208 protein-coding genes, 1 tRNA gene, 2 pseudogenes and 1 riboswitch (2 of these 212 only partly in view) are annotated in these 230,686 nt (G+C 53.8%); of the genes and pseudogenes, 143 read left to right on the forward strand and 68 right to left on the reverse strand.

Features of this window, described 5'->3' with window-relative positions:
* The 8 genes from AC07P6_RS08960 to purF form a co-directional block, all read left to right on the forward strand.
* Positions 1 to 189: the end of an aspartate-semialdehyde dehydrogenase gene (locus tag AC07P6_RS08960; protein ID WP_478316060.1), read on the forward strand. The gene continues 825 nt to the left of window position 1, outside the view; only the last 189 of its 1,014 coding nucleotides appear in the window; its start codon lies off the left edge, out of view; it ends in the stop codon at positions 187 to 189.
* Entirely contained in the window at positions 189 to 1,001 is an 813-nt protein-coding gene (gene truA / locus AC07P6_RS08965) for a tRNA pseudouridine(38-40) synthase TruA (protein ID WP_478316061.1), read from the forward strand. The genes AC07P6_RS08960 and truA overlap by 1 nt, the downstream gene beginning before the upstream one ends.
* Positions 1,002 to 1,028: 27 nt before the next feature.
* Positions 1,029 to 1,688, forward strand: a complete 660-nt coding sequence (locus tag AC07P6_RS08970) for a DedA family protein (protein WP_110272246.1) — start codon at positions 1,029 to 1,031, stop codon at positions 1,686 to 1,688.
* Positions 1,689 to 1,882: 194 nt separating this feature from the next.
* A complete protein-coding gene (accD, locus tag AC07P6_RS08975; RefSeq protein ID WP_110272247.1) occupies positions 1,883 to 2,797 on the forward strand; it encodes an acetyl-CoA carboxylase, carboxyltransferase subunit beta in 915 nt (304 codons plus the stop codon).
* A gap of 72 nt (positions 2,798 to 2,869) precedes the next feature.
* Positions 2,870 to 4,138 (forward strand): bifunctional tetrahydrofolate synthase/dihydrofolate synthase, encoded by a 1,269-nt coding sequence (gene folC / locus AC07P6_RS08980; protein ID WP_478316062.1) that lies wholly within the window; start codon positions 2,870 to 2,872, stop codon positions 4,136 to 4,138.
* Positions 4,128 to 4,820 carry a cell division protein DedD gene (dedD, locus tag AC07P6_RS08985; RefSeq protein WP_110272249.1) on the forward strand — a complete coding sequence of 231 codons (693 nt, stop codon included), beginning with the start codon at positions 4,128 to 4,130 and terminating at the stop codon, positions 4,818 to 4,820. The genes folC and dedD overlap by 11 nt, the downstream gene beginning before the upstream one ends.
* Positions 4,821 to 5,030: 210 nt before the next feature.
* A complete protein-coding gene (cvpA, locus tag AC07P6_RS08990; RefSeq protein ID WP_110272250.1) occupies positions 5,031 to 5,519 on the forward strand; it encodes a colicin V production protein in 489 nt (162 codons plus the stop codon).
* A gap of 33 nt (positions 5,520 to 5,552) precedes the next feature.
* On the forward strand, positions 5,553 to 7,070 hold the full coding sequence (gene purF / locus AC07P6_RS08995) for an amidophosphoribosyltransferase (protein WP_110272251.1): 1,518 nt from the start codon (positions 5,553 to 5,555) through the stop codon (positions 7,068 to 7,070).
* Between the two features lie 50 nt (positions 7,071 to 7,120).
* Here the strand turns inward: purF and AC07P6_RS09000 are convergent, their stop codons facing one another.
* A complete protein-coding gene (locus AC07P6_RS09000) occupies positions 7,121 to 9,088 on the reverse strand; it encodes a glycoside hydrolase family 127 protein (RefSeq protein WP_478316063.1) in 1,968 nt (655 codons plus the stop codon).
* A 119-nt stretch (positions 9,089 to 9,207) separates the two neighbouring features.
* Here AC07P6_RS09000 and AC07P6_RS09005 point away from each other — a divergent pair, with 119 nt between their 5' ends.
* Positions 9,208 to 10,338 (forward strand): RNA-guided endonuclease InsQ/TnpB family protein, encoded by a 1,131-nt coding sequence (locus tag AC07P6_RS09005; RefSeq protein ID WP_434662222.1) that lies wholly within the window; start codon positions 9,208 to 9,210, stop codon positions 10,336 to 10,338.
* A gap of 59 nt (positions 10,339 to 10,397) precedes the next feature.
* On the opposite strand, the gene AC07P6_RS09010 is transcribed toward AC07P6_RS09005, so the two are convergent.
* The gene (locus AC07P6_RS09010; protein WP_478316064.1) at positions 10,398 to 11,801 is read right to left on the reverse strand and encodes an MFS transporter; all 1,404 of its coding nucleotides are present in this window, start codon (positions 11,799 to 11,801) and stop codon (positions 10,398 to 10,400) included.
* Positions 11,802 to 12,487: 686 nt separating this feature from the next.
* Between AC07P6_RS09010 and AC07P6_RS09015 the strand changes: the two genes are divergently transcribed.
* The 7 genes from AC07P6_RS09015 to hisP all read left to right on the forward strand — a co-directional run bounded on the left by AC07P6_RS09015 (position 12,488) and on the right by hisP (position 18,469).
* Positions 12,488 to 13,483 (forward strand): LacI family DNA-binding transcriptional regulator, encoded by a 996-nt coding sequence (locus AC07P6_RS09015; protein WP_478316065.1) that lies wholly within the window; start codon positions 12,488 to 12,490, stop codon positions 13,481 to 13,483.
* 41 nt (positions 13,484 to 13,524) lie between these two features.
* Complete coding sequence (locus AC07P6_RS09020; RefSeq protein WP_182240135.1) at positions 13,525 to 14,094, forward strand: UbiX family flavin prenyltransferase; 570 nt, start codon at positions 13,525 to 13,527, stop codon at positions 14,092 to 14,094.
* Between the two features lie 304 nt (positions 14,095 to 14,398).
* Positions 14,399 to 15,181: a lysine/arginine/ornithine ABC transporter substrate-binding protein ArgT gene (gene argT, locus AC07P6_RS09025; protein WP_110272253.1), complete on the forward strand. Its 783-nt coding sequence runs from the start codon at positions 14,399 to 14,401 to the stop codon at positions 15,179 to 15,181.
* 258 nt (positions 15,182 to 15,439) lie between these two features.
* On the forward strand, positions 15,440 to 16,222 hold the full coding sequence (gene hisJ, locus AC07P6_RS09030; RefSeq protein ID WP_110272254.1) for a histidine ABC transporter substrate-binding protein HisJ: 783 nt from the start codon (positions 15,440 to 15,442) through the stop codon (positions 16,220 to 16,222).
* A 66-nt stretch (positions 16,223 to 16,288) separates the two neighbouring features.
* A complete protein-coding gene (locus AC07P6_RS09035; protein ID WP_112212966.1) occupies positions 16,289 to 16,975 on the forward strand; it encodes a histidine ABC transporter permease HisQ in 687 nt (228 codons plus the stop codon).
* Entirely contained in the window at positions 16,972 to 17,688 is a 717-nt protein-coding gene (hisM, locus tag AC07P6_RS09040; protein WP_112212967.1) for a histidine ABC transporter permease HisM, read from the forward strand. The genes AC07P6_RS09035 and hisM overlap by 4 nt, the downstream gene beginning before the upstream one ends.
* Before the next feature lie 7 nt (positions 17,689 to 17,695).
* Positions 17,696 to 18,469, forward strand: coding sequence for a histidine ABC transporter ATP-binding protein HisP (gene hisP / locus AC07P6_RS09045; protein WP_004852881.1), 774 nt, complete (start codon positions 17,696 to 17,698; stop codon positions 18,467 to 18,469).
* Between the two features lie 41 nt (positions 18,470 to 18,510).
* Here hisP and AC07P6_RS09050 read toward each other — a convergent pair whose 3' ends face one another.
* From AC07P6_RS09050 to yfcG, 6 genes are all read right to left on the reverse strand, one after another.
* On the reverse strand, positions 18,511 to 19,008 hold the full coding sequence (locus AC07P6_RS09050; RefSeq protein ID WP_478316968.1) for a GNAT family N-acetyltransferase: 498 nt from the start codon (positions 19,006 to 19,008) through the stop codon (positions 18,511 to 18,513).
* Positions 19,009 to 19,076: 68 nt separating this feature from the next.
* On the reverse strand, positions 19,077 to 19,643 hold the full coding sequence (locus AC07P6_RS09055) for a DNA-binding protein (protein WP_434662224.1): 567 nt from the start codon (positions 19,641 to 19,643) through the stop codon (positions 19,077 to 19,079).
* A gap of 3 nt (positions 19,644 to 19,646) precedes the next feature.
* Positions 19,647 to 19,901: a hypothetical protein gene (locus AC07P6_RS09060; RefSeq protein ID WP_304252485.1), complete on the reverse strand. Its 255-nt coding sequence runs from the start codon at positions 19,899 to 19,901 to the stop codon at positions 19,647 to 19,649.
* Positions 19,902 to 20,138: 237 nt separating this feature from the next.
* Positions 20,139 to 21,032, reverse strand: a complete 894-nt coding sequence (locus AC07P6_RS09065; protein WP_478316066.1) for a TIGR01777 family oxidoreductase — start codon at positions 21,030 to 21,032, stop codon at positions 20,139 to 20,141.
* 19 nt (positions 21,033 to 21,051) lie between these two features.
* Positions 21,052 to 21,414 (reverse strand): dihydroneopterin triphosphate 2'-epimerase, encoded by a 363-nt coding sequence (folX, locus tag AC07P6_RS09070; RefSeq protein ID WP_181485463.1) that lies wholly within the window; start codon positions 21,412 to 21,414, stop codon positions 21,052 to 21,054.
* Between the two features lie 65 nt (positions 21,415 to 21,479).
* On the reverse strand, positions 21,480 to 22,109 hold the full coding sequence (gene yfcG, locus AC07P6_RS09075) for a GSH-dependent disulfide bond oxidoreductase (protein ID WP_182240129.1): 630 nt from the start codon (positions 22,107 to 22,109) through the stop codon (positions 21,480 to 21,482).
* Positions 22,110 to 22,293: 184 nt separating this feature from the next.
* Between yfcG and AC07P6_RS09080 the strand changes: the two genes are divergently transcribed.
* From AC07P6_RS09080 to yfcD, 4 genes are all read left to right on the forward strand, one after another.
* Positions 22,294 to 23,522, forward strand: a protein-coding gene (locus AC07P6_RS09080) for an IS3 family transposase (RefSeq protein ID WP_110277582.1) whose coding sequence is annotated in 2 segments (ribosomal slippage) — positions 22,294 to 22,609 and positions 22,609 to 23,522 — 1,230 coding nt in all. Because the reading frame shifts where the segments join, the coding sequence is not laid out codon by codon here.
* An 84-nt stretch (positions 23,523 to 23,606) separates the two neighbouring features.
* Positions 23,607 to 24,251, forward strand: a complete 645-nt coding sequence (yfcF, locus tag AC07P6_RS09085) for a glutathione transferase (protein ID WP_304252479.1) — start codon at positions 23,607 to 23,609, stop codon at positions 24,249 to 24,251.
* A 57-nt stretch (positions 24,252 to 24,308) separates the two neighbouring features.
* Positions 24,309 to 24,860: a phosphodiesterase gene (yfcE, locus tag AC07P6_RS09090; protein ID WP_478316067.1), complete on the forward strand. Its 552-nt coding sequence runs from the start codon at positions 24,309 to 24,311 to the stop codon at positions 24,858 to 24,860.
* Between the two features lie 58 nt (positions 24,861 to 24,918).
* The gene (gene yfcD / locus AC07P6_RS09095) at positions 24,919 to 25,473 is read left to right on the forward strand and encodes an NUDIX hydrolase YfcD (protein ID WP_110272263.1); all 555 of its coding nucleotides are present in this window, start codon (positions 24,919 to 24,921) and stop codon (positions 25,471 to 25,473) included.
* A 4-nt stretch (positions 25,474 to 25,477) separates the two neighbouring features.
* On the opposite strand, the gene AC07P6_RS09100 is transcribed toward yfcD, so the two are convergent.
* On the reverse strand, positions 25,478 to 26,497 hold the full coding sequence (locus AC07P6_RS09100; RefSeq protein WP_112212975.1) for a LacI family DNA-binding transcriptional regulator: 1,020 nt from the start codon (positions 26,495 to 26,497) through the stop codon (positions 25,478 to 25,480).
* A 235-nt stretch (positions 26,498 to 26,732) separates the two neighbouring features.
* Between AC07P6_RS09100 and AC07P6_RS09105 the strand changes: the two genes are divergently transcribed.
* From AC07P6_RS09105 to AC07P6_RS09125, 5 genes are all read left to right on the forward strand, one after another.
* Positions 26,733 to 27,176: a PTS sugar transporter subunit IIA gene (locus AC07P6_RS09105; protein WP_478316068.1), complete on the forward strand. Its 444-nt coding sequence runs from the start codon at positions 26,733 to 26,735 to the stop codon at positions 27,174 to 27,176.
* A gap of 79 nt (positions 27,177 to 27,255) precedes the next feature.
* On the forward strand, positions 27,256 to 27,528 hold the full coding sequence (locus AC07P6_RS09110; RefSeq protein WP_041146575.1) for a PTS sugar transporter subunit IIB: 273 nt from the start codon (positions 27,256 to 27,258) through the stop codon (positions 27,526 to 27,528).
* 20 nt (positions 27,529 to 27,548) lie between these two features.
* On the forward strand, positions 27,549 to 28,940 hold the full coding sequence (locus AC07P6_RS09115) for a PTS ascorbate transporter subunit IIC (RefSeq protein WP_478316069.1): 1,392 nt from the start codon (positions 27,549 to 27,551) through the stop codon (positions 28,938 to 28,940).
* Entirely contained in the window at positions 28,937 to 29,767 is an 831-nt protein-coding gene (locus AC07P6_RS09120; protein ID WP_478316070.1) for a transketolase, read from the forward strand. The genes AC07P6_RS09115 and AC07P6_RS09120 overlap by 4 nt, the downstream gene beginning before the upstream one ends.
* Entirely contained in the window at positions 29,760 to 30,713 is a 954-nt protein-coding gene (locus tag AC07P6_RS09125; protein ID WP_478316071.1) for a transketolase family protein, read from the forward strand. The genes AC07P6_RS09120 and AC07P6_RS09125 overlap by 8 nt, the downstream gene beginning before the upstream one ends.
* A gap of 46 nt (positions 30,714 to 30,759) precedes the next feature.
* Here the strand turns inward: AC07P6_RS09125 and pta are convergent, their stop codons facing one another.
* Both pta and ackA read right to left on the reverse strand, forming a co-directional pair.
* The gene (pta, locus tag AC07P6_RS09130) at positions 30,760 to 32,904 is read right to left on the reverse strand and encodes a phosphate acetyltransferase (RefSeq protein ID WP_182240119.1); all 2,145 of its coding nucleotides are present in this window, start codon (positions 32,902 to 32,904) and stop codon (positions 30,760 to 30,762) included.
* A gap of 200 nt (positions 32,905 to 33,104) precedes the next feature.
* Positions 33,105 to 34,307, reverse strand: coding sequence for an acetate kinase (ackA, locus tag AC07P6_RS09135; RefSeq protein WP_110272271.1), 1,203 nt, complete (start codon positions 34,305 to 34,307; stop codon positions 33,105 to 33,107).
* Positions 34,308 to 34,642: 335 nt separating this feature from the next.
* Between ackA and yfbV the strand changes: the two genes are divergently transcribed.
* From yfbV to AC07P6_RS09155, 4 genes are all read left to right on the forward strand, one after another.
* Positions 34,643 to 35,098 (forward strand): terminus macrodomain insulation protein YfbV, encoded by a 456-nt coding sequence (gene yfbV / locus AC07P6_RS09140; RefSeq protein WP_110272272.1) that lies wholly within the window; start codon positions 34,643 to 34,645, stop codon positions 35,096 to 35,098.
* 86 nt (positions 35,099 to 35,184) lie between these two features.
* On the forward strand, positions 35,185 to 35,679 hold the full coding sequence (locus AC07P6_RS09145; RefSeq protein WP_112212982.1) for a YfbU family protein: 495 nt from the start codon (positions 35,185 to 35,187) through the stop codon (positions 35,677 to 35,679).
* An 11-nt stretch (positions 35,680 to 35,690) separates the two neighbouring features.
* Positions 35,691 to 36,350 (forward strand): sugar phosphatase, encoded by a 660-nt coding sequence (locus AC07P6_RS09150; protein ID WP_434662237.1) that lies wholly within the window; start codon positions 35,691 to 35,693, stop codon positions 36,348 to 36,350.
* A 76-nt stretch (positions 36,351 to 36,426) separates the two neighbouring features.
* On the forward strand, positions 36,427 to 38,259 hold the full coding sequence (locus AC07P6_RS09155) for an SLC13 family permease (RefSeq protein ID WP_304252460.1): 1,833 nt from the start codon (positions 36,427 to 36,429) through the stop codon (positions 38,257 to 38,259).
* Positions 38,260 to 38,312: 53 nt separating this feature from the next.
* On the opposite strand, the gene yfbR is transcribed toward AC07P6_RS09155, so the two are convergent.
* Entirely contained in the window at positions 38,313 to 38,912 is a 600-nt protein-coding gene (yfbR, locus tag AC07P6_RS09160) for a 5'-deoxynucleotidase (RefSeq protein ID WP_181485477.1), read from the reverse strand.
* A gap of 87 nt (positions 38,913 to 38,999) precedes the next feature.
* Positions 39,000 to 40,217, reverse strand: a complete 1,218-nt coding sequence (gene alaA / locus AC07P6_RS09165; RefSeq protein ID WP_110272277.1) for an alanine transaminase AlaA — start codon at positions 40,215 to 40,217, stop codon at positions 39,000 to 39,002.
* An 883-nt stretch (positions 40,218 to 41,100) separates the two neighbouring features.
* On the opposite strand from alaA, the gene AC07P6_RS09170 reads away from it, so the two are divergent.
* The 21 genes from AC07P6_RS09170 (at position 41,101) to AC07P6_RS09270 (ending at position 65,014) form a co-directional block, all read left to right on the forward strand.
* Positions 41,101 to 42,027: a LysR substrate-binding domain-containing protein gene (locus AC07P6_RS09170; RefSeq protein ID WP_478316072.1), complete on the forward strand. Its 927-nt coding sequence runs from the start codon at positions 41,101 to 41,103 to the stop codon at positions 42,025 to 42,027.
* Between the two features lie 653 nt (positions 42,028 to 42,680).
* On the forward strand, positions 42,681 to 43,127 hold the full coding sequence (gene nuoA / locus AC07P6_RS09175; RefSeq protein WP_004123140.1) for an NADH-quinone oxidoreductase subunit NuoA: 447 nt from the start codon (positions 42,681 to 42,683) through the stop codon (positions 43,125 to 43,127).
* A 15-nt stretch (positions 43,128 to 43,142) separates the two neighbouring features.
* Positions 43,143 to 43,817 carry an NADH-quinone oxidoreductase subunit NuoB gene (gene nuoB, locus AC07P6_RS09180; RefSeq protein ID WP_002913178.1) on the forward strand — a complete coding sequence of 225 codons (675 nt, stop codon included), beginning with the start codon at positions 43,143 to 43,145 and terminating at the stop codon, positions 43,815 to 43,817.
* Positions 43,818 to 43,905: 88 nt separating this feature from the next.
* Positions 43,906 to 45,714: an NADH-quinone oxidoreductase subunit C/D gene (gene nuoC / locus AC07P6_RS09185; protein ID WP_182240107.1), complete on the forward strand. Its 1,809-nt coding sequence runs from the start codon at positions 43,906 to 43,908 to the stop codon at positions 45,712 to 45,714.
* 2 nt (positions 45,715 to 45,716) lie between these two features.
* Complete coding sequence (nuoE, locus tag AC07P6_RS09190) at positions 45,717 to 46,217, forward strand: NADH-quinone oxidoreductase subunit NuoE (protein ID WP_004104075.1); 501 nt, start codon at positions 45,717 to 45,719, stop codon at positions 46,215 to 46,217.
* Positions 46,214 to 47,551 carry an NADH-quinone oxidoreductase subunit NuoF gene (gene nuoF / locus AC07P6_RS09195; protein ID WP_478316073.1) on the forward strand — a complete coding sequence of 446 codons (1,338 nt, stop codon included), beginning with the start codon at positions 46,214 to 46,216 and terminating at the stop codon, positions 47,549 to 47,551. The genes nuoE and nuoF overlap by 4 nt, the downstream gene beginning before the upstream one ends.
* Before the next feature lie 183 nt (positions 47,552 to 47,734).
* Positions 47,735 to 50,461: an NADH-quinone oxidoreductase subunit NuoG gene (nuoG, locus tag AC07P6_RS09200; protein ID WP_478316074.1), complete on the forward strand. Its 2,727-nt coding sequence runs from the start codon at positions 47,735 to 47,737 to the stop codon at positions 50,459 to 50,461.
* Positions 50,458 to 51,435, forward strand: a complete 978-nt coding sequence (gene nuoH, locus AC07P6_RS09205; RefSeq protein WP_110272281.1) for an NADH-quinone oxidoreductase subunit NuoH — start codon at positions 50,458 to 50,460, stop codon at positions 51,433 to 51,435. Before nuoG ends, nuoH begins: the two co-directional genes overlap by 4 nt.
* Before the next feature lie 13 nt (positions 51,436 to 51,448).
* Positions 51,449 to 51,991: an NADH-quinone oxidoreductase subunit NuoI gene (gene nuoI, locus AC07P6_RS09210; RefSeq protein WP_015365590.1), complete on the forward strand. Its 543-nt coding sequence runs from the start codon at positions 51,449 to 51,451 to the stop codon at positions 51,989 to 51,991.
* A gap of 10 nt (positions 51,992 to 52,001) precedes the next feature.
* Positions 52,002 to 52,556 (forward strand): NADH-quinone oxidoreductase subunit J, encoded by a 555-nt coding sequence (gene nuoJ, locus AC07P6_RS09215; RefSeq protein WP_110272283.1) that lies wholly within the window; start codon positions 52,002 to 52,004, stop codon positions 52,554 to 52,556.
* The gene (nuoK, locus tag AC07P6_RS09220) at positions 52,553 to 52,855 is read left to right on the forward strand and encodes an NADH-quinone oxidoreductase subunit NuoK (RefSeq protein WP_110272284.1); all 303 of its coding nucleotides are present in this window, start codon (positions 52,553 to 52,555) and stop codon (positions 52,853 to 52,855) included. The genes nuoJ and nuoK overlap by 4 nt, the downstream gene beginning before the upstream one ends.
* Positions 52,852 to 54,693, forward strand: a complete 1,842-nt coding sequence (gene nuoL / locus AC07P6_RS09225) for an NADH-quinone oxidoreductase subunit L (protein WP_434662243.1) — start codon at positions 52,852 to 52,854, stop codon at positions 54,691 to 54,693. The genes nuoK and nuoL overlap by 4 nt, the downstream gene beginning before the upstream one ends.
* 169 nt (positions 54,694 to 54,862) lie before the next feature.
* On the forward strand, positions 54,863 to 56,392 hold the full coding sequence (gene nuoM / locus AC07P6_RS09230) for an NADH-quinone oxidoreductase subunit M (RefSeq protein WP_182240096.1): 1,530 nt from the start codon (positions 54,863 to 54,865) through the stop codon (positions 56,390 to 56,392).
* Positions 56,393 to 56,398: 6 nt separating this feature from the next.
* A complete protein-coding gene (nuoN, locus tag AC07P6_RS09235) occupies positions 56,399 to 57,856 on the forward strand; it encodes an NADH-quinone oxidoreductase subunit NuoN (protein ID WP_112212994.1) in 1,458 nt (485 codons plus the stop codon).
* A gap of 198 nt (positions 57,857 to 58,054) precedes the next feature.
* Complete coding sequence (locus tag AC07P6_RS09240) at positions 58,055 to 58,606, forward strand: tyrosine-type DNA invertase (protein WP_478316075.1); 552 nt, start codon at positions 58,055 to 58,057, stop codon at positions 58,604 to 58,606.
* Positions 58,607 to 59,041: 435 nt separating this feature from the next.
* Positions 59,042 to 59,569 (forward strand): fimbrial protein, encoded by a 528-nt coding sequence (locus AC07P6_RS09245; RefSeq protein WP_478316076.1) that lies wholly within the window; start codon positions 59,042 to 59,044, stop codon positions 59,567 to 59,569.
* Positions 59,570 to 59,631: 62 nt separating this feature from the next.
* Positions 59,632 to 60,294: a fimbrial biogenesis chaperone gene (locus AC07P6_RS09250; protein WP_434662250.1), complete on the forward strand. Its 663-nt coding sequence runs from the start codon at positions 59,632 to 59,634 to the stop codon at positions 60,292 to 60,294.
* Positions 60,295 to 60,324: 30 nt separating this feature from the next.
* Positions 60,325 to 62,874, forward strand: coding sequence for a fimbria/pilus outer membrane usher protein (locus AC07P6_RS09255; RefSeq protein ID WP_478316077.1), 2,550 nt, complete (start codon positions 60,325 to 60,327; stop codon positions 62,872 to 62,874).
* Positions 62,875 to 62,893: 19 nt separating this feature from the next.
* On the forward strand, positions 62,894 to 63,928 hold the full coding sequence (locus AC07P6_RS09260) for a fimbrial protein (RefSeq protein ID WP_478316078.1): 1,035 nt from the start codon (positions 62,894 to 62,896) through the stop codon (positions 63,926 to 63,928).
* A 12-nt stretch (positions 63,929 to 63,940) separates the two neighbouring features.
* Entirely contained in the window at positions 63,941 to 64,450 is a 510-nt protein-coding gene (locus AC07P6_RS09265; protein WP_478316079.1) for a fimbrial protein, read from the forward strand.
* A gap of 33 nt (positions 64,451 to 64,483) precedes the next feature.
* On the forward strand, positions 64,484 to 65,014 hold the full coding sequence (locus tag AC07P6_RS09270; protein ID WP_478316080.1) for a tyrosine-type recombinase/integrase: 531 nt from the start codon (positions 64,484 to 64,486) through the stop codon (positions 65,012 to 65,014).
* Positions 65,015 to 65,063: 49 nt separating this feature from the next.
* On the opposite strand, the gene rnz is transcribed toward AC07P6_RS09270, so the two are convergent.
* Complete coding sequence (gene rnz, locus AC07P6_RS09275; RefSeq protein ID WP_478316081.1) at positions 65,064 to 65,984, reverse strand: ribonuclease Z; 921 nt, start codon at positions 65,982 to 65,984, stop codon at positions 65,064 to 65,066.
* Positions 65,985 to 66,043: 59 nt separating this feature from the next.
* Here rnz and AC07P6_RS09280 point away from each other — a divergent pair, with 59 nt between their 5' ends.
* The 7 genes from AC07P6_RS09280 to menE all read left to right on the forward strand — a co-directional run bounded on the left by AC07P6_RS09280 (position 66,044) and on the right by menE (position 73,604).
* Positions 66,044 to 66,505: a GNAT family N-acetyltransferase gene (locus AC07P6_RS09280; RefSeq protein WP_478316082.1), complete on the forward strand. Its 462-nt coding sequence runs from the start codon at positions 66,044 to 66,046 to the stop codon at positions 66,503 to 66,505.
* A gap of 100 nt (positions 66,506 to 66,605) precedes the next feature.
* Positions 66,606 to 67,904, forward strand: a complete 1,299-nt coding sequence (gene menF / locus AC07P6_RS09285) for an isochorismate synthase MenF (protein ID WP_478316083.1) — start codon at positions 66,606 to 66,608, stop codon at positions 67,902 to 67,904.
* A 73-nt stretch (positions 67,905 to 67,977) separates the two neighbouring features.
* Positions 67,978 to 69,648 carry a 2-succinyl-5-enolpyruvyl-6-hydroxy-3-cyclohexene-1-carboxylic-acid synthase gene (gene menD, locus AC07P6_RS09290; protein ID WP_478316084.1) on the forward strand — a complete coding sequence of 557 codons (1,671 nt, stop codon included), beginning with the start codon at positions 67,978 to 67,980 and terminating at the stop codon, positions 69,646 to 69,648.
* The gene (menH, locus tag AC07P6_RS09295) at positions 69,645 to 70,403 is read left to right on the forward strand and encodes a 2-succinyl-6-hydroxy-2,4-cyclohexadiene-1-carboxylate synthase (RefSeq protein WP_478316085.1); all 759 of its coding nucleotides are present in this window, start codon (positions 69,645 to 69,647) and stop codon (positions 70,401 to 70,403) included. Before menD ends, menH begins: the two co-directional genes overlap by 4 nt.
* Positions 70,404 to 70,417: 14 nt before the next feature.
* The gene (gene menB, locus AC07P6_RS09300) at positions 70,418 to 71,275 is read left to right on the forward strand and encodes a 1,4-dihydroxy-2-naphthoyl-CoA synthase (RefSeq protein ID WP_181485494.1); all 858 of its coding nucleotides are present in this window, start codon (positions 70,418 to 70,420) and stop codon (positions 71,273 to 71,275) included.
* On the forward strand, positions 71,275 to 72,240 hold the full coding sequence (gene menC / locus AC07P6_RS09305; RefSeq protein WP_478316086.1) for an o-succinylbenzoate synthase: 966 nt from the start codon (positions 71,275 to 71,277) through the stop codon (positions 72,238 to 72,240). The genes menB and menC overlap by 1 nt, the downstream gene beginning before the upstream one ends.
* On the forward strand, positions 72,237 to 73,604 hold the full coding sequence (gene menE / locus AC07P6_RS09310) for an o-succinylbenzoate--CoA ligase (protein WP_478316087.1): 1,368 nt from the start codon (positions 72,237 to 72,239) through the stop codon (positions 73,602 to 73,604). Before menC ends, menE begins: the two co-directional genes overlap by 4 nt.
* A gap of 1 nt (position 73,605) precedes the next feature.
* On the opposite strand, the gene AC07P6_RS09315 is transcribed toward menE, so the two are convergent.
* Entirely contained in the window at positions 73,606 to 74,229 is a 624-nt protein-coding gene (locus AC07P6_RS09315; protein WP_478316088.1) for a DUF2238 domain-containing protein, read from the reverse strand.
* 195 nt (positions 74,230 to 74,424) lie between these two features.
* Here AC07P6_RS09315 and AC07P6_RS09320 point away from each other — a divergent pair, with 195 nt between their 5' ends.
* Positions 74,425 to 75,219, forward strand: a complete 795-nt coding sequence (locus AC07P6_RS09320; protein WP_478316089.1) for a T6SS immunity protein Tli3 family protein — start codon at positions 74,425 to 74,427, stop codon at positions 75,217 to 75,219.
* Between the two features lie 172 nt (positions 75,220 to 75,391).
* Here AC07P6_RS09320 and AC07P6_RS09325 read toward each other — a convergent pair whose 3' ends face one another.
* From AC07P6_RS09325 to AC07P6_RS09335, 3 genes are read right to left on the reverse strand one after another with little or no spacing between them, the layout of a single operon-like run.
* Positions 75,392 to 76,912: a tripartite tricarboxylate transporter permease gene (locus tag AC07P6_RS09325; RefSeq protein ID WP_182207432.1), complete on the reverse strand. Its 1,521-nt coding sequence runs from the start codon at positions 76,910 to 76,912 to the stop codon at positions 75,392 to 75,394.
* 11 nt (positions 76,913 to 76,923) lie between these two features.
* Positions 76,924 to 77,355 carry a tripartite tricarboxylate transporter TctB family protein gene (locus tag AC07P6_RS09330; RefSeq protein ID WP_478316090.1) on the reverse strand — a complete coding sequence of 144 codons (432 nt, stop codon included), beginning with the start codon at positions 77,353 to 77,355 and terminating at the stop codon, positions 76,924 to 76,926.
* 15 nt (positions 77,356 to 77,370) lie between these two features.
* Positions 77,371 to 78,351, reverse strand: coding sequence for a Bug family tripartite tricarboxylate transporter substrate binding protein (locus tag AC07P6_RS09335; RefSeq protein ID WP_478316091.1), 981 nt, complete (start codon positions 78,349 to 78,351; stop codon positions 77,371 to 77,373).
* Positions 78,352 to 78,486: 135 nt separating this feature from the next.
* Here AC07P6_RS09335 and tctD point away from each other — a divergent pair, with 135 nt between their 5' ends.
* Together tctD and AC07P6_RS09345 are read left to right on the forward strand one after the other, a co-directional pair.
* Positions 78,487 to 79,161: a transcriptional regulator TctD gene (gene tctD, locus AC07P6_RS09340; RefSeq protein ID WP_181485502.1), complete on the forward strand. Its 675-nt coding sequence runs from the start codon at positions 78,487 to 78,489 to the stop codon at positions 79,159 to 79,161.
* Positions 79,148 to 80,563, forward strand: a complete 1,416-nt coding sequence (locus tag AC07P6_RS09345) for a sensor histidine kinase (RefSeq protein ID WP_434662279.1) — start codon at positions 79,148 to 79,150, stop codon at positions 80,561 to 80,563. The genes tctD and AC07P6_RS09345 overlap by 14 nt, the downstream gene beginning before the upstream one ends.
* On the opposite strand, the gene nudI is transcribed toward AC07P6_RS09345, so the two are convergent.
* Positions 80,555 to 80,980 (reverse strand): nucleoside triphosphatase NudI, encoded by a 426-nt coding sequence (nudI, locus tag AC07P6_RS09350; RefSeq protein ID WP_182240063.1) that lies wholly within the window; start codon positions 80,978 to 80,980, stop codon positions 80,555 to 80,557. The genes AC07P6_RS09345 and nudI overlap by 9 nt on opposite strands.
* Before the next feature lie 137 nt (positions 80,981 to 81,117).
* Here nudI and AC07P6_RS09355 point away from each other — a divergent pair, with 137 nt between their 5' ends.
* Positions 81,118 to 82,098 (forward strand): Rpn family recombination-promoting nuclease/putative transposase, encoded by a 981-nt coding sequence (locus tag AC07P6_RS09355; protein ID WP_478316092.1) that lies wholly within the window; start codon positions 81,118 to 81,120, stop codon positions 82,096 to 82,098.
* Positions 82,099 to 82,146: 48 nt separating this feature from the next.
* On the opposite strand, the gene AC07P6_RS09360 is transcribed toward AC07P6_RS09355, so the two are convergent.
* A complete protein-coding gene (locus AC07P6_RS09360; RefSeq protein ID WP_478316093.1) occupies positions 82,147 to 83,595 on the reverse strand; it encodes a catalase in 1,449 nt (482 codons plus the stop codon).
* A gap of 271 nt (positions 83,596 to 83,866) precedes the next feature.
* Between AC07P6_RS09360 and AC07P6_RS09365 the strand changes: the two genes are divergently transcribed.
* The 6 genes from AC07P6_RS09365 to yfaU all read left to right on the forward strand — a co-directional run bounded on the left by AC07P6_RS09365 (position 83,867) and on the right by yfaU (position 90,068).
* Positions 83,867 to 84,409, forward strand: coding sequence for a YfaZ family outer membrane protein (locus AC07P6_RS09365; RefSeq protein WP_181485507.1), 543 nt, complete (start codon positions 83,867 to 83,869; stop codon positions 84,407 to 84,409).
* 96 nt (positions 84,410 to 84,505) lie between these two features.
* Positions 84,506 to 85,702 carry a nicotinamide mononucleotide deamidase-related protein YfaY gene (locus tag AC07P6_RS09370; RefSeq protein ID WP_182240057.1) on the forward strand — a complete coding sequence of 399 codons (1,197 nt, stop codon included), beginning with the start codon at positions 84,506 to 84,508 and terminating at the stop codon, positions 85,700 to 85,702.
* Between the two features lie 204 nt (positions 85,703 to 85,906).
* Entirely contained in the window at positions 85,907 to 86,689 is a 783-nt protein-coding gene (locus AC07P6_RS09375) for an IclR family transcriptional regulator (RefSeq protein WP_110272313.1), read from the forward strand.
* 13 nt (positions 86,690 to 86,702) lie between these two features.
* Positions 86,703 to 87,908 carry an L-rhamnonate dehydratase gene (gene rhmD, locus AC07P6_RS09380; protein ID WP_434662285.1) on the forward strand — a complete coding sequence of 402 codons (1,206 nt, stop codon included), beginning with the start codon at positions 86,703 to 86,705 and terminating at the stop codon, positions 87,906 to 87,908.
* A 52-nt stretch (positions 87,909 to 87,960) separates the two neighbouring features.
* Positions 87,961 to 89,250: an MFS transporter gene (locus AC07P6_RS09385; protein ID WP_112213022.1), complete on the forward strand. Its 1,290-nt coding sequence runs from the start codon at positions 87,961 to 87,963 to the stop codon at positions 89,248 to 89,250.
* Positions 89,251 to 89,264: 14 nt separating this feature from the next.
* A complete protein-coding gene (gene yfaU / locus AC07P6_RS09390; protein ID WP_304260716.1) occupies positions 89,265 to 90,068 on the forward strand; it encodes a 2-keto-3-deoxy-L-rhamnonate aldolase in 804 nt (267 codons plus the stop codon).
* A 23-nt stretch (positions 90,069 to 90,091) separates the two neighbouring features.
* Here yfaU and glpC read toward each other — a convergent pair whose 3' ends face one another.
* The 4 genes from glpC to AC07P6_RS09410 all read right to left on the reverse strand — a co-directional run bounded on the left by glpC (position 90,092) and on the right by AC07P6_RS09410 (position 95,138).
* Positions 90,092 to 91,270 (reverse strand): anaerobic glycerol-3-phosphate dehydrogenase subunit GlpC, encoded by a 1,179-nt coding sequence (gene glpC / locus AC07P6_RS09395; RefSeq protein WP_434662288.1) that lies wholly within the window; start codon positions 91,268 to 91,270, stop codon positions 90,092 to 90,094.
* Positions 91,267 to 92,526 carry a glycerol-3-phosphate dehydrogenase subunit GlpB gene (gene glpB / locus AC07P6_RS09400; protein WP_434662289.1) on the reverse strand — a complete coding sequence of 420 codons (1,260 nt, stop codon included), beginning with the start codon at positions 92,524 to 92,526 and terminating at the stop codon, positions 91,267 to 91,269. Before glpB ends, glpC begins: the two co-directional genes overlap by 4 nt.
* Entirely contained in the window at positions 92,516 to 94,141 is a 1,626-nt protein-coding gene (gene glpA / locus AC07P6_RS09405; protein ID WP_478316094.1) for an anaerobic glycerol-3-phosphate dehydrogenase subunit A, read from the reverse strand. Before glpA ends, glpB begins: the two co-directional genes overlap by 11 nt.
* Before the next feature lie 118 nt (positions 94,142 to 94,259).
* Complete coding sequence (locus AC07P6_RS09410) at positions 94,260 to 95,138, reverse strand: LysR family transcriptional regulator (protein WP_478316095.1); 879 nt, start codon at positions 95,136 to 95,138, stop codon at positions 94,260 to 94,262.
* Between the two features lie 184 nt (positions 95,139 to 95,322).
* Between AC07P6_RS09410 and AC07P6_RS09415 the strand changes: the two genes are divergently transcribed.
* Positions 95,323 to 96,513, forward strand: coding sequence for an MFS transporter (locus AC07P6_RS09415; RefSeq protein WP_478316096.1), 1,191 nt, complete (start codon positions 95,323 to 95,325; stop codon positions 96,511 to 96,513).
* 3 nt (positions 96,514 to 96,516) lie between these two features.
* Here the strand turns inward: AC07P6_RS09415 and yfaE are convergent, their stop codons facing one another.
* From yfaE to ubiG, 4 genes are all read right to left on the reverse strand, one after another.
* Entirely contained in the window at positions 96,517 to 96,771 is a 255-nt protein-coding gene (gene yfaE, locus AC07P6_RS09420) for a class I ribonucleotide reductase maintenance protein YfaE (protein WP_002913017.1), read from the reverse strand.
* Positions 96,771 to 97,901 carry a class Ia ribonucleoside-diphosphate reductase subunit beta gene (gene nrdB / locus AC07P6_RS09425; RefSeq protein ID WP_110272321.1) on the reverse strand — a complete coding sequence of 377 codons (1,131 nt, stop codon included), beginning with the start codon at positions 97,899 to 97,901 and terminating at the stop codon, positions 96,771 to 96,773. The genes yfaE and nrdB overlap by 1 nt, the downstream gene beginning before the upstream one ends.
* A gap of 101 nt (positions 97,902 to 98,002) precedes the next feature.
* On the reverse strand, positions 98,003 to 100,288 hold the full coding sequence (nrdA, locus tag AC07P6_RS09430) for a class 1a ribonucleoside-diphosphate reductase subunit alpha (protein WP_181485520.1): 2,286 nt from the start codon (positions 100,286 to 100,288) through the stop codon (positions 98,003 to 98,005).
* A 344-nt stretch (positions 100,289 to 100,632) separates the two neighbouring features.
* Positions 100,633 to 101,361: a bifunctional 2-polyprenyl-6-hydroxyphenol methylase/3-demethylubiquinol 3-O-methyltransferase UbiG gene (gene ubiG / locus AC07P6_RS09435; RefSeq protein WP_434662298.1), complete on the reverse strand. Its 729-nt coding sequence runs from the start codon at positions 101,359 to 101,361 to the stop codon at positions 100,633 to 100,635.
* 271 nt (positions 101,362 to 101,632) lie between these two features.
* Here ubiG and gyrA point away from each other — a divergent pair, with 271 nt between their 5' ends.
* On the forward strand, positions 101,633 to 104,266 hold the full coding sequence (gyrA, locus tag AC07P6_RS09440) for a DNA topoisomerase (ATP-hydrolyzing) subunit A (protein ID WP_304260695.1): 2,634 nt from the start codon (positions 101,633 to 101,635) through the stop codon (positions 104,264 to 104,266).
* A 130-nt stretch (positions 104,267 to 104,396) separates the two neighbouring features.
* Entirely contained in the window at positions 104,397 to 107,243 is a 2,847-nt protein-coding gene (gene rcsC / locus AC07P6_RS09445; RefSeq protein ID WP_478316097.1) for a two-component system sensor histidine kinase RcsC, read from the forward strand.
* Between the two features lie 43 nt (positions 107,244 to 107,286).
* Here rcsC and rcsB read toward each other — a convergent pair whose 3' ends face one another.
* Together rcsB and rcsD are read right to left on the reverse strand one after the other, a co-directional pair.
* A complete protein-coding gene (gene rcsB / locus AC07P6_RS09450) occupies positions 107,287 to 107,937 on the reverse strand; it encodes a response regulator transcription factor RcsB (RefSeq protein WP_110272326.1) in 651 nt (216 codons plus the stop codon).
* 16 nt (positions 107,938 to 107,953) lie between these two features.
* The gene (rcsD, locus tag AC07P6_RS09455) at positions 107,954 to 110,614 is read right to left on the reverse strand and encodes a phosphotransferase RcsD (protein ID WP_182207420.1); all 2,661 of its coding nucleotides are present in this window, start codon (positions 110,612 to 110,614) and stop codon (positions 107,954 to 107,956) included.
* A gap of 773 nt (positions 110,615 to 111,387) precedes the next feature.
* On the opposite strand from rcsD, the gene AC07P6_RS09460 reads away from it, so the two are divergent.
* From AC07P6_RS09460 to mgtE, 6 genes are all read left to right on the forward strand, one after another.
* Positions 111,388 to 112,509 carry a porin OmpC gene (locus AC07P6_RS09460; RefSeq protein WP_181485525.1) on the forward strand — a complete coding sequence of 374 codons (1,122 nt, stop codon included), beginning with the start codon at positions 111,388 to 111,390 and terminating at the stop codon, positions 112,507 to 112,509.
* Between the two features lie 103 nt (positions 112,510 to 112,612).
* On the forward strand, positions 112,613 to 113,665 hold the full coding sequence (gene apbE, locus AC07P6_RS09465) for an FAD:protein FMN transferase ApbE (protein WP_182207418.1): 1,053 nt from the start codon (positions 112,613 to 112,615) through the stop codon (positions 113,663 to 113,665).
* A gap of 72 nt (positions 113,666 to 113,737) precedes the next feature.
* On the forward strand, positions 113,738 to 114,802 hold the full coding sequence (gene ada, locus AC07P6_RS09470; protein WP_182207417.1) for a bifunctional DNA-binding transcriptional regulator/O6-methylguanine-DNA methyltransferase Ada: 1,065 nt from the start codon (positions 113,738 to 113,740) through the stop codon (positions 114,800 to 114,802).
* A complete protein-coding gene (gene alkB, locus AC07P6_RS09475) occupies positions 114,802 to 115,452 on the forward strand; it encodes a DNA oxidative demethylase AlkB (protein ID WP_182207415.1) in 651 nt (216 codons plus the stop codon). Before ada ends, alkB begins: the two co-directional genes overlap by 1 nt.
* A gap of 74 nt (positions 115,453 to 115,526) precedes the next feature.
* A complete protein-coding gene (locus tag AC07P6_RS09480) occupies positions 115,527 to 117,170 on the forward strand; it encodes a multidrug ABC transporter permease/ATP-binding protein (RefSeq protein WP_182207414.1) in 1,644 nt (547 codons plus the stop codon).
* Positions 117,171 to 117,335: 165 nt separating this feature from the next.
* Positions 117,336 to 118,772, forward strand: a complete 1,437-nt coding sequence (mgtE, locus tag AC07P6_RS09485; RefSeq protein ID WP_110272333.1) for a magnesium transporter — start codon at positions 117,336 to 117,338, stop codon at positions 118,770 to 118,772.
* Here the strand turns inward: mgtE and AC07P6_RS09490 are convergent.
* Positions 118,735 to 119,982, reverse strand: a complete 1,248-nt coding sequence (locus tag AC07P6_RS09490; protein WP_478316098.1) for a SulP family inorganic anion transporter — start codon at positions 119,980 to 119,982, stop codon at positions 118,735 to 118,737. The two genes, mgtE and AC07P6_RS09490, sit on opposite strands and share 38 nt — an antisense overlap.
* A gap of 282 nt (positions 119,983 to 120,264) precedes the next feature.
* Here AC07P6_RS09490 and mqo point away from each other — a divergent pair, with 282 nt between their 5' ends.
* Entirely contained in the window at positions 120,265 to 121,899 is a 1,635-nt protein-coding gene (gene mqo, locus AC07P6_RS09495) for a malate dehydrogenase (quinone) (protein ID WP_478316099.1), read from the forward strand.
* Between the two features lie 44 nt (positions 121,900 to 121,943).
* On the opposite strand, the gene eco is transcribed toward mqo, so the two are convergent.
* Positions 121,944 to 122,435 carry a serine protease inhibitor ecotin gene (gene eco, locus AC07P6_RS09500; RefSeq protein WP_110272336.1) on the reverse strand — a complete coding sequence of 164 codons (492 nt, stop codon included), beginning with the start codon at positions 122,433 to 122,435 and terminating at the stop codon, positions 121,944 to 121,946.
* Between the two features lie 341 nt (positions 122,436 to 122,776).
* Between eco and AC07P6_RS09505 the strand changes: the two genes are divergently transcribed.
* Positions 122,777 to 123,199: a hypothetical protein gene (locus tag AC07P6_RS09505; RefSeq protein WP_478316100.1), complete on the forward strand. Its 423-nt coding sequence runs from the start codon at positions 122,777 to 122,779 to the stop codon at positions 123,197 to 123,199.
* Between the two features lie 59 nt (positions 123,200 to 123,258).
* Here the strand turns inward: AC07P6_RS09505 and AC07P6_RS09510 are convergent, their stop codons facing one another.
* From AC07P6_RS09510 to AC07P6_RS09525, 4 genes are all read right to left on the reverse strand, one after another.
* On the reverse strand, positions 123,259 to 124,365 hold the full coding sequence (locus tag AC07P6_RS09510) for an AI-2E family transporter (protein ID WP_478316101.1): 1,107 nt from the start codon (positions 124,363 to 124,365) through the stop codon (positions 123,259 to 123,261).
* Positions 124,366 to 124,554: 189 nt separating this feature from the next.
* Positions 124,555 to 124,631, reverse strand: a tRNA-Pro gene (locus AC07P6_RS09515).
* A gap of 77 nt (positions 124,632 to 124,708) precedes the next feature.
* Positions 124,709 to 126,469, reverse strand: a complete 1,761-nt coding sequence (gene yejM / locus AC07P6_RS09520; protein ID WP_434662320.1) for an LPS biosynthesis-modulating metalloenzyme YejM — start codon at positions 126,467 to 126,469, stop codon at positions 124,709 to 124,711.
* A 19-nt stretch (positions 126,470 to 126,488) separates the two neighbouring features.
* Positions 126,489 to 126,716 (reverse strand): YejL family protein, encoded by a 228-nt coding sequence (locus AC07P6_RS09525; protein WP_112213214.1) that lies wholly within the window; start codon positions 126,714 to 126,716, stop codon positions 126,489 to 126,491.
* Positions 126,717 to 126,894: 178 nt separating this feature from the next.
* Here AC07P6_RS09525 and yejK point away from each other — a divergent pair, with 178 nt between their 5' ends.
* On the forward strand, positions 126,895 to 127,902 hold the full coding sequence (gene yejK, locus AC07P6_RS09530) for a nucleoid-associated protein YejK (RefSeq protein ID WP_112213043.1): 1,008 nt from the start codon (positions 126,895 to 126,897) through the stop codon (positions 127,900 to 127,902).
* Positions 127,903 to 127,966: 64 nt separating this feature from the next.
* Here the strand turns inward: yejK and AC07P6_RS09535 are convergent, their stop codons facing one another.
* Positions 127,967 to 128,725, reverse strand: a complete 759-nt coding sequence (locus AC07P6_RS09535; RefSeq protein ID WP_304261066.1) for a DeoR/GlpR family DNA-binding transcription regulator — start codon at positions 128,723 to 128,725, stop codon at positions 127,967 to 127,969.
* Between the two features lie 81 nt (positions 128,726 to 128,806).
* On the opposite strand from AC07P6_RS09535, the gene AC07P6_RS09540 reads away from it, so the two are divergent.
* On the forward strand, positions 128,807 to 129,403 hold the full coding sequence (locus AC07P6_RS09540) for an NUDIX domain-containing protein (protein WP_478316102.1): 597 nt from the start codon (positions 128,807 to 128,809) through the stop codon (positions 129,401 to 129,403).
* A gap of 58 nt (positions 129,404 to 129,461) precedes the next feature.
* On the opposite strand, the gene rplY is transcribed toward AC07P6_RS09540, so the two are convergent.
* Both rplY and radD read right to left on the reverse strand, forming a co-directional pair.
* Positions 129,462 to 129,746: a 50S ribosomal protein L25 gene (rplY, locus tag AC07P6_RS09545; protein WP_434662324.1), complete on the reverse strand. Its 285-nt coding sequence runs from the start codon at positions 129,744 to 129,746 to the stop codon at positions 129,462 to 129,464.
* Between the two features lie 138 nt (positions 129,747 to 129,884).
* Positions 129,885 to 131,642, reverse strand: coding sequence for a DNA repair helicase RadD (radD, locus tag AC07P6_RS09550; RefSeq protein WP_110272343.1), 1,758 nt, complete (start codon positions 131,640 to 131,642; stop codon positions 129,885 to 129,887).
* A 149-nt stretch (positions 131,643 to 131,791) separates the two neighbouring features.
* Here radD and rsuA point away from each other — a divergent pair, with 149 nt between their 5' ends.
* The 3 genes from rsuA (at position 131,792) to AC07P6_RS09565 (ending at position 134,378) form a co-directional block, all read left to right on the forward strand.
* A complete protein-coding gene (rsuA, locus tag AC07P6_RS09555; RefSeq protein WP_110272344.1) occupies positions 131,792 to 132,511 on the forward strand; it encodes a 16S rRNA pseudouridine(516) synthase RsuA in 720 nt (239 codons plus the stop codon).
* A complete protein-coding gene (locus tag AC07P6_RS09560) occupies positions 132,508 to 133,704 on the forward strand; it encodes a Bcr/CflA family multidrug efflux MFS transporter (protein WP_304260662.1) in 1,197 nt (398 codons plus the stop codon). Before rsuA ends, AC07P6_RS09560 begins: the two co-directional genes overlap by 4 nt.
* A gap of 329 nt (positions 133,705 to 134,033) precedes the next feature.
* Positions 134,034 to 134,378, forward strand: a complete 345-nt coding sequence (locus tag AC07P6_RS09565; protein WP_182240018.1) for a YejG family protein — start codon at positions 134,034 to 134,036, stop codon at positions 134,376 to 134,378.
* Positions 134,379 to 134,381: 3 nt separating this feature from the next.
* On the opposite strand, the gene yejF is transcribed toward AC07P6_RS09565, so the two are convergent.
* The 10 genes from yejF to yeiP all read right to left on the reverse strand — a co-directional run bounded on the left by yejF (position 134,382) and on the right by yeiP (position 146,936).
* A complete protein-coding gene (gene yejF, locus AC07P6_RS09570; RefSeq protein ID WP_478316103.1) occupies positions 134,382 to 135,971 on the reverse strand; it encodes a microcin C ABC transporter ATP-binding protein YejF in 1,590 nt (529 codons plus the stop codon).
* A gap of 1 nt (position 135,972) precedes the next feature.
* Positions 135,973 to 136,998, reverse strand: a complete 1,026-nt coding sequence (locus tag AC07P6_RS09575) for a microcin C ABC transporter permease (RefSeq protein ID WP_478316104.1) — start codon at positions 136,996 to 136,998, stop codon at positions 135,973 to 135,975.
* Positions 136,998 to 138,092 (reverse strand): microcin C ABC transporter permease YejB, encoded by a 1,095-nt coding sequence (locus AC07P6_RS09580; RefSeq protein ID WP_112213053.1) that lies wholly within the window; start codon positions 138,090 to 138,092, stop codon positions 136,998 to 137,000. The genes AC07P6_RS09575 and AC07P6_RS09580 overlap by 1 nt, the downstream gene beginning before the upstream one ends.
* Before the next feature lie 9 nt (positions 138,093 to 138,101).
* The gene (locus tag AC07P6_RS09585; RefSeq protein WP_434662334.1) at positions 138,102 to 139,907 is read right to left on the reverse strand and encodes an extracellular solute-binding protein; all 1,806 of its coding nucleotides are present in this window, start codon (positions 139,905 to 139,907) and stop codon (positions 138,102 to 138,104) included.
* A gap of 70 nt (positions 139,908 to 139,977) precedes the next feature.
* Complete coding sequence (locus tag AC07P6_RS09590) at positions 139,978 to 141,540, reverse strand: cyclic di-GMP phosphodiesterase (RefSeq protein WP_434662336.1); 1,563 nt, start codon at positions 141,538 to 141,540, stop codon at positions 139,978 to 139,980.
* Positions 141,541 to 141,723: 183 nt separating this feature from the next.
* Positions 141,724 to 142,293: a bifunctional murein DD-endopeptidase/murein LD-carboxypeptidase gene (gene mepS / locus AC07P6_RS09595; RefSeq protein WP_110272352.1), complete on the reverse strand. Its 570-nt coding sequence runs from the start codon at positions 142,291 to 142,293 to the stop codon at positions 141,724 to 141,726.
* Between the two features lie 426 nt (positions 142,294 to 142,719).
* Positions 142,720 to 143,433, reverse strand: coding sequence for a phosphatase PAP2 family protein (locus tag AC07P6_RS09600; RefSeq protein WP_478316970.1), 714 nt, complete (start codon positions 143,431 to 143,433; stop codon positions 142,720 to 142,722).
* A 36-nt stretch (positions 143,434 to 143,469) separates the two neighbouring features.
* Positions 143,470 to 144,447 carry a CobW family GTP-binding protein gene (locus AC07P6_RS09605; RefSeq protein ID WP_304260656.1) on the reverse strand — a complete coding sequence of 326 codons (978 nt, stop codon included), beginning with the start codon at positions 144,445 to 144,447 and terminating at the stop codon, positions 143,470 to 143,472.
* Between the two features lie 120 nt (positions 144,448 to 144,567).
* Positions 144,568 to 146,034 (reverse strand): mannitol dehydrogenase family protein, encoded by a 1,467-nt coding sequence (locus AC07P6_RS09610; RefSeq protein ID WP_478316105.1) that lies wholly within the window; start codon positions 146,032 to 146,034, stop codon positions 144,568 to 144,570.
* 329 nt (positions 146,035 to 146,363) lie between these two features.
* Positions 146,364 to 146,936 carry an elongation factor P-like protein YeiP gene (gene yeiP, locus AC07P6_RS09615; RefSeq protein WP_112213059.1) on the reverse strand — a complete coding sequence of 191 codons (573 nt, stop codon included), beginning with the start codon at positions 146,934 to 146,936 and terminating at the stop codon, positions 146,364 to 146,366.
* 148 nt (positions 146,937 to 147,084) lie between these two features.
* Between yeiP and AC07P6_RS09620 the strand changes: the two genes are divergently transcribed.
* A complete protein-coding gene (locus AC07P6_RS09620; RefSeq protein ID WP_304260653.1) occupies positions 147,085 to 147,336 on the forward strand; it encodes a YkgJ family cysteine cluster protein in 252 nt (83 codons plus the stop codon).
* A 24-nt stretch (positions 147,337 to 147,360) separates the two neighbouring features.
* Here the strand turns inward: AC07P6_RS09620 and AC07P6_RS09625 are convergent, their stop codons facing one another.
* Positions 147,361 to 148,059, reverse strand: coding sequence for a transcriptional regulator YeiL (locus tag AC07P6_RS09625; protein WP_304260652.1), 699 nt, complete (start codon positions 148,057 to 148,059; stop codon positions 147,361 to 147,363).
* Positions 148,060 to 148,194: 135 nt separating this feature from the next.
* On the opposite strand from AC07P6_RS09625, the gene rihB reads away from it, so the two are divergent.
* Positions 148,195 to 149,127, forward strand: a complete 933-nt coding sequence (gene rihB, locus AC07P6_RS09630; protein ID WP_478316106.1) for a ribosylpyrimidine nucleosidase — start codon at positions 148,195 to 148,197, stop codon at positions 149,125 to 149,127.
* A gap of 263 nt (positions 149,128 to 149,390) precedes the next feature.
* On the forward strand, positions 149,391 to 150,641 hold the full coding sequence (locus tag AC07P6_RS09635) for a NupC/NupG family nucleoside CNT transporter (protein ID WP_478316107.1): 1,251 nt from the start codon (positions 149,391 to 149,393) through the stop codon (positions 150,639 to 150,641).
* 36 nt (positions 150,642 to 150,677) lie between these two features.
* On the opposite strand, the gene setB is transcribed toward AC07P6_RS09635, so the two are convergent.
* The gene (gene setB / locus AC07P6_RS09640) at positions 150,678 to 151,859 is read right to left on the reverse strand and encodes a sugar efflux transporter SetB (protein WP_182239995.1); all 1,182 of its coding nucleotides are present in this window, start codon (positions 151,857 to 151,859) and stop codon (positions 150,678 to 150,680) included.
* 331 nt (positions 151,860 to 152,190) lie between these two features.
* Here setB and fruB point away from each other — a divergent pair, with 331 nt between their 5' ends.
* The 22 genes and pseudogenes from fruB (at position 152,191) to AC07P6_RS09750 (ending at position 172,927) form a co-directional block, all read left to right on the forward strand.
* Positions 152,191 to 153,321, forward strand: coding sequence for a fused PTS fructose transporter subunit IIA/HPr protein (fruB, locus tag AC07P6_RS09645; RefSeq protein ID WP_142512989.1), 1,131 nt, complete (start codon positions 152,191 to 152,193; stop codon positions 153,319 to 153,321).
* Positions 153,322 to 154,260: a 1-phosphofructokinase gene (gene fruK, locus AC07P6_RS09650; protein ID WP_110272362.1), complete on the forward strand. Its 939-nt coding sequence runs from the start codon at positions 153,322 to 153,324 to the stop codon at positions 154,258 to 154,260.
* A 16-nt stretch (positions 154,261 to 154,276) separates the two neighbouring features.
* A complete protein-coding gene (fruA, locus tag AC07P6_RS09655; RefSeq protein ID WP_304260641.1) occupies positions 154,277 to 155,965 on the forward strand; it encodes a PTS fructose transporter subunit IIBC in 1,689 nt (562 codons plus the stop codon).
* A 153-nt stretch (positions 155,966 to 156,118) separates the two neighbouring features.
* Positions 156,119 to 156,601, forward strand: a complete 483-nt coding sequence (locus tag AC07P6_RS09660) for a GNAT family N-acetyltransferase (RefSeq protein ID WP_110272438.1) — start codon at positions 156,119 to 156,121, stop codon at positions 156,599 to 156,601.
* 245 nt (positions 156,602 to 156,846) lie between these two features.
* A riboswitch (cobalamin riboswitch) is annotated at positions 156,847 to 157,070 on the forward strand.
* A gap of 223 nt (positions 157,071 to 157,293) precedes the next feature.
* The gene (locus AC07P6_RS09665) at positions 157,294 to 158,346 is read left to right on the forward strand and encodes an ABC transporter substrate-binding protein (RefSeq protein ID WP_110272439.1); all 1,053 of its coding nucleotides are present in this window, start codon (positions 157,294 to 157,296) and stop codon (positions 158,344 to 158,346) included.
* Positions 158,347 to 158,414: 68 nt separating this feature from the next.
* Positions 158,415 to 159,482 (forward strand): FecCD family ABC transporter permease, encoded by a 1,068-nt coding sequence (locus tag AC07P6_RS09670; protein ID WP_110272364.1) that lies wholly within the window; start codon positions 158,415 to 158,417, stop codon positions 159,480 to 159,482.
* Positions 159,479 to 160,294, forward strand: coding sequence for an ABC transporter ATP-binding protein (locus AC07P6_RS09675; protein ID WP_478316108.1), 816 nt, complete (start codon positions 159,479 to 159,481; stop codon positions 160,292 to 160,294). Before AC07P6_RS09670 ends, AC07P6_RS09675 begins: the two co-directional genes overlap by 4 nt.
* Before the next feature lie 10 nt (positions 160,295 to 160,304).
* Entirely contained in the window at positions 160,305 to 160,745 is a 441-nt protein-coding gene (locus AC07P6_RS09680) for a pseudoazurin (protein WP_110272366.1), read from the forward strand.
* A 27-nt stretch (positions 160,746 to 160,772) separates the two neighbouring features.
* Positions 160,773 to 161,324, forward strand: coding sequence for a ubiquinol-cytochrome c reductase iron-sulfur subunit (petA, locus tag AC07P6_RS09685; RefSeq protein ID WP_110272367.1), 552 nt, complete (start codon positions 160,773 to 160,775; stop codon positions 161,322 to 161,324).
* Between the two features lies 1 nt (position 161,325).
* Positions 161,326 to 162,486 (forward strand): cytochrome b, encoded by a 1,161-nt coding sequence (locus tag AC07P6_RS09690; protein WP_478316109.1) that lies wholly within the window; start codon positions 161,326 to 161,328, stop codon positions 162,484 to 162,486.
* A 2-nt stretch (positions 162,487 to 162,488) separates the two neighbouring features.
* Positions 162,489 to 163,310, forward strand: coding sequence for a cytochrome c1 (locus AC07P6_RS09695; RefSeq protein WP_478316110.1), 822 nt, complete (start codon positions 162,489 to 162,491; stop codon positions 163,308 to 163,310).
* Position 163,311: 1 nt separating this feature from the next.
* Positions 163,312 to 163,929, forward strand: a complete 618-nt coding sequence (gene ccmA / locus AC07P6_RS09700) for a cytochrome c biogenesis heme-transporting ATPase CcmA (RefSeq protein WP_478316111.1) — start codon at positions 163,312 to 163,314, stop codon at positions 163,927 to 163,929.
* On the forward strand, positions 163,926 to 164,594 hold the full coding sequence (gene ccmB / locus AC07P6_RS09705) for a heme exporter protein CcmB (RefSeq protein ID WP_478316112.1): 669 nt from the start codon (positions 163,926 to 163,928) through the stop codon (positions 164,592 to 164,594). Before ccmA ends, ccmB begins: the two co-directional genes overlap by 4 nt.
* 70 nt (positions 164,595 to 164,664) lie before the next feature.
* Positions 164,665 to 165,402 carry a heme ABC transporter permease gene (locus tag AC07P6_RS09710; protein WP_478316113.1) on the forward strand — a complete coding sequence of 246 codons (738 nt, stop codon included), beginning with the start codon at positions 164,665 to 164,667 and terminating at the stop codon, positions 165,400 to 165,402.
* The gene (gene ccmD, locus AC07P6_RS09715; protein ID WP_434662358.1) at positions 165,399 to 165,602 is read left to right on the forward strand and encodes a heme exporter protein CcmD; all 204 of its coding nucleotides are present in this window, start codon (positions 165,399 to 165,401) and stop codon (positions 165,600 to 165,602) included. The genes AC07P6_RS09710 and ccmD overlap by 4 nt, the downstream gene beginning before the upstream one ends.
* Complete coding sequence (ccmE, locus tag AC07P6_RS09720) at positions 165,599 to 166,066, forward strand: cytochrome c maturation protein CcmE (protein ID WP_478316114.1); 468 nt, start codon at positions 165,599 to 165,601, stop codon at positions 166,064 to 166,066. The genes ccmD and ccmE overlap by 4 nt, the downstream gene beginning before the upstream one ends.
* Positions 166,063 to 167,988 (forward strand): heme lyase CcmF/NrfE family subunit, encoded by a 1,926-nt coding sequence (locus tag AC07P6_RS09725; RefSeq protein ID WP_478316115.1) that lies wholly within the window; start codon positions 166,063 to 166,065, stop codon positions 167,986 to 167,988. The genes ccmE and AC07P6_RS09725 overlap by 4 nt, the downstream gene beginning before the upstream one ends.
* A complete protein-coding gene (locus AC07P6_RS09730) occupies positions 167,985 to 168,542 on the forward strand; it encodes a DsbE family thiol:disulfide interchange protein (protein WP_142981968.1) in 558 nt (185 codons plus the stop codon). The genes AC07P6_RS09725 and AC07P6_RS09730 overlap by 4 nt, the downstream gene beginning before the upstream one ends.
* A pseudogene (locus AC07P6_RS09735) lies at positions 168,539 to 169,378 on the forward strand (cytochrome c-type biogenesis protein CcmH); the annotation flags it as partial. The gene AC07P6_RS09730 and the pseudogene AC07P6_RS09735, both read left to right, overlap by 4 nt.
* A 338-nt stretch (positions 169,379 to 169,716) precedes the next feature.
* The gene (locus AC07P6_RS09740; RefSeq protein WP_182239977.1) at positions 169,717 to 170,652 is read left to right on the forward strand and encodes a pseudouridine kinase; all 936 of its coding nucleotides are present in this window, start codon (positions 169,717 to 169,719) and stop codon (positions 170,650 to 170,652) included.
* Complete coding sequence (locus AC07P6_RS09745; protein WP_182239976.1) at positions 170,645 to 171,580, forward strand: pseudouridine-5'-phosphate glycosidase; 936 nt, start codon at positions 170,645 to 170,647, stop codon at positions 171,578 to 171,580. Before AC07P6_RS09740 ends, AC07P6_RS09745 begins: the two co-directional genes overlap by 8 nt.
* Positions 171,581 to 171,676: 96 nt before the next feature.
* A complete protein-coding gene (locus AC07P6_RS09750; protein ID WP_182207393.1) occupies positions 171,677 to 172,927 on the forward strand; it encodes a NupC/NupG family nucleoside CNT transporter in 1,251 nt (416 codons plus the stop codon).
* 34 nt (positions 172,928 to 172,961) lie between these two features.
* Here the strand turns inward: AC07P6_RS09750 and AC07P6_RS09755 are convergent, their stop codons facing one another.
* From AC07P6_RS09755 to AC07P6_RS09765, 3 genes are all read right to left on the reverse strand, one after another.
* The gene (locus AC07P6_RS09755; protein ID WP_181485569.1) at positions 172,962 to 174,050 is read right to left on the reverse strand and encodes a sugar kinase; all 1,089 of its coding nucleotides are present in this window, start codon (positions 174,048 to 174,050) and stop codon (positions 172,962 to 172,964) included.
* A gap of 1 nt (position 174,051) precedes the next feature.
* On the reverse strand, positions 174,052 to 174,909 hold the full coding sequence (gene nfo / locus AC07P6_RS09760; protein WP_182239972.1) for a deoxyribonuclease IV: 858 nt from the start codon (positions 174,907 to 174,909) through the stop codon (positions 174,052 to 174,054).
* Positions 174,910 to 175,006: 97 nt separating this feature from the next.
* Complete coding sequence (locus AC07P6_RS09765) at positions 175,007 to 176,056, reverse strand: YeiH family protein (RefSeq protein WP_478316116.1); 1,050 nt, start codon at positions 176,054 to 176,056, stop codon at positions 175,007 to 175,009.
* Between the two features lie 293 nt (positions 176,057 to 176,349).
* On the opposite strand from AC07P6_RS09765, the gene yieE reads away from it, so the two are divergent.
* From yieE to cirA, 3 genes are all read left to right on the forward strand, one after another.
* Positions 176,350 to 177,216 carry a DNA-binding transcriptional regulator YeiE gene (gene yieE, locus AC07P6_RS09770; RefSeq protein ID WP_181485571.1) on the forward strand — a complete coding sequence of 289 codons (867 nt, stop codon included), beginning with the start codon at positions 176,350 to 176,352 and terminating at the stop codon, positions 177,214 to 177,216.
* A 149-nt stretch (positions 177,217 to 177,365) separates the two neighbouring features.
* Positions 177,366 to 178,835, forward strand: coding sequence for an amino acid permease (locus AC07P6_RS09775; protein ID WP_304260602.1), 1,470 nt, complete (start codon positions 177,366 to 177,368; stop codon positions 178,833 to 178,835).
* 302 nt (positions 178,836 to 179,137) lie between these two features.
* Entirely contained in the window at positions 179,138 to 181,111 is a 1,974-nt protein-coding gene (gene cirA / locus AC07P6_RS09780) for a catecholate siderophore receptor CirA (protein WP_182239965.1), read from the forward strand.
* 118 nt (positions 181,112 to 181,229) lie between these two features.
* Here cirA and AC07P6_RS09785 read toward each other — a convergent pair whose 3' ends face one another.
* Together AC07P6_RS09785 and fghA are read right to left on the reverse strand one after the other, a co-directional pair.
* Positions 181,230 to 181,346: a Hok/Gef family protein gene (locus tag AC07P6_RS09785; RefSeq protein WP_434663993.1), complete on the reverse strand. Its 117-nt coding sequence runs from the start codon at positions 181,344 to 181,346 to the stop codon at positions 181,230 to 181,232.
* 336 nt (positions 181,347 to 181,682) lie between these two features.
* Complete coding sequence (gene fghA / locus AC07P6_RS09790; RefSeq protein ID WP_478316117.1) at positions 181,683 to 182,519, reverse strand: S-formylglutathione hydrolase; 837 nt, start codon at positions 182,517 to 182,519, stop codon at positions 181,683 to 181,685.
* Positions 182,520 to 182,887: 368 nt separating this feature from the next.
* Between fghA and folE the strand changes: the two genes are divergently transcribed.
* The 9 genes from folE (at position 182,888) to AC07P6_RS09835 (ending at position 191,834) form a co-directional block, all read left to right on the forward strand.
* Entirely contained in the window at positions 182,888 to 183,556 is a 669-nt protein-coding gene (folE, locus tag AC07P6_RS09795; RefSeq protein ID WP_110272395.1) for a GTP cyclohydrolase I FolE, read from the forward strand.
* Between the two features lie 14 nt (positions 183,557 to 183,570).
* The gene (yeiB, locus tag AC07P6_RS09800; RefSeq protein WP_478316118.1) at positions 183,571 to 184,728 is read left to right on the forward strand and encodes a DUF418 domain-containing protein YeiB; all 1,158 of its coding nucleotides are present in this window, start codon (positions 183,571 to 183,573) and stop codon (positions 184,726 to 184,728) included.
* A gap of 155 nt (positions 184,729 to 184,883) precedes the next feature.
* Positions 184,884 to 185,906 (forward strand): HTH-type transcriptional regulator GalS, encoded by a 1,023-nt coding sequence (gene galS / locus AC07P6_RS09805; protein WP_112213092.1) that lies wholly within the window; start codon positions 184,884 to 184,886, stop codon positions 185,904 to 185,906.
* A gap of 291 nt (positions 185,907 to 186,197) precedes the next feature.
* Positions 186,198 to 187,196, forward strand: coding sequence for a galactose/glucose ABC transporter substrate-binding protein MglB (gene mglB / locus AC07P6_RS09810; protein ID WP_110272398.1), 999 nt, complete (start codon positions 186,198 to 186,200; stop codon positions 187,194 to 187,196).
* A 118-nt stretch (positions 187,197 to 187,314) separates the two neighbouring features.
* Complete coding sequence (mglA, locus tag AC07P6_RS09815) at positions 187,315 to 188,835, forward strand: galactose/methyl galactoside ABC transporter ATP-binding protein MglA (protein ID WP_110272399.1); 1,521 nt, start codon at positions 187,315 to 187,317, stop codon at positions 188,833 to 188,835.
* Between the two features lie 15 nt (positions 188,836 to 188,850).
* A complete protein-coding gene (gene mglC, locus AC07P6_RS09820) occupies positions 188,851 to 189,861 on the forward strand; it encodes a galactose/methyl galactoside ABC transporter permease MglC (protein WP_434662381.1) in 1,011 nt (336 codons plus the stop codon).
* A gap of 216 nt (positions 189,862 to 190,077) precedes the next feature.
* Complete coding sequence (locus tag AC07P6_RS09825) at positions 190,078 to 190,749, forward strand: CsgG/HfaB family protein (protein WP_182207384.1); 672 nt, start codon at positions 190,078 to 190,080, stop codon at positions 190,747 to 190,749.
* 72 nt (positions 190,750 to 190,821) lie between these two features.
* Positions 190,822 to 191,178: a DUF4810 domain-containing protein gene (locus tag AC07P6_RS09830; RefSeq protein ID WP_182207383.1), complete on the forward strand. Its 357-nt coding sequence runs from the start codon at positions 190,822 to 190,824 to the stop codon at positions 191,176 to 191,178.
* Positions 191,175 to 191,834 (forward strand): DUF799 domain-containing protein, encoded by a 660-nt coding sequence (locus tag AC07P6_RS09835; RefSeq protein WP_478316119.1) that lies wholly within the window; start codon positions 191,175 to 191,177, stop codon positions 191,832 to 191,834. The genes AC07P6_RS09830 and AC07P6_RS09835 overlap by 4 nt, the downstream gene beginning before the upstream one ends.
* Positions 191,835 to 191,920: 86 nt before the next feature.
* Here AC07P6_RS09835 and sanA read toward each other — a convergent pair whose 3' ends face one another.
* From sanA to AC07P6_RS09860, 5 genes are all read right to left on the reverse strand, one after another.
* On the reverse strand, positions 191,921 to 192,637 hold the full coding sequence (gene sanA / locus AC07P6_RS09840; protein WP_182239957.1) for an outer membrane permeability protein SanA: 717 nt from the start codon (positions 192,635 to 192,637) through the stop codon (positions 191,921 to 191,923).
* A 124-nt stretch (positions 192,638 to 192,761) separates the two neighbouring features.
* Positions 192,762 to 193,646: a cytidine deaminase gene (gene cdd, locus AC07P6_RS09845; RefSeq protein WP_478316120.1), complete on the reverse strand. Its 885-nt coding sequence runs from the start codon at positions 193,644 to 193,646 to the stop codon at positions 192,762 to 192,764.
* A 127-nt stretch (positions 193,647 to 193,773) separates the two neighbouring features.
* Complete coding sequence (locus tag AC07P6_RS09850; protein WP_110272403.1) at positions 193,774 to 194,469, reverse strand: CidB/LrgB family autolysis modulator; 696 nt, start codon at positions 194,467 to 194,469, stop codon at positions 193,774 to 193,776.
* On the reverse strand, positions 194,466 to 194,864 hold the full coding sequence (locus AC07P6_RS09855) for a CidA/LrgA family protein (RefSeq protein ID WP_112213099.1): 399 nt from the start codon (positions 194,862 to 194,864) through the stop codon (positions 194,466 to 194,468). Before AC07P6_RS09855 ends, AC07P6_RS09850 begins: the two co-directional genes overlap by 4 nt.
* A gap of 121 nt (positions 194,865 to 194,985) precedes the next feature.
* Positions 194,986 to 195,903, reverse strand: coding sequence for a LysR substrate-binding domain-containing protein (locus tag AC07P6_RS09860; protein ID WP_434662386.1), 918 nt, complete (start codon positions 195,901 to 195,903; stop codon positions 194,986 to 194,988).
* A gap of 126 nt (positions 195,904 to 196,029) precedes the next feature.
* Between AC07P6_RS09860 and mhbT the strand changes: the two genes are divergently transcribed.
* The 9 genes and pseudogenes from mhbT (at position 196,030) to AC07P6_RS09905 (ending at position 206,631) form a co-directional block, all read left to right on the forward strand.
* On the forward strand, positions 196,030 to 197,388 hold the full coding sequence (mhbT, locus tag AC07P6_RS09865; protein ID WP_478316121.1) for a 3-hydroxybenzoate transporter MhbT: 1,359 nt from the start codon (positions 196,030 to 196,032) through the stop codon (positions 197,386 to 197,388).
* A gap of 11 nt (positions 197,389 to 197,399) precedes the next feature.
* The gene (gene gtdA, locus AC07P6_RS09870) at positions 197,400 to 198,437 is read left to right on the forward strand and encodes a gentisate 1,2-dioxygenase (RefSeq protein WP_478316122.1); all 1,038 of its coding nucleotides are present in this window, start codon (positions 197,400 to 197,402) and stop codon (positions 198,435 to 198,437) included.
* Between the two features lie 24 nt (positions 198,438 to 198,461).
* Entirely contained in the window at positions 198,462 to 199,160 is a 699-nt protein-coding gene (locus AC07P6_RS09875; RefSeq protein ID WP_434662394.1) for a fumarylacetoacetate hydrolase family protein, read from the forward strand.
* 8 nt (positions 199,161 to 199,168) lie between these two features.
* A complete protein-coding gene (maiA, locus tag AC07P6_RS09880) occupies positions 199,169 to 199,813 on the forward strand; it encodes a maleylacetoacetate isomerase (protein WP_182207654.1) in 645 nt (214 codons plus the stop codon).
* A gap of 8 nt (positions 199,814 to 199,821) precedes the next feature.
* On the forward strand, positions 199,822 to 201,015 hold the full coding sequence (locus AC07P6_RS09885) for a 3-hydroxybenzoate 6-monooxygenase (RefSeq protein ID WP_478316123.1): 1,194 nt from the start codon (positions 199,822 to 199,824) through the stop codon (positions 201,013 to 201,015).
* A gap of 250 nt (positions 201,016 to 201,265) precedes the next feature.
* Entirely contained in the window at positions 201,266 to 202,204 is a 939-nt protein-coding gene (gene dusC, locus AC07P6_RS09890) for a tRNA dihydrouridine(16) synthase DusC (protein WP_434662398.1), read from the forward strand.
* A 152-nt stretch (positions 202,205 to 202,356) separates the two neighbouring features.
* Positions 202,357 to 203,190, forward strand: a complete 834-nt coding sequence (bglG, locus tag AC07P6_RS09895) for a transcriptional antiterminator BglG (RefSeq protein ID WP_110272412.1) — start codon at positions 202,357 to 202,359, stop codon at positions 203,188 to 203,190.
* A 53-nt stretch (positions 203,191 to 203,243) separates the two neighbouring features.
* Positions 203,244 to 205,216: pseudogene (bglF, locus tag AC07P6_RS09900) on the forward strand (PTS beta-glucoside transporter subunit IIABC).
* Between the two features lie 17 nt (positions 205,217 to 205,233).
* Positions 205,234 to 206,631: a glycoside hydrolase family 1 protein gene (locus AC07P6_RS09905; RefSeq protein ID WP_478316124.1), complete on the forward strand. Its 1,398-nt coding sequence runs from the start codon at positions 205,234 to 205,236 to the stop codon at positions 206,629 to 206,631.
* A gap of 114 nt (positions 206,632 to 206,745) precedes the next feature.
* On the opposite strand, the gene AC07P6_RS09910 is transcribed toward AC07P6_RS09905, so the two are convergent.
* The gene (locus tag AC07P6_RS09910) at positions 206,746 to 207,480 is read right to left on the reverse strand and encodes a class I SAM-dependent methyltransferase (protein ID WP_478316125.1); all 735 of its coding nucleotides are present in this window, start codon (positions 207,478 to 207,480) and stop codon (positions 206,746 to 206,748) included.
* Between the two features lie 153 nt (positions 207,481 to 207,633).
* On the opposite strand from AC07P6_RS09910, the gene mdtQ reads away from it, so the two are divergent.
* Positions 207,634 to 209,073 carry a multidrug resistance outer membrane protein MdtQ gene (mdtQ, locus tag AC07P6_RS09915; protein ID WP_182239939.1) on the forward strand — a complete coding sequence of 480 codons (1,440 nt, stop codon included), beginning with the start codon at positions 207,634 to 207,636 and terminating at the stop codon, positions 209,071 to 209,073.
* A 159-nt stretch (positions 209,074 to 209,232) separates the two neighbouring features.
* Here mdtQ and AC07P6_RS09920 read toward each other — a convergent pair whose 3' ends face one another.
* Complete coding sequence (locus AC07P6_RS09920) at positions 209,233 to 209,787, reverse strand: helix-turn-helix domain-containing protein (protein ID WP_182239937.1); 555 nt, start codon at positions 209,785 to 209,787, stop codon at positions 209,233 to 209,235.
* 544 nt (positions 209,788 to 210,331) lie between these two features.
* On the opposite strand from AC07P6_RS09920, the gene AC07P6_RS09925 reads away from it, so the two are divergent.
* Both AC07P6_RS09925 and AC07P6_RS09930 read left to right on the forward strand, forming a co-directional pair.
* A complete protein-coding gene (locus tag AC07P6_RS09925; RefSeq protein WP_478316126.1) occupies positions 210,332 to 211,342 on the forward strand; it encodes a hypothetical protein in 1,011 nt (336 codons plus the stop codon).
* A complete protein-coding gene (locus tag AC07P6_RS09930; protein WP_478316127.1) occupies positions 211,339 to 212,889 on the forward strand; it encodes an L-serine ammonia-lyase, iron-sulfur-dependent, subunit alpha in 1,551 nt (516 codons plus the stop codon). The genes AC07P6_RS09925 and AC07P6_RS09930 overlap by 4 nt, the downstream gene beginning before the upstream one ends.
* Before the next feature lie 105 nt (positions 212,890 to 212,994).
* Here the strand turns inward: AC07P6_RS09930 and AC07P6_RS09935 are convergent, their stop codons facing one another.
* The gene (locus AC07P6_RS09935) at positions 212,995 to 213,564 is read right to left on the reverse strand and encodes a DedA family protein (protein WP_182239933.1); all 570 of its coding nucleotides are present in this window, start codon (positions 213,562 to 213,564) and stop codon (positions 212,995 to 212,997) included.
* Positions 213,565 to 213,718: 154 nt separating this feature from the next.
* On the opposite strand from AC07P6_RS09935, the gene AC07P6_RS09940 reads away from it, so the two are divergent.
* From AC07P6_RS09940 to AC07P6_RS09955, 4 genes are all read left to right on the forward strand, one after another.
* Positions 213,719 to 214,306: a Yip1 family protein gene (locus AC07P6_RS09940; RefSeq protein WP_110272418.1), complete on the forward strand. Its 588-nt coding sequence runs from the start codon at positions 213,719 to 213,721 to the stop codon at positions 214,304 to 214,306.
* A 175-nt stretch (positions 214,307 to 214,481) separates the two neighbouring features.
* Positions 214,482 to 215,429 (forward strand): D-alanyl-D-alanine endopeptidase, encoded by a 948-nt coding sequence (gene pbpG / locus AC07P6_RS09945; RefSeq protein ID WP_478316128.1) that lies wholly within the window; start codon positions 214,482 to 214,484, stop codon positions 215,427 to 215,429.
* 196 nt (positions 215,430 to 215,625) lie between these two features.
* Positions 215,626 to 216,990: an IS4 family transposase gene (locus tag AC07P6_RS09950; protein WP_478314718.1), complete on the forward strand. Its 1,365-nt coding sequence runs from the start codon at positions 215,626 to 215,628 to the stop codon at positions 216,988 to 216,990.
* A gap of 291 nt (positions 216,991 to 217,281) precedes the next feature.
* Positions 217,282 to 218,244 carry an IS110 family RNA-guided transposase gene (locus AC07P6_RS09955; RefSeq protein ID WP_478314716.1) on the forward strand — a complete coding sequence of 321 codons (963 nt, stop codon included), beginning with the start codon at positions 217,282 to 217,284 and terminating at the stop codon, positions 218,242 to 218,244.
* A 75-nt stretch (positions 218,245 to 218,319) separates the two neighbouring features.
* On the opposite strand, the gene AC07P6_RS09960 is transcribed toward AC07P6_RS09955, so the two are convergent.
* A complete protein-coding gene (locus AC07P6_RS09960; RefSeq protein ID WP_182207367.1) occupies positions 218,320 to 218,874 on the reverse strand; it encodes a GNAT family N-acetyltransferase in 555 nt (184 codons plus the stop codon).
* A gap of 93 nt (positions 218,875 to 218,967) precedes the next feature.
* A complete protein-coding gene (gene dld / locus AC07P6_RS09965) occupies positions 218,968 to 220,710 on the reverse strand; it encodes a D-lactate dehydrogenase (protein WP_478316129.1) in 1,743 nt (580 codons plus the stop codon).
* A gap of 194 nt (positions 220,711 to 220,904) precedes the next feature.
* Here dld and bglX point away from each other — a divergent pair, with 194 nt between their 5' ends.
* The 5 genes from bglX (at position 220,905) to AC07P6_RS09990 (ending at position 227,148) form a co-directional block, all read left to right on the forward strand.
* Positions 220,905 to 223,202: a beta-glucosidase BglX gene (gene bglX, locus AC07P6_RS09970; protein WP_478316130.1), complete on the forward strand. Its 2,298-nt coding sequence runs from the start codon at positions 220,905 to 220,907 to the stop codon at positions 223,200 to 223,202.
* A gap of 202 nt (positions 223,203 to 223,404) precedes the next feature.
* Positions 223,405 to 224,322: a glycine betaine ABC transporter substrate-binding protein OsmF gene (osmF, locus tag AC07P6_RS09975; RefSeq protein WP_478316131.1), complete on the forward strand. Its 918-nt coding sequence runs from the start codon at positions 223,405 to 223,407 to the stop codon at positions 224,320 to 224,322.
* Between the two features lie 7 nt (positions 224,323 to 224,329).
* Entirely contained in the window at positions 224,330 to 225,487 is a 1,158-nt protein-coding gene (locus AC07P6_RS09980; protein ID WP_478316132.1) for an ABC transporter permease, read from the forward strand.
* A complete protein-coding gene (locus AC07P6_RS09985) occupies positions 225,480 to 226,427 on the forward strand; it encodes an ABC transporter ATP-binding protein (protein WP_182207362.1) in 948 nt (315 codons plus the stop codon). Before AC07P6_RS09980 ends, AC07P6_RS09985 begins: the two co-directional genes overlap by 8 nt.
* On the forward strand, positions 226,411 to 227,148 hold the full coding sequence (locus AC07P6_RS09990) for an ABC transporter permease (RefSeq protein ID WP_182239920.1): 738 nt from the start codon (positions 226,411 to 226,413) through the stop codon (positions 227,146 to 227,148). The genes AC07P6_RS09985 and AC07P6_RS09990 overlap by 17 nt, the downstream gene beginning before the upstream one ends.
* Here the strand turns inward: AC07P6_RS09990 and AC07P6_RS09995 are convergent.
* Positions 227,123 to 227,236 carry a protein YohO gene (locus tag AC07P6_RS09995; protein ID WP_004103838.1) on the reverse strand — a complete coding sequence of 38 codons (114 nt, stop codon included), beginning with the start codon at positions 227,234 to 227,236 and terminating at the stop codon, positions 227,123 to 227,125. The two genes, AC07P6_RS09990 and AC07P6_RS09995, sit on opposite strands and share 26 nt — an antisense overlap.
* 334 nt (positions 227,237 to 227,570) lie before the next feature.
* Positions 227,571 to 228,311: a MerR family transcriptional regulator gene (locus tag AC07P6_RS10000; RefSeq protein ID WP_434662425.1), complete on the reverse strand. Its 741-nt coding sequence runs from the start codon at positions 228,309 to 228,311 to the stop codon at positions 227,571 to 227,573.
* 210 nt (positions 228,312 to 228,521) lie between these two features.
* Between AC07P6_RS10000 and AC07P6_RS10005 the strand changes: the two genes are divergently transcribed.
* Both AC07P6_RS10005 and btsR read left to right on the forward strand, forming a co-directional pair.
* Positions 228,522 to 230,210 carry a sensor histidine kinase gene (locus AC07P6_RS10005; protein ID WP_182239918.1) on the forward strand — a complete coding sequence of 563 codons (1,689 nt, stop codon included), beginning with the start codon at positions 228,522 to 228,524 and terminating at the stop codon, positions 230,208 to 230,210.
* Positions 230,204 to 230,686: the 5' portion of a two-component system response regulator BtsR gene (gene btsR, locus AC07P6_RS10010; RefSeq protein WP_182207358.1), read on the forward strand. Its footprint extends 237 nt past the window's final position; 483 of the gene's 720 nt are visible here — the first part of the coding sequence; the start codon lies at positions 230,204 to 230,206; the stop codon falls past the right edge of the window. The genes AC07P6_RS10005 and btsR overlap by 7 nt, the downstream gene beginning before the upstream one ends.

Below are 230,686 nucleotides of genomic sequence, written 5' to 3' on the forward strand. Positions count from 1 at the left end.
GAGGGTGAGTTCCCAACTCAGGTCGGCGACGCTTCCGGCACCGCGCGCCTTTCCATCGGCTGCGTGCATAATGATTATGGTATGCCGGAGCAGGTGCAGTTCTGGTCAGTGGCCGATAACGTCCGTTTTGGCGGCGCGCTGATGGCGGTGAAAATCGCTGAGAAACTGGTCCAGGAGTATTTGTACTAATGTCTGAGATGGAGCAGCCGCCGGTCTATAGAATTGCGCTGGGCATTGAGTATGACGGTAGCAAATACTACGGTTGGCAGCGGCAGAATGAAGTTCGCAGCGTGCAGGAAAAACTGGAAAAGGCGCTTTCGCAGGTTGCTAATGAACCGGTGAGCGTCTTATGCGCCGGTCGTACCGATGCCGGAGTTCATGGTACCGGTCAGGTGGTGCATTTTGAAACACGTGCGTTGCGTAAAGACGTGGCATGGACGCTGGGCGTTAATGCGAATTTACCTGGCGATATCGCAGTACGCTGGGTGAAGCAAGTTCCACCGGACTTTCATGCCCGGTTCAGCGCCACGGCGCGCCGCTATCGCTACGTCATCTATAATCATCGCCTGCGACCGGCGGTATTAGGTCGCGGTGTGACTCACTATTACTATCCCCTGGATGCTGAGCGGATGCAGCGCGCGGCCCAGTGTCTGCTGGGGGAAAATGATTTCACCTCGTTTCGTGCGGTACAGTGCCAGTCGCGCACCCCGTGGCGTAACGTGATGCATATTAACGTCACCCGTTATGGTGCATATGTGGTGGTGGATATCAAAGCGAATGCCTTTGTACATCATATGGTAAGGAATATTGTAGGCAGTCTGATGGAAGTAGGTGCCGGTAACCAGCCAGAGAGCTGGATTGCAGAACTTCTGGCGGCAAAAGACAGGACTCTGGCCGCCGCAACGGCAAAAGCGGAAGGATTGTATCTGGTGTCGGTGGATTATCCGGCCCATTACGACCTGCCGGTAATGCCGATGGGCCCGCTGTTTCTGGCGGACTAACCTGGTTATTAAGGGCTAACGCAAATTATGGATCTGATTCGTTTTTTAATTGATTTTATTTTACACATTGATGTGCACCTGGCTGAGCTGGTCGCGCAATACGGCATCTGGGTATACGCGATTCTGTTTTTGATTCTGTTCTGTGAAACCGGCCTGGTGGTCACGCCGTTCCTGCCAGGTGACTCTCTGCTGTTTGTCGCGGGTGCATTGTCGGCGCTGCCGACTAACGATCTCAATGTGCACTTGATGGTGGCGCTGATGGTGGTTGCCGCGATTATCGGCGATGCGCTGAACTACACCATCGGGCGGCTGTTTGGTGAAAAGTTATTCAGTAATCCCAATTCAAAAATTTTCCGCCGCAGCTACCTGGATAAAACCCATGGCTTCTACGCTCGCCACGGCGGCAAGACCATAATCCTTGCGCGTTTTGTCCCGATCGTCAGAACCTTTGCGCCGTTTGTGGCGGGAATGGGACATATGTCCTATCGTCATTTTGCGATGTATAACGTGGTTGGCGCGCTGCTGTGGGTACTGCTGTTCACCTACGCGGGTTATCTGTTTGGCGATTTGCCGATTGTGCAGGAAAATCTTAAGCTGCTGATCGTGGCGATTATCGTGCTTTCCGTGCTGCCTGGGGTAATTGAAATCATTCGCCACAAGCGTGCTGCGGCGAAACAGGCGAAATAACGTTGCGGTTATCTTCGGGCGGTATGCCGCCGTCCGAAGAGTGAAGTGTGAGCGGTTCGACCACTTTTTTATCCCATGTTACGGGATGTTATGATTTAATGTGCAACATTCATGGTCTGTAAGGGGCAAAAATGGCATTATGCGCCCCTTGCGACAAAACTGGCATCGACCAGGTTCAGGTAGAAAGGTTATCAATGAGCTGGATTGAACGAATTAAAAGCAATATAACCCCCACCCGTAAGGCGAGTATTCCTGAAGGTGTATGGACCAAGTGCGACAGCTGCGGGCAGGTACTGTACCGCGCAGAGCTGGAGCGCAACCTGGAGGTTTGCCCTAAGTGCGATCACCACATGCGTATGTCGGCGCGTAACCGCCTGCATAGCCTGCTGGACGAAGGTTCCCTCGTGGAGCTGGGAAGCGAGCTCGAGCCAAAAGATGTGCTGAAGTTCCGCGATTCGAAAAAGTATAAAGACCGTCTGGCATCAGCCCAGAAAGAGACTGGCGAAAAAGACGCGCTGGTGGTCATGAAAGGCACCCTGCATGAAATGCCGGTTGTTGCCGCCGCTTTCGAATTCTCCTTTATGGGCGGTTCGATGGGCTCTGTCGTCGGCGCGCGCTTTGTCCGTGCGGTTGAACAGGCACTGGAAGATAACTGCCCGCTGATTTGTTTCTCCGCATCCGGCGGCGCGCGTATGCAAGAAGCGCTGATGTCGCTGATGCAGATGGCGAAAACTTCCGCTGCGCTGGCGAAAATGCAGGAGCGCGGCTTGCCGTATATCTCCGTGCTGACCGACCCAACCATGGGCGGCGTCTCGGCGAGCTTTGCTATGTTGGGCGATTTAAACATCGCTGAGCCAAAAGCGTTGATCGGTTTTGCCGGTCCCCGCGTTATTGAACAGACCGTTCGTGAGAAGCTGCCGCCGGGATTCCAGCGCAGTGAGTTCCTGATTGAAAAAGGGGCGATCGATATGATCGTACGTCGCCCGGAAATGCGTCTGAAACTGGCCAGTATTCTGGCGAAGCTGATGAACCTTCCGGCGCCAAATCCGGAACCCGTTCACGAAGGCGAGGTGGTGCCACCGGAACCGGATCAGGAACCAGAGGCCTGATAATACAGAGGGCAGGCCTGACGGCGCTGCCCTTTTTTATACGCGTAGTTATCTTAACTCTTGCCGGACATCATGGAAAAACAACCTATTCCTCAGGCCGCGTCGCCCCTGGCTACGTGGCTTTCTTATCTGGAACATCTGCACAGCAAAACAATCGACCTGGGGCTGGCGCGCGTCAGCGAGGTGGCTGCGCGGATGGCGGTATTAAAACCTGCGCCGTTTGTGTTCACGGTGGCGGGAACCAACGGCAAAGGAACGACCTGCCGTACCCTGGAATCGGTACTGATGGCGGCGGGCTTCAAAGTGGGTGTTTATAGTTCGCCGCATCTGGTGCGCTATACCGAGCGGGTGCGCGTGCAGGGCGAAGAGCTGTCGGAACTTGCGCATACCACTTCCTTTGCTGAAATCGAAGCGGCGCGCGGCGAGATTTCTCTGAGCTATTTTGAATTCGGTACGCTGTCCGCGCTGTGGCTATTTCAGCAGGCGCAACTGGATGTCGTTATCCTTGAAGTGGGGCTCGGCGGTCGCCTGGATGCGACTAATATTGTTGATGCCGACGTGGCGGTAGTCACCAGTATTGCGCTTGACCATACGGACTGGCTGGGATCGGATCGCGAAAGCATTGGCCGCGAGAAGGCCGGTATTTTTCGCGGTGGTAAACCGGCTATCGTCGGTGAACCCGATATGCCACAGACTATCGCCGAGGTTGCGAGCGAAAAGGGCGCACAACTCCTGCGCCGCGACGTTGACTGGGGCTATGAGGCCGGTGAGCAGAGCTGGTCTTTCAGTGATAAAAACGGCGCACTCACCGACCTGCCGCTGCCACAGGTACCCATGCCGAATGCCGCAACTGCGCTCGCTGCCCTGCGTGCCAGCAAGCTCAAGGTTGACGAGCAGGCGATTCGCGACGGTATTCAAAAGGCGATGCTGCCGGGGCGTTTTCAGATAATTAGCGACACCCCGCGAGTCATCCTTGATGTTGCTCATAATCCGCATGCGGCGGCGTATCTCGCCGGGCGTCTCAAAACCTTACCGAAAACGGGGCGCGTGCTGGCGGTTATTGGTATGCTGCATGATAAGGACATCGCCGGTACGCTGGAAAACCTGAAGGTGGAAGTTGACGATTGGTACTGTGCGCCGCTGGAAGGGCCGCGCGGCGCGACGGCAGAGCAACTGCTGGAACATTTACGCGCAGGCAAAGTCTATACCAGCGTTGCGCAGGCCTGGTACGCTGCGATGGCAGATGCCAGACCACAGGATACGGTGCTGGTGTGTGGTTCATTCCACACGGTGGCGCATGTAATGGAAGAGATAGACGCGGGGAGAATCGGTGGCGAGTAAGTTTCAGAACCGTTTAGTCGGGACGATCGTACTGGTGGCACTGGGGGTTATTATCCTGCCAGGGCTGCTTGATGGTCAGAAAAAACATTATCAGGATGAGTTTGCCGCAATCCCACTGGTACCAAAACCAGGCGATCGCGATGAGCCAGATATGCTACCAGCAGCGACTCAGACGCTGCCTTCGCAGCCTCCGGAAGGGGCCGCCGAAGAGGTGAGAGCTGGGGATGCCGCGGCACCGTCGCTCGATCCTTCGCGGATCCCGGTGAACAATAACAGTTTTGATGTGGTGCAGGAGCCGGTTGTCGCGCCAAAACCACAGCCGCAGCCTAAACCTCAACCGAAGCCGGTAGAGAAGCCGCAACCTCAGCCACCGCAGCAGGTCGCGGTGCAGACACCTGCGCCTAAACCGCAACAGCAGGCTGAAATTCCGGCCCCGACCGGGAAAGCCTATGTTGTGCAGTTAGGCGCGCTGAAGAACGCCGATAAGGTCAACGAGATCGTCGGTAAGCTGCGCGCCGCTGGCTTCAAAGTTTATACGTCGCCTTCGACGCCGGTGCAGGGTAAAATCACCCGTATTCTGGTCGGCCCGGATGCTTCGAAAGATAAGCTGAAGGGGCAACTTGGCGAGCTGAACAAGCTGTCCGGACTTAGCGGTGTAGTCATGGGCTTTAGCCCGAACTAACCTTCTCTTTTTTAATAAAGAAAGGTAGGGCCAGAGCACGGAAACCCCTGTCGGACGCGCCCTGAAGAGGCGAAAGGCAGTATGGCGTTGAATGTTTTTTCAGCGCCATTTTTATTTCTGTAGGGCACGGAAATCCCTACGCAAACGTTTTCTTTTTCTGTTAGAATGCGCCCCGAACCGGACGACAGGGCGTAAAATCGTGGGACGTATATGGTCTGGATTGATTACGCCATAATTGCGGTGATTGGTTTTTCCTCTTTGGTCAGCCTGATCCGCGGCTTTGTTCGTGAAGCTTTATCGCTGGTAACCTGGGGATGCGCTTTCTTTGTTGCCAGTCATTACTACACTTACCTGGCTGTCTGGTTCACGGGCTTTGAAGACGAACTGGTCCGAAATGGGATTGCTATCGCGATACTGTTTATCGCGACGCTTATCGTCGGCGCTATCGTTAACTTTGTGATAGGTCAGCTGGTGGAGAAAACCGGCCTGTCGGGTACCGACAGGGTGTTGGGGATCTGTTTTGGCGCCCTGCGCGGTGTGCTAATCGTCTCTGCGATTCTGTTTTTTCTCGATAGTTTTACCAGTATGGCGAAAAGCGATGACTGGCAAAAGTCTGAGCTTATCCCACAGTTCAGTTTCGTTATCAGATGGTTCTTTGACTATCTGCAGAGCTCGTCAAGTTTCTTGCCCAAAGCATAAGCGTTGGGATGTAGCTTAACGAGGAAAAGACGTATGTGCGGTATTGTCGGTATCGCCGGTGTTATGCCGGTAAACCAGTCGATTTATGACGCGTTAACGGTGCTTCAGCATCGTGGCCAGGATGCCGCAGGCATCATCACCATCGATGCGAACAACTGTTTCCGTTTGCGTAAAGCGAACGGGCTGGTGAGCGATGTGTTTGAAGCTCGCCATATGCAGCGTATGCAAGGCAATATGGGGATCGGTCACGTTCGTTACCCGACGGCTGGCAGCTCCAGCGCCTCCGAGGCTCAGCCTTTCTACGTCAACTCTCCATATGGCATTACGTTGGCGCACAATGGCAATCTGACTAATGCTCACGAGCTGCGTCAAAAGCTGTTTGAAGAAAAACGCCGCCACATCAACACCACCTCCGACTCCGAAATCCTGCTCAACATTTTTGCCAGCGAGCTGGATAATTTCCGCCATTATCCGCTGGAAGCAGATAACGTTTTTGCGGCGATTGCTGCCACTAACCGCCAGATTCGCGGGGCTTATGCCTGCGTGGCGATGATTATCGGCCACGGTATGGTCGCCTTCCGCGACCCGAACGGCATCCGTCCGCTGGTGCTGGGCAAGCGTGATATTGGCGATGGCCGCACTGAGTATATGGTGGCCTCGGAAAGCGTTGCTCTGGATACCCTGGGCTTTGAGTTCTTACGTGACGTTGCACCTGGCGAAGCGGTGTATATCACCGAAAAAGGCCAGCTGTTCACTCGCCAGTGCGCCGAGAACCCGGTCAGCAATCCGTGCCTGTTCGAATACGTTTACTTCGCGCGTCCGGATTCATTCATCGACAAAATTTCCGTCTACAGCGCCCGTGTGAATATGGGGACTAAGCTGGGGGCGAAAATTGCCCGCGAGTGGGAAGATCTTGATATTGACGTAGTGATTCCGATTCCGGAAACCTCCTGCGATATCGCGCTGGAAATTGCCCGTATCCTCGACAAGCCGTATCGCCAGGGCTTCGTGAAAAACCGCTATGTTGGTCGCACCTTTATCATGCCGGGCCAGCAGCTGCGTCGTAAGTCCGTGCGTCGTAAACTCAACGCCAACCGCGCCGAGTTCCGCGATAAGAACGTGCTACTGGTCGACGACTCCATCGTTCGTGGCACTACTTCGGAACAGATTATCGAGATGGCGCGCGAAGCTGGGGCGAAGAAAGTGTATCTGGCGTCAGCAGCGCCGGAAATTCGCTTCCCGAACGTGTATGGCATTGATATGCCAACCGCGACTGAGCTGATTGCTCACGGGCGTGAAGTTGACGAGATTCGTCAGATCATCGGTGCAGACGGTTTGATTTTCCAGGATCTGGACGATCTGATTGACGCAGTCCGTGCGGAGAACCCGGATATTCAGCAGTTCGAATGCTCGGTTTTCAACGGTATCTACGTTACCAAAGACGTCGATCAGCAGTATCTGGATTATCTCGATTCCCTGCGTAACGACGATGCGAAAGCGGTTCAGCTGCAAAACGAAGTGGAAAATTTAGAGATGCATAACGAAGGGTAATCTCTTCGCCTGGAAAAGCCCGCGATCGTGAGATCGCGGGCTTTTTGCTTTTAAGCCTCGTCGACCCAAATCCGCATTTCGCCTTCGCCGCGGTTGGCCCAGCTAAACCACGGAATAAACGTCAAAGTTTGCTTTTCAACGTTCGCCTGTGGGCTGTCGAAGCTGTACAGCGGAGTGTCCTCTGGCGCTGTCTGCATGCGCAAACCCTCCGCCGTAATCAAGACTTTTCCTTTCAAAACGCCAGTTCCTGCCATCTCATGAAACTGACTATCGCGCGGGAGCGAGAGATTATGCAGCTCTGTGCCGTTATCCGCCTCTTCCAGACAATACACGAGCGGCCCGCGCTGAATCGCCATTTTGCCCGCATTATGGCGCACCAGCGGATTTGCATAGACGCGACGGATAGTCATCGGCAGATGCAGGGTAATGACGTCGCCCTGTTGCCACTGGCGAGTGATATGCAGATAGCCTTTGAGTCGTTCTCCTTGCGCGGTTTCGCCATTAACCAGTACCTGCGGAGCTTCGCACCATTCCGGCAAGCGCAGCGCCAGAGTGTGGGCGACGGGCTGTGAATGGGTGAAGGTGATGTTGACCTCTTCATCCCACGGATAGTTACCGCTGATTTTTAGCGCCAGTGGCCGACCGTTAATGGTGAACTGTGCTTCGTTTCCGGCATAGAAATTGATAAACAGCGCATCCTGGCGCGGCGTGAAAAGGTAGTGACCAATAGCCACCAGCGTGCGCGCGATGTTCGGCGGGCAGCAGGCGCAACCGAACCAGCGCTGGCGAACCGGCTTAATATGGTCGTAAATATGGTTATGCGGGATGCTCTTCGGATGCGTTTCCAGCGGGTTAACGTAAAAGAAGTGCTTACCGTCCAGCGCCATTCCGCCGAGCACCGTGTTGTAGAACGCACGCTCCATGACATCGGCGTAATGCGCGTCGCCTTCCATTTCCAGCATTCGACGGGCGAACATCATCAGGCCGATAGAGGCGCAGCTTTCGCCGTAAGCGGTATCGTTAGGCAGATCGTAGTCACTGGTAAAGGCTTCGCCGATCCCCTGCGAGCCAATGCCGCCGGTAATATACATCCGTCGCTGGACCGTATTGTTCCAGATTCGCAGGCAGGTCTGGCGTTTCTCTTCGTCATGAGTCATGCGGGCGATATGCGCCAGGCCGGTCATCAGGTAGACGGAACGAACGGCGTGGCCGACCGCTTCGCTCTGTTCGGAGAGTGGTTTGTGCGCATGAGTGTAAGTTTTGTCTTTTATCATTCCCGGCCAGGCGTCGCCCCAGCCGATCCAGTGCCGGGTGCCGCCGCGTTTTTCGAACTCAATGTCGTAATAGTAAGGCTGCTTACCGCGTTCTTCGACAAAGAAACAGGCCAACGCCTGATAGCGGGGTTCCCGGGTGACTTCGTAAAGGCGCATCAGCGCCAGCTCAATTTCAGGATGCCCCGGATAGCCGCGAAGCTGGCCGGGTTTTGGGCCGAAAACGGTATCAATGTAATCGGCAAATCTGCAGGAGATTTCCAACAGGCGGCGCTTCCCCGTAGCATTGTAAAAAGCGACAGCCGCTTCAAACAGGTGTCCCGCACAGTAAAGTTCGTGGCATTCCGCGAGGTTCGTCCAGCGCTGCCCCGGTTCTTTAACGGTGTACCAGGTATTCAGATAGCCGTCTGCACACTGGGCTTTCGCCAGAAGCTCGATCACTTCATCAGCGGTTTGTTCAAGGGTTGCGTCAGGCTTCTGGCTCAATGACCAGGCGACAGCTTCCAGCCATTTGGTGACATCGCTATCCTGAAAAACCATACCGTAAAACTGACCATCCTCTAATCCTGCGGCGATGCGGTAGTTAGCCAACGCGTGGCTTGGTTCCGCATCGGGAATGTTGTCATTGAGCGCTTCCCACTGATAAGGAATGACGACATCGCGAATCAGACGCTGGTACTCCCCCAGGAAAGGGTCGGTAACGGTAATTCGGTTCAGGTCGGCTTCAATTACATCGGACTGCTTCATCAAATAGCCCTCTGGAGACCTTGCCCAATTCGGGCGGGGAGGACAGAGGAAACTAACCACATTTTGGGTTTACCTGTATACATTTACAGCCTCACTAATTTATGTATATGATGTGAAATATGAAACGCGCCTACAAATACAGATTCTATCCAACAGCCGAACAGGCTGAGCTTCTGGCCCGGACGTTCGGTTGTGTGCGTTTCGTCTACAATTCAATCCTTCGCTGGCGCACTGATGCGTATTACGAACGCCAGGAGAAAATTGGCTACGTTCAGGCCAGTACCCAATTAACGGCCCTGAAAAAAGAGCCTGAATTTGCCTGGCTCAATGACGTTTCCTGTGTGCCGCTCCAGCAGTCGCTGCGCCACCAACAGGCCGCCTTTGCGAACTTCTTCGCCGGGCGTGCTGCATACCCGGTATTTAAAAGTAAGCGCCATAAACAAGCCGCGGAATTAACCGCCAGCGCATTCAAATACCGCGACGGCAAGCTGTATATGGCAAAGAGTAAAGCGCCGTTAGATGTACGCTGGAACCGCCCGTTGCCGTCGACTCCGTCTACCGTCACCCTTTCCAGAGACGCAGCCGGACGATACTTCGTCTCCTGTCTCTGCGAGTTTGAACCTGTATCACTGCCGGTCACCGCAAAAATGGTCGGCATTGATGTGGGTTTAAAAGATTTGTTCGTCACCGATACCGGATTTAAATCCGGCAATCCCCGCCATACCGCCAAATACGCGTCCCGCCTGGCGTTGCTCCAGCGTCGTTTAAGCAAAAAGGCTAAAGGCTCAAAGAACCGCGCCAAAGCCCGCTTAAAGGTGGCCCGACTCCACGCGAAAATAGCTGATTGCCGTCTGGATGCCCTGCACAAGGCATCCCGCAAACTGATAAACGAGAACCAGGTTGTTTGCGTCGAATCCCTCAAAGTGAAGAACATGCTCCGTAACCCGTCTCTGTCCAGAGCGATAGCAGACGCAGGCTGGGGTGAATTTACGCGCCAGCTCCGGTACAAAGGCGAATGGGCCGGGCGTTCGGTGGTCGCAATCGACCCGTTTTTCCCGTCTTCAAAACGCTGTAGCTGTTGCGGTTTCACCATGAAAAAGATGCCTCTGGATGTTCGTAAATGGTCCTGCCTGGAATGCGGCGCGGACCATGATCGCGACATTAACGCGGCGCGTAATATCAAAGCTGCCGGGCTGGCAGTGTTAGCCTATGGAGAGCGGGTAAATCCTGAATCGTGTCACGCGGCTTAGGTTCGGCTCTGTGAAGTGGGAATTCTCGCTGTTCACGGTGGGGAGCAGTCAAGTTTACCTCAGGAAATTTGGGAATGTCTTTGGTGAAGATCGGTGGAAATACGGTTCATCATTGGGCCGTTCAGACGACACTTAAGCAGGCATAAGGCCAGCACCAGATGGAAGATTGCTGGTACAACGCTTTGCAGCAGGGTGATGCCCTGAATAGAAGCGGCGGTCTGGTTTTCCAGCCCCGGCTGGTAGGCCACCATAATCAGCAGAATGCTGATTATTCCGCCGGATGAGGCCCATGAGAGTTTGATAAAAAAGAGGTTGAAGGCGAAGTTCATCCCGGAAGAGCGCACGCCGTTTTTCCATTCGCCGTAATCATCAGCAAACGCCATGATCGAGAAGTGCAACGGTAGGGTGAAGCCGAGCACGATGTTGTTAATCAGGATACAGACCAGCCATAGCGTCTGGTGCTGCGGTCCGGTCGGCAGGAACCACATCGCCAGGCCGAAAATAACCAGCACCAGGTTGGTATAGAAGTACAGCTTGACCATATCGACACGGCGGGAAAGCGGATTGACGATCACTGCACCGATAATCGCGGCCAGAGTGACGATGGCAAAAAACAGCGACATAAAGCCAGTGCTGCCCTGTAGCGCATAGGAGATGAAGTACATGTAGCCGCCGCCGCGAATACACAGAATATTCACCAACAAGAAAGACATCACCAGCATCATGAGTAATTGGTCGTTCTTGCGCAGCCCTTGCAGATGCTGGCGCAAAGTGAATTTCCCGGCCAGCGATAGAGGAACTCGCTCTTTGACCCAGAAAAAGCACAGTAAAAACATGACTGCACCAATCCCACACAGCACGGTCACGCCATACTGGTAGCCTTTAGCCAGATTGCCCTGACCAAAGAATTCGACCATCCACGGTAGTCCGACAGAGACCAGGAAGCCGGCGATACCACTTAAGACAAAGCGCCATGACTGGCAGGACATCACCTGATCGTGACGGTTGGTCATGGCGTTAATCAGCGCGCAGTAGGGGACGTTGTTGGCGGTATAGCCCACTGAGAGCAGGAAGTAGGTACCGAAGGCCCAGGCGACTTTCATGTTCGGGCTCATGTCCGGCACGGTGAATGTCAGGATCCCGATAACCGCAAGCGGAACGGCAGTCCATAGCTGCCACGGACGAAAACGACCCCAGCGGCTGCGGGTTCTGTCGGCGATAACGCCCATAACCGGGTCGGATACCGCATCGACAATTCTCAAGGTAAAAAACATCGCGCCGACGATGGCCGGGCTCAGGCCAAACACGTCGGTGTAGAAAAAAAGCAGGAAGCCGCTGATCAAATCCGAGATGCAGTGTCCACCGGCATCTCCCAGTCCATAGCCTATTTTTTCGCGGGTTGAGAGCGTTTCTCCCGCATCAACTATCTGCACATCGGTATCCAGATTATCGGCAGTAGCCATAACCAATCCTTATTTGCCTTAGCAATGGTGATGATTCAACAAGTCATTACGACGTATCTCTGGTTATTTTTAGTAAATTTAAAACGATGGAGAGCATAGATCTGATCATGGTTATGCGTACATTCTTGACGTTTCATCCTGTGATTATGATCTTTATTTTTACTAGAAATAAATTTTTAATGTAGATCTTTATCACGTTTTAAAGAGTACAAAGTATGTGGTTTGTCTGTGAAACATCTTGAAAGGATGCCGCCCGGTAAGAAGCTCCAACCTTATTTGTAGTACTGTGATACGCATAAGCAGGCAGAGCGATGTCCGCCTGATGACTTGTGCGGTGGGATGACAAACCTGAATTTTTGTTTAGTAAAAAATAAAAACATTCAGGTTGTTAATCGTCATCCGCTGCGTGATATCCTTAGTGACTGCTTCATACATTCGCCCGACGAGATACAAGGGCGTTGATGGAGATGGCAAAGTACGTACACGACGAGGCTGAGCTGGAGAGCAGGCGCTATACCCGTCATACTTCAAGTTGCATGTGCGTTGGCTTTCCTCGCTCACCCCAGTCACTTACTTCAGTAAGTTCCCGGGGATTCACTGCGTCGCCGCCTTCCTGCAACTCGAATTATTTAGGGTATAAAAGGACAATCAGCATAAATCCCGCATGACAGGTGAAAACGAACGGAATGGCAAAAAAAACCAGAATTAAAGATATTGCGACCGCCTGCGGTGTGTCTATTGCCGCGGTCTCCAGGGCGTTGAAAGGGCAGCCGGGGCTAAGTGAAGATACACGCCAGCGGATTTTGTCGATAGCGGAAGCAGAAGGCTATGATTTTAGCCGCTTGCGCAGCGGGCGTATCAAGCGCCTGCTTTTTCTGCTGCACCGGGAACACAATATCGCCAGCGCGCTGCCGTTCTATTCGACCGTGATGCTCGGCGTCGCTGATGCCTGTCGAGAAAATGAAATTGCCATGAGTTTCCAGCCCATTGGCCCCGGAGACTCGGTAAGCGAGCTGATTAATCTGCACCAGCCTGATGCACTGATTTGTGCGGGTTATCTGGAAGCTGAGGTGTTAGCTGAACTGCGTAAAACCGCGTTACCCGTTGCCCTTGTCGATCTGTGGGCGGCAGATTTTCCTTGTGTGAATCCGGATAACTATCATGGTGGTTTTGTCGCCACCCGCCACCTGCTTGAGCAGGGAAGAAAACGTATTGCTTTTCTCGGTCATTCGCAGCGCCATTACAGTATTCGCCAGCGTGTTGAAGGCTATCAGCAAGCGCTGTTTGACGCCGGAATTTCACTGCCTGCTGATTATAAGGTCGAGGTACCGCCAGTTAAGGAGATTGAGCAGGCGTTGGTGGAGGGGATGGAGAGCCTGCTGGCGTTGCCGCAGCCGCCGGATGCTATCTTTGCTTATAACGATATGGCGGCGCTGGTGGCCATGCGGGTCTGCGCGCGCAAAGGCATCAACGTACCGCAAGAGGTGGCGATTGTCGGTTTTGATGATATCGACGCCGCGGCCTGGGCATATCCGCCATTAACCACGGTAGCCATTGATAAGCGCGAGCTTGGCCGCGATGCGTTCCGTCTTTTGCTGAGCGATGAAGGTGAGAGAAACCTGTTGTTACCGGTGCGGCTGGTGGTTCGCGAAAGTTCGTTGCGGTTGCGTCCGGAGCTATAATCCGGCAAAGTCTGCGCCATTGAGCGGAAGGGGCAAATATCGTGAAGCGACTGATTATTGGTATTTCTGGCGCCAGCGGCGCAATTTACGGCGTGCGGCTGCTCCAGATTTTACGTGATGTTCCAGATGTAGAAACGCACCTGATTTTGAGTCAGGCCGCGCGCCAGACGCTGGCGCTGGAGACGGACTTCTCTTTGCGCGAGGTGCAGGCGCTAGCTGACGTGGTTCACGATGCCCGTGATATCGCCGCCAGCATCTCTTCCGGCTCTTTTAAAACCGCCGGGATGGTGATTCTGCCGTGCTCAATGAAAACCCTTTCCGGCATTGTTCATAGCTATACCGATGGTCTGTTGACCAGAGCCGCGGACGTGGTGCTTAAAGAACGGCGCCCGCTGGTGCTGTGCGTGCGGGAAACGCCATTCCATCTGGGCCATTTGCGTTTACTGGTTCAGGCGGCGGAAATGGGCGCGGTGATTATGCCGCCGGTGCCGGCGTTCTATCATCGTCCGCAAACCCTCGATGATGTGATTAACCAAACGGTCAATCGCGTTATTGATCAGTTCGATATTACCCTTCCTGAAGACCTCTTTACCCGCTGGCAGGGCGCATAGCTCGCACTAACATAGTGCGCTTTATTCACAATTGCGCTCCTGCAGTGCAATTTTGTCGCCTCGATCAAATCCTCAACATTTAATTTGTTTTTTTGCGCTCCGGCACTGCGGTTTATCCGTTATTGCTGGTATCTTCGCTTTTAAGACAAACTTGCAACGTTTATTTAACAAATTTAACGCCATTTCCAGCACGCACTGAGAAAATGGCATAAAACGTGCACTATAAAACGTGCAAGAGCTGTTGGCAGTATTCATAACAAGATAACGCATCGCATAACAACATCACGACACTTAAGGGTAACCTATGAAGAAGACGGTCCTGGCTCTCTCTTTAATGATGGGAATTTGCAGCGCTTCCAGCGCATTCGCCGCGCTGCCGCAAAGTATTCGTATTGGCACCGATGCCACCTACGCGCCTTTCTCATCGAAGGATGCGAAAGGGGATTTCGTCGGCTTTGACATCGATTTGGGCAATGAGCTTTGTTCACGTATCAACGTGAAATGTACCTGGGTAGGCAGCGATTTCGACGCTCTGATCCCTTCGCTGAAGGCGAAGAAGATCGACGCCATTATCTCTTCTTTGTCGATTACCGAAAAACGTCAGCAGGAGATAGCCTTCTCTGACAAGCTCTACGCGGCGGATTCCCGTTTGATCGCCGCTAAGGGTTCACCGATTCAACCAACGCTGGAATCTCTCAAAGGCAAGCATGTCGGCGTATTACAGGGCTCCACTCAGGAAGGCTATGGTAATGAGCGCTGGCGCAGCCATGGCGTAGATGTTGTTGCTTATCAGAACCAGGATTTGATTTACTCCGACCTTGCAGCAGGCCGTCTGGACGCCGCATTACAGGATGAAGTGGCCGCCAGCGAAGGCTTCCTCAAACAACCTGCCGGTAAAGATTTTGCTTTTGCTGGCCCTTCCGTTAAAGACAAAAAATTCTTTGGTGATGGTACCGGTATCGGCCTGCGTAAGGACGATAGCGAGCTGAAAGCCGCGTTTGATAAAGCGCTGGCTGAAGTTCGTAAAGATGGTACCTACGATAAGATGGCGAAAAAATACTTCGACTTTAACGTATACGGCGACTAAGACCACTGTTGGCCCGGGGCTCCGGGCCATGCACATCTATTGCTGCCCCTTATTGGTGCAATCACACTTTTGGTGGATCAATCTGGTGCAGTAAAGCGCCCGCATTGCGATAGGAAGTGCATAGTTAAGCGTTTCTGATGCGAAAAAATTTGCTTTCCGGCGCAGAATGTTTTGCCTTACCGGGGCGAATAATGGCACGATAACTGCCGTAAGTATTTCTAATAAACCCGTTAGAATGACAGTCTGTTGAGGATAGTTATGAAAAAACTGGCGTTGTCTCTTTCTTTAGCGCTGGCCCTTTCCAGCGTTTCCACGGTATTCGCAGCAATTCCGCAAAAAGTCCGTATCGGTACCGACCCTACTTATGCCCCGTTCGAATCGAAGAATGCACAGGGTGAATTGATTGGTTTTGACATTGATCTGGCAAAAGAGCTGTGTAAGCGCATCAATACGCAATGTACCTTCATTGAGAACCCGCTGGACGCGCTGATCCCATCTTTAAAAGCGAAGAAGATTGATGCCATTATGTCCTCGCTTTCGATCACCGAAAAACGTCAGCAGGAAATCGCTTTCACCGACAAACTTTATGCCGCCGATTCTCGCCTGGTGGTGAAAAAAGGCAGCGATGTTACGCCTGACCTCGCGAAGCTGAAAGGCAAACGCGTCGGTGTTCTGCAAGGAACTACGCAAGAAACCTACGGTAATGAACACTGGGCGCCGAAAGGAATTGAAATTGTCTCCTATCAGGGCCAGGACAATATCTATTCTGACCTGACTGCTGGACGTATTGATGCCGCGTTCCAGGATGAAGTTGCCGCTAGCGAAGGTTTCCTCAAACAGCCTATTGGCAAAGATTATCAGTTTGGCGGTCCGTCGATTAAAGACGAGAAGCTGTTTGGCGTCGGCACCGGCATGGGGCTGCGTAAAGATGATAACGAACTGCGTGAAGCGCTGAATAAAGCCTTTGCCGAGATGCGCAAAGACGGCACCTACGACAAGCTGGCGAAGAAATATTTTGATTTTAACGTGTACGGCGATTAACCATTTCGCGTACTCCATCGCGCGTAATTTGGCGCGAGATGGTTGATGACAGACAGGGCAGACAGCATGCTGTACGGGTTTTCACAGGTTATTTTTCAGGGCGCGCTGGTCACCCTCGAGCTGGCATTAAGCTCCGTTGTTCTGGCGGTGCTTATCGGTCTGGCCGGAGCCGGAGCCAAGCTTTCCAGCAATCGTCCGCTGGCGCTGATTTTTGAAGGCTATACCACTTTAATCCGCGGTGTGCCCGATCTGGTGCTTATGCTGCTGATTTTCTATGGATTGCAGATAGCGCTCAATAGCGTGACTGATGCACTTGGTCTGGCGCAGTTTGATATCGACCCAATGGTGGCGGGGATTATCACGCTGGGATTTATCTATGGTGCCTATTTCACCGAAACCTTTCGCGGCGCTTTTCTGGCCGTACCGAAAGGGCATATCGAAGCGGCCACCGCTTTCGGATTCAGCAGCGGGCAGACTTTTCGCCGGATCCTGTTCCCGGCGATGATGCGCTATGCGCTGCCTGGAATAGGCAACAACTGGCAGGTTATCCTCAAAGCGACCGCGCTGGTCTCGCTACTGGGACTGGAAGATGTGGTCAAGGCAACCCAGTTGGCAGGCAAAAGCACCTGGGAACCCTTTTACTTTGCCATCGTCTGCGGCCTGATTTATCTCGTATTTACAACGGTTTCCAATGGTGTACTGCTGATGCTTGAACGCCGTTATTCTGTAGGCGTGAAGAGGGCTGACCTGTGATTGAAATTATTCAGGAGTACTGGAAATCCCTGCTGTGGACTGACGGCTACCGCTTTACCGGGGTAGCGATTACGCTCTGGCTGCTGATCTCGTCAGTGGTGATGGGGGGCATTCTGGCGGTTTTTCTCGCCATTGGTCGTGTCTCAAGCAATAAATATATCCAGTTCCCCATCTGGCTGTTTACCTACATTTTTCGCGGTACGCCGCTGTACGTCCAACTGCTGGTGTTCTATTCCGGGATGTATACGCTGGAAGTTGTCAAAGGTACCGAGTTGCTAAATGCTTTCTTCCGTAGCGGCCTGAACTGTACGGTGCTGGCGCTGACGCTAAATACCTGTGCCTATACCACGGAGATTTTCGCTGGCGCGATTCGTTCGGTTCCTGCCGGGGAGATTGAAGCGGCGCGAGCGTACGGTTTTTCATCGGTCAAAATGTATCGCTGCATTATTTTGCCTTCCGCGCTGCGTATTGCTCTGCCTGCTTACAGCAACGAAGTGATTTTGATGTTGCACTCCACCGCGCTGGCTTTTACCGCGACGGTGCCGGACCTGCTGAAAATCGCCCGTGATATTAACTCGGCGACCTACCAGCCGTTTACTGCTTTTGGCATTGCCGCAGTACTGTATCTCATTATCTCGTATGTGCTGATTAGCTTGTTCCGCAGGGCGGAAAAGCGCTGGCTGCAGCATATCAAACCTTCTTCAACGCACTGAGAGCGCCATGTCCGACAATAAATTAAACGTTATCGATCTCCATAAACGTTACGGCGAACACGAGGTGCTGAAAGGCGTCTCGCTGCGGGCGAAAGCCGGGGACGTTATCAGCATCATCGGTTCATCAGGTTCCGGCAAAAGTACCTTTTTGCGCTGCATTAACTTCCTTGAAAAGCCCAGTGAAGGCACGATTGTTGTTAACGGGCAGAATATTGGCCTGGTTCGTGATAAAGACGGCCAGCTCAAGGTCTCTGATAAAAATCAACTCCGCCTGCTGCGCACTCGCCTGACCATGGTGTTTCAGCACTTCAACCTGTGGAGTCATATGACGGTACTGGAAAACGTCATGGAAGCGCCGATTCAGGTTCTGGGGCTGAGCAAACAGGAAGCGCGCGATCGGGCAGTGAAATACCTGGCGAAAGTGGGTATTGATGAGCGCCAGCAGATTAAATACCCGGTCCACCTATCCGGTGGTCAGCAGCAGCGTGTATCCATCGCCCGCGCGCTGGCAATGGAGCCTGATGTGTTGCTGTTTGATGAACCAACGTCGGCGCTTGACCCGGAGCTGGTGGGCGAAGTGCTGCGTATCATGCAGCAACTGGCGGAAGAGGGGAAAACCATGGTTGTGGTGACGCATGAGATGGGCTTTGCCCGCCATGTTTCCTCGCACGTGATCTTCCTCCATCAGGGTAAAATTGAAGAAGAAGGGCACCCTGACGAAGTCTTTGGTAATCCGAAAAGCCAGCGCCTGCAGCAGTTCCTGAAAGGTTCCTTGAAGTAGTTTTTCGTTTTGTTCCGGCGGAATATTTTCCGCCGGGATGACTAACGCTCCAGCCGATATATCCAGTCATCGTAATCCACTCCGTTCAGGTGGTAGACTTTTTCGAGAACCTGAATGCGGATAAATCCCTGCTTTTCCAGCAGGCGGGAAGATCCCGCGTTAGTGCCCAACACCCACGCATTAATCGCCTGAACGCCGAGTTGGTTAAATCCGTAATCGCAAATTGCTTGTAGCGCTTCGCGGGCGTATCCCTGTCCCTGTGCTTCGGGGAGGAGGGCATAACCCACGTCTGCTTCGTGCGGATTTTTACTGCTGATACGCAGGCCGATATCACCCATCGCCGTGCCGCTGGCATCGCGCAGCACGAAGACGCCAGCATCTGCGCAGCGAGCCTCAAACAGCGTACGTAGCGCCGGTTCTTCAAGGATCTCACCCATAAAACGCATTACTTCCGGGTCTTGCCGCAGACGCAGGAAAAAGGGCCAGTCGGATGAGTTAAATGGAGAAAGAAGTAAGCGCGGAGTGGTTAGCGTTATCATAAAACAGGCCATAGCGGTGGAGAGTCTATTCACCTTAACACCACAACGTACTGAATTATATGGCGGTGTTATCCGATGCTTAACGAATCAACCCGGTGTTTTTCAAGCCCTCGAAGGTAGTGAAGGACGGTTTCGCTCTCCCGCGTAGCTCGCAATTGCAGCGCCAGATTCAGGTTATCCAGAACCTCGGCGTGGGCAACCAGCGGAGAGTCTTCGGGGATTCTGTTTTCCGTTACCAGCCAACCAACAATGGTTTTCCAGCGCCACAAAGGGGAATTGCCCTTAACGCGCTGCACCGGTCCAGGAAACTGACCTGAACCTCTCGCGCCATCTTTCAGCAGGGCGATGGCCTGCCGCGTCAGGCCGGTGAGTTCGGCAATATCGCTTAAACCTACCAGGGCGGAATCAACAGATTCAACCCGGGCGTTAAGGGAGGGCGCGGATTCGATATCTGCAATGGCTGACAGGATAGCCTGTTCAAGAGAGTCGCTTTCGCGATCGAAATCCAGATAGACTGCGGTACCGTAAAAGCAGACCAGGGCATCAGCGCAGCCCGCCGCATGCAGCGCATCTTCCAGACCCACGGTATGCGCGGTAACGCCGGAAAGCGTGAGGGTGAAATTATACAGCGCCATAATTTAGTCCTTCTTGTAGTTAATCTGAGCTGATAAAGGCACCTGACAGCGGTCGACCATTCTAATAATCTGCCGGGCGTGGTTAATGGGGACTGCCGGCGTTGACCAGATACTCATCATATGTTCCCGATGCCGGGCCGTCCCGCACATTAGCCGTCCAAAACAGTGGGCACTTTTACCGCCAGCGATAAAAATCCAACCCCTTGTGAGCGCATAGTCGATGGCTGCTCTGATATGTTTATCTGGATGTTCCTTCATCACTATGTCCTGGTTATTTTGAATACGATGTTGACGGATGTCAACGTGTAATGATGCAAAATTGCACCCCAGGGGGTTATGACAGAGTGGAAAGATAATCACTGGAAGCAGATTCACAATTAAGCGGGTATTGAGCGAGCGGGTTTTGATTGTTGCGAGGAGGGTTCCATGGCGCGCTGGGGATTTATTTAAGTCAGGGAGACCGGCAAGGTCTCCCGGCGGCATAATAGCCCTGAGCTATCCCAGTACATCCTCCAGGGCTTCTTCCAGGTTATACCAACGAAAACCAAATCCGGCGGCTTCCAGGCGCTTCGGCAGCGCGCGCTGGCCGCCGAGTACCAGCACCGATGATTCGCCCATCAGCAGGCGAATAGCCGCCGCCGGAACGCGGAAAATCGCCGGGCGGTTCAGGGCGTGACCCAGCGCGTGGGCAAACTGTTCGTTACGCACCGGGTAAGGGGAAACCATATTAAACGGGCCGCGGAGGTCGTTATCCAGTAGCCACAGAATACCGTTGACCATATCGTCGATATGAATCCACGCCAGGTACTGTCTACCGCTGCCAATAGGGCCGCCGAGGCCGAGCTTAAATGCGGGGGTCATTTTGGCCAGAATACCGCCTCGTGGTGCCAGCACCACGCCGGTGCGCAGCAGGCAGACGCGGGTATGTTCGCTTTGCGCCTCGCAAGCGATCTGCTCCCAGCGGGCGCAAAGTTTGTGGGTGAATTCGTTATGCGGCGGCTCTTCTTCGGTGACGACGACTTCGCCAAGGTCACCGTAGTAACCGGCTGCGGAACCGCTAATCAGCGCTGACGGTGGAGCGTCGCTGGCGTTGATCAGCGTGACCAGCTTTTGGGTGATATCCCAGCGGCTGTGGCAGAGGCGCTGTTTCTGCTCTGCCGTCCAGCGTTTATCGGCGATGGGTTCGCCCGCCAGATTAATCACAGCATCAAAGCCGTTAAGGTTTGTCTGACCCTCGAAATCGCGCCACAGGGTGACGCGAGAATCGAGTCGGGATTTGGCCTTTTCCGGGCTGCGTGTTGAAACCGTTACGCTATGCCCAAGCTCCAGCAGCCGGGGTATCAGATGTCGGCCAATCAGACCGGTGCCACCAGTAAGCAGAATCTTCATACAGCCCCCTTATCTGCGTTTACCGCCGCCAGCTCATAGTCATGGATACCGAATCGGCGTAGCGCAGCGCATGCAGTTTATCGATCTCTACTTCAGCATATGTGACCCAGTGATGTTCGCGTGCGATGTCGAGCACATCCTGAGTTAATTTTTCCAGCAGAGAGAAACGGTTATTCTCGATATGGCTAATGATGCGCTTGGTGATAGTGCGGTAGTTCAGCGCATCGTTAATATCTTCACTGTTACGTGATTGATCCGCCGGGTAGTGGATAGCGACGTTAACCACCACATCCTGGCGGTTGGCGATCTCTTCCTCTTTGATACCAATAAAAGTACGCAGGCGCAGGTTCTTAATTCGAATAATGGCGTCTGGTTGAGACATTGCAGGTTTCCTCCGTATAGTAATTTCCGCAATCATACATCAAAGCATCCCGGGCGAGCAGGGGGTTAATTCGCTTGTATTTTTCGTAATGCCTCAACGGTGGCAGGGCGCTGATGAATACGCTCAAACCAGTTACATACCGCGGGGAAATTGGCAAGATCCACGCGCTGACGCTGATGGGCATTAACCCATGGCCAGCAGGCGATGTCGGCGATGCTGTAGTGGTTTCCACCCAGCCAGGGACTCTGCTCAAGACGTCGGTTCAATACGCCATACAAACGTTGCGTTTCTACCTGATAGCGCTCAATAGCGTAGGGAACAGCCTGTGGGGCGAAATGGTTAAAATGATGATTTTGCCCGAGCATCGGGCCTAAACCGCCGACCTGCCAGAACAGCCACTGTAGCGTAACGTGGCGTTCGCGCAGTTCCCCACTAAGCAATTTGCCTGTTTTTTCCGCCAGATAAAGCAGGATCTCGCCGGATTCAAACAGGCTCAACGGCGAGCCGCCGTCTACGGGATTGTGGTCGACGATCGCCGGGATCTTGTTATTCGGGGAGATGGCGAGAAATTGTGGATGAAACTGTTCACCTTTGCCAATATCGACCCGCATCATGCGCCAGGCCAGCCCTGCTTCTTCGAGGAAGATCGTAATTTTGTGGCCATTGGGGGTGGGTGCATAGTAAAGATCGATCATGAAGTCTCCCGCCGTCACAGGTCGCGCACTTTTTTCGAGTATAGGTGAACTGACGCGATTCGGTATAAGTATGCAAAATCCTCATGGCGGCGCTTAGACTGGCCCCTTGAATCTCCAGACACATCGTGTCACTTATTAAGAGATAGTCTTAATACTGGTTTTCAGACTGGTTGTTGGAGTTCGGATGATCGATGTTTTAGGGCCTGAGCGCCGCAGAAGACGTACACCACAAGAAAAAATCGCCATTGTTCAGCAAAGCTTTGAACCCGGAATGAGTGTATCAATGGTTGCCCGCCAGCATGGTGTTGCGGCAAGCCAGTTGTTCCTCTGGCGCAAGCAGTATCAGGAAGGCAGCCTGACCGCCGTTGCCTCTGGCGAACAGGTTGTTCCGGCCTCTGAACTTGCTGCCGCCATGAAGCAGATTAAAGAACTCCAGCGCCTGCTCGGCAAGAAAACGATGGAGAACGAACTCCTTAAAGAAGCCGTCGAATATGGACGTGCAAAAAAGTGGATAGCGCACGCGCCCTTATTGCCCGGGGATGGGGAGTAAGCTTCGTCAGCCGTTGCCTCCGGGTGTCGCGTGCGCAGTTGCACGTCATTCTCAGACGAACCGATGACTGGAAGGATGGGCGCCGCAGCCGTGGCACTGATGATACGGATGCGCTTGCCCGTATACACCATGTTATCGGAGAGCTGCCCACGTATGGTTATCGCCGGGTGTGGGCTCTGCTCCGCAGACAGACCGAACTTGATGGTGCGGCAGTGATCAACGCCAAACGTGTTTACCGGATCATGCGCCAGAATGCACTGCTGCTTGAGCGTAAACCCGCCGTACCCCCATCGAAACGGGCACATACCGGCAGAGTGGCCGTGAAGGAAAGCAACCAGCGGTGGTGCTCTGACGGGTTCGAGTTCCGCTGTGATAACGGTGAAAAACTGCGTGTCACGTTCGCGCTGGACTGCTGCGATCGTGAAGCACTGCACTGGGCGGCCAGCACGGGCGGCTTCGACAGTGAAACTGTACAGGACGTCATGCTGGGAGCGGTGGAGCGTCGCTTCGGCAGCGGCCTTCCGGCGTCGCCGGTGGAGTGGCTGACGGATAACGGTTCGTGCTACCGGGCGTATGAAACACGGCAGTTCGCCCGGGTCGTGGGTCTTGTACCGAAAAACACGGCTGTGCGGAGCCCGGAGAGTAACGGAATAGCAGAGAGCTTCGTCAAAACGATGAAGCGTGACTACATCAGTATCATGCCCAAACCAGACGGGTTAACGGCAGTAAAGAACCTTGCGGAAGCGTTCGAGCATTATAACGAATGGCATCCGCATAGTGCGCTGGGTTATCGCTCGCCACGGGAATATCTGCGGCGGCGTACCAGTAATGGGTTAAGTGATAACAGGTGTCTGGAAATATAGGGTCAAATACAGCGCTCAGTGACATCCCTTGAAAGACAAGATATGTTGGCTTATCTCCCCATTACATTAGCCATTGAGGATGCCATGAGCCAGCCTGCTATTACCCTGTGGTCCGATTCTGATTTTTTCTCGCCGTATGTGATGTCCGTGTATGTTGCTCTGCAGGAAAAGAGCCTGCCTTTTACCCTTAAAACCGTCAATCTCGACAGCGGCGAGCATCTGCAAAGCAGCTGGAAAGGCTATTCTGCTACCCGCCGCGTGCCGCTTCTGGAGGTCGATGATTTCTCCCTGAGCGAATCATCGGCGATTACCGAATATCTGGACGAACGCTTTGCGCCGCCGGAGTGGGAGCGTCTCTATCCCCATGATCTGCAAAAGCGCGCGCGGGCGCGTCAGGTGCAGGCCTGGCTGCGCAGCGATTTGATGCCGATTCGCGAAGAGCGTTCGACGATCGTAGTGTTTGCCGGAGCAAAGAAACCGCCGCTCAGCGAAGCCGGGCAGCAAAGCGCCGCGAAACTGTTTGAAACCGCCGGGGCGCTACTGGCGCAGGGCGGCCAGAATCTGTTTGGTGAGTGGTCTATTGCCGATACCGATCTCGCGTTGATGCTCAATCGACTGGTACTCAATGGCGATGAGGTACCAGCGGCGCTGGTGGAGTACGCCACCTTCCAGTGGCAGCGGGCGTCGGTTCAGCGCTACGTCGCACTGTCGGCTAAACGCGCGGGCTGATAAGCCTCAGCGGTTCCGTTATCATAGGCGCATCGTAATGCGTGGAGATGGAATAGTATGAAGCTGATGTTTGCATCGGATATCCACGGCTCTCTGCCCGCAACTGATCGCGTACTTGAACTGTTCGCGCAAAGTGGGGCACAGTGGCTGGTGATCCTTGGTGATGTGCTCAATCACGGGCCGCGTAACGCGCTACCCGAAGGTTATGCCCCTGCTCAGGTTGCGGATAAGCTGAATAGCGTGGCGGAGCGGGTGATTGCCGTGCGCGGCAATTGCGACAGCGAAGTCGACCAGATGCTGCTTCATTTCCCCATTACCGCTCCCTGGCAGCAGGTTTTAAGCGCTCGCTTGCGCCTGTTTCTGACCCACGGACATCTGTATAGTCCCGATAATTTACCTCCGCTCGCCGCTGGCGATGTGCTGGCTTATGGTCATACTCATATTCCGGTTGCTGAGAAACGCGGTGAGATTTTTCTCTTCAACCCCGGCTCGGTCAGCATTCCCAAAGGGGGATTTTCCCCCAGCTACGGCCTTCTGGATGAGGGGCGATTGCAGGTTTTAGCACTCGATGATCATCAGGTTATTGCAGAGGTCGCAATTTACCCGTAATTTACCCCACAACCGTATAGACGCGCCGCGAGAGCGCTTTAAAAAGTAAGGTTTCCTGATGGCGGAACAGAACGATTTGGCAAGCACAGAATGGGTCGATATTGTTAATGAAAACAATGAGGTGATAGCACAATCCAGCCGCGAACAAATGCGTGCGGAGTGTCTGCGTCATCGGGCGACCTACATTGTTGTTCACGATGGGATGGGCAAAATCCTCGTGCAGCGCCGTACCGAAACTAAGGATTTCCATCCGGGAATGCTGGATGCCACCGCGGGTGGCGTGGTGCAGGCGGATGAGCAAATGTTGGAGTCCGCGCGCCGCGAAGCGGAAGAAGAGCTCGGCATCGCCGGTGTTCCCTTTGCCGACCACGGACAGTTCTACTACGAAGATAAACACTGCCGCGTCTGGGGTGGCCTGTTTAGCTGCGTATCGCACGGACCTTTCGCCCTGCAAGAAGAGGAAGTGAGTGAAGTGTGCTGGCTGACGCCGGTGGAGATCACCGCACGCTGCGACGAGTTCACGCCGGATTCATTGAAAGCGCTGGCTCTATGGATGACCCGTAATGCTAATAATGAGTCATCGAAAGCTGAAAAACAGGAAGAGGCGGAGTAGCCGCCTAACAGCTATCCCGCAGGCATAAGCTGGAGGTGATGGGTTTTCTGTCGCTCCAGCTCCCCTCATTCAGGCGCTCCAGTAGCGCACGCCCGGCCTCAATGCCAATCTTGTGGTGCGGCACCGCCATCGTGGTTAACGGCGGTTGGCAAACCCGACTGACATCGCTATCTCCAAAGCCAACGACGGCTAAATCGTCAGGAACTTTAATACGCCGACGCTGGCATTCATACAGTGCGCCACATGCCAGTTCATCGGAAACGCAAACCAGCGCATCCAGCTCCGGCCAGGCCAGTAAAAACTCAGGCAGTTGTGAAGCGCCGGTGGAAAAATTGGGTGGCAGGGCGGCGTTAATCACCCGATTGGGCGACATATGGTGGCGCAGCATCGCTTTATACCAGCCTTGCAAATGCTGCTGAAAAATCCACTGCTCCTGATTGGCACACAGTAGACCAATATTCTGGTAGCCGCGGTGGATGAGCATCTCCGTGAGTTCGAACATCGCTGCGACGTTATCAATACCGATATTCATGTCGAGGGGGTCGGCGCGCATCGCACCCATTTCCATCACCGGAATTGAGGCGTTCTTCAGCCAATGGCGTACAGTATCGCTATGCTCAACGCTAAGCAGGATGGCGGCGGCGATATTGGAGGCCAACAGGGTTTCAAGCAGTTTCTCTTCCTGCTCCAACCGGTGCTGTGACTCCGCCAGCATGATTTGATAGCCCGCAGGCTGTAAGACTTGCTGAAGTCCGGCAAACATTGCTGAACATCCCGACTCAGCAAGATTTGGCACCACCATCGCTATTGTTCTTGAAGAGGCTGAAGCCAGCGCGCTGGCGGCAAGGTTGGGCATATATCCCAGTTCCTGCACTGCCGCTTCAATTTTTTCACGCAGTTTATCGGAAACCTGCTCCGGCGTGCGCAGAGCACGGGAAACGGTCATCGTGCCCACACCAGCAAGCTGAGCAACATCGGCGATCGTCACTTTGCCGGTACTACGCCGTTTTCGGGTTAGAGACATACACATTCCTGTTGAACAGACGCTTTTTATCATCATCCATCACTTCACGTGTTTGGCAGTATACGCCTTAAATGCCTACTTTTTTTGCGTTTTCACATGATGATGATGAATTGATAGCGCTATCACAAATCTGAATGTTATCTGTTGGTAGCGCTATCTTTGTGATCGTTCTCGCAGTTAACTGTTGGTAGCTTGAATAAAGTTTGCTCATCTTTTGCTGATAACGAGGGACAAGATGCTTAAAACATGGATCTCTGATGCAACCATTACGCTCCAGCAGGAAGTAGAAACCTGGCCGCAGGCGCTGGATATCTGCGCCAGGCCGTTGCTTGAATCCGGCGTCATCGCGCCTGAGTATGTGACGGCGATCGTTGAGCAACACCATAAACTGGGGCCGTATTATGTGCTGGCTCCGGGGTTGGCAATGCCGCATGCGCGGCCGGAAGAGGGGGCGAAAGGCTTAGGTTTATCGCTACTGAAGCTGGAACAGGGCGTGTCATTTGGTTCTGAAGAGTTCGACCCGGTTGATATAATTATTATGCTTGCGGCACCGGATAAGCACAGCCACATCGAAACGATCTCCGCGCTAGCGGAATTATTTTCCAGTGATGAAGATATGGAAAAATTACATCAGGCGAAAACCCTGGAGGAGATAAAAACAATAATTGCACGATTCTGAGTTAATTCGATAATCCGATTTATAACCCATTACGCGCTAGCGTGATGCGGACGAACTCTACCCAAAAAAGGTGATAATAATGAAAATCATGGCAATTTGTGGTTCAGGCCTGGGCAGTAGTTTTATGGTTGAGATGAATATTAAAAAAGTGCTTAAAAAACTTGAAATAGAAGCTGAAGTGGAGCACTCCGATCTCTCATCGGCAACGCCGGGCGCGGCAGATTTATTTGTGATGGCAAAAGATATTGCCGCCAGCGCCAGCGTGCCGGAAAGCCAGCTGGTGGTGATCACCAACATCATCGACATTAATGAACTCGAAGCGCAGCTGCGCGCGTGGTTCGCCAAACAATAACTCTTTATAGCGAGGCGGATATGTTTATCCTTGAAACGCTGAATTTTGTTGTTGATATTCTCAAGGTACCCTCCGTTCTGGTCGGGTTAATTGCGCTAATTGGTCTGGTTGCGCAAAAAAAATCTTTTTCCGATGTCGTGAAAGGAACGATAAAAACTATTCTGGGTTTTATCGTTCTGGGTGGTGGCGCGACGGTATTAGTCGGCTCTCTTAATCCGTTAGGGGGAATGTTTGAGCATGCCTTTAATATTCAGGGGATTATTCCTAATAACGAGGCGATTGTTTCTATTGCTCTGGAAAAATATGGTGCTTCAACCGCGCTGATTATGGCATTTGGGATGGTGGCAAATATTCTGGTCGCGCGCTTTACGCGTCTGAAATACATCTTCCTGACCGGGCATCACACCTTCTATATGGCCTGTATGATCGGCGTGATCCTCACCGTGGCGGGCTTCGAAGGCGTCGGACTCGTGTTTACCGGCTCGCTGATTCTCGGACTGGTGATGGCGTTCTTCCCGGCGCTGGCGCAGCGCTATATGAAGCGGATTACCGGTACCGATGATATCGCTTTCGGCCATTTCGGTACGCTGGGCTATGTGCTCTCAGGCTGGATTGGCAGCGTCTGCGGCAAAGGCTCTCGCTCGACCGAAGAGATGAATCTGCCGAAGAACCTGAGCTTCCTGCGCGACAGCTCCATCTCCATTTCGCTGACCATGATGATTATCTATTTGATTATGGCGGTGAGTGCGGGGCGTGAGTATGTTGAAAGCACCTACAGCGGCGGCCAGAACTATCTGGTGTACGCCATCATTATGGCGATTACCTTCGCCGCCGGGGTGTTCATCATCCTGCAAGGGGTTCGTCTGATTCTGGCGGAAATTGTACCGGCTTTTACCGGCTTCTCGGAAAAGCTGGTGCCAAATGCGCGCCCTGCGCTGGACTGTCCTGTTGTTTACCCCTACGCGCCCAATGCCGTGCTGATTGGTTTCCTGTTTAGCTTCCTCGGTGGTCTGGTCGGGTTATTCCTCTGCGGGCAGTTTAAGTGGGTACTGATTTTGCCGGGCGTGGTGCCGCACTTCTTTACCGGTGCGACTGCCGGGGTGTTCGGCAATGCTACCGGTGGCCGTCGTGGAGCAATGATCGGTGCTTTTGCCAACGGTCTGCTGATCACCTTCCTGCCAGTGCTGCTGCTTCCGGTGCTGGGGGCGATTGGTTTTGCCAACACCACCTTCTCTGATGCGGACTTCGGCGCGGTAGGGATTGTGCTCGGTAACCTGGCGCGCTACCTGTCACCGATGGTGATTACGGGTCTTGTCGTGGCGTTGTTCGCACTGCTGGTGGCCTACAACATTTTTGCGAAAAAGAAATCTGCGGGCGGTAGCGCGCAGGAGAACAGCGGAGCCAAATCATGAATGTGAAAGAAGTGACCCAACTGGCGCGTGACATTCGCGTCGCCACCTTAAAATCGCTGACGAATCTGGGTTTTGGTCACTATGGCGGCAGTATGTCGGTGGTGGAAACGCTGGCGGTGTTATATGGCGCGGTAATGAAAATCGACCCCGCCGATCCGGACTGGTCGGAGCGCGATTACTTTGTACTGTCGAAAGGTCATGCGGGCCCGGCGTTATACAGCACGTTAGCCATCAAGGGCTATTTCCCATTGGAAGAGCTAAGCACGCTCAACCATAACGGTACGCGCCTGCCCAGCCATCCGGACAGGCTGAAAACGCGCGGCGTCGATGCCACAACCGGATCGCTGGGGCAGGGGATTTCTATCGCTGGCGGTATGGCGTTGTCGCATAAGCTGGCGGGGCGCGCGAATCGCGTATTCTGCATCGTCGGCGACGGCGAGCTGAATGAAGGCCAGTGCTGGGAAGCGTTCCAGTTTATCGCCCACCATCGGCTGAACAACCTGACGGTGTTTGTTGACTGGAATAAGCTCCAGCTTGACGGCTCGCTGGATGACATTATTTGCGCTTTCAATCTGGAAGATAAATTCCGCGCCTTTGGTTTTGATGTTGTCACGGTGAAAGGTGATGACATTTCCGGACTGCTGGCGGCGGTTCAGCCGATACCGTCTACAGATGCACGTCCGAGCGTGGTGATCCTTGATAGCATTAAAGGGCAGGGCGTGCCGTATCTTGAGCAGCTCAGTAATAACCATCACCTGCGTCTGACGGATGAGATGAAAGAGGCGCTGAACGAGACGATTCGCCAACTGGAGGCCGCACATGATTAAGGTTGCACCCGCAGGACAAAAAGATAGCGTAGAGATGCGCAAGGTGTACGCCAGATTCATCACGCAAGAGATTGAAGCGGGCGGCCCGATTATTGCCCTGGAAGCGGACTTGATGAGCTCAATGGCGATGGATGGCGTGGCGCGGGAGTATCCGCAGCATGTGATCAACTGCGGCATTATGGAAGCCAACGTGATTGGCACTGCCGCCGGGCTGGCGTTGACCGGACGCAAGCCATTTGTTCATACCTTTACCGCCTTCGCCAGCCGTCGCTGCTTTGACCAGATATTTATGTCGCTGGATTATCAGCGTAATAACGTCAAAGTGATCGCCTCGGATGCGGGTATTACCGCCTGCCATAATGGCGGAACCCATATGTCGTTTGAGGATATGGGCATTGTGCGCGGCCTGGCGCACTCGGTGGTGCTGGAAGTGACTGATGCGGTGATGTTCGACGATATTCTGCGCCAGCTTATCAATCTTGACGGTTTCTACTGGGTGCGCACGATCCGTAAACAGGCGCCGAGCGTGTATGCGGCGGGCTCAACGTTTACCATCGGCAAGGGTAACGTGCTGCGCGAAGGTGAAGATATCACACTGATCGCCAACGGCATTATGGTGGTAGAAGCGCTGGAAGCGGCGCGTCAGCTCGAACAGGAAGGGGTCAGCGCGGCAGTGATTGATATGTTTACCTTGAAGCCTATCGATCGCATGCTGGTGAAAAACTATGCTGAAAAAACCGGGCGTATCGTCACCTGTGAAAACCATAGTATTCATAATGGCCTGGGATCGGCGGTGGCGGAAGTGTTGGTGGAAACCTGTCCGGTACCGATGCGTCGCGTGGGAGTGAAAGAACGCTATGGTCAGGTGGGAACGCAGGACTTTTTGCAGAAGGAGTATGGCCTGACGGCGCATGATATTGTCTCGGCGGCGCGCGAGCTGCTGTAAATAAAAAGGCGACCAAACGGTCGCCTTTTTTCATGCCGGGGGCAGATTATGCTTGCTGCTGAGACGACTGAATCGCGGTCAGAGCGATGGTGTAGACGATATCGTCTACCAGCGCGCCACGGGACAGGTCGTTCACCGGCTTACGCATACCTTGCAGCATTGGCCCGATGGAGATCAGGTCGGCAGAACGCTGTACGGCTTTATAAGTGGTGTTACCGGTGTTCAGGTCCGGGAAGATGAACACGGTAGCGCGACCGGCAACCGGAGAATTCGGCGCTTTGGATTTCGCAACGTCAGCCATTACCGCGGCGTCGTACTGCAGCGGGCCGTCGATCATCAGGTCAGGACGTTTTTCCTGCGCCAGACGAGTCGCTTCGCGTACTTTCTCTACATCGCTGCCTGCGCCAGAGGTGCCGGTGGAGTAGGAGAGCATCGCAACGCGCGGTTCGATACCGAAAGCAGTTGCAGAGTCTGCAGACTGAATGGCGATTTCAGCCAGCTGTTCTGCCGTTGGGTCCGGGTTAATCGCGCAGTCGCCGTAAACGTAAACCTGTTCCGGCAGCAGCATGAAGAACACGGAAGAAACCAGCGAGCTGCCCGGTGCAGTTTTGATCAACTGCAGCGGCGGACGGATGGTGTTCGCAGTGGTATGAACCGCACCGGAAACCAGACCGTCAACATCGTCTTGTTCCAGCATCAGGGTACCGAGAACCACGTTATCTTCCAGCTGTTCGCGGGCGACGGTTTCGGTCATACCTTTGTTTTTACGCAGTTCGACCAGACGAGCAACGTAGCTTTCGCGAACCACTTCTGGATCAACGATTTCAACACCTGCGCCCAGCTCAACGCCCTGCGATGCCGCAACGCGGATGATCTCATCCGGGTTACCCAGCAGCACGCAGGTGGCGATACCGCGTTCAGCACAGATCGCGGCAGCTTTAACGGTACGCGGTTCGTCACCTTCCGGCAGAACAACGCGTTTGCCGGCTTTACGCGCCAGCTCGGTGAGCTGATAGCGGAAGGCTGGCGGAGAGAGGCGACGGCTGCGCTCGGAAGTTGCGGTCAGGGATTCAATCCAGTCAGCGTTGATGTAGTTAGCAACGTATTCCTGAACTTTCTCGATGCGCGCGTGATCGTCAGCCGGGACTTCGAGGTTAAAGCTCTGCAGGCTGAGAGAGGTCTGCCAGGTGTTGGTGTTAACCATGAATACCGGCAGGCCGGTCGCAAATGCACGTTCGCACAGCTTGCTTACACGAGGGTCCATTTCATAGGCCCCGGTCAGCAGGATAGCGCCGATTTCTACGCCGTTCATCGCTGCCAGACAGGCTGCAACCAGCACGTCAGGACGGTCTGCAGAGGTCACCAGCAGAGAACCGGCACGGAAGTGTTCCAACATATGCGGGATGCTACGTGCACAGAAGGTTACAGACTTCACGCGGCGAGTATTGATGTCGCCTTCGTTAATGATGGTGGCGTTCAGGTGATGCGCCATATCAATCGCACGAGTGGCAATCAGATCGAAGCTCCATGGCACTGCGCCAAGAACCGGTAGCGGGCTACCGTTTTGCAGCAGAGCCGGGTCAATTTTCACGACTTTCGCTTTGGAAGAGTCATCGAAAATTTCGGACAGGTCCGGGCGGGTGCGACCCTGCTCATCAACCGGAGCGTTCAGCTTGTTGACGATAACGCCGGTAATGCTGGTGTTTTTCGCGCCGCCGAAGCTGCTGCGAGTCAGTTCCATGCGTTCTTTCAGCTGTTCCGGAGTATCGGTGCCCTGAGACATCACGAAGACGATTTCCGCGTTCAGCGTTTTAGCAATTTCGTAGTTCAGCGACTGGGCAAACTGATGCTTGCGGGTCGGCACCAGGCCTTCAACCAGCACGACTTCAGCATCCTGAGCATTAGCATGGTAGTTGGCGATGATCTCTTCCATCAGCACGTCTTTCTGGTTGCTGGAAAGCAGCGACTCAACGTGGCTCATTTTTAACGGTTCTGCGGCCGGAAGGTCGGAGTTCGCGCGAATGATGGTAGTGGTCTGGTCTGGTGCATCGCCACCAGCACGCGGCTGGGCGATAGGTTTAAAGACGCTCAGACGAACGCCTTTACGTTCCATAGCACGGATAACGCCGAGGCTGACGCTGGTCAGGCCTACGCTGGTTCCGGTAGGGATCAACATGATTGTACGGGACACGATATATCCTCTTTCGTTACCGCCAGTATCGGGCGGGATACAAAACTGCACCACCAGCTTCCCGTCATACTTCAAGTTGCATGTGCGTTGGCTTTCCTCGCTCACCCCAGTTACGTACTACTCGTACGCTCCTGGGGATTCGCTGCGTCGCCGCCTTCCTGTAACTCGAATTATTTAGGGTTATCGCTGGCGGTGTGGAATCAAGCGGTCAGACGGTTGGCGTCTTGCGCGATGACCAGCTCTTCGTTGGTCGGAATGACGACAGCCGGGCGGGTGCCTTCTTTGTTGATGAAGCCAGACTTGCCGAAGCGGGCAGCCAGGTTGCGTTCGTGATCAACTTCGAAGCCCAGAACGCCCAGTTTGCCCAGGGATAGTTCGCGAACCATAGCCGCGTTCTCACCGATACCACCGGTAAACACAACTGCGTCCAGACGACCGTCCATCAGCGCGGTATAGGAACCGATGTATTTTGCTAGGCGATGGCAGTAAACGTCCATTGCACGTTTAGCATCTGCTTTTTCTTTGTAGTTGTCTTCAACATAGCGGCAGTCGCTGGTCACTTCGGTCAGACCGAGCAGACCGGACTCTTTGGTCAGCATTTTGTTGATAGCGTCTACGCTCATGCCAAGGGCATCGTGCAGATGGAAAATGATTGCTGGATCGATGTCACCAGAACGGGTGCCCATGACCAGACCTTCCAGTGGGGTCAGACCCATAGAAGTATCAACGCATTTACCGTTGCGGATAGCAGAAACGGAACCACCATTGCCCAGGTGGCAGGTGATGATGTTCAGTTCTTCAACCGGTTTGTTCAAAACCTTAGCGGCTTCCTGAGTCACATAGAAGTGGCTGGTGCCGTGCGCGCCGTAGCGACGTACGCCGTGCTCTTTGTACAGGCTGTACGGCAGGGCATAAAGGTAAGACTCTTCCGGCATGGTCTGATGGAACGCGGTGTCAAACACGGCAACGTTCTTGTCTTTCAGATGCGGGAAGGATTTCAGTGCTTCTGCGATACCGATCAGGTGCGCTGGGTTGTGCAGTGGAGCGAAAGATGCGGAATCTTTGATACCCTGGATGACGGAGTCATCAATCACTACGGAGCTGGTGTATTTCTCGCCGCCGTGAACGATACGATGGCCAATAGAGGTTATCTGAGCGGACAGTTCTGGTTTTTGTGCCAGAATAGTGTTAACGATAAAGTTAAGTGCTTCACTGTGAGCAGCGCCCGCGCCTAATTCGGCTTCTTGCTTGCTGCCGTCCATTTTCCATTTGATACGGGCTTCCGGAAGATGGAAACATTCAGCTAAACCGGACAGGTATTCGTCACCGTTTAGGGCATCAAGGATAGCGAATTTCAGAGAGGAGCTACCGCAGTTCAGAACCAGTACTAACTTACTCGACATGGAAGTACCTTTTATGATACGTGGCTAAAAAAACGTCAGTGTGTCACAAAGCGTAGCGCAGGATGACATCGACATTTATGATTAACATCATGCCTTGAACGTTTTTGGGCATGATGGGAGAAGTACATTTGATTTTATGCCATTTTGCCTAATTTTCAGCTAATGGCAGAATATGCGATAATTTGACTAATCTGGTAAAAGGGTCTAACTGCCCTTCAGGTCGGCACAGAATACCTGATTGCGTAACCATTGCCAAAATCTTTTGAACGTTGTCATGCACAGTTGGTGTTTTGCACGAATTTTTTAAGTTTTATATGTAAAGTTGAGGTAAAGCCATGTCCAGTCCCGAGAATCGCCCCGTTAGCTTTTTTGGCTTGTTTCGCCATGGGCAGCACTACGCAAAGACCTGGCCTCTGGATAAACGTCTCGCTCCGGTATTTATCGAAAACCGCATTATTCGCGCCACCCGCTATGCGATTCGCATTATGCCGCCAGTCGCTATCTTCACACTGTGCTGGCAAATCGCCCTTGGCGGGCAATTAGGTCCAGCTGTCGCCACGGCGCTGTTTGCGCTAAGCCTGCCGATGCAAGGTTTATGGTGGCTGGGGAAACGTTCAGTCACGCCGCTGCCGCCATCGGTGCTGAATTGGTTTTATGAAGTTCGCGGTAAACTGCAGGAGGCGGGGCAGGCGCTGGCGCCGGTTGACGGCAAGCCCGATTACCAGGCTTTAGCTGACACGCTTAAGCGCGCCTTCAAACAACTGGATAAAACTTTCCTGGATGATTTGTAATTGCATCAGGAAAACGCATATAAAAGAAGGCGCATGATTCATGCGCCTTCTTTTTTCACGCCAAAAAGTGCTACAGGAGTCAAAAAATGGAAATGACCAATGCGCAGCGTCTGATTTTATCTAATCAGTACAAGATGATGACGATGCTCGACCCGGACAACGCTGAACGTTACCGTCGTCTACAGACCATCATTGAGCGTGGATATGGGTTGCAGATGCGCGAGCTGGACCGCGAATTTGGCCAGCTGACAGAGGAAACCTGCCGTACCGTCATTGATATCATGGAGATGTATCACGCATTGCATGTCTCCTGGACTAACCTGAAGGATTCCAGCGGAATCGACGAGCGTCGGGTAACTTTCCTAGGCTTTGACGTGGCGACCGAAGCCCGCTACCTCGGATATGTTCGCTTTATCGTTAACATTGAAGGGCGTTACAGCCATTTCGACGCCGGGACTCACGGCTTCAATTCGCAAACCCCGATGTGGGAAAAATACCAGCGTATGCTTAACGCCTGGCACTCTTGCCCGCGTCAGTATCATTTAAGCAGCAACGAAATTAATCAAATTATCAATGCCTGATGGAGGTTCCCGTGCAGTGTAAAGGTTTCCTGTTTGATCTTGACGGGACATTGGTCGATTCGTTACCGGTAGTGGAACGTTCGTGGTGCAAATGGGCGGATCGGTTCGGTATCCCGCACGATGAAGTATTGAACTTCATTCATGGCAAACAGGCGATAACCTCGTTGCGTCATTTTCTACCCGGCCGCAGCGAAGAAGAGATTCAGGCCGAGTTCACCCGGCTGGAAACGGTAGAGGCGACGGATACGGATGGCATAACGGCGCTGCCTGGGGCGATTGCGTTACTTAATACTCTCGACCAGGCCGGTATTCCCTGGGCGATCGTAACGTCGGGTTCGATACCTGTCGCCCATGCACGTCACCGTGCGGCGGGGTTGCCTGACACCAATGTTTTCGTCACCGCCGAGCGCGTGAAACACGGAAAGCCCGCTCCGGACGCTTATCTGCTGGGGGCTGAACTGTTGGGTCTGGAGCCGAAAGATTGCGCTGTCGTGGAGGATGCCCCTGCCGGGCTGCTCTCCGGACTGACTGCTGGCTGCCGGACTATCGCAGTAAATGTGCCTGCGGATGCGCCGCGGCTTGATGAAGCAGATTTTGTGTTAACGACGCTTGAAAACCTGAAGGTTGAGCGTCTGGCCGACGGCAATGTGAATGTTAGCCTTAAAGACTAATCTCATGATTTAGCCCCGCACTGGCGGGGCTTTTTTATGCCAAACTTCCAACTCCATCTTCTGACAAGGATAAGTTGTGAACGGTGAATTGATTTGGGTGTTATCTCTTCTTGCCGTAGCCGTAGTGCTCTTTGCCACCGGAAAAGTGCGCATGGACGCTATCGCACTGTTAGTCATTGTTGCTTTTGTCCTTAGCGATACGCTGACCCTCAGCGAAGCTTTCTCAGGTTTTAGCGATCCCAACGTCATTCTTATCGCCGCGCTATTTATTATTGGCGATGGTCTGGTGCGTACCGGGGTCGCTACCAAAATGGGGTCGTGGCTGGTGAAGGTTGCCGGTAACAGCGAAACCAAAATGCTGGTGTTTCTCATGCTTACCGTTGCCGGACTGGGCGCTTTTATGAGCTCAACGGGCGTGGTGGCTATTTTTATTCCAGTGGTGCTTAGCGTCTCAATGCGCATGAATACGTCGCCCTCGCGCCTGATGATGCCGCTCAGTTTCGCCGGACTGATCAGTGGGATGATGACCCTGGTCGCCACGCCTCCCAACCTGGTGGTCAACAGCGAGCTTTTACGTGAAGGGTTACAGGGATTTAGCTTTTTTAGCGTCACGCCAATAGGCCTGGTGGTACTGGTACTGGGTGTTTTCTATATGCTGGTGATGCGCTTCATGCTCAGAGGGGAAGAGAGCGAGCAAGCGCGTGATGGCCGTAAAAGAAGTACTTTCCGCGATTTAATCAAAGATTACCATCTGACGGGGAGAGCTCGCCGTCTGGCAATTCGTCCCGGATCGCCAATGATTGGCCAGCGTCTGGATGATCTGAAACTGCGCGAACGCTACGGTGCGAACGTTATCGGGGTTGAGCGCTGGAGACGTTTTCGGCGAGTTATCGTTAACGTAAATGGAGTATCGGAATTTCGCGCTCGCGATGTATTGCTGATCGATATGTCCGCCTCGGATGTGGATTTACGCCAGTTCTGCGGCGAGCAAATGCTCGAACCTATGATCCTGCGCGGTGAGTATTTTTCCGACCAGGCTCTGGACGTAGGCATGGCGGAGGTCTCGCTGATCCCCGATTCCGAGCTGATAGGCAAAACGGTGCGCGAAATCGCTTTCCGTACTCGTTTCGATCTAAACATCGTGGGGCTAAAGCGTGATGGTAAAGCCCTTGATGGCGCGGTGACCGATGAGTCTTTGCAGCTTGGCGATATCATGCTGGTGGTCGGTAACTGGCGGCAAATTGCCCTGTTGGCTAAGCGGGGCCGCGACTTTGTGGTGCTGAATATGCCAATTGAAGTCAACGATGCCTCACCTGCGCACAGTCAGGCACCGCACGCCATTTTCTGCCTGGTGCTGATGGTGGCGCTGATGCTGACTGACGAAATTCCCAACCCGATAGCGGCGATTATCGCCTGTTTGCTGATGGGCAAATTCCGTTGTATTAACGCCGAGAGCGCATACAAAGCGATTCACTGGCCGAGTATTATTTTGATTGTCGGGATGATGCCTTTTGCCTTGGCGCTGCAGAAAACCGGCGGTGTGGATCTGGTGGTTAAAGGGTTAATGGACGTGGCGGGAAGCAGAGGACCCTATCTGATGTTGGGTTGTTTGTTTGTGATGTGCGCGACAATCGGGCTGTTTATTTCAAATACCGCCACTGCGGTGTTGATGGCGCCCATTGCGCTGGCGGCGGCGAAGTCGATGGGGGTGTCGCCTTATCCCTTCGCGATGGTGGTGGCAATGGCGGCTTCAGCGGCGTTTATGACGCCTGTATCGTCGCCGGTGAATACGCTGGTGCTTGGGCCGGGTAAGTATTCATTCAGCGATTTCGTAAAGATTGGCGTACCGTTTACCGTGATGGTCATGGTGGTGTGCGTACTGCTGATCCCGGTGCTGTTTCCGTTCTGATTTCGCAGAGAAATCGCCCCGGTCATGCATCTGCTGACCGGGGATAAGCCTGTTTATAAAGGTGAGTCCTGGCTAATTTCATCCAGTGAAAGATGGAAGCTCGGCACAAATACCTGCATAAAATAGTCCATCTCCTCGCTGCGGCGTGATTCCAGCGTTTTCTCAAGACGACCTTTGGCCAGCAGAAACTCATTGTTGCCTGCCGACAGTTCTTCCAGGCACTTAAGATAGGCGCATAGCGCATCAGCCTGTTTAACGAGGGATTTCTCCTCATCGCTATAGTGATGCTCGTCAATCAGCGGCTCAAAAATATCGCGTAATTCATCAGGAACCATCTCGATCAGCTTCTGCTGAGCGATTTTCTCGATGGCTTTGTATTCTTGCGCAATCTGCGAGTTGAAATACTTCACTGGAGTGGGAAGATCGCCGGTCAGGACTTCCGAAGCATCGTGGTACATCGCTAACAATGCAATCCGTTCGGCATTAACCTGGCCGCCAAATTTACGATTTTTAATGGCTGCCAGCGCATGGGCAACCATCGCCACCTGCAAACTGTGTTCGGAGACGTTTTCGGTGCGCACATTGCGCATCAGCGGCCAGCGGCCGATCAGTTTCAGGCGGGAGAGGTGGGCAAAGAAATGACTCTGACTCATAGGAACCCTTAATCAGTAACAACGTCGGGGGTCATTGTGCGCAGGGATTGCCGCCGGATGCAAATTCCGGCGGCGGGCCTGACAAAATCAGAGCTGATGGTAACCGGAAAGGAAACGACCGAAGCGGGTGATTGCCAGTTCCAGATCGTCTTCACGTGGGAGGGTGACAATACGCACGTGATCCGGCCACGGCCAGTTGAATGCCGTGCCCTGAACCAATAGCACTTTTTCCTGTAGCAGGAAATCCAGCACCATCTTCTGGTCATCGTGGATATTAAAGCGTTTGGCGTCGATTTTCGGGAACATATACAGCGCGCCTTTCGGCTTGGTGCAGGATACGCCAGGAATTTCGTTAATGAGCTCCCACGCGCGATTACGCTGTTCGTATAAACGCCCACCGGGAACGATAAATTCGCTGATGCTCTGATATCCGCCAAGCGCCGTTTGAATCGCGTGCTGAGCAGGGACGTTGGCGCACAGGCGCATAGAGGCCAGCATCTCCAGGCCTTCAATATAGCCCTTCGCGTGCTTCTTCGGCCCGTTAAGCACCATCCAGCCCTGACGGAAGCCTGCAACGCGGTATGTTTTTGACAGGCCGTTAAAGGTGATGGTGAGCAGGTCCGGCGCCAGCGGCGCGATAGAGTGGTGCTGTGCGTGATCGTAGAGGATCTTGTCGTAGATCTCATCGGCGAAAATAATCAGATTATGCTGACGGGCGATCTCAACGATCTCCATCAGCAGCTCTTTTGAATACACTGCACCCGTTGGGTTATTCGGGTTGATAATCACAATGCCGCGAGTACGTGGAGTGATTTTAGCGCGGATATCATCGAGGTCCGGGAACCAGTCGGAAGACTCATCACAAAGGTAGTGCACCGCTTTTCCGCTGGAAAGAGACACTGCGGCGGTCCATAAAGGATAATCGGGCGCGGGTACCAGCATCTCATCGCCGCTATTAAGCAGCGCCTGCATGGCCTGCACGATAAGCTCAGAAACCCCGTTACCGATATAGATATCTTCGACCGTGACATCGCGCATGCCGCGGGCCTGGTAGTGCTGCATAATGGCTTTGCGGGCGGAATAGAGGCCCTTAGAGTCGCAGTAGCCCTGAGCTGTCGGGAGATTGCGGATGACGTCGACGAGAATTTCATCAGGTGCGTCAAAGCCAAACGGCGCCGGGTTGCCGATGTTCAGCTTCAGGACTTTATTGCCTTCTTCTTCAAGGCGTTTAGCCTCTTTCAGAACCGGGCCTCGGATATCGTAACAGACGTTATCTAACTTGCTGGATTTTTCGATGGGGGACATGAACCTTTGACCTTTTAGCTGTTATCGCCACTCCCTGCCGTGGAAGTCAGCACGGAATAATGTACTCCGCATCCCCGCTGTTTTGAAGGGTTAACAGGAGAAGATTTTGCCATAAATGTTTTTTTAGTGTAATCAATTTGTCTGTGAAATGGTCAGTCAGTATATACAATATACCTAATATGCTTAATGTTGTGGTTTTATGTTGTGCATGCATGATTTTTTATGAAGCTTTATCTGGTTTGTACTTAAGGAGGGCGACGGTTGATGGTTTTTTGCGCATAAAACACGTTATCCATTTTTGATAAACTTGAACTCACAATACGCTGAAATTTGTAACAAACGTGGCAGTCATTTTTTAATGGAAAACATTTAATAAATTAATGAATCTTATTTTTTGAAAGGAATATTCTTAGATTTGTGAATTTAATTAAAGTGCTGAAAAATGTTTAAAATTATCTGAGATAATACTGAATAACACTTATAAATATTGCGGTTTTCGGTTAGAATATCGCCGTTAATAGTGATATGCCGCTATGTCAGGCAGCGTTTTTTATTAATACATTGTTATTGCAGGTTTTTTTGTTTGTCTTCCCGATTGCTGCAACAAACTTTACTTGCTTGTGGAGCGCGGTTAATGGTCGTTGATAGCTATTTTTTTGCGTTACATCACATAAAGCGGGAATGTCCTAATTAAAAGCGGTTAGGCCTACGAACAAAATATTACTCAAAAATTTCGCACATTTGCTGCGGACGAGTGCTTTCAAATGCAATAACGTTCTTCCAGTTGTTCATCCATTGCGGATAACACGAGGCTTAAGGAATAGCCGGAAGCTGGACACAGCATCAACAAGGCAAGAATCAGTCGCCTGTAAGTGAAGCAACTATGATAAATGAAAATCGCCCGATACTAAATTTAGACCTCGATTTACTGAGAACCTTTGTTGCCGTCGCCGATCTCAATACGTTTGCCGCTGCCGCCGTGGCGGTGTGTCGCACACAGTCGGCGGTAAGCCAGCAGATGCAACGACTGGAGCAGCTGGTTGGAAAAGAACTCTTTGCTCGCCACGGGCGCAATAAATTACTCACGGAACAGGGTATTCAACTACTGGGGTATGCGCGGAAAATTCTGCGCTTCAATGACGAAGCCTGCATGTCGTTAATGTTCGGCAGCCTACAGGGAACGCTAACCATCGGTGCATCCGATGAGACGGCAGATACAATTTTACCGTTTTTATTGAATCGAATCGGAAGCTTTTATCCTAAATTGACGCTGGAAATCAAAGTTCTCAGCCATGTTGATGTAGTAGAGATGCTAAAGAATGGGGTGATTGATCTCGCGCTGACAACCCGTCAAACGGACAACTTCGAGACGTTGACGTTACGTCGCTCGCCGACGCTGTGGTACTGCGCAGCAGATTATGACCTTCCACAAGGCGAATCTATACCGCTTATCTTACTGGATGCACCGGGTCCGTTCCGGGAGGATATCATTTCGGTACTCAATACGGCCCAGTTACCCTGGCATCTGGCCCATGCGGCATCCTCACTGGCGGGCGTTAAGGCTGCGGTGAAGGCTGGTCTTGGCGTGACCGCACAACCCGTTGAAATGATGAACCCAGCGCTCCGGGTGCCAGGCAAGAGCGATGGCTTACCTGTTTTGCCGGATACACACTATGTGTTGCTCTGCGATCCACAGAAGGCCAATGAGTTAGCTCGCACCATTTTCCAGTCTTTAAGTGCGGATCGCGAACTGTTGTCGACAGAGCATGTTTATACCCCTGAAGGGGGAGATAATTCCCTGGTTTCCTGAAGGGCAAAAAGCTAACAAACGTCACAAAAACTAGTAACAAAATGTAAGTGTAAAAAAGAACCACAGAAAGCTGAAATGGGCACTGTGGTTCTTTTTTTTCAAATTTTATTGAAGAATTGAATATATTATTGATTTGTTTTTATTAAAATCAGTGAGTTAGTTTTGCGCTTCATCCCACTTCTGTACTTTTCTCAGCACTTTCAATACTTCCTGCTAATGTTAAAAAACCGGATGGTTTGTTGCTGTTTTTGGGGTTCAATTAACAAAAGCGTGTCACAGATCAAGAAAATACCCCTCCTTAGGGGGAGGAATCGTGGCTAAATCCTGTCAAAATAGCCGGGTAATTTTGATTTACGATGGAAACGGACACGATTCAACAGCATTAAATCCGAATGGTATGCAAGGTTATTCCGCATCAAAGGGCATTTAATGTTAATGAAAAAAATCCAATGTAAATTAATGTTGTTAAAACTTTTGTTGAAGTTGACAAAAGGTTAATGAAAGGAGTAAAAAGCCACCGCAACTGGCCTTCCGCATCAACCAGGGACGCTTTTTTGCACGGCTATTTTTTTTATTCCTCCCCGTGAAACGCTGTGGCGTTCATCTGCCAGTAAGAGCAGAGGGTTTTAGCGCTACACTTTTTTGGTTAAGCAATGCGTATGTCAACATCCACTGAAGTCATCGCTCATCATTGGGCATTCGCTATATTTCTCATCATCGCTATCGGTCTGTGCTGCCTGATGCTTGTCGGCGGCTGGTACCTCGGCGGACGCGCACGCGCGCGTAGCAAGAACACGCCATTTGAATCCGGGATCGACTCCGTTGGTTCAGCTCGCTTACGCCTTTCTGCGAAGTTTTATCTGGTTGCCATGTTCTTCGTTATCTTCGACGTGGAAGCCCTGTATCTCTACGCATGGTCGACTTCTATCCGCGAAAGCGGCTGGGTCGGCTTTGTGGAAGCCGCAATTTTCATTTTAGTGTTACTGGCTGGTCTGGTTTACCTCGTTCGTATCGGCGCACTGGACTGGACGCCTGCGCGCTCCCGTCGCACGCTGGTTAACCCGGAAACAGACAGTCCCACTAACCGTCATACGCAGTAAAAGCGAGGCAATAAGATGGATTATACGCTCACCCGCATCGATCCTAACGGTGAGAACGACCGTTACCCCCTGCAAAAACAGGAGATCGTAACTGACCCCCTTGAGCAAGAAGTCAACAAAAGCGTGTATATGGGGAAGCTCGAACACGCGTTGCATGACATGGTGAACTGGGGCCGTAAGAACTCAATCTGGCCTTATAACTTTGGCCTTTCTTGCTGCTATGTGGAAATGGTGACGTCCTTTACCGCAGTGCACGATGTTGCGCGTTTTGGAGCCGAAGTGCTGCGTGCTTCCCCGCGTCAGGCGGACCTGATGGTAGTGGCGGGCACCTGCTTCACCAAAATGGCCCCGGTTATTCAGCGTCTTTATGACCAGATGCTGGAGCCAAAGTGGGTTATCTCCATGGGCGCATGCGCTAACTCCGGCGGTATGTACGATATTTACTCTGTCGTACAGGGTGTGGATAAGTTCATTCCGGTTGATGTTTACATCCCGGGCTGCCCGCCGCGTCCGGAAGCTTATATGCAGGCGCTGATGCTGCTGCAGGAATCCATTGGTAAAGAGCGCCGTCCTCTCTCGTGGGTGGTTGGCGATCAGGGCGTGTATCGCGCCAACATGCAGTCGGAACGCGAGCGTAAACGCGGCGAACGTATTGCAGTGACCAATCTGCGGACTCCGGACGAGATTTAACTTGCGCCTGCGGGCGGGAAAAAGACTTCGCAAATCAATCTACTAAAGCAGCGAAGCCTCGCCCGGCAGTCACCACGGACCTTTTGCAATGGTGAACAATATGACCGATTTAACTGCGCATGATGCCGCACCAGCCTGGCAAACCCGCGATCACCTTGATGACCCGGTGATCGGCGAACTGCGCAACCGTTTTGGGCCGGATGCCTTTACCGTTCAGCCAACCCGCACCGGCGTTCCGGTGGTTTGGGTGAAGCGCGAACAGCTGCTTGAGGTGGGTGATTTCCTGAAGAGATTACCAAAGCCTTACGTAATGCTGTTTGACCTGCACGGCATGGACGAACGTCTGCGCACGCACCGCGACGGTTTACCCGCAGCGGATTTTTCCGTTTTCTATCACCTGATTTCAGTCGATCGCAATCGCGACATCATGCTCAAGGTTGCGCTCTCGGAAAACGATCTGCACCTGCCGACCTTTACCAAACTGTACCCCAATGCCAACTGGTATGAGCGTGAAACCTGGGAGATGTTTGGCGTCACCTTCGATGGTCACCCGAATCTGCGTCGCATCATGATGCCGCCGACCTGGGAAGGTCACCCGCTGCGTAAAGACTATCCGGCCCGCGCCACCGAATTCGATCCGTTTGAGCTGACCAAAGCTAAGCAGGATCTGGAAATGGAAGCGTTGACCTTCAAACCGGAAGAGTGGGGCATGAAGCGCGGCACCGAAAACGAGGACTTCATGTTCCTCAACCTCGGCCCGAACCACCCGTCTGCCCACGGTGCATTCCGTATTATTCTGCAGTTGGATGGCGAAGAGATTGTCGACTGCGTGCCGGATATCGGTTACCACCATCGTGGTGCCGAGAAAATGGGCGAACGCCAGTCCTGGCACAGCTACATCCCGTACACCGACCGTATCGAATACCTCGGCGGCTGCGTTAACGAGATGCCGTACGTGCTGGCAGTAGAGAAACTGGCGGGGATAACCGTGCCGGATCGCGTCAACGTGATTCGCGTGATGCTCTCCGAGCTGTTCCGCATTAACAGCCACCTGCTCTATATCTCAACCTTTATCCAGGACGTCGGTGCGATGACGCCGGTGTTCTTCGCCTTTACCGACCGTCAGAAAATCTACGATCTGGTGGAAGCGATTACCGGCTTCCGTATGCACCCGGCCTGGTTCCGCATCGGCGGCGTCGCCCACGACCTGCCGCGCGGTTGGGATCGTCTGCTGCGTGAATTCCTTGAGTGGATGCCAAAGCGTCTGGACTCCTACGAGAAAGCCGCGCTGCGTAACACCATCCTGATTGGCCGTTCAAAAGGGGTGGCTGCTTATGGCGCGAAAGAGGCGCTGGAGTGGGGTACCACCGGGGCTGGCCTGCGTGCCACCGGTATTGGTTTCGACGTTCGTAAATGGCGTCCCTATTCTGGTTATGAAAACTTCGACTTTGAAATCCCGACCGGCGGCGGTGTTTCCGACTGCTACACCCGCGTGATGCTAAAAGTGGAAGAGCTGCGCCAGAGCCTGCGCATTCTTCAGCAGTGCCTCGATAACATGCCGGAAGGCCCGTTCAAAGCGGATCACCCGCTGACCACGCCGCCGCCGAAAGAGCGCACGCTGCAGCATATCGAAACCCTGATTACGCACTTCCTGCAGGTTTCCTGGGGCCCGGTCATGCCGGCCAATGAATCCTTCCAGATGGTTGAAGCGACGAAGGGTATTAACAGTTACTACCTGACCAGCGACGGCAGCACCATGAGCTACCGCACCCGTATCCGTACGCCGAGCTATGCGCACCTGCAGCAGATTCCGGCGGCGATTCGCGGCAGCCTGGTATCAGACCTGATCGTCTATCTGGGTAGTATCGATTTTGTTATGTCAGACGTGGACCGCTAATTATGCACGAGAATCAACAACCACAAACCGAGGCTTTTGAGCTGAGTGCGGCAGAGCGTGAGGCGATTGAGCACGAAAAGCACCACTACGAAGACCCGCGTGCGGCGTCCATTGAAGCGCTGAAGATCGTTCAGAAGCAGCGCGGCTGGGTGCCGGACGGCGCAATCTACGCTATCGCCGATGTGCTGGGGATCCCGGCCAGCGACGTAGAAGGCGTGGCAACGTTCTACAGTCAGATTTTCCGCCAGCCAGTAGGCCGTCACGTGATTCGCTACTGCGACAGCGTGGTGTGCCATATCACTGGTTTCCAGGGCATTCAGTCGGCTATCGAGAAGAAGCTGGACATCAAACCGGGTCAAACCACTTTTGATGGTCGTTTCACTCTGCTGCCGACCTGTTGCCTGGGCAACTGCGACAAGGGGCCGACGATGATGATTGATGAGGACACTCACAGTTATCTGACGCCGGAAGCGATTCCTGACCTCCTGGAGCGGTATAAATGAAAACCATTATTCGTACTGCCGAAACCCATCCGTTAACCTGGCGTCTGCGTGACGACAAACAGCCGGTCTGGTTGGATGAATACCAGAGTAAAAACGGTTATGCCGGGGCGCGTAAAGCGCTCTGTGGGATGGCTCCGGACGAAATCGTTAATCAGGTAAAAGACGCTGGCCTGAAAGGGCGCGGCGGTGCAGGCTTTTCCACGGGTCTGAAGTGGAGTCTGATGCCGAAAGACGAATCCATGAACATCCGTTACCTGCTGTGTAATGCCGATGAAATGGAGCCGGGCACCTATAAAGACCGCTTGTTGATGGAACAGCTGCCGCACCTGTTGGTGGAAGGCATGCTGATCTCCGCGTTTGCGCTGAAAGCGTATCGCGGCTACATCTTCCTGCGTGGCGAATATATTGAAGCGGCTCAGCATCTGCGCCGGGCGATTGCCGAAGCGAACGAAACGGGTCTGCTGGGAAAAAACATTCTTGGTAGCGGTTTTGACTTCGAACTGATTGTTCACACCGGGGCAGGGCGCTACATCTGCGGCGAAGAAACCGCGTTGATTAACTCTCTCGAAGGCCGCCGCGCGAATCCGCGCTCCAAGCCGCCGTTCCCGGCGAGCTCCGGCGTGTGGGGTAAACCGACCTGCGTTAACAACGTCGAAACCCTGTGCAACGTCCCGGCGATTCTGGCCAACGGCGTCGAGTGGTATCAGAACATCTCCACCAGTAAAGATGCGGGAACCAAACTGATGGGCTTCTCCGGTCGGGTGAAAAATCCGGGCGTCTGGGAGCTGCCGTTCGGCACCACTGCGCGCGAGATCCTTGAGGATTACGCGGGCGGTATGCGCGATGGCCTGAAGTTCAAAGCCTGGCAGCCGGGCGGCGCGGGAACTGATTTCCTGACAGAAGCGCATCTTGACCTGCCGATGGAGTTCGAAAGCATTGGTAAAGCGGGGAGTCGTCTCGGCACTTCGCTGGCGATGGCCGTTGACCACGAAATCAACATGGTATCGCTGGTGCGCAACCTGGAAGAGTTTTTCGCCCGTGAGTCTTGCGGCTGGTGTACACCTTGCCGCGACGGCCTGCCGTGGAGTGTGAAAATTCTGCGCGCCCTTGAGCGCGGTGAAGGCCAGCCGGGGGATATCGAGACACTTGAGCAACTGTGTCGATTCCTCGGGCCGGGTAAAACCTTCTGCGCCCACGCGCCAGGTGCGGTTGAACCGCTGCAGAGCGCGATTAAATATTTCCGCGAAGAATTCGAAGCTGGCATTAAGCAGCAGTTCAGCAATACCCATGCAATCAATGGGATTCAGCCGAACTTGCTAAAAGCGCGCTGGTAAACGTTTTACGCTAAAGCATTCAAGATGCGTCAAGGCGGCAACCGAGAGAACCCCTGAGCTTACTAAAGTAAGTGACTGGGGTGAACGAGGGAAGCCAACGCCGAGGCAGCTTGAAGGATAAAGCGGAAAAGAAATTCGATTAACGCTTGGTCACTGACTGAGCCAACTGGAAGCATGCTGACTATGGCTACGATTCATGTAGACGGCAAAGAATACGAGGTCGATGGAGCGGACAACCTGCTAGAGGCTTGTCTCTCTCTGGGTCTTGATATTCCCTATTTTTGCTGGCATCCGGCGCTGGGAAGCGTTGGTGCTTGCCGCCAGTGTGCGGTGAAGCAATATCAAAACGCGGAAGACACGCGTGGCCGCCTGGTGATGTCCTGTATGACACCGGCATCCGACGGCACTTTTATTTCTATCGACGACGCAGAAGCGAAGCAGTTCCGCGAGAGCGTAGTTGAGTGGCTGATGACCAACCACCCGCACGACTGTCCGGTCTGCGAAGAGGGGGGTAACTGTCACTTACAGGATATGACCGTAATGACCGGTCATAGCTTCCGTCGCTATCGTTTCACCAAGCGTACCCACCGTAATCAGGATCTGGGGCCGTTCATCTCGCATGAAATGAACCGCTGCATCGCCTGCTACCGCTGCGTTCGCTACTACAAAGATTATGCAGACGGCACCGATCTGGGCGTTTATGGCGCTCACGACAACGTCTACTTCGGTCGTCCGGAAGATGGCGTGCTCGAGAGTGAATTCTCCGGCAACCTGGTGGAAGTCTGCCCGACCGGCGTGTTTACCGATAAAACGCATTCCGAGCGCTATAACCGTAAATGGGACATGCAGTTTGCGCCAAGCATCTGCCAGCAGTGTTCCATTGGCTGCAATATCAGCCCCGGTGAGCGCTACGGTGAACTGCGCCGTATCGAAAACCGTTACAACGGTACCGTTAACCGTTACTTCCTCTGCGACCGCGGTCGTTTCGGCTATGGCTATGTGAACCTGAAAGACCGTCCGCGTCAGCCGGTTCAGCGCCGTGGCGACGACTTCATCACCCTCAACGCCGAACAGGCGATGCAGGGCGCGGCGGATATTCTGCGCCAGTCGAAGAAAGTCATTGGTATCGGCTCCCCGCGCGCCAGCATCGAAAGCAACTTCGCGCTGCGCGATCTGGTCGGCGCCAATAACTTCTATACCGGCATTGCTAAAGGTGAACAAGAACGCCTGCAGATGATGCTGAAAGTGCTGCGCGATGGTGGTATTCATACCCCGGCGCTGCGCGAAATCGAATCCTACGATGCGGTGCTGATCCTCGGTGAGGACATCACCCAGACCGGCGCGCGTATTGCGCTGGCTGTGCGTCAGGCGGTGAAAGGCAAAGCACGTGAAATGGCGGCGGCGCAGAAAGTCGCCGACTGGCAGATCGCCGCGATCCTTAACATTGGCCAGCGCGCGAAGCATCCGCTGTTCGTCACTAATATTGATGACACTCGTCTTGATGATATCGCCGCCTGGACCTACCGCGCACCGGTAGAAGATCAGGCGCGCCTCGGCTTTGCTATTGCCCATGCGCTGGATGACAGCGCCCCGGCGGTGGAAGGGCTGAGCAGCGATCTGAAAGGTAAAGTCGATGTGATCGTTCAGGCATTGGCCGGAGCGAAAAAACCATTGATTGTCTCCGGAACCAACGCCGGGAGCATTGAGGTTATTCAGGCGGCGGCAAACGTCGCGAAAGCCTTGAAAGGACGCGGTGCTGATGTCGGCGTGACCATGGTTGCGCGTGCGGTGAACAGTGTTGGCCTCGGGATGATCGGCGGCGGCTCGCTTGAAGAAGCGCTGAGCGAACTGGAAACCGGTGCTGCCGACGCGGTTATTGTGCTGGAAAACGACCTGCACCGTCATGCTTCTGCCGCCCGCGTTGATGCAGCGCTGGCTAAAGCGCCGCTGGTGATGGTGGTTGACCATCAGCGTACGGCGATTATGGATAAAGCGCATCTGGTGCTCTCTGCGGCAAGCTTTGCGGAAAGCGATGGCACGGTGGTGAATAACGAAGGTCGCGCCCAGCGCTTCTTCCAGGTTTACGATCCGGTCTACTACGATGCGAAAACCGTGATGCTGGAAAGCTGGCGTTGGCTGCACTCGTTGCACAGCACCGTCAACAACCGTCAGGTCGACTGGACGCAGCTGGATCACGTTATTGACGCTGCGATTGCCGCACTGCCGCAGCTGGCCGGTATCAAAGACGCCGCGCCGGATGCGACCTTCCGCATTCGCGGCCAGAAACTGGCCCGTGAACCGCATCGCTACAGCGGCCGTACGGCGATGCGCGCTAACATTAGCGTGCATGAACCGCGTCAGCCGCAGGATAAAGACACCATGTTCGCCTTCTCCATGGAAGGGAACAACCAGCCGTCCGCGCCGCGTTCGCAGATTCCGTTCGCCTGGGCGCCGGGCTGGAACTCCCCGCAGGCGTGGAACAAGTTCCAGGATGAAGTGGGCGGGAAACTGCGCCATGGCGATCCGGGCGTGCGTCTGATTGAAGCCTCCGCCAGCGGTCTGGAGTACTTTACCGTGGTACCGGCAAGCTTCGAAGCTGAAGAAGGGAAATGGCGTATCGCGCCTTACTACCATCTGTTCGGCAGCGACGAAATGTCTCAGCGTTCTCCTGTGTTCCAAAGCCGTATGCCGCAGCCGTACATCAAGCTTAACCCGGCAGATGCCGCGAAGCTGGGCGTAAATAACGGCGCGATGGTCTCCTTCAGCGTTGAAGGTCAGACCCTTAGTCTGCCGCTGGTGATTTCGGCGGGGCTGACGGCAGGGCAGGTTGGCTTACCGATGGGCATGCCGGGCATCGCACCGGTACTGACCGGCGCGCGTATTGATACTTTGCAGGAGGCGAAAGCATGAGTTGGTTAACTCCCGATCTCATCGACATTCTGTTAGGCATCCTCAAGGCGGTGGTGATTCTGCTGGTGGTGGTGACCTGCGGTGCGTTCATGAGCTTTGGCGAACGCCGTCTGCTCGGCTTGTTCCAGAACCGCTATGGACCTAACCGTGTGGGCTGGGGCGGCTCGCTACAGCTCGTTGCCGACATGATCAAAATGTTCTTTAAAGAGGACTGGGTACCGAAATTCTCGGACCGCATGATCTTTACCCTGGCACCAGTTATCGCCTTCACCTCGCTGCTGCTGGCCTTCGCCATTGTGCCGGTCAGCCCAAGCTGGGTGGTTGCCGATCTTAATATCGGGATCCTGTTCTTCCTGATGATGGCAGGCCTCGCGGTGTACGCGGTGCTGTTCGCCGGTTGGTCGAGCAACAACAAATACTCGCTGCTGGGTGCGATGCGTGCTTCTGCGCAAACCCTGAGCTACGAAGTGTTCCTCGGGCTTTCCCTGATGGGCGTGGTGGCGCAGGCCGGTTCATTCAATATGACCGACATCGTCAATAACCAGGAACATTTGTGGAACGTTATTCCGCAGTTTTTTGGCTTCGTGACCTTTGCGATTGCGGGCGTGGCGGTGTGTCACCGTCACCCGTTTGACCAACCGGAAGCGGAACAGGAACTGGCAGATGGTTACCACATTGAATATTCCGGCATGAAGTTCGGTCTGTTCTTCGTCGGCGAATATATCGGGATTGTTACCGTATCAGCGCTGATCGTGACGCTGTTTTTCGGTGGCTGGCAAGGTCCGTTCTTACCACCATTCATCTGGTTTGCGCTGAAAACCGCGTTCTTCATGATGATGTTCATTTTGATTCGTGCGTCCTTACCGCGTCCGCGTTATGACCAGGTAATGTCCTTCGGCTGGAAAGTGTGCCTGCCGCTGACGCTCGTCAACTTGTTGGTAACGGCGGCTGTCATTCTCTGGCAGCAGCCATAAGGGGCTTTAGACCATGACCTTAAAAGAATTATTGGTAGGGTTTGGCACCCAGGTCCGCAGTATCTGCATGATCGGGATGCACGCCTTTGCCAAACGTGAAACTCAGATGTACCCGGAAGAGCCGGTATATCTGCCGCCGCGCTACCGTGGGCGTATCGTGCTGACCCGCGATCCGGACGGTGAGGAGCGCTGCGTTGCCTGTAACCTGTGTGCGGTAGCGTGTCCGGTGGGCTGTATCTCTCTGCAAAAAGCGGAGACCAAAGACGGTCGCTGGTACCCAGAGTTTTTCCGCATCAACTTCTCACGTTGCATTTTCTGCGGCCTGTGCGAAGAAGCGTGCCCGACCACGGCGATTCAGTTGACCCCGGACTTTGAACTGGGCGAATACAAACGTCAGGATCTGGTGTACGAAAAAGAGGATCTGCTGATTTCCGGTCCGGGCAAATACCCGGAATATAACTTCTACCGGATGGCGGGTATGGCAATCGACGGCAAAGATAAGGGCGAAGCAGAGAACGAAGCCAAGCCTATCGACGTCAAGAGCCTGTTACCGTAAGGAGAGGGCAATGGAATTCGCTTTTTATATCTGTGGCCTGATAGCCATCCTCGCCACCCTGCGGGTGATCACCCACACCAATCCGGTGCATGCGCTGCTGTACCTGATTATTTCGCTGTTGGCGATTGCCGGGGTGTTCTTCTCGCTGGGCGCTTACTTCGCCGGTGCGCTGGAAATTATCGTTTACGCCGGGGCCATTATGGTGCTGTTCGTCTTCGTGGTGATGATGCTCAACCTGGGCGGCAGCGAAATCGAGCAGGAACGTCAATGGCTGAAGCCGGGGATCTGGATTGGCCCGGCCATCCTTTCCGCGGTGCTGCTGGTGGTTATCGTCTACGCCATGCTCGGTCTTAACGACCAGGGGATCGACGGTACGGCGATTAACGCCAAAGAAGTGGGTATTGCGCTGTTTGGTCCGTACGTACTGGCGGTGGAACTGGCTTCCATGCTGCTGCTGGCGGGCCTGGTTGTTGCCTTCCATATCGGTCGCGAAGAGCGTGCCGGTGAAGTGCTGAGCAACCGTCAGAACGACAGCGACAAAAGAAAAACGGAGGAACACGCATGATCCCCTTAACACATGGACTGATCCTCGCCGCCGTCCTGTTTGTCCTTGGCCTGACGGGGCTGATTATCCGTCGTAATCTGCTGTTTATGCTGATTAGCCTGGAGATCATGATCAACGCCTCCGCGCTGGCTTTCGTGGTTGCCGGGAGCTATTGGGGCCAGGCTGATGGCCAGATAATGTATATCCTCGCCATTACCCTCGCCGCCGCAGAAGCGAGTATCGGCCTGGCGCTGCTGCTGCAGCTCCATCGTCGTCGCCAGAACCTGAACATCGATTCAGTAAGTGAGTTGCGCGGATGAACATGCTTGCCTTAACCATTCTTTTGCCATTGATTGGCTTTGTTCTGCTGGCCTTCTCTCGTGGTCGCTGGTCTGAGAATCTGTCCGCCACCATCGGGATGGGCTCGGTTGGCCTGGCAGCGCTGGTGACGGCGTTTGTTGGCGTCGACTTCTTTGCTAATGGCAAACAGGCGGTCAGCGTTCCGCTGTGGACCTGGATGTCGGTGGGCGACTTCAATATCGGTTTCAACCTGGTACTGGACGGCCTGTCGCTGACCATGCTTTCGGTGGTCACCGGCGTTGGCTTCCTGATCCACATGTTCGCCTCCTGGTATATGCGCGGTGAAGAGGGCTACTCCCGTTTCTTCGCCTATACCAACCTGTTTATCGCCAGCATGGTGGTTCTGGTTCTTGCTGATAACCTGCTGCTGATGTACCTCGGCTGGGAAGGCGTGGGCCTGTGCTCCTATCTGCTGATCGGTTTCTACTATACCGATCCGAAGAACGGCGCGGCGGCAATGAAAGCGTTTGTGGTGACCCGCGTCGGCGATGTGTTCCTCGCGTTTGCGCTGTTCATTCTCTACAACGAACTGGGCACCCTGAACTTCCGCGAAATGGTTGAACTGGCGCCTGCGCATTTTGAAGCCGGCAACAATATGCTGACGTGGGCAACCCTGATGCTGCTGGGCGGCGCGGTAGGTAAATCCGCGCAGCTGCCGTTGCAGACCTGGCTTGCCGACGCGATGGCGGGCCCGACGCCTGTCTCCGCGCTGATCCACGCCGCGACCATGGTGACTGCAGGTGTCTACCTGATTGCCCGCACGCATGGCCTGTTCCTGATGACCCCGGAAGTGCTGCATCTGGTGGGGATCGTTGGTGCGGTGACGCTGGTGCTGGCGGGTTTCGCCGCGCTGGTGCAGACCGACATCAAACGCGTACTCGCTTATTCCACCATGAGCCAGATTGGCTACATGTTCCTCGCGCTCGGCGTGCAGGCGTGGGATGCGGCGATTTTCCACCTGATGACGCATGCCTTCTTTAAAGCGCTGCTGTTCCTGTCGTCCGGCTCGGTGATTCTGGCCTGCCATCACGAACAGAACATCTTCAAGATGGGCGGCCTGCGTAAGTCTATTCCGCTGGTGTATGTCTGCTTCCTGGTGGGGGGCGCGGCGCTGTCCGCACTGCCGCTGATTACCGCAGGCTTCTTCAGTAAGGATGAGATTCTGGCTGGCGCGATGGCTAACGGTCATCTCAATCTGATGGTTGCCGGTCTGGTCGGGGCGTTTATGACCTCCCTGTATACCTTCCGTATGATTTTCATCGTGTTCCACGGCAAAGAGCAAATTCACGCGCACGCAGGGAAGGGGATTACCCATCATCTGCCGCTGATTGTGCTGATGGTGCTGTCCACCTTCGTTGGCGCGCTGATTGTGCCACCGCTGCATGGTGTACTGCCGTCAACCACTGAGCTTGAGCATGGTCGCGTCATGACCCTGGAGATTACCTCTGGCGTTGTGGCGATAGCCGGCATTCTGATTGCTGCATGGCTGTGGCTGGGTAAACGCACGCTTGTGACCTCGATTGCCAACAGCGCGCCGGGCCGTCTGCTCGGTACCTGGTGGTATAACGCCTGGGGCTTTGACTGGCTGTACGACAAAGTGTTCGTGAAGCCGTTCCTCGGCGTGGCGTGGCTGCTGAAAAGCGATCCGCTGAATGCGCTGATGAACATCCCGGCGATCCTTTCCCGCTTCGCAGGCAAAGGCCTGGTGGTGAGCGAGAACGGGTATCTGCGCTGGTATGTGGCTTCGATGGGCATTGGTGCGGTGGTGGTGCTGGCGCTGCTGATGGTGTTGCGTTGATTTGAGCGCGCGGTTTTGCCCGGTGGCGCTTCGCTTACCGGGCCTACGAGACCGTAGGTCGGGTAAGCGAAGCGCCACCCGACACAACAAACCGCACTCAAACGTGAATGTAGTCGAATTCGTTGAAAATCGGTCCTGAACGGGACTTTAACAAGGAATAAAAATCGCCATGTTATTACCCTGGCTAATATTAATTCCCTTCATCGGCGGCTTCCTGTGCTGGCAGACTGAACGCTTTGGCGTGAAGGTGCCGCGCTGGATCGCGCTGATCACCATGGGATTGACGTTTCTGCTTGGCCTGCAGTTGTGGATGCAGGGCGGCTATTCTCTCACGCAATCTACCGGTATTCCGCAGTGGCAGTCAGAATTCGTGATGCCGTGGATCCCGCGCTTCGGCATTAGCATTCATCTGGCGATCGACGGTTTGTCGTTGCTGATGGTGGTGCTGACCGGGCTGCTCGGGGTGCTGGCGGTGCTCTGTTCATGGCGCGAAATCGAGAAGTATCAGGGCTTTTTCCATCTTAACCTGATGTGGATCCTGGGCGGCGTTATCGGCGTGTTCCTCGCCATCGACCTGTTCCTGTTCTTCTTCTTCTGGGAAATGATGCTGGTGCCGATGTATTTCCTGATAGCACTCTGGGGCCATAAGGCTTCCGACGGGAAAACGCGTATCACGGCGGCAACCAAGTTCTTCATTTATACCCAGGCGAGCGGTCTGGTGATGCTGATTGCCATTCTGGCGCTGGCGTTTGTTCACTTCAACGCCACCGGCGTATGGACCTTCAATTACGAAGAGCTGCTGAAGACACCGATGTCGCACGGTGTGGAATACATGCTGATGCTGGGCTTCTTTATCGCTTTTGCGGTGAAAATGCCGGTGGTTCCGCTGCACGGTTGGTTACCGGACGCGCACTCTCAGGCACCGACCGCGGGTTCCGTTGACCTCGCCGGGATCTTGTTGAAAACCGCGGCCTACGGTCTGCTGCGTTTTGCGCTGCCGCTGTTCCCGAACGCTTCTGCTGAATTTGCACCTATTGCCATGTGGCTGGGCGTTATCGGCATTTTCTACGGCGCGTGGATGGCTTTCAGCCAGTACGATATCAAACGCCTGATTGCTTACACTTCTGTTTCCCATATGGGCTTTGTGCTGATTGCTATCTACACCGGCAGCCAGCTGGCTTATCAGGGCGCAGTGATTCAGATGATTGCGCACGGTCTGTCCGCAGCCGGTCTGTTTATCCTTTGCGGTCAGCTGTACGAGCGTCTGCATACCCGTGATATGCGCCAGATGGGCGGTCTGTGGAGCAAAATTAAGTGGCTGCCGGCGCTGTCGATGTTCTTTGCCGTAGCAACGCTCGGTATGCCGGGCACCGGTAACTTTGTCGGTGAATTTATGATTCTGTTCGGCAGCTATAAAACCGTGCCGATAATTACCGTTATCTCCACCTTTGGTTTGGTGTTCGCTTCCGTTTATTCGCTGTCGATGCTGCATCGTGCGTACTTTGGTAAAGCAAAGAGCGAAATTGCCGCAAAAGAATTGCCGGGAATGTCCCTGCGTGAATTGTCTATCGTTCTGCTGTTGGTTGTTCTGCTGGTGCTGCTGGGCTTCTTCCCGCAGCCGATTCTGGACACCTCGCACTCTGCGATGAGTAATATTCAGCAGTGGTTTGTTAATTCTGTTTCTACTACAAGGCCGTAATTCGCCATGACAATAACTCCACAACAACTGATCGCACTGCTACCGCTGCTGATCGTCGGCTTGACGGTGGTGGTTGTGATGCTCTCCATTGCGTGGCGACGCAATCATTTCCTCAATGCCACGCTATCGGTTCTCGGCCTCAACGTCGCGCTAGTCTCACTTTGGTTCGTGGGGCAGAACGGGGCGATGGACGTGACGCCGCTGATTCGCGTTGACGGCTATTCCATGCTCTATACCGGGCTGGTGCTGCTGGCGAGTCTGGCGACCTGTACCTTTGCTTATCCGTGGCTTGAGGGTTACAAGGACAATAAAGAAGAGTTCTACCTGCTGGTGCTGATCGCCGCGTTGGGTGGTATTCTGTTGGCGGGCGCTAACCATCTGGCGGCGTTGTTCCTCGGTATTGAGCTTATCTCTCTGCCGCTGTTCGGTCTGGTTGGCTACGCCTTCCGTCAGAAACGCTCGCTGGAAGCCAGTATCAAATACACCATTCTGTCTGCCGTCGCCTCTTCTTTCCTGCTGTTCGGTATCGCGCTGGTGTATGCGAACTCCGGTAACCTGTCCTTCCTTGCCCTTGGTAAGAACCTGGCTGACAGCACGCTGCATGAACCGTTGCTGCTGGCGGGTGTGGGCTTGATGATTGTGGGTCTGGGCTTCAAGCTGTCGCTGGTGCCGTTTCACCTGTGGACGCCGGACGTCTACCAGGGCGCGCCTGCGCCGGTATCAACCTTCCTGGCGACCGCCAGCAAGATTGCTATCTTTGGCGTGGTAATGCGTCTGTTCCTGTATGTGCCAGTCGGCAACAGCGAGGCGGTACGCGTGGTGTTGGGCCTTATCGCCTTCGCGTCGATTATCTTCGGTAACCTGATGGCGCTGAGCCAGACCAATATCAAACGTCTGCTCGGCTACTCTTCTATCTCCCATCTTGGCTATCTGCTGGTGGCGCTGATTGCCCTGCAGAGCGGCGAGATGTCGATGGAAGCGGTAGGCGTCTATCTGGCCGGTTATCTCTTCAGCAGCCTCGGCGCGTTTGGCGTGGTGAGCCTGATGTCCAGCCCGTATCGTGGGCCGGATGCGGATTCGCTCTATTCATATCGCGGCCTGTTCTGGCATCGCCCGATTCTGTCGGCGGTGATGACGGTGATGATGCTGTCTCTCGCCGGTATTCCGATGACGCTGGGCTTTATCGGTAAGTTCTACGTGCTGGCGGTCGGTGTACATGCGCACCTGTGGTGGCTGGTAGGGGCGGTGGTTGTCGGTTCGGCAATCGGTCTCTACTACTACCTGCGCGTTGCGGTAAGCCTGTATTTAAGCGCGCCGGAGAAACTCAATCGCGATGCGCCGTCTAACTGGCAGTACAGCGCCGGGGGCATCGTAGTGCTGATCTCCGCGCTGCTGGTGCTGGTGCTTGGCGTATGGCCGCAGCCGCTGATTAGCATCGTGCAGCTGGCAATGCCGTTGATGTAATCTGGCCGTTATCTGAGAAAAAGGATCGCTTCGGCGGTCCTTTTTTTATCGGTGAAAAATGTATGGGTATTTTCTTTAATATTCGTATTTGTCATGCGGTTTGTCATATTAACCTCATTTTACGTTTCCCCTCATCCTCTTATTTTCCGTACTATTATTACTACGCACACTACTGTGTTTTATTGATGGAGAAAGTGAATGAAAACAAGGCGTAAGCATTTAACCATTGGGGAAGTCGAGCGTCTGGTTGATGCGGCAAGGCGAGGGGCAAACCCGCAGCGCGATGTCTGTTTATTGTGGATGTGTTTTAATCATGGGTGCCGGGTGAGTGAAATTCGTCACTGGAAGCTATCTGATATCGATATTCAAAGTGGGGTTATTTATATTCGGCGGCTGAAGAATGGTTTTTCAACAACCCATCCTATTTATAAACGAGAGGAGAAGATTCTCAATGAATGGTTAAATGTACGCAAGGATTATCCGGGAAATAACTCCGGTTGGCTTTTCTTATCACGTAATGGTCAGCCTTTATCGCGACAAAGAATATATCAGATGATGAAGAACCTCAGCCTGGATGCGCAGCTGGAAATCAACGCCCATCCGCATATGCTGCGCCATGCATGCGGCTTTGCGCTGGCGAATAACGGTGTGGATACGCGATTAATCCAGGATTTTCTCGGGCATCGGAATATTCAGCATACGGTTATTTATACGGCAAGTAATGATGCGAGGTTTCGGGAGGTTTGGTAAATGAAATAGTCATTTTGTATCAAACTGACTCCTATGCTATCCATGGGTGATAACAATGTCAATTTTCAATTAACATTTTTTTTCCTTATGTTTTTCATGTGCTTATATTAAGTATAGCTAAATTATATTTTTATATTTTTTTAATTAGTTTTGTGTATGTATTTTTTGAAAGAACTCAGCTTGCGATTTTTTAGTTTTTTATCGTGTTTATTAGGGTTTCCCCTGGCAAATATAGATTTAAAAATGCCTTCCTTGGCAATTTCTCTTTCTGTTAATTGAAGTGGTCAAATTGATACAAAATGACCACTTCAAAATATTATATCCATTTCACGGGTCAATGGTTTGTGGCGTTATTAATATCAAGCGTAAATAAAAGGATGCGCACGGTATTGCGCTTTTAAGTTAATGCATTGACTGCATTGAAAAGGATTAATCATGAAAAAAACATTACTTGTTGCTGTTGTTGCTGCTTGCGCGACGTTCTCTGGTGCTGCGCTGGCAGATGACGGTCAGGTGAAGTTTCTTGGCAGCATCATTGACGCTGGCTGCGACGTGGTCAACGACCTGTCTAACCCACTGGAAGTCCAGATGGGACAGATCGCTAAAACGGCGTTTACCGGTACTGGTTCTACTGCGGCTGAGCAAGGTTTCGATATTAAACTGGAAAACTGCCCGACTACTGTTACCAAAGCATCAGTACTGTTCTCCGGTACTAACGTTAACGGTGACAATGAAAAGCTGAAGTTGACCACCGAGACTGATGTCGCTACAGGCGTAGCTCTGCAGCTGGTTGATGGTAGCACTAACAGTACTCTGCCGCTGTTCACCCGTTCTACCAGCCTGACCATTCCGACTAGCGGCAATATCGATCTGCCGTTCCGCGTGCGCTATATCCAGACCGACGCGACTGTTGTTGCTGGTAAAGCTAACGGTAGCGCCAACTTCACTATCAGCTACAACTGATTCTCCGTCTATTAGACCGTGCTAGCGAGCCGAAATCGGCTCGCTTTTCCAGGGAGCTGGAGATGAAACGATACCTGAAAGTGCTGATGGCTGGATGGCTGTTGGTGGGCGCTGCGGCACATGCGGGCGTCGTCACCGGCGGTACTCGCCTGATTTATCCCGGCGGCAAAAAAGAGGCCTCGCTGAGCGTAACCAATAATGATGCTACGCCCTATCTTATCCAAAGCTGGGTGGAGACCGATAAAGGGGCCGCCCCCTTTCTGTTAACGCCGCCTTTATTTCGCCTGGATGGTGAACAGCAAACCCGACTGCGGGTGATTTATAGCGGTGGATTGCCAGAAAACAAAGAAAGTATGTTCTGGATGAATATCAAAGCGATTCCATCCTCACAGGCTAAAGCTGGCACCAACACATTACAGATCGCCATTAAAACCCGTATCAAATTAATTTACCGGCCGAAATCCGTTGCGGGAACGCCGGAAACAGTGACGGAGCAGCTTCGCTGGACGCGCAGCGGCAATACGCTACAGGTCACTAATCCCACCGCGTTTTATATGAATTTCGCCGAGGTGAAAATCGGTGGCGCAGAAGTCAAAGAAGCCAACTGGGTAGCGCCTGGCGCGACGGCGCGTTTTGATCTGCCGCGCGGCAGCACAGGCTCTTTGCAGTGGAAACTGATTAATGATTACGGCGGTATTGGCGCGCAGCACAGCGCTAATTTGTAAAGGCTATCAGGCCAGGGAGTTCCAGAGAGAATGAAAAATAATCATAACAAATGGCGGCTTAACCGGATAGCCGGAGCTCTGGCCGTTGCCTTGATACCGTGGTGTGATGATGCGCTGGCGCGGGATGTGTTTAACCCGGCATTATTGGAAATGGATGGCCCACAGACGGGCGTCAGGGATTTATCGGCTTACGAACACGCTGGAGGGCAGCAGCCGGGAACCTATCGGGTCGATATTTACCTCAACAATATCTTTATGGAGACCCGGGATGTCACTTTTCAACAAAGCCGGGTCCCGGGGGAAACTTCACTGCAGCCCTGCCTGAAAGTTGAAGAGCTTGCCGAATGGGGCGTGCGCGTTAAGCAATTCCCTGAATTAGGCCGTAAATCGGCGGACTGCGCGGATCTGGAAGTTATACCCCAGGCAAAGGCAGACTTTCGCTTTAGTCAGCAGCGTTTGTTATTAAGTTTTCCTCAGGCGGCGGTTTCCAGCGCGGCGCGGGGCTGGGTTGACCCGAAGCAGTGGGATGACGGTATTAGCGCACTTCTGCTGAACTACTCATTCAGCGGGGCAAACAACTGGTCGCGTAAGAACGACATGCCGGACAGCGATAATCAATACGTTAACCTGCGTCCCGGTATCAACATCGGACCGTGGCGTTTGCGCAACTACACGACCTGGAACCGCAACAGCAGCGGAGGGGAATCCAATAACAGCTGGGATACGGTTTATACCTATGCGCAGCGCAATATCAATGCCCTGCAAGGGGTGATGACGCTGGGTGATAGCAGCACCGACGCCGACGTTTTTGAAGGCATTCCCTTCCGCGGGGCGATGCTGGCTTCTGATGACGATATGCTGCCGGAAAGCCTGCGCGGCTATGCGCCGGTAGTGCGCGGGATTGCGCGTACCAATGCTCAGGTCATTATTCGTCAGAACGGCTATGAGATTTACCAGACCTACGTCTCCCCCGGCGCGTTCGAAATCACCGATATGTATCCGACCGGCGGCTCGGGCGATTTATCGGTCACCATTAAAGAATCCGATGGCAGCGAGCAAAATCTGATTGTTCCTTATGCTTCACTGCCTGTCCTGCAGCGCGAAGGCCGCCTCAAATATAGTGTGACTTCCGGCGTATACCGGGCCTACGACAATAGTATTGATGAAACGCCGCTCACTCAGGCGACGGCTATTTACGGCCTGCCGTCGGGGGTAACCCTTTACGGCGGCGGCCAATTTAGCAGCAAATATCAGTCGCTGGCGCTGGGGGTGGGGAAAAACCTCGGCGAGCTTGGCGCCGTATCGACCGACGTCACCCAGGCCTGGTCGAACCGCCAGGATCAAGACAAAGAGAGCGGTCAGTCGGTACGTATCCGTTACAGCAAAGATCTCCCGGGCTTAGGCACCAACGTCTCCCTGGCAGGATATCGCTATGCGACCAGCGGTTACTGGGATATGCAGGAGGTGCTGGATACCTATCGGGACGATAATTATACTCCTTCAATCGAACGGCGGCGGAACCGGGGAGAAGTGACGCTCAGCCAGAGCCTTGGCGACGAAATGGGCTCGATGTCGCTAAGCTATATCCGCGAAGATTACTGGAATACCGGGCGTACCATGGAGTCGGTGGGCGTGGGATACAACAATAGCTGGTACGGTGTCAGCTATAGCATTAACTACAGTTACAACCGTAATACCACCGATCAGGATACCGGAAAACGCAACGATGAAGACCACCTGTTCGCGCTGAGCATCAGCGTGCCTCTGGGGGAATGGCTACCGAAACCGGTTTATGCCAACTACTCCCTGAACAGCAGCAAAAATGGTTCAACCAGCAATAATCTGGGCCTTTCCGGTACTCTTCTGGAGCGAAATAACCTGAGCTGGAGCGTACAGGAAGGATACACCAGCCAGGGAAGAGGAGAAAGCGGCAGCGTTAATGCGGACTGGCGCGCGACCTATGGTGAGCTTACCGGCGGCTACAGCCATGATAAATACAGCCATCGTCTGAACTACGCCCTGCGTGGCGGAGTCCTGGCGCATGAAAATGGCCTGACGCTGGGGCAGCCTTTTGGTGAAACCCTCGCTTTAGTTAAAGCGCCGGGCGCCTCGGGTGTTGGCGTGAATAACCAGACCGGCGTCAGGACCGACTGGCGGGGCTATGCCGTGGTGCCTTATACCTCGCCGTATCGTAAGAATATATTGACCCTTGATACCAGCACCATGCCGGACAATGTCGATCTTGAGCTAACCACTCAGACGGTGGTGCCAACCCGTGGGGCGGTGGTTCGCGCAAGTTATGACACCAGCGTCGGTAGCCGGGTGCTGATGACGGTGCGGCGGGCTAATGGTCAGCCGGTACCTTTCGGCGCCATGGTCAGCGTACCCGGAGCCGCGGTGTCAGAGCAGGCATTTATCGTTGGCGAAGGCGGACAGGTCTACCTGACCGGGCTGGAGTCTAACGGGGCACTTAATGTGAAATGGGGAGCGGGTGCACAAGAACGCTGCCGGATTCAGTATGCGCTGCCGTCAGGTAAAACCCTCACCGGCATTATTGTAGCCCAGGGGCTATGCCGTTAATCGAAAGGATGCAGAGACAATGAAACGATTTTCATGGGGTATATTAGCGGGCCTGATGGCGCTGGCGATATCACCGCAGGCGATGGCGGCAACCGGGTGGTGCCAGAATAATAGCGGCGCTCCTTTTCAGGACAGCTTTTCATTTATTGAAACCTTTACTAACCCATCGCAAAACCAGGCCGGGATGGAGTTCAACCGCCTTTATAATTGGAGTACCGGAGGAACCTACCAGGCAAAATGTGATTGTGATAGTACTAGCGGGGCTACGCTTTACAAAGCGACAATTCCGGGATTGGTCGCGACGCAAACCCGCAGTGGATTAAATTTTTACAGTCTGAATAAATACCTGGAAATTGCCAGTGAGTTATATATTGCGGGCTTTCTGAATCAGTATGTTCCGACTCCCCTTCAGGACAAAAGTAACCTGTATAATACAGCAGCACCTTGCAATTCAGGTGGGGCTGCTTTTGATACTGGTTCGAAAGGATATATTTCACTCTACTTTACCCGGCCATTTGTCGGTCAGGTGACCATTCCGCCAACGATAATTCTCAGTGTCTACGGAACGAGAAAAGCGGGTAGCTACAGTTCTATCCCGATGACGCAGATCTCAATGAGCGGCTCGGTCACGGTACCGCAATCTTGCGAAATAAATACCGGCCAGCCGATTAATATTGACTTTGGTGATATTGCTGCTAACAATTTTAAAACAGCAAGCCAGATGCCAACCGGATTTACGCCGCATATAGTGAATATGACGGTGGCCTGTACCAATATTTCTGCTGGGGTAAAAATTGCTCTCTCATTTCAGGGGACAAAAGATACTAATGATGGAACGGCGTTGGCGACCACCAACAGCGACATTGCTGTACGGATCGAGAATATTACCGGAACCAAAATTCCGGTGATTTCAGGACTGCTGCCGGTCAATCTGAATTACTCAACCCAGACCGGGGATACCACTATGAAAATCTATCCAATTAATACCACCGGTAATTTACCCGAGGGTGGTGGGTTTACGGCTACGGCCACCATTCAGGCAGAAATTGAATAGCAGGAGTAAATAATGAAAAAAGCGCTATGGTTGGTATTTTTGCTGCCTGTTTTTTCATCTTATGGTGGAACACCTTTAAATGTTAAAGGCAATATTTACTATCTGCCCTGCGATCTCACGACGGATACTCAATATCAGGAGGTGAATTTTGGTACCCTTTCGAGAATTGACTTTCAATCGGCCGGAGACACTTCGGAATGGAAGACTTTTAACTTAAACATAGAAAATTGCCCGGCAGGGACCACTAAAGCAACGGTAAAATTCGATGGTGTGGTGGATGGTGATGATGCCACGCATTTTGCCAATATGGCGGCCAGCAATGCGTCGCAGAATATTGCGTTGCAAATAACCAATGACAGTCACACTACGACCTACAAGAATCAAGACAAGATGACTATTACAATTAATAGTAGTACCGGGAAAGGCGAGTTTCCCTTAGCTGCCCGGTTATATTCAACCCTGGGGGGAGCAACTATTGGTCAATTTGAATCGGTGGTGCAACTGACATTTACCTACCAATAACTTTATTCGTTAAATGGAAGAAAGGAATGAAGTATGCAAGAAGATATGGAATATCTGAGCGTAAAAAATGTTGAGCGTCTGGTTCTTGCCGCACAATATTGCGCTCATCCGGAAAGAAATAGCTGCATGATTCAAATGTGTTTTTTGCATGGTTTTAGAATTAATGAAATTACAGCATTAACATTGAGTGATGTCGACTTGCCCGGGAAGCGAATCTATATTCACCGGGCTCGTCACGGTGTTTCAGGTTATCACCCTTTGCAGCCGAAAGAGGTTATTTCTTTGCAGCGTTGGTTGCTCGCTCGGGAATGTTATCCGGCCCATAGCGATCTTCTTTTTCTCTCCTCAAGGGGAAATAAGATGACGCGCCAGCGTTTCTATCAAATTATTCGTGAATGCTGTGAACTGGCGAAGCTAAAACAGAATGTTCACCCACGGATGCTGCGTCATGCCTGTGGCTATGAACTGGGTAAGAAAGGCATTGATGACGATTCTATTCAGGATTACCTTGGCTATCGGAATTTAAAATCTATCCTGCGTTATAACGGTTATGTTGAAGAGTAATTTACGGGCGTAAACGCGGCGGCCGTTATTCACCGCGCTACGCCCGCTTTTAGTTCACGGTATAGGCCAGAAAATCTTCCGCTAACACCGTTGACGGAAAAACCTCCTGACATTCCGCAAGAAGGCGCTGACAGCCCTCAATGTCATAGCGTGAGCTAAAATGAGTGGCGATAAGCGTACCGACGCCCGCATCGCGCGCCAGCGCGGCCGTCTGTTGACTGACTGAATGCCCGCGGCTGTTGGCTTTTTCCGCCATTGCCTGCTCCAGAGTGACCTCATGGACCATGACATCCACGCCGCGTGCCAGTTCCAGCGCCTCCGGGCAGGGGGCGGTATCGCCGAAAATCGCCAGCTTTTTCCCCGGTGTTGATGGGCCAAGATACCTGCTACCGTCAATTATCCGCCCATCTTCCAGCTCAACCGTTAATCCTTGTTTTAAACGGTGGAACAACGGGCCGGAGGGAACGCCATCAGCGATAAGCCGGGCGGCATCAAGAGCACCTGGTTTATCATGCTGCTCGATTCGATAGCCATAACACTCGACCGGATGATTTAACGGATATGCACTAACCCGATAGCCCTGTTCATCAAACACCAAACCAGGCCCGACCTCGACGATGGTTAGCGGATAATCGGTCCAGGAACCGCTAAGGCGCAGCGCGGTTTCGACGAACTCCTTAAGCCCTTTTGGCCCATACAGCGTCAGCGGCAGCGAATTGCCCTGCATCGAACGGCTGCACAGCAGACCGGGAAGGCCGAACAGATGGTCGCCATGGAGATGAGTGATGAAAATTTTATTCAGTTTGCCAGGATGATAAGGGGTATGTAGAAACTGATGCTGTGTTCCCTCCCCGCAGTCGAACAGCCACATCTCAGCCATTGTTGGCTGTTGCAAATTCAGCACTATCGACGTCATATTACGCGTACGGGTGGGCACGCCAGCGGATGTCCCCAAAAAGAGTAATTCCATCGTCCTGTGTCCTTAGGGCGTGAGTCAAAAAACAGAGTATACCAATTAAGGAACCGTAGATGATGACATGGCAGGATCTTCACCACGCCGAACTGACCGTCCCACAGCTTTATACCCTGCTGAAATTACGCTGTGCGGTGTTCGTTGTCGAACAAACCTGCGCCTATCTGGACGTCGATGGCGACGACCTGGTCGGAGAGAATCGCCATATTCTAGGCTGGCGCGGTGAGGAGCTGGTGGCCTACGCGCGCATCCTTAAGAGTGAAGATGAGTTTGAGCCGGTAGTGATTGGTCGGGTGATTGTCAGCCCGACGGTGCGTGGCGAAAAGCTAGGCTATCAGCTGATGGAGCAGGCGCTGGCCAGCTGTCGCCAGAACTGGCCGCAAAAGGCCATTTATCTCGGGGCCCAGGCGCACCTGCAAAAATTCTACGAGAGCTTCGGTTTTGTGCCGGTTACCGAGGTTTACGATGAGGACGGTATCGACCACATCGGCATGGCGCGCGAAATTGCCACCCACTAACGTCGGACATGCGGACTAAAAGCCGCTCCCTCATCGGGGGTACTGCTATTTCAGCGTGGTACCCCGTATAATATGGGGTTTTTACTCCGTGGAGGTTTGCGTGCTGTCTGTTTCCACCGCGCTGGAAAGCCTGTTCGGCTGCCTGGCTGACGATTTCCCGCCATCGCCCGGCACGCGAATTTTCGATATCCCCTTTGCGCTGAATGACGCTTTTGACCCATTATTGTGGTGCAGTCATCAGCCGGTGTGGCCGCAATTCTACTGGCAGCAGCGTAACGGTGATGAAGAACTCGCCGCGCTGGGAGCGGTAAAAACCTTTCCTTCTTTAGTTCAGGCGAATGCTTTTTTACAGCAACAGGGGCGCGACGATCTGCGGATTTGCGGCCTTAACGCGTTTGACCCGCAGCGGGGAATGTTGATACTGCCGAGGCTGGAGTGGCGTCGCCTGGGCGGTAAAGCCACCCTGCGGCTGACGCTGTGCAGCGACACTTCGCTTAATGACGATGCCCATGCGGCGCGTGAATTCCTCCATTTTTTAATAGCAGAGCAATCGCTACACGCGGCGATGCCCTCCCTGTTAAGTGAACAGCACTTTCCAGCCTGGCCGCAGTGGCGGGCGCTGGTTGAACAAGCAACACAGACGATAGCTGGCGGGCAAATGGACAAAGTGGTCCTGGCTCGCGCCACCGATTTACATTTTTCTGCCCCGTTAAATGCGGGCGCGATCGTCGCCGCCAGCCGCCGTATTAACCTCAACTGCTTCCATTTCCTGATGGCTTTTAGTTCGCAGCAGGCCTTCTTCGGCGCAACCCCGGAGCGGCTGTGGCGTCGGCGCGGCGCGTTGTTGCGGACCGAGGCGCTGGCGGGGACCGCTGCCGGCCATGATGACGATCGTCAGGCACAGAAGCTGGCAGAGTGGCTGATGAACGATGATAAAAACCAGCGCGAAAATATGCTGGTGGTGGAAGATATCTGCCAGCGTATGCAGGGGGAGACTCGCGTGCTGGACGTGCTGCCGCCGCAGGTCGTGCGTCTGCGTAAAGTGCAGCATTTGCGGCGCTGTATTTGGGCCGAGCTGGATAAACCTGATGACGCCCGCTGCCTGCACCGGCTCCAGCCCACGGCGGCGGTTGCCGGTTTACCACGACAGACGGCGCTGGATTTTATCACCCGCCACGAACCTTTTGCCCGCGACTGGTATGCCGGTTCCGCTGGCTATCTGTCGCTGGCGCAAAGTGAATTCTGCGTCTCTCTGCGTTCGGCAAAAGTAGAACACGATACGCTTAGATTGTACGCCGGGGCAGGAATCGTCAGCGGTTCAGACCCCGAACAAGAGTGGCTGGAAATTGAAAATAAAGCCGCAGGATTGCGTTCGTTACTGCTGACAAAACCTGGATAAAACGATGCATATCAAAGCTCGATCACTTTGTATTATCTATACTTAGCCTCAATATTTGATACCGGACAAATTCATGTCAGTAAGCGCATTTAACCGACGCTGGGCGGCGGTGATCCTTGAAGCTTTAACACGCCACGGCGTGCAGCATATCTGCATTGCGCCCGGCTCGCGCTCAACGCCCTTAACCCTGGCGGCGGCGGACAACCGCGCTTTTATCCATCACACCCATTTTGACGAACGCGGCCTCGGCCATCTGGCATTGGGCCTGGCGAAAGCCAGCGGCCAGCCGGTGGCGGTAATTGTTACGTCCGGTACCGCCACGGCTAACCTCTATCCAGCGCTGATAGAGGCCGGATTGACCGGCGAGAAACTCATCATGCTTACCGCTGACCGGCCGCCGGAGCTGATCGACTGCGGTGCCAATCAGGCCATTCGCCAGCCGGGTATGTTTGCCTCGCATCCATCGCAGACGATATCGCTGCCGCGACCGTCGCAGGATATTCCTGCTCGCTGGCTGGTCTCGACCCTTGATCAGGCGCTTGGCGCGCTGCATTCCGGCGGCGTGCATATCAACTGCCCGTTTGCCGAACCGCTGTACGGCGATATGGACGATACCGGCATCCAGTGGCAGCAGCAGCTAGGTGACTGGTGGCAGAGCGACAAACCGTGGCTGCGCCAGTCCCTGCATCTTTCAAGTGATAAGCAGCGCGACTGGTTTTTCTGGCGACAAAAACGCGGCGTGATCGTTGCCGGGCGCATGAGCGCCGAAGAAGGCAAGAAAGTGGCCGAATGGGCGAAAATGCTCGGCTGGCCGCTGATTGGCGACGTGCTCTCGCAAACCGGACAGCCGCTACCGTGCGCTGACCTGTGGCTCGGAAACGCAAAGGCGGTCAGCGAACTGGCGCAGGCGCAAATCATTGTCCAGTTGGGCAGCAGCCTGACCGGCAAACGCGTTTTGCAGTGGCAGGCGACCTGTGAGCCAGAAGAGTACTGGCTGGTGGATAACCTGCCGGGGCGGCTTGACCCGGCGCAGCATCGCGGTCGTCGTCTCGTCTGTTCCATCGATCGTTGGCTGGACCTACACCCGGCGGAAAAACGCCAGCCGTGGGCCAGCGCCATCCCTGAACTGGCACGCCAGGCATGGCAGGCGGCGGTCGACAACAGCGAGTCCTTCGGCGAGGCCCAACTGGCGCAAAGAATCCGTCGCTATCTGCCGGATCAGGGCCAGCTGTTTGTCGGCAACAGCCTGGTAGTACGCTTAATTGATGCGCTATCGCAGCTCCCGGCGGGCTACCCGGTTTATAGCAATCGTGGGGCCAGCGGAATTGATGGCCTGCTGGCGACGGCGGCTGGCGTGCAGCGTGCCAGCGCGCGTCCAACGCTAGTTATCGTCGGTGACCTGTCGGCGCTCTACGATCTTAACTCGCTGGCGCTGCTGCGTCAGGCATCTGCGCCGCTGGTGCTGATTGTCGTCAACAACAACGGTGGGCAAATTTTTTCTCTGCTGCCAACGCCGCAGGACCAGCGAAGCCAGTTCTATCTGATGCCGCAAAACGTCAATTTTGACCATGCGGCGGCGATGTTCAACTTACCTTATCATCGCCCCACGGGGTGGAGTGAACTCGAAAGTGCGCTGGATGGCGCCTGGTGTACTCCCGGCGCCACTCTGATTGAACTGGTGGTGAATGAAACCGACGGTGCGCAAACCTTACAACATCTGCTGGCGCAGGTGAGCCAGCTATGACGCTGCACGCGGTGGCTGAACAGGGCCTGCCGGGATATCCGTGGCTGGTTTTTTTGCACGGATTTTCCGGCGATAGCCACGAGTGGCGTACCGTGGGCCAGGCGTTTAGCGCGTATCCGCGTTTGTATCTTGACCTTCCGGGCCACGGAGGTTCGGCGAATATGGAAGTGAGCGACTTTGCCGATGTCTGCCAGCGTCTTAAGAATACGCTGAATAGTTACAACATACTAAAGTACTGGCTGGTGGGTTACTCCCTTGGCGGACGGGTGGCGATGGCCTATGCCAGCCAGCCGCGTAAAGGTCTCTGCGGGCTGGTCGTCGAAGGCGGACATCCGGGTTTACAGGATGACAACCAGCGTCTGCTGCGCCTACGTAGCGATGCAGCATGGGCTGAACGCTTTCGCTGTGAGCCATTGGCGCAGGTTTTCGCCGACTGGTATCAGCAGCCGGTCTTTGCCTCCCTTGATGAGCCCCAGCGTTCGGCGCTGGTTGCGCTGCGCAGTCGTAACAACGGTTCGACTTTAGCGGCGATGCTGCTGGCGACCTCACTGGGTCAACAGCCCGATCTCCGTGGGGCATTACGCACTCGTGATTTCCCATTTCATTACCTTTGCGGCGAACGCGATGACAAGTTTCGCGCCATCGCGGATGAGCTATCCGCAACCACACACGTAATTAATCATGCCGGACACAACGCGCATTGGGAAAACCCTGCCGCGGTAGTTGCTTGTCTGGCGCAGTTTTTAGCGAGTTAACTGAAGGACACTCTATGATCTCTCTTGATGAAGCAATGCTTTACGCCCCGGTTGAATGGCAGGACTGTTCCGAAGGCTACACCGACATTCGTTATCAAAAGTCGGCGGATGGGATTGCTAAAATCACCATTAACCGCCCGCAGGTCCGCAACGCCTTTCGCCCGCTGACCGTCAAAGAGATGATTCAGGCGCTGGCGGATGCCCGCTATGACGACAATATCGGCGTTATCGTCCTGACCGGCGAAGGCGACAAGGCGTTCTGTGCCGGTGGCGATCAGAAAGTTCGCGGCGACTACGGCGGATACCAGGATGACTCCGGCGTTCACCACCTCAACGTGCTCGATTTCCAGCGTCAAATTCGCACCTGCCCGAAACCCGTTGTGGCAATGGTTGCGGGCTACTCCATCGGCGGCGGTCACGTGCTGCATATGATGTGCGATCTGACCATCGCTGCGGAAAACGCCATCTTCGGCCAGACCGGCCCGAAAGTCGGTTCCTTCGACGGCGGCTGGGGCGCGGCCTATATGGCACGCATCGTTGGGCAGAAAAAAGCCCGCGAAATCTGGTTCCTGTGCCGCCAATACGACGCGAAAGCCGCGCTGGATATGGGCCTGGTCAACACCGTGGTTCCGCTGGCGGACCTGGAAAAAGAGACCGTGCGCTGGTGTCGTGAAATGCTGCAAAACAGCCCGATGGCGCTGCGCTGCCTGAAGGCGGCGCTGAACGCTGACTGCGACGGTCAGGCGGGGCTGCAGGAGCTGGCGGGCAATGCCACTATGCTGTTCTATATGACCGAAGAGGGTCAGGAAGGGCGCAACGCGTTCAACCAGAAGCGCCAGCCGGACTTCAGCAAATTTAAACGGAATCCATAATGCGACAGGCGCAGGTTTACCGCTGGCAGCTACCGATGGACGCGGGGGTGGTGCTGCGTGAACGGCGGTTAAAAACCCGCGATGGCTTGCTTCTGCGCTTGCGTGACGGCGAGCGCGAAGGCTGGGGGGAGATTTCTCCCCTGCCGGGATTCAGCCTTGAAACGCTGGACGAAGCGCAGGCGGCGCTGCTTACCTGGGCGCAAGCCTGGCGTGATGGCGAAGACGCTGCGCAGCCAGTGCCGCCTTCAGCGGCTTTCGGCGTGAGCTGCGCGCTGGCGGAACTGTGCGGTGAGTTGCCGCAGGCGGCGGATTATCGCGCCGCGCCGCTGTGTTCCGGCGACCCGGACGAGCTGTTTGCGAAGCTTTCGCTGATGCCTGGCGAGAAGGTGGCGAAGGTCAAAGTTGGCCTGTATGAGGCGGTGCGCGACGGCATGGTAGTGAACCTGCTGCTGGAAGCGATCCCTGATTTGACGTTGCGTCTTGACGCCAACCGTGCCTGGACGCCGCTGAAAGCCCAGCAGTTCGCCAAATACGTTAATCCGCAATATCGTGAGCGTATCGCCTTCCTTGAAGAACCCTGCAAAACTCGCGACGACTCGCGTGCTTTTGCCCAGGAAACGGGGATCGCAATTGCCTGGGATGAGAGCCTGCGCGAGGCGGATTTTGAGTTTGCCGCCGAGCCGGGTTTGCGGGCCGTGGTGATTAAACCGACCTTGACCGGCAGCCTGCAAAAAGTGCAGCAGCAGGTGGCAGCCGCGCATGCTCTGGGGCTGACGGCGGTTATCAGCTCATCCATTGAGTCGAGCCTGGGCCTGACGCAGTTGGCGCGAATTGCCGCCTGGCTGACGCCGCACACTATTCCCGGTCTGGATACGCTGAGCCTGATGCGCGGCCAACTGGTTCGTCGCTGGCCGGAAAGCGACCTGCCGTGCCTAACCGTTGATGAGCTGGAGCCGTTGCTGTGACATTTAGCGACTGGCCCTGGCGTCACTGGCGTCAGCTGCGGGGAGGGGCGCAGGCGCTGCGTCTGAACGAGCAGCGCCTGAGTTGGCGAGAGCTGTGCGCGCAAATTGATGCGCTGGCGGCGGGATTTCACGCCCAGGGCATCAGCGAAGGCGATGGCGTGCTGCTTCGTGCTTACAATCAGCCGGAGGCCTTACTGGCGTGGCTGGCACTATTGCAGTGCGGCGCGCGCGTCCTGCCGCTGAACCCGCAATTGCCATCCGCTTTGTTAGCGGAACTGCTACCGTCGCTAAGCCTGCGTCATGCGCTGGTGCTAAACGGCGACGCTCTTGCGCTGATGTACAACCCACTGTCCCTGCAATTTGCGTCAGGCGAGCACGCGGTTATCTGGCGTGAAGATCGCCTGGCCTCAATGACGCTGACTTCGGGGTCGACGGGGTTACCGAAAGCGGCGGTACATACTTTTCGCGCCCACCTCGCCAGCGCCGAAGGCGTGCTGGCGATGATCCCGCTTGCGCCAGAAGATGACTGGCTGCTGTCGCTGCCGCTGTTTCACGTTTCCGGCCAGGGCATTCTCTGGCGCTGGCTGCATGCGGGCGCTGTCCTGACGGTGCGTGACAAACAGCCGCTGGAGCAGGCATTGCAGGGCTGTACTCATGCCTCGCTGGTGCCGACTCAGCTCTGGCGTCTGCTCAACGGCGATACTGACGTAGCGTTAAAAGCGGTGTTGCTGGGCGGCGCGGCGATCCCGGTGGCGCTGACCGAGCAGGCGAAAGCGCGCGGTATCCGCTGCTGGTGTGGCTACGGACTGACCGAGTTTGCTTCCACAGTGTGCGCCAAAGAGGCCGATGGCCTGGCGGACGTCGGGCAGCCGCTGCCGGGACGCGAACTGTGGATTGTCGACGGTGAAGTCTGGCTGCGGGCCGACAGCATGGCTGAAGGCTACTGGCGCGATAAGCAAATAGTTCCACTGGTTAATGAACATGGCTGGTTTGCTACCCGTGATCGCGGCAGGCTTGATAACGGCAATCTGACCATTCTCGGAAGAATGGATAATCTCTTTTTCAGCGGCGGAGAGGGCATTCAGCCGGAAGAGGTGGAGCGGGTCATTGGCGCTCATCCGCAGATTCAGCAGGTCTTTATTGTACCGCTGGATGATGCCGAATTTGGCCAGCGGCCGGTGGCGGTGGTGGAGTGCAGCGAACATTGCGACCCGGCAACCTTAGCAAGCTGGTGCGCCGATAAGCTGGCGCGTTTCCAGCAGCCGGTACGCTGGTTGCCACTGCCCGAAACGCTAAAAACCGGCGGCATTAAAATTTCCCGCCGGGCGCTACGTGAGTGGGTTAACCAGCAGGTAATGCCGTAGTTCAGGACTGCTGGATGCTCAGTAGCTGCTTCGTGTGCCAGCGGCCCAGAACGAAAACGGTGGTCAGCGCGCCGAGCAGGGCGCAGAACATATCCGACTGGGTATCCCAGGGATCGCCCTGAGTGCCAAGAAACTCATCCGCGCCTTGTCCCAGACCCAGCGCAGCCCACCATTCAATCAGCTCATAGACGGCGCTGATCGCCAGCGCAATACAGCAAACTACGAACGCGAGCATTTTCCGTCCGTGAACGTAGCCGCCGCGCAGCAAAATTTCCCTCGCCGCCAGCGCCGGGACCAGTCCCTGGAAAAAGTGTCCCAGCTTGTCGTAGGGATTGCGGCTCAAATCAAGCCAGGCCTGAACATCAAAGCCGATAGGCACTTTGGCGTAGGTGTACATTCCGCCAACCATTAAAATAATGGCATGGAAGAAGATCAGTATGTAGAGCAGCGGCGTTAGCGGATAGCGTGAGTGCGTCGCCAGCAGCAAAGGAACGAGGATGATGACTGGCGTAACTTCCATCAGCCAGGTGAGCTTATCTCCCGCGCTGATGCCGGTATAAACAAGGATAAGTAGAAGCGCCAGGGCCGCAAATTTGATTAACGAGCCGGAAATCGTGGTGGTCATAATATATCGCCAGAAGTTTAAAGACGTTACTATCAGATGGATACCGGGAAAATACAATATTGAACGTTAGCGGCACGGTTCTCCTGAGTTGTCTTCCGGGAAGGGACGCAGCTTTTAGCCCTGAACAAGGAGCATGGTTATAGCCAGAACCGGCGCTGCATACAGAGAGTGACTAACCGACAGGGATGCACGGTAATGAAAAACAGGTTCCGTATTCTCGCCTTTTTCTGCTTTTTGTTGGCGCAGCCTTTCAACGTCTGGAGCGTTGACGACCCTTTTTCCAGCCATATTCGCGAGGACGATCGTCACTGGCGCGGGCAGAAAATTTGGCCGCAGGTGATTTACCGTTTTGACGCCTGGCGTTATATCGTGCTCGACAGAGGTAAGCTGGGACGACACGGGCGGGCACCGCGCTATTGTTCGGGGGTGATGTGGTATCTGGATACGCAACGGGATATTGTCTCGCGGATTGGCGATCTAAAGCTAAATGAATGGACGACCCCAGAGACGGAGCGTTCAGGCAGCGTGCCTTACGGGCAGGTCGCACCGGCATCGTTTCGCTATGTCCACGCGGCGCAGCAGTATGTCGTGGTGCCCAGAACCGGCTTGCCGCAAAAAATGGCCGACGGGCAGTTCCATTTTCGCCTGTATGGTTTCAACGTTTCAGCCGACCACGGTAAAACCTGGATGTTTACCCCTATTCGCCTGCCGCGATTAGCGGATGAACGTCCGCAGGAGGAGATGGCGATGACGGTGATCAATAACCAGATCTATCTGCAGTTAAAAGAGGGATATCTTGTCAGTTCAGACCTGTCTTGCGGCAGCCACTGGTCTTTTTACGATAATCAGCGCCAGAATAACCCGCCGCAGATCGATGAGTATCCCGGATGGGATGCGATGCGCTGTAGCGCGACCGCCCTGCTCAGCGAGCAGGAACGGCGCGAGTGGGACGATGCGCGCGCCAGAGTGCTGAGCGCGGTGAACCCGTAGCCCCGGCCAGTAGCGCGGTCGGGGGGAACAACGGAAGCCGCGATACACGCTGTTTCCCGGAGGCGATGCTGCGCATCTGTCCGGGCTACCAGACCGGACCCGTAGCCCGGTCAGCGCAGCGCCACCGGGAAGAGAGTGGATGCTGCAATGGCGTACCTGGAGGCGCATTCTGTCAGCTTCCCGGGAGATCTCCTTTCGTCATCAACTGGCGCTTGCGCCAGTACTTCACCAGCGGCGGAACCACGATGACCAGTACCGCCAGCAGCAGGAGCGTTTTAGTCACCCCGCTTTGCCACAGAATCGCCATGTTGCCGTTGCTAATCGACAACGCGCGGCGCAGATTCTGCTCCAGCATCTCGCCCAGCACGAAGCCTAAGATCAGCGGCGACATCGGGAAGTGCATTTTGCGCAAGATGTAGCCGAGTACGCCCAGCCCAACCATCAACAGCAGGTCGAAAGTGGTGCTGTGTACTGCGTAAACGCCAACCGCAGATACGGCGGCGATCGCCGGAACCAGAAACCACAGTGGAATGGTGAGCATGCGGGTAAAGAGGCCGATTAGCGGAATGTTCATGATCAGCAGCATCACGTTAGCGATCAACAGCGCGGCGATCAGCCCCCAAACAATGTCCGGTTGCTCGGTAAACATCGCCGGTCCTGGGGTGATGTTGTATAAGGTCAGCGCGCCCATCATCACCGCCGTGGTCCCGGAACCAGGAACGCCGAGCGTGAGCATCGGAATAAACGACCCGCAGGCGGAGGCATTATTTGCCGCTTCCGGCGCCGCCACTCCGCGGATATCGCCTTTACCAAAGGAGTCGCTGTTACCACTGAGCTTTTTCTCAGTCATATAGGTGATGGCGCTGGCAATGGTCGCTCCCGCGCCCGGCAGGATACCAACAAAGAAACCGACCACCGATGAGCGCAGCGTCGCGCCCACGCACTGGCCCGCTTCTTTGGCGTTAAACAGCATGCGCCCGGTTTTCCGTACCAGTTTCTGCCCGCCGCTGGTGCTTTCCAGCATCAGCAAAATTTCTGAGACCGAAAAGAGACCAATCACTACCACGATAAACTGCACGCCATCGGAAAGATGAACGCTGTCGAAGGTGAAGCGATAGACGCCAGTGTTGGCATCAACGCCCACCGTCGCCAACCCCAAACCGATTAACGCGGCGAGGAACGACTTCAGCGGATTCTGCGCCATCATGCTGCCGAGGCAGGCGATGGCGAAAATCATCAGCGCGAAATACTCCGCCGGGCCGAACGCCAGCGACCACTGGGCCAGCAGCGGGGCAAATAAAATCATCCCGATAATCGCGATAAGTGAACCGACAAACGAGCTCACCGCCGAGATGGACAACGCCACGCCGCCGCGCCCCTGCTGCGCCATAGGGTAGCCGTCGATGGCGGTCATAATGGCGGCGGCATCGCCGGGAACATTGAGCAGAATCGACGAAATGCGCCCGCCATATTCACAACCAATATAGACCGTCGCCAGCAGGATCAACGCTGACTCCGCAGGCAGGTGCAGGGCAAAAGCCAGCGGCAGTAAAATCGCCACGCCGTTAATTGGCCCCAGGCCCGGCAGCAGGCCGACGATAGTGCCAACGAAGCAGCCGATCAGCGCAATCATCAGGTTCCCCGGCGTCATGGCGACGGCGAAGCCTTGCGACAGATAAATCCAGATATCCATAAACTCCTCCGTTAAATTAGCCAGATGCCGAGCGGCAGGGTGACATCAAGCAGGGCGTCAAAGATGTACCACAGCGCGATGCCCATGATGATGCCAGCAACGCCAGCCGCGGGTAAGGTCGCGCCAAACAGCAGGCCGAAAACGGCGGTCAGCAGCGCGGTTGACAAGGGAAAACCCAGCCACTCAAAGCCCCACGCATAGACCACCAGTGCCACCACCATCGTCAGTAAACGTTGTAAAACCAGACACCCCGGCCATGTGATGACATCGGGCCGACGCAGGAGCAGCAGCACAGAGCACAGCAGCATCAGGCCGATAATACCCACCGGAAAAGGGCGGGGGCCGACGGGTTCATAGGCGTACTCGCTGTGGATTTGCCAGGCGATAAACATTCCACCCACGCAGAGCAGCAGCCATACTCCGGCAAAAATACGATCGCTCATCACAACCTCCATTGATTATTTGGCCAGGCCAAAGGCTTTTGCCTGTTGGCGATAATCTTCCAACTGTTTTTTGACGTACGCGTCGAGCTCCTTGCCATTCACGTTGAACTCAAACAGGCCCCGGAGTTCGCGCTGCTTTTTAAACGCATCGGTCTGCTGCAATTTACTGAACTCGTCCACCCACCACTGATAGTCAGCATCGCTGACTTTCGGGCCAACGAAGAAGCCGCGAATAATCGGCCAGACCAGATCGTAACCTTGCTCTTTGGCGGTGGGTACGTTGGCGAGAGCGCCTGGCAATCTTTCGTTGGAGAAGACCGCCAGCACGCGAATTTTATTGCCCTGGAGATAAGGCACCATTTCGCTCAGATCGCCGGAGACTGCCTGCACATGATTGCCGAGCAGCGCGGTGACCGGCTCGCCGCCGCCTTCAAACGCCACGTAGCGCATGTTGTGCGGGTCGACGTTGGCTTTTTGCGCCAGCAGCGCCGCTTTCATCCAGTCCTGGCTGCCGATGGACGCGCCAGCACCGATGACAATGCTGGCGGGATTTTTTTCCATCGCCGCCATAAACGATGCCAGGTCTTTCCACGGGGAGTCAGTGCGCACGGCGATCATGCCGTAATCAGTGCCGACGCTGGCCAGCCAGCGGACATCATCGACGCCATAGCGGCCAAACTTTCCCTGCGACAGGTTGAGCAGCGAGCCGCCGGAGAAGGCGACTACGGTGCCGGGTTCACCGGGGCGCTGGGCAACAATGGCGTTATAGGCCACCGCGCCTACGCCACCGGGCATGTAGGTGACGCGCATCGGTTTTTTGATAGCGCCGGTCTCCATCAGGCTGACCTGAAGCAGCTTGCAGGTCAGATCGAAGCCGCCGCCGGGTTTGGCGGGCGCGATACATTCGGTGCGGGATGGGGCCTCGGTGGCGTAAGCCGAGGCGGTACACAGGCAGAAAGTGATGGCACTAAGATGGCGAAGGAGTGAGATGTTCATAGGCTTCCTCGGTAGGGTACAGGGAACGTTTTTTCTGATTATGTGAACCGACATGTAGTAGTTCAGTTGCGTGATTGTTAAAACAGTTACCTTTCATTTCCCTTTCAATGCAGCAGCAACTTTACAGGATGTGATATGCGTCTCTTATTGGCTGAAGATAACCGTGAGCTGGCTCACTGGCTGGAGAAAGCGCTGGTGCAGAGCGGGTTTGCCGTAGACTGCGTACTTGACGGACGGGCGGCTGACCATCTGCTGCAAAGCGAAAAATATGCGCTGGCAGTGTTGGATATCGGTATGCCGGGGTTCGATGGGCTGGAAGTGGTGCAGCGTCTGCGAAAACGTGGACAGACGCTTCCCGTGTTGCTGCTGACCGCCCGCAGTGCGGTGGCGGATCGGGTGAAAGGACTGAACGTGGGGGCCGATGACTATTTGCCAAAACCTTTTGAGCTTGAAGAACTGGATGCCAGGCTGCGGGCGCTGCTGCGGCGTAGCGAAGGTCAAGTGCACGAGATCCAGCAGATCGGCGAACTGGAATATCGTGATGAAGGCTATTTTTTGCTGCGTGGGCAGATGCTGTCGTTAACTCCACGCGAGCAGGCGCTGCTGACGGTGTTGATGTTTCGCCGCACGCGCCCGGTGTCTCGTCAGCAGCTTTTCGAGCAGGTTTTCAGCCTGAGCGACGACGTTAGCCCGGAAAGTATCGAGTTGTATATTCATCGTTTACGGAAAAAGCTTCAGGAGAGCAACGTGCGGATCGTTACCTTGCGCGGATTGGGCTACGTGCTGGAATTGGCCCATGAGGTGGGCTAAACCGCAGTCGCTCTTTGCACAACTGCTGTTGTTTCTCGGCCTGCCGCTGGTTTTACTGTGGGGGCTGTCGGCCTTCAATAGCTACGTCAGTGCGCTACAGGCGGCGACGCAGGCGTACGATCGTACGCTGCTCTCGTCCGCCCGAACCGTAGCCGAACGCCTGGTGGTGCGCCATGGTAAGCTTGAGGTGAATGTGCCGTGGGTGGTGCTGGATAGCTTTGAACTGAATATGAACGATCGCCTGTACTATAAAGTTCTCGACCCCGAGGGGCAGGTGATTTCCGGTTATGACGACCTTCCGGCGATGCCGCCATCGACTTCTCGTACTCAACTCTATCCGGCGCTGGCGTGGTTCTATCATACCGAATATCGTGGTCAGGCCATCCGCGTGGCGCGCCTGCTGCAGCCAGTGAATGAAGGTGGTATTGCCGGAATGGCGGAAATCTACATCGCCGAAACGCTGGAGTCGCGGCGCTGGTTGGCTGGACAGTTGCTGTTCTCGTCGTGGATATCGCAAGGGCTGTTGGTGTTGTTAACCCTGGTGTTCACCGGCTGGCTGCTGCGCCGCGTGCTGCGACCGATGCGCCAGCTTTCGGCGCTGATGGTGCGCCGCGAACCCGGTCTGCTGACGCCGCTACCGGAGCTGCTGCCGTGGTCGGAAACCCGTCTGTTAATCGTTGCTTTTAACCGCTATATCGATCGGTTGCGGGTGATGATTTCACGCCAGGAACGTTTTAGCGCCGACGCTTCTCATCAACTTAAAACCCCGCTGGCGGTGTTGAAAACTCAGGCCTCGGTGGCGCTGGCCAGTGATGATCCTAAACTTTGGCGAGAGAGCCTGGCGGCGATGAGCAGCACCCTGGATGGCACGATTCTATTAACTGAGCGCCTGCTGCAACTGGCGACTATCAAACGTAAAGAGCAGGGGGAGCATGCCTTTTCACCGGTTGATCTCCATGAGATTGTTCAGAACAGCTGTTTTTCCCGGCTTGTGCAGGCGCGGAGCAAAGCTATCGATCTTGGTTATGAGGGCGAGCCATCGGCGGTGATGATAGCCGGAGATTGCGTGCTGTTGAGCGAGCTGTGTGCGAATCTGCTGGATAACGCAATTCGCTATACGCCCCAGGGCGGGATCGTGACGTTAAGCCTGCATCGAGAGGGGAACGCTGTGCTGCTGGACGTCGAGGATAGCGGCCCGGGGATCGATGATACGCAGATTCTGCTGGCGTTAATGCCGTTTCATCGCCTGGAAAACGTTGGTGATAATCCCGGAGCCGGGCTCGGGCTGGCGCTGGTTAGCGATATTGCACGCCTGCACCGCAGCCATCCGCAACTGCTGCGCAGCGAAACGTTGGGCGGGCTGAAGGTCAGGCTGCGCTTTTTGATCGCTCGTTCAGAGTAAGCCTTTCAGACTCAGCGTCTTACGGGTCGCTACATTCAGATCATAATGGGCAAGATCTTCCGGTTTCACCCACGCGTAATCCTGAAACTCTTCGTTGATCGTCACTTCGCGATTGGCGCTAACGCAATCGAAAATCAGGTAGATCATATAAATTTCTTCCTGGCGGCCATCAGCATAGGTTTTAACCCGGATATCGTCGCTAAAGGTCCATGGTGTAATCTGGGTTAGCTGTAGTTTTTCGCCCAGCTCTTCGCGAACCTCTCGTCGCAGAGCCTCTTCGATACGTTCGCCAGGCTCCACGCCGCCGCCGGAGAGCGCCCACTGGCCGGGAAACACGCCGCGATCGTCGGCCATTTTGCACAGCAGGTAGTGGCCTTCATGTTGAATGAGCGGGCAAACGATAGTCCTTTGACGCATGGTTTTTCCTTAATGATGACGTGGGTAAACATTGAGATAGCCCAGTTTGCGAGTCGACTCGGCAAACAGCAAGCGAAAACGCGCGGCGGAAGCGAGAGGTGATAGGGTGGCCGCAAGTTTATTGATCAGAGGCCATCATGGAACCGATAGGAAGCCACTCACCGCATGATGCGGTTTTTAAACATATTTTGTCCCATCGGGCAACGGCGCGCGATTTTTTACTTATTCATTTGCCGGAGCATCTGCGGATGCTATGCGATCTGCGAACGCTTCAGCTGGAATCCGGTAGCTTTATCGAAGAAGATCTGCGTGCCAGCCATTCGGATATCCTCTATTCGCTCAAAACACAGACCGGCGAAGGATATATTTATGTGCTGATTGAGCATCAAAGCTCACCCGACCGGCATATGGCGTTTCGCCTGATGCGCTATGCCATTGCCGCGATGCAGCGTCATCTGGATAAAGGGTATCACCAGTTACCATTGGTCATTCCCCTGCTTTTTTATCACGGCAAGACCAGCCCCTGTCCGCACTCAATGCGTTGGCTGGACGGTTTTTCGCAGCCAGAGGTGGCTGAGAGGCTATATAGCCAGAATTTTCAACTGGTGGATATTACGACGATCCCGGATGAGCAGCTCATACAGCACCGACGAGTCGCCATGCTGGAGCTGCTACAAAAACATATCCGGCAGCGGGATATGATGGAAATTTCAGAGCAACTGGTCAGCATATTGTCGTTGGGATACAATAACCGTCGGCAGTTTAAAACGTTGCTGAATTATATGATTCAGGCGGGTAACGCCGCCGATCCCGTGGCCTTTTTACGCAAATTAGCGCAAAAGGTACCGCTTAAGCAGCATAAGGAGACGCTAATGAATATTGCTCAGTTTCTGGAAGAGCGTGGCCGCAAACAGGGAGTCCTTCAGGGAATGAAGGCGGGAATAGAAAAAGGTCGTCGTAAGGGCTGGCAGGAAGGTCGGCAAGAAGGCCGGGGTGAAGGGCAGCAGGAGGCGGCTGAACGCATTGCCCGGGCGATGCTGGAAGATGGGCAGGAGCCGTCTCAGGTCGCAAAGCTGACCGGTTTGTCACTGCGCCAGCTTGATAAACTCCAGCACTAAATTCTTCTTTGCAGCGAAAACGGCAGCTATATTGGCTGCCGTAAGCGTTTATTTGGCGTGTTGCAAAGCTTTCAATGCCGCCGCTACGCCCGCGCCGTAGTCGGGATGGACTTCGCTGAATAGTCCAATCTGCCGTTGCTGAATAAATTCGGGGATATCTCGCATATCACCGGCTATCCGCTGAAACATACGCTGATGCTCATCTTCGCTTAATAGCTCAAACAGCTTTCGCAGCTGGCTAAAATAGTCGCCATCTTCCCGATGATCCCAGTGAGCGGCCGCGCCTTCAAGGTTTAACGGCGGCTCGCTAAAGTCCGGTTGCTCCTGAAAGACGCCAAAGCTGTTGGGCTCGTAGGTCGCACCGTTGCCGCTGTTGCCATCTACGCGCATCGCGCCGTCGCGGTGATAGTTATGGAACGGACAGCGCGGAGCGTTTACCGGGATCTGATGATGATTAACCCCTAAACGATAACGCTGAGTGTCGCCATAGGAGAACAGTCGTCCTTGCAGCATACGGTCCGGAGAGAAACTTACCCCGGGCACCACGTTTGCCGGGTTCATGGCTACCTGCTCAACTTCCGCGAAGTAGTTGTCCGGGTTGCGGTTTAGCTCCAGCACCCCAACTTCAATTAACGGATAATCGCTATGCGGCCAGATTTTGGTCAGGTCAAATGGGTTATAAGGGACCTGGCTGGCCTCCGCTTCCGGCATTATCTGCACGTAGAAGGTCCAGCGCGGAAAATCGCCTTTTTCAATTGACTCATAGAGATCGCGCTGCGAGCTTTCGCGGTCTTCTGCCACCAGGCGTTTGGCCTCATCATCCATCAGGTTGGCGATCCCCTGCTGGGATTTGAAGTGGAACTTCACCCAAAAGCGCTCATTTTCGGCATTGATAAAGCTGAACGCGTGGCTGCCAAAACCGTGCATATGACGATAAGAACGCGGGATGCCGCGGTCGCTGAAATCAATCGTTAACTGATGCAGCGTTTCCGGTAGCAGGGAGAAAAAATCCCATTTCCATGTTGGGTTACGCAGGTTAGTACGCGGATCGCGCTTTACGACGTGATTGAGGTCCGGGAATTTTAGCGGGTCGCGAAGGTAGAAAATCGGCGTGTTGTTGCCCACCAGATCCCAGTTACCCTCTTCGGTATAGAACTTGATGGAAAAGCCGCGAATATCACGCTCGGCGTCAGCGGCGCCACGCTCTCCGGCAACGGTCGAGAAGCGCAGAAACAAGTCGGTGGTTTTGCCGATTCCAGAGAAGAGTTTTGCGCGCGTATAGCGGGTGATATCGTGGGTGACGGTCAGTTTGCCGTAGGCGCCGGAACCTTTTGCGTGCATACGGCGTTCCGGGATAACTTCCCGGTCAAAGTGGGCTAGTTTTTCAAGAAACCAGACATCCTGCAGCAGCATGGGGCCGCGTGGGCCTGCGGTGGCGACATTATTGTTATCGACAACCGGCGCGCCGGATCCGGTCGTTAATCCTTTCTTGCTCATCTTTATCTCCTGACAAAGTTTTATGTAACTTATTCATTTCCCTGAAGGGACGAAATAAGCTGAGCGCTATTTGTAGAATAAATAGTCAGTGCGGGCAATCTGGCTCTGGCTATCGATTTGATATCCGCGACCGTTGGCAAATATTCGGTAGCAACTGGTTACAATCACAATGGTAAAGGTCGCTTTAGCGCATTGATTCCTTAGCATTCAGCAGTACAATTTCGCGGTTTTTCGGGACTTTTAAATTCTTGTTTTCTGGATAGAGTAAAAAATGAAAAAAAGTATATTTTTGGCCCTCGCTGGCATGATGTTCGTCTCGACGGCGGCAAATGCGATCAGCGTCAGCGGGCAGGCCGGTGAGCACTACACCAACCTTGGGGTTGGTTTTGGTACCGAATCCACCGGGCTGGCGATATCCGGTAACTGGCTGCACAACGATGATGATGGTGATGCGGCGGGCTTAGGCCTGGGTCTGAACCTTCCTTTAGGTCCGTTCCTGGCGACCGTTGGCGGTAAAGGCGTTTACACCAATCCAAAAGCCGGTGATGAAGGTTATGCGGCGGCGGTAGGCGGCGGCCTGCAGTGGAAAATCGGCGACCGTTTCCGCCTGTTCGGCGAATATTATTACTCCCCGGATTCGCTCTCCAGCGGTATCGACAGCTATCAGGAAGCCAATGCCGGCGCACGCTTTACCATTATGCGTCCTCTGAGCATTGAAGCCGGTTATCGCTACCTCAACCTGGCAGGTAAAGAAGGCAACCGCGATAATACCGTTGCGGACGGCCCGTACGTCGGCGTCAACGCCAGCTTCTGATTCTCCCTGGCGTGGTATTCTGCCGCGCCTGATTTTCAGTCATTCTCCCAGCCGCTTTGCGCTATAGTATTCCGACTTATCAGGCTGGAGTTCACAATGCTAAACGTGGAAATGCTGTCCACCGGCGACGAAGTGCTGCATGGGCAAATCGTCGATACTAATGCCGCGTGGCTGGCGGATTTCTTTTTTAATCAAGGATTACCCTTAAAGCGTCGCAATACCGTGGGCGACGATCTTGACGCTCTGGTGGCGATTTTACGCGAACGTAGCGAGCACGCCGACGTGCTGATCGTTAACGGCGGCCTGGGGCCAACCAGCGACGATCTCAGCGCGCTGGCTGCGGCAACGGCCAAAGGCGAAGGGTTGATTTTGCACGAAGAGTGGCTGGATGTGATGACGCGCTTTTTTGCCGAGCGCGGAAGGCCAATGGCCGCCAGCAACCGTAAACAGGCGGAAATTCCGCAAAGCGCCGAGATGATCAACAACCCGGTCGGGACCGCTTGCGGTTTCGCCGTGCAGCTCAATCGCTGCCTGATGTTTTTCACCCCCGGCGTGCCTTCGGAATTCAAAGTGATGGTTGAGCAGGAAATCTTACCGCGCTTGCGCGAACGTTTCCCGCTGCCGGCTCCGCCGCTGTGTCTGCGTTTGACCACCTTTGGTCGCTCGGAGAGCGAGTTGGCGCAGAGCCTTGACCATCTTCAGCTGCCACCGGGCGTGGTGATGGGCTATCGCTCCTCAATGCCGATTATTGAACTCAAGCTGACCGGGCCTTCTGAGCAGCGCGAAGCGATGCTGGCGCTGTGGCCGGAAGTGCAGAAAGTGGCCGGTGAAAGCGTGATCTTCGAAGGCACTGAAGGTCTACCGGCGCAGATTGCCCGACGCCTGCAAGAGCGCCAGCTGAGCTTGACGCTAAGCGAGCAGTTTACCGGCGGCCTGCTGGCGCTACAGCTTTCACGCGTTAACGCGCCGCTGTTGGCGAGCGAAGTGATTCCGGCACAGGAAGAGACGTTAGCGCAGGCGGCGCGCTGGGCGGCGGAGCGGCGGGTGAAACACTTTGCCGGTCTGGCTCTGGCGGTCAGCGGTCAGGAGAGCGATCACCTGAACTTTGCGCTCTCAACGCCGGAAGGCACTCACGCGCTGCGAGTGAAATTTAGTACCAATCGTCACAGCGTGCAGGTGCGTCAGGAAGTCTGCGCGATGATGGCCCTGAATATGCTGCGTCGTTGGCTGAACGGTGAGCCGATAGCCGGTGAACATGGCTGGATTAACGTCGTCGAATCTCTCACGGTTTAATAAGGTCACCGCGTCGGGATCCCTTCCCGGCGTGGTATTCGTCCAGCCTGCTGTACTTCGTTTTAAATATTCTGTGCGTCATCTCCCATTTTGATACCTCTGAATGTCCACCCTTCTGGAATCGCCCCGTCATTTGAAGTTGCTCACAATTTACTTCCCCGACAACCGTAACACTGATTCCAGTATTCAGGATTGGAGTCCAGTATGTTGGAATCAAGCAAAGTCCCGGCGCTGACCCGCGCCATTGATATTCTCAATTTGATCGCCCGTATCGGCCCCTGTAGCGCAGCGACCATTATTGATGAACTGGGTATTCCGAAAAGCACTGCCTATCTGCTGTTAGGTGAACTGAGAAAACAGCGCTTTCTTAGCATGGATAATCAGGACAATTACTGCCTGTGGACCAAGCTGGTTGAGCTGGCCGGACATGCGCTGAGCAAAATGGACCTGCGCGAACTGGCGCGTTCGCGCCTGACGCAGCTGATGGATCAGTGCGGTCTGCTCTGTCACCTGGGCATCATCGATAACGGTAACGCCTACTACATTCTGAAGGTCGAATCCCCGGCCACCATTAGCGTACGTTCGCACGAAGGTAAGAGCCTATCGCTTTATCGTTCCGGTATTGGTAAATGCCTGCTGGCCTGGCAGCCGGAACGAGTTCAGGAGTCAATTATCAGCGAACTGCGCTGGGAACGAGCCACGCCAACCACTATCACTGATGCTCAGCAGCTTCGCGATGAACTGGGGCGTATTCGCGCTCGGGGCTGGAGCTTTGATAACGGCGAAGACTATCCCGACGTGCGCTGCGTGGCCGCGCCGGTGTTTAACGCCAATAACGAACTGACCGCCGCTATCTCGGTGGTCGGCACGCGCCTGCAAATCAATGAAGACAATCGTGATTACCTCGCCGGTAAGGCGATTGCCTGCGCCAAAGATATTTCCCGTCTGTTGGGGTGGAAGAGCCCCTTCGAACAACAAGCTTCATAACAAGGAGAACATCATGACCTTACCGAAAATTAAACACGTCCGCGCTTGGTTCATCGGCGGTGCTACCGCAGAGAAAGGCGCTGGCGGCGGCGATTATCACGATCAGGGAGCGAACCACTGGATTGATGACCACATCGCGACCCCGATGAGCAAATACAAACAGTATGAGCAGTCCCGCCAGTCTTTTGGCATCAACGTGTTGGGTACGCTGATTGTCGAGGTCGAAGCGGAGAATGGGCAGACCGGGTTTGCGGTGTCAACGGCGGGTGAAATGGGCTGCTTTATCGTTGAAAAGCACCTGAACCGCTTTATCGAAGGCAAATGCGTCAGCGATATCAAACTGATCCACGATCAGATGCTCAACGCGACCATGTACTACTCCGGCTCCGGCGGCCTGGTGATGAACACTATCTCCTGTATCGATCTGGCGCTGTGGGATCTGTTCGGCAAAGTGGTTGGCCTGCCGGTGTATAAACTGCTGGGTGGCGCGGTGCGCGATGAAATTCAGTTCTATGCGACCGGCGCGCGTCCGGACCTGGCGAAAGAGATGGGCTTTATCGGCGGCAAAATGCCGACTCACTGGGGGCCGCACGATGGCGATGCGGGGATCCGCAAAGATGCCGCGATGGTCGCTGGCATGCGCGAAAAATGCGGTCCGGATTTCTGGCTGATGCTGGATTGCTGGATGAGCCAGGACGTTAACTACGCCACTAAGCTGGCTCACGCCTGCGCGCCTCATAACCTTAAGTGGATTGAAGAGTGTCTGCCGCCGCAGCAGTACGAAGGCTATCGTGAACTCAAACGCAATGCGCCAGCCGGGATGATGGTCACCAGCGGCGAGCACCACGGCACGCTGCAATCATTCCGCACGCTGTCGGAAACCGGCATCGATATTATGCAGCCTGATGTGGGCTGGTGCGGCGGCCTGACTACGCTGGTGGAGATTGCCGCAATCGCCAAAGCGCGCGGTCAACTGGTGGTCCCACACGGGTCATCGGTCTATTCGCACCACGCGGTCATCACCTTTACCAACACGCCGTTCAGCGAATTCCTGATGACCAGCCCGGATTGCTCAACGATGCGCCCGCAGTTTGACCCGATTCTGCTGGGTGAACCAGTACCGGAAAATGGACGCATTCATAAATCTGTGCTGGATAAACCGGGTTTTGGCGTTGAGCTGAACCGCGACTGCAATCTGCAACGTCCTTATAGCCACTGATCCCGCCGTGCCGCACAGCGCTGATGTGCGGCCCATTTTTGAGGATATTACGATGAGCAACACCTTGCTTGAGAGCGTGGTGAAGAAAAGCCGCGCCCGTTTGATTCCCTTTATGCTGGCGCTTTACGTGCTCGCATTTCTTGACCGTTCGAATATTGGCTTTGCCAAAGAGACCTACCAGTTGGATACCGGGCTAAGCAACGAAGCCTATGCGCTGGGAGCGGGGATTTTCTTTGTGGTGTACGCCTTTTTGGGGGTACCCGCTAACCTGTTGATGCGTAAATTCGGCGCGAAAAAGTGGATCGGCTGCACCACGCTGCTGTGGGGCGTTCTGTCTGCGGCGATGGCCTGGGCGGATACGGAAACGAAATTTCTGCTGGTGCGCACTTTACTCGGTGCCGCCGAGGCGGGCTTCTTCCCTGGCATGATCTATCTGACTTCGCAATGGTTCCCTCAGCAAAACCGCGCCAGCATTATGGGGCTGTTTTATATGGGCGCACCGTTGGCGTTAACGCTGGGCTCACCGCTCTCCGGCGCGCTGCTGGAAATGCACGGTTTTATGGGGCACCCCGGCTGGTTCTGGATGTTTGTTATCGAAGGGCTGCTGGCGGTTGGCGCCGGGTTCTTTACCTTCTTTTGGCTTGATGATACGCCGCAAAGCGCACGTTTTCTGACTGCCGCTGAAAAGCAGGCGTTGATTAGCCAGCTTGCCAGCGAAGAGGAGAAAAAGGTCACGTCGCGGCTGTCCGATGCGCTGCGCAATGGACGCGTCTGGCAGCTCGCCATTATCTACCTGACGATTCAGGTGGCGGTGTATGGTCTGATTTTCTTTCTGCCGACTCAGGTTGCCGCTCTGCTGGGCACCAAAGTGGGATTCTTTGCCTCGGTGGTGACGGCGATTCCGTGGGTTGCGGCATTGTTTGGCACCTGGTTTATCCCGCGTTACTCCGACCGCACCGGAGAGCGCCGTAACATCGCGGCATTCACCCTGTTGGCGGCGGCGATCGGTATTGCGGTCTCCGGGCTGGTGTCACCGGTACTGGCGATTATCGCGCTGTGCGTGGCGGCGGTCGGCGTGATTGCCGTGCAGCCGGTTTTCTGGACCATGCCGACGCAATTGTTGTCCGGCACCGCGTTGGCCGCAGGCATCGGCTTCGTGAACCTGTTCGGTGCGATTGGTGGTTTCCTGGCGCCGATTATTCGCGTCCAGGCCGAAACGATTTTTGCCAGCAATTCTGCCGGATTATTGACGCTCGCCTGCGTGGCGATTGTTGGGGTTGTTATTATCTTTTCACTGCGCGTTAATCGCACGGTGCCGCAGGCTGGCAGCGTACAGCATTAATTTAAGGGAGAACTATGAACGCAATTTTATCGAACCCATTTAAAGCGGGATTATTGAAGGGAGAAACGCAAATTGGCCTGTGGCTGAGCTCGACCTCTTCCTATATGGCAGAGATCGCCGCCACCTCGGGTTACGACTGGCTGCTGATTGATGGTGAACATGCGCCAAATACCATTCAGGATCTCTACCACCAGCTACAGGCGGTCGCCCCCTACGCCAGCCAGCCGGTGATTCGCCCGGTAGAGGGCAATCGTAGCCTGATTAAACAGGTACTGGATATTGGTGCCAGAACGCTATTGATCCCGATGGTCGATACCGCCGAACAGGCGCGAGATATTGTTTCGGCAACTCGCTATCCGCCGGTGGGTACGCGCGGAGTAGGGGCCGGGGTCGCTCGTGCAGCGCGCTGGGGGCGAGTGGAAAACTATATGGCGCAGGCTAACGATGAGCTGTGTTTGCTGATTCAGGTGGAGAGCAAAACGGCGCTCGATAATCTGGATGCGATCCTCGAAGTGGAAGGCATTGACGGCGTGTTTATCGGCCCGGCGGATTTATCGGCCTCGCTGGGGTATCCGGATAACGCCGGTCACCCGGAGGTGCAGCGGATCATTGAGCAGAGCATCCGGCGTATTCGCGAGGCCGGAAAAGCAGCCGGATTCCTGGCCGTCGACCCGGAGATGGCGCACAAAGCGCTGGCCTGGGGGGCAAATTTTGTTGCCGTGGGCGTCGATACCAACCTCTATACCAGCGCACTGGATAAGCGCCTGGCGATGTTCAAACCGGTATCTGAACAGGCGGAGGGAAAGGGGAGCTACTAGTCTCCCCACCGCAGGCGCTGACCTCAGGCCAGCGCCTGCGCCAGTAGGGTGATGGGATGTTCGCAGCGTTTGCTGGTGGACATCTCAATTTGCCACTTGCAGGTTTCGCAATCGGTTACCACCAGGTCAGCGCCGCTCTCTTCAATTTGCCGAAACAACGGTGCGCCAATCGCCTGCGATGAGTCGTAGTTCTCCGACTTAAACCCGTAGGTTCCGGCGATCCCACAGCACTGGGAGTCGAGCACTTCAAGCTGCAATCCGGGGATTAGCCGCAGCAGCTCAAGGGTATACAGCGACCAGCCCATTTTCTCCATATGACAAGGCGTGTGGTAAACCACCTTCAGCGGCAGCGGTTTTAACTTCAGAGGCCGACCCGCATCCAGTTGACGCCAGATCCAGCGGGTTGCCAGCTCGACTCGATCGCGAATGTCGTGGTTGTCGATATCAAGCACGTGCGGATATTCATCGCGCAGGGTAAAGGTGCAGGTTGATGACGTGGCGACAATCGGCAGGCTATTTTCCCGCATCGCGGTGACGTTGCTCAGCGCCTGTTTACGCGCTTTAGCAAAAAAACCGTTGGCAATCAGCGGCACGCCGCAGCACTTCTCTTTGCTGAGCAGTTGAACGCCGATGCCCATCGCATTCAGTACATGAACCAGATCTTTGCCGAGCTGAGGATAGTTGTAGTTCACATAGCAGCCGTGAAAGAACGCCACCTGCTCGCTGTACTGCGCCTGTTGGGCGGCCAGTTGACGAAAGGCGTGGCGGAAGGTGCCAAAGCCATATTTGGGCAGCGTGCGGCGATGGTCAATTTTGAGCGCCGCATCCAGAATCCGGCGTACCGGCATCAGCCCGGTGGCGGCGTTGACCAGTGGAGCAAACGGCGTGGAGAGTGTCCCCATTAGATCGGTATGACTGAGGATCGCATCGCGTAATGTCGGCTTTTGCTGGCTGTATTGGATGCGTGCCCGCTGGATAATATCGCCGATTTTGACATCTGAAGGGCAGGCCACCTCGCAGCGTTTGCAGTTGATGCAATATTTTAACGCTTCGTCGTAAAGCGCCCCGTCTTTCAGTCGCAGGCGTTCGCCGTCCGGGCCGGCCTGTTTTGGCCCCGGATAGCGCGGATTGACCCGACTGACCGGACAGGTCGTGGTGCAAACGGTGCATTTAATACAGTGTTCGAATCGGGTGTCGTTCATGATTCACCTCCGGCAAGCTCGCTGATTAGCTTCGCGGCGTGTAGCGCCGTCACCGCACAGACGCCGCCGCCGCATCCCAGCTCGATAGCATCAAAACCACCGAGCACAGAGCCAATGGCGAACAGGTTTTTCAGCGGCTCACCCTGAAGCTGCGGGCGCAGGGTGGCATCCGTTTTCAGGCCGAAGCGCTGCCACGGTTGCGAGGCAAAAAAGTCCCGTTGATACCAGCTTTCGCGCGGCAGCGTCTGCTGAAGGTCGAGGCCAAGAATCGGCTCCCGCACGCCGTTTCGTTCGGCGACCAGCCCATTGCTAAAAAAGCTGCCGCTGGCCAGCACCGTGAAGCGCGGGCGCAGTGGGATATCGCCGTGGTTGCGCGTCCAGACTGCGTTAACAAGGCCGTCCTGGTGGCTGATATTGACCGCTTCGTCGCCGGTAAGCCAGATGCCGCCGCTACGGATAAAATGACGCTGGAGCTGAGCGTGCAGACGCATGCCTGGCACCGACGGCGGCAGAGTGGGCAGCAGGCGAAGCGGGCAGGGCAGACGCTGTTGGAGCCAGCGATACAAGCGGTCGTCGGCGAGGCCGAAGCAGGCGGGCATGATTAGCAGGTCGTGTTGTTGCGCCAGCGGACGAAGCGCCGTCAGCAGCGCGGGCCAGTGGGTTTCATCATCCAGCAGGCGGGCAATATTGGCGGCGCGAAATTCGGACGGGTTATCGCGCAGGACGTCGAGCAGCGGTAAATCAATCTCTTGCGCAGTGGCGCTGATGCCGTTCTGATTCAGGGAGGCGGCGGCCAGATGCGGTTGAAAATCGGCAAAACCGCTGATGCCGACCAGGCCAACCTGACGGGCTGGCAGCGGCGCGGTGGCGATCTCCTGCGGTGAAAGCCAGGCCGCGCGTAGCGTGCCTAACGGTGTGACCCGCAGATGCGGCTGGCTGGCATCTCCCTGCATAGCGATATTGCAAGAAGCGAGCAGACTCTGGGTTTGCGCGGCGTACGCCATGACCTGTTCAACGCCAAGTCTGGCATAAGGGTGTTCGGGAAGCTGATTTGTTAACTGGCCGATACCGTGAGCGACATCGGTGACGGTTTCGCCGTTCGGCAGCGCGGAGAGTAAATCCAACGAGGCGGAAGAGAAGTGCAGTGCACTCTGACCACGGCTGATAATCACGCTGCGCAGGCCTCGTTGGTTTAGCGCCAGTCCGCACAGGAGTCCGGCGAGTCCGCCGCCGATAATCGCGCAATCAAACTTCATCCTGATGCTCCTTTTCTAGCCCGCACAGGCCGAGATAGACCCAGCGGGTGAATTCGCTTTCGCGTAGCGCATCGCCCCAGGCCACGGGCTGCACGCCTTTCCAGCGTTCGTTGAGAAATTCGGACAGCTGCGTTAGCGAGCGGGCGGAGGTGGTGACGTTGAAACGCTGGAGCAGTCCGGCGGCGCGGCAGGCGCAAAGCTCGCCCTGGCAGGTTCCCATGCCAATCCGGGTACGGCGGCGTAAATCGAGCAGGTTATTTACCGCCAGATTTTCTACCGCGTACTGAACTTCTCCGGCGGTGACCGCCTCGCATTCGCAGATCAGGCTGCGGTGCTGACGGCTATCGCCAAGCCATGCCGGGGTGCGGTCGCCGTGGCGGTAAATAGCCGACCCGCGTAGCGGCGCGGGTAAAGAGATAATTTTGCGCAGGGTGGTTTCCGTCGGTTCTTGCGAGCCCGGCAGCGGCGTGTCGGCGGTGGTGCAGGCGACGGCGTTACCGAGCTTGCGGCATACGGCATCGGTGGCCCATTCCGCCATCAGGCGATAGGTCATCAGCTTGCCGCCGGTAATGGTAATAAAGCTTTTCAGACCGTCGCGCTCGGCGTGGTCGAGCAGAACGATGCCGCGGCTGACGCTACGTCCGCTCGGGTCGTCATCGCTGGCGACCAGCGGGCGCACGCCGGAGTAGGCGCGCAGTACCCGAGTGCGGCCCAGTACCGGGGCCAGCTTTTCGCCTTCGCGCAGTAGAATATCAACTTCGGCGGCGGTGACCCGATTGTCATCAATCTCATCGTAAGCGATGTGCGTTGAGGTGGTACCAATCAGCGAGATGGTATCGCCGGGGACCAGGATATCGGCATCGGCAGGTTTACGGCAGCGGTTGATAACCTGCTGGTTAATGCGATGGTCGAGGATGAGCAGCGAGCCCTTAGCCGGGAACATGGCGACGCGCAGGTCGGCATATTCGGCGATGCGCTGCCCCCAGATCCCGGCAGCGTTAACCACCACGCTGGCGCGTAGAGTCTGCGTCTGACGCTGTGAGTGGTTGTAGAGCTGTACGCCACTGACGGTATCGCCATTGCGCAGCAGACTTGTCACTTCGCAGCCGGTATAAATCAAGGCGCCATGCTCGCGAGCATCCAGCATATTGGCGGCAGTGAGGCGGAACGGGTCGACGGTGCCGTCAGGAACCTGCACCGCGCCGAGCAGCGTTGGGTTGACCGCAGGCTCAATGCGCAGCGCCTCGGAAGGCGTCAGAGGATTGGCATCGATACCCGCTTGTTGACAGGCGGTAATAAAGGTTTGCTGGTAGGCCCGGTCGTCCTCGGGGAGGGTGATAAACAATCCGCTGGTCGGTTCAATACAGTGGCGGGCGATGCGGCGTAAAATGCGGTTTTCGCTGATGCACTCCCGCGCAGATTCGCTATCGGTGACCGCATAGCGCGCGCCGCTGTGCAGCAATCCATGGTTGCGGCCGGTTGCGCCGGTGGCGATATCATAACGCTCAACCAGCGCCACCTTCAGTCCGCGCAGCGCGCAGTCGCGCGCAATTCCGGCACCCGTTGCGCCGCCGCCAATGATAATGACCTCGAAGTCTGAGTTGGCAGAATTCATTCTGTGCCCCCGATGTTCGTTTTACATCATTAAGGCACGTATTTATTTATTTTTGTTTGATATCGAGCATATTCGAACTCAAAACGAAAATCTTTTGCCGTTTTGTGCAGCGGATCGTTTAAATTTTACCTTCTGTGACCAGTTGATGGAGGCACTCATTGAGTATCTGCAAGGGGCTGCCCGTTACTGGAGGGTGGTTGGCAATAAGAGAAATATGTCGATAAAAGGCTGGCTCCAGGGCCACGGAACGCAGCGGATGCTCCAGCGCTTTGAGCGTCAGTTCGGGGAGCAGCGCGATGCCCAGTCCCTGGCGGATAAAACTGATGGCCGTTGCCGGGTGGTTGAATTCATATTTAATCTCGGGCGTAATATTGTGCTCTTTAAATAACGCCATAATACTTAGCTCATAGCGGCCTGTACTGGTAATTAACGGCTCGCTGAAGAGATCTTCAAGCTTTACGGAGTCGCGCTGTGCAAACGGGTGGTTTTCCGGAACCACGACGGTGAATTTATCTTTGTAGACCGGGAGGGAATACATATTGGGCACCGGAGAGTGAACAAAACCAATATCAATTTTATCCTGACGTAGGGATTCAATAATTTCCGTACTGTTGGCTTCGTGGGGAATAATTTTAATCTGCGGGTAGTATGTTTCAAAATAGCGCACCACCTGCGGTAAAATACAGGCACAAATACTGGGGAAGCAGCCAATACGCAGTAATCGTAACGGCGACTGTTTTTCCTGCTCGGCGATTTCTTTCACCGCGTTGACCTCATGCGCCAGTCGTCGCAGATGGGAGACGATCCGTTCACCGACTGCCGTTAGCGTGATGGCCTTTCGCCGCTCGCGTACCATAATTACGACTCCCAGCTCCTCTTCTAGCGCATTAATCGCCTGACTGACGGCTGATTGGGTCATGTACAGGCGTTTTCCCGCCTCGGTAAACCCGCCGCATTCAAGCACCATGAGTAGAGCGTTTATCTGTGTTAGCGTCATTAGTGATTTCTAATCAAAGTCATTAATAGGATTAATTTTACTAATGTAGTGTATTTTCATATAATTTTTCAACAGGCTTAATCACAAAATCACGTACGCAATCATCTGTGTCGATAGTCTACTTATCCGTTAGATATCGATGATGAATGTGATGCTACGCGCCGTATAAACAGGGTGCTTATCGATGAAAGAGAAATTATGGACGAAAGATTTTTGGGCAATAACTATTATTAGTTTTATTATCTTCTTTGTTTTCTATGTACAGCTAACGCTGCTTCCTATTTATATTGCCGACAATTTGCATGCCACCGCCGACAAAGCCGGACTGCTGGTAACTTGTTTTCTGATCGCGGCGATTATTATTCGCCCGTTTGCCGGGCAGTGGGTAGGGAAATATTCGAATAAAACGGTTCTGATGCTTTCTTCTCTGGCTTTTTTGGTAGTGACTGCGTTATATCCGCTTTGCCATTCTATCGAAACATTGCTATTTATTCGCGTGCTTCATGGGATCACTTTTGGGGTGATAACAACGGTGAAGGGGACGATTTCTGCGCGGTTAATACCGGCCTCCCGACGTGGAGAGGGCATCAGTTTTTTCTCATTAGCGATGGGTCTGGCGATGGTGGTGGGACCGTGGATCGGTCTGAATATGGCGCGGCATAGCGCGTATATTGAAGCGTTCTGGTTGTGCACCGGCGTCTCGATTGTCAGCATCGTGCTGGCGCTGATTGTGGCCGTGCCGCCGGTGATTCGCCATGCTGACGGTTCAAAACCGAAGCTGGGTTTTGCTGCTATGTTCGATCGCGCAGCCATGCCGTTTGCCCTGGTCACCTTCTTTATGACCTTTGCCTACGCTGGCGTTTCTGCTTTCCTTGCCCTGTATGCCCGCGAATTAGATCTGATGGCCGCCGCGAGTAATTTTCTGCTGTGCTATGCCATATTTCTAATGATCTGCCGTGCCTTCACCGGTAACGTCTGTGATAAAAAGGGGCCGAAGTATGTGGTTTATCCCTGCCTGTTCGCATTCACTGTAGGCCTGGTGGTACTGGGCTATACCCACGGCAGCATCACCATGGTTTTATCTGGAGCGCTGATTGGCATTGGCTACGGTTCCGTTACGCCAATATTCCAGACGCAGATCATCAGTTCGGTAGAGCCGCATAAAATCGGCGTGGCGAACTCACTGTTTTTTAATGCAATGGATGCGGGACTGGCGTTGGGCGCTTTCGTTATGGGCTTGATGGTGGAGGGCGTGGGCTATCGTTCAATTTATCTGATGGGGGCGGTACTGGTGGTGCTTGCCGGCGCGCTGTATATCCTGCAGATGAAAAAACGCGGCGACGTTAAGCTGGTCTCCGCGCACGAAGTACATTAAATATTACATCTCAATTTCAATGTCCCCTTTTGCCCGGCAGCAGCAGGGCAAAATCTCTCCCGGCTGGATAAACGCCAGCGGCTCGGTTAGCCAGTCAACCTGACCGGAAACCAGCCGCGTGCGGCAGGAACCGCAGTAACCTTCGCGGCACTGATACTCCACGTCGATATTATGTGATTCCAGGGCTGCGAGCAGCGAAGGGTGCTCATCCTGACACTCAAGGCGAGTGTCAGAAATCTTCAAAAAAATGCGTTTCATCAGAGCTGGAAGTTACTCAGATCGTCAGCATCGACTTCTGCGTCAATTTGTCCGACCAGATAAGAACTGACTTCTACTTCCTGCGGGGCAACCTGTACGTTATCGGACACCAGCCAGGTGTTGATCCACGGGATCGGGTTGGAGCGGGTCTGGAACGGCAGATCGAGACCCACCGCCTGCATGCGAATGTTGGTGATGTATTCGACGTACTGACACAGAATATCTTTATTCAGGCCGATCATCGAACCGTCGCGGAACAGATAATCTGCCCACTCTTTCTCCTGCTGGGCCGCCAGGACAAACAGGTCATAGCACTCCTGCTTGCACTCTTCGGCGATTTCCGCCATTTCCGGGTCATCGACGCCAGAACGCAGCAGGTTGAGCATATGCTGGGTGCCGGTCAGGTGCAGCGCTTCGTCACGGGCAATCAGGCGGATAATCTTGGCATTCCCTTCCATCAGCTTGCGCTCGGCGAAGGCGAAGGAGCAGGCGAAGCTGACGTAGAAGCGGATGGCTTCCAGCGCGTTAACGCTCATCAGGCAGATATAGAGTTTCTTTTTCAGCTCGCGCAGGTTAACGGTGATGGTTTTACCATTAACGCTGTGCGTACCTTCACCCAGCAGATGCCAGTAGCTGGTTAGCTCGATCAATTCATCGTAGTAGCTGGAGATCCCTTCCGCGCGTTTCTGAATCTGCTCGTTGGTGACGATATCGTCAAACACCACCGCCGGATCGTTGACGATATTACGGATGATGTGGGTGTAGGAGCGCGAGTGGATCGTTTCCGAAAACGCCCAGGTTTCAACCCAGGTTTCCAGTTCCGGAATTGAAATCAGCGGCAGCAGAGCGACGTTCGGGCTGCGGCCCTGGATGGAGTCGAGCAGCGTCTGATACTTCAGGTTGCTGATGAAGATATGTTTTTCATGCTCCGGCAGCGCCTGGTAGTCGATACGGTCGCGGGAAACGTCAACTTCTTCCGGACGCCAGAAGAAGGAGAGCTGCTTTTCAATCAGCTTTTCGAAGATGTCATATTTTTGCTGATCGTAGCGGGCGACGTTCACCGGTTGACCAAAAAACATCGGCTCAAGCAACTGATCGTTTTTAGTCTGTGAGAAAGTGGTATATGCCATTGAAGTGAGTCCTGTTGAGATTGTATCACCCGGCGGCACTTCGTTTGCCGGGCCTACAAAACCGTATGCCGGGTAAGCGTAACGCCACCCGGCAAAATAACTTAGATCTTACATGCGCCGCTTTCGCAGCCATCGTCCTGAATGGACGGCGCCAGGTCATCCTGGGCATCTTCCGCGCCATCACGGGTGTTGTGATAGTACAGAGTTTTCACGCCGAATTTATAGGCATTGAGCAAGTCTTTCAGCAACTGCTGCATCGGCACTTTCCCGGATGGGAAACGCGTCGGATCGTAGTTGGTGTTGGCAGAAATCGACTGGTCGATAAACTTCTGCATGATACCCACCAGCTGTAAATAACCATCGTTGCCCGGCATTTCCCACAGCAGCTCGTAGCCGTTCTGTAGTTTTTCGTAGTCCGGCACCACCTGACGCAGGATACCGTCTTTCGACGCTTTGATGCTGACGTGGCCGCGCGGCGGTTCAATGCCGTTAGTGGCGTTGGAGATCTGCGAAGAGGTCTCGGACGGCATCAGCGCGGAGAGCGTGGAGTTACGCAGGCCGTGCGTTTTGATCGATTCGCGCAGGGCTTCCCAGTCGTAGTGCAGGGATTCGCTGACGATAGCATCGAGATCTTTTTTATAGGTATCGATCGGCAGAATGCCTTTCGCATAGGTGGTTTCGTTAAACCACGGACATGCGCCTTGCTCGATAGCCAGCTCGTTAGAAGCTTTCAGCAGGTAATACTGAATGGCTTCGAACGTTTTGTGCGTCAGGTTGTTGGCGCTGCCGTCGGAATAGCGTTTGCCGTGCTTCGCCAGATAGTAGGCGAAGTTAATCACGCCAATGCCCAGCGTACGACGACCCATGGCGCCGCGTTTGGCTGCCGGGATCGGGTAGTCCTGATAATCAAGCAGGGCATCCAGGGCGCGAACCGCCAGCACCGCCAGATCTTCCAGCTCATCGAGGCTATCAATTACGCCAAGGTTGAAAGCGGACAGGGTGCACAGCGCGATTTCGCCATTTTCGTCGTTAACGTCTTCCAGCGGCTTGGTCGGCAGAGCGATTTCCAGGCACAGGTTGGATTGACGCACCGGCGCGACAGTCGGGTCAAACGGGCTATGGGTGTTGCAGTGATCAACGTTCTGAATATAGATACGGCCAGTAGAAGCTCGTTCCTGCATCATCAGTGAGAACAGTTCAACGGCTTTGATCCGCTGTTTGCGGATGCTGGTGTCCTGCTCATATTGGGTGTACAGGCGCTCGAACTCGTCCTGATCGGCGAAGAACGCGTCGTACAGACCCGGAACGTCGGATGGGCTGAACAGGGTGATATCTCCGCCTTTCAGCAAGCGGGTGTACATCAGCTTGTTGATCTGCACGCCGTAGTCCATGTGACGAACGCGGTTAGCGTCGGTACCACGGTTATTTTTCAGTACCAGCAGGCTTTCGACTTCCAGATGCCACATCGGGTAGAAGAGGGTTGCCGCACCGCCGCGCACGCCGCCCTGAGAGCAGGATTTCACTGCCGTCTGGAAGTGTTTATAGAATGGGATACAGCCGGTGTGGAACGCTTCGCCGCCGCGGATCGGGCTGCCCAGCGCACGAATGCGGCCAGCGTTAATACCGATACCCGCACGCTGAGAAACGTATTTCACAATCGCGCTGGAGGTGGCATTGATGGAATCCAGGCTGTCACCGCACTCGATCAGAACGCAGGAGCTGAACTGGCGAGTTGGGGTGCGCACGCCGGACATAATCGGCGTGGGCAGCGAGATTTTAAAGGTCGACACCGCATCATAGAAACGCTTCACGTAGTCCAGACGGGTTGCGCGCGGATAGTTAGAGAACAGGCACGCGGCGACCAAAATGTACAGGAACTGCGCGCTTTCGTAGATCTCGCCGGTGACGCGGTTCTGCACCAGGTATTTCCCTTCCAGTTGCTTAACTGCAGCATAGGAGAAGGTCATATCACGATCGTGCTCGATGAACGAATCCATCTGCTTGAACTCTTCTTCCGTGTAGTCTTCCAGCAGATGAGTATCGTATTTGCCGTTTTTCACCATCTTTGACACGTGATCGAACAGCGCTGGCGGCTCAAACTGGCCGTAGGCTTTTTTACGCAGATGGAAAATCGCCAGACGTGCGGCGAGATACTGGTAATCCGGTGCCTCGCGGGAGATAAGGTCCGCAGCGGCTTTAATAATAGTTTCGTGAATATCGGCGGTTTTGATGCCGTCATAGAACTGAATGTGTGAACGCAGTTCTACCTGAGAAATCGAAACGTTATTCAGTCCTTCTGCCGCCCAATCCAGCACGCGGTGGATTTTGTCGAGATTGATGCGCTCGGTGCTACCGTCACGCTTTGTCACCAGCAGACTCTGATTCATGTGGATTATACCTGTCCGTGAAAGAAAATATCCCCCACTTATCCACAGATAGCCGTTGTGACTAACTCTGTGGATAAATACTATATGTAGGGGGTGGTCGATAAAAGAAACGCTATATGGTGAGTATTCTAGTAAGGATTCTTTTGAGTACAAGAGTTGATTTTGAGGTTAAATTGAGGTTGCGGAAGCGTAATGATCGCTAAGTCCACGCCACATAAGGCCTGGAAGAGATGTCAATAAATCAGAAAAAAAAATGAAAATTTGATCGAGTGCTGATTTCTTCATCGCAAGAAAAAATCACGCGGCTTGATGCCGCGCAATCATCATAAGAAAAGCTGCTGACGTTATGCGCTTTTGGCTGTTGTATGCAACATATAGTTAACATCAACGCCGGGTGCCAGCTTGAAGGTGTTGGTCAGTGGATTGTAATGCAGGCCGGTAATATGCTGCTCTTTCAGAATAGTCTGATCAATCCAACCAATTAGCTCCGCAGGTTTAATGAATTTCTTCACGTCATGGGTCCCTTTTGGCACCATCTTCATAACGTACTCAGCACCTACCACCGCCATTAGCCAAGCTTTACCGTTACGGTTAATCGTGGAGAAGAAGACCTGGCCGCCTGGTTTTACTAATCGCGCGCAGGCGTGAACTACGGATTGCGGATCAGGGACATGCTCCAGCATCTCCATACAGGTGACGACGTCATACTGCTGAGCGTGCTTCGCCGCGTGCTCTTCAACCGTTTCCTGGACATAGGTGACCTGAATTCCGCTCTCCAGCGCATGCAGTTTGGCGACCTGTAGCGGTTCAAAACCCATATCCAGGCCGGTCACCGTTGCGCCTTCGCGCGCCATGCTCTCTGCAAGGATGCCGCCACCGCAGCCGACATCGAGCACTTTTTTGCCGAACAGGCCGCCGGAACGCTCTGCTATATAGCCAAGACGCAGGGGGTTGATGCGATGTAATGGCTTGAACTCGCCCTCTAAATCCCACCAGCGCGATGCGACAGCTTCAAATTTGGCGATTTCATTATGATCAACGTTGGGGGCCACCGACGGTTTTTCGGCATTCATGGGCGCTTTTACTCCTTTTCAGTTCAGACCCGCGAGTATATCAGCAGACCGCTATGAATAAACCGTATATACCCGTCGCCTTTCGTACTACCTCTTCGTTGGCTTCACGCACTCACCCGAATCACTTACTGCAGTAAGCTCATCGGGACTCCTACGTTTGCCGCCTTGATGCAGCACGAAATTCATTGGGTATAGGTTTACCCGTATCACCGCGGCTGTGTTATAATTTGCGACCTTTGAATCCGGGATACAGTAGAGGGATAGCGGTTAGATGAGCGACCTTGCGAGAGAAATTACACCGGTCAACATTGAGGAAGAGCTGAAGAGCTCGTATCTGGATTATGCGATGTCGGTCATTGTTGGCCGCGCGCTTCCGGACGTCCGAGATGGCCTTAAGCCGGTACACCGTCGCGTACTATACGCCATGAACGTATTGGGCAATGACTGGAACAAAGCCTATAAAAAATCTGCCCGTGTCGTGGGTGACGTCATCGGTAAATACCACCCGCATGGTGATACCGCCGTTTATGACACCATTGTTCGTATGGCGCAGCCATTCTCCTTGCGTTACATGCTGGTAGATGGCCAGGGTAACTTTGGTTCTGTCGATGGGGACTCCGCCGCAGCGATGCGTTATACGGAAATCCGTATGTCGAAGATCGCCCACGAGCTGATGGCCGACCTGGAAAAAGAGACGGTAGATTTCGTCGATAACTACGACGGCACCGAAAGAATTCCAGATGTTATGCCGACTAAGATCCCGAACCTGTTAGTTAACGGTTCGTCCGGCATCGCGGTGGGTATGGCGACTAACATTCCGCCGCACAACCTGACCGAAGTGATCAACGGTTGCCTGGCCTACGTTGACAACGAAGACATCAGCATTGAAGGGCTGATGGAACACATTCCTGGTCCGGACTTCCCGACCGCTGCGATCATCAACGGTCGTCGTGGCATTGAAGAAGCCTACCGCACCGGTCGCGGCAAAGTATACATTCGCGCCCGCGCGGAAGTGGAAGCTGACGCGAAAACCGGTCGTGAAACTATTATCGTCCACGAAATTCCGTATCAGGTGAACAAAGCGCGCCTGATTGAGAAAATCGCCGAGCTGGTAAAAGACAAACGCGTTGAAGGCATTAGCGCGCTGCGTGACGAGTCTGATAAAGACGGTATGCGCATCGTGATTGAAGTGAAACGCGACGCGGTGGGTGAAGTGGTTCTCAACAACCTCTACTCCCAGACCCAGTTGCAGGTCTCCTTCGGTATCAACATGGTTGCATTGCACCATGGTCAGCCGAAGATCATGAACCTGAAAGAAATTATTGCTGCGTTTGTGCGCCACCGTCGTGAAGTGGTGACGCGTCGTACTATTTTCGAACTGCGTAAAGCGCGTGACCGCGCACATATCCTCGAAGCGCTGGCGATTGCTCTGGCCAACATCGACCCGATTATCGAGCTGATCCGCCGTGCGCCGACCCCGGCTGAAGCAAAAGCTGGCTTAATCGCGCGTTCATGGGATCTGGGCAACGTTTCCGCGATGCTGGAACGTGCCGGTGATGACGCCGCGCGTCCGGAATGGCTGGAACCAGAATTTGGCGTGCGTGATGGTCAGTATTATCTGACCGAACAGCAGGCCCAGGCGATTCTGGATCTGCGTTTGCAGAAACTGACCGGTCTTGAGCACGAAAAACTGCTCGACGAGTACAAAGAGCTGCTGGAACAGATCGCTGAACTGCTGCACATTCTGGGCAGCGCCGATCGCCTGATGGAAGTCATCCGCGAAGAGCTGGAGCTGGTTCGTGAACAGTTTGGCGATGCGCGCCGTACTGAAATTACTGCCAACAGCGCCGATATCAACATCGAAGACCTGATCAACCAGGAAGATGTTGTGGTGACTCTGTCCCATCAGGGCTACGTGAAGTATCAGCCGTTAACCGATTACGAAGCTCAGCGTCGTGGTGGTAAAGGTAAATCTGCGGCACGTATTAAAGAAGAAGACTTTATCGATCGTCTGCTGGTGGCCAACACCCATGACACGATCCTGTGCTTCTCCAGCCGTGGTCGTCTGTACTGGATGAAGGTTTATCAGCTGCCGGAAGCGAGCCGTGGCGCGCGTGGACGTCCGATCGTCAACCTGCTGCCGCTGGAAGCCAACGAACGTATCACCGCTATTCTGCCGGTGCGCGAGTACGAAGAGGGCGTGAACGTCTTTATGGCCACCGCCAGCGGTACCGTGAAGAAAACGGCGCTGACCGAGTTCAGCCGTCCGCGTTCAGCCGGTATTATTGCGGTTAACCTCAACGAAGGCGATGAGCTGATTGGCGTCGATCTGACCTCGGGTCAGGATGAAGTCATGCTGTTCTCTGCTGCCGGTAAAGTTGTGCGCTTTAAAGAAGATGCTGTTCGTGCGATGGGTCGTACCGCGACCGGCGTGCGCGGTATCAAGCTCGCAGGCGAGGATAAAGTCGTTTCGCTGATTATTCCGCGTGGCGAAGGGGCTATCCTGACCGTGACGCAGAATGGCTACGGCAAACGTACTGCGGCTGAAGAGTATCCGACCAAATCTCGTGCGACGCAGGGCGTTATCTCGATCAAAGTGACCGAGCGTAACGGTTCCGTGGTGGGAGCGGTGCAGGTAACTGATACCGACCAGATCATGATGATCACCGATGCGGGCACGCTGGTGCGCACCCGCGTATCGGAAGTCAGCGTGGTAGGGCGTAACACCCAGGGCGTTATCCTCATCCGCACCGCGGAAGATGAAAACGTGGTGGGCCTGCAGCGTGTTGCTGAGCCGGTTGATGATGAAGAACTGGATGCCATCGACGGCAGCGTAGCGGAAGGCGATGAGGATATCGCGCCGGAAGCGGACACTGACGATGATATCGCCGAAGATGAAGAGTAATTCTCTGCGGTAATTGTTCTGAAAGGGTCGGGGTTATCCCCGGCCCTTTTTGTTTCCCCGTTGCGGGACTGTTATTTTATCGTTACCTTAACCCATTCTGTTGAGTCCCTGACGGCCGAGCATCGCCACATTGAAATATCTAGCTTCTTTCCATACGACGTTAAAGGTTTCACGCTACCTGTTCAGAGCGCTGGCGGTACTGCTGTGGATGCTGATCGCTTTTGTCTCGGTGTTTTACATCGTTAATGCCCTGCATGATCGGGAATCGGAAATTCGTCAGGAATTTAATCTGAATGCCGATCAGGCGCAGCGTTATATTCAGCGTACGGCAGACGTTATCAAAGAGCTGAAATACGTCGCGGGTAATCGGCCAATGAACGGCAGTGAAGGCGGTGATGCGCCAGTACAGAGTGGCGATATTGCGATCCCTAATTTTGAACCGCTATACCCTGATTCCGACTGCGCGCTAATGAGCACTACCTGGCGTAACTCTCTGCAGTCGCTGGCGTGGTTCATGCGCTATTGGCGCGACAACTTCTCTACGGCGTATGATCTCAACCGTATCTTTTTGATTGGCAGTGATAATCTCTGTATGGCTAACTTCGGCCTGCGGGATGTACCGCTGGAGCGAGATCAGGCGCTTAAAGTTTTACATCAACGTATCGAGCAATATCATAATGCTCCACAAAACGAACGTGGCAACAACCTGTTCTGGATAAGCCAGGGCGTGCGTCCAGGCGTTGGGTATTTTTACGCGCTGACGCCGATATATATGGCTAACCGGCTGCAGGCGATGCTTGGCGTGGAACAAACTATCCGCATGGAAAGTTTCTTTACTCCGGGTAGTTTGCCGATGAACGTCACTATTCTTGACGATAACGGTCAGTCACTCATTTCGCTCGCCGGGTCAGACAGCAATATTAAACCTGACGCGGAGTGGATGCAGGAACGGTTATGGTTTGGCTATACCTCGGGCTTTCGCGAACTGGCGATGAAAAAAAGCCTGCCACCGTCATCTTTGAGCATCGTCTATTCAGTGTCGGTGGAACAGGTGTTAGAACGCATCCGGATGCTGATCCTTAACGCCATTGTGCTCAATATCCTGACCGGAGTTATCCTCTTTGCGCTGGCCCGGATGTATGAGCGGCGGATTTTTATTCCGGCGGAAAATGACGCCCAACGTCTGGAAGAGCATGAGCAGTTCAACCGAAAAATTGTGGCTTCCGCGCCGGTAGGGATCTGTATTTTACGTACGCTCGACGGCACTAATATCTTGAGTAACGAGCTGGCGCATAACTATCTCAATATGTTGACGCATGAGGACCGGCAGCGGTTAACGCAGATCATCTGCGGTCAGCAGGTGAACTTTGTTGACGTGCTGACCAGTAATAATACCAATCTGCAAATCAGCTTCGTTCACTCGCGCTATCGTAACGAAAACGTGGCGATTTGCGTGCTGGTGGATGTCTCGGCGCGCGTCAAAATGGAGGAGTCGCTGCAGGAGATGGCCCAGGCCGCAGAACAGGCCAGCCAGTCGAAATCGATGTTCCTTGCCACCGTCAGTCACGAACTGCGTACGCCGTTGTACGGGATTATCGGCAATCTCGATTTGCTGCAGACGAAAGAGCTGCCGAAGGGCGTTGATCGCCTGGTGACGGCGATGAATAACTCCTCCAGCCTGCTGCTGAAAATTATCAGCGATATCCTTGATTTCTCGAAAATTGAGTCCGAGCAGCTCAAAATTGAACCACGGGAGTTTTCGCCCCGTGAAGTGATGAACCACATTTCCGCTAACTACCTGCCGTTGGTGGTGCGTAAACAGCTTGGGCTGTACTGCTTTATTGAACCCGACGTGCCGCAGCTGATGTCCGGCGATCCGATGCGCTTGCAGCAGGTTATTTCAAACCTGCTGAGTAACGCGATTAAGTTTACTGATACCGGCTGCATTATTCTGCATGTAGAACGGGCGGGCGACTATCTACAAATTAGCGTGCGCGACACCGGAGAAGGGATCCCGGCAAAAGAAGTCGTGCGTCTGTTCGATCCGTTCTTCCAGGTCGGTACTGGCGTGCAGCGTAACTTCCAGGGAACCGGTCTCGGTCTGGCGATTTGTGAAAAGCTTATCAGCATGATGGATGGCGATATCGCCGTCGAAACGGAACCGGGCATGGGTAGCCGGTTCACTATTCGAATTCCACTGTATGGCGTACAAAATACGCCGCCGCTGATTGTTGATAGCCTGTCTGACAAATGCTGTTGGCTGGCGATTGATAACACCTCTTTGGCGCTGTTTGTCGAGTCGTTGCTGAAATACCGCGGTATTCCGGTCCGTCGTTTTGAAGGGCAAGCGCCGGGAGCGGATGATATTTTGCTGACCGATAGCGAGACCAATGCGGCGTGGCCAGGAAGCGCCGTGATTATCTTCTGCCGTCGGCATATCGGTATTCCGCTGGAGCGAGCGCCGGGTGAGTGGTTGCATAGCGTCACGACGCCGCATGAACTGCTGCCGCTGCTCGGTCGCATCTTCCATATCGCCGTCGATAGCGCGGAAAACGGCCCCGTGCTATCCGCGCCAGAAACGCAAACTGCCGACAATGATGACATGATGATTCTGGTGGTGGATGATCATCCAATCAACCGGCGTCTTTTGGCCGATCAGCTGGGATCTCTGGGCTATCAGTGCGTCACCGCAAACGATGGGGTCGATGCGCTTAATGTACTGAGTAAACAGCATATTGATATTGTGCTCAGTGACGTCAACATGCCGAATATGGATGGTTATCGACTGACTCAGCGCATTCGTCAACTGGGATTGACGTTGCCGGTAATTGGCGTGACCGCTAATGCGCTGGCCGAAGAGAAGCAGCGCTGTCTGGAGTCCGGTATGGATAGCTGTTTATCCAAGCCGGTAACCCTCGATATTATCAAACAAACATTGACGGTCTATGCCACACGGGTGCGCAAGGGAAGGGCGTAAGGGATTTTCCCGGATAGCGCGGCGCTATCCGGGAAGAGAGAGGTTAGTCTTTGTCCGTAGAACTCAGAGAAACGGAAGAGAGGTAGTTCAGCAGGGCGATATCGTTTTCCACGCCGAGTTTCATCATCGCCGATTTTTTCTGGCTACTGATGGTTTTGATACTGCGGTTCAGCTTTTTGGCGATCTCGGTAACCAGGAAGCCTTCGGCGAACAGGCGCAATACTTCACTCTCTTTTGGCGACAGGCGTTTGTCACCGTAACCACCGGCGCTGATTTTTTCCAGCAGACGCGAAACGCTTTCCGGGGTGAATTTCTTGCCTTTCTGCAGTGCGGCCAGCGCTTTCGGCAGATCGGTCGGTGCGCCCTGTTTCAGTACGATCCCTTCGATATCCAGGTCCAGTACCGCGCTCAGGATCGCCGGGTTGTTATTCATCGTGAGAACAATGATCGACAGATCCGGGAAATGACGCTTGATGTATTTGATAAGCGTAATCCCATCACCGTACTTGTCGCCGGGCATGGATAGGTCGCTAATCAGGACGTGAGCGTCCAGCTTAGGAAGATTGTTGATTAATGCCGTGGAGTCTTCAAACTCGCCAACAACGTTCACCCACTCGATTTGCTCAAGCGACTTACGAATACCGAACAGTACGATCGGATGGTCATCGGCAATAATTACGTTCATATTGTTCATGTATTAGGCTACCTTGCTACAGCAAGCTCTTGACGTAGACGTCAATGTCGCTGATATATTTTTCTATGCCTTGAGTATCTTTTTCACGAATCAGATGCTCAAGCGTTTCACATAATTGCTTGCCGGGTACCAGATTAAGCATAGCAAACGCCCCTTTGAGGCGGTGAGCGGTTTGCGCCAGCGCGGCTAAATCGCTCGTTGCCAGTTCATTATACAGCCTCTTAACATCATCTGGTACCGTGTCGGCAAACAGCGCGTAATAGCCGCTGGCATGCAGTTCGGCGTTACTCACGCTTTCAGGGGGAGAGGGCTGCCCCTCTTCATCAGCCAGTTGCTGCTCTATCAGCTGAAGAATAGCTTCCTGCATCGCGGTGCTGATATTAAAATTGACGCGGAGCTGACCTGGACTAATCTTATGAATCCCGACTTCATCATCGCTTAAAAGCAAGCCTGAAGCAGTAAGATTAGACGGATTATCCGTTAAAAAGAGATCATATTGTTGACTTGTTATTCTATCATCCGGCGAGATGCAGGTCGCGCCCCAGCTTTCGAGCTGACGCGTAACGATACGGCGCACCTCATTAGAGGTAACATCAAGCAATACCACAACATCATCCAGTAGATGTTCCCCTGAATCACTCTCTTCTTCACTGGCCGCCATTTTAAGATGCAGGGAATAGCGGGTACCCAGAGACTCGCGGGCTTTGATATTCAACTGTCCACCGAGCTTGCGGGTTAGGCGATCGCAGAGCCAGAAGGTAAGGGCGTTAGCTTTACCATAGAGGTCTGACTGCGTCTCGTTGAGGAACGGGAAGTGCATATTATCGATTTCGTCACTGGAAACTCCATTACCGGTATCAAGAATACGGAAGGTCAGGCGATCGTCTGCCGACTCATCTTTACTCACTTCCAGAGTGATTTTGCCAATCTGAGTCGTGGTGACCGAGTACTGAATTAACAGTAAAAGCGTGCGGCGCAACGCATCGCGATCGCCGTAACGTTGCTCATTTGCCGGTAGTGCATTGTTAATCAGTAGCTGCAACCCTTTGCGTTTGATGATCGGTAAGACTTCAGGTACCACTTCATCTATGAGTTCCTGAATGGAGAACAGGCCCTGGGCGCTTTTCCAGCTGTCGCTCTCAAGGAGGTTTGCCAGTTGAATCTCATCCACCAGCTGTACCAGTTCATCTGCATGCTGGGCCAGCTTATGGCTTTCAGCAATACCGAGCGCCGCCGCTTCTTCTGCCAGCGTTTGCGCAGGTTGTTTTAGCGCAGCGCCGATATGCTGCATAAAGGCAGCGCGGCCTTGCTGGTTTTTCTCGTACAGACGTTGAGCCTGTTTGAGTTTCCTGGCGACCAGAACTTCACGATCCTGATCGCGAATGATGAAGATTTGCGTACGCGGTGAGACCTGGCTGCGGAACTGGCGGATTTCATACAATTCATTATTCACCGTGGCCTGAATGACGCCCTGGTGCTGATCGGCCATATTGATAATATTCTGCAGGTTCAAATGCGGCAGCAGATGATCGGCGATAGGATTGCTGATTATCGTACGATTAGCCTCCTGGTCATGAACCAACAGCCCCAATGGCAGTAGCGAGACTATCTCTTCATGGATTGCGCGTTGGGCGCGTAATTCGCTATTGGCAGCCGAAGATATCGCTGTGCTGACCACGTTTTTACGGCCGCTGTAGTGGCGAAAGGTCGTGAAACCGAACAGCGTCAGCGCCAGCAGGCCGATATTCAACAGCAGCGGCAGCAAAATATTCTGTAAGGACTCCAGGATCAGCTCGCTGAAGGGCACCATCCAAACCAGCCGCATACCGGTGGTATTAATGGTGGTGGTAATTTCAATCCGCGGGCCATTAAAGTTGATGCTGACGATATCGGTGGCTTCTTTGTCCGGATTGTTGCTGATGCTTTGCGACGGATCGGGTTCAAGACGGAAGCTCTCCAGCGACATACTGGGAGGAATGAGATCGTTAATGGGGAGATCGAAAGCCACAACGGTCGCCAGGTGACCCGGCTGGTTAAAAGTGGTGCGTAAAGTAAAGTAGTAACCGTTCTGCCATGCGAGATGACGCAGTGACGAAAATGTCTCACGTTCATCTAATGTATTTGCCTGGAGCAACATTTCGGCCCGTCGGGACTCCACGACGCTGCTGATGGTTGACTCTTTAAAGCTGGAGGAGAGATCTTTTAACGGCAGCGTTGAAACTAAAATAAGGCTGTTATCGAGTCCGTTAAGGTAATACATCGACCAGGGAATGGTCTCCGCGCCCCATAAGATGTCGAGATAGTTGGTGATTTTTTGCGTCATTTCCAGCGTTGAGCTGTCATGAGAGCCAAAAATCAGCGCTTCTGTTTTGCGCCTGGGTTTCTCCAGGTAGTAAACATCCTGTTTCAAACGCGTTTCTTGTAAACCGCTCTCTCCGGTTGCGCCGGGAGAGGTTGCCGCGATGTTGTCATATATTTGCCAGGTGGCGTAGCGCCAGGTATCAATACGCTTATGCAAGTCATAGCTGACATCGACAACCTGATAACTTTTGTCTTTCAGCCATGCGTTGACGGCGCTTTGAATCATGACCCCCATCGTCGCCAGCAGGACGATGACCATTAAAATGAAGAAACGGGTAATGTTGCCGGGGATCAGGGAAAATTTTTTCGGGGTCATCGTGTGAGAGTATGACTCATCAGTGTTTGTAAACGGAATGTTGCGCCCGGGTAACTGGGAGCAGGACGGATGCTATAGCCAGTATAAAGGCTAATGCCGTAAATCCATACAACTGAATATCATACATTGTTTTATTTGCCTTGAGATTCATCTTAGATCCGCGGCGGCAGACAAACATGAACAGTGCGATTGTTTTTGTACAATTACTTACTGATTTTTCAAATTAAATAGCACTAATTAACAAGAAATTGTGCGAATAACCTTAGTTCTGCGCGTAAGTTGTTTGATTAATAACCGTTATTTTTTGTTGTGCCAGGATGGGAATAATTAAAGATGTGTAAAGAAGGGTAAAAAAAACCGGATGCGAGGCATCCGGTAGAAATAGGGGTAAACAGACATTCAGAACTGAATGACGGTAATAAATAAAGTTAATGATGATAGCGGGATTAATTTTAGTCTCAGTTGAGATTTTTGTTTTACCATTCAGTGCTATAGGACTGTTAATGTGTAACGCACTGATATTGATTGGTAATTTTAATTTTTTGATTATTAGTGCTTATTTAAATGGTCTGTATGGAGATAAAAAAAGTTCCCTCCAATTTACAAATTGAAACATCTTGTGCGCATTTGGAAACATTTTAGAAGTTTTAGTATCATATTCTTGTTGGATTATTCTGTATTTTGCAGCACAATGAAATAGCCGACTGATTAGAAGGGTAATCAGTAAGCAGTGGCAATAATAAAAGGCATATAACAAACAGAGGGTTAATAACATGAAAGTTAAAGTACTGTCCCTCCTGGTACCAGCTCTGCTGGTAGCGGGCGCAGCAAATGCGGCTGAAGTCTATAACAAAGATGGCAACAAATTAGACCTGTACGGTAAAATCGACGGTCTGCACTATTTCTCTGACGACAAATCTTCCGATGGCGACCAGACCTACATGCGTCTGGGCATCAAAGGCGAAACTCAGATCAACGACCAGCTGACCGGTTACGGCCAGTGGGAATACAACGTTCAGGCGAACAACACTGAAAGCTCCAGCGATCAGGCATGGACTCGTCTGGCATTTGCAGGTCTGAAATTCGGCGACGCGGGTTCTTTCGACTATGGTCGTAACTACGGCGTTGTCTACGACGTGACTTCCTGGACTGACGTTCTGCCGGAATTCGGCGGCGACACCTACGGTTCTGACAACTTCCTGCAGTCTCGTGCTAACGGCGTTGCAACCTACCGTAACTCTGACTTCTTCGGTCTGGTTGACGGCCTGAACTTTGCTCTGCAGTACCAGGGTAAAAACGGCAGCGTAAGTGGTGAAGGTACTTCTCCGACCAACAACGGCCGTGGTGCTCTGAAACAGAACGGCGACGGTTACGGTGCTTCTGTAACTTATGATATCTGGGAAGGTATCAGCGCAGGTTTCGCGTACTCCAACTCCAAACGTAACGGCGATCAGAACAGCCAGTTGGCTAAAGGTCGTGGCGATAATGCTGAAACCTATACCGGTGGCCTGAAATATGACGCCAACAACATCTACCTGGCGACTCAGTATACCCAGACTTACAATGCCACCCGTTTCAGCGGTAGCGGTGCATCTGATTCCATCAGTGGTTTTGCTAACAAAGCGCAGAACTTTGAAGTGGTTGCACAGTACCAGTTCGACTTCGGTCTGCGTCCGTCCGTGGCTTACCTGCAGTCTAAAGGTAAGGACATCGAAGGTTTCGGCGATCAGGATCTGCTGAAATATGTTGATGTAGGCGCAACCTACTACTTCAACAAAAACATGTCCACCTACGTTGATTACAAAATCAACCTGCTGGATGACAACGAATTCACCCGTCGTGCCGGTGTTTCTACCGACGACATCGTTGCTCTGGGCCTGGTTTACCAGTTCTAAGCACGCTGAAGTTTCGAAAAAGGCGCCGATGGCGCCTTTTTTTATGCCCCGTTTACTCTTGCTGGTGTACTCTTTGGGCCTTAGCAAGAGGAAGCCAATTTTTATGGATATCACTTTTTTCCGCACCGCCCTGTTCGGGATTTGCGTACTACTCTCGGGCTGTGACTCAGCCACCACTCCAGAGTCACCAAAATCTGCTGCGACCGTGCTGGATGGTAAAACCATGGGCACGTTCTGGCGAGTCAGCGTGATCAATGTTGATGAAGCAAAGGCCCAGGAGCTGCGCCAGAAGGTGCAGGCTCAGCTGGATGCCGACGATCGTCTGCTCTCAACATGGAAAAACGATTCGGCGCTGATGCGTTTCAACCATTCACCGAGCAGCACCCCCTGGCCGGTCAGCGAGGCGATGGCGGATATCGTCACCCTATCGCTGCGCATTGGAGCTAAAACCCATGGTGCGATGGATATTACCGTCGGACCATTGGTCAATTTATGGGGTTTTGGCCCGGATAAACAGCCGGTAAAAACGCCGGATGCGCAGCAAATTGCCGCCGCAAAAGCGCGCAGTGGGCTACAGCACCTGACGGTCACTAACCAGGCTGACAAGCAGTTTTTGCAAAAAGATATTCCGGATCTGTTCGTCGATCTTTCCACCGTAGGTGAAGGATACGCAGCCGATCACTTAGCGCGCCTGATGGAACAAGAAGGGATCTCGCGTTACCTGGTTTCCGTAGGTGGCGCGCTGGTGAGTCGCGGAATGAATGCCGAAGGGCAGCCGTGGCGGGTGGCGATCCAGAAGCCGACCGACCGCGAAAACGCCGTTCAGGCGATCGTTGATATTAACGGCCACGGTATCAGCACCTCCGGCAGCTATCGCAACTACTATGAGCTGGACGGTAAGCGCATCTCGCACGTTATCGATCCGCAAACCGGGCGACCGATCGATCATAAGCTGGTTTCGGTGACGGTTATCGCCCCAACGGCGCTGGAAGCCGACGGCTGGGATACCGGACTGATGGTGTTAGGGCCGAAGAGGGCGCAGGACGTGGTGCGTGAACAGGGACTGGCAGTGTATATGATTATCAAAGAAGGTGAAGGGTTTAAAACCTGGATGTCGCCGCAGTTCCGCGCGTTCCTCGTCGGCGAGAAAAATTAAACCGCAAGATTTCGGGTTTTTGCTAACGGACTTCGGCCCAGACTGAAGATACACTTACTGCAGGAGTCCGTTATGAAACCGATGATGATTGATACCGATGAGCGTCGCTGGCAGGCTGTATGCGAGCGCGATGTTCGTGCCGATGGGCAGTTCGTTTTTGCCGTGGTGACCACCGGCATTTGCTGTCGTCCGTCCTGCCGTTCACGGCGGGCGCTGCGGGAGAATGTGCGTTTTTATGCCAACGTTGAAGCCGCGCTGGCGGCAGGGTTTCGTCCGTGCAAACGCTGCCAGCCGGATAAAACCGATCCACAGCAGCAGAAAGTGGAAAAAGTGGCCGCGGCCTGTCGTCTGCTGGAGCAAGAAACGCCGATAACCCTCGAAGCGCTGTCTCGCGAACTTGCGGTTAGCCCCTTTCATTTTCACCGTTTCTTTAAATCCGTTACCGGAATGACGCCCAAAGCCTGGCAACAGGCCTGGCGCGCGCGCCGTTTACGCGAGGCGTTGGGTCAGGGGCGGACGGTTACGGACGCTGCTTTGGCCGCCGGTTTTCCGGATACCAGTAGCTACTATCAGCAGGCTGATGCCGCGCTGGGAATGACCGCCAGCCAGTTTCGCCGCGGCGGCGATGATACCGATATTACCTGGGTATGTGACGATGGCCCGCTGGGACGCTGCCTGGTGGCTGAAAGTGAACGAGGTATATGCGCCGTGCTGCCGGGTGATGACGATACGTCGCTACATGAGGAATTAGGCAAAATATTTCCCAATGCACGTCTGCAGCCTGGCGATGACGTTTTTCATCAGCGAGTCGCTCAGGTATTTGCGCATCTTAACGACCATCGCCAGCTAATCTCTTTGCCGCTGGATCTTCGCGGCACCGCTTTCCAGCTTCAGGTCTGGCAGGCTCTGCGCCAGATCCCGGCGGGAGAAACGCGTAGTTATCGCCAGGTTGCGCAAAGTATTGACCGTCCCCGCGCGGTCAGGGCGGTGGCAAGCGCCTGTGCCGCCAACAAGCTGGCAATGGTTATCCCGTGCCATCGGGTGGTCCGCGAGGGCGGGGCTCTGTCCGGCTATCGTTGGGGAATCGCGCGTAAAGCATTACTGCTCGCGCGCGAAGCGCAAACTGAGGAGAACTGATGCTCGATCTTTTTGCCGATACGCCGCCCTGGCAAGAGCCGCTGGCACCGGGGGCGGTAATTTTACGCCGCTATGCTCGCGAACGCGCCCCGGCCTTGTTGCTGGCCATTACTGATATTGCCAGCCGTTCGCCTTTTCGTCAGATGGTGACGCCTGGCGGCTATACGATGTCGGTCGCGATGACTAACTGCGGCGAATTGGGCTGGACTACCAATCAGCACGGCTATCTTTACTCTCCCGAAGATCCGCTGACGGGCAAATGCTGGCCGCCGATGCCGCGGATTTTCCGCGAGCTGGCTACAGAGGCCGCTTCTGCGTGCGGTTATGAGAGATTTGCGCCTGATGCTTGTCTTATCAACCGCTATCAACCGGGGACGAAGCTGTCGTTGCATCAGGATAAAGACGAGCACGATCTGCGCGCGCCTATTGTCTCTGTCTCACTGGGGCTCCCGGCAGTGTTTCAGTTTGGCGGTAAACAGCGTAACGATCCGCTCCGGCGGGTGCTGCTGGAGCACGGCGATGTGGTGGTTTGGGGAGGTGAATCACGGCTGTTTTACCACGGTATTCAGCCGCTGAAAGAGGGGACTCATCCCGACACCGGTAGCTGCCGCTACAATCTCACTTTTCGTCTGGCAAGCAATAAAGAATAAAAATAAGAATTATTCTTGCTGTCATCGGCGAGCAGTTTAAACTGCTGGCTGTTTTTGCTTGCCCGGGTTGTCTTATGGAACTTCTTCTTCTTGTCTGGCGTCAGTATCGTTGGCCGTTTATCTCCGTCATTGCTTTAAGTCTGCTCAGCGCGGCGCTGGGGATCGGGCTCATCGCCTTTATAAACTTGCGCCTGATGACTATTGCCGATACCTCGCTGACGGTGTTGCCGGAATTTTTGGGCCTACTGTTGCTGCTGATGGCGGTCACGCTTGGCTCACAACTGGCGTTGACGACGCTTGGGCACCACTTCGTCTATCGTCTGCGCGGCGAATTTATTAAGCGTATTCTTGATACCCAAATCGAGAAGATTGAGAAAATCGGCAGCGCGTCGCTGCTGGCCGGTTTAACCAGCGATATTCGCAATATCACTATTGCTTTTGTGCGCCTGCCAGAGCTGGTGCAGGGGATTATTCTTACCTTCGGTTCCGCCGCTTACCTGGCCTGGCTGTCGGGAAAAATGATGCTGATCACTGCGCTGTGGATGGCGTTAACCATCTGGGGCGGCTTTATGCTGGTGTCGCGGGTCTATAAACATATGGCCTCGCTGCGTGAAACCGAAGACAAGCTGTATCACGATTACCAGACGGTTCTCGAGGGGCGTAAAGAGCTGACCCTTAATCGCGAACGCGCTGAATATGTGTTTAACCAGCTGTATCTTCCGGATGCGCGTGAATATCGCCACCATATTGTTCGCGCCGACACCTTCCACCTGAGCGCGGTGAACTGGTCGAATATTATGATGCTGGGCGCAATTGGCCTGGTCTTCTGGATGGCTAATAGCCTCGGGTGGGCCGATACCGCCGTGGCGGCAACCTACTCTCTGACGCTGTTATTTCTGCGCACGCCGCTGCTTTCCGCGGTTGGCGCGCTGCCAACGCTGCTCAGCGCCCAGGTTGCCTTCAATAAGCTGCATAAGTTTTCCCTTGCGCCGTATCGCGCTGAATTCCCCCAGCCCCAGGCGCACCCCCACTGGCAGACTCTGGAATTGCGCGATGTCGCGTTTCATTATCCTGATAACAGCTTTGCCGTGGGACCGATTAATATGACCCTCAAGCGCGGTGAACTGGTGTTCCTGATTGGCGGTAACGGCAGTGGCAAATCGACGTTAGCCATGTTGCTGACCGGTTTATATCAGCCAGTTTCCGGGCAGATCCTGCTCGACGGTCAGCCGATGGCGGCAGATAAACCGGAAGATTATCGTAAGCTGTTTTCGGCGGTATTTACCGATGTCTGGCTGTTCGACAGACTGCTGGGCCCGGAAGGGAAAACGGCGGATTCAGCGCTGGTAGACAAGTGGCTGGATTATCTGAAAATGAGTCACAAGCTTGAGCTGGATAACGGTAAAATTCTCGACCTGAAGCTGTCGAAGGGGCAGAAAAAGCGCGTAGCGCTGCTGCTGGCGCTGGCGGAAGAGCGGGATATCATCATGCTGGATGAGTGGGCGGCGGATCAGGATCCACATTTCCGCCGTGAATTCTACCAGGTGTTGTTGCCGCTCATGCAGCAAATGGGAAAAACCGTTTTTGCCATCAGCCACGATGATCACTATTTTCAGCATGCCGACAGGCTCCTGGAAATGCGCAGCGGCCAGCTATCGGAGCTGACGGGAGAAGAGCGCGTGCTGGCAACCCGCGATGCGGTCGCTCGTACCGCCTGATTGAGATCTATCCCGGAGGCGCTCGCCGGCCTCCGGGAATCCCACCAATTGCTGTTTTTTCCATCGACTGAATTCATAGCGGTTATTATTTCCGCCTCCTCGCGCTATGCTTAAGGCTTCCGGCCTGCTGGTCGGCCAAATATCGTTACAAGGATTGACTGACCGATGTCCGTTTTGCATAAAAAAAGCGCCAGATTGCGCGACGAAGAGCGCGCCCGTCTCATTTGGTTGCTGAGCACCGATAAAGCCGTCACTTCCTCATTGCTGGGTAAATTAACCCTGGCTGAACGCTACGATGAAGGCACGTTGGCTGATGATCTGGCCGAAGTGGAAGTGCTGGTTTCTCACCTTCCGCCTCCGGACCTTGCCGATGCGCTCGAAGCGTTGCCTTACGACGCACGTAACGCGCTCTGGCGGCTGGTAGCCGATGATAAACGTGGCGAGGTGCTGCTCGAAGCATCGGAAAGCGTCTGGGGCGATCTCATCGAAGAGATGAGCGACCATGACCTGCTGTTTGCGCTGCAAAATCTCGATATTGATGAACAGGTCTACCTGCTGCAACACTTACCGCGTGATCTGACCGGACGCCTGCTGGCGACGCTGCCTGCGGATAAGCGTGCACGTATTCGCCAGATGATGCGCTACGCCGATAATACCGTCGGCGCGATCATGGAATTCGAGGTCATCACCGTTCGCCCGGAAGCGACGCTTGCGGCGGTACAGCGCTACCTGCGGCGGCTAGGCAAAATGCCGGAAAACACCGATAAGCTGTTTGTGACCACCCGCAACAAGCTGCTGCTGGGCGAACTGGAATTACAAACCATCCTGCTTAACAATGCGCAGAAGCGGGTAGGGGAAGTGATGGAAGGCGATCCGGTCACCTTCCAGCCGCATGAAGATGCAGAAAAAGTGGCGCGAACGTTTGAACGTGATGACTTACTTAGCGCCGCCGTTATTGATGCTGACGGCAAGTTAATGGGGCGTTTGACCATCGATGAGATCGTCGATGTGGTCTACGAAGAGACCGACAACGATTTACGCCGAATGGGTGGTTTGAGTAACGATGACGACGTGTTTGCCCCGGTGAGCAAAGCGGTGAAAACCCGCTGGGCCTGGCTGGCGGTGAATTTGTGCACCGCGTTTATCGCCTCCCGCGTTATTGATGGTTTTGAACATACTATTTCGCAATTGGTCGCGCTGGCCTCGCTGATGCCGATTGTCGCTGGGATCGGCGGCAACACCGGTAATCAGACAATCACCATGATCGTCCGTGCGATGGCGTTGCAGCACATTCAGCCGGGAAGTTTCACCTTTCTGATTCTGCGCGAAATGGGCGTTGCGCTGATCAACGGGATCGTCTGGGGCGGGATCATGGGCGCCATAACCTGGTGGCTGTACGACGATCCGCAGCTTGGTGGCGTGATGACGCTGGCAATGATGCTGAACCTGCTGATGGCGGCGATGATGGGTGTGATTATCCCGATGGTGATGGTCAAGCTGGGGCGCGATCCGGCGGTCGGCTCTAGCGTGATGATTACCGCTATCACCGACACCGGTGGATTCTTTATTTTTCTTGGGCTGGCGACGATTTTTCTGATGTAGCCTGCGGTTTATTGCGCAGGTGGCGGGGGATCAGGGCCATTGAGACCAGACCCGCCAGAACGCCAATCGCCAGATTGCTGGTGCCGACGGTCGCGCCGACGGTCACCAGCATCACCAGCGTTTCCGGCCAGGGATTATGCGCCAGCTCCGTCGGACGAATACTGTGCCAGCTAAAGGTTTTCACCGCCACAATCACCATCACCCCGGCGAGAACGGCCATCGGAATTTTTGCCATCACTTCGCTTAATGCGGTCACTAACAGCAATAGCACCAGGGCAGCGGCAATCGTGGAGACGCGGCTGCGGGCTTTGCCCATTTCGACGTTAACAATGGTCTGACCGATCATCGCGCATCCGGCAATGCCGCCATAAAACCCGGCAAGAATATTGGCAATCCCCAGACCAGCGCTCTCACGCGATTTACTGGAAGGGGTATGGGTCAGGTCATCGACTAATTTAGCCGTCAGCAGCGACTCCATCAGGCCGACAAAGGCGATACTGAGCGCGCAGGGCCAGATAATTTGCAGCGTTGTTAAGTCCAGCGGCACTATCAGGCTGGTCAATCCGGGTAATCCGCCGCCCATCGGGCCCTCATCGCCAACGGTAGGCAGCAGTTGGCCGCTGAAAACGGTAAACAGAGTCAGCAGAACGATAGCAATCAGCGGCGAGGGGATGGCCTTGATATAGCGCGGTGCCCACAGCACAATCAACAGCGTTAAAACAAACAAGCCGATAATCAGCGGTTGCTTGCTCCAGAAATGCGGTACCTGGGCAAAAAAAATCAGGATCCCTAGCGCATTGACGAAACCGGTCATCACCGCCTGCGGAATAAAGCGCATCAGGCGCGCCATACCGCATACACCAAACAAAATTTGAATCATCCCCGCAAGAATGACCGCAGGCAGAATATAGCCAACGCCATGTTGGTGCACCATTGGCCCGATGACCAGCGCGACTGAACCGGCAGCGGCGGTGACCATGGCCGGTCTACCGCCCAGTACCGACATCGCAAGACACAGCACCACAGAAGCGACCAGGCTAACCTTTGGGTCAACGCCAGCAATAACGGAGAAGGAGATAACCTCGGGGATCAGGGCTAGTGCGGTCAGCACGCCTGCCAGGGTTTCGCGCGTCAGTAGCGCGGGCGAACGCAGTATCTGGCTTAATGTGCCAGCGTTGCCGATGGTAGCGGAATCAGAAACAGGGGGCATAAAAAAAGTTCGCAGATTATAAAAAAAACGGATGTGGTATCAGCCGATGCTTTCGTGCGGTCTGTCACAAAACCGGGGATGATAGCGCGGAAATAGACTTCACACCAGTACAAAATGTGATTTGTGATACACATTTATTAAACATTTTTATAACAGATCTCAAAACTAAACTTAAAATTTAAACAATATTTAAATTTTTTTTCTTCAGTGTTACCTTTGAAGCCGAGAATCGTTTCACCTGCGCTATATAACAAAAGCGAGTAAAAGTAAGGCTCAAATTCGATGAAGAAAAAGATGGCCGTACCCAGCTCACAGGCGGTTGGTTCCAATAACACTCGGACCAACACCCGCCATGAGCAAGAGACGGATGTATTGTTGATCGGCGGCGGCATCATGAGCGCCACGTTGGGAACCTGGCTCCAGGAACTGGAACCAGATTGGTCTATTACCATGGTCGAGCAGATGTCCAGCGTCGCTGAAGAGAGCTCGAACGGCTGGAACAACGCGGGTACCGGACATGCCGCGCTGATGGAGCTGAACTATACGCCGCAAACTGCTAACGGAATTAATATCGATAAAGCGGTTGATATCAACGAATCCTTCCAGATTTCTCGTCAGTTTTGGGCCCACCAGGTGACGCGCGGCATTCTCAATAAGCCGAAATCCTTTATTAACAGCGTGCCGCACATGAGCTTTGTGTGGGGAGAGGATAACGTCAACTTCCTGCGCGCTCGCTACGCGGCTTTGCAGCAAAGCGAACTGTTCCGCGGCATTCGCTACTCTGAAGATCATCAACAAATTAAACAGTGGGCTCCGCTGGTGATGGAAGGGCGCGATCCGCAGCAGAAAGTGGCCGCCACCCGCACGGAAATGGGCACCGACGTCAACTACGGTGAAATTACCCGTCAGCTGATTGCCGGGCTGAAAACTCATGAAAATTTCTCTCTGCAATTGGGAACGGTGGTGCGCCGCTTTAAGCGCAATGCCGACAAGAGCTGGACCGTGACGCTGGCGGATGCCAACAATCGTCATCAGAAACGCGTCATCAAAGCCAAATTTATCTTTATCGGTGCTGGTGGTGCGGCCCTGACCCTGTTGCAGGAAACCGGTATTGCGCAGGCCAAAGAGTATGCGGGCTTCCCGGTCGGCGGGCAGTTCCTGGTGTGCGAGAACCCGGAAGTGGTCGAGCATCACCTGGCGAAAGTCTATGGTCAGGCAGAGGTGGGCGCGCCGCCAATGTCGGTTCCGCATATTGACACCCGTATTATCGACGGTAAGCGCGTGGTGTTGTTTGGGCCGTTTGCCACCTTCTCAACGCGTTTCCTGAAAAACGGCTCGCTGTGGGATCTGCTGGCCTCCACTAATACCTCGAACATCATGCCGATGCTCAACGTGGGCCTGGATAACTTCGATCTGGTGAAATACCTGATTAGTCAGGTGCTGCAAAAAGACAAAGATCGCCATGCGGCGCTGTGCGAGTACTATCCTGAGGCGCGCAAAGAAGACTGGCGCTTATGGCAGGCAGGTCAGCGCGTGCAGATTATCAAACGCGATAAGAAGATAGGCGGCGTTCTGCGTCTCGGAACCGAAGTGGTCAGCGATGATGAAGGGACCGTGGCAGCGCTGCTGGGCGCATCGCCAGGGGCTTCTACCGCCGCGCCGATTATGCTGCAGCTGATGGAAAAGGTGTTTAAGGACAAGGTCGATTCAGCAGCCTGGCAGGCGAAGCTGAAAGAGATAGTGCCGAGCTACGGTACGCGTCTGGATGGCAATGCGGCTGAAATCGAAAAGGCGCTGGCGTGGACCAGTGAAGTGCTGGAGTTACACTATGAGCCGATTACCGTGGCTGATGATGTTCCGCAGGCGGAGCTGAAGCTGCTGCCGGAAGGCAAACCTATTGCTGATATTGCGTTGTAACCCATTGTCCGGCGGCTCAGGCCGCCGGATTCTATCCTCAGGCATTAACGTTCAACGGCATTGCCGATGGTCTCGTCCGCTCTCCAGATACGATATTTCACTTCAATGTTAGCCGGGGTATACACCACGATAGGCAGTTTGCTGTTGTAGCGCAGCATTCCTGCATCACCCAGCCCTGCGGTCACAAATTGCTGCTCTTTTTTACCGTCCGGGCAAGCCATCATTGTTGAGACCGGCGAGGTCACTTTATCAAATACGTAGTAGTCGTAGCCCCAGCCTTCAAGGGTTTTGCTTTCTAGTTGACCGCCCAGGCGGTGACGATTGCAGTCGACTTCCAGCGTTTGGCCAATCATCAGCTCAACTTTTAACACCGATTCATCCTGCTGTTGCGGGAGCTGAATCACCTGACGCTTCATCCCTTTTTCAGCCTGCGGGTAGGGGGCGATTTTTTCCAGCGGCTGTTCTGCGGCCAGGGCGCTGGTGGAAATGCAGGCAACGGCCAGCAGGGAAACGGCGAACGTAGTGATTTTTTTCACGTGAGTAATCCTTTGTTATCAATCCTCAACGGGATAAGAGTAGCATCACTGCGCTGAATGGTAAGTGTTATTTACCAAAATTTTCATAATTACTAGTTATAAATTCTGCTTTTGGTTTTATGGGCGTACCACACTATTTTTAGCACTCTGGACTCCATGCGTTGAAGCTATTATTGACGAGTGGGATTTTTACGTTGATTGTAGTCAAAAAATGAATTAATTAACCTATGAAATTATTTCATTCGATATTTTCCTCGGCAATAAACTAAAATGATTAATAAAGGGAATTAATAAAAATGGAATTGTTATTTTATGTGACTAATTGATATGAGTGATGGTAGATGAAAGTGAATAAAGTTTTACTGGTTGTTGTGCTGGGTGTCTCTTCAGTCTTGATGGGGTGTACCTCCGAGTCTCAGCGGCTGGCAAACTGCGAAGCCAAAGGTATTTCCAAAGACAGCTGCTATTTAGCGGAACAAAACCGTCAGGCTACTATGAATGCGGCCTATGAAAAGCAGGCGTTAGAAAACGCCGCCGCTGCGGTGCAGCATGGCCAAAGCGCGAAGGTGAAAACGAAGCATTTTGCCGGTATGGAGATCAAAGGCACCAGTACTGGCTTGAGCATTGATGGTAAACCGGCGGCAGTTATCGAGAAGAATAAAGACGCAACCGTTTATCAGCAGGGGCTTTATAATTTTATCGTCTACGCCAATGGTAAGATTGCTGTGACTCAGGATGGCGTGTTTAAGGGCTATGCCAAGTAATCAGTTAAGCCATGGCGTCAAACAGGGGGAAATTTCCCCCTGTTTGTGATGGGAATTCGCTACTCCTCGCGGTTTTTTCCCTCTTCCAAAAAATCCTCATCGATCTCATCGATATTCCCGGCGTGATCGCGCCCGGAGAGAAGGTTCCAGCAAGCGATAAACAGCGCGGCAATCAACGGGCCGATAACAAAGCCATTGATACCATAGATTTCCATCCCACCAAGGGTAGATATCAGGATCAGATAGTCCGGCATTTTGGTATCTTTGCCCACCAGCAGAGGGCGGAGGATGTTATCCACCAGACCTACCACTATCACGAAGAAGCCAACGATAAAGGCACCTTGCCATATCTGTCCGGTGGCAAAAAGATAGACAGCCGCCGGGACCCAGATAATCGCGGAGCCCACCGCCGGGATAAGCGACAGAAATGCCATCAGCGCGCCCCACAAGATGCTGCCATCAATACCGACAATCCAGAATGCCAGTCCGCCAAGCGCGCCCTGGGCAATCGCCACCGCGACGGTTCCTTTTACCGTTGCCCGCGCGACGGCGGCAAATTTAGCAAACAGGTGCTGTTTAACGTGATTTGACAGTGGCAAAGACTCAAGAATTTGCCTCACCAGCTGCGGACCATCTTTCAGCAGGAAAAACAGTAAATAGAGCATGATGCCGAAGCTGACGGTAAAACCGAAGGTACCTTTGCCAATCAGGAATGCGCTCCCGGCAAGATACTGACCCCCTTTTAGGGCAACGTCAGAAAGCTGCTGCTGAATTTGGTCGGCGCTATCCAGGTTATGCTCAGAGAGGAAGCTGCGGGCCCATTCCGGCAGGTGGGCAAATAGGCTGGCGACTACCGTCGGAAACTGAGTGTCGTTGTGCTGTAGCTTGGTGTAAACCACATTCAATTCAAAGGCCAGCGACGAGAGAATAATCGCCAGTGGGGTGAAGACGATCAGACAAATAATCACGACGGTAAGCAGTGACGCCAGCCCGTTGCGCTCATTCAGGCGGCTACGCAGTTTGTTCTTAACGGGGTTGAAGATGACCGCCAGAATCGCCGCCCATAAAATAGCTGAATAATAAGGGGAAAGAACGTCGAAAAACGCGAGGGTGACGATCAGCAGAATCAGGATGAAAAATCCTTTTGTAAGTCCATTAACTCTCATGTAAATCCTTCAGGGAAATGACGTATACCATAAAATAATAGAAGTTTTTCCTCGATTTACAATCGGAGTGGTGGCGGTTTCTTGATAAAACTGATGGGATCATTGAGCATTAAAAAACCCGCAAACTCAAAGAGAATGCGGGTTCTTAAGGGGGTACCGGTCGTTGAAACAACTTACCGATGAATGATTTGGTCGGCACGGAGAGATTCGAACTCTCGACCCTCGCCACCCCATGACGATGCGCTACCAGGCTGCGCTACGTGCCGATTTGTGGGGAACAATATTACCCGTTCCCCAACTGAATGCAAGCCGGGAAATGACTGATTGATTCATAAATAATCAATCAGTTAGCGATGAAGCGTTTTTCATCGGTCAGCACCTGCAGCAGTAAGCTGAGCTGCGGTTTTTGAGCCTTAACCTTCTCACCTTCGCTGTTCCAGGTATTGTAAGTCCCGTTGTGATTGAGCACGACGGTGACTCTTGGCGTAGTAATTGCCAGCGTATCACTATTGGCTGCGGTCACCCAGGCACGACGACGGGCGGCGCTAAACAGGTCTTCACCCTGGGAATACTCGTTTGCCGGAGTGGAAACGTGCAGCAGACGTTGCATCAACGTCGTCATCACGTCTTTGTTATCTGTCAACGTAGTAATTTCCTGTGCCGGTGTGCCGGGCCAGTGAATTACTAATGGAACCTGCAGTTGCTCACGAGACCAGCCAAACTGCTCATGCTGAGGATTCAGCGGCATACCATGGCCTGCCGTCACGATAACCACCGTGTTGTCCAGCTTGCCTGATTCGCGCAGCGCGTTCAGTACCCGGCCAATTTGCGTGTCGACATCGCCAGCGGCGCGGCTGTAGCGGCGAACAAAGTTTTGCTGCTGGCCGTTATCGAAGGTGGTGCCGTTGAGCGAAACCCATGAGAACCAGCGGTTTTCATCCTGGGCGTAGCGATCCAGCCAGTTAATCCACTGGCTTGCTGTTTGCTCATCGCTTTGCGTTTTCGCGACTGGCAGCGAGAAGTCTGAGAGCAGCGCCTGGCGATAAAGCGGGCTGCTAAAACCGTCTGACGAGAACAGCCCCAACTGATAGCCCTGCTGATTCAGTGAGGTAATCAGCGCCGCAGGGATACGGGCTGACAATACGCCATCCATATAGCCTGGAGAAATCCCGTAGAACAGGCCAAAGAAGCCGCTGTCGGCGGTGTTACCAGAGCTCATATGCTGGGTGAAGTTGACGCTTTCTTTCGCGAAACCGGCCAGCACTGGCATGTTTTTCTCAAAGCGGGAGTAGTTAAGGTTATCAACGGTGATAAGCAACACGTTATAACCGGCGCCGAGATCGCGATAATGCAGATCGCTCAGCGGATACTGTACCGAGACCGCTTCCGGTGCGCCTTGCTCTACCAGACGGCGCTGATAGTCCTGTGCGTCAAGTAAACCGTGTTTTTCCAGGAAGCGGCGGGCCGTCATCGGATAGGAAAGCGGCAGATTCGCCCGCTGCATGGTTATCGGGCGATAGAAATTCGCATCCGCCCAGATATAGACAAGATGGCTGCTAATAAAAGAGATAAAGAAGAACCAGGCAACCGGACGGGCGTAGTGGCGGCGGCGCGTCAGGCTGCGTAGCTTCTGCCAGCTCCAGGTTGCAAAGAGCATTTCCAGCAGGAAGATAACGGGCACGCTGATAAACATCAGCTGCCAGTCACGGGCCATCTCGTTCTGATCGGGGTTAATCACCAGTTCCCAGACAAAGGGGTTGAGATGCAGGTGGAAGCGGGTGAAAACTTCGCTATCGATCAGCAGCAGCGTCATGCCTGCGGTCGCCAGAATGACCGAGATAAAACGCATTAAACGCTGCGAGATGACGATAAAAGTCAGAGGGAAAAGAATCAGTACATAGCTGGTAAAAACCAGAAAGCTGAAGTGACCAACGAGGCTGACGTACGAGAAAATACGTCCAGCAAGCGTCGTTGGCCAGTCGGCGACAAAAAGATAGCGACTGCCGAGCGCCATTGCCAACAACATGTTGAACAGGGCGAACCAGTGTCCCCAACTGACCATCTGGGAGACTTTTTCTCGGTAGGGCTGACGTAGAGTCACCATATACTGTTGTTCGTTATCCTTAGTGCGCCGGATCGTCGTTGATAGATGACTGCAACGCTTGGGCAAAAGAACGGGCGATAGCCTGACGCTGCGCCGGCGCGACGCTACTATTGATCAGGTTGGTCACCATATTGCCCAGCACCATCAGTGAAAGGTCAACGGGGGCTTTGTGTGTTTCCAGAACGCTCGTCAGCTCGCTGAGCAGCTGTTCGACTTGTTCATCGCTATAGCGGGATATTTGCGGCATAAACTCAAAATCTGTCTGTTCGTGAAAGGGCAACATATTACCGTAGCAGCGGCTTTTTTTCCGCATTTTTTCACCACGGCGTAAAAGCGCGCGGCTTCGCTCGTAAAGAGCGACGTGCTGGTTGCGTCGTCGTCCCTGCAGTGGTTGAATACTTCCCAGTCTAAAAGGAGAGTTTAACATGAGTCTGGATATCGACCAGATTGCCCTGCATCAGTTAATCAAACGTGATGAACAAAATCTGGAACTGGTGCTGCGCGAGTCATTGCTGGAACCGACTGCGACGGTTGTGGAGATGATGGCCGAACTGCATCGTGTCTACAGCGCAAAAAATAAAGCCTACGGTTTGTTCACCGAAGAGAGCGAGTTGGCTCAGTCCCTGCGCCAGCAGCGTCAGGGTGAAGAGGAGTTTCTGCCATTTAGCCGAGCGGCGACCGGTCGCCTGCGTGACGAATTAGCGAAATATCCTTTTGCTGAAGGCGGTATTGTCCTGTTTTGTCAGTATCGTTATCTGGCGGTCGAATATTTGCTGGTAGCCGTGCTGAATAACTTAAGTAGCATGCGCGTTAATGAAGAGCTCGATATCAGTTCCACCCACTATCTGGATATCAATCACGCCGATATCGTTGCGCGTATTGATTTAACCGAATGGGAAACTAATCCGGAGTCCACCCGTTATCTGACCTTCTTAAAAGGCCGGGTAGGGCGTAAAGTTGCCGACTTCTTTATGGATTTCCTCGGTGCCAGCGAAGGGTTGAACGCAAAAGCGCAGAACCGTGGTCTGCTGCAGGCGCTGGATGATTTCGCCGCCGATGCGCAACTGGATAAATCTGAGCGCCAGAATGTGCGCCAGCAGGTATATAGCTATTGCAACGAACAGCTGCAGGCCGGTGAGGAAATCGAGCTGGAGTCGCTGTCCAAAGAGCTGGCGGGCGTCAGCGAGAAGACCTTCCAGGAGTTTACCGCCGAACAAGGCTATGAACTGGAAGAGAGCTTCCCGGCAGACCGCAGCACTTTACGTCAGTTAACTAAGTTTGCTGGCAGCGGCGGCGGGTTAACCATCAACTTTGATGCCATGTTGCTGGGTGAGCGTGTGTTCTGGGATCCGGCAACGGATACCTTAACCATTAAAGGCACCCCGCCAAACTTGCGCGATCAGCTGCAGCGCCGAACCTCCGGCGGAAAGTAAATGACAAAAATCCCGGCGCTGAGTCGGGATTTTTACTTCTGGACTCTGGCCTGAAAGCGGTGAACTAGAAGGTGTAAAGGGTTTCTACCCCATCAATGGCTAATTGCTGGCGTAGTACATCATCTAACGGCGTATCCACAATCAGTGTACTAGCGAGGCTTAATTCGCCGATGGTAAAGGCCGAAGCGGAGTTGAGCTTTTCTTGTGATGCCATCACCACCGTTTCGGCTGCTCGTGCCGCAAGCGCGCGCTTAATCCCCGCTTCTTCATAATCACCCGTGGTTAATCCGGTTCGATGATGTACGCCTGTGACGCCCATAAAAAACAGGTCGGCATTGATGCGGGAAATACTTTCCAGCGCGTTTGCGCCCACGCTAACTACCGAATGTTTGAATAGCCGACCGCCAATCAAAATCACTTCTATCAGCGGTTTTTCCACCAGTTCGACGGCGATCCCCGGGCTATGAGTCACCACTGTACACGCCAGGTCATTCGGCAGCAGGCGCGCCATCTCTCCGGTCGTGGTTCCGCCGTCGATAATCACCACCTGACCGGGTTGAATAAGCTCCACTGCGCGTTGAGCGATTACCTGCTTTGAAGGGATTTGCACGTTTTTTCTTGTTTCAATAGGCGCGATTGCCGCGGAAACCGGCAGCGCGCCGCCGTGCACCCGCTGCAATTTACCTTCCGCAGCCAGTTCTCGCAGATCCCGGCGAATGGAGTCCTCTGAAACGCTAAAACGCTGGCTGAGATCGCCTGACATCACCTGTTTTTCCTCGGCGAGGATATGCAAAATCTGCTGTTTTCTCTGGCTGGCAAGCATCGAAAATACCTTCATGAGTGATCTTGTTTGTGCACGATTATGCATGTTATGGTGCTCGCTGTCACCAAAAAGGGGAAAAACATGCACGCTGATGCGCCGCGCGTTCGCCATATCCGCGAAACGCTATTATCGGACAACTGGTACACGCTGAAAACCTACACGTTTGAGTTACTGCGCCGGGACGGGCGCTGGCAGGAGCAGAGTCGGGAAGCTTACGACCGCGGTAATGGCGCGGTGATTTTGCTCTACAACCGGGAAAAGCAAACGGTCGTGCTGGTTCGTCAGTTTCGCTTTCCGGTGTGGATTAACGGTCATGACGGTTTTTTGATCGAAGCTGCCGCCGGACTACTGGATAATGTCTCGCCAGAGGAGCGGATCATCGCCGAGGCTGAAGAGGAGACCGGTTTTCGCGTCACGCGTATTGAACCGGTATTTACGGCCTATATGAGCCCCGGGTCGGTGACGGAAAAGCTCTACTTTTTTATTGCGGAATACTCCTCGGACGACAGGCGTAGCGATGGTGGGGGACTGGCTGCGGAAGGGGAGGATATTGAGGTGCTGGAGTGGCCGCTTGAGCAGGCTCTGGAGGCTATCCGCAATGGTGAGATCGTCGATGCGAAAACGATTATGCTGTTGCAGCATCTGGCGCTGAATACGTCAACGCTGTTAGCTCTATAAACAAAACGCCCCGGACCTTGCGGGCCGGGGCGTTTGCCATACAACGTTCAGTCGGCGATTAAGCGCGAACGAAGTCGATGTGAGACAGTTTTGGCTTGAACGGGTGACGCTGAACAGCCTGAGCTTTAACTTTCTCTTCTTTGCCATCGATAACGATGGTCAGGACTTCGCTGTAGAACTCAGCATTGGTCTGCATGTTCCACACTTTGTCTTGATCCATTTCAATCGCTACTGGAGCAGCTTCGCCGCCATAGATGATGGCTGGGAATTTGTTAGCTGCACGCAGGCGGCGGCTCGCACCCTTACCCTGCTCTTTACGTACTTCTGCGTTGATAGTAAACATTGACGTCTCTCTATATATAAATCCTGCCACAGGCGACCCAGCAGCAGGCAGATTATCTGCTTTTGCGAATACAAAAGCGGGCGGCATTATAGCCGCCAAACGTTTTTACGGCAATGAAAACCTCAGCCATTAGGGCGATTAGCGCAGCTCATTGGCCCGGCGAAAGCGCCCTTGATAATCGAACACTTTTTCCCGTACCTGCCAGTATTGCCCCTTCATACGCGCCACAACAAAATCCGGATGGCGCAGAAGTGCTTGCTGGGTGAGGATGTCAGCAGGCGTTATCCAGCGCAGCGGCACGCCAGGCGTGCGGGTGTGGGGGCGGATAAATAGCTGTTCAAAGGCCATGCGCTGGGCAGGTGTATGCAGACGGAAGCGCTCACTTACGTCCGCGCCATCCTCATCATGATAGGTGATTTTCAACCACGCGCCTTTGTCATCCGCTCCGTGCTGAAGGTCCATACCGCTACAGCGCAATACCAGCGCATCCTTCAGCTTCAGCGCCGCTTTGAGCATGTCATCCGGGTCGACCAAGATAGTGTCGCATTCGCGGCAGCGGCGGGCGGCGATATCGTTTTCCGCATTACACTGCGGGCAATTTTTAAAGCGGAAGCGAAAGTCGCACTGTTCGCGATGGCCTTCGTCATCCTCAAACCAGCCCTGGCAGCGGCGGCCAAAGTGCTCAATCAGCGTGCCATCGGCGGTGGTTTTTCCCCAGAAAGTATTAGCGAAACCACAGGCCGGGCAGAAAACTTGCACCGGCACGTTATCGCTTTTCCCTTTAGGCGCGCCCACTTCCGGCGCGTACAGGTCATGCGGGTTACCAGCGTAGTCGAGAATCAGACAGTCGGTTTTGCCCGGCGACAGGCGCAGGCCGCGACCGACGATTTGTTGGTAAAGACTCACCGACTCGGTAGGGCGCAGAATGGCGATCAGATCGACATGCGGCGCATCAAAGCCGGTGGTCAGGACCGCGACGTTGACCAGATAGCGATACTGCTGGGCCTTAAACGCTTCAATAATTCGGTCACGCTCCGGTCCCGGCGTTTCGCCGGTGATCAATGCTGCTTCACCGCTCGGGAGTAAGCCAGTTACTTCGCTTGCATGTTCGACGGTGGCGGCGAAAATCATCACCCCTTTGCGCGTTTGGGCAAATTCAACGATTTGGCTGACGATATGCGGCGTGACGCGCTGCTGTTTTTTCAGCTCAACGTTCAGGTCGGCCTCGCTAAACAGGCCGTTACTTTGTGCCTGGAGACGGCTGAAGTCATACTGCACCACCGGCATATCCAGCCGCTCTGGTGGCGTCAGGTAGCCGTTCTTAATCATATAGCGCAGCGGCAGCTCGTAGATGCAGTCGCGAAACAGCGCTTTTTCATCGCCACGTACCATGCCGTGATAATGAAACTGGTAAATCCAGCCTTTACCAAGGCGAAAAGGGGTGGCGGTTAGCCCGAGCAGACGTAGATGCGGATTGACCTGCTGAAGGTGGCTGATGATCTGCTGATACTGGCTGTCATCGTCGTCGCTGATGCGGTGGCACTCATCGACGATCAGCAACGAAAACTCGCCCTGAAACTGGTCAAGATTGCGGGCCACCGATTGCACGCTGCCAAACACCACTTTTCCGTGGCTCTCTTTACGCTTCAGGCCTGCGGCGAAGATATCCGCTTCCAGGCCGAGTGCGCGATACTTTGCGTGGTTCTGCGCCACCAGCTCTTTGACGTGTGCGAGTACCAGCACGCGACCGCGCGCCAGCCGCGCCAGTTCGGCGATGACCAGGCTTTTACCTGCGCCGGTCGGTAAGACGATGGCGGCAGGTTCATGGTGACGGCGAAACCAGGCGAGCGTGGCGTCGACCGCCTCTTTTTGGTAGGGGCGTAATGTAAAAGTCATGAATTTATGGCGGTTAATTAACTCGCGAATAGTATGCCACGAATCTTTTCCCTTGAGTGGTGTTAAGAGCTCGTTATACTAACCCGTGATATTCTTCTTTTTCGGGCGAGTTGCCCGCTCCAGCACTCTTTACAGGCTAAAAAAATCTCATGCGACTTGATAAGTTTATCGCTCAGCAACTTGGCGTTAGTCGGGCTATTGCCGGGCGTGAAATCCGCGGCAGCCGCGTTACCGTGGATGGCGAAATTGTAAAAGACTCTTCCTTCAAGCTTCTACCGGAGCATGATGTCGAGTATGACGGCAATACGCTGACTCAACAAAACGGCCCGCGCTACTTTATGCTCAACAAGCCGCAGGGGTACGTTTGTTCTACCGACGATCCGGATCATCCGACGGTACTCTATTTCCTCGATGAGCCGGTGGCCCACAAGCTGCACGCGGCAGGACGTCTGGATATCGACACCACCGGCCTGGTGCTGATGACCGATGATGGTCAGTGGTCTCACCGCATTACTTCCCCGCGCCATCACTGTGAAAAAACCTATCTGGTGGAGCTGGAAAACCCGGTTGATGAAACCACCGCCGAGCAGTTTGCTAAAGGCGTTCAACTGCACAATGAGAAAGAGCTGACCAAACCAGCGGTGCTGGAAGTGGTAACACCGACCGAAGTCCGCCTGACCATTAGCGAAGGGCGTTACCATCAGGTTAAGCGGATGTTTGCCGCTGTCGGTAACCACGTAGTGGAGTTACACCGCGAACGTATTGGCGACATTGCCCTTGATGAGTCGCTGGCCCCTGGTGAATATCGTCCGCTGACGGAAGCTGAAATAGCCAGCGTCGGCGGCCAACATGCGCGGAGTAAAACGTGACGGCAAAGAAGAATTCGTCATTAGGAATTGTGTTTATTCTTGGCCTGCTGGCCATGTTGATGCCGCTGTCGATTGATATGTATCTCCCGGCGCTGCCGGTGATTTCGGCGCAGTTCAATGTGCCTGATGGCAGCGCGCAGATGACGCTCAGCACCTATATTCTGGGCTTTGCTGTGGGTCAGCTTTTATATGGCCCGATGGCTGACAGTATCGGGCGTAAACCGGTTATTCTCGGCGGAACGCTGGTTTTCGCGGCGGCGGCGGTGGCCTGCGCGCTGTCGCAGACTATCGATATGTTGATTACGATGCGCTTCTTTCATGGCCTGGCGGCTGCGGCGGCAAGCGTGGTGATTAACGCCCTGATGCGCGATATCTATCCAAAAGAAGAGTTCTCGCGGATGATGTCGTTCGTCATGCTGGTGACCACCGTCGCGCCGCTGGTGGCGCCAATGGTTGGCGGGGCGGTGCTGGTGTGGTTCAGCTGGCATGCTATTTTCTGGATCCTGGCGGTGGCGGCGCTGTTAGCGTCGATGATGATCGCTTTCTTCATTAGCGAAACCCTGCCGCCAGAGCGGCGACAAAAGTTTCATATCCGCACTACGCTTGGCAATTTTGCTACCCTGTTCCGCCACAAACGAGTTCTGAGCTATATGCTGGCGAGCGGTTTTAGCTTTGCCGGGATGTTCTCGTTTTTGAGTGCGGGTCCGTTTGTCTATATCAATATCAACCACGTTTCGCCGCAGCACTTTGGCTACTATTTTGCGCTGAACGTCGTTTTCCTGTTCGTTATGACCATTATCAATAGCCGGTTTGTGCGGCGGGTTGGGGCGGTAAACATGTTCCGCGCCGGGCTGTGGATCCAGTTCGCGATGGCCGTGTGGATGGTGGTCTGTGCGCTGTTTGATGTTGGTTTTTGGGCGTTAGTGTTTGGCGTTGCCGCGTTTATCGGCTGCGTTTCCATGGTTTCTTCAAACGCGATGGCGGTTATTCTTGATGAATTTCCGCATATGGCAGGGACGGCCTCTTCGCTGGCGGGAACCTTCCGCTTCGGGATTGGGGCGATTGTCGGTGCACTCCTCTCAATGGCGACCTTTACCACCGCCTGGCCGATGCTGATTTCTATCGCCGTCTGTGCCAGCAGCTCCATTCTCTTTTATCTCTATGCCAGCCGACGGCGAAAAGCCGCACGTTGAGCTACATCGAGGGGGCGATTTCGCCCCTTTTTTGATGCATATCAACCGAAACTCGCTTCTCGGTTTAGCAATTTGTTTCTTTTATGTAAAATCAGATCGCTTAAAAAGTCGCATTGTTGCGATAAAAAAGTTGTTTTAGATCACAGAAACGGGTACATATAGCCCGAAGATGTTCCATCTGCACGATTTTAAACTTTTACATTACAACCCAATAACACAGATATTATACCGGTGTAAGCGTTTTCCGTGCGGAATCAGGACTATTTGTCAATAATGTGTTAGCATTGATGTGAAATTATTGTGAAGTATTTTGCTTCCGGGGAAAACACGTGAATACACTGCAACTCTCTATCGTACACCGTCTGCCGCAGAGCTATCGCTGGCTGGCCGGTTTTGCAGGTTCAAGAGTTGAACCGATTCCGCAAAACGGCGCGCAGAGTGAAAACAGCCTTGTTGCTTTGAAATTGCTGAGTCCGGATGGCCAAAATGCATGGTCGGTCATGCATAAGCTTAGCCAGGCGCTCAGCGACATCGAAGTAGATAGCTCTATTGTTGAATGCGAAGGGGAACCGTGCCTGTTTGTTAATCGCCAGGACGAGTTTGCTGCAACCTGTCGCCTGAAAAATTTCGGCGTGGCGATTGCTGAACCTTTCTCTGGTAATAATCCATTCTGACCGTCAGCTTAGCGCCAGCAGCTGGCGGGTATACTCCTGTTGCGGAGCGGTAAAAACGCGCTCGCACTCCCCCTGCTCGATAACCTCTCCCTGCCGCAGTACCATGACTTGATGACACAGTGCCCGCACTACGCGTAAGTCGTGGCTGATAAAAATATAGGCCAACTGATGCTTTTGCTGTAACGCCTTCAGCAAGGCCAGAATTTGCGCCTGTACGGTCTTATCCAGCGACGAGGTCGGTTCATCCAGCACGATGAGCTGAGGCTTAACGACTAATGCCCTGGCGATAGCGATGCGCTGACGCTGACCACCGGAAAAGGCGGCTGGATAGCGATGACGAGATTGCGGGTCCAGTCCTACCTCCTGCATCGCCTGTATCACCGCCTGCTCCCTCTCGGCAGGGGTGAGCGTCGGCTGATGCACGCGCAACCCTTCTTCAATGATTTGCAGGACATTGAGCCGTGGATTCAGCGATGAGTTAGGGTCCTGAAAAACAACCTGCATACGACGGCGTAGCGGCAGCATCTGACGACGATTGCGCCCCTGAAGTGCCTCACCATCAAAATTAATCGTTCCCTCAGAGTGAATCAGGCGCAGAAGCGCCAGCCCGGTGGTACTTTTACCAGAGCCAGATTCGCCGACCAGACCAAGGGTTTCTCCGGCGCGTAAATGAAAGCTGAGGGCGTTAACCACCCGATTATGATCGACGACCCGGCGCAGCAGCCCCTTGCGTATAGGAAAAGAGATACTCAAGTTTTCTGCCCGCAGCAGCTCCGGCGCATCGGGAGCCAGCGGCACCGGATCGCCCGACGGCTCGCTATCTAGCAGGCGGCGAGTATAAGAATGCTCAGGCGCAGAGAATAGCGCCTGACAGCTATTTTGCTCGACGCAGCGGCCGTTTTGCATCACCGCCACGCGATCGGCGAGCTGACGCACGATACTCAGGTTATGGGTGATAAATAGCAACCCCATGTTGAGCTCTTGCTTGAGTTCGCGCAGCAGCGCAAGGATTTGTGCTTGAACCGACACATCCAGCGCGGTAGTGGGTTCATCGGCAATAAGCAACTCCGGACGCGTCAGCAGCGCCATGGCTATCATCACCCGCTGGCGCTCGCCGCCGGAAAGCTGATGTGGATAATCGCCTAGTCGCCGCGACGCATTGCGGATCCCCACGCGATCAAGACAGTCGAGGATCTCCCCGCGCGCCGCCTCTTTACGCATACCACGGTGCAAAGAGAGCACTTCGTACAGCTGCTTTTCGAGGTTATGTAACGGGTTTAGCGAAACCATCGGCTCCTGAAAGATCATCGCGATGCGGTTACCGCGCACGCCGCGCAAGGTGTGTTCATCAGCGTGCAGCAGCGATTGACCGTGAAAACGGATATCGCCGCTGGGATAGCTGACCGGCGGAGAGGGCAGCAGGCGTAGCACCGACAGCGCCGAAACGCTTTTGCCGGAACCGGATTCGCCCACCAGCGCCAGGGTTTCGCCCGCCGCGATTTGCAGCGACAGCTCGCTGACGACGGTGGTGGTTTCACCCTGCTGGCGGAAGGCGATGGAGAGGTTATCAATATCTAACAGAGGTTGCGTCATGCTACACCGCCTTGCTTGGGTCGAAGGCGTCGCGAACCGCTTCACCGATAAAAATCAACAACGTCAGCAGCACTGCCACCGACAGAAAAGCGGCGATGCCCAGCCACGGAGCCTGAAGGTTGTTTTTCCCCTGCAACAGCAGCTCGCCCAAAGACGGGGAGCCCAGCGGCAGACCGAAGCCGAGAAAGTCCAGCGAGGTCAGAGTGGTTATTGAACTACACAAAATAAACGGCAAGAAGGTGAGGGTGGCGACCATAGCATTTGGCAGCATATGGCGCAGAATAATCGCCCGATCGCTAACGCCGAGCGTCTGCGCGGCGCGAATATAGTCATAGTTGCGGGTGCGCAGGAATTCAGCGCGGACGACGCCCACCAGCGTCATCCAGCCGAACAGTACGGTAATCGCCAGCAGCCACCAGAAATTGGCCTGGACCACGCTTGAGAGCAGGATAATCAGAAACAGAGTTGGCATCCCTGACCACACTTCGATGAATCGCTGTCCCCAGAGGTCGACTTTTCCGCCGTAATACCCCTGGATTGCGCCAGCCATTACCCCCAGCACGCTGGAGAAGAAGGTCAGCAACAGACCGAAGAGAATAGAAATTCGCGTCCCATAGAGGATTCGCGCCAGCACATCACCGCCGTTAGCATCGGTGCCCAGCCAGTTCAGCTTTGACGGCGGAGACGGAAAGGGGCTGTCGCTGGCGAAGTTAATGGTCGTCGCACCAAAACGTACCGGCGCCCACAGGGCCCAGCCGTTATCGTCCAGCTGCTTTTGCAGCCACGGATCCTGATAGTCGGCGGCGGTAGCAAAGCTGCCGCCGAAGGTGGTCTCGCTGTAGTTTTTTAATAGTGGAACGTAGAGGCTGCCGCGGTACTGCACCAGCAGAGGTTTATCGTTGGCGATAAGCTCGGCGCACAGACTACAGGCGAAAAGCACCAAAAAGATCCACAGGGACCAGTAGCCGCGACGGTTGTGGCGAAAGCGCGCCCAGCGGGCCTGATTGACGGGACTAAAAAAAGACATTAGCGGCCCTCAAAATCGATACGCGGATCGACCAGCGTATAGCTGATATCGCTGATGATATTCAGCAGCAGGCCAATCAGGGTAAAAATATACAGCGTGCCGAACATCACCGGGTAATCGCGGGAAACGGTGGCTTCATAGCCCAGCAGCCCCAGTCCGTTTAGCGAGAACATCACCTCAATGAGCAGTGAGCCGGTAAAGAACATGCTGATAAAGGTGGCCGGAAAGCCAGCAATCACCAGCAGCATGGCGTTGCGAAAAATATGACCCCAGAGGATCTGCTTTTCACTCACTCCTTTGGCACGGGCAGTGACCACGTACTGCTTGCGGATCTCATCAAGAAAGCTGTTTTTGGTCAGCATGGTGAGGGCCGCGAAACCGCCGATCACCGTCGCCAGCACGGGGAGCGTAATGTGCCAGAGATAGTCGAGGATTTTTTGATACCACGGCAGGCTATCGAAGTTGGCGGAAACCAGCCCGCGTAGCGGGAAGAGATCGAAATAGCTCCCTCCGGCAAAGATAACGATCAGCAAAATCGCGAACAGGAATGCCGGGATCGCATAGCCGATAATAATCAGCGTGCTGCTCCAGACGTCAAAATGGCTGCCGTTGCTGACTGCTTTGCGGATCCCCAATGGAATCGACACCAGATAAATAATCAACGTGCTCCACAAACCGAGGGTGATGGAGACCGGCAGGCTGTCTTTAATCAGCTGTAGTACCGACGAGCTGCGGAACAGGCTATCGCCAAAATCAAAGCGTAGATAATCGCCGAGCATTTTAAAATAGCGCTCGTGCAGCGGTTTATCAAAGCCGTAGCGGTGGGTTATTTCAGCTATGACCTCCGGGTCGAGCCCGCGCCCGCCGCGATAGTGTCCGTCGCTAATGTTACTGACGCCGGTACGCGCATGGCTGGCGCTCATTCCGCTTTCTCCGGCCCCGGGCAAACTGCCGCGATCGCCAAACTCAATGGCTGCAATCGCCTGATCGACCGGGCCGCCGGGCGCGATTTGCACAATAAAAAAGTTAATGGTGATGATCGCCCATAGCGTTGGGATGATCAGCAGTAGTCGGCGGAGCAGATATGCACCCATCTTAATTCCTTAACGTCTGTCCGCGGGGAGCCTGGCGGCTTTGCGTGCGTCGTACCACCAGTTTTCAAAACCAGAAGAGTAGACCGCGCGGGTCTGCGGGAAAGAGAATTTATCCCAGTATGCGGTTCGGTCCTGCGCCATATACCACATCGGCAGCATGTAATAGTTCCACGTCAGCACGCGGTCGAGAGCCCGGCCCAGCGGCAGCAGCTTCTCCTTATTGCCCTGCCAGCGAATAATTTGGGCAATCAGCTGGTCGACGGCCGGGCTTTGTACACCGGAAGCGTTGTAGCTGGAGTCAATATATTCAGAGTCCCAGGAGATTTGCAGGTCAGTACCGGGCCAGGGCGTGGCGCGCCAGACGTTGGGCATCATGTCGTAATCGCGGCTGCGCTTGCGGTTGCTGTACTGGGAGTTGTCGACCTGGCGAATATCCATCGCAATCCCGAGCCGCTGAAGGTTGTGCTGAAAGGGCAGAACCCAGCGATCGCTGCTCCCGGAAGGAAGTAGCAGCTCAAAGCGTAACGGTTTGCCGCTTTTCGCGTTAACCCGCCGCTGGTTTTTCACCACCCATCCCGCCTGGTTAAGGATGGCATCTGCTTTGAGCAGGTTTGCGCGCTCGAAACCGTCGCCACTGGAGACCGGGGGCAGGTAGATCTGCGTGAAAACTTCGGCTGGGATCTCCTTTTTCAGCGGCGTTAGCAGAGCAAGCTCTTCGGCATCTGGATAATCACGCGCCGCGTATTCGGTATTCTGAAAGAAGCTATTGGCGCGGCTGTAAGAGTTATAAAACAGCGCCTTATTCATCCATTCAAAATCAAACGCGAGAGTTATGGCTTCGCGTACCCGCCGGTCGGTAAATACCGGGCGCTGGATGTTGAAAGCCAGCCACTGGGTATTCTGCGCCGAGGTGTTGGTATATTCATCTTTGACGATGTAGCCATGGGTAAAATTGCGCCCCACATAGCGGGTGGCCCAGTTCTTAGCGATATTCTCTTCGCGTCGGTCAACGGCTCCGGCTTTGAAGGCTTCAAAGGCGACGTTGTCATCCAGATAGTAATCGTAGCGCAAGGTGTCGAAATTCCAGCGCCCACGATTAACCGGTAAATCAGCGGCCCAGTAGTCTTTTACTCGCGAGTAGGTGATGTACTGACCCATACGCCAGGCGGTCACGCGGTACGGACCGCTAGCTAACGGTGGTGAAGAGAGCGGGTCGCTGAGCTTATGGTTACGCCAGAATTTTTCCGGCATCACTGGCAGGGAGAACAGGCTGAGCATATTCTCTTTGCCCGGTTTTGCCAGCTCAATGCGAACCGTTAGCGGGGCGATCGCTTTAACGGTGGTGCCTTTATAATAGAGGCGAAATTGCGGCACCCCTTCGGTCATAAACTTTTGAAAAGTAAACGCGACATCGCTGGCGGTTATTGGGCTGCCGTCATGGTAGCGGGCGTGTGGATTGAGGGTTATCTCCATCCACGAAAATGCTTCGTCGTAGCGAGCGCTTTCGGCAATCAGCGGATAGTAGCTGCCGGGTTCGTCATCAGAGGTGGTAAACAAGGAGTCGTACAGCGTTTCGGTACGTATGCCCGGGTTGCCGCGCAGCGCGTAGCGATTGAAGTTATCAAAGGTGCCAATGGCCGCAAGGGTAATCGCACCGCCTTTCGGCGCGGCGGGGTTGGCATAATCGTAGTGGTCAAAGCCAGCGACGTATTTAGGCTCGCCGATAATGGCGAACGTATTGCTCTCTTTAATCGCTTGCGCCTGGCTCTGCAGGCTAAATAAGGTCAGCAGTATCAGGCTGATGCGTACAAACATAACCAGGATATCGTCCTCCAATGACAGGCCTGAAGTGGCCTGACCTCTGATAGCGAATGATAAAGGAGACTCAGCGGGTTGTGAAATATTTCGCGGGTTCATTGTAGGCGGCGACCAGCGCTTCCAGGGTCAGCGGTCGGCTTAACCAGTAACCCTGCAGATAGTTCACTCCGTGCTGGCATAGCCATTCGGCCTGTTCCTGCGTTTCCACACCTTCGGCGACCGTGGTGAGCTTCAGACGGCGGCTCAGCGAGATCACGGCATCCAGAACCGGTGATGTCACGGTTTCGGTGCCGATAGCTTGCACGAAGCCGCGGTCAATCTTCAGATAGTCGAAGTTATAGCGCTCCAGATAGATAAGCGCACTATGCCCGGTGCCAAAATCATCAATCGCAATTTCAAAGCCTTGCTCATGTAGCCAATCGAAATTCTCCAACGACCGGCTTTTATCGATCATCGCGCGCTCGGTAATCTCCAGCACCACGCTAAAATGGCCAGAAGGCATAGTTGTCGCGAAATGTTGAAGATCCTGCTGAAAACTGTCGGCATGCAGGTGGGCGGGTGAAATATTTATCCCAAGCTTGCTACCAGCGGGCAGAAGGCTTTGCAGAGTCACCGCATCATGGGCTATCAGTTTTAACAGATGGCGGGTGAGAGGGATAATCATCTGCTGGGCTTCAGCCAGGGTGATAAACACGTCGGGAGGGATCTCCCCGGCGGTCGGGTGCCGCCAGCGCATCAGTACCTCAATACCGCTAATTTGCAGCGTGTCGGATTTCACTACCGGTTGGTAAACCACGTAAAACTGATCGTTTTTGATCGCCAACAGCAGTTCTTTGCGCGGGTCAGATTTGATAGTCAGGACGTAATAGCTCAAAAACCCTGCCAGCAGGCCGCATACCACGCCAAGCAGCAGGGCAAATTGGGTATTTTCTGCCAGCCAGCTGTTGGCGTAGAGATAAACTTTGAGCGGCAAACCGTCAATTTGCACCTGGCGGATTGGTGGCGAGAGTAGCGTTTGCGGGTCGATAAGTTTATTGCTGAAGGTGGAGATGGCAGTGTGGTTAATGGCCAGGGCAAGTCCGCTGAAATCGTTCTGCCGGGCAGAGTAGAGAATATAGGGTGTCAGGTTGGCATTAATCGAGACAAAAACACCGTCTTCTCCACCGTGCGGACTGCGGACCCACATCGCCAGCGCGGCGCTTTGCGGCATCATGGGCGTCCCCGGCAGAATGGCCATATCGACCGCTTTAGAGATATCGAGCTGGGGGATGAGCTGGGTTAAAGGCGTATTCATTGCCCCGGTGGCGGAAGAACAAAACGCGAAACCATTTTTAACCAGCAGGAGCGCACGCACGTTTGGGCTGAATGCAGCATGGGCGGTTAATCCAGAATCGACATTTTCACAGGGCTGATCGACTAGCGGTTGCAGGCCATCAATGGTCTGATTTAAATCGTGGAAGTAGCTCTTAAGATACGCATGAACATTATCAATGATGACGTCGAAACGCTCTGCCCGATTGTGATAAATCACCATAAACTGAATGCTACCGGCCAGCAGGGCGACGGCGATTCCGATACATAAGCTGGTTAGCCAGATTTTACGCCGAGGAGAGAAGTGACGGGTAGGCATAGGCTATATCAGTCCGTGTTATTGATTTGCGCCAGGGGGGCATAGAAGTCGTTTTTTCCATCCCCACTTAAAGACATAGCTTATATTGCCAGGTTCATTCGCTGACGAGCAAAAAAAAACACTGCCTCGGCAGTGTTTTCCTTTTTCTGGCATTGGCCAAGGGATAACCAATATCAGAATAGTTTACGAGCGGCTCAGAACTCGTCGCGCTTCGTTATAGCGCTTTTTCCAGTACGGCTCATCCATGCTTGAAATCGTCACACCGCTGCTGGTGGATGCATGAACAAACTGGTTGTTGCCGATATAGATGCCAACATGTCGACCTGTAGAACCTGCACGGAACAGAACTAAATCACCAGTACGCAGTTGAGAACGCGTAATGGATTTACCTGAATCCTGCTGCTCAGAAGTTGAGCGCGGCAGTTCCAGACCAAACTGTTCACGGAAAGTACGTTGCACAAAGGCAGAACAATCAATGCCTTTACGAGTGCTGCCACCGAGGCGGTAACGCACGCCCTTCCAGCTGGCATATTGATCCATCAAACGGGACTTAACGTCCAGATTGCGAACCATTGTTTCAAATTCATCCTGAGAGGCTTGCAGTGATGATAAATCGCCACTACCCACAGCAAGCGTCTCAGAATGCATATTTCTGGCGGTACTATTTGAACTACACGCGGAAAGCAGAACCGCAACTGCAATCGCGGGGGCGACCCGCAAGATATATCTCAAAATCGGCTGAGATTTGACCATGCTGTGTGTTATCCCTTGTTGTCCTTAACGACAATGTCGTTATAAAAAATGCCAAACGTGTTAGAGCCTAATTACCTGGTCGCAATGAGACAATTCCGTAAGCATAAAATTGTGGCCTAACGCACAAATTTATTCATTCTCTGAATTGATGTCGCTGGAAAGGCAAAACGAGATCGAGATTACCCGATCAAACAAGGGATGGCGAGCGGTTTCGCGCAATTTCTTATAAGTATTTTTGCGACAAAAAGTGAATCATCGGGAAAGGGTAAAATAGCGTCAATTGTGGGTAAAAAATATGCAATCCACTCATTTCTATAATGATTAATGTGACGGGAAGATGATGGAGGGATGAGAAAAAATGAGCTGAGAGAAAAGGGACCCAGAACGATCCCTTATGAATGATATTAATCATTTGTAAGGCGGAGTTTAATTTTTTGTTTTTCCGCCGGGTAGATAACGTTCAAATAAAGATATCACTTTATCGCTCAGTGGGGTCATCAACACCCAGGGCGCGCCAATCAATACGGCAGTTAATGAACCGACGGCAATATCGGTAAACCAGTGAGCGCCAATCATTACGCGCGGGAACGCGAAGACCACAAATATGACCAGCGCAATAGCCAACGCGCGATGACCAAAATAGCGCCACATAAAGGCGGCAAAAATCAGCAGCATCATGCCGTGATCGCCCGGGAAGCTATCCTTAGAGGCATCTTTAGTGGGAAATGAGATCACATCACTCACTTTAGTAATGTCGGTGAAAGAGAGCGAGGGGCTGGCGCGTTTGACCGGCATCAGATGCTGAGCCAACTGATTGATGACGACGGCGGCGAGCAGCATTACCAGGCCGATGATAATCACCCGGCGGCGTCCGGCGCTCTGTTCTTTAAACCAGAAGCTCAGCATCAGGCTGCCCATTGCCAGCAGCGAGCAGGCGTCGAATGCGCGGTTGTTGATAATTGCCAGCAGCCAGGTGTAAGCAGGGCTCACTCCAACCAGGTGGTTAAAGAAATAGAAGATAGCGGAATCCAGCGGATTCCAGAAACCATGGTTAACAGGAAAGTACCACGAGCAAAATAGCGCTATACCCGCCGCGTTCAGCAGCAGGATAAGGGGAATTCGATTTTTAATCATAATTATCGCGTGTTGTGTAAAACGACGGCAACCATAGCCGCCTTAACTTAAACGAAGCTTCAACAAGGAGGCCTGTAGCGCGTTCCAGTCGGTATCGGAATCAGCGATCAGCTCAATGCGGCTATCCGGCGGCGCAACGTTCTGCGTCTCAATATGCAGGTCAAGCTGCTGGCGATTGATACGCACCAGTCCTTCGGCAATACGCATCACGCCTTTAACGCGCCCGACCGGCGCCAGTCGCGCCCATTCGAGCAGGCCAACGGTGTCAAAAATGGTCTCGGCGTCAAAAATCCAGCCGCAGGCCTGATAGCCCTGACCGCTATTAAGACTGCGGCGCCAGCGCTGGTGGGTAGGGAGATTAAGCGCCGCCAGACCTGGTTTTTGCCCGTGGCTATGCGCGTGTTCAGCGCTTTCAGGTAGCGGCGTGACGTTGCGGCGCGGCAAATCAAGCCATACCGGGTCAATATTGCCCTGGGTGGCGCTGACGTGCTGACGCTCTCCGGCATAGGTCTGCCACCATGTTGCAAAGGCCAGTTGGCTTTCGCTGGTCGCGCGGTCCGCTTTATTGGTGATGACAATATCGGCGGCGGCTAACTGGTCGCGAAAGTTTTCGTTGGTCACCACCTTTTCGTCGAGCAACTGACGCGGGTCCAGCACGCATAGCGTCGCACGCAGGTCGATCCACGGCTCGTATACGGCGGCGGTCAGAATATCGAGGATCTGTTTAGGATGGCCAAGACCGGTTGGCTCTATTAACAAGCGGTCAGGTTTTCCCTGGCGCAGCAGCGTATTGAGCCCAACCTGCATTGGCAGGCCGTTGACGCAGCACATGCAGCCGCCGGGGATTTCTTTAAGCAGGGCTCCGCTCTCGGCCAGCAGTGCGCCGTCGATGCCCACTTCGCCAAATTCGTTGACCAGAACGGCCCATTTTTCATCCGCGGGCTTATGGGCCAGCAGATGCAAAATCGAGGTCGTTTTGCCACTGCCGAGAAATCCCGTGATCAAGTTAGTTTTGGTCACCTTTTCTCCAGGATAAATGTAATGTTGTAACAGTTGAGACTATCCTGACGAAAAAAAAGTGAAAAGAGAAGCCTTACCGCGGACAGATAAGGTTCTCTGTCCGCTTAAAGGCAGAAATTGTTAAGAATTTAGTGCGGCGCTAATCGCCTGGCGAGTGCCGGCGGTCACAAGTTGATGCCACGCGGCGGTGATGTTGGCGACGAACTGCGGATTTTGCGAAAGGTCGCAGCCAAAAATTTCTTCCAGGGAGAGTAGGGCGCTAACGCGCTGTTGTTCATTGCTGGCGGATACAATTTTTCCAATTTTATCCGCCAGCGGGTCGCGGATATCAATCTTATTTCCAGCGTCGTCAATGCCGCTGACATAGCGCATCCAGCCCGCCACGCCCAGCGCCAGCAGCGGCCACTGGCTGCCGCGAGCAAGGTGGATACGGATACCGTCAAGCATACGCTGCGGCAGCTTCTGGCTACCGTCCATAGCAATTTGCCAGGTGCGATGCTTCAGCGAGGGGTTGCTGAAACGCTCGATCAGGCTGTCAGCATAGGCCGTCAGGTCGACACCGGTGATTGAGAGAGTTGGTGCCTGTTCATCAAGCATCAAACGGTAAGCGGCGCTGCGGAAAACCGGGTCCTGCATACAGTCGCTGACATGTTCGTGGCCTGCCAGATAGCCCAGCCAGGCGAGAAACGAATGGCTGCCGTTGAGCATCCGCAGCTTCATCTGTTCCCACGGCAGCACATCATCCGTCATCTGTACGCCAGCTGCTTCCCAGTCCGGGCGGCCGGCAACAAAGTTATCTTCGACAACCCATTGAATAAACGGCTCGCAGCTAATCGCGCAGGGGTCTTCCACTCCCAGCACGGCGCTAATCTCCGCCAGCGACTCATCGGTGGCGGCTGGCACAATGCGGTCCACCATCGTGCCGGGAAAGCTGACGTGTTCAGCAATCCACTGCGCCAGGTCCGAATCGCGTTTTTCAGCCATTCCCAGCACGGCGTTTTTCACCACATGCCCATTGTTGGGAATATTATCGCAGGAGAGAACGGTAAACGGCGCCAGTCCACGTTGGCGGCGGCGCGCCAGCGTTTCGACCAGAATACCGGGCACCGATTGCGGATGCGTAGGGTTTTCCAGGTCATGAATAATGCGCGGCTGCGTCATGTCCAGCAGGCCGCTGGCAGGGTCAATACAGTAGCCTTTCTCGGTAATGGTTAGAGAAACAATGGCGACCTGCGGTTCGCAAAATTTCTCAATAATGGCAGCCAGCGAATCAAGTTTGGCGTTCAGACATTCATGCACTGCGCCGACAACGATCGGCTGATTGCCCTCGGCCCCTTTCTCCAGCACGGTAAACAGATGATCTTGTTGGCGAAGCTGGCTCATAAGCAGATCGCCGCTGAACAGGCTAATCTCGCAAATCCCCCAGTCCCCACCGCTGGCGTTGAGCACCCTGTCGGTGAGTAGGGCCTGGTGCGCGCGATGAAACGCGCCGAAACCGAAATGCACAATACGCGAACGCAGTTGGTTGCGATCGTACTGAGGGAGCTGCACGCCTTCCGGCAGCGTAGCTGTAGCAATGGTAGTCATTATTCATACACCTGATTAACTGACGATTAACATTCGTCAGTGTAAAGTTATATGACAACAAGTTAAATTGGTGAGCCGAATTTATCCACTTTGTGTGAACTTGATCAATCAGCCAAGCGGTCTATCTCGTCAGGCTTGAGAGCGATGACCATAGCGTAGCAGTAAATAACACATTATTGGTATAATAACTTTGGCGAGGAGCGCGACGGTTGTAACCTTGAGTTGATATGAACCAAATGACCTGCGATACCAGATAAGGATAAGGTACGAACAAAAAAGGACAGCCTGGCGCTGTCCTCTGTGTTTCATTTTGGCAGAAAAAGCAGGACTTAGTCCGCGCGGCCCATATAGCGGCTCTCTTCGATATGGATACGAATGCGCTCGCCTGCGCTCAGGTATTCAGGAACCTGAACCACCAGTCCGGTGCTCAGGGTCGCCGGTTTGTTACGCGCACTTGCGGATGCACCTTTGATGCCCGGCGCCGTTTCGACGATTTCCAGGTCAACGGTTTGCGGTAGTTCAAGGGCCAGCAGCTGACCGTCCCAGGTCAGAACCTGCATGTCCGGCATCCCACCTTCAGGAATAAACAGCAGTTCTTCTTCAATCTGCTCTTTAGTAAAGATATACGGGGTGTAGTCTTCTTTATCCATAAAGACGTATTCGTTGCCATCAATATAGGAGAAGTCAACGAAACGACGGGTCAGGGTCACGGTATCGACGATATCATCGCCTTTAAAGCGCTCTTCCACTTTCAGGCCGGTACGTACGTCAGAGAAACGCATTTTGTACAGCGTTGCGGCGCCACGGGCGCTGGGTGACTGAATATCAATGTTTTTAACAATCAGCAGTTTGCCGTTGTAATTCAGCACCATACCTTTTTTAATTTCATTCGCTCTTGGCATTGCGGTAATCCTGTCACATAAAGGGTCAAAAATATCGCGTAAAACTACTCGCGCCGGGCCTTTCAGGCAAGTGGAATTCGTGTGTTTTGCTATCTTCAGGTAAAACGTTTAGTCTGGGCCGCCAAAAGCGTTATCAGAAGAGTCGATTATGGAATGCCGCCCTGACTGCGGAGCTTGCTGTGTCGCTCCTTCTATCTCCAGCCCCATCCCGGGAATGCCGCACGGTAAACCGGCAAACACCCGCTGTATACAGCTCTCGGAAAACAACCTGTGCAACATTTTTGGCTCGCCGTTAAGGCCTAAAGTGTGCGGCAGCCTGAAGCCTGAAGTGGAGATGTGCGCGGCGAATCGCGATGACGCGATGACCTGGCTTCTTCATCTTGAACAGAGCACGTCTTGAAGCCATGAACTGCTTTTCGGGATCTCAATATAATAAATCAGCAAAATTATTATCCGGATCCATCTCCCGCGCGAGGGCGATCAGTTTTTGCTTATTACCAAGAGCGTAGCCGGATTTTTGTTTAACCAGCAGGCCTTCCTGGCAGAATTGTGCGATCACATATAATAAATGACGATACGACACGCCCATATATTCCGCCGCCGGGGTATGTTTTTCGTGATAAATATCACAATGCTGAGTTAATAAAATAAATGCTGCCAGACGATTCACCAGCGGAAAAGATTGATTTTGGGTGAGCGAAACGATGTTACGATAGTTTTTTTGGCTTAACGCGATACAGAGATTACGCAGGAAAATGACGTCGTTCAGCAACAACGGGCGGAATGAAGCAATGGGCAGCGCCAGGCACCAGCACTCTTCGATGGCCTGAACGCCACGCGGATCGTGATGTTTATCAATGAGTTCTATCTCGCCGATAAAGCAGGGCGCGCCAAAGAAGTCGATCAGCGAGACCCGACCATTAGCTGATGTGGTGTAAAGCTTAGCCCGGCCGCGTGCGAGGTAAAAAAGGTGCGCAGGTTGAGCCCCCTCTTTGACAATATAATCCCCTGCCACAACGTGGAACAATCGTGTATCCCGCACAACATCGACGGAAAACTTTCCCAGGTACCCCGAGTCGCTTATCAATTGCTGCTTGAGATTTTCATTTTTGATTTCTTTCACGGTCGCTTCCCGGTATGAGATTTCTCATATTCAGTATCAGTTTTCGCCTGGTATGCTGCAAACGTTAATCCGATACCTGTTTAATCCTGCTGTAATAACATAAAAATGGCGTAAAAGCGAAAAGAGGAAATAAAAATGGAAAAAAGAAAAATTATACTCGACTGCGATCCAGGTCACGATGATGCTATTGCGATAATGATGGCGGCCAGACATCCGGCAATTGATTTATTAGGGATAACGATTGTTGCGGGTAACCAAACGCTGGATAAAACGTTAGTCAATGGATTAAATGTTTGCCAGCACTTAGATATCAATGTGCCGATTTATGCCGGGATGCCACAGCCAATTATGCGTCAGCAAATTGTCGCTGATAATATTCATGGTGAAACCGGACTCGATGGGCCGGTATTTTCACCGTTAACTCGTCAGGCAGAAGAAACGCATGCGGTTAAATATATTATTGACACGCTCATGGCCAGTGAAGGTGACATCACGCTGCTCCCCGTTGGCCCACTGACCAATATTGCCGTCGCCATGCGAATGCAGCCGGAAATCCTGCCGAAAATTCGCGAGATTGTATTAATGGGCGGTGCTTATGGTACCGGAAACTTTACGCCATCGGCAGAGTTTAATATTTATGCCGACCCTGAAGCCGCTCGCGTGGTATTCAGCTCGGGTGTCCCTCTGGTCATGATGGGCCTGGATTTGACGAATCAGACGGTCTGCACCGCTGACGTTATTGCACGCATGGAAAAAGCCGGCGGTCCGGCGGGACAGTTGTTTAGCGATATCATGAATTTCACCCTCAAAACGCAGTTTGAAAACTACGGCTTAGCGGGTGGCCCGGTGCATGATGCCACCTGCATCGGCTATCTGATTAATCCTCAGGGCATCAAAACACAGGACATGTACGTTGAGGTGGATGTTAACAGCGGCCCCTGCTATGGCCGTACGGTCTGCGACGAACTGGGCGTGCTCGGTAAAGCGCCGAATACCAAAGTCGGCATCACCATTGATACCGATTGGTTTTGGGGTTTAGTCGAAGAGTGCGTACGGATGTACCGTTAATCACTTTATGCCAGGCGTGTGGGATATCCCTCATCGCCTGATATACCCGTCGTCTTTCAAGCGGCTTCTTTGTTGGCTACGTTCGTTCACCCCAGTCACTTACTTGAGTAAGCTCCTGGGGCTTCTCTCTCTTGCCGCCTCGAAGCAACTTGAAATCCATTGGGTATAGAAACAGGCGGGCAGTAAGCGGTCGCCCGCAATAATATCAGACATACCAAAACCTGGCGTAATGCCGGGTTTGCTGGCATCAAGAGATAATCATTATGGATATAATGAGAAGTGTTTTGGGTATGGTGGTATTACTGGCAATCGCTTTTCTGCTGTCAGTAAATAAAAAAAGAATTAGTCTGCGCACGGTTGGCGCGGCGCTGGTACTGCAAATTGCCATTGGCGGCGTTATGCTCTATTTTCCGCCAGGAAAATGGTTGGCGGAGCAGGCGGCTTTCGGCGTAAATAAAGTGATGACCTACAGCGATGCCGGTAGCGCATTTATTTTTGGTTCACTGGTCGGGCCGAAAATGGATCTCTTATTCGATGGTTCTGGTTTTATTTTCGCCTTTAGGGTATTGCCTGCCATTATTTTTATCACCGCATTGGTCAGCCTGCTTTATTATATTGGCGTAATGGGAATACTGATCCGAATTCTTGGCGGAATTTTCCAGAAAGCGCTGAATATTAGCAAGATTGAGTCATTTGTTGCCGTTACCACCATTTTCCTTGGGCAAAATGAGATCCCGGCGATCGTTAAGCCCTTTATTAACAAGCTAAATCGTAATGAGTTATTTACCGCGATTTGCAGCGGGATGGCTTCTATCGCCGGGTCGACGATGATTGGCTATGCCGGGCTGGGCGTGCCGATTGATTATCTGCTGGCGGCATCGTTGATGGCGATTCCCGGCGGTATTCTGTTTGCCCGTCTTCTTAGCCCGGCGACTGAAGCATCGCAGGTGACTTTCGAAAACCTCTCCTTCACCGAAACGCCGCCGAAAAGTTTTATTGAAGCCGCGGCTAGCGGCGCGATGGCTGGGGTGAAAATTGCCGTGGGCGTGGCGACGGTAGTGATGGCGTTTGTGGCAATTATCGCTCTGATCAACGGCGTGATTGGCGGTATCGGCGGTTGGTTCGGTTTTGGTCACGCGACTCTGGAGGGGATTTTTGGTTATGTCCTGGCACCGCTGGCATGGTTAATGGGCGTTGACTGGAGTGATGCGACGCTGGCGGGCAGCCTGATTGGCCAGAAGCTGGCGATTAACGAGTTCGTGGCCTACCTCAACTTCTCGCCATTCCTGCAAACGCCGGGATCGCTGGATGTGAAAACTATCGCCATTATTTCGTTTGCGCTATGCGGTTTCGCCAACTTTGGTTCCATTGGCGTGGTGGTTGGCGCATTCTCGGCAATTGCACCCCAGCGTGCGTCTGAAATTGCCCAACTAGGGATGAGGGCGCTGGCTGCGGCAACGCTGTCAAACTTAATGAGCGCAACAATTGCCGGGTTTTTTATTGGCCTGGCGTAATACTCTGGTGTGCCGCTGATGCGGCACACCGCTGCTTTACACGTCTTTAATACGCCACAGGCAGGCCTGGGTAGCCACGCCCATGACTAGCGCAATCCAGAATACGGCGTGATAGCTCCAGACTTCTGCAACAACACCCGCCAGCGAACCGGCAATAATCCAGCCGACGCGAATGGTATTGGTATAGAGGGTCGTGGCCGCCCCGGCCTGGCCTGGCATCAGGTCCTGAAAATAGAGCATACCGATACCGGCCAGAATGCCGATAAAAATAGCATTCAGCACCTGCAGGGCCAGCAGCAGCACGGGGGTGTGTACGGTTAGCATGCCGACATAAAACAGCACTCCGGCAATTGCAGAGATCTGCATCAGGAAACGCTTGCCAAAGCGTTTGGCGTAGTAGCCTGCAATCAGCATGGTCGGGATTTCCAGCCCGGCGGCGGTCCCCATCATTAATCCAGCTAGTTTCTCGGGTAAATGCAGCTCATTAATAATGAACAGCGGCATATTAATGATGTACAGGCTGTTGATTCCCCACATTAGCGTACAGATGATAAACAGCAGCAGCGCATCGCGACGGTTGGTTCGCGGTGCTTGAAGATGGCCTGTAGCCGTTTTTGGCTCTTTACGCATGCTGGGAAGGAAAAACCAGACCATCGCGCCGCAGACCACGAAGGCAATCGCCGCGCTGAGATACATCACCGTAAAGCCAAATCCCATCGCTAACGCATAAGCCAACGGTGGCCCGATAACCCACGCCAGCGAAACCTGTGCGCGCAGAATCGAGCTAAACATGACCGCCTCGCGGCCCGTTTTGTCCGCATGTTCGCGGGCGAGGGCGAACATTTGCGGGTTCGCAGTGGAACCAAAGCTGCTTAGAAACACGCCGACAAACAGCAAAATAAAGTAGTTACGGTTCCAGGCGAATAGCACGCAGGCCAGCACGCCCATCAGACAGCAAAAGACAATCAGCTGTTTGCGGTCGCCTTTGCGATCCGAACGTCCGGCAAGAAACTGGCTCACCAGAATGCCGATCACCGCGCTACCAGTAAAAAAGAAGCCGACCATCGCCGGTCGCACATGCACTTCGTTAGTTAAAAACAGGCTCAGGGTAGGCGTTTGCAGCGCCCCGGCAATGCCCGTCAGGAAGGCGACGATCAGGAAGGCGGAGGAGGTTAAATCAAACCCGCGTCGTGGGAAGGCGGCGCTACTGTTTTGCATGTCGATGTTCTGTGGTTTCAGGAATCGCGGAGTTTACGCCGCCAGTCAGAAAATGAACAGTGGCATGGCACGAATAAATCAAAAAGACGTTTCAAATTTTCAACTTCAGCAAAAAGCTGAACCAGAAAGGTATTCGTCACCTGCACTTCAGCAAAAGTGTGCAGTATCTCTAACTTCTGTTATCAGGTTGCTAAGTTTTCTTGCGCGATGACTAATAAAGGTACAGACTCCTTGAAACGTTTCAGCGTCATCGGGAGATTCTCCAGCAGGTAGATGACGCATTTTTTCTCAAAGTAGCTGAAACGATTCAATTCAGCAGGAGAGGAGAACCATGTTCCAGTTATCTGTGCAGGATATTCATCCCGGTCAGCAGGCCGGCAATAAAGAAGAGGCAATTCGTCAGGTTGCTTCCGCGCTGGTCAGTGCGGGCAACGTGGCGGATGGCTACATTAACGGGATGCTGGCTCGCGAGCAGCAAACCTCCACTTTCCTGGGTAACGGCATTGCCATTCCGCACGGCACTACCGACACCCGCGACCAGGTGCTGAAAACCGGTGTTCAGGTTTATCAGTTCCCGCAGGGCGTGACCTGGGGCGAAGGGCAGACCGCTTACGTCGCCATCGGTATCGCCGCCAGCTCGGATGAACATCTGGGACTGCTGCGTCAGCTGACCCATGTACTGAGCGATGATTCCGTTGCTGAACAGCTTAAATCCGCGACCACCGCTGAAGAACTGCGTGCTCTGCTGATGGGTGAAAAGCAGAGTGAAGTGCTGAAGCTGGACAACGACACGCTGAGCCTGGACGTTGTCGCCAGCGATCTGCTGACTCTGCAGGCGCTGAACGCCGCGCGATTGAAAGAAGCTGGTGCCGTTGATGCTTCCTTTGTCAGCAAAACGATTAATGAACAACCGCTGAACCTCGGTCAGGGCATCTGGCTGAACGACAGCACTGAAGGTAACCTGCGCAGCGCCGTTGCGGTCAGCCGTGCAGCAACCGCTTTTATCCGCGATGAGCAGCCGGTTTCCCTGCTGATTACCGTAGCGATGGCTGATGACCAGCCGACAGCGGTACTTAATCGCCTGACCAATTTACTGCTCGACAAAAAAGCTGACCGTTTGCTGAAAGCTGATGGCGCTACGCTGCTGGCGTTGCTGACCAGCGATGATGCCATCGCTGAGGACGTGCTGAGCGCTGAATATGTGATCCGCAATGAGCACGGGCTGCACGCGCGTCCAGGCACTATGCTGGTTAATACCATTAAACAATTCTCCAGCGACATTACCGTCACCAACCTTGATGGTTCGGGTAAACCGGCCAATGGCCGCAGCCTGATGAAAGTCGTGGCGCTGGGTGTGAAGAAAGGTCACCGTCTGCGCTTTACCGCGCAAGGTGAGGATGCGCAACAGGCGCTGGATGCGATTGGCGAAGCTATCGCCGCAGGCCTTGGGGAGGGCGCATAAATGAGCAGACGTGTCGCAACGATTACTTTAAACCCGGCCTATGACCTGGTGGGGTTTACCCCGGAAATTGAACGCGGTGAGGTTAACCTCGTGCGTACCACCGGCTTACATGCTGCCGGGAAAGGGATCAACGTTGCAAAAGTGCTGAAAGATCTCGGCATCGACGTCACCGTGGGTGGCTTCCTGGGTAAAGACAACCAGGATGGATTTCAGCAGCTGTTCAGTGAACTGGGCATCGCGAACCGTTTTCAGGTTGTGCAGGGTCGTACTCGTATCAACGTCAAACTGACGGAAAAAGACAGTGAAGTGACCGATTTCAACTTCTCTGGCTTTGAAGTGACGCCTGGCGACTGGGAACGTTTTGTTAATGATTCCCTGAGCTGGTTAGGTCAGTTCGATATGGTTTGCGTGAGCGGTAGCTTGCCGTCCGGTGTGAGCCCGGAAGCGTTCACCGACTGGATGACCCGTCTGCGTAGTCAGTGCCCATGCATCATTTTTGACAGCAGCCGCGAAGCACTGGTTGCTGGCCTGAAAGCGGCTCCATGGTTGGTGAAACCTAACCGTCGCGAGCTGGAAATCTGGGCGGGTCGTAAGCTGCCTGAAATGAAAGATGTGATTGAAGCCGCCCACGCGCTGCGTGAACAGGGGATTGCCCACGTGGTTATCTCCCTTGGCGAAGAAGGCGCTCTGTGGGTTAACGCATCCGGAGAGTGGATTGCTAAGCCGCCTTCAGTCGAAGTGATTAGCACCGTTGGTGCGGGGGACTCTATGGTTGGCGGCCTGATTTACGGTCTGCTAATGCGCGAGTCCAGCGAGCATACGCTGCGTCTGGCGACGGCGGTTGCCGCGCTGGCGGTGAGTCAAAGCAATGTCGGTATTACCGATCGTACCCAGTTGGCCGCAATGATGGCGCGCGTCGACTTACAACCCTTTAATTAACAGCAGGAGAGGCATAATGAAAACGCTGCTGATTATTGATGCCGGGCTTGGACAGGCTCGCGCCTATATGGCGAAGACCCTGTTGAGCACTGCGGCGCAAAAAGCGCAACTCGAACTGATTGATAACCCGAATGACGCTGAACTGGCGATCGTGCTGGGCGCGGCGCTGCCAGCTGATAGCGCGCTGAACGGCAAGAAGGTTTATCTTGGCGACATTAACCGCGCCGTGGCTCACCCGGAACTGTTCCTCAGTGAAGCCAAAAGCCACGCGACGCCTTACACCGCTCCGGCGGCGGTTGCTTTACCGGCTGCGACCAACGGTCCGAAACGCATTGTGGCGGTAACCGCTTGTCCGACTGGCGTAGCGCATACGTTTATGGCGGCGGAAGCGATTGAAACCGAAGCCAAAAAACGCGGCTGGTGGGTGAAAGTTGAAACTCGTGGCTCCGTGGGCGCGGGCAACGCGATCACCCCGGAAGAGGTGGAACAAGCGGATCTGGTGGTGGTTGCTGCTGATATCGAAGTCGATCTGGCGAAATTTGCTGGTAAGCCGATGTATCGCACCACCACCGGCCTGGCGCTGAAGAAAACCGCTCAGGAGCTGGATAAAGCTGTCGTTGAGGCGAAACCGTACCAGCCTTCAGGTAAATCCCAGGCGGCAACGGAGGGGAAAAAAGAGTCTGCGGGGGCATACCGTCACCTGCTGACCGGCGTTTCATACATGCTGCCAATGGTTGTTGCGGGCGGCCTGTGTATTGCGCTCTCCTTTGCCTTTGGTATTAAAGCCTTTGAAGTACCGGATACTCTGGCAGCGGCGCTGATGCAAATCGGCGGTGGCTCAGCCTTTGCGCTGATGGTTCCGGTGCTGGCGGGCTTCATTGCCTTCTCTATTGCTGACCGTCCGGGCCTGACCCCTGGTCTTATCGGCGGTATGCTGGCAGTGAGCACCGGGTCTGGGTTTATCGGCGGTATTATCGCTGGTTTCCTTGCTGGTTATGTGGCGAAAGCGATTAGTACGAAGCTGAAATTGCCGCAAAGTATGGAAGCGCTGAAACCGATTCTGATCATTCCGCTGGTTTCCAGTCTGATCGTCGGTCTGGCGATGATTTACCTGATTGGTAAACCTGTTGCCGGGATCCTTGAAGGTCTGACCCACTGGCTGCAAACCATGGGTACGGCGAATGCGGTTCTGCTCGGTGCGATCCTCGGCGGTATGATGTGTACCGATATGGGCGGTCCGGTAAACAAAGCAGCCTATGCGTTTGGTGTTGGCCTGCTGAGTACCCAAACCTATGCGCCGATGGCGGCGATTATGGCGGCGGGAATGGTTCCACCGCTGGCGCTGGGTCTGGCAACGCTGGTTGCGCGTAAAAAGTTCGACAAAGCGCAGCAAGAAGGTGGCAAAGCCGCGCTGGTCCTCGGTCTGTGCTTTATCACTGAAGGGGCGATTCCATTCGCTGCTCGTGACCCGATGCGCGTCCTGCCTTGCTGTATCGTTGGTGGTGCGGTGACCGGCGCGATGTCCATGTGGGTTGGCGCCAAATTGATGGCACCGCATGGCGGTCTGTTTGTTCTGCTGATTCCTGGTGCGATTACGCCGGTTCTCGGCTACCTGATGGCGATTGTTGTCGGTACGCTGGTCGCAGGTCTCTCCTACGCGGTGCTGAAACGTCCTGAAGTTCAGGTGGAAGAAAAAGCAGCCTGATAGACCTTGTAATATCTTCATTAAGGGCAGAGTTTTCTCTGCCCTTTTTTATTGTTTCTGACGCTAGTGGTTTTCCCTGCCTGAATTGTTATTATTCTTTTTCCTTGTCTAGTTTGGGCCAGCCATACTATGTTTCCATTTACGCTTCGTGAAATGACTCACGCTGATATTCCCGCAGTTCAGTCGTTCCTTGTTCAGCACCTCAATCTGTTCTTCAACGCTGGTAGATCAATACCTTCTGCCGATGAGGATATTTTTAATCTCGAACAGCAGTATATTTCGCAGGAAAGGAATTTGCTGCTTTGTGCATGGGATGAAAAACAGGAGTTAATCGCTACACTGGCAGTATGTCAATATGATGACAGGCTCGCTGAGTTGCGCGGGCGTTATAATTTGTCTGAAACCGCAGAAATTTGCCGCTGTTATGTGGATAAGCGCTATCGCAGACAGGGCATTGGTAGTCAGTTGATCGCTTTTGCTGAGGAATTCTGTCGGCAGCAACAATATAAAACCTTATATCTTCACACGCATCATTTTTTGCCTGGAGGCTATCATTTCTGGTTGCGTAATCATTTTAGCGTTGTGATGGATATGCAGGATAAATGGCAGTTGGTTCATATGGAGAGATCACATTAATAAATGAACCCAACGCTAATTGGACGCATTGTTGATAGCGATCAATATATTTAATTTGAGGTAAGCAAACCGAGTATATAGTTTGATCAGTGTCAATTAATTCTCATTTAGCTTTTTGTGATTATTTTCAAGCATAACTTTCTGGTAAGTGATTTTGTTGTAACTGATTGTATTTTATTGCTATTTTTATATTAGTATGACGTTTTGATCGTTTCGTCATACGGTTGACCTTGTTTACAATTGCCGCTAGAGTCGCTTTCGACAGCATTTCATTACATTTTTGTATTTGAATAGGAATATGGTGCGAATTGTTAAATTCAATGCCATAACTGCCCCCGCAACTGTAGGCGGATGCAGAATATCCTTGTGCGGTTAATTAACCGCTGGTCACTGTAAAGTTTGTCTTTATGGGAAGGCTGATATTCTGGTTACCGTGAGTCAGGAGACCTGCTGTCAATAATGTTGTATACCATTGAGTGGACGGGATGGTCCATGGGATGAATTATTTGACGCAGGCAGTAGTGTATTTATGAATAAAATTTTGGCTAAGTAAGGCTTATTTGCATTTTTTGCATATCTTTATTCTTAAATTTCACGATTCAATGTCATCTATCTTCATGTCTCCTCCCGATATATGGAACGAAATGAGCCATGACCAGACCTTCAGATCTGGCATCAACGGGACGATGATAATGCACGCTAATTTTACTTCTTTCACTTCTAAAAAAACGCTTCTGATTATTGCAGGCGCAACTCTACTACTCAACTCCAGTGTCGCCAGTGCGGCAAAAACTGAATATCCCTTAACGATTAAAAACTGCGGCCGCGACATCACCTTCAATCAGGCCCCTAAACGTGTGGCGACGGTGGGTCAGAACAGCACTGAAATTCTCTATTCGCTCGGGCTTGCCGATCGCGTTGTGGGTACTTCGCTGTGGTTTGGTCCTGTACCTGATGCGTATAAAGCGGCAAACGAGAAAGTAGACGTCATTGCGCAAAATATTCCCAGCTTCGAAGGGATTATTGCTAAAAAACCGGAGCTGGTTGCCAGCCAGTTTGAGTGGCAAATCGGTCCTGCGGGTACGGTTGCCTCTTACGAGCAGTTTAGTGAACTGAACGTTCCGGTCTACACCGCACCTGCCGACTGCGCGAAAGATAACGAAGATGGCGGTGATGGCGTCCGTAAAGGTATGTTTGATATTGCCATGGTGTATCAGGAAGTCGCTGATCTGGCAAAAATCTTCGACGTTCAGGATAAAGGCGATGCGCTGATTGCCAGTCTTAAAGCACGTGAAGCAGCAGCGATAAATAAAATTTCCGGCATGGATAAAAATGTCTCAGCAGTATTCTGGTTCTCCAGCGCCGACCTGCAGCTTGATCCATACGTGGCAGGGAAGTTTGGTCCAGCCGCATGGATTGCTCAGAAGCTAGGCGTGAAAAACGTTATTGATTCAGCCGAAGAGTGGCCAACGGTAGGTTGGGAGACCATTGCCAAAGCCAATCCTTCGGTCATTGTACTCGGTGAGATGAGTCGTCGCCGCTTCCCGGCCGATGACTGGCAGGTCAAGATGGATTACCTCAAGTCCGACCCAGTCGCCAAACTACTTCCTGCGGTGAAGGAAAATCATCTGCCTGTCATTGACGTACAAACAATGAACGCCGGCATCAGAACTATTGATGGGCTAGAAAAACTGGCTGATGCCCTGGTTGAATATGGCTTAGCGCATCCACAGGCCTCTCATTAATCTACGTTTTGCGCTATGTCCTTGCCCGGCATAGCGCATCTCCGTTACTCAGGAACGCAGATATAATCATGAGTGATTCTCGCAGGATGCGTCGCGCTGTTGGTCAGCTTGCGGTAAGAGTTGGTGGACATGCCATTTGGGTTAGTGTGCTGATGTGCTGCGTACTGCTGGCGGGGATCTCCATTGGCGAAACGCTTATCCCCTGGCAGCATGTACTCAGTACGCTGGCAAATCGTCTGCTTGATACTGACTATCCAGTCGATGCGCTGGATGCCGGGATCATCTGGAACTATCGCCTGACGCGAGCCCTGGTTTCTGCCTGCTGCGGCGCGTGCCTCGCGGTGTCCGGGGTAGTGCTACAGTCGATACTGCGTAATGCGCTTGCTGAGCCCTATCTGCTGGGCATTTCCGCCGGGGCTTCTACCGGTGCAGTACTGGTTGCGCTCACCGGTCTGGGGGCTGGGATCATCAGTATGTCATTTGGCGCTTTCATTGGTGCGCTGACGGCATTTCTGTTCGTCGCTCTGCTGGCGATGGCTGCAGGCGGCAGGCAAGGTGGTGGCATCACAACCCAAATCATTCTTGCTGGGATCGCCAGTTCGCAGCTATTCAACGCTATTACTTCACTGATCATCACCCGCTCAGCAAACGCCGAACAGGCGCGCGGTATTATGTTCTGGCTGTTGGGTAACCTGAGCGGCGTGCGCTGGCCCGATGTTGTATTAGCCATTCCTACTGCCCTGGTCGGTGTCGCGCTGTGCTTCTGTTATGCCCGCCATCTCGATGCTTTTTCCTTTGGCGCTGAGTCTGCGGCATCGTTAGGAATTCCTGTCAAACGCACCCGTGCGGTACTTATTGCCGCTGTCACCGGTATGACGGCGATTATGGTCTCCATCGTCGGTGCCATTGGTTTTGTTGGTCTGGTTATCCCCCACGCTGCCCGTATGTTGGTTGGTAACCAACACCATCGCCTGTTGCCAGTTAGCGCACTAATTGGGGCGATTTTTCTCATCATTGCCGATGTTATCTCCCGCACATTACTGCCCGGACAGGTATTACCTATAGGTGTGATCACGGCTCTGGTCGGCGCGCCCGCGTTTTCAATCATCCTGATCAGAGGAAATAAGGCCAAATGACCGTCAATCCTGTACTGCCTCCTTTAGCCTCGGCTGAAGTCGTTATCGAGGCGTGTAAACTGCGCTGGAAGGTAAAAGGCAAAGCGATCGTTGATGATGTCTCGCTCAGGGTGGCTCCCGGCGAGTTTGTCGGAATTATTGGCCCCAACGGGTCGGGTAAAACATCACTCATTTCGTTGTTAGCAGGTTTGTTGAAACCCACGTCTGGACTCATCACGCTACAGCACAAAGCACTCCACCATTACTCACGTCGCCATCTTGCACAGCAGGTGGCGCTGGTCGAACAACAGGCTGAGACAGGTGAACGTATTACCGCTTTGCAGGCCGTTTCGCTGGGACGGACCCCCTGGCTTAGCCTGCTCTCGCCCTGGTCCGCTAAAGATGACGATATCGTGCAAACGATGCTGAGGAAGGTCGATCTCCGCGAATTACAGCACCGTTGCTGGCATACCTTTTCTGGGGGAGAGAAACAGCGCCTGCATATCGCCCGGGCGCTGGCACAGCAGCCGCAGTTGTTGCTAATGGATGAACCTACCAACCACCTCGACATTCAACATCAGATTGGCCTGCTTAGCCTGGTTAAACGTGAAAAGCTCACGGTAATTGCCGCCCTGCACGACCTGAATCATGCCGCGATGTTTTGCGATCGCATCATCGTGATGAAGTCTGGACGCATGGTGATGCAGGGCGCTCCAGGCACCATTTTTACCCGGGAACACCTCAGCACCTGGTTTGGCATTGACGCCATTGTTGAACGCGAACCAGGCGGTACAAGCTGCTTTATTCGTTATCAGAGACCTGATGAATTCTAAGGAAGAATCGATGAAATACCTCAAACAGAGCCTGAAAGTTTTATGTTTACTGGCCTTCACTTCTTCAGTCTTCGCGCAAACTCATGAAGTATTAATGAAAAATCGCGGGACGGCAGGGCCAATGATCTATGAGCCGGATTACCTGGAGATCCAACCTGGTGATACGGTGAAGTTTATCCGTAAGCATAAAAGCCATAACGCGGCCTCCATCGCGGAACTGTCTCCGGCGGATTATCCGGGGTTTATGGGCAAAATCGATGAAGAGATCGAAGTGAAATATGACAATGCCGGATTTTACGGCGTCAAATGCACACCACACTACGCGCAGGGCATGGTGATGTTGATTAAGGTTGGTGATGCCACTCTGCCGGACAGCTATCGCGCGTTTAAAGCACCGGGAATTGCCGATAAACGCTTCCAGGATATCTACTCACGTATCGACAAGCAGTAGCTCGCGACACTCAGGGAGAATTGCGCTGTGGCGGATAACAAACATACCGGTGATGAAATTCAGGAGCAGCGCCGCGACTGCTTGTGCAGGCTGACAAAATTCGTTGGCGCTGCAGGCGTTGCCGCTGCCGTTTGGCCGCTGGTATCCGCTCTGGGCCCGGATGAAAAGACGGCCGGAGAAAATGAACCGATCGACGTCTCCCTTGCTGGTGTGGCTGTCGGTCAAACCGTTAGGCGTGTCTGGCAAGGCAAGCTCATTCTTATTCACCATCGGACTGCAGATGAGATAGCTGCCGCCCGGGATGTCGAAAGCCATAAACTCATTGACCCACAGGCAGACAACGAAAGGGTTAATGCCGATTATCCCCAATGGCTTGTTGTTCAGGGATATTGCCCTCATGCCGGGTGCGTGCCAAATGCCAGAGCTGGCGGACAGGGCTGGGTTTGTCCGTGCCACGGGTCTGAATTCGATGCCTCCGGACGCGTTACCCGCGGACCGGCGACCGCGAATCTGGCCGTTCCCGACTTTACTTTTCATCCCGATGGTCTGACCGTGCGCATCGGCGCTAAGGAAGTCTGAGATGACGACCGCGCGTGCTTATTCGCTCCGTTGGCGTATCCCTTTTCCCCGATCGGTTGCCGGACTCTGGGTATTTGCTATCGGCGCTATTCTGCTGGTCATGCTCGGCGTGCAGATCCTTACCGGTATCGTACTGGCGATGTTTTACGTGCCGACGGCTGAGCTGGCATTTGATTCCATCATGCATATTATGCGCACGGTAAGCCACGGAGAATTGCTGCGTAATCTGCACGCCACTGGCGCATCGCTTTTTTTCTTCGCCTGCTATCTACATATTTTTCGCGGCATGTACTACAACGTATATCGCAAGCCGTGGGTTGCAATGTGGATGATTAGCGTAACGCTATACGTCTTGCTGATGATTACCGCACTTCTTGGCTATAGCCTCATCTGGGGGCAAAAAAGCTACTGGGCGGCAACCGTTATTACTCGTTTTGTACAGGCCATCCCGCTGGTGGGCGATACGTTGTATGCGTTTCTGGTCGGCGGCTATACGCCAGGTACCCCGATGCTTGGCCGTTTTTTTGTTCTGCACTTTATGCTTCCCTTCGCAATTGTTGTCGCGACGATCTTCCACGTTCGTAGTGTCCAGTCTGCTTTTGCGCAGGCGATGAAGAAGACCTTTAGTGAGAAAGAGTCCAGAAAGCTTTTTTTTGATTATAAAATCACCGATCTTGATGCCATCAAAATCACTCTGTTTTTGATGCTCTTCGCCTGGTTTTTATTCTTCGCGCCGCACTACCTGAGCAGCGCAGATAACTTTATCCCGGCTGATCCAACGGTTACGCCAGCGATTGTGGCACCTGAATGGTACTTTCTTCCTTTCTTCTCGATGCTTCGATGTTTTCCGAATGAATTCGCCGGGTTAGTCGCGATGTGCGGCTCGGTATTGATTTTCTATTTCTTGCCCTGGCTTGATTCCTCTCGGGCCCGTTTTCGCCACTACAGCAAGCTGGTTAAGTGCGGCTTTTGGCTGTGGGTTATCAATGCTTGCTTTTTAGGCTGGCTGGGAACAAAAGCGCTGGTGGGACCTGACCTTATTGACGGTTTCCGCAATCAAGAGGGCTGGATCCGCGCGGCGTCGCAGCTTTCAACGCTGATCTGGTTTGCCTGGTTTTTAATCGTGCTGCCCTGCCGCCGTTTTCTGGAAAAACAGGACTGAAGATGACGCGATTATTGAAATTCAGCGTTTTGTGTCTGTCACTTTTAGAGCTGGGTTCTGCTTGGGCGAAAGAGCCCACGCCTGTGCGGCAGGACTGGAGCTTTAGCGGCATCACGGGCCAGTATGATAAAGATCAGCTTCGGCGCGGCATGCAGGTTTATGAAGAGAAGTGTCGCGCCTGTCACGGTATGAAATACCTCACTTTTCGCACCCTGACCAGACCCGGCGGCCCGGAACTCACGCTCGAAGAAGCAAAAAGTATCGCCAGCGGCTATCAGTTCCCTGACATACAGGATGACGGCCAGGTTGGCGAGCGGGACGGTACGCTAAATGACAGTTTTATATCGCCATATCTTAACGTTCAGGAAGCGCGATACCTTAACAATGGTGCCGAACCCGTTGACCTGAGCTATATCGTCCGGGCCCGCTCATATGATCGCGGATTTCCGCAATTCCTGTTTGATGCCTTTTTACCCTACACGGATCAGGGGGCGGATTATGTCTTCGCACTATTAACCGGTTACCGGCCCGATGATCCTGAAATGAAGGCTAATCGCTACTTTCCTGGTGGCGTGATTAATATGCCAAAGCCGCTTACGGATGGCGAAATTCATTGGCAAACGGCGTCACAGATAGCCGAAACAGAAGAGCAGTATGCTCAGGATGTCACCGCCTTTCTGGCATGGGCTGCGGATCCGGATCTCAGGGCGCGAAAACAGCAGGGAATTTACGTCATGGGTTACCTCACCGTGATGCTGGGATTGCTATGGGTTTTACGACGAATGAAGAGACGTTCGCCGAAATCAGCGAGAGAGAGTGGGTAATATGCTTGAAGCCAGACAGCTCCGCTGCGAGCGAGATGAACGAATCTTGTTTAGCGATTTATCATTCCAGGTGAAAGCGGGGGAGTGGATACAAATTACCGGGGGCAACGGCGTAGGGAAAACGACTTTGCTACGGTTGCTCAGTGGACTGGCTCGCCCTGACGTCGGGGGAGTGTACTGGCAGGTGCAGCCGCTGCATCGTGTGCGCGACAGCTATCAACAAAACCTGCTGTGGATTGGCCATCAGCCAGGGATTAAAACCCGGCTTTCGGCGCTAGAGAACCTGCGTTTTTTCCATCATGACGGTAACGCAGCTCAATGTATGAATGCGCTGGCTCAGGCGGGTCTTGCCGGATACGAAGATATTCCCGTTAATCAACTCTCCGCCGGGCAGCAGCGCCGGGTTGCCCTGGCGCGACTCTGGCTGACGCGCGCTACGCTCTGGATCCTCGACGAACCTTTTACCGCCATTGATATGAACGGCGTGGAGCGCCTGACGCAACGAATGGCGCAGCACACCGAGCGGGGCGGCATTGTCATTCTCACCACCCATCAGCCCATAAACGTGGCGACCGATAAGATTCGCCGCATTGCGCTGAGCGGCGAGGAGGCTGGGTGATGATGTGGCGGATTTTTCGTCTTGAGCTAAGGGTGGCGTTTCGCCATCGTGCAGAAATCGCCAATCCGCTGTGGTTCTTCCTGATTGTTATTACGTTGTTTCCACTGAGTGTTGGCTCTGAGCCGCAGCTTTTGGCACGCATTGCCCCCGGGATTATCTGGGTCGCTGCGCTGCTTTCCTCGCTGCTGGCGCTGGATCGCCTGTTTCGCGACGACTTACAGGACGGGAGCCTCGAACAACTGATGCTGCTACCGCTGCCGTTATCAGCGGTGGTACTGGCGAAGGTAATGGCCCACTGGGTGGTGACCGGCCTGCCGCTGCTTATCCTCTCACCACTGGTGGCGCTGCTGTTAGGAATGGACGTTTACGGCTGGCAAATCATGGCACTGACCCTGCTGCTGGGAACGCCGACGCTGAGCTTTCTCGGCGCGCCGGGCGTTGGGTTGACCATCGGGCTAAAGCGCGGAGGCGTGCTACTGAGCGTGCTGGTGCTGCCGCTGACCATTCCGTTACTGATTTTTGCGACCGCCGCGATGGAGGCGGCTGCTATGCATCTGCCTGTTAAGGATTACATGGCGATTCTGGGCGCGTTGCTGACGGGCAGCGCAACGTTGAGCCCCTTTGCGACGGCGGCTGCGCTACGTATCAGCTTGCAGGCCGGATAAGGCGTTTGCACCGCCATCCGGCAAAGGTTTTATCAACACACTCATTACTATCTGCTCTGGTGACTCAATTATGTGGAAAACACTCTATCAGCTAGCGAATCCCCCGCAGCTTTATCTGCTCTGCGGCAGGCTGGTCCCGTGGCTGGGCATTGGCAGTGCACTGTTGCTGGCTGTGGGCTGGAGCTGGGGATTCGGCTTTGCGCCTGCGGATTACCTGCAGGGAGACAGCTACCGCATTATCTATCTGCACGTACCGGCTGCGATGTGGTCGATGGGGATTTATGCTCTGATGGCAATTGCGGCGTTTATAGGCCTGGTCTGGCAGATGAAAATGGCCAACCTGGCACTGGTGGCGATGGCACCGGTTGGCGCGGTGTTTACCTTTATTGCGCTGGCGACCGGTTCAGCGTGGGGGAAACCGATGTGGGGTACCTGGTGGGTGAGGGACGCAAGGCTGACTTCTGAACTGGTGCTGCTGTTTCTTTACGTCGGCGTGATTGCCCTGTGGCACGGCTTTGACGATCGACGTCTGGCCGGGCGTGCGGTGGGCATTCTGGTACTGATAGGTGTGGTTAACCTGCCGATTATTCACTACTCGGTGGAGTGGTGGAACACTCTGCATCAGGGATCAACCAACATGCAGCAAAGCATTGACCCGGCGATGCGTACGCCGCTGCGCCTGGCGATTATTGGCTACCTGCTGCTGTTTATTTCGCTGGCGCTGATGCGCATGTGCAACCTGATTTTGCTAATGGAAAAACGTCGCCCGTGGGTGGGTGAGCTGATTTTAAACAGAGGTCGCCGATGAGCAATGCATTTGCAACCTGGGGTGATTTCTTCGCCATGGGCGGTTATGCCTTTTACATCTGGCTGGCAGTAGTGATGACGGTTATCCCGCTGGCGGTGCTGGTTCTACACACGACGAGACAACATCGTTCGATTTTACGTAGCGTGGCGCAACAGCAAGCCCGCGAAGCCCGCATGCGCGCGGCGCGGGAGGCAGTATGAATATTCGGCTTAACAACCGTCTGTGGGTGGCCCTCGCGATACTGGCGGGGTTAACGCTGACCATCACGCTGGTGCTCTACGCGCTGCGCTCTAACATCGACCTGTTTTATACGCCAGGTGAAATCCTTTATGGCAAGCGTGAAACACAGCAACGGCCGGTGGTGGGCCAGCGCCTGCGCGTTGGTGGAATGGTGATGCCCGGCAGCGTCAGGCGCGAGCCAAATTCACTGAAGGTTAATTTCAGCATCTACGACGCTGAAGGCTCGGTGGACGTCAGTTATGAAGGTATTCTGCCGGATCTGTTCCGCGAAGGGCAGGGCGTGGTGGTGCAGGGGGAACTGGGCGAGAAAAATCATCTGCTGGCGAAAGAAGTACTCGCTAAGCATGATGAAAACTACACCCCGCCGGAAGTGAAAAAAGCGATTCAGGAGCACCATCGTCGCCCGGAGAGCAAGTCATCATGATGCCTGAAATCGGTAACGGACTGCTGTGCATGGCGCTCGGCATCGCGCTATTGCTCTCCATCTACCCGCTGTGGGGCGTTGTGCGTGGCGATAGGCGAATGATGGCATCTTCCCGGCTCTTCGCCTGGCTGTTGTTTTTCCTCGTAATGGGCGCTTTTATGGTGCTGATCAACGCCTTCGTGGTGAACGACTTTACGCTGAATTACGTTACCAGCAATTCTCACACCAAGTTACCGGTGTGGTATCGCGTGGCGGCAACCTGGGGCGCGCATGAAGGGTCGTTACTGCTGTGGATGCTGTTGATGAGCGGCTGGACGTTTGCCGTGGCGCTGTTCAGTCAGCGCATTCCGCTCGATATCGTCGCCCGCGTGCTGGCGATAATGGGGATGATAAGCGTCGGCTTCCTGTTGTTTATCCTGTTTACCTCCAACCCGTTTACCCGCACGCTGCCGGAGTTCCCGATTGAAGGACGCGACCTGAATCCGCTGTTGCAAGATCCGGGGCTAATTTTCCATCCGCCGCTGCTGTATATGGGTTATGTCGGCTTCTCGGTGGCTTTTGCCTTTGCGATTGCCGCCCTGCTGAGCGGGCGGCTGGACAGCACCTTTGTGCGTTTTTCCCGTCCCTGGACGCTGGCGGCATGGGCCTTTCTGACGCTGGGCATTGTGTTGGGCTCGGTTTGGGCCTATTACGAGCTGGGCTGGGGCGGCTGGTGGTTCTGGGATCCCGTGGAAAACGCCTCGTTGATGCCATGGCTGGTTGGTACCGCGCTGGTGCATTCGTTGGCTGTAACGGAGCAGCGTGCCAGTTTTAAAGCCTGGACGCTATTGCTCGCCATCTGTGCATTTTCTCTGTGCCTGCTGGGCACCTTCCTCGTGCGTTCCGGCGTGCTGGTTTCGGTTCACGCTTTTGCTTCTGACCCGTCGCGCGGGATGTTTATTCTTGCGTTTATGGTGTTAGTTATCGGTGGCTCGCTGCTGCTGTTCGCTATCCGTGGGCACAGGGTGCGATCGCGAGTGAAAAACGCTCTCTGGTCACGGGAGTCGCTGCTGCTTGGTAACAACGTCCTGTTGGTTACCGCCATGCTGGTGGTGCTGTTGGGGACGCTGCTGCCGCTGGTGCATAAACAGTTGGGGATGGGCAGCATCTCCATCGGCATGCCGTTTTTTAACATCATGTTCAGCTGGCTGATGGCACCGTTTGCGCTACTGCTGGGCATCGGCCCGTTGGTGCGCTGGGGACGCGATCGTCCACGCAAGCTGCAGCGTCTACTGATTATCGCCCTGGGGAGCACCCTGGCGCTGTCTCTGCTCCTGCCGTGGCTATTTGAAAGCAAGGTTGTCGCCATGACGGTGGTCGGGCTGGCGATGGCCTGCTGGGTCTTTGTACTGGCGATGGCGGAAGTCGCTTTGCGTATTTCACGCGGCGCAAAGATGACCCTCAGTTACTGGGGGATGGTCGCCGGTCATGTCGGTGTGGCAGTGACGGTTGTCGGTATTGCTTTCAGCCAGAACTACAGCGTGGAGCGCAATGTGCGAATGAAGGCTGGCGATAGTATCGAAATACATAATTATCGCTTCATCTTCCGTGAAGTCAAAGAGGTGACCGGGCCGAACTATCGCGGCGGCGTGGCTATGATTGGCGTCACGCGAAATGGCAAAGCGGAAGCGGTACTGCATGCAGAAAAACGTTTTTATAACAGTACCCGCTCAGTGATGACCGAAGCGGCGGTTGACGGTGGATTCACTCGTGATCTGTATGCTGCCCTTGGTGAAGAGCTGGACAACGGCGCGTGGGCTGTGCGGCTGTATTACAAACCGTTTATTCGCTGGATTTGGGCGGGTGGTTTATTAATGGCGCTGGGTGGGCTGCTGTGTCTGTGCGATCCACGCTATCGCCAGTCCGTGCCGGAGGCCGCATGAAGCACAGTTTACGGTTGATCCCGTTGATGATCTTTGTGGTCATCGCCGCGCTGATGCTGTGGCAGCTGGCGCGCAATGCTGAAGGGGATGACCCGATCATCCTGGAGTCGGCGTTGATCGGTAAACCGGTGCCGACCTTTCGTCTTGAGTCGCTGGAGAATCCCGGGCAGTACTATCAGGCAGATGCGCTAATCCAAGGCAAACCGCTGCTGCTCAACGTCTGGGCGACCTGGTGCCCGACCTGCCGCGCCGAGCATCAGTATCTGAATCAGCTCGCGGTGCAGGGGATCCGCGTGGTGGGGATGAACTATAAAGACGAGCGGCAGAAAGCGATGACCTGGCTGAAAGTATTGGGAAATCCTTACGCGTTGAGCCTGTTTGATGGCGATGGGAGGATGGGACTGGATCTGGGGGTTTCCGGCGCACCGGAAACCTTCCTGATCGATGGAAAAGGATTTATTCGTTATCGCCATGCGGGCGATCTCAACGAGCGGGTGTGGGAGTGTGAATTCAGGTCACTTTGGGAGCAATACAGCAGGGAGGCTGCGCAATGAGGGTGTTACTGGGCGTGCTGATGCTGATTGTTTCCGGGTCGGCGCTGGCCGCCATCGACGTCATGCCGTTTAAGGATGAAGCTCAGGAGCAGCGGTTTCGCCAGCTTACTGAGCAGCTGCGCTGCCCAAAATGCCAGAACAACAGTATTGCTGATTCCAGCTCGATGATTGCCACTGACCTGCGGCAGAAGGTTTATGAGCTGATGCAGGAGGGGAAAAGTAAGCAGGAGATCATCGATTATATGGTGGCGCGCTACGGCAACTTCGTCACCTACGATCCGCCATTAACCCCGCTGACTATTCTGCTGTGGGTGCTACCGGTTGCCGCTGTCGCCACTGGCGGCTGGATTATTTTTGCCCGTTCGCACCGCCGCGTGCGGCTGAAGCAGGAAGCATTTCCTGACGACATTCACACGGAGGGTAAACAGGGTGGAGTTGCCATTTATATTCCGGGGATCGCTATTGCGCTGGTCGTCGCGACCCTCAGCTATTACCAGACCGGTAGCTACAAGCAAGTAAAAATCTGGCAGCAGGCGACGGCGCAGCTGCCAACTCTATTGAAACGAGTCCTGTATCCGAAAGAAAAACCGCTCAATCAAGAGGAGATGGCGCGCCTGGCTCTGGGTTTACGTACGCGTTTGCATAGCGATCCTGGTAGTGTAGAAGGCTGGGTTATTCTTGGTCGACTCGGGATGGCATCAGGAAATGTCGATATGGCGACTCAGGCGTATGCCAACGCCTGGCGGCTGGATCCAAATAATAGCGATGCGGCGCAGGGCTATAAGCAAGCGATTACTCGCTCATCAGGAACGAATGACAACCTTTGGAGTGCAGAATAATTAAGCCCAGGTCCTTTCTCATCAGAAAATCCCCTCATAGCGTGAACGGTTAGCGTTCCTGTATACAGCCGGGACCTTGCGTCAATCTCGTCATATGTGCTCTCCTTCGCATTTTTTAACTGTTTAAAAACCATACTGGCCGAAATCTGTGATTGGGTTCATGTTCATATGAAAATCCTATTTACATCCCCTTTACTTTGAAAGTTCATTGCTTATTATAAACACATGTTCATAATCAAACATGTGTTTTATTAGGTTGATCTGAATAGAGGAAGACCTATTTCTTTGTATTAAATAATTCTATTTTTACAGCATTCTGTGCTGGAGGTATTTATATGCCTGAAAATGATTATGTTGTGATTATTGGTTCGGCAAATATGGATGTTGCTGGTTATTCTAATACGTCGCTGAACTATGCTGATTCAAATCCTGGGAAAATAAAGTATACGCCCGGTGGGGTAGGTAGGAACATAGCGCAAAACATTGCCTTATTGAATAAATCTTCATGGTTATTATCCGTCGTTGGCGATGATTTTTATGGCCATTCTTTGCTGGCTCAGACTGCACAATCGGGGGTACATGTCGATAAATGTCAGGTCATCAAAGGCGAGGGTACATCCAGCTATTTATCGTTGCTTGATAATACCGGTGAAATGCTGGTGGCGATAAATGATATGAGCATTACTGAGCATATTACGGCGGAATTTCTAAGCCAACATCAGGCCTTTATCTGTGAAGCCACGGTGATTGTTGTTGATTGTAATATCAGTGAGGCAGCGCTGGCCTGGTTGATGGAAAATACTGGTTCAACGCCCATTTTCGTTGACCCGGTTTCCGCCTGGAAATGCGTGAAAGTTCGCCAACATCTGGGGCGAATCCATACCCTGAAACCGAATCGCATCGAGGCGGAAACCCTCAGTGGAATCTCGCTGTCCGGCACCGATGATGTGGCTCGCGTTGCCGACTGGTTTCACCAGCATGGCCTGAAGCGCCTGGTACTGAGCATGGGTGGAGATGGCGTTTACTACAGCGAAAAGGATGGCGAACACGGCTGGTCGGCACCGCTAAAAACCCAGGTTGTGAATGTGACTGGCGCGGGTGATGCCATGATGGCCGGTCTTGCATCCTGTTGGCTGGACGGTTGTTCATTTTCTCAAGCGGTGCAGTTCGCTCAAGGGTGCTCTTCCCTCGCGCTCTCATCGGAATTTACCAATAATCCTGAATTATCTTACGCAAACGTAAAAAAATTAGTGGAGAAAGATTATGTCTGAATTAAATATTTCCTCTGAATTATTACAGATCTCTGCGGAAGTACAGCAAGCATTGAAAAATAACCAGCCAATCGTGGCGCTTGAATCAACCATTATTTCTCACGGCATGCCATTCCCTGAAAATGCGCAAACGGCGCTGGAAGTGGAAGAAACTATTCGTCGGCAGGGGGCCGTTCCGGCAACGATTGCGATTATCCATGGGGTAATGAAGGTCGGTTTAAGTCGAGAGGAAATAGAACTTCTTGGCCGTGAAGGGCATAACGTCACTAAAGTTAGCCGTCGGGACTTACCGTTTGTGGTTGCTGCGGGCTTAAATGGTGCGACCACCGTAGCGTCCACCATGATCATCGCGGCGATGGCCGGAATTAAAGTCTTTGCCACCGGTGGTATTGGTGGTGTGCATCGTGGAGCGGAGCAAACATTTGATATTTCCGCCGATCTTCAGGAACTGGCGAATACGAATGTCACCGTAGTTTGTGCCGGTGCGAAATCTATTCTCGACCTGGGCCTGACGACTGAATATTTAGAAACTTTCGGTGTTCCGCTTATTGGTTATCAAACCTCGGCGCTCCCGGCATTCTTCTGCCGTACCAGCCCGTTTGACGTCAGCATTCGGCTTAACAGCGCCAAAGAAATCGCCAAAGCGATGGCGGTGAAATGGCAGTCGAGCCTGAAGGGCGGCATGGTGGTAGCGAATCCTATCCCTGAGCAGTTCGCGATGCCGGAAGCGAAAATCAACGCCGCCATTGATCAGGCGGTGAGAGAAGCTGAAGAACAGGGCGTGGTGGGCAAAGAGAGTACGCCATTCCTGTTGGCCCGCGTCGCGGAACTGACCGGTGGAGACAGCCTGAAATCCAATATTCAGCTGGTCTTTAACAACGCTATCCTGGCCTGCGAGATTGCCAAAGAGTATCAGCAGATCGCGTAACGATAACTGCGGGCTGTTTGCGGTTGCCCGCCCCGATATCAAATGTACCGAAAACCTGGCCTGAGGCCGGGTTTTCCACCAGGTAAGGATATCATTATGGACATCATGAGAAGTCTTTTGGGGATGGTGGTGTTACTGGCCATCGCCTTTGTGCTGTCAGTGAATAAAAAACGCATCAGCATCAGAACCGTAGGCGCAGCGCTGTTGCTGCAAATCGTCATCGGCGGGGTAATGCTCTATTTTCCGCCAGGTAAATGGCTGGTCGAACAGGCGGCGCTTGGGGTGCATAAAGTTATGTCCTATAGCGATGCCGGGAGCGCGTTTATTTTTGGCTCGCTGGTTGGCCCAAAGATGGATGTGCTGTTTGACGGTGCGGGGTTTGTGTTTGCCTTTCGCGTTCTGCCGGCCATTATTTTCGTTACCGCGCTGATAAGCCTCCTTTACTATCTCGGCGTGATGGGACTGCTGATTCGCATTTTGGGCGGTATCTTCCAGAAAGCGCTGAATATCAGCAAAATTGAATCGTTTGTTGCTGTAACCACCATTTTTCTGGGGCAGAACGAGATCCCGGCGATCGTCAAACCGTTTATCGACAAGCTTAACCGCAACGAACTGTTTACCGCGATTTGTAGCGGGATGGCCTCAATCGCCGGGTCGATGATGATTGGTTATGCCGGTATGGGCGTACCGATCGACTACCTGTTGGCTGCGTCGTTGATGGCTATTCCCGGTGGGATCCTGTTTGCTCGTATGCTCAGCCCGGCAACCGAAGCGTCGCAGGTGACTTTTGAGAATCTCTCTTTCACCGAAACGCCGCCGAAAAGCATTATCGAAGCGGCGGCATCCGGGGCGATGACCGGGCTGAAAATTGCCGCAGGGGTAGCAACGGTAGTCATGGCGTTTGTGGCGATTATCGCCTTGTTGAACGGCATTATCGGTGGAATTGGCGGTTGGTTTGGTTTTGGTCACGCCACTCTGGAGGGGATCTTCGGTTATATCCTTGCGCCTCTGGCGTGGATTATGGGCGTTGACTGGAGCGATGCGACCCTGGCAGGCAGTCTGATTGGGCAGAAACTGGCGATCAACGAATTTGTTGCCTATCTCAACTTCTCGCCTTACTTGCAAACCGGCGGCACGCTGGATGTGAAAACCATCGCGATTATCTCGTTTGCGCTGTGCGGGTTTGCTAACTTTGGCTCAATTGGCGTGGTGGTCGGAGCGTTCTCCGCCATTTCCCCGCAGCGCGCGCCAGAAATTGCTCAGCTCGGAATGCGCGCCCTGGCGGCGGCAACGCTCTCTAATCTGATGAGCGCGACCATCGCCGGATTCTTTATTGGACTCGCGTAGCGTTAACCGTGCATCGCCTCTGCGGTGCACGGTGTTATACGCCTGAAAGTAAATTGAGTGCGTTATCGACGGATAAAGAAGGGTTGTTGATACTGTCGCTGGCGCGGGTGAGGGCGGTGCAAGCCATGGCAAAAGCGGCGCTCTCTTTAAAATCGCTACCATCAAGATAGCTATACAGCAGCCCGGCCATTAACCCATCATCGGCCCCGAAACTGTCGACCATCGTATGGCTCGGTAGACCCATCTGGAAGCGTTCACCTCCGATCTCGCTACAGAAAATAGAGTCGTCTTCCGCGCAGAGCACCACGCGCTGGGTACCCTGTTCGTGCAGCCATGACAGCGCACGATCGCGATCCGCATCGCTGGCGATCGTCTGTCCCCAGAGGATCTGTAATTCACGCAGCGTGGGCTTCAGCGTGTGGATCTTTGCCAACCACGGGCGAATACGGTGCGCTTTAAACTCCGACACCGTATCAACAAATACCGGAATAGCGTTGGCCAGAGTAAATACCCACTCCAGCGCCTGTTCCGTTAAATTACAGTCCACCAGAACCACGCCTGAATGAGTCAGCAGATCCCGGTACTGATTGAGTAGCTGTGGGGTAAGCGACTGTAAAATATGGGTATCATTGATCGCCAGAACCGTCTCTTCCTGCGGATTGGCGATGGATAAATAGGTGGCGGTATTATGACCGTGAAGGCGGATGCAACTCTGCACGTTAACCCCGGCCTGGCGGGTTTGTTCCAGCAACGTTTCACCGTAAAAATCGCTGCCAACGGCGGAAATCAAATGCACATCGCGGCCCAGCAGCGCCAGATTATGTGCAATATTGCGCGCTACGCCACCAGCGGAACACTGGATATTACCCGGGTTTGAAACCGGCTGTGGATAATGAATATCGGCAATCCCGCGAATATCCATATTGACCGCACCCAGAGAGACGCAATACTCCTGCTCGGTCAGGATGTAGCCTTTTCCCTTAATAGCCCCTTTGCGCGTGAGATCCATGATGTGTGCGGCTACGCGGGAACGACTAATCTGCAGAATATCGGCAATCTCGTGCTGCTGAATGAGCGGGTTACGCCGCAACATTTTAAGGATCTGCTTTTCCCTATCGTTCATATCAGACCACGGCCTCTTCTGTTTGCTGGGCCCGCAGCCAGGCGATTTCTTCTGCCCAGATATCCGGGTTAACGGTTTCCAGAATTAGCGGGATGCCGTCAAAACGGGGGTCCTGCATTATCCAGCGGAAAGCATCGTGGCCGATATTACCTTCGCCCAGGCTATGGTGACGGTCAACGCGGCTGCCGAAGGTACTTTTCGCATCGTTCAGGTGCATACCGCGCAGATACTGAAAACCGACAATGCGTTCGAAATCTGCGAAGGTTTTCTCACACTCTTCGGCGCTACGCAGGTCGTAACCAGCGGCAAAAGCGTGGCAGGTATCAATGCACACGCCCACGCGGGACTTATCTTCCACGCCGTCGATGATGGCGGCCAGATGCTCAAACTTAAAGCCCAGATTGCTGCCCTGACCGGCGGTATTTTCAATCACGGCCGTCACGCCTTCGGTTTTTGCCAACGCGATATTGATGGATTCAGCGATGCGCGCCAGGCACTGGTCTTCGGGGATCTGCTGTAAATGACTACCCGGATGGAAATTGAGCAACGTCAGGCCCAACTGCTGACAGCGGGAGAGTTCATCAATAAAGGCATCGCGGGATTTTTCCAGCGCGTCCTCAACCGGGTGGCCGAGGTTTATCAGATAGCTGTCGTGGGGCAGAATTTGTCCGGGTCCGAAATGATACTTTTCGCAGGCGGCTTTAAATTCAGCAATGGTCTCGTCGCTCAGCGGAGCGGCGCGCCACTGGCGCTGGTTTTTGGTAAAGAGGGCGAAGGCGGTCGCGCCGATTTCGGCGGCGCGAATGGCGGCATTGGCCACTCCGCCGGAGGCGCTGACGTGCGCTCCAATATATTTCATAAAAAAACTCCAGTTAAGCCGCTGGTTGGAGGGTAATGATAGCGGCTTAGCCGGAGAGTTACATCATCCTTAATAAAGCTTCGGTATTGAGTGGGAGTCAGGCCAGCAGGCTGTGAATGGCCAGGTTAATCGCACCGCCGCCGACAATCAGCCAGACGAAGAGCATTAGCGCCATCAGCAGCGGTTTGGCACCGGCTTTTTTCAGCGCGCTGACGTGAGTGGTCAGGCCCAGGGCAGCCATCGCCATTGCCAGCAGCACGGTATCCAGAGTCACCAGCATATCGACAACCGCTTTCGGCAGCAGATGGAAAGAGTTAAACACCGCCACCACAATAAACAGGATCGCAAACCACGGAATGGTGATTTTGCTTTTTTCACCGCTTCCCGCCGGGGTTAACTGCTTAACGCGAGCGGCCAGGAACAGCAGGAACGGAGCCAGCATCATGACGCGCAGCATTTTGGCGATGACCGCTGCGTTTTCCGCATCCGGGCTGACGGCATGACCGGCTGCCACTACCTGGGCAACTTCATGCATGGTGGAACCCATATAGATGCCGTAGGCTTCCGGGGTAAACCAGTGCGCCAGGAAAGGGTAGATTGCCGGGTAGAGGAAGATAGCAATGGTCCCGAAAATCACCACTGTCGCGACGGCTACCGTGAATTTACTGGCTTCTGCTTTCACCACCGGTTCGGTGGCCAGTACCGCTGCTGCGCCGCAGATACTGCTGCCGGCACCAATCAGCCAACTGGTATGCTTATCCAGGCCGAAAACCTTTTGCCCTAAAAAACAGGCGATAAAAAAGGTGCTGGAAAGCGTCAGAACGTCAATGACGATACCGCTCACGCCAACATCGGCAATCTGGGCGAACGTCAGGCGAAAGCCGTATAAAATAATGCCCAGACGCAGCAGATGCTGTTTGGCAAAGATTACGCCGCCGTCGCAGGACTGCCATATTTTGGGGTAAATCGTATTACCGATCACCATGCCGAACAGAATAGCCAGCGTGAGTGCGCTGAAGCCTGCGCCAGAGATTGCCGGAAAACTACCGGCCCACAGTGCAGCGCCAGTTAATACGGCAGTCAGCGCCAGTCCAGGTGCAAAGTGCCACAATGGGCGATGTTTAGTCGGTAAAGTGAGTGCTGTCATAACCTTCTCCTTTGTCTGGGAAAAGCATACGACTCGCTGGTTTAAATATAAAATTGATTATATATTTATAATTAATCGAAATAAGTGGTATACCCGTCATACTTCAAGCTGCATCTTTGTTGGCTGCCTGCGCGTACCCGGGTCACGTACTATTTGTACGCTCCCTGGGATGCGCTTAGTTGCCGCCGCGATGCAACTCGAATTATTTAGGGTTTTCGCGTCTTTGGCGAAGCTCCCACAAACGGCAGATTGTCGGAGAGCCACGCTGTACATAAATGAAGGCAGGAAAGGCTATGCATATCACGCTACGACAGCTGGAAGTTTTTGCTGAAGTTTTAAAGAGTGGCTCTACAACACAGGCATCGCAAATGCTGGCGCTTTCGCAATCGGCAGTCAGCGCGGCGTTGACCGATCTGGAAGGCCAGTTGGGCGTGCAGTTGTTTGATCGTGTCGGCAAGCGACTGGTAGTTAATGAACATGGCAGGCTGCTTTATCCGCGAGCGCTGGCGCTGCTGGAGCGCGCGCTGGAGATAGAACAGCTGTTTCGCGGCGACAACGGCGCGATTCGCGTCTACGCCAGCAGCACCATCGGCAACTATATTCTGCCGGAAATCATTGCGCGCTACCGACGTGATCTCCCGGATTTACCGCTGGAACTAAGCGTGGGGAATAGCCAGGACGTCATTAATGCGGTGGCTGACCTGCGAGTGGATATCGGGCTGATTGAAGGCCCTTGTCACGCAGCAGATATCATTGCCGAGCCGTGGCTGGAAGATGAACTGGTGGTCTTCGCACCGCCAGATTCGCCGCTCCTTGAGGGGGAGGTGACGCTGCAACGGCTGGCGGAAGCGCCGTGGATCTTGCGCGAACACGGATCCGGAACCCGAGAAATTGTCGACTACTTATTATTGTCGCATTTACCGGCGTTTCATCTGGGGATGGAGTTGGGCAACTCTGAAGCTATTAAGCATGCGGTGCGTCATGGTTTAGGGATTAGCTGCCTGTCACGAAGAGTGGTGGCGGAACAGCTTGAGGTGGGATCGCTGGTGGAACTGTCTATCCCATTACCGCGCCTGACCCGAACGTTGTGGCGTATTCATCACCGGCAGAAGCATATTTCTAAGGCATTACAACGTTTTCTGCATTATTGCGAAGTGTAGAACCAGGGCTGGCATTTCCGGGATTTCATGCTTTACTAATAATCCATGCTCGATCATGAAGCTCTCTTATAACTTTGCAATTGTATCGGATGGATCACAGACACTCTGCTACAATCTCGCCTCGTTTTTTGGATGGATAGCATTTTCACATGGTTTCGGATACTAAAACCACAGAAGCGCCCGGTTTACGCCGTGAACTGAAGGCGCGCCACTTGACCATGATCGCTATTGGCGGTTCCATCGGTACAGGTCTTTTTGTTGCCTCTGGCGCAACCATATCTCAGGCGGGCCCAGGCGGCGCGCTGCTTTCTTATATTCTTATTGGTCTGATGGTCTACTTCCTGATGACCAGCCTCGGCGAGCTGGCGGCGTTTATGCCGGTATCCGGCTCTTTTGCCACCTATGGGCAAAACTATGTCGAGGAAGGCTTCGGCTTCGCGCTGGGCTGGAACTACTGGTACAACTGGGCGGTAACCATCGCCGTTGACCTCGTCGCCTCACAGCTGGTGATGACCTACTGGTTCCCTGATGCGCCCGGCTGGATCTGGAGCGCGCTGTTCCTCGGTATTATGTTTCTGCTGAACTGGATCTCGGTAAAAGGTTTTGGCGAAGCGGAATACTGGTTCTCCCTGATTAAAGTCGCCACCGTCATTATCTTTATTATTGTCGGCGTGATGATGATCCTCGGTATCTTTAAAGGGGCACAGCCCGCAGGCTGGAGCAACTGGGGTATTGACGATGCGCCATTCGCCGGTGGTTTCTCGGCGATGATTGGCGTGGCGATGATTGTCGGCTTCTCGTTCCAGGGAACCGAGCTTATCGGTATTGCGGCGGGCGAGTCAGAAAACCCGGAGAAGAATATTCCACGCGCCGTGCGTCAGGTGTTCTGGCGTATCTTGCTGTTCTATGTGTTTGCGATTCTGATTATCAGCCTGATCATTCCGTATACCGATCCGAGCCTGCTGCGTAACGACGTGAAAGATATTTCCGTGAGTCCGTTTACGCTGGTGTTCCAGCATGCGGGTCTGCTGTCGGCGGCGGCGATTATGAACGCGGTTATTTTGACGGCGGTGCTGTCAGCGGGTAACTCCGGGATGTATGCCTCCACGCGTATGCTCTACACCCTGGCCTGTGATGGCAAAGCGCCGCGCATTTTCTCTAAGTTGTCAAAAGGCGGCGTGCCGCGTAATGCACTGTATGCCACAACCGTGATTGCGGCACTGTGTTTCCTGAGCTCGATGTTCGGTAATCAGACCGTTTACCTGTGGTTGCTGAACACCTCCGGGATGACCGGTTTTATTGCCTGGCTGGGGATTGCCATTAGCCACTATCGTTTCCGTCGTGGCTACGTGCTGCAAGGGCACGATCTGAATAATCTGCCGTATCGTTCAGGTTTCTTCCCGCTGGGACCGATCTTCGCCTTTGTTCTGTGCCTGATTATTACGCTTGGCCAGAACTATGAAGCGTTCCTTAAAGACACCATCGACTGGGGCGGCGTCGCGGCAACCTATATTGGTATTCCGCTGTTCCTGGTTATCTGGTTTGGTTACAAGCTGGCGAAGGGGACGCGTTTTGTCCGCTACAGCGAAATGAAGTTCCCAGAGCGTTTCAAGGGCTAAGGCGAGCGACCATAATAGTTAAAACCCTCTTTTTAAGAGGGTTTTTTTATGTCTGAATCCATTACAAATTGATACATTTCTCCATAATTGTATTGATAATTGGAATCATTATCCTTATCATTTACACCAAATTCAGGATGAAGCCAATCCCCATATCTTGCAGACGGTCAGACTGACAAGGGGCGACCAGCCACATCTACTGTAAAAAATTACGCGCATATCGCCGATAGAGCGATAGGCCGACAGTACCTGTGAGCAGCACCCTTTTGTTTGTTTTGTAGTACACCTCATGGAGATATGGAATGTTCAGGTTAAACCCTTTTGTCCGGGCCGGATTATGCGCGTCCGTCGTATCACTGGCGTTTCCGGCGCTTGCCGCCGTTAACGAAGAAACGCTGGTCGTCACCGCTGCGGCAACTGAACAGAGCGTAAAAGATGCTCCTGCCAGTATTAGCGTTATCACCCAACAGGATTTGCAGCGTAAACCGGTTCAGAATCTGAAGGATGTTCTGCGAGATGTTCCCGGCGTGCAGCTTACTAACGAAGGGGATAACCGCAAAGGCGTCAGTATCCGCGGTCTTGATAGCAGCTATACGCTGATCCTCATTGACGGTAAACGCGTTAACTCGCGCAACGCCGTGTTCCGCCACAACGATTTCGACCTCAACTGGATCCCGGTTGATGCGATTGAACGTATCGAAGTTGTGCGCGGACCGATGTCTTCACTTTATGGCTCCGATGCCCTTGGCGGCGTGGTGAACATCATCACCAAAAAAGTCGGCCAACAGTGGACCGGTACCCTGAGCGCTGACACCACCATTCAGGAACATCGCGATCGCGGTGATACTTATAACGGTCAGTTCTTCACCAGCGGCCCGCTAATTGACGGCGTGCTGGGTATGAAAGCTTACGGCAGCCTGGCGAAACGCGCCAAAGACGATCAGCAGGCTTCCAGCAATGCTGCAGGCGAAACGCCGCGCATTGAAGGCTTCACCAGCCGCGACGGTAACGTCGAATTTGCCTGGACCCCAACGGACAATCAGGATATTACCGCGGGCTACGGTTTCGATCGCCAGGATCGTGACTCTGACTCTCTTGACCGTAACCGCCTTGAGCGGCAGAACTACTCCCTAAGCCACAATGGCCGCTGGGATGTTGGCAACAGCGAGCTGAAATTCTACGGTGAGAAAGTCGATAATAAAAACCCAGGCCAGGCCGGGACGATCACTTCTGAAAGCAACTCCGTAGATGGTAAATACGTCCTGCCGCTAGGAATGATTAACCAGCTACTGACCTTCGGCGGTGAATGGCGTCACGACAAACTCAAAGATCCGGTTAACCTGAGCAGCGGCGGTAAATCTACCTCCGCCAGCCAGTACGCACTGTTCCTTGAAGATGAATGGCGAATCATCGAGCCGCTGGCGTTAACCACCGGTATTCGTATGGACGATCACCAGACTTATGGCGATCACTGGAGCCCGCGTGCTTACCTGGTCTATACCGCCACCGACACCGTGACCGTGAAGGGCGGCTGGGCGACGGCATTCAAAGCGCCATCCCTGCTGCAGTTGAATCCAGACTGGACCACCAACTCCTGCCGTGGTTCATGCAGTATTATCGGTAACCCGGATCTGAAACCGGAAACCAGCGAAAGCTTCGAGCTCGGTCTTTATTACCGTGGCGAAGAGGGCTTGCTGGAAGGTGTGGAAGGGAGCGTCACGACTTTCCAGAACAACGTTGATGATATGATTGATATCCTGCGTACCTCCAGCGCTAGCGAAGCGCCGGGCTACCCGAACTTTGTCGGCTGGAAAACGGTCAACGGCAAGCGAGTGCCGGTCTTCCGCTACTTCAACGTCAATAAGGCGCGTATCAAAGGGGTTGAAACCGAAGTGAAAGTGCCGTTCGGTGACGAATGGAAGCTGACGGTGAACTACACCTATAACGATGGTCGCGACCTGAGTAACGGCGGCGATAAACCGCTGCAAACGCTGCCGTTCCATACTGCCAACGGCACCCTCGACTGGAAACCGCTGGACGACTGGTCCTTCTACGTGACCGCCAACTATACCGGCGAGCAGCGTGCGGTCAGCTCTACGGGCAAAACGCCGGGTGGCTACACTATGTTTGATATCGGTGCGGCGTGGAACGTGACTAAAAACGTCAAACTGCGCTCCGGCGTGCTTAACGTCGGCGATAAAGATCTGAACAGAGACGATTACAGTTACACCGAAGAAGGCCGCCGTTACTTTATGGCCGTCGATTACCGCTTCTGATTAGGCCAATAAAAGAGGGCTGGCAGGTTTCCCTGTCAGCCCTCGCTAAAGGCGCTTGTGGCGAAGCCGGACAGCCTCAGGCCTGAAAAGCGGTGGGAAATCCCACCGCTCCAGGTTGCTACTTACCGGGTTCGTAAGCCATAAAAGCAGCCACCTCCCTGTTCATATCACGGTAACGAATTTCGCAGAGCGATTTTCTTACCATCAGGGTGAAAACTAATAGCGTGATACACACGATTAGCAGACACCAGATCAGGGCGTTGTGTGGCACCTTCATGGCTTGTTCTCCTTGCCTTTCGGCGGGTAAGAGACTAACCTGATGTTGTCTTGACATACAGATTGCCTCGTGGGTGAGTATATTACCTTCGGGGCTTTCTTCTTTCTGCCTCAGTACAACGATAAAGCTCAATATTGCCCTGAGGCGAAAGCCTCAAGCGCCGCTAAAAATCATACCCCTCAAAGCCAGAAAACACACTATCTCTCTGTATATATTAGTTTTTATGACTATTTGATGGTGAGGAATTTTGCATATGAATGCGCCGCGAACGTTTTTCACGGCGTATTGAAAAGATTATTTAAAGAGGTGTTGGGCATGGAAGCGCAGGTGATCCTCAATAAATGAGGCAATAAAATAGTAGCTGTGATCGTAACCGGGCTGAATACGCAGGGTTAACGGCCAGCTTTTCTGCCGCGCGGTTTCCGCCAGCACCGCCGGTTGCAGCTGCTCAGCGAGGAATGAATCGCTATCGCCCTGGTCAATCAGTGTTGGGATAGCATTCTCTTCCTGGCTGGCTCGCATTAAGGCGCAGCTATCCCACGCCTGCCACGTTGCTTCATCGGTTCCCAGATAAGCGGTAAACGCTTTTTTACCCCATGGAACCTGAGTCGGGTTAACGATTGGCGCGAAAGCCGACACGCTGGTGAAACGACCCGGGTTTTTCAACGCCATAACCAGCGCGCCGTGACCACCCATCGAATGCCCGCTGATAGCGCAGCGCTCGCTGACTTTGAACTCGCTGGCGATAAGTTGCGGCAGTTCGTCGCGAAGATAATCGTACATGCGAAAATGTGCGGACCACGGCGCCTGGGTGGCATTGAGATAAAAGCCTGCGCCTTTGCCCAGATCGTAGGCGCTATCGTCAGCAACGCTATCGCCACGCGGGCTGGTATCCGGCATCACCAGCGCAATGCCCAGTTCGGCGGCGACCCGCTGTGCGCCCGCTTTGGTGGTAAAGTTTTCATCGTTACAGGTCAGCCCGGAAAGCCAGTAGAGAACCGGCGGCGGCGTATCTGTGCGAGATGGGGGGAGAAAGATGCTGAACGTCATGGCGCAGTTCAGCGTCGTGGAGTCGTGCCGCCAGCGTTGCTGCCGACCTTCATAACAGCGGTGCTCTTCGAGCAGTTCCATGCAGGGCTCCTTATGGGTTATGCGCGTAATTTTCCATAATACAGATATTTCATTCGCCCGTGAGTAACTTTCACTTTCTCCTTTTCGGAACGTATTGCATCATTAATGCAACTTTTAACCAACATACTGAAGTTGCCATCGCGTCAGGAATTGCGCTATGTGCCTGGTATTGTGTTGGTTGCGGCAATGGGAGTAAGGCGTTGCGTGACGCATCGGAATACGCCGGTCTGGCGGCGTGGAACGAGAGGTGACGCCAATTTCAACAATTATCGATGCGGCTACTGGATTCTGTGCGTCACCTCACGCACAATGAATACAAACTTTGCCCTCAGAAGAGCAAAGAGCGCCACACCTGCAGGAGAACAAAAATGTCATCACTGAGTAAAGAAGCCGTACTCGTTCATGAAGCGCTGGTCGCTCGTGGGCTGGAGACGCCGCTGCGTCCGCCAGTGCAAGAAATTGATAATGAAACTCGTAAACGTCTGATCGCCGGACACATGACCGAGATTATGCAGCTGTTAAACCTTGATCTAAGTGATGACAGCCTGATGGAGACGCCGCATCGCATCGCAAAAATGTACGTTGATGAGATCTTCTCTGGCCTGGATTACGCCCGCTTTCCCAAAATCACCGTCATCGAAAATAAGATGCAGGTTGATGAAATGGTGACCGTGCGTGATATCACCCTGACCAGTACCTGTGAACACCATTTTGTGACGATTGACGGTAAAGCGACGGTGGCCTATATCCCGAAAGATTCGGTGATTGGCCTGTCGAAAATCAACCGTATTGTGCAGTTTTTCTCCCAGCGCCCGCAGGTGCAGGAGCGACTGACGCAGCAGATCCTCACCGCGCTGCAAACGCTGCTGGGCACCAGCAACGTCGCGGTCTCGATCGATGCGGTTCACTACTGTGTAAAAGCGCGCGGTATCCGCGACGCGACCAGCGCCACCACCACCACATCGCTGGGCGGCCTGTTTAAATCCAGCCAGAATACCCGCCAGGAGTTCCTGCGCGCCGTACGCCACCACAACTAAACGGAGCAGGGTACATGGAGAGAAATGTCACGCTGGACTTTGTCCGCGGCGTCGCCATCCTCGGTATCCTGCTACTGAATATTAGCGCCTTCGGTTTGCCGAAGGCCGCTTACCTCAACCCGGCGTGGTCCGGGAGCATTTCTGTTAGCGACGCCTGGACCTGGGCAATTCTCGATCTGTTTGCGCAGGTTAAATTTCTGACTCTGTTCGCACTGCTATTTGGCGCAGGCCTTCAGCTTCTGCTGCCGCGCGGCAAGCGCTGGATCCAATCGCGCCTGACGCTGCTGGCGCTGCTCGGCTTCATCCATGGTCTGTTTTTCTGGGACGGCGATATTCTGCTGGCCTACGCTTTGGTGGGACTGGTGAGCTGGCGGATGGTGCGCGACGCCCATGATGCTAAATCCCTCTTTAATACCGGCGTGGTGCTGTACGTCATCGGCATTGCGGTGCTTCTGCTGCTGGGACTGATTTCCGGCAATACGCCCAATCGTTCGTGGATGCCCGATGCCGCGAATTTGCAGTATGAGCAGTTCTGGAAGCTGAAGGGCGGTTTTGAAGCGGTGAGCAACCGCGCCGATATGCTGTCGGACAACCTGCTGGCGCTGGGTGCGCAGTACGGCTGGCAGCTGGCGGGCATGATGCTGATGGGGGCGGCGCTGATGCGCAGCGGTTGGCTCAAAGGGCAGTTCAGCCTTCGTCACTACCGTCGTACTGGTGCGCTGTTGATTGCTGCCGGAATGGCGGTCAATTTGCCCTCTATTCTTGCCCAGTGGCATCTTGGCTGGGACTACCGCTGGTGCGCATTCTTGTTACAGGCGCCTCGCGAGCTGAGCGCGCCGCTGCAAACCATTGGCTACGCGGCGCTGGTCTGGGGCTTTTGGCCGCAGCTGTGTAAACTGCGGCTGGTGGGGGCAATAGCCTGCGTTGGGCGCATGGCGCTCAGCAATTACCTTTTGCAAACGCTGATTTGCACTACGCTGTTTTACCGCTTTGGCCTGTTTATGAAGTTTGACCGCTTACAGCTGTTAGCCTTCGTGCCGACGGTGTGGGCGGTAAATCTTATCTTCTCGTGGCTTTGGCTGCGTCATTTCCGTCAGGGCCCCGTTGAGTGGCTATGGCGTCAATTAACCCTGCGTGCGTCAGGGACATCATTAAAAGATACATCAAGATAACGATCTGGATCACAATCATTAACAAAATGGATGTAACCGTTTCCATCCTTGTGACATCACTCACGTAGCGTGCAGCGCGTCGCTGCCAGAATAGCCACCTTGCTGAACACAGGAGGTGAGTGTGACGTACTGCAATTCTCTAAAGGTCGGTGAGTATGATCACCATTCGTGATGTCGCCCGTCAGGCGGGTGTTTCCGTCGCGACGGTCTCGCGTGTGCTCAATAACAGTGCGCTGGTGAGTCCGGATACGCGAGAAGCGGTAATGAAAGCGGTCACGCAGTTGGGTTATCGGCCCAATGCCAACGCTCAGGCACTGGCGACGCAGGTCAGCGATACCATCGGCGTGGTGGTAATGGACGTATCGGATGCCTTTTTTGGCGCACTGGTCAAAGCCGTGGATACCGTCGCCCAGCAGCATCAGAAATATGTGCTGATCGGCAATAGCTACCATGAAGCGGAAAAAGAGCGTAACGCCATTGAAGTGCTGATTCGCCAGCGCTGCTCGGCGCTGATTGTCCACTCCAAAGCGCTGAGCGACGCGGAACTGGGTGATTTTATGGAACATATGCCGGGAATGGTGCTGATTAACCGCATTGTGCCGGGATATGCCCATCGCTGCGTCGGGCTGGATAACGTTAGCGGCGCGTTGATGGCAACCCGAATGCTGCTCAATCATGGTCACCAGCGCATTGGCTACCTCTCTTCCAATCACGGTATTGAAGATGATGATATGCGTCGGGAAGGGTGGCTCAGGGCGTTACATGAGCAGGGCATTACCGCTCCCGATAGCTGGGTCGGTTCGGGGTCGCCGGATATGCAGGGCGGAGAAGCCGCAATGGTTGAACTGCTGGGGCGTAATCTTGGTTTGACCGCCGTCTTTGCCTACAACGACAGTATGGCGGCTGGTGCATTGACTACCCTGAAAGACAATGGCATTGCTGTGCCGCAGCATCTCTCGCTGATCGGTTTTGATGATATCCCGATTTCCCGTTACACCGACCCGCAGCTGACGACGGTGCGCTACCCCATTATGTCGATGGCGAAACTGGCGACCGAGCTGGCGCTCCAGGGAGCGGCTGGAAAGCTTGATCGTGAGGCTAGCCACTGCTTTATGCCGACGTTGGTGCGTCGACATTCGGTGGCGCAGAGGCAAATTGTGGGTTCGATCACTAACTAATTATCTGCCTGATGTAACCGCTTTCAATCTGTGAGTGATTTCACAGTTTGTTAACATTAAGCTGACTATGATTGCTGCGTTTACGAGTCTGAACATACTATGTCACGGTGATTAATCACTTTTACAGTAGTCATCGGCAGTTAAACGATAGATAAAGCCGTTTTTCAGGAGCGTTACCCTACACGGAAGACCGAATTACAGTCGTGAATGTCGCTGTGCGGTAACATCAATGTAACACTCCCGCCAGCCATTTTCACACCAAAGACCCTGCATAATAAAACCGGAGATTCCATGAATAAGAAGGTGTTAACCCTGTCTGCTGTAATGGCTAGCATGTTATTTGGCGCCGCGGCACACGCAGCAGATACCCGTATCGGCGTGACGATTTATAAATATGACGACAACTTTATGTCTGTGGTGCGTAAGGCAATCGAAAAAGACGGCAAATCAGCGCCAGACGTCCAGCTACTGATGAATGACTCGCAAAACGACCAGTCCAAACAGAACGATCAGATTGATGTCCTGCTGGCAAAAGGCGTGAAAGCGCTGGCAATTAACCTGGTTGACCCGGCAGCAGCGGGCACGGTTATTGATAAAGCCCGTGGCCAGAACGTGCCGGTGGTATTCTTTAACAAAGAACCTTCCCGTAAGGCTCTGGATAGCTACGATAAAGCGTATTACGTCGGTACCGACTCAAAAGAGTCCGGCGTGATTCAGGGCGACCTGATTGCTAAACACTGGAAAGCAAATCCGAATTGGGATCTGAATAAAGACGGTCAGATTCAGTTTGTTCTGCTGAAAGGCGAGCCGGGCCACCCGGATGCTGAAGCGCGTACCACCTACGTGATTAAAGAGCTGAACGACAAGGGCTTTAAAACTCAGCAACTGGCGTTAGATACCGCAATGTGGGACACCGCTCAGGCCAAAGATAAGATGGATGCCTGGCTGTCTGGCCCGAATGCTAACAAAATTGAAGTCGTTATCGCCAACAACGATGCGATGGCGATGGGCGCGGTAGAAGCGCTGAAAGCCCACAATAAGAGCAGCATTCCGGTATTCGGCGTCGATGCGCTGCCTGAAGCGCTGGCACTGGTTAAATCTGGCGCGATGGCCGGTACCGTGCTGAACGATGCTAACAACCAGGCGAAAGCAACCTTCGATCTGGCGAAAAACCTGGCGGACGGTAAAGAACCGGCTGCTGGTACTAACTGGAAAATTGAGAATAAGATTGTCCGCGTACCGTACGTCGGTGTTGATAAAGATAATCTGAGCGAATTCACCAGCAAATAGTAGATTAATAAATTGCGGGCGTACGTGTTGTACGCCCGATTATTCCTGATACAGAACTCGTCCCTGCGCGCCGTTAATTCGTCGGCTGGGGTATGCACGCACGCAGCCAGGTATAACTATGGTCAGCAATAATAGCGAACGGTCAGGCGAATATTTGTTGGAAATGAGCGACATCAACAAATCGTTTCCTGGCGTCAAGGCGCTCGATAATGTGAACCTCAAGGTTCGTCCCCACTCTATTCATGCATTAATGGGGGAGAACGGCGCGGGCAAATCCACATTATTAAAATGCCTTTTTGGGATCTACCAAAAAGATTCCGGTAGTATTCTTTTTCAGGGAAAAGAGATCGATTTCCATTCGGCGAAAGAAGCCCTGGAAAACGGGATTTCAATGGTTCACCAGGAATTAAACCTGGTATTGCAACGTTCGGTGATGGATAACATGTGGCTGGGGCGCTATCCCACCAAAGGTATGTTTGTCGATCAGGACAAAATGTATCGCGATACCAAGGCTATCTTTGATGAACTGGATATTGATATCGACCCGCGGGCGCGCGTGGGGACATTATCAGTATCACAAATGCAGATGATTGAAATTGCGAAGGCGTTTTCCTATAACGCTAAAATCGTAATTATGGACGAGCCGACGTCTTCGTTGACCGAAAAAGAGGTCAATCATCTGTTTAAAATTATCCGTAAGCTGAAAGATCGCGGCTGCGGTATTGTTTATATTTCCCACAAGATGGAAGAAATTTTTCAGCTGTGCGATGAAATTACTATTCTGCGCGATGGTCAGTGGATCGCCACCCAGCCGCTGGAAGGGCTGGATATGGATAAGATCATCGCCATGATGGTTGGTCGCTCCCTGAACCAGCGCTTCCCGAGCCGTGAGAATACGCCGGGTGAGGTGATTCTCGAGGTGCGTAATTTGACCTCGCTACGCCAGCCGTCAATCCGTGATATCTCTTTCGACCTGCACAAAGGCGAAATTCTGGGTATCGCCGGACTGGTCGGCGCTAAGCGTACCGATATCGTTGAGACCTTATTTGGTATTCGCGAGAAAGCCAGCGGCACCATTAAACTGCACGGCAAGAAAATTAATAACCATAGCGCCAATGAAGCGATTAACCATGGTTTTGCGTTGGTTACCGAAGAACGCCGTTCAACGGGAATTTACGCCTATTTGGATATCGGTTTTAACTCGCTGATCTCCAATATTAAAAAATATAAAAATAAGGTCGGACTACTGGATAACTCGCGCATGAAAAGCGATACCCAGTGGGTTATTGACTCGATGCGCGTGAAAACCCCAGGGCAGCATACGCAAATTGGTTCGTTGTCCGGTGGTAACCAACAAAAGGTGATTATCGGTCGCTGGCTATTAACTCAGCCGGAAATTCTGATGCTCGATGAGCCGACGCGCGGAATTGATGTTGGTGCGAAGTTCGAGATTTATCAGCTGATCGCTGAGCTGGCAAAAAAAGAAAAAGGGATCATTATTATTTCCTCCGAGATGCCGGAGCTGCTGGGTATTACTGACCGTATTCTGGTAATGAGCAATGGTCTTGTTGCCGGAATTGTTGAGACTAAAACCACTACGCAAAACGAAATTCTCCGTCTTGCGTCGTTGCATCTTTAAGATCAGGGGCTTCCCATGAGTGCGTTAAATAAAAAGAGTTTTCTCACCTATCTGAAAGATGGCGGGATTTATGTAGTTCTTTTAGTGTTACTGGCTATTATTATTTTCCAGGACCCGACTTTCTTAAGTTTGCTGAACCTAAGTAATATTCTGACTCAGTCTTCAGTGCGTATAATTATTGCCCTCGGCGTTGCCGGGCTTATTGTTACCCAGGGGACAGACCTTTCCGCAGGGCGTCAGGTTGGGCTGGCGGCGGTTATCGCTGCGACGATGCTGCAGGCGGTGGACAATGCCAACAAGGTGTTCCCGGAAATGGCCACCATGCCGATTCCGCTGGTTATCCTGCTGGTCTGCGCGATTGGCGCAGTGATTGGCCTTATCAACGGCATTATTATTGCGTATCTGAACGTAACGCCGTTTATTACCACTCTTGGCACGATGATCATCGTTTATGGTATCAACTCACTGTATTACGACTTCGTGGGCGCATCGCCGATTTCTGGTTTCGATAGCCACTTCTCACAGTTTGCCCAGGGATTTATCGCGTTAGGGACCTTCCGCCTGTCGTATATCACCTTCTATGCGCTGATTGCCGTTTTCTTCGTGTGGATCCTGTGGAACAAGACCCGCTTTGGTAAAAACATCTTTGCTATCGGCGGCAACCCGGAAGCAGCGAAAGTTTCCGGTGTTAACGTCGCCCTGAACCTGCTGATGATTTATGCCCTGTCCGGCGTGTTCTACGCGTTCGGCGGATTACTGGAGGCAGGACGCATCGGCTCGGCGACCAACAACCTCGGCTTTATGTACGAACTGGACGCGATTGCGGCCTGCGTGGTGGGTGGTGTTTCGTTCAGCGGTGGTGTCGGCACCGTATTCGGCGTGGTGACCGGGGTCATCATCTTCACCGTCATCAACTACGGTCTGACCTATATCGGCGTTAACCCATACTGGCAGTACATTATTAAAGGGGCGATTATTATCTTCGCAGTGGCGCTGGATTCACTGAAGTACGCGCGGAAGAAATAAGTTCCTGGCCTGATGAAAGCTGCCTTTGGGCAGCTTTTTACTTTTTGCGGGTCTGGATCACGAAAGATGATATTGCTGTGAAAGTAGCTATTGGTTTTTTCATCTCAGAAATACATTAATATTTTTGGCAAAATGTAAACATATGTTTATATATTTTTCCTCAAGCTAGGGATATTATACTCGTTTGTTTTATTGATGATGGAAAGGACCTCATAAATGTTAAAGAAAATGATAGCCGCGGTAGGCTTGGGAAGCCTCATCTTATTAAGCGGTTGTGCGAAAGAATCATCCCGCTCTCTTGAAGTCGCTAAAGTTGCTACCTGGAATACCCCCTACCATGGCGCTCGCAGCCCAATTTCTGTCGGTAAATTTGATAACCGTTCCAACTATATGAACGGTATATTCTCCGATGGGGTTGACCGTTTGGGCAATCAGTCAAAAACCATTCTCATAACACATTTGCAACAAACTGGCCGGTTCAATGTTCTGGACCGTAGCAACATGGCCGAATTACAGAATGAAGCCAGTATCAAGGGAACCAGCCAGACGCTGAAAGGCGCTGACTATGTGGTTACCGGCGATGTTACTGAGTTTGGGCGAAAAGAAGTCGGCGATCATCAACTGTTTGGTATTTTGGGGAGAGGAAAGAGCCAAATCGCTTATGCCAAAGTGAATCTGAATATTGTGAATGTTCAGACTTCCGAAGTTGTTTTTTCATCCCAGGGGGCAGGGGAGTTTGAGCTTTCTAACCGTGAAGTGATTGGATTTGGCGGTACTGCGAGCTATGACTCGACCCTCAATGGAAAAGTGTTGGATCTCGCGATTCGCGAAGCCGTGAATAACCTGGTTGCGGGTATTGAAAGCGGTGCGTGGACGCCGGCAAAATAACGGCTCTGATTGCGATATTTCTCGTTTTTACACGGTGAAATATCGCTGTAAGCAATAATATGGATGTTAAAGATGAATATGATTCGCTCTGTTTTTATATTGCTTGTAGTAACCATATTGAATGGCTGCGCCAGCGGACCAAAGCCACTCTATAGCTGGAATGAATACCAGCCTGTGGTTTATGAATATTACGCTCTGGATATGGGGCCACAAGAGCAAATTGAGATATTAAAAAAAGACATTGAGAAAGCGCGCGCGAAGGCCCTTCCTGTACCTCCAGGGCTGCATGCTCATCTTGGGATGTTATATATCAATACAGGCCATCCGGAACTGGCGAAGACAGAATTTGAACAGGAGAAACGGCTGTTTCCTGAATCCACCCAGTTTATGGATTTTCTGTTGAAGAAAATGCAGGGAGGCAAAGTATGAAAAAGTTATATGTTTTGTGCGCAGGTCTATTGTTGTCCCTGTTGCTGAGCGGCTGTGCACCTAAAAAATCCTATGACTACACGGCATTCAGGCAAAGTAAGCCGAAGAGTATTCTGGTGCTGTTGCCGAAAAACGAATCACCAGACGTCAAAGCAGGCTATGGCGTACTTTCTCAGGTTACGTTGCCGCTTGCTGAGTCTGGATATTATGTTTTTCCTGTTGCTGTGGTAGAGAACACCTTTAAACAAAACGGGGTTGTAAATGGCGAGGAAATGCATAGTGTCAGCCACCAAAAGCTTAGAGAGATATTTGGTGCCGATGCGGTGCTTTATCTTAAGGTAACGGAATATGGAACTTCGTACCAGGTCATCAATAGTGATACGCGAGTCTCCGTTTCTGGAGAGCTTGTGGATCTTCGTACCGGAAAATTGCTATGGAAAGGTAGTGCGGTGGCTTCCAGCACCGAAAATGATGGCAGCGGAGGTTCGATTTTAGGCATGCTTATTCAGGCAGCGGTTGACCAGATAGTGAATACAATGACTGACAGAAGCTATAAGATTGCAGGCATTGCTGACACGCGCCTACTCACCCCACGGGCACCAGATGGTATCCTCTACGGTCCTCGCTCGCCAAAATACGGTAAAGATTTGCAATAGGGGCTTTCTATAAATGACCGATGTGCTTTTCAGCATCGGTCATTGTTATTGCATATTGAGAGTCGATATTTCATCGGATAGCAACATCACTTCTCTTTTTTCTGCAATTCCAGCAGCTGCTGCGGCGTGACCGCCGGATAAGACTGCGCGTCTTCCGGGACTTCCTGCTGGGCGGGGATAGGGATCAGTGGGCCTAAAAAGCGCGGTTCGCGTTTAAAAAGATAGAGGTCCGCCAGCGCGCCGAAGCGAGCGCCGAACTCGCGCAGTCGCACGCTCCACATATCTTTCGGTGACGGCACCGCATAGCACTGCGCCTGAATCCCCATATGCAGGGCGATAAACAGCGCCCGCTCGCAGTGGAAACGCTGAGTAATAATAATAAAGTCGTTAGTGTCGAAGACCTTACGGGTGCGCACAATCGAATCGAGCGTGCGGAAACCGGCGTAATCCAGCACGATATCCGCCGGATCGACGCCTGCTTTAATCAAATCGCGGCGCATGGTCATCGGCTCGTTATAGCTCTGCAACGCGTTATCGCCGCTCAGCAGCAGATAGTTCACCTTGCCGCTGTTGTAGGCGTTCAGCGCGCCCTGAATTCGGTAGCGATAATATTGATTGATGACGCCGGTGCGGTAGTACTTGGCGGTGCCCAACACTACGCCAACCTGGCGATAGGGCAGGTCCTGTAGCTCATCGTAGATATAGGGAGAGGTCTTCCAACTCATCCAGCGGTCGAGGCCCAGCACGGTTAACAGCAGCAAGCCGAACAGGACTAACAGGCTGTATAACACACGCTTTAACATGGACTTGGCTCAATAGTGAACGAGGGAGCCTTCAGGCTACTTTACCCGCCGGGCAAGCGCAAGAAACCGTCGTTTAATTGCGGGGATTTTCAACAATGCGGGCCGTTTGGCCCGCAGTCTGTGATTAGCCTAACAGTACGCGATCGATATTATGGCAGCCCAGCGCTTTCAGCGTCGCTACGGTCGCATCCCATTGAATCAGTGCCGCATCGGCCTTCTCGGCGAGAATAGCGCGCTGGATATCCGGGTAATCGTAGCCGTTGAGGCTCAGCAGATTGAGCGCGCCCTGTAACGGCGGCAGAGTCGGGTTAAAGGCAGCATTTTCGGCATAGCTGCCGGTGAAAATAGTCCCGTCTTTCAACTCCAGCGCCACGCCGGACGGGGCCTTGCTGTAAGGCATATGGCAGCGATTAGCCGCCTGAATCGCCGCCTGAGTCAGCGCGTCGCCGCTGAGCGGGAAGCCGTGATCTTGCTCATCCATCAGCAGGGTTTTGATTTCCAGATCTTTCGGTCCGAAAGCGTCTGGCAGATAGTGCTGGAGCGAATGCGCCTCGCGACCCGGCAAATGAATACGCAGCGCCAGCCCGCTGTTTAGTTCGTTCATAAACTGACGGCAGTGACCGCAAGGGGTGTAGTTAACGGTAATCGCCTGCAGAGACTTTTCGCCGCGCAGCCAGGCATGGCTAATGGCGCTCTGCTCGGCGTGCACGGTCTGCTGCATGGTAGCACCGAGAAACTCCATGTTACCGCCGAAATACCAGGTTCCGCTGACGCCGCGAGCCACCGCGCCAACGTTAAAGTGAGAAAGGTCAGCGCGGGCACAGGCCGCCGCTAGCGGCAGCAGAGTAAAGGCCAGCGCGTCTTCATCCAGACCCGTTGCGCTTTGCAGCGCTGCAACTTGCCCGGCGTTTAGCATCGCCGGAAAATGCGGGTCGGCCAGCATCGGGGCGATGGCCGCTTGCAGATCCGCCGCCAGTTGGGGAAGAACAGCTTGAAAACGTGGGTGCATAGCGTTGCCTCATAACAATGTAATGGAAATCTAGTGTACGGGTGGTTGTAACCTGTATATGTGATAAACATCTCATTGTTTGTGCAACTAATTAATGTTGCATTTAATAATGTGATTTAAATCACATTTAACCGACTATCGCCAAAATTACCGGAAACAAAAACGGTGCAATCAGCGAGGTGATAATCCCGCAAAGTACCAGCGCCAACGAGCTGAACGCCCCTTCCTGATAGTCGAGCTCTGCACAGCGAGCGGTCCCTAATGCGTGGGATGCGGTACCCATCGACAGCCCGCGGGAGGCTTTGGTGCGGATACGCATCAGGTTCAGTAGGGTGTGACCGAACACCGCCCCGAGAATACCGACGAAAATAACGCACACGGCGCTGATCGCCGGAATACCGCCAATGCTGCTGCTCACCGCCATGGCAATCGGCGTGGTGACCGATTTAGGTAAAATAGAAGCGGCAATCTGCGGAGTCGCACCCATCAGCAATGCAACGGTGGTGCCGGTGACCATCGCCACCACGCTACCAATAAAGCAGATGGTAATGATGGACTTCCAACGGGCGCGGATCTGGTGCAGTTGTTCATACAAAGGAAAGGCTAGAGCAACTACCGCTGGCTGCAGCAGGTCGTTAAGAATTTTGCTGCCGAGAAAATAGCGCTCGTATGAGATACCGGTTATCAGCAGAAAAGGAATCAGCACTACCATCGCTACCAGCAGCGGGTTGAGCAGCGGAAATTTAAACCGCGCCGCCAGCTTGCGGGCGAGGAAAAAGACGGCCAGGGTTAGCGGCAGCGACCACCAGATTTCATGGATCATTTGTCACGTCCTTTTTGTCCGACCACTTTGCGCTCCCCGTGAACCAGGTGCGAGCTCCAGCTGACCACCAAAAAGACCACCAGCGTGCTTATCGCACAGGAGACCACTACCGGGCCGAACTGCGCGCGTAGTAAATCCCAATATTGCATAACGCCTACGCCGATGGGCACAAACAGCAACGCCATATAGCGGATCAGAACATTGCAGCCGGGGTTAACCCACTGCGCGGGCATGATTTGCAACGCCAGCAAAAAGAACAAAATCAACATGCCAATAATGCTGCCAGGGATCGTTATCGGCAGCAGGGAGGAGATAAAAATACCGGCATATAAACAAGCATATATCAGCACGAAAGCGCGCAGATACTGCCAGACAATAATCAGTGATTGACTCATGGTAATAACCCTTGATGAACCACATTCATCATACAATTAAACCCAAAAATGTGCTACCGATCACATCATGAATTCTACGCATACCTGAGATAGAGATCTGGAACACTTGACCATACTGATTTCAGGGCGACGGCTGCAGGGATAGATAATGAAGAAAGCGGTTAAGTGCAAGTGACGGCGCTTCACTTTTTCGCCAGAACACGCCAACGCTACCTTTTTGTTCAATGCGCGGCAAATTAAGAATCACCAGCTGATGCTGCGCGGCGTAGCGCTGGGCCAGGCGCAATGAAAGAATCGATACCATATCGCTGCTTTGTAGCAGGTTGGTGGTGACGTTCATCGATGCCGATTCGATGGTGTTTTCCGGCAGCATTACGCCATTATCCACCAGCGCATTATCAATACTCAGGCGAATCGGGGTGCCGGTCGGCCAGACAATCCAGCGCCAGTGGGCGAGGTCGGCCCAACTTAACCGCGGTTTTTCCGCCAGCGGGTGGTCGGGACGGGCGACGAAGCACACCGGTTCGGTGTAGAGCACCCGGTAGCTCAGCGGCAGCTCGAGCGCTCGCCCGCCGACCCGGCCCACCACCACATCAACCACTCCAGCGAGCAGATCGTTGAGCAGAGGCGTCATCACTTTCTCTTCGATATTCAGGTGCAGAGTTGGCATCTCTTTAAGCAGCTCAAGAATAGCCTGCGAGACGCAGTCGGTCGCCACTGGCGAACAGCCGATCATCAGACTGCCTACCTGGCCGCCCTGCTTGAAACGCTCGATTTCATACTGCGATCGCGACATATCGTTAATTAGCCGCTGGGCATGCTGTATCAGCAGTTTTCCGCCTTCTGAGGGACGCAGGCCTTTGCTGTGGCGCTCGAACAAGGGCATACCGACTTCGTCTTCAAATTGGCTGAGCCATTTGGAAAGTGCAGGTTGCGTAATATTCATCATTTTCGCCACTTGCGTGAGATTGCCTTGCTCTCCCAGCGCCACCAGCATCTGCAGATGATGCAGCTTCAGTTTCTGCGTCCAGTTTGCCATCAGCGATAACCTCCAGGTTATGTCTATGCCCGAAATACCATTGTACATTTCATTGCTCGAGTTACAAAATCGCAACATAAAAGAAATAAATACAACATCTTCCTCTACCTGCACCGAGGCATAGCCATGACTCAACGACATGAATTGCAAAAGCTGCTGGATAGCGCACCGGTCGGTGCCCGTCAGTGGCGCGTGATTATCTGCTGTTTCCTGGTCGTCATGCTGGACGGCTTCGATACCGCCGCCATTGGTTTTATCGCACCGGATATTCGTAGCCACTGGCAGCTCACTGCCAGCGACCTCGCACCGCTGTTTGGTGCCGGATTGCTGGGCTTAACCGCCGGGGCGCTGCTCTGCGGCCCGCTTTCCGACCGCTTTGGTCGTAAACGGGTGATTGAATTTTGCGTCGCGCTATTTGGCTTGTTTAGCCTGCTTTCGGCGTTTGCGCCTGACCTGCAAATGTTGGTCATTCTGCGCTTTCTGACCGGCCTCGGCCTCGGCGGTGCGATGCCCAATACCATTACCATGACGTCGGAATATCTGCCTGCCCGGCGGCGGGGCGCGCTGGTGACCCTGATGTTTTGCGGATTCACCCTCGGCTCGGCATTCGGTGGCGTAGTCAGCGCCCAACTGGTACCGCTGATTGGCTGGCACGGCATTCTGGTACTCGGCGGTGTTTTACCGCTGATGCTGGCGGTGGCGCTGGTGCCGCTGCTTCCCGAATCCCCACGCTGGCAGATCCGTCGCCAGTTGCCGCAGGCGACTATCGCTAAAACCGTCAGCGCAATTACCGGCGAGCGCTATGACGACACCCATTTCTGGCTCGATGAACCCGCAGCAGGCGCAAAGGGCAGCATCAGTCAGCTGTTTGTGGGCCGCCAGTTACCCATTACGTTGATGTTATGGGTGGTGTTCTTTATGAGCCTGCTGATTATCTATCTGCTCTCCAGTTGGATGCCGACGCTGCTCAACCATCGCGGCATTGATTTACAGCATGCATCGTGGGTTACCGCCGCTTTCCAGATTGGCGGCACCTTTGGCGCGCTGCTGCTCGGAGTACTGATGGACCGTTTCAACCCTTTCCGGGTGCTGGCGCTGAGCTATGCCCTGGGCGCGGTCTGTATCGTGATGATTGGTCTGAGCGAGAACGGTCTGTGGCTGATGGCGCTGGCGATTTTCGGTACCGGTATCGGCATCAGCGGTTCGCAGGTCGGGCTGAATGCGCTGACCGCAACGCTCTATCCCACCCAAAGCCGCGCCACTGGCGTGAGCTGGTCAAACGCCGTGGGCCGCTGCGGGGCCATCGTTGGCTCGCTCTCCGGCGGCATGATGATGGCGATGAATTTCTCTTTCGACACCCTGTTTTTTGTTATCGCTGTACCGGCCGTTGTTAGCGCCGTGATGCTTATTCTGCTGACGCTTGCCGTCCGCAACCCGACATCTGTACCTGCCGCGCTGCCTTCTGCAGGCATCGTGAATAAATAAGGAGAAGAATAATGTCTCAATCCACCACGCAAGCAAACAACGGTCGTCAGCAGTTTTACCAGCATATTTCCGGGCAAAACCTGACGCCGCTTTGGGAGTCATTGCACCATCTGGTGCCGAAAACGCCGAATGCCACCTGCGCGCCGGCTTACTGGAACTATCAGGAGATTCGCCCGCTGTTGCTGGAAAGCGGCCAGCTGATTGGCGCGAAAGAAGCGGTGCGTCGCGTACTGGTGCTGGAAAACCCGGCGCTGCGCGGGCAGTCGTCGATTACGTCCTCTCTGTACGCCGGTTTACAGCTGATTATGCCCGGCGAAGTCGCGCCGAGCCATCGCCATAACCAGTCGGCGTTACGTTTTATCGTTGAAGGTGAAGGGGCGTTCACCGCCGTTGACGGCGAGCGCACGCAAATGCACGCTGGCGACTTTATCCTGACCCCGCAGTGGCGCTGGCATGACCACGGCAACCCCGGCAATGAGCCGGTTATCTGGCTGGATGGTTTAGACCTGCCGCTGGTGAACTATCTGGGCTGCGGGTTTGCTGAGGATTACCCGGAAGATCAGCAGCCGGTGACCCGTAAAGAGGGGGATTATCTGCCGCGCTACGCCGCCAATATGCTGCCGCTGCGCCATCAGGTCGGTAACTCTTCGCCCATCTTTAACTATCGCTATGACCGCAGCCGCGAGGCGCTGCACGATCTCACTCGTATGGGCGATGTTGATGAGTGGGACGGCTACAAGATGCGCTACGTCAACCCGGTCACCGGCGGCTACCCGATGCCGTCGATGGGGGCATTCCTGCAACTGCTGCCAAAAGGGTTTACTTCGCGAGCGGCGAAGACCACCGACAGCACTATCTATCACGTAGTGGAAGGTAGCGGTCAGGTCGCTATCGGCGAGCAGACTTTCTCTTTCCAGGCAAAAGATATCTTCGTGGTGCCGACCTGGCACGCCGTCTCATTTATTTCCGCCGAAGATACCGTGTTATTCAGCTTTTCGGATCGTCCCGTGCAGGAAGCTCTCGGCCTGTTCCGCGAAGCGCGTTATTAAAAATTAAAAATAAGGAAACGAATCATGACTCAATACGTTTTTGCACCCCAGGCCCCGATTAGCGTTCCGGTTGTTGGCAGCGAAGAGCAGTTCCCGGTGCGCCGCGTTTACTGTGTGGGGCGTAACTATGCCGCACACGCCCGCGAAATGGGGTTCGACCCGGATCGCGAACCGCCGTTCTTTTTCTGCAAACCCGCCGATGCGGTGGTGCCGGTTGCCGCAGGGGAAACGCTGAACCTGCCGTACCCGTCGCAAACCGATAACTACCACTATGAAATTGAGCTGGTGGTGGCTATTGGTAAGAAGGGCAGCGATATTCCGCTGGAGCAGGCCCATGAGTATATCTGGGGCTACGCCACCGGCCTGGATATGACCCGCCGCGACCGCCAAATGGAGATGCGCCAGATGGGCCGTCCGTGGGAAATCGGTAAAGCCTTCGACCTCTCCGCGCCGATTGCGCCGCTGCATAAAGCCGATACCGCAGATGTGAATCAGGCAGGGATCTGGTTACAGGTTAACGGCGAAGATCACCAGCGCAGCGATATCCGCCATCTGATCTGGTCGGTCAATGAAACCATCAGCTACCTGTCTGGTTTCTTCGAACTTCAGCCCGGCGACCTGATTTTCACCGGTACCCCGGAAGGCGTGGGCGCGGTGGTGAAAGGCGATGTGATCACCGGCAACGTAGAGGGTCTGACGCCAATCGCGGTTCGCGTGGTGTGAGGTGAATGATGAAGCTGTACAGTTTTTTTAATAGCTCGGCGTCATATCGCGTGCGGATTGCGCTGGCGCTGAAGGGCATTGACTACCAGAGCGTGGGGGTCAACATCCGCATCGGTCAGCAGAATGCGCTGGAGTATCGGCGGCTGAATCCTGTTGGCCTGGTGCCAACGCTTACCACCGACGAGGGTGAATCTCTCGGTCAGTCGCTGGCGATTGCGGATTGGCTTGACCGTCACTATCCGCAGCCGCTGCTGCTGCCGCAGGAGGATACCGCACGCATGCGGGTGCTGGAGATTGTTTATGCCATCGCCTGCGATATCCACCCGATTAATAACATGCGCGTTTTGCGCTACCTTGGCGACGAGCTGAAGGTGAGTGAAGAAGATAAAAAACGCTGGTATGCGCACTGGATCCAACAGGGATTTAGCGCCGTGGAGCAGCTGTTGCGCCACGCCAAATCCGGCAATTTCTGCGTGGGTGATACGCCAACGCTGGCCGACTGCTGCCTGGTGCCGCAGTGGGCTAACGCTTTGCGAATGGGCTGCGACCTGAGCCACTACCCACGCTGCCAGGCGGTCTATGACGCCTGTACCCGGCTGCCGGCGTTTATCGCCGCCGCGCCGGAAAACCAACAAGATAAGATCCCGGCTTAGGAGGCAACATGGCAAAAGTGATGCGAGCAATTATTGTCGGCGGCGGCATTGGCGGGGCGGCAACGGCGCTCTCTCTGGCACGCCAGGGCATCAAGGTGATGCTATTAGAAAAGGCCCATGAAATTGGCGAAATCGGCGCGGGGATCCAGCTTGGCCCAAATGCGTTCTCGGCGTTGGACAGCCTGGGTGTTGGCCAAATCGCCCGTCAACGTGCGGTATTTACCGATCACATCACCATGATGGACGCAGTAAACGGTGAAGAGGTTGTGTGCATTGAGACCGGGCAGGCCTTCCGCGACCACTTCGGCGGCCCCTATGCGGTGATCCATCGGGTGGATATCCACGCCACCGTCTGGGAAGCGGTGCTGACCCATCCCAGCGTGGAATATCGCACCTCCACGCAGGTGGTGGATATTCGTCAGACCGCCAATGACGTGACGGTCTTCGATGATAAAGGCAACAGCTGGACGGCCGATGTGCTGATCGGCTGCGACGGTGGAAAGTCAGTAGTGCGTCAGAGCCTGCTCGGCGATGCGCCAAGAGTGACCGGCCACGTGGTTTATCGCGCGGTGGTTGACACTACCGATATGCCGGAAGATTTACGTATTAACGCCCCGGTGCTGTGGGCCGGGCCGCACTGCCACCTTGTGCATTACCCGCTACGCGGCGGCAAGCAGTACAACCTGGTGGTAACCTTCCATAGCCGCGAAAAAGAAGAGTGGGGCGTGCGCGACGGCAGCAAGGAAGAGGTGCTTTCATATTTCAAAGGTATCCATCCGCGCCCCCGGCAGATGCTGGATAAGCCAACCTCCTGGCGACGCTGGTCCACTGCCGATCGCGAGCCGGTAGATAAATGGGGTAACGATCGCATTACGTTAGTCGGCGATGCGGCCCACCCGGTAGCGCAGTATATGGCCCAGGGGGCCTGCATGGCGCTGGAAGATGCGGTGACGCTGGGCAAAGCGCTGGCGCAGTGCGACGGCGATGCGGCCCGCGCGTTTGCGCTTTATGAATCTGTTCGCATTCCGCGCACCGCGCGTATCGTCTGGTCAACCCGCGAAATGGGGCGGGTTTATCATGCGGCCGGGGTCGAGCGCCAGGTGCACAACCTGCTGTGGAAAGGTAAAACCCAGAGTGAGTTTTATCGCGGTATCGAGTGGCTGTACGGCTGGAAAGAGGATAACTGCCTGGAAGCACGTTAACCGGCTGTGCATTTTCCGGGCGGTGCGGTCTGCGAGTTGGGTTGCCTGGACAGGCCCAACGCGGCTTCTGATTCTCTCCCCGGGGGCGGCGCCAGGCGCCTGCCCGGGCTACGGGTTCACCGTCGTCTGCGGGCCGGTAGCCCGGACAGATGCGCAGCATCGCCTCCGGGAAAACCGACACAGCCCCTTTCAACCCGCCCCGGGAGGCGCTACCATAGCGCCTCTTTTTTTCCGGGCAATGATAAACAATATGCGTGTATTACTGGCGCCGATGGAAGGTGTGCTCGATTCGCTGGTACGCGAGCTGCTGACCGAAGTGAATGATTACGATCTCTGCATCACCGAATTTTTGCGCGTGGTGGATCAGCTCCTGCCAGTAAAATCGTTCTATAAGTTGTGTCCGGAATTGCACAACAATAGCCTGACGCCGTCCGGTACCCGCGTGCGCATTCAGTTGCTCGGGCAGTATCCGCAATGGCTGGCGGAAAACGCTGCCCGCGCGGTCGAGCTTGGCTCCTGGGGCGTTGACCTCAACTGTGGCTGTCCGTCAAAGCTGGTCAATGGTAGCGGCGGCGGGGCGACGTTGCTCAAAGACCCCGAACTTATCTATCGCGGCGCGAAGGCGATGCGCGAGGCTGTGCCGGATCATCTACCGGTGACGGTCAAAGTACGTCTTGGTTGGGATAGCGGCGAGCGGCAATTTGAAATCGCCGATGCGGTTCAGCAGGCGGGGGCCAGCGAGCTGGTGGTTCACGGGCGCACCAAAGAGGACGGTTATAAAGCGGAGCGCATCAACTGGCAGGCCATCGGCGAAATTCGTCAGCGCCTGACCATCCCGGTGGTCGCCAACGGCGAGATCTGGGACTGGCAGAGCGCTCAGGATTGCATGGCCGTGACCGGCTGCGACTCAGTGATGATTGGCCGCGGCGCGCTGAACGTGCCGAATTTAAGCCGGGTGATCAAATATAACGAACCGCGCATGCCATGGCCTGAAGTGGTCGGGCTACTGAAAAAATACGCTCACCTGGAAAAACAGGGTGACACCGGCCTTTATCACGTTGCGCGTATCAAACAATGGTTGGGTTATTTGCGCAAAGAATACCTGGAAGCCTCTGAGCTTTTTAGCGCAGTACGCGCTCTGCAGGATTCAAAGAGCATTGCACGCACAATTAACGACTGGCGTAGTTAAACTATCTGACCTGCATCACATTTTTCTGCTTGTCCCATTGAGATTACCCAGCGGACAGTGAAATACTCAGCCCTGATTGTTACTGCTCCGGCAGGCAAAACCTGATTTCCTGGCATCTGTCGGGGTCAGGTTTTTTTGTTTTTGGGGTTCATATGCAAATCGCCAAAGTACTTAATAATAATGTAGTGGTGGTTGTAGATGAGCAGCAGCGCGAACAGGTGGTCATGGGCCGAGGACTTGCCTTTCAAAAACGCGTTGGTGACTCTCTTGATGAAAGTAAAATTGAAAAGGTCTTCGCGCTGCAGAGCGATGAACTGGTTGGCCGTTTAGGCGAATTACTCAGTCAGATACCGTTAGAAGTGATGACCACCTGCGATCGGATTATCGATCTGGCGCGCGGTCGTCTCGGTAAGTTACAGGACAGTTTGTACATTACCCTGACCGATCACTGCCACTTTGCGATTGAGCGGCAAAAGAACGGCATGGCGATTCGTAATGTCCTGCTGTGGGAAATTAAGCGGCTGTATCCGAAGGAATTTGAGTTAGGGCAGGAAGCGCGGGCGATTATCGCCAAACGGCTCGGGGTTGAGCTTGCCGAAGATGAAGCCGGGTTTATCGCCCTGCATCTGGTCACGGCGCAGCTTAACAGCGAAATGCCGGAGGTGATGCACGTTACCCGGGTGATGCAGGAAATTCTGCAACTGGTGAAGTATCAGCTGACGCTCAACTACGACGAAGAGTCGTTGAGCTATCAGCGCTTCGTCACGCATCTTAAGTTTTTCGCCCAGCGGATGCTGACGCGAACGGTGGTTGAAGATGACGATGTGACGCTGCACAGCGCGGTAAAGGATAACTACCCTAAGGCGTGGAAGTGTGCGGAAACCGTTGCCCGGCATTTGCAAAAGAGCTATCAGCGGGCGCTAACGACGGAAGAAATTATGTTTCTCGCCATTCATATTGAACGGGTGAGAAAAGAAGGACGCTAAGCGCTTATCGGGCCTGGCTCTGAGCACCTTCATTAAAACTGGATTGTTACTGCATTACGCAGGCAAAACCTGAGCGCAACGCCAAACCCGGTGTTGTTCTCGGGTTTTTTTATTTTTTAATACTCAGTTAACGATGCCTGCGGGCAGCGGAAGTAAGGAAAACAGCATGGAATATAAAGCACTCGCGCAGGATATTCTCAGCCGGGTAGGCGGCAAAGAGAATATTGTGAGTCTGGTTCACTGCGCTACACGACTGCGTTTTAAGCTCAAAGATAGCAAAAAGGCGGATGCTGAAGGGCTAAAAGCTAATCCGGGCGTCATTATGGTGGTGGAAAGCGGCGGCCAGTTCCAGGTGGTCATTGGTAACCATGTGCATGATGTCTGGCAAGCGGTGCGTAGCGAAGCGGGCCTGACGGACGAGAGTCAGCCGGTCGCGGAAAAGGGCGAGAAAACGTCTCTACTTGGCCAGCTTATCGATATCGTTTCCGGTATTTTCACCCCGTTTATCGGCGTACTGGCGGCCACCGGTTTGCTTAAAGGTTTTCTGGCGCTGGCGGTAGTTTGCGGCTGGCTCAATACTGGTGATGCGACCTATAAAATCTGGTTTGCCGCCAGCGATGCGCTGTTCTTCTTCTTCCCGCTTTTCCTCGGCTATACCGCCGGGGTGAAATTCGGTGGTAATCCGTTTATCACCATGGCGATTGGCGGCGCGCTAACGCATCCGTTGATGATTCAGGCCTTTGAGGCCGCTCAGGCGCCGGGCGCACCGGTCGAGCATTTCATTGGTATTCCGGTGACGTTTATTAACTACAGCTCATCGGTAATCCCGATTATTCTCGCCTCCTGGGTGAGCTGCTGGCTGGAGCGCAGAAGCAATGCGCTGCTGCCATCGGCCATGAAAAACTTCTTCACGCCGGCGATTTGCCTGGGCGTGGTTGTTCCCCTGACCTTCCTGGCGATCGGCCCGGTAGCCACCTGGCTAAGCCAACTGCTGGCGCAGGGTTACCAGATAATCTACGCCGTCGCTCCGTGGCTGGCGGGTGCCGCGCTGGGCGCGCTGTGGCAGGTGTGCGTGATTTTTGGCCTGCACTGGGGGCTGGTACCGCTGATGATTAACAATCTGGCTGTACTGGGCCACGATACCATGGGGCCGATGGTGCTGCCTGCGGTGATGGGCCAGGTCGGCGCAGTATTGGGTATCTTCTTGCGTACTCGCGATACTCGCCAGAAAGTGCTGGCCGGTTCTGCTTTTTCCGCCGGGATTTTTGGTATCACCGAGCCGGCGATTTATGGTCTGACGCTGCCGCTGCGCCGTCCGTTTATCTTTGGCTGCGTGGCCGGGGCGATTGGTGGCGCGATTACCGCATTCTTTAATACCAGCATCTACTCTTTCGGCTTCCCCAATATCTTTTTACCTGCGCTGATGATCCCGCCAGGCGGCGTCGACGCTAGCGTCTGGGGCGGTGTGGTCGGTATGGTGGTGGCGCTGGTTATCGCCTGCGTGCTGACCTTTATCGCCGGGCTGCCGCGCAGCACCGCTGAGCAGACTGCTGTTGTCGTCGCCCCTGCCTCAGAAAACGATATTTTGGCACCGATGACCGGTAGCGTACTGGCGCTGGACAAGGTTCCTGACAGCACCTTCGCCAGCGGTTTGCTCGGCCAGGGCGTAGCGATTATTCCGTCCGTGGGCAAGGTTATCGCCCCGTTCTCAGGCGAAGTTGCCTCAATTTTTCAAACCAAACATGCCATCGGCCTGCTAAGCGATAGCGGTATCGAACTGCTTATCCACGTCGGCATCGATACCGTGAAGCTCGATGGCGCGCCGTTTACTGCTCATGTTAAAGAGGGCGACAAAGTGAAAGCGGGCGATCTGCTGCTGGAGTTTGACCGCCAGGCGATTCTGGATGCCGGTTATGACCTGGCAACGCCCATTATTATCAGCAACAGCGACGATTATCGTGCTCTCGATATTGTCTCCGCCAGCACGGTGGATGCCGGTCAGCCGCTGTTGTCCGTAAGCCATTAATCACAGGAGAGAGATCAATGAAGACATTCCCACAGGCGTTTTTATGGGGCGGTGCGACCGCGGCAAATCAGGTCGAAGGCGCTTATCAGGAGGATGGCAAAGGACTGTCGACTTCTGATATCCAGCCAAACGGCGGTATTTTTAGTGAGGTTGTGGAACGCGTACCGGGCGATAGCAGTATTAAAGATGTCGCCATCGATTTCTACCATCGTTACCCGGAAGATATCAGCCTGTTTGCTGAAATGGGCTTTAACTGCCTGCGCGTATCGATTGCCTGGACGCGTATTTTCCCCAACGGCGATGATGCTCAGCCAAACGAAGCGGGACTGGCCTATTACGATAAGCTGTTTGATGAAATGGCGAAGCACAACATCACGCCGCTGGTGACCTTGTCGCACTACGAGATGCCTTGGGCGCTGGTGAAAAATTACGGCGGTTGGGGCAACCGCAAGGTCATTGGTTTCTTTGAACGCTATGCCCGTACGGTGTTTGCGCGCTATCAGGCGAAGGTCAAGCTGTGGCTAACCTTCAACGAAATCAATATGTCCCTGCACGCACCGATGACCGGCGTCGGCCTGCCGTCAGACAGCAGCAAAGCCGAAGTTTATCAGGCGATTCACTATCAGCTGGTGGCGAGCGCGCTGGCGACGAAGGCCTGCCATGAGATCGTCGCGGAGGGCAAAATCGGCAACATGCTGCTCGGCGGCCTGATGTACCCGCTCAGCTGCAAACCGGAAGATATTTTTGAAACCCTGCAGCAGAACCGCAGCTGGCAGTTCTTTGGTGATGTACAGTGCCGCGGCGCTTATCCGGGCTATATGCTGCGCTATTTCCGCGATAACGGCATTAACATTGAGATCACCGATGCCGATCGCGAAGCCCTGAAAGAGACCGTCGATTTCATCTCCTTTAGCTACTATATGACCGGCTGCGTTACCGCCGATGAAGAGCTGAACAAAAAAGCGCGCGGTAATATTCTCAGCATGGTGCCGAACCCGCACCTGGCAAGCTCGGAGTGGGGCTGGCAGATTGACCCGCTCGGCTTGCGTACGCTGCTGAACGTACTGTGGGATCGCTATCAGAAGCCGCTGTTTATCGTGGAAAACGGCCTGGGCGCGAAGGATAAAGTCGAAGCTGATGGCAGCATCAACGATGACTATCGCATCAGCTACCTCAACGATCACCTGGTGCAGGCGCGCGAGGCGATTGAAGATGGCGTTGAGTTAATGGGCTACACCAGCTGGGGGCCAATCGACCTGGTGAGTGCGTCGAAGGCGGAGATGTCCAAGCGCTACGGTTTTATCTACGTCGATCGCGATGACCAGGGCAACGGCACCCTGGCGCGCAGCCGCAAGAAAAGCTTCAACTGGTATAAAGAAGTGATTGCCACTAACGGCGGCAGCTTAAAAGAGTAATAGCTTGGGGGGCGCGTAGGTCAGGTAAGGCGTTAGCCGCCACCTGACAAAAATGCGTGCACGATAGCTTACATTATCTTCATGGCCCGGATAACTTCCGGGCCTTTTTGCTGATTATCCCGGTTTGCGCGCGCGCAACAGAAAAATCATCGGTCGCTCTTTTTCTTCATCCAGCGCGGGCTGGGCGGCAATTTGCTCCGCCGTCGGCCCCCATTCATCCAGATGCTCAATAACAAAACCGGCGGCGACCAGCAGGTTTATCCAACTGGAAAGCTTACGGTGCTGCTTTTTGACGCCATCGGCAAACCAGTTGCTGATACGCTCGCCTTCCTGCTGATAGTGGCTCACCGGCCAGCTTTTCTGTCCGTTCTCATCTTCCTGCCAGCCCTGACGCAGCGGGGCGGTGTAAATAGGATGTTCGGCGGAAAACAGCAGCGTACCGCCGGGCGTCAATGCCTGGTAAACGGTAGTGAACAGCGGCGCGACGTCAGGCAGATAGTGTAGCGCCAGCGAGCTATAAACCAGCTCACAGCTATTGGCGGGCAGGGTGAGGGTCTGTAGATCTTCGCAGCGATAGCGAATGCCTTCGCCATCGGTCATTTCGCGGGCGCGATCGAGCATCCGGCTGGAGATATCCAGTCCTTCTACCTGTGTTGCACCCTGCTCGCGGGCCCAGCGGCAAAACCAGCCGTAGCCGCAGCCGAGGTCAACAACGCGTAATCCCGATAATGGCGGAAGCATTTGCTGAATGGTTGGCCACTCAGGTGCGCCTTCCAGCCCTTTTACCGAGCGATCGAGGGTGGCGTATCCGGCAAAAAAAGCGGGATCGTCATAGATGTTCTGACTCATTTTCACTCCGTGAATATACCTTTCATACAACTCGAATTATTTTGGGTATGGTTTATTTTTAGCCTGCTAATAGTTTCGGCACACGCTTTACTAAACGGTACTTATGCAATTAGCTTATTATATCCAACCTTATTTAGTCATCAGACCGATTTCATGAACCTGAACTTGAGCAAACGCGTCCTGGCCAGCCTGCCATTGGCTATCGCGCTGGCTGGCTGTGCGCCATCGCACGATATTAGCAACCCGGTGCAGCAGCAAACCCCGGCATCCCACGTCTCAATGGAACTGCCCGCAGCCGTAAAAAACGGCTGGCCGCAGAGCAACTGGTGGCAGGATTACCACGACCCGCAGCTCAATAGCCTGATTCAGCGCGCGTTAGCTAACGCGCCGGATATGCAGATTGCCGAACAGCGTATCAGGCTGGCGGAAGCGCAGGCGCGGATGTCGCAGTCTAACCTGGGGCCGAGTCTGGATTTTTCCGCCGACGTTGAACGGCAAAAAATGTCCTCTGAAGGCCTGATGGGACCCTTTGCTACCGATACTGATGGCAACACCGGGCCGTGGTATACCAACGGAACCTTTGGCCTGACGGCGGGTTGGGATCTGGATCTATGGGGTAAAAATCGCGCTTTGCTAAAAGCACGCATCGGTGAAGTTAAAGCTCAGGTTGCTGAAGAGGCGCAGACTCGCGAACTGCTGGCCAGCAGCGTCGCCCGTCTTTACTGGCAATGGCAAACCGAAGCCGCCATTAACAACGTGCTGACCCAGGTGAAGAGTGAGCAGAATAATATCGTGACCGTGGATACGGCGCTGTATCAGCGTGGGATCACCAACTCGGCCGAAGGGGCGGAGAGTGATATTAACGTCAGCAAAACCGATCAGCAGCTCGCGGATGTTGCGGGCAACATGAAAGAGATTGAGGCCCGGCTGATGGCGCTGACCAACAACCAGAGTCAGGCGCTAAACCTGCATCCGACCGAACTGCCTGCTGTTAGCGCGCAGATGCCAACGGAGCTAGGCTACGAGCTGCTGGCGCGGCGTCCGGATTTACAGGTTGCGCACTGGTATATCGAAGCTTCCCTGAGCGAAATCGATGCCGCCAAAGCGGCGTTTTATCCGGATATCAACCTGATGGCTTTCCTGCAACAGGATGCGCTGCACCTCAGCGATCTGTTCCGCCACTCCGCACAGCAGATGGGCGTGACCGCCGGTCTGACGCTGCCTATTTTTGATAGCGGTCGCCTGAACGCGAATCTGGATATCGCCAGCGCGCAGAATAGCCTGTCGGTGGCGAAGTATAATAAAGCGGTGGTTGATGCGGTTAATCAGGTAGCGAAAACGGCCAGCCAGGTTGAGACGCTGATGGCAAAAAATCAGCAGCAACAGCAGGTAGAGAAAGATACTCAGCGGATAGTCGCTCTGGCGCAAGCGCGGATGAATGCCGGGATACTCTCCGGTTCACGCGTCAGCCTGGCGAAGCTGCCCGCATTGCAGGAGCGAGTCACCGCACTACGACTGCACGGTCAATGGCTTGATGCCAGTATCCAACTGACTTCCGCGCTGGGTGGCGGGTACCATCAGGCGGCGAAGTAGCTCTGTTTCCCCGGTGGCGTTGGTGGTTATCGGGGAGACGTATCTCTGCGGTCCAGGAGTCAACAAAGGCTCTGGGGCTAATCTGAGAATCTCGAAAGACGTAACCACGACGGAGTCACCAGGTAGGGATCATTTTGCATTCTTATCGGCACAGATTATCTATTTTTTCTTGTAGAACCAGTAACTGACGCAGGTAGAATCCCCAATATTTTTAAAGGTATGCAAGGTATTTTTCTTAATATAGATGGTATCACCAGCATTAATAACAAACTCTTGATCTAACATTTCGATGCATAGGCTTCCCTGAGTAATGATCGCTATTTCATCATAATCATGACCCCAGGAAGTGCGTTCATAGGTAATCCCTTTTTCCACCGTGATACAGATGGCTTCGATGTCATTTTCCCCAGGACTGAGCATTTCGTATTTTACTTTTCCTTTCTCAGCAAAAAACACGTCTCTTTCATCTGCCCGAACCACAGGGCTCACAGGGGTATCATGCACGGTTAGCACATCGGTGATGTTCACGTTTAAGGCAAAACATACCTTTTGCAACTGATAGATTGTCGGGCTGATCACGTTTCTCTCTAAGTTACTCAAATAACCGCTAGATAAGCCGCTCTCAGCTGATAACTGTTGTAATGTCTTACTTTGTTGTTTTCTGATTTCTTTTATTCTTTGTCCGACATTACAATTCGAAAAATCTTCATTCATTGGCTCGTTACACCTTGCTGTAATTCACTGATCTGATAGAGGTTATCTCGAAAACTAACCGCGCCCAGGGAGTATAATACAAGCGATACGGTGTTGAATAAATCACATTTTGAATCAACACGTTTGTCAGTAAACCTGCCCTCAAATCTGGTGTAGGTTTTACGGGCCCCAGCGGAGATGATGATGGGATTCATAGAGTGTCACTCATGGGCGATCTCATCGCTTACGCTCACTTCTAACAATGTACAAAACACTCCTGTGATCTTTGAATGGGTTAATTTGTTATTATTTTCAATATGTTAATTTGATTTTGTAACCCGATGGAACTCCGATCTCTCTTCCTTCCTTAGTACTGATTCGTACTCTTGAAAATCAGATCTAATTCACAATTGTGAATTTAAAATCATAATAATGGAAAAACAGCGTGATGAGGGAGGATGTTCATGATAGCTTGTTTTCATGATTATGAAAAAATAATTATATTTTTTAATAATGGTGATGTTCATGGGGTTTAAGGATTTTCAAATCTGATCGAGGAGGATGTGTGAATAAACTATTTTTAAGCCAGGTCTATATTTTCGTTGCCTCTAGCCTGGGCTATCTAATCGGCGGCGGTTTTATGAGCGGCCAGGAAACCATTCAGTTTTTTGTCCCATTCGGCCATCACGCTGTTGGCGTCGGGATTGTGTTCAGTCTGGTGATTATTTTTGTCAATATAGGATTCATTTACGCAGGTAAATATGGCGGTTGTAGTAAAGGAACTGAGGTATTTACATTCTTCTGTGGGCCGATTATTGGTAAAGTGATCGAATGGTTTTCGCTGCTATTCTGTTTTACCATGTTTATTGCAGAGATCGCCGCCGGTGGCTCAATATTATTTGAGCAATATGGTTTACCTCTAATCATCGGTGCAATTATTACTGCGGTTATCACCGCCGGGACTGTTACTATCGGTTTAAATTCTATCCTTAAATCTCTGGGTATAATTATGCCGTTCTTAACTGCCTTTGTGGTTATTGTGAGTATCGCAACACTGGTTATGAACGGGAGCAACATTGATGTAAATGCGGTTCGTGTCGAGGCGAATGAATTTGAACTATTAAAGGTCGCACCAAACTGGTTCCTTTCTGGTATATCTTTAGTTGGTTTGATTATCTATGCACTGCTTGATGTGGTTGCTTCTTACGCCATCACCTCTAATATTGAACAAGTAGCAAATAAACAAATTATCAATTTCTTCCTTGCGAAAGAAATTTGGGCCCCGCTTGGTATTGCATTTGGCGCATTAATATTTTTTGCTATCTATACCATTTCAACGCCATTGCTTCATATTATTGCGATTAAATTCTCTGAGGAAGGCACGAAGAAACATAAAGCTATCGTTTGGGGTGTTTCTCTCATTGCACTACTTGGTGCCATTGCAATGCCATTTGATGTCATTATCAATGCTGTTTATATCATGAGTGGGTATGTCGGTTCGCTGATTGTTGTCCTGATGGTCGTAAAATTTATCCGTATCTATTTAGCAAAAAACCGTAATAATGAGGCTGTATGATGGTTCATAGTATTTTCAATGATGTGTTGGGGCCGATTATGTGCGGCCCTTCCAGCTCACATTCAGCGGGTTGTGCAAGGATAGGTTTAGAATCTCGTTTATTGTTTGGACGAGAGATAAATAAAGCAAATATTATTTTTGATGAAAGCGGTTCTTATCCTGAAACTTATATTGGGCAAGGTTCAAACTTCGGATTTACCGGCGGATTGCTTGGTTTTAAAACAGACAATGCGCAAGTCAAAGATGCGGTAGAAATTGCTAAAAGTATGGGCAAGAACATATGGTTCTCTAAGCAAAAACTCTCATCACGACATCCGAATGAGGCATTGATTAATGTCTATAATGAAAATGATGAAATCGAACTTTCCGTTTTAACATTTTCAACCGGCGGCGGGATGTTTGAGATTGTAGAATTAAATGGTTTTCCTGTTTTTATCGATGGTACTCAGGAACAGATTTTTATTTGTTGTTCCCTGGCTAATGCCACCCATTTGGTTGACGTACTTAATAAATTAGATGTTTCAATAAAGAAATCGATGAAAAATGACAGCGTGTTGTATGCGGTGTCGGGTTTCGATAGGGAAACAAAAGAAAAAATACTGGCGTTTGATAAGCAACCTGATGTGCTATGGGTGAAATATGCCCCTGCAATTATGCCGGTTGAAATGAAAAAAAAGCCGACGGTACTTTTTTCTAATGCTGAAGGGGCATTATCCTATGCGAAAGCAACAGGGAAATCGATGTGGGAGATTGCCCTGGACTATGAGGTTTCGATTGGTAAAACAACCGAAGAAGAGATATGGCAGCTGGCGGAACATACCTATGATGTGATGAAACAGTCAACGATTGCGCCAGATCCGGCCTCAACGCCTGTGTATGGTTTTTTACCCTACAAAGCTCAGGAAATGAAACAGGCTATTAAAAGCACGAATTCAATACCATCAGGGGTATTAAATGATGCTGCTTTGGCTGCGATTTCAGTCATGGAAAATAGCTGTGCGCATAATATCGTCGTGGCCGCGCCAACGGCTGGGTCCAGTGGTGTCATTCCTGCTAGTATCATCATTATTGGTGAAAGCCTGAATTTACCAAGAGAAGATATCATCAAAGGGTTACTGGTCAGTGGCTTAATTGGATCGTTTATTTCAAACAACGCTTCTTTTGGTGCCGAAGTTGCTGCTTGCCAGGCTGAGAATGGGTCAGCAAGCGCAATGGCGGCTGGCGGTATTGTTCAACTATTAGGCGGTAACATCGAACAAGCTTTTCAGGCTGCATCGATGGCGATGCAAAATATGCTCGGCCTTATTTGCGATCCGGTAGGAGGCTTGACTGAAATTCCTTGCATAAGTCGTAACGTCAGCTCGGTCAGTAATGCAGCACTATCTGCGAATATGGTGATGTGGGGATTTAACCCAATAATTCCACTGGATGAAACTATTCATTCAATGTATGACATCGGACAGAAAATGCCAGCAACACTGCGTTGCACCTGTCAGGGGGATTATGCATCACCAAAACGGGGCAACGCATTACGCAAGATTTATTGATAAAACGTGAAAAGTTATAACACTGACTTTCTACATTAATAGACTGACCCAAAATCAACTCCTGAAAGTGTATCAGGGGTTGATTTTGAGACTTTAGGTTGGTCTTCACTCTTTCCTTTTCGCCTCGCGGCGCTTGAGCCACCAGTGCGCCGCAACCACCAGAACGACCACCAGAACCAGCCAGATAAAGTGTTTCAGATGCGCATCCAGATGATGCAACCACGGGCCAATCGCTTCACCGCCGAGATATCCGAGGGTGGTAAAAATTAACGCCCAGATAATCGCGCCGAGAATATTCAGCGGCAGAAACAGCTTTGGCGGCAGACGGCTGGCGCCAATCAGTAGCGGCCCGATAACCCGAAAGCCGTACATAAAACGGGTGCCAATCACAAACAGATAAGGGCGTCGCTGAATCATGCGTTGGGCTTTCTGAATCCGCTTTTTCTGGCTCGAGAATCGCCGCAGAATGCGCCCGCCAAAGCGTCTGCCAAGTAAGTAAAGCAACTGGTCGCCGATCATTCCGCCAAGGGCGACCGAGACAACCACCAGCCAGAACTTCAATAATCCCTGATGTGCCGCCACGCCGCCGAGCAGAGTGATGGTTTCGCCTTCCGCCATGCTGCCAATGACCAGCGCCGCGTAGCCGTACTGGGAAATCAGGTTATTGATATCCATATAAAGATAAACTCCTTAACACGTCAGTCCCTTAATCATACACCCTGATGATAAAAATGCGGGGAAGAGCATTTTTATCGTTGTACACAAAATAATCTACAAGGTGAATTATACTTGGATCAGTGCTGTACCACGCCGTGACAAGGGGGACGCTATGAACCATGTCTGGGGACTCTTCTCTCATCCTAATCAAGAGATGAGCGTTATCAAAAGTGAAAACGAGACCATTTCGCATCACTATACGCACCACGTGCTGGTCATGGCGGCGGTTCCGGTTATCTGCGCCTTTATCGGCACGACGCAGCTGGGCTGGAACTTCGGCGATGGCACCGTGGTAAAACTGTCGCTGATGACCGGGCTGGCGCTGGCGGTGCTGTTTTATGCCGTTATGCTCGCCGGGGTAGCGGTGATGGGGCGGGTTATCTGGTGGATGGCAAGAAGCTATCCGCAGCGGCCTTCGCTGAAACGCTGTATGGTGTTTGCCGGTTATGTCGCCACGCCGATCTTCCTGAGCGGGATTGTGGCGCTCTATCCGCTGGTATGGCTGTGCGCGCTCGTGGGGACCGTCGCGCTGCTGTATACCGGTTATCTGCTGTACCTCGGCATTCCAACCTTCTTGAGTATCAATAAAGAAGAGGGGCTGAGCTTTGCCAGCTCCACTCTGGCGATTGGGGTGCTGGTGCTGGAAGTGCTGCTCGCCATCACCGTGATTCTCTGGGGTTACGGATATCGACTCTTCTGATTGACTCATTGCCGACATAAATAGGTTTTTATGTCGGCAATGCAGCATTTGTTCACGATTCTTATTAGCCAGCCAGCGTTCTGCCGGGGTATGATGATTTTTGCCAGCGGCGTTACCACCCCAACGCCGCGGCGTACGTTCATAACGTGCAAAAATACTTTTCAGAATGCTCACGATGACCAAATTTCGAGTTTCTTTGCTCAGCCTGACTTTGCTGCTGGCTGTGCCTTTTGCGCCCCAGGCGATAGCTAAAACCCCTGCGGCGGTTACCGCTTCACAGCCGGATATCGCTTCCGGTAGCGCAATGATCGTCGATCTTGCCAGTAAAAAAATCATTTATGCCAGCCAGCCGGATCTGGTTCGCCCGATGGCGTCAATCACCAAGGTGATGACCGCGATGGTGGTGCTGGATGCCCATCTGCCGCTCGATGAGATGCTGAGCGTCGATATCAGCCATACGCCTGAAATGAAGGGTATTTATTCACGCGTGCGCCTGAACAGCGAAATCAGCCGCCGCAATTTGCTGCTGCTGGCGCTGATGTCGTCAGAAAACCGCGCTGCCGCCAGCCTGGCGCACCATTATCCGGGTGGCTACGATGCGTTTATTCGTGCGATGAATGCCAAAGCGCAGGCACTGGGAATGACCCGTACCCGTTACGTTGAGCCAACTGGCCTGTCGATTCATAACGTCTCCACTGCACGCGATCTGAGCAAGCTGCTGATCGCCAGCGAACAGTATCCGCTGATTGGTCAACTGAGCACCACCAAAGAGGATATGGCGACCTTTGCTCATCCCGCCTACACGCTGCCGTTCCGTAATACCAACCATCTGGTGTACCGCGATAACTGGAATATTCAGCTGACTAAAACCGGTTTTACCAACGCGGCGGGCCACTGCCTGATTATGCGTACGGTGATCAAAGGGCGTCCGGTGGCGCTGGTGGTCATGGATGCGTTCGGAAAATATACCCACTTTGCCGATGCCAGTCGTTTGAGGACGTGGATTGAAACCGGGAAGGTGATGCCGGTTCCGGCTTCCGCGCTCAGCTATAAGAAGCAGCGTGAAGCGCAAATGGCCGACGCGATGCTGAAAGGCGGCGCGCAGACCGCGCAGAACGATTAACCTGACGTCCCCCGGAGGCGGCGCTGGCGCGCCTGCCCGGGCTACCCGCATACCCAAGCTCCGAACGGTTCCCTCTCCCTTTTGGGAGCTGTCTCTTATACACAAATCCTCCGACAACATTGCCGGAGGATTTTTTGAATCTTTTCCCTGTTTATTGATCTCTGTTTAATACTCCCCCGACTTCTGGTGTTCTGCTATGGTGCTTTCTGATTGTTATTCATGGGCTAACGACATTTTTGGATCCGCTGAATTAGGGGATTTACGCCGTACCCGGCGGCTTGTCACTCTGGCCTCTTCACTGGCTCAACATACCGGACTTTCTATTGTGCAATCCTCCCGTTCTCCTGCCGAAGTTGAAGGTGCCTACCGCCTGATGCGTAACCCCGCAGTTTCACCTGATGACATCGCCGATGCTGGTTTCACCGCGACGGCCAGAGCCGCTGCTGAATACTCGCTTCTGCTCGCACTGGAAGACACCACCGCCCTGAGTTTTGGCCACAGCTCTGTCACTGACGAGCTGGGTAATATTGGCACCAGTCAGCGCACTTATGGGCTGCTGGCCCACTCTGTCCTGCTCTGTGCACCAGACAGTGCCCGTATGGTGGGTCTCATTGACCAGCAACGCTGGTGCCGTGCGCCAGCCAGCTATGGCAAAAAACATCAGCGCAGTCAGCGTCCTTATGAAGAGAAAGAGAGCTATAAATGGCAACGGGCTTCTGAGCATATGGCGCAACGGTTGGGTGAAACCCAGTCACGGGTTATCTCGGTCTGCGACCGGGAGGCGGATATCTGGCATTACCTTAGCTATAAACTCAGCCACGGGCAGCGGTTCGTTGTGCGGGCGGCACAGAATCGTCTGCTGGCAGAGGCACCCGGCAAACTGTTCAGCCTGCCGGAGTCTCTGACAGAAGCCGGGAGCCACAGACTGAATGTGGTGCAGAAGGGAGGCCGGGCGGCCAGGCAGGCACAGATGAAGGTCAGCTACAGTGAAATACAACTGAAATCAGAGAAAGGGACGCTGTCATTAACCTATATCTGCTGCCGCGAAGACGAGCCGGAAGGGGCCTGCTGGCATCTTCTGACGTCAGAAAAAGTGGAGAACTCAGCGGAGGCGAGAACGGTGGTGAGCCACTACGAACGGCGCTGGCTGATAGAGGAATACCATAAGGCCTGGAAAAGCGGCGGCGCACAGGTGGAAGCGTTGCGGATGCAGACGCGGGACAATCTGGAACGAATGGTGACAATCCTGGCCTTCGTGGCGGTGAGGGTGCTGGCGTTACGGCAGGGAGGTGTAAGTGAGGAAACGCAGAATGAAAGCTGTGAGTCGGTACTGAGTCCGGTGGAATGGAAGTTGTTGTGGGTGAAGCAGGAAGGAAAAGCGCTGCCGGAAAGGCCGCCGACGCTGAAATGGGCCTGTCTGTCTCTGGCAAAACTGGGCCGATGGTATGACAGTAAACGAACAGGAAGACCCGGCTGGATAGTGATATGGGATGGCTGGTTCAGGCTCCAGGAAATGGTTGAGGGTTACAGACTGGCCCTGTCTCTTGAGCAGAAGATCTGATCAAGAGACAGCTTTTGGGAGAGGGTTAGGGTGAGGGGAAATGTGCGCGCGGATGCCCTCACCCCGGCCCTTATGTCTTGACCTTCTCCGTTCCGGCGGAGAAGATCCCCGACTGATCATCGGGAGGTTACCGGTGAGCATCACCCAGCCCTGGAGCCCCTGAGCCCGCGGGAGAGATTATGCCCCGGTAACCTGTTTCCCTGTCGCCTCAAGACCGAACGGTATCCTGTGCCCTGAGCACCCACATATAAGGATGGTCCGGCGATAATATTCATAAGGTTACGGAGTACCATGATGAATCTTGTCCCTGTCGGCGTTGATATCGCCAAACTCAAATTCGACGTTGCTGTCCAGCTGCCAAACCAGAAGTACAAAACCAAAAAATTCGCCAATACCCCAGCCGGATGCCGCGAATTTCTGAACTGGCTGGCGCGTTTTGGTCACTGTCACGTCTGCATGGAGGCAACAGGTTGCTACAGCACTGAACTGGCCACCCTGCTGGCCGATAATGGCTGCTGCGTCAGCCTTGAAAACCCGGCACGTATCCATGCGTTCGCAAACACTGAACTGACCCGCAATAAAACGGACAAAAGCGACGCGGCGCTGATAGCGCGCTACTGCGCTCTGTATCAGCCGGCCCCCTGGCATCCTGCGCCGCTGAGCGAACGACAACTGACGGCTCTGGTACGCCACCTGCGTAACCTGGAAGAGATGCGTCAGATGGAGGTGAACCGCCTTGAGGCGGCAGATGAAGTCATCGTTCCTTCCCTGAATGAACACGTTACGATGCTGGATGAGCTGATTGAAGAAACCCTCAATAAAATCAACCGGCATATCGATGATAACCCGGACCTGAAGTGGGACCGGGAGCTACTGAAAAGTATCCCCGGAATAGGAGACATGCTGAGTGTGAGCCTGCTGGCGTTCGCAGGAAATCTGCGACGGTTCAGCAACAGCAAGGCACTGGTGGCGTATGCTGGTTTGAATCCTCGTCGTTGTGAGTCGGGGATGTGGAAAGGGAAAAGCAGGCTGTCGAAAGTGGGCCATGCAGAGCTGCGTAGCGCACTGTATATGCCAGCGGTAGTGGCAGGAAGATGCAATAAGGTGGTGAAAAACCTGATGGAAAGGCTTGCAGCCCGGGGTAAGACAGGGAAAGAGCGAGTGTGTGCAGGAATGAGGAAATTACTGCAGCTGGCTTATGGTGTGGTGAAATCCGGGCATGAATTTAACGCTGAAATACCACTTGCCGGATAACCGGCAAGACGGTATCTCTCCCGGAGGGAGAGGGAGAAAATCGCCCCGACTTTATTTTCTGTGGTAGGGTGAGGCTTACTCCGGCAGCGTCCAGTCGCCATCGCCGAGAGGGCGCTGCATAATCAACGTATCCCGCCAGTCGCCCATCTTATAGCCAACGCTGCGTAGCTGACCCGCTACGCTAAAACCGAACTTCTTATGAATAGCGATAGACCCGGCGTTGCTGTGCCCGTCGCCGATAATCGCCAGCATTTGTCGCCACGGCCCCTGTTCGCACTTCTCAATCAGTCGGGAGAGCAGGGCGCTACCGATACCGCGACCACCCATTCCTGCCTCAACATAAATCGACTCTTCAAGCGTGTAGCGGTAGGCCGGACGGGGGCGATAAAAGGTGGCGTAGCAGTAGCCGACAATGGTCCCGCGCCACAGAGCAACCAGCCAGGGCAGCCCGTTATCACGCACGTTTTTGATGCGTTTGCGCATCTCATCGACGGTTGGGGGGATCTCTTCAAAGGATGCGCGTCCGTTCAGTACGTGCCAGACGTACAGCGCGGCGATGGCGTGGGCATCATCGGGCAGCGCTTCACGGATCTCTAAGTCAGCGTCATGTAACTTATCCACTGCGGACATGTTGGGTTCCTTTAGCGGGGTTGCCGGAGAGGGGATTTCTCCGGCGTGCAGCGTAATACAGAAGCCCCGCGGCTGAACAGTCCCTCTTGCGGATTATTGCGGTTCGGTCGCGCTCGCGGCGTTATCCGGCATTTCGCCCCAGTATTTTTGCTTACTGGTTTTACCGATCCCCGGATTCATGCTGTTGGTGGGATCGTTCTCGCGATAGAAGCGTTTTAAACCTTCCGGCGCTTCATAAAGATGGCCGACGTTATGCTCGGCCGGATACTGAGCGCCGCGCTCCTTCAGCAGAACCAGCATTTTCTCTTTCAGCTCGTGGGCATCGACGCCTTTTTTCACGATGTAGTCCTGATGGAAAACGTGGCACATAAAGTGACCGTAATAGAGCTTATAAACCAGCTGGCTGTCGATCTCGGCGGGAAGATGCTCAAACCATTCGGTATCGTTACGCCGCAGGGCGATATCCAGCGCCAGAATATCTTCCACTTCATCGGCATGAACCGCCTGATAGCGGATTGCCGCGCCCGCTGCGGCGAAGCGGTGCAGGAAAGCCTTGCTGCCTTCTTCCGCGGTACAGGCAAAGAAATCACCCTCGGCGTTTTTGAAATATTCGCCAAGCCATGTCTGAGCCTCTTCGATACCATCGCCTGCCATCTTCAGCAGCAGATGGTGTTCGTATTTATCGCGCCAGGTTTTCATCCGCTCCGGCAGGTGTGCCGGGAAAACGTGTCCCAGCTTTTGCATAAAGCGGTCGGTGAAGTGCGGCTTAAACAACGACACCTTCTCCAGCATCGCGTCGGTACGGCCCTTCATAGTGAAGAAGAACGGCATTTTATCGGTGCCGAGCTTGTCGATCATCAGGAAGGTATCTTTGCCGTACTGCTCGGCGATATCGTAAATATCGCGGTGCATGTACTCGCCCGCCACCGGCAGGTTACTGAACTCCGCCAGAATATGGCGGCGAATTTCGGTGAGTACGTCAGGCTGATTAGTGCCGATATAAAACACCTGCTGGCGTTTCTCTGCCGGGAAGGTGTCCAGGCGTACGGCGAATACCGCCAGCTTTCCGGCGCAGCCTGAAGATTCAAACAGGCGATCCGGGTCGGCGTTGTAGCGCGCCGGGGTATCGGCATTCACGTCGCGTACGCGGGTGACGTAATCATGATCGTGAGCATGACGGCCGTCATGGCGCACGTTCTCATCTTTAACCCGTTCGTCATCGAGGCAACTGAGGATCTGCTCCGGCGTGGTGCCCAGATCGATACCCAGATGGTTGACGAGGCTGAGCTTGCCGTTTTCATCGATCTGGGCAAACAGCGACATCTCGGTATAAGCCGGGCCGCGCTGTACCAGCGAGCCGCCGGAGTTGTTACAAATCCCGCCAACCACCGACGCGCCGATGCATGACGAGCCAATCACTGAATGCGGTTCGCGACCAAACGGCTTCAGCGCTTTTTCCAGCGAATAAAGGGTTGTGCCGGGGTAAGCCAGCACCTGCTCGCCTTTATCCAGTAGATGTAGTTTATCCAGACGCAGGGTGCTGATAATGACGATTTCGCGGTCATAATCATTGCCGCTGGGGGTTGAGCCTTCGGTCAGACCGGTATTGGCGGCCTGCATCAGAATAATTTTATCCGCGGTGACACAAGCGCTCAGCACGCGCCACAGTTCGAGCAGCGTTCCGGGGAAGACCACCGCCAGCGCCTCGCCCTGGCCGGAGCGGAACCCCTTGCGATAGCGCTGCGTTTTGGCCGGGTCGGTCAGCAGATGCGAAGAACCAACCAGGCGGGTGAGTTCTGCCAGAAAGGCGTTGTTATTTGTTGTTGCAGATGACATGTTCCACTCCTTGTGGTGGTACAAAATAATCAGCTTTAAGAATAGCCCTTTGTATGACAATTTCATGCATCAATGTTTCGAAAAATCAGAGAATAACGCGCGCTTTCTCCAGGCGTCTCGTTTATGTTTATGGCAAACTTCGGTTTTTGCTATCTTTTCGCCGATATATCCGACTGGAACAATGAGGGATAAAAATGAAATGGCTCTGTACTGTAGGCGTCGCTGTGAGTCTGGCGCTGCAACCCGCGCTGGCGGATGAATTGTTCGGCAATCATCCCTTAACGCCGCAGGCGAGGGATGCGTTTGTGACGGAACTGCTGACCAAAATGACGGTGGATGAAAAAATCGGCCAGCTGCGCTTGATTAGCGTCGGCCCGGATAACCCGAAAGAAGCCATCCGTGACATGATTAAAGAGAGTCAGGTGGGGGCGATATTTAACACCGTCACCCGCCATGATATTCGTACTATGCAGGATCAGGTGATGGCGTTGAGCCGCCTGAAAATCCCGCTGTTCTTCGCCTATGATGTGCTGCACGGTCAGCGCACCGTCTTCCCGATTAGCCTTGGCCTGGCTTCCTCTTTTAACCTCGATGCGGTCAACACCGTCGGGCGAGTATCCGCTTATGAAGCGGCTGACGATGGCCTGAATATGACCTGGGCGCCGATGGTCGATGTCTCCCGCGACCCGCGCTGGGGCCGTGCTTCCGAAGGTTTCGGGGAAGATACCTACCTGACCACCGTGATGGGCCGGGCGATGGTTGAGTCAATGCAGGGCAAAAGCCCGGCGGACAGATACTCGGTGATGACCAGCGTCAAGCACTTTGCCGCCTACGGCGCGGTTGAGGGCGGCAAAGAGTACAACACCGTCGATATGAGCCCGCAGCGCCTGTTCAATGACTATATGCCGCCATACAAAGCGGGGCTGGATGCGGGAAGCGGGGCGGTAATGGTGGCGCTGAACTCGCTCAATGGCACCCCGGCGACCTCCGATGCCTGGCTGTTGAAGGACGTGCTGCGCGACCAGTGGGGCTTTAAGGGCATCACCGTGTCTGACCATGGAGCCATCAAGGAACTTATCAAACACGGCGTGGCGTCTGACCCGGAAGACGCGGTGCGCGTGGCGCTGAAGTCCGGCATCAACATGAGTATGAGCGACGAATACTACAGCAAGTACCTGCCAGAGCTGGTGAAATCCGGCAAGGTAACAATGGCGGAGCTGGATGACGCCACCCGCCACGTGCTGAACGTTAAATATGATATGGGCCTGTTCAATGACCCGTACAGCCATCTGGGGCCGAAAGAGTCTGATCCAGAGGATACTAACGCCGAAAGCCGTCTGCATCGCAAAGAAGCCCGTGAAGTGGCGCGCGAAAGCCTGGTGCTGCTGAAAAACCGTCTCGACACGCTGCCGCTGAAAAAATCGGGCACTATCGCGGTGATTGGCACTCTGGCCGACAGCAAACGCGACATGATGGGCAGTTGGTCTGCGGCGGGCGTTGCCGACCAGTCGGTAACCGTGCTGACCGGCATCCAGAATGCACTGGGCGACAAAGGCAAGGTTATCTATGCCAAAGGCGCTAACGTCACCAACGATAAAGGCATCGTCGACTTCCTCAATCTTTATGAGAAAGCGGTGCAGGTCGACTCGCGTTCGCCTCAGGAGATGATTGATGAAGCGGTAGCAGTGGCGAAGCAGTCCGACGTGGTGGTTGCCGTGGTGGGTGAAGCGCAGGGCATGGCCCATGAAGCTTCCAGTCGCACCGACATCACGCTGCCGCAGAGCCAGCGTGACCTGATTAGCGCGCTGAAGGCCACCGGCAAACCGTTAGTGCTGGTGTTGATGAACGGTCGTCCGCTGGCGCTGGTGAAAGAAGATCAGCAGGCTGATGCCATGCTGGAAACCTGGTTTGCCGGTACCGAAGGCGGAAATGCGATCGCCGATGTGCTGTTCGGCGACTATAACCCGTCGGGCAAGCTGCCGATGTCCTTCCCGCGCTCGGTCGGACAGATCCCAACCTACTACAGCCATCTCAACACCGGTCGTCCTTATAATGCCGATAAGCCGAACAAGTACACCTCGCGCTATTTTGACGAGGCTAACGGCCCGCTCTATCCGTTTGGCTACGGCCTGAGCTATACCACCTTTAGCGTTTCCGACGTGAAAATGTCAGCACCGACCATGCAACGCGACGGCAGCGTGACCGCCAGCGTGCAGGTGACCAACACCGGCAAGCGCGAAGGGGCAACGGTGATTCAGCTTTATCTGCAGGACGTCACTGCTTCCATGAGTCGTCCGGTGAAAATGCTGCGCGGCTTTAAGAAGGTGACGCTCAAGCCCGGTGAGACGCAAACCGTCAGCTTCCCGATTGAGCTTGATGCGCTGAAGTTCTGGAATCAGCAGATGAAGTACGACGCCGAACCGGGCAAATTCAACGTCTTTGTTGGCGTCGATTCCGCCCGCGTTAAGCAGAGCGAATTTGAGCTGCTGTAATAGAGGAAACTGCGGGTTCCGTAGGCCGGGTAAGGCGCTAGCCGCCACCCGGCAGAAATGCGAGCACAATATCTAATGCGAGTTTGTTATAAATCTTAAAGGTCGATTAATCGGCCTTTTCTTTTTTCCTCGACGCCTCAAATGAACTAAGCTTTTCTCTTAAGCTCCTGTAAATGGAGCGCAAATTAATGAGGGATGCGGGATGATAAAGGCAAGCAAATGGTCAGGTGCGCTGGTGCTGACGGCCCTGATAAGCCTGCCGTTGCAGGCGGCGGAGCCGGTTAAGGTTGGCTCGAAAATCGACACCGAAGGGGCGCTGCTCGGCAATATTATTTTGCAGGTGCTGGAAAAGCACGGGGTAAAGACTGTCAACAAAGTCCAGCTCGGCACTACGCCTGTGGTGCGCGGGGCAATCACTGCTGGTGAGCTGGATATCTATCCGGAATATACCGGCAACGGCGCATTCTTCTTCAAACTAGAGAACGATCCGGCTTGGAAAAATGCCCAGCAGGGCTATGAGAAAGTCAAAAAGCTGGATGCGGAAAAGAACAAACTCATCTGGCTGACCCCGGCTCCGGCCAACAACACCTGGACTATCGCCGTGCGTCAGGACCTGGCGGAGAAAAATCACCTCACCTCATTAAGCGACCTTGCCAGCTACCTGCAAAAGGGCGGCGAGTTTAAGCTGGCCGCCTCGGCGGAATTTATCGAACGCCCGGACGCGCTGCCGGCGTTTGAAAAAGCCTACGACTTTAACCTCAAGCAAAACCAGCTGCTGTCGCTGGCGGGTGGCGATACGGCGGTCACCATCAAGGCGGCGGCACAGCAAACTTCCGGTGTCAATGCGGCGATGGCCTACGGTACCGATGGCCCGGTTGCCGCGCTCGGGCTGCAAACTCTGAGCGACCCGAAAGGCGTGCAGCCGATTTATGCTCCAGCTCCCGTCGTGCGTGAGGCCGTGTTAAAGGAATATCCGCAGATAGCCGAATGGTTACAGCCGGTATTCGCCAGCCTTGATGAAAAAACGCTACAGCAGCTGAATGCAAGTATTGCGGTGGAGGGCCTGGATGCGAAGAAAGTCGCTGCCGACTATCTGCAACAAAAAGGGCTGCTGAAGTAGAACTCGCGTGACGATTCGTTGTTATAACCGCGTTGCGTTGCTGCTGTCGTTTTTACTGCTGCTGGTGATGGCGCTGCCGTTTATCAATTATGCCCCTAACCGGCTGTTATCCGGCGAGGGGCGCTGGCTGTGGCAGGTCTGGCCGTCACTGGCGGGTGTGCAAGTGGCGGCGGCGCTGTTGATTTCTTTCCTGTGCTGGCGTCCTGGACGTCTCCCTCTGCTGTTTATCTTTCTGCTGGCGGATCTGCTGCTGCCGCTTTTGCTATGGGGCGCTGGTCAGGCGGCGGTTGAACTGGCGCGTAGCGGTTCACCGTTAGCCCGAACTTCACCCGGAAGCGGTCTGTGGCTGGCGCTGGCGCTCTGTCTGCTGATCGCCAGTGATGCCGTTCGCCGCCTGACGCCGCGCACGCTTTGGCGCTGGCTGCTGAATGCGCAAATTTGGCTGCTGCCCGGACTGCTGCTGTGGCTGGGCGCACTGGACGGCCTGTCGCTACTCAAAGAGTACTTCAACCGCCAGGATGTTTTTGACGATGCTCTGTATCAGCATCTCACGCTGCTGTTTGGCACCCTGCTGCCAGGGCTGCTGATTGGGTTGCCCATTGGCATTTGGGTCTGGCGGCATCCCCGCTGGCAATCGCCGGTTTTTGCCGTTCTCAACGTGATTCAAACCGTTCCCTCGGTGGCGCTGTTCGGCCTGCTGATCGCGCCGCTTGCCGGATTAGCCAGCCAGTTCCCGTGGATGGCGCAGCTTGGCGTTTCCGGCACCGGCATGACGCCTGCTTTGATTGCGCTGGTGCTGTATGCGCTCTTGCCGCTGGTGCGCGGAGTGGTGACCGGATTGCAACAGGTGCCGCGCGAAGCGCTGGAAAGCGCCGTGGCGATGGGGATGAGCAGCGGTCAGCGTTTTCGCCTGGTGCAGCTGCCGCTGGCACTGCCCGTATTATTGCGCAGCCTGCGGGTAGTGAGTGTGCAAACCGTCGGCATGGCGGTGGTGGCGGCGTTAATTGGCGCGGGCGGCTTTGGCGCGCTGGTCTTCCAGGGATTGCTGAGCAGCGCGCTGGACCTGGTACTGTTAGGGGTGATCCCGACCATCGCGCTGGCGGTGGTGGTGGATGCGCTATTCGCGCTGTGGGGCGCATTACTGAAAGGAGAGGCCCGTGATTGAGTTCGACGGCGTCAACAAAGCCTTTGCCGGACAGCCTGCGGTTAAAAACCTCAATCTGCATCTGCGCGAAGGGGCATTTTCGGTGCTGATTGGCACCTCCGGCTCGGGTAAATCGACCACGCTGAAGATGATCAATCGGCTGGTGGAGCATGATAGCGGCACGATCCGTTTCGCCGGGCAGGATATTCGCCAGCAGCCGGTTCTGGCGCTGCGCCGCAGGATGGGCTACGCCATCCAGTCTATTGGTTTGTTTCCCCACTGGACGGTGGCGCAGAACATTGCCACCGTTCCGCAGTTGCAAAAGTGGTCTCGGCAGAAAACACAGGCGCGGGTTGATGAGCTGATGGCGCTGCTGGGGCTGGAGCCTGGTCTGCGCGAGCGCTATCCACACCAGCTTTCCGGCGGTCAGCAGCAGCGCGTCGGCGTGGCGCGCGCCCTGGCGGCCAATCCGGAAGTGTTGCTGATGGATGAACCTTTTGGTGCACTCGACCCGGTGACGCGCGAAGCGCTACAGCAGGAGATGATCCGCATTCACCGCCTGCTGGGGCGCACGATTGTGCTGGTGACCCACGATATCGACGAAGCCCTGCGGCTGGCGGATCATCTGGTGCTGATGGACGGCGGCGAAGTCGTGCAGCAGGGCGAACCGTTGCAGATGCTGCTCGAGCCGAAAAATGCCTTTGTGCAGACCTTCTTTGGCCGCAGCGAACTGGGCGTGCGCCTGTTGTCGCTGCGCGGAGTCGGTGATTATCTGCGCCGCGATGAGCGCCTGGCGGGCGATGCGCTAAATGTAGCGATGACCCTGCGCGAGGCGCTGTCGCAGTTTGTTGCCCATCGCCGCGAGGTGCTGCCTGTGGTTGATGAGCAGGGGCAGGCCTGCGGGACGCTGCATTTTGCCGACCTGCTGCGCGAGGAGGTCCGGCGTGAAAGTTCTGCGTGATCCGCTGCTGTGGCTAACGGGAATGTTTATCGCGCTGTTGCTGGTGCTGCCCTACAGCGCGCCGCTGTTCAGCACGTTGTTTCCCGAGCTACCGCGTCCGGTCTATCAGCAGGAGAGTTTTGTTTCGCTGACCCTGGCGCACTTTTGGCTGGTGGCGCTCTCCAGTCTGGCAGCGACGGTTATTGGCGTCGGGGCCGGGATTGCGGTGACGCGTCCGGCGGGCCAGGAGTTTCGCCCGCTGGTGGAGACGATTGCTGCAATGGGGCAAACATTTCCGCCGGTGGCGGTGCTGGCGATTGCGGTGCCGGTGATGGGATTTGGCTGGCAGCCCGCGCTGATTGCGCTGGCGCTATACGGCATATTGCCGGTTTTGCAGGGGACGCTGGCCGGGCTCGGGGCGGTGCCATCTGGGGTATTAACGATCGCCCAGGGGATGGGGATGAGCGGCTGGCAGAGGTTGATAAAAGTGGAGCTGCCGCTGGCGGCGCCGGTGATGTTGGCCGGTATTCGTACGTCGACCATCGTCAATATTGGCACGGCAACCATCGCCTCAACGGTGGGAGCGAACACGCTCGGCACGCCGATTGTTATCGGTCTGAGCGGGTTTAATACCGCTTATGTCATTCAGGGGGCGCTGCTGGTGGCGCTGGCGGCGATTATCGTCGACCGCGGTTTTGAACGGCTGAACCGACGAATCAGCCGACACCGCCGCGAACAATAAACGAGTAACCGGCCAGCATTACGCCGCCGATCCCACTGATCGCCATAAATAAGAATAGGGTAATAACCGCAATTTTCGCTGGCTTCATAATAGGCTCCTGATGTTAACGCGGAGATTATACGGTGAAGCGCAGGTGTTAATGAAACATTAATTGCTTTTTAGCTACGACAATAACCCGGCTCGCGCTGCGCTTAGCCAGGCTACCCGTTCGTGCGGCCTGAATTGGGTAGCCCGGACAAGGTGCATCAAGCGCCGCCTCCGGGATTTCCGCTGCTCTCAATCCTCTGAGATTATCCCTCCCGGTGGCGCTGCGCTGACCGGGCTACGGGTCCGTGCTCAATCGAAAGCGTGCTACTGCGTGCGGTCTGGGTTTGGTAGCCCGGACAAGGCGCGTCGAGCGCCGCCTCCGGGAAAATATGCGCCTATGATGCCGCAGAGTTATTGAGCCAGATAACCTGGCCCTGCTGCTCCCAAAGACGCATTTGCTCTTGCTGGGAGCTGGCGGGAACATCACCACACCAGACCATCAACGTGCTGTCGGGGAAAAGCTCCGGGCGAATCTGGGTCAACGAATGAGCGAGGATATCAACCTGCCAGCCCTGCTCGCAGGCTATCCAGCCTTCCAGCCAAAGCCGGGTAAGATCGTTAATATTCCAGCCAATCACCAGCGCATGGCTACCCGGCTGTTTGGCAGCAGATGACAGGCTTCGGGCGACATGATTGATAAGAATGCCGTCAAGAATACCTCGCAGCGCCAGCAGCGTTGGTTGCGGGCTCAACAGGCGCTGGCGTAGGGGATTAATCAGGTGCTTGATCAGGATGTGTGCAGATTCGCTGCGGCTGCGCTCTTTAAGCCACAGGCGCAAACGGTGATAGCTACCATTTTGTAGAAACCCTAGCAGGAGCTCCTGCTGCTCGCGCCAACCATCGGCGACCTCCTGCTCGTTATCCATCAACAGCGTTTTGACTTTCCCCACCTGCACGCCAGAGTCAATCCAGCGCTTAATCTCGCGAATGCGGTCTATCTCGAACTCATTAAATAATCGGTGCCCGCCGTCGGTACGCTGGGGTTTGAGTAATCCGTAGCGCCGTTGCCAGGCGCGTAAAGTCACGGGATTGATGTCACAAAGCTGCGCGACCTCACCAATTGTATAAAGCGCCATTCTCTCCTCCCGTCGTGTTCTCCTCTATTAACTGTAGAAGCAGTTTGCTGAAGGGGAAAATATTGCTCTTTTTTTATACAGACTCTGCCGAGCGTAACGGCAAGAAGTGTGATCTCGCCCGTGAATTATCATTTTCTTGTATTGCTTCAAAGAAAGTTATAAGCAGGCAGTGTATGTTACGCGCTTTCAAGTGAAGTGTGGTCTGCGGGTATGTACGAGTTTGATCTGGTGTTGCTGCTGCTTCAGCAGATGTGCGTGTTTTTGGTCATCGCCTGGTTGATGAGCAAAACGCGACTGTTCATCCCCTTAATGCAGGTCACCGTTCGCCTGCCGCACAAACTGTTGTGCTACGTTACCTTCTCTATTTTCTGCATTCTGGGCACCTATTTCGGCCTGCATATCGAAGACTCGATCGCCAATACGCGCGCCATCGGTGCGGTGATGGGCGGCCTGCTCGGCGGCCCGGTTGTCGGCGGGCTGGTCGGGCTGACCGGTGGGCTGCACCGCTACTCGATGGGCGGCATGACGGCATTAAGCTGTATGGTGTCCACCATTGTTGAAGGGCTACTTGGCGGCCTGGTACACAGCATTCTGGTGAAACGCGGGCGGCCGGATAAAGTCTTCAGCCCGCTGACCGCTGGCGCTATCACCTTCGTTGCCGAAATGGTGCAGATGCTGATTATCCTGCTGATCGCCCGTCCGTTTCAGGATGCCCTGCATCTGGTGCAGAGCATCGCCGCGCCGATGATGGTCACCAATACCGTCGGCGCGGCGCTGTTTATGCGCATCTTGCTGGATAAGCGGGCGATGTTTGAGAAATACACCTCTGCGTTCTCGGCTACGGCGCTGAAGGTTGCCGCCTCTACGGAAGGGATCCTGCGCCAGGGATTTAACGAAGAGAACAGCATGAAGGTGGCGCAGGTGCTTATTCAGGAGCTGGATATCGGCGCGGTGGCCATCACCGATCGCGACAAGCTGCTGGCATTTACCGGGATCGGCGACGATCACCATCTGCCTGGCAAACCGATCTCTTCCCTGTATACCCAGAAGGCGATTGATACCGGCGAAGTGGTCTATGCCGATGGTAATGAAGTGCCTTATCGCTGCTCGATTCATCCCAACTGTAAGCTGGGATCCACGCTGGTTATTCCGCTGCGCGGTGAGAATCAGCGGATCATCGGCACCATTAAGCTGTATGAAGCGAAAAACCGGCTGTTTAGCTCTATCAACCGCACGCTGGGGGAGGGGATTGCGCAGCTGCTGTCAGCGCAGATTCTGGCCGGTCAGTATGAGCGGCAAAAGGCGCTGCTAACCCAATCGGAGATTAAGCTGCTGCATGCTCAGGTGAACCCGCACTTCCTGTTTAACGCGCTGAATACGTTAAAGGCGGTAATTCGCCGCGACAGCGACCAGGCCGGACAGCTGGTGCAATATCTGTCGACTTTTTTTCGCAAAAACCTGAAACGGCCAGCGGAAATCGTCACCCTGGCAGATGAAATTGAACATGTGAACGCCTATTTGCAGATTGAGAAAGCGCGTTTTCAGGCCAATTTACAGATTCAAATGCTGGTGCCCGAGGCGCTGGCGCAGCATCATCTTCCGGCTTTTACCCTGCAACCGATAGTCGAAAATGCGATTAAACACGGCACTTCGCAGCATCTTGGCGTCGGCGAAATCACCATTCGCGCGAGCCAATATGAGCGCTGGCTGCAGCTGGATATTGAAGATAACGCCGGGCTTTACCAGGATAAACCCAGCGCCAGCGGGCTGGGAATGAACCTGGTTGACCGACGACTGCGGGCGCGCTTCGGTGCCGACTGCGGAATAACCGTCACCTGCGAACCGGAGTGTTTTACCCGCGTTACGCTGCGACTGCCTCTGGAGGAGAACGCATGTTAAAAGTTTTAATTGTCGACGACGAGCCGCTGGCGCGTGAAAATCTGCGTATCTTGCTGGAGACCCAGCCTGATATTGAGATCGTCGGCGAGTGCGGGAATGCCGTAGAGGCAATTGGCGCGGTGCATAAACTGCGCCCGGATGTGCTATTTCTGGATATTCAGATGCCGCGGATCAGCGGCCTCGAAATGGTCGGCATGCTCGACCCGGAACATCGACCTTATATCGTCTTCCTGACTGCTTTTGATGAATACGCGGTGAAAGCGTTCGAAGAGCACGCGTTTGATTATTTGCTCAAGCCGATTGAGTCCACGAGGCTTGAGAAAACGCTGGCCCGCCTGCGCCATGAGCGCAGCCTGCAGGATATGACCGTCCTCGACGATACCCAGCAGGCGCTAAAATATATCCCCTGCACCGGCCACAGCCGGATCTGGTTATTACAAATGGAGGACGTGGCGTTTGTCAGCAGCCGAATGAGC

The sequence above is a fragment of the Klebsiella sp. GFKo11 genome (assembly GCF_056490265.1).

Bases quoted from the DNA above. Each gene is read 5' to 3' on its own strand.
- truA (WP_478316061.1), top strand. From the start codon at position 189: ATGTCTGAGATGGAGCAGCCGCCGGTCTATAGAATTGCGCTGGGCATT.
- AC07P6_RS08970 (WP_110272246.1), top strand. From the start codon at position 1,029: ATGGATCTGATTCGTTTTTTAATTGATTTTATTTTACACATTGATGTG.
- accD (WP_110272247.1), top strand. From the start codon at position 1,883: ATGAGCTGGATTGAACGAATTAAAAGCAATATAACCCCCACCCGTAAG.
- folC (WP_478316062.1), top strand. From the start codon at position 2,870: ATGGAAAAACAACCTATTCCTCAGGCCGCGTCGCCCCTGGCTACGTGG.
- cvpA (WP_110272250.1), top strand. From the start codon at position 5,031: ATGGTCTGGATTGATTACGCCATAATTGCGGTGATTGGTTTTTCCTCT.
- purF (WP_110272251.1), top strand. From the start codon at position 5,553: ATGTGCGGTATTGTCGGTATCGCCGGTGTTATGCCGGTAAACCAGTCG.
- AC07P6_RS09000 (WP_478316063.1), bottom strand. From the start codon at position 9,088: ATGAAGCAGTCCGATGTAATTGAAGCCGACCTGAACCGAATTACCGTT.
- AC07P6_RS09005 (WP_434662222.1), top strand. From the start codon at position 9,208: ATGAAACGCGCCTACAAATACAGATTCTATCCAACAGCCGAACAGGCT.
- AC07P6_RS09010 (WP_478316064.1), bottom strand. From the start codon at position 11,801: ATGGCTACTGCCGATAATCTGGATACCGATGTGCAGATAGTTGATGCG.
- AC07P6_RS09015 (WP_478316065.1), top strand. From the start codon at position 12,488: ATGGCAAAAAAAACCAGAATTAAAGATATTGCGACCGCCTGCGGTGTG.
- argT (WP_110272253.1), top strand. From the start codon at position 14,399: ATGAAGAAGACGGTCCTGGCTCTCTCTTTAATGATGGGAATTTGCAGC.
- hisJ (WP_110272254.1), top strand. From the start codon at position 15,440: ATGAAAAAACTGGCGTTGTCTCTTTCTTTAGCGCTGGCCCTTTCCAGC.
- AC07P6_RS09035 (WP_112212966.1), top strand. From the start codon at position 16,289: ATGCTGTACGGGTTTTCACAGGTTATTTTTCAGGGCGCGCTGGTCACC.
- hisP (WP_004852881.1), top strand. From the start codon at position 17,696: ATGTCCGACAATAAATTAAACGTTATCGATCTCCATAAACGTTACGGC.
- AC07P6_RS09050 (WP_478316968.1), bottom strand. From the start codon at position 19,008: ATGATAACGCTAACCACTCCGCGCTTACTTCTTTCTCCATTTAACTCA.
- AC07P6_RS09055 (WP_434662224.1), bottom strand. From the start codon at position 19,643: ATGGCGCTGTATAATTTCACCCTCACGCTTTCCGGCGTTACCGCGCAT.
- AC07P6_RS09060 (WP_304252485.1), bottom strand. From the start codon at position 19,901: ATGAAGGAACATCCAGATAAACATATCAGAGCAGCCATCGACTATGCG.
- AC07P6_RS09065 (WP_478316066.1), bottom strand. From the start codon at position 21,032: ATGAAGATTCTGCTTACTGGTGGCACCGGTCTGATTGGCCGACATCTG.
- folX (WP_181485463.1), bottom strand. From the start codon at position 21,414: ATGTCTCAACCAGACGCCATTATTCGAATTAAGAACCTGCGCCTGCGT.
- yfcG (WP_182240129.1), bottom strand. From the start codon at position 22,109: ATGATCGATCTTTACTATGCACCCACCCCCAATGGCCACAAAATTACG.
- yfcF (WP_304252479.1), top strand. From the start codon at position 23,607: ATGAGCCAGCCTGCTATTACCCTGTGGTCCGATTCTGATTTTTTCTCG.
- yfcE (WP_478316067.1), top strand. From the start codon at position 24,309: ATGAAGCTGATGTTTGCATCGGATATCCACGGCTCTCTGCCCGCAACT.
- yfcD (WP_110272263.1), top strand. From the start codon at position 24,919: ATGGCGGAACAGAACGATTTGGCAAGCACAGAATGGGTCGATATTGTT.
- AC07P6_RS09100 (WP_112212975.1), bottom strand. From the start codon at position 26,497: ATGTCTCTAACCCGAAAACGGCGTAGTACCGGCAAAGTGACGATCGCC.
- AC07P6_RS09105 (WP_478316068.1), top strand. From the start codon at position 26,733: ATGCTTAAAACATGGATCTCTGATGCAACCATTACGCTCCAGCAGGAA.
- AC07P6_RS09110 (WP_041146575.1), top strand. From the start codon at position 27,256: ATGAAAATCATGGCAATTTGTGGTTCAGGCCTGGGCAGTAGTTTTATG.
- AC07P6_RS09115 (WP_478316069.1), top strand. From the start codon at position 27,549: ATGTTTATCCTTGAAACGCTGAATTTTGTTGTTGATATTCTCAAGGTA.
- AC07P6_RS09120 (WP_478316070.1), top strand. From the start codon at position 28,937: ATGAATGTGAAAGAAGTGACCCAACTGGCGCGTGACATTCGCGTCGCC.
- AC07P6_RS09125 (WP_478316071.1), top strand. From the start codon at position 29,760: ATGATTAAGGTTGCACCCGCAGGACAAAAAGATAGCGTAGAGATGCGC.
- ackA (WP_110272271.1), bottom strand. From the start codon at position 34,307: ATGTCGAGTAAGTTAGTACTGGTTCTGAACTGCGGTAGCTCCTCTCTG.
- yfbV (WP_110272272.1), top strand. From the start codon at position 34,643: ATGTCCAGTCCCGAGAATCGCCCCGTTAGCTTTTTTGGCTTGTTTCGC.
- AC07P6_RS09145 (WP_112212982.1), top strand. From the start codon at position 35,185: ATGGAAATGACCAATGCGCAGCGTCTGATTTTATCTAATCAGTACAAG.
- yfbR (WP_181485477.1), bottom strand. From the start codon at position 38,912: ATGAGTCAGAGTCATTTCTTTGCCCACCTCTCCCGCCTGAAACTGATC.
- alaA (WP_110272277.1), bottom strand. From the start codon at position 40,217: ATGTCCCCCATCGAAAAATCCAGCAAGTTAGATAACGTCTGTTACGAT.
- AC07P6_RS09170 (WP_478316072.1), top strand. From the start codon at position 41,101: ATGATAAATGAAAATCGCCCGATACTAAATTTAGACCTCGATTTACTG.
- nuoA (WP_004123140.1), top strand. From the start codon at position 42,681: ATGCGTATGTCAACATCCACTGAAGTCATCGCTCATCATTGGGCATTC.
- nuoB (WP_002913178.1), top strand. From the start codon at position 43,143: ATGGATTATACGCTCACCCGCATCGATCCTAACGGTGAGAACGACCGT.
- nuoC (WP_182240107.1), top strand. From the start codon at position 43,906: ATGGTGAACAATATGACCGATTTAACTGCGCATGATGCCGCACCAGCC.
- nuoE (WP_004104075.1), top strand. From the start codon at position 45,717: ATGCACGAGAATCAACAACCACAAACCGAGGCTTTTGAGCTGAGTGCG.
- nuoF (WP_478316073.1), top strand. From the start codon at position 46,214: ATGAAAACCATTATTCGTACTGCCGAAACCCATCCGTTAACCTGGCGT.
- nuoG (WP_478316074.1), top strand. From the start codon at position 47,735: ATGGCTACGATTCATGTAGACGGCAAAGAATACGAGGTCGATGGAGCG.
- nuoH (WP_110272281.1), top strand. From the start codon at position 50,458: ATGAGTTGGTTAACTCCCGATCTCATCGACATTCTGTTAGGCATCCTC.
- nuoI (WP_015365590.1), top strand. From the start codon at position 51,449: ATGACCTTAAAAGAATTATTGGTAGGGTTTGGCACCCAGGTCCGCAGT.
- nuoJ (WP_110272283.1), top strand. From the start codon at position 52,002: ATGGAATTCGCTTTTTATATCTGTGGCCTGATAGCCATCCTCGCCACC.
- nuoK (WP_110272284.1), top strand. From the start codon at position 52,553: ATGATCCCCTTAACACATGGACTGATCCTCGCCGCCGTCCTGTTTGTC.
- nuoL (WP_434662243.1), top strand. From the start codon at position 52,852: ATGAACATGCTTGCCTTAACCATTCTTTTGCCATTGATTGGCTTTGTT.
- nuoM (WP_182240096.1), top strand. From the start codon at position 54,863: ATGTTATTACCCTGGCTAATATTAATTCCCTTCATCGGCGGCTTCCTG.
- nuoN (WP_112212994.1), top strand. From the start codon at position 56,399: ATGACAATAACTCCACAACAACTGATCGCACTGCTACCGCTGCTGATC.
- AC07P6_RS09240 (WP_478316075.1), top strand. From the start codon at position 58,055: ATGAAAACAAGGCGTAAGCATTTAACCATTGGGGAAGTCGAGCGTCTG.
- AC07P6_RS09245 (WP_478316076.1), top strand. From the start codon at position 59,042: ATGAAAAAAACATTACTTGTTGCTGTTGTTGCTGCTTGCGCGACGTTC.
- AC07P6_RS09250 (WP_434662250.1), top strand. From the start codon at position 59,632: ATGAAACGATACCTGAAAGTGCTGATGGCTGGATGGCTGTTGGTGGGC.
- AC07P6_RS09255 (WP_478316077.1), top strand. From the start codon at position 60,325: ATGAAAAATAATCATAACAAATGGCGGCTTAACCGGATAGCCGGAGCT.
- AC07P6_RS09260 (WP_478316078.1), top strand. From the start codon at position 62,894: ATGAAACGATTTTCATGGGGTATATTAGCGGGCCTGATGGCGCTGGCG.
- AC07P6_RS09265 (WP_478316079.1), top strand. From the start codon at position 63,941: ATGAAAAAAGCGCTATGGTTGGTATTTTTGCTGCCTGTTTTTTCATCT.
- AC07P6_RS09270 (WP_478316080.1), top strand. From the start codon at position 64,484: ATGCAAGAAGATATGGAATATCTGAGCGTAAAAAATGTTGAGCGTCTG.
- rnz (WP_478316081.1), bottom strand. From the start codon at position 65,984: ATGGAATTACTCTTTTTGGGGACATCCGCTGGCGTGCCCACCCGTACG.
- AC07P6_RS09280 (WP_478316082.1), top strand. From the start codon at position 66,044: ATGATGACATGGCAGGATCTTCACCACGCCGAACTGACCGTCCCACAG.
- menD (WP_478316084.1), top strand. From the start codon at position 67,978: ATGTCAGTAAGCGCATTTAACCGACGCTGGGCGGCGGTGATCCTTGAA.
- menH (WP_478316085.1), top strand. From the start codon at position 69,645: ATGACGCTGCACGCGGTGGCTGAACAGGGCCTGCCGGGATATCCGTGG.
- menB (WP_181485494.1), top strand. From the start codon at position 70,418: ATGATCTCTCTTGATGAAGCAATGCTTTACGCCCCGGTTGAATGGCAG.
- menC (WP_478316086.1), top strand. From the start codon at position 71,275: ATGCGACAGGCGCAGGTTTACCGCTGGCAGCTACCGATGGACGCGGGG.
- AC07P6_RS09315 (WP_478316088.1), bottom strand. From the start codon at position 74,229: ATGACCACCACGATTTCCGGCTCGTTAATCAAATTTGCGGCCCTGGCG.
- AC07P6_RS09320 (WP_478316089.1), top strand. From the start codon at position 74,425: ATGAAAAACAGGTTCCGTATTCTCGCCTTTTTCTGCTTTTTGTTGGCG.
- AC07P6_RS09325 (WP_182207432.1), bottom strand. From the start codon at position 76,912: ATGGATATCTGGATTTATCTGTCGCAAGGCTTCGCCGTCGCCATGACG.
- AC07P6_RS09330 (WP_478316090.1), bottom strand. From the start codon at position 77,355: ATGAGCGATCGTATTTTTGCCGGAGTATGGCTGCTGCTCTGCGTGGGT.
- AC07P6_RS09335 (WP_478316091.1), bottom strand. From the start codon at position 78,351: ATGAACATCTCACTCCTTCGCCATCTTAGTGCCATCACTTTCTGCCTG.
- tctD (WP_181485502.1), top strand. From the start codon at position 78,487: ATGCGTCTCTTATTGGCTGAAGATAACCGTGAGCTGGCTCACTGGCTG.
- AC07P6_RS09345 (WP_434662279.1), top strand. From the start codon at position 79,148: ATGAGGTGGGCTAAACCGCAGTCGCTCTTTGCACAACTGCTGTTGTTT.
- nudI (WP_182240063.1), bottom strand. From the start codon at position 80,980: ATGCGTCAAAGGACTATCGTTTGCCCGCTCATTCAACATGAAGGCCAC.
- AC07P6_RS09355 (WP_478316092.1), top strand. From the start codon at position 81,118: ATGGAACCGATAGGAAGCCACTCACCGCATGATGCGGTTTTTAAACAT.
- AC07P6_RS09360 (WP_478316093.1), bottom strand. From the start codon at position 83,595: ATGAGCAAGAAAGGATTAACGACCGGATCCGGCGCGCCGGTTGTCGAT.
- AC07P6_RS09365 (WP_181485507.1), top strand. From the start codon at position 83,867: ATGAAAAAAAGTATATTTTTGGCCCTCGCTGGCATGATGTTCGTCTCG.
- AC07P6_RS09370 (WP_182240057.1), top strand. From the start codon at position 84,506: ATGCTAAACGTGGAAATGCTGTCCACCGGCGACGAAGTGCTGCATGGG.
- AC07P6_RS09375 (WP_110272313.1), top strand. From the start codon at position 85,907: ATGTTGGAATCAAGCAAAGTCCCGGCGCTGACCCGCGCCATTGATATT.
- rhmD (WP_434662285.1), top strand. From the start codon at position 86,703: ATGACCTTACCGAAAATTAAACACGTCCGCGCTTGGTTCATCGGCGGT.
- AC07P6_RS09385 (WP_112213022.1), top strand. From the start codon at position 87,961: ATGAGCAACACCTTGCTTGAGAGCGTGGTGAAGAAAAGCCGCGCCCGT.
- yfaU (WP_304260716.1), top strand. From the start codon at position 89,265: ATGAACGCAATTTTATCGAACCCATTTAAAGCGGGATTATTGAAGGGA.
- glpC (WP_434662288.1), bottom strand. From the start codon at position 91,270: ATGAACGACACCCGATTCGAACACTGTATTAAATGCACCGTTTGCACC.
- glpB (WP_434662289.1), bottom strand. From the start codon at position 92,526: ATGAAGTTTGATTGCGCGATTATCGGCGGCGGACTCGCCGGACTCCTG.
- glpA (WP_478316094.1), bottom strand. From the start codon at position 94,141: ATGAATTCTGCCAACTCAGACTTCGAGGTCATTATCATTGGCGGCGGC.
- AC07P6_RS09410 (WP_478316095.1), bottom strand. From the start codon at position 95,138: ATGACGCTAACACAGATAAACGCTCTACTCATGGTGCTTGAATGCGGC.
- AC07P6_RS09415 (WP_478316096.1), top strand. From the start codon at position 95,323: ATGAAAGAGAAATTATGGACGAAAGATTTTTGGGCAATAACTATTATT.
- yfaE (WP_002913017.1), bottom strand. From the start codon at position 96,771: ATGAAACGCATTTTTTTGAAGATTTCTGACACTCGCCTTGAGTGTCAG.
- nrdB (WP_110272321.1), bottom strand. From the start codon at position 97,901: ATGGCATATACCACTTTCTCACAGACTAAAAACGATCAGTTGCTTGAG.
- nrdA (WP_181485520.1), bottom strand. From the start codon at position 100,288: ATGAATCAGAGTCTGCTGGTGACAAAGCGTGACGGTAGCACCGAGCGC.
- ubiG (WP_434662298.1), bottom strand. From the start codon at position 101,361: ATGAATGCCGAAAAACCGTCGGTGGCCCCCAACGTTGATCATAATGAA.
- gyrA (WP_304260695.1), top strand. From the start codon at position 101,633: ATGAGCGACCTTGCGAGAGAAATTACACCGGTCAACATTGAGGAAGAG.
- rcsB (WP_110272326.1), bottom strand. From the start codon at position 107,937: ATGAACAATATGAACGTAATTATTGCCGATGACCATCCGATCGTACTG.
- rcsD (WP_182207420.1), bottom strand. From the start codon at position 110,614: ATGACCCCGAAAAAATTTTCCCTGATCCCCGGCAACATTACCCGTTTC.
- AC07P6_RS09460 (WP_181485525.1), top strand. From the start codon at position 111,388: ATGAAAGTTAAAGTACTGTCCCTCCTGGTACCAGCTCTGCTGGTAGCG.
- apbE (WP_182207418.1), top strand. From the start codon at position 112,613: ATGGATATCACTTTTTTCCGCACCGCCCTGTTCGGGATTTGCGTACTA.
- ada (WP_182207417.1), top strand. From the start codon at position 113,738: ATGAAACCGATGATGATTGATACCGATGAGCGTCGCTGGCAGGCTGTA.
- alkB (WP_182207415.1), top strand. From the start codon at position 114,802: ATGCTCGATCTTTTTGCCGATACGCCGCCCTGGCAAGAGCCGCTGGCA.
- AC07P6_RS09480 (WP_182207414.1), top strand. From the start codon at position 115,527: ATGGAACTTCTTCTTCTTGTCTGGCGTCAGTATCGTTGGCCGTTTATC.
- mgtE (WP_110272333.1), top strand. From the start codon at position 117,336: ATGTCCGTTTTGCATAAAAAAAGCGCCAGATTGCGCGACGAAGAGCGC.
- AC07P6_RS09490 (WP_478316098.1), bottom strand. From the start codon at position 119,982: ATGCCCCCTGTTTCTGATTCCGCTACCATCGGCAACGCTGGCACATTA.
- mqo (WP_478316099.1), top strand. From the start codon at position 120,265: ATGAAGAAAAAGATGGCCGTACCCAGCTCACAGGCGGTTGGTTCCAAT.
- AC07P6_RS09505 (WP_478316100.1), top strand. From the start codon at position 122,777: ATGAAAGTGAATAAAGTTTTACTGGTTGTTGTGCTGGGTGTCTCTTCA.
- AC07P6_RS09510 (WP_478316101.1), bottom strand. From the start codon at position 124,365: ATGAGAGTTAATGGACTTACAAAAGGATTTTTCATCCTGATTCTGCTG.
- yejM (WP_434662320.1), bottom strand. From the start codon at position 126,469: ATGGTGACTCTACGTCAGCCCTACCGAGAAAAAGTCTCCCAGATGGTC.
- AC07P6_RS09525 (WP_112213214.1), bottom strand. From the start codon at position 126,716: ATGCCGCAAATATCCCGCTATAGCGATGAACAAGTCGAACAGCTGCTC.
- yejK (WP_112213043.1), top strand. From the start codon at position 126,895: ATGAGTCTGGATATCGACCAGATTGCCCTGCATCAGTTAATCAAACGT.
- AC07P6_RS09535 (WP_304261066.1), bottom strand. From the start codon at position 128,725: ATGCTTGCCAGCCAGAGAAAACAGCAGATTTTGCATATCCTCGCCGAG.
- AC07P6_RS09540 (WP_478316102.1), top strand. From the start codon at position 128,807: ATGCACGCTGATGCGCCGCGCGTTCGCCATATCCGCGAAACGCTATTA.
- rplY (WP_434662324.1), bottom strand. From the start codon at position 129,746: ATGTTTACTATCAACGCAGAAGTACGTAAAGAGCAGGGTAAGGGTGCG.
- radD (WP_110272343.1), bottom strand. From the start codon at position 131,642: ATGACTTTTACATTACGCCCCTACCAAAAAGAGGCGGTCGACGCCACG.
- rsuA (WP_110272344.1), top strand. From the start codon at position 131,792: ATGCGACTTGATAAGTTTATCGCTCAGCAACTTGGCGTTAGTCGGGCT.
- yejF (WP_478316103.1), bottom strand. From the start codon at position 135,971: ATGACGCAACCTCTGTTAGATATTGATAACCTCTCCATCGCCTTCCGC.
- AC07P6_RS09575 (WP_478316104.1), bottom strand. From the start codon at position 136,998: ATGTCTTTTTTTAGTCCCGTCAATCAGGCCCGCTGGGCGCGCTTTCGC.
- AC07P6_RS09580 (WP_112213053.1), bottom strand. From the start codon at position 138,092: ATGGGTGCATATCTGCTCCGCCGACTACTGCTGATCATCCCAACGCTA.
- AC07P6_RS09585 (WP_434662334.1), bottom strand. From the start codon at position 139,907: ATGTTTGTACGCATCAGCCTGATACTGCTGACCTTATTTAGCCTGCAG.
- AC07P6_RS09590 (WP_434662336.1), bottom strand. From the start codon at position 141,540: ATGCCTACCCGTCACTTCTCTCCTCGGCGTAAAATCTGGCTAACCAGC.
- mepS (WP_110272352.1), bottom strand. From the start codon at position 142,293: ATGGTCAAATCTCAGCCGATTTTGAGATATATCTTGCGGGTCGCCCCC.
- AC07P6_RS09610 (WP_478316105.1), bottom strand. From the start codon at position 146,034: ATGACTACCATTGCTACAGCTACGCTGCCGGAAGGCGTGCAGCTCCCT.
- yeiP (WP_112213059.1), bottom strand. From the start codon at position 146,936: ATGCCAAGAGCGAATGAAATTAAAAAAGGTATGGTGCTGAATTACAAC.
- AC07P6_RS09620 (WP_304260653.1), top strand. From the start codon at position 147,085: ATGGAATGCCGCCCTGACTGCGGAGCTTGCTGTGTCGCTCCTTCTATC.
- rihB (WP_478316106.1), top strand. From the start codon at position 148,195: ATGGAAAAAAGAAAAATTATACTCGACTGCGATCCAGGTCACGATGAT.
- AC07P6_RS09635 (WP_478316107.1), top strand. From the start codon at position 149,391: ATGGATATAATGAGAAGTGTTTTGGGTATGGTGGTATTACTGGCAATC.
- setB (WP_182239995.1), bottom strand. From the start codon at position 151,859: ATGCAAAACAGTAGCGCCGCCTTCCCACGACGCGGGTTTGATTTAACC.
- fruB (WP_142512989.1), top strand. From the start codon at position 152,191: ATGTTCCAGTTATCTGTGCAGGATATTCATCCCGGTCAGCAGGCCGGC.
- fruK (WP_110272362.1), top strand. From the start codon at position 153,322: ATGAGCAGACGTGTCGCAACGATTACTTTAAACCCGGCCTATGACCTG.
- fruA (WP_304260641.1), top strand. From the start codon at position 154,277: ATGAAAACGCTGCTGATTATTGATGCCGGGCTTGGACAGGCTCGCGCC.
- AC07P6_RS09660 (WP_110272438.1), top strand. From the start codon at position 156,119: ATGACTCACGCTGATATTCCCGCAGTTCAGTCGTTCCTTGTTCAGCAC.
- AC07P6_RS09665 (WP_110272439.1), top strand. From the start codon at position 157,294: ATGCACGCTAATTTTACTTCTTTCACTTCTAAAAAAACGCTTCTGATT.
- AC07P6_RS09670 (WP_110272364.1), top strand. From the start codon at position 158,415: ATGAGTGATTCTCGCAGGATGCGTCGCGCTGTTGGTCAGCTTGCGGTA.
- AC07P6_RS09675 (WP_478316108.1), top strand. From the start codon at position 159,479: ATGACCGTCAATCCTGTACTGCCTCCTTTAGCCTCGGCTGAAGTCGTT.
- AC07P6_RS09680 (WP_110272366.1), top strand. From the start codon at position 160,305: ATGAAATACCTCAAACAGAGCCTGAAAGTTTTATGTTTACTGGCCTTC.
- AC07P6_RS09690 (WP_478316109.1), top strand. From the start codon at position 161,326: ATGACGACCGCGCGTGCTTATTCGCTCCGTTGGCGTATCCCTTTTCCC.
- AC07P6_RS09695 (WP_478316110.1), top strand. From the start codon at position 162,489: ATGACGCGATTATTGAAATTCAGCGTTTTGTGTCTGTCACTTTTAGAG.
- ccmA (WP_478316111.1), top strand. From the start codon at position 163,312: ATGCTTGAAGCCAGACAGCTCCGCTGCGAGCGAGATGAACGAATCTTG.
- AC07P6_RS09710 (WP_478316113.1), top strand. From the start codon at position 164,665: ATGTGGAAAACACTCTATCAGCTAGCGAATCCCCCGCAGCTTTATCTG.
- ccmD (WP_434662358.1), top strand. From the start codon at position 165,399: ATGAGCAATGCATTTGCAACCTGGGGTGATTTCTTCGCCATGGGCGGT.
- ccmE (WP_478316114.1), top strand. From the start codon at position 165,599: ATGAATATTCGGCTTAACAACCGTCTGTGGGTGGCCCTCGCGATACTG.
- AC07P6_RS09725 (WP_478316115.1), top strand. From the start codon at position 166,063: ATGATGCCTGAAATCGGTAACGGACTGCTGTGCATGGCGCTCGGCATC.
- AC07P6_RS09730 (WP_142981968.1), top strand. From the start codon at position 167,985: ATGAAGCACAGTTTACGGTTGATCCCGTTGATGATCTTTGTGGTCATC.
- AC07P6_RS09740 (WP_182239977.1), top strand. From the start codon at position 169,717: ATGCCTGAAAATGATTATGTTGTGATTATTGGTTCGGCAAATATGGAT.
- AC07P6_RS09745 (WP_182239976.1), top strand. From the start codon at position 170,645: ATGTCTGAATTAAATATTTCCTCTGAATTATTACAGATCTCTGCGGAA.
- AC07P6_RS09750 (WP_182207393.1), top strand. From the start codon at position 171,677: ATGGACATCATGAGAAGTCTTTTGGGGATGGTGGTGTTACTGGCCATC.
- AC07P6_RS09755 (WP_181485569.1), bottom strand. From the start codon at position 174,050: ATGAACGATAGGGAAAAGCAGATCCTTAAAATGTTGCGGCGTAACCCG.
- nfo (WP_182239972.1), bottom strand. From the start codon at position 174,909: ATGAAATATATTGGAGCGCACGTCAGCGCCTCCGGCGGAGTGGCCAAT.
- AC07P6_RS09765 (WP_478316116.1), bottom strand. From the start codon at position 176,056: ATGACAGCACTCACTTTACCGACTAAACATCGCCCATTGTGGCACTTT.
- yieE (WP_181485571.1), top strand. From the start codon at position 176,350: ATGCATATCACGCTACGACAGCTGGAAGTTTTTGCTGAAGTTTTAAAG.
- AC07P6_RS09775 (WP_304260602.1), top strand. From the start codon at position 177,366: ATGGTTTCGGATACTAAAACCACAGAAGCGCCCGGTTTACGCCGTGAA.
- cirA (WP_182239965.1), top strand. From the start codon at position 179,138: ATGTTCAGGTTAAACCCTTTTGTCCGGGCCGGATTATGCGCGTCCGTC.
- fghA (WP_478316117.1), bottom strand. From the start codon at position 182,519: ATGGAACTGCTCGAAGAGCACCGCTGTTATGAAGGTCGGCAGCAACGC.
- folE (WP_110272395.1), top strand. From the start codon at position 182,888: ATGTCATCACTGAGTAAAGAAGCCGTACTCGTTCATGAAGCGCTGGTC.
- yeiB (WP_478316118.1), top strand. From the start codon at position 183,571: ATGGAGAGAAATGTCACGCTGGACTTTGTCCGCGGCGTCGCCATCCTC.
- galS (WP_112213092.1), top strand. From the start codon at position 184,884: ATGATCACCATTCGTGATGTCGCCCGTCAGGCGGGTGTTTCCGTCGCG.
- mglB (WP_110272398.1), top strand. From the start codon at position 186,198: ATGAATAAGAAGGTGTTAACCCTGTCTGCTGTAATGGCTAGCATGTTA.
- mglA (WP_110272399.1), top strand. From the start codon at position 187,315: ATGGTCAGCAATAATAGCGAACGGTCAGGCGAATATTTGTTGGAAATG.
- mglC (WP_434662381.1), top strand. From the start codon at position 188,851: ATGAGTGCGTTAAATAAAAAGAGTTTTCTCACCTATCTGAAAGATGGC.
- AC07P6_RS09825 (WP_182207384.1), top strand. From the start codon at position 190,078: ATGTTAAAGAAAATGATAGCCGCGGTAGGCTTGGGAAGCCTCATCTTA.
- AC07P6_RS09830 (WP_182207383.1), top strand. From the start codon at position 190,822: ATGAATATGATTCGCTCTGTTTTTATATTGCTTGTAGTAACCATATTG.
- AC07P6_RS09835 (WP_478316119.1), top strand. From the start codon at position 191,175: ATGAAAAAGTTATATGTTTTGTGCGCAGGTCTATTGTTGTCCCTGTTG.
- sanA (WP_182239957.1), bottom strand. From the start codon at position 192,637: ATGTTAAAGCGTGTGTTATACAGCCTGTTAGTCCTGTTCGGCTTGCTG.
- cdd (WP_478316120.1), bottom strand. From the start codon at position 193,646: ATGCACCCACGTTTTCAAGCTGTTCTTCCCCAACTGGCGGCGGATCTG.
- AC07P6_RS09850 (WP_110272403.1), bottom strand. From the start codon at position 194,469: ATGATCCATGAAATCTGGTGGTCGCTGCCGCTAACCCTGGCCGTCTTT.
- AC07P6_RS09855 (WP_112213099.1), bottom strand. From the start codon at position 194,864: ATGAGTCAATCACTGATTATTGTCTGGCAGTATCTGCGCGCTTTCGTG.
- AC07P6_RS09860 (WP_434662386.1), bottom strand. From the start codon at position 195,903: ATGGCAAACTGGACGCAGAAACTGAAGCTGCATCATCTGCAGATGCTG.
- mhbT (WP_478316121.1), top strand. From the start codon at position 196,030: ATGACTCAACGACATGAATTGCAAAAGCTGCTGGATAGCGCACCGGTC.
- gtdA (WP_478316122.1), top strand. From the start codon at position 197,400: ATGTCTCAATCCACCACGCAAGCAAACAACGGTCGTCAGCAGTTTTAC.
- AC07P6_RS09875 (WP_434662394.1), top strand. From the start codon at position 198,462: ATGACTCAATACGTTTTTGCACCCCAGGCCCCGATTAGCGTTCCGGTT.
- maiA (WP_182207654.1), top strand. From the start codon at position 199,169: ATGAAGCTGTACAGTTTTTTTAATAGCTCGGCGTCATATCGCGTGCGG.
- AC07P6_RS09885 (WP_478316123.1), top strand. From the start codon at position 199,822: ATGGCAAAAGTGATGCGAGCAATTATTGTCGGCGGCGGCATTGGCGGG.
- dusC (WP_434662398.1), top strand. From the start codon at position 201,266: ATGCGTGTATTACTGGCGCCGATGGAAGGTGTGCTCGATTCGCTGGTA.
- bglG (WP_110272412.1), top strand. From the start codon at position 202,357: ATGCAAATCGCCAAAGTACTTAATAATAATGTAGTGGTGGTTGTAGAT.
- AC07P6_RS09905 (WP_478316124.1), top strand. From the start codon at position 205,234: ATGAAGACATTCCCACAGGCGTTTTTATGGGGCGGTGCGACCGCGGCA.
- AC07P6_RS09910 (WP_478316125.1), bottom strand. From the start codon at position 207,480: ATGAGTCAGAACATCTATGACGATCCCGCTTTTTTTGCCGGATACGCC.
- mdtQ (WP_182239939.1), top strand. From the start codon at position 207,634: ATGAACCTGAACTTGAGCAAACGCGTCCTGGCCAGCCTGCCATTGGCT.
- AC07P6_RS09920 (WP_182239937.1), bottom strand. From the start codon at position 209,787: ATGAATGAAGATTTTTCGAATTGTAATGTCGGACAAAGAATAAAAGAA.
- AC07P6_RS09930 (WP_478316127.1), top strand. From the start codon at position 211,339: ATGATGGTTCATAGTATTTTCAATGATGTGTTGGGGCCGATTATGTGC.
- AC07P6_RS09935 (WP_182239933.1), bottom strand. From the start codon at position 213,564: ATGGATATCAATAACCTGATTTCCCAGTACGGCTACGCGGCGCTGGTC.
- AC07P6_RS09940 (WP_110272418.1), top strand. From the start codon at position 213,719: ATGAACCATGTCTGGGGACTCTTCTCTCATCCTAATCAAGAGATGAGC.
- pbpG (WP_478316128.1), top strand. From the start codon at position 214,482: ATGACCAAATTTCGAGTTTCTTTGCTCAGCCTGACTTTGCTGCTGGCT.
- AC07P6_RS09950 (WP_478314718.1), top strand. From the start codon at position 215,626: ATGGTGCTTTCTGATTGTTATTCATGGGCTAACGACATTTTTGGATCC.
- AC07P6_RS09955 (WP_478314716.1), top strand. From the start codon at position 217,282: ATGATGAATCTTGTCCCTGTCGGCGTTGATATCGCCAAACTCAAATTC.
- AC07P6_RS09960 (WP_182207367.1), bottom strand. From the start codon at position 218,874: ATGTCCGCAGTGGATAAGTTACATGACGCTGACTTAGAGATCCGTGAA.
- dld (WP_478316129.1), bottom strand. From the start codon at position 220,710: ATGTCATCTGCAACAACAAATAACAACGCCTTTCTGGCAGAACTCACC.
- bglX (WP_478316130.1), top strand. From the start codon at position 220,905: ATGAAATGGCTCTGTACTGTAGGCGTCGCTGTGAGTCTGGCGCTGCAA.
- osmF (WP_478316131.1), top strand. From the start codon at position 223,405: ATGATAAAGGCAAGCAAATGGTCAGGTGCGCTGGTGCTGACGGCCCTG.
- AC07P6_RS09995 (WP_004103838.1), bottom strand. From the start codon at position 227,236: ATGAAGCCAGCGAAAATTGCGGTTATTACCCTATTCTTATTTATGGCG.
- AC07P6_RS10000 (WP_434662425.1), bottom strand. From the start codon at position 228,311: ATGGCGCTTTATACAATTGGTGAGGTCGCGCAGCTTTGTGACATCAAT.
- AC07P6_RS10005 (WP_182239918.1), top strand. From the start codon at position 228,522: ATGTACGAGTTTGATCTGGTGTTGCTGCTGCTTCAGCAGATGTGCGTG.